Origin of the sequence: Paenibacillus sp. FSL P4-0338 (genome assembly GCF_038002365.1) — a bacterium.
In the GTDB taxonomy this organism is placed as follows: domain Bacteria; phylum Bacillota; class Bacilli; order Paenibacillales; family Paenibacillaceae; genus Paenibacillus_AQ.
This window is the reverse complement of record NZ_JBBOCG010000001.1, coordinates 346,028-576,713: the sequence shown is the minus strand read 5'-3', so window position 1 is coordinate 576,713 and position 230,686 is coordinate 346,028. Positions and strand designations below refer to the sequence as shown.

Genomic DNA, 230,686 nt, shown 5'->3' with positions numbered 1-230,686 from the left:
TCCGCTTCGTGGTCATTGAGACCAAAGGCCGCACCCTGGAGCAGATCGAGACTGAGATGGCCCTTCATTCGGAACAAAAACAGCTGAAGCATCGGCTGCAAACAGAAGTTTAAAGAGTTTAGCAATACAGGCTGACCAAATCGACGGGTGTTACTCCGGCACTTGGTCAGCCTTTTTTTGCTGAGCTTATTATTGGATGCCCGCCACTCCAAAGGTGCTATTAATGGCTTTTTCATAACTACCCCAATCAAAATGAAATGGACCGATATTTACTTTTGTGATTTCCCATCTATTAATAGATCGGCATACTTGATATTTTTTTGATGCTCCTCCAGAGCATGATAATCCGAGCGGCTTGCTGGCTTTGCCTCTATGGTATCGAGAGATTGATAGTGAGTAAGAGCCCAAACCGTTACAAGGTATGGGCTCTATAATTTTTGCTAAACATACCACTGCTCTTGGGTTGTATATAACCTTGTATACTCGCCATCTCTCTGGATCAGCTCGCTGTGGCTGCCGACTTCGACGATCTCACCGGCCTTCATCACTACAATTCTGTCCACATGCCGGCACAGGCCTGTGCGGTGTGAGACGATAATTGCAGTCTTGCCCTGAGCTACCGTAAGGAAATTCATCAGGATTTGATGCTCAATCAGCGGATCCAAAGCGCTAGTCGGTTCATCCATCACGATAAGCTCACTATTCTTGAATAATCCTCTGGCGATAGAGAGCTTCTGCCATTGTCCGCCTGAAAGCTCTACCCCATCGAATTCTCTCCCCAGTGTACGATCGAGCCCTGCGGGGTCAATATCCAGTTCAACCATTTCCAGCACATCCAAGATATCACGGTCAGCATCAGACCTGCCCAGATCCGAAATACAAATATTCTCTCTTAGCGTAAGGGAATATCTCATGAAATCCTGAGGAATGATAGAGATCATTTGGAAGAGAGCCTCCTGATTAAGCTCCGCTAGCGCTTCTCCATCATAAGTAACGGTTCCGCGCTGAACGGGGTATAACCCCAAAATTAACTTGGAGAGTGTCGTTTTCCCGCTTCCATTTTCTCCTATAATCACTATCTTCTCACCTTTATGAATTTCCAGATCGACTCCTTTAATCGTTTTGTCACCTGCATTGGGATAAGTAAATTCAAGCTGCTCCAGTCTTATGCTTTCGGTAAGACTTTCTTTTTGCACTGATCCGTTACGCTCTTCAGGTAAGTCCAAAAAAGCATAATAATCCTTGGCGAAGGCTATTTTCTCAGGAAGGCTGCCCAAATCCATTAAGAATTTCTTCGTTTCATTCTGCACAGATAAGAAAGCCCCAACGCTTGCTCCGAACAAGCCTATGTTAATCTTGCCGGATATGGTTAGGACCAGTGCGAGAACGACACTCGCCGTATAACCAATGACACGAATCGTATCGCAGAAGAGTAAGGATAATGCATCCTTTTTACTGAATTCCCATAACTCCTTATTGATCTCAACTCTTGTTTCTTTGAATTGCTCTCTTAAGTACTGGTCGAACCCCATGGTTCGCATTTCTTTCACTGCTGTCTTATCATTGAACATTTCCCAAAGATAATCCCTATAGCGGACTCGTTTGGTTTGTCTCTTCTTGAGCGCATAGAAGTCCTTACCACGCAGCCTTCTGGCAATAAAGTAGGGCATGACTGTCAACAAAGACAACAGAATAAACAGCAGATTGTAGCTGGCCAGCACAGACACCAATGAGATAATGCTAATAGCGCTGGTAACAAATACGGCGGAGGACATATAGATTTGACTAAGAACCTCACGGTTCACACAATCCATTGCCCGGGTCTTAATGTTCATGGTCTCAGAGTCCTCATATTGAATCAGCGGTAACCGGGAGCTCTTGTGGGCTATAGCCTGTTTGTGATAGTCTGTGCATCGTTCATAGACTCCGGCATTGATCGTGATATTAGAGATGAACTGAAGAATCTGCTTCAATACATAGCCTGCCAGCAGAACTCCCCCGTAGACAAAAAGAGACTCCGCCTCCGTCCTGCCCTGTGTGTAAGCGAAAATTTCATTAAAAAGTCTGGCTGATACAATCGTTATAAATACCGGGAAAATGCCCTCAAGCAAATAATACAGCGGGGACAAAATCCCTGACCAGGGAGCCGCTTTCAATGTTTGCTTGTATACTCTGAGCACAATCACCAGCGGTGTGTATTTATCCTTCATGATCATCACTGTCCCTATACCAAGAGCTTTGCTTGCTCCATAGATTTGCATACATACCCTTCTGACTAATTAAGTGTTCGTGAGTTCCGTCTTCTGTAATAGCACCGTCTTGGAGCACTAAGATACGGTCAGAGAATCTGGCGCTCGCCAAACGGTGAGAGATAAATAAGCAACCCTTCTCACCCATCATATCTCTAAAAGTTGCGTACAATTCACTTTCAGCCACCGGATCTAATGCCGCTGTCGGTTCATCCATAATCATGAAAGGGCAATCTGTTAAATAGGCACGGGCCATGGCAATCTTCTGCCATTGTCCTCCGGACAGATCTATACCGTTCTCCGCAATCTTCCCTAAATTTGTATCCAAATCAGACAAAAACCCATCCGGTGCTGCCTTAGTCAGAGCGCCTCTGAGGTCATTGTCATGTCCTATTTTGGCTATGTTACCAAAAGCAATATTCTCACGAAGAGTCAATGAATACTTGCCGTAATCCTGAAAGATAATCCCGATGCTGTTTCTCAGGTTTTCTTGACTAATCTGGTTCAAAGGTACACCATATATCAATATTTCTCCGCGATCTGGAACATATAGCTTTACTAGCAGCTTCACAATTGTCGATTTACCGGCCCCATTCCCGCCAACCAAAGCAATATGCTCATGCTGATTAATGGTGAAGGAGACCTTCTTCAGCACCTGCTCTGTTGTCCTTGGATAGGTAAAACAGACATCTCTAAATTCTATGAATGGATACGGTTCAGAGTTTACAGATGCCGGTTGCTCGGATTCAGTTGTAATTTGCCGCTCTGGAAGCTGCATGAACCTTTCATAATGCATAATCTCCATACAACGATGAGACAACCGGGAGAACAGCAATGACAGATCATCTGCAATTCCCAGAATACTGCCGGATGCTCCAATCAAAGAAACGAACAGCCCGACTGAAATCCGCCGCTCCATGACTCCATGAATCAGCTCAAAGATCACCAGTCCTATCCACATCAGAAGTAAGAAGCTGCTGGCAGCAAAATAGCGATGAGACTTTATCGTAGTCATCAACCGCTCTTTCAGCACCTTTTCCGATTTTTGTTTCCATTTACTCTGTATGTATCCAACCGCACCAAATACCTTGAGTTCAAAGAGGGGCCTTTTGTCACTTAGCAGTCCCCCCAAGTAGGATAGTTCACGCTCATCCCGGGATTGGCTGGTGAACAGTCCGTTCATCATTTCCATGGCTTTGAAGTTCAGTACCACCATTAGTGTGAAAATAACCAGGAAGGCCACAGTGAACCAGCCCGATACCTGTAAAAAAATAGCCATCAAGCTCACTAAGCTGACCAGCTGCGAAATCATCGTTAAGGTCTGGATCAGCACCTCCAGAATCTTCTCATCCGGGTGATTACCCATTTTGTTCAAATGATCCTGTACCTTCGAATCCTCGTAACAGGAGTACTCCATCCGGTTAAATTTCTCCACAATCTCTTCCATAAAATTCTGGTTCAGCTTACTCCTTAAGCGTAGGGTAATCATGCTGTCCATGAAGGTACTATTCGCTGTGAAGAGCAAGGTGCCCACCAAGGCTGCTCCCCATTGGACAAGCTGATTCAGCGGAACACCATTATTGATATAACCTTGTAAAGAATCAATCAGATGCTGTGTTATGTATAGCGTCAGCGGAGTGGTCAGAGCAAGCAGCAGGATCTGTAAGAACTTCAAGATGATCAGATAGGGAGCATATTTGTATAAAATAGCAATCGATTTTATGGCTTGCTTGAGCATAATTTCATCCATTCTCTCCTTCATTTCCCGCAAACGGTGATCTGTCCTTGATTCAGGTAGATGACCTTATCTGCGTGTTCACACGCATACTTGCGGTGCGTAATCAATATGACAATCTGCTGCCGGTCATGGGCGCGTTGCTGTAAGGCTTGTACAATGTTCTCCTCAGATTGTGCGTCAAGTGCGGATGAGACCTCGTCTAATAAAAGAATGGGGGCATGACTAAGCAAGGCTCTCGCCAATGCAATTCTTTGCTTTTGTCCTCCCGACAGGTTCTGGCCCCTCTCCAGTACTGGACTCTGAAGCTTCCCGGGCAAGGACATCATATATTCAATGATATCGGCCTCCCTGGCCGCTTGGAATATCCCTCATCACTGGCTCCCGGGCGGCCCAGACGGATATTGTCTTCAATCGTTCCTGCAAAAAGAAACGGCTCCTGCGGAACATAAGCCATCCTGCTGCGAATCCGCTCCACATTCCATTCGCCTGCGCAAGCATCAGGCAAACAGATTTCCCCGGTCGGACTTTGCTGAAACTGGAGGAGCAACTCCATTATCGTGCTTTTCCCGCTCCCGCTGCTTCCAACCAGACACACAAAACTACCCGGATCGATTCTGAAAGATATATTGTGCAAGAGCTGCTGCGGTTCCAGTTCAGAATCTATCATCACCGGCCCCCTTCGCCCATAGCCGAAGCTGACATTCTCAAATGCTAGATAAGCTTCGGAACGGACAAGCTCTATTCTGCCTTTCATCTCCTCCGGTTCATAGTCGAACAGCTCGAAGAAACGTCTGGTTCCTGACAGAGATGTCTTCAGTTGATGCAGCGTTCCTCCCATACTGGCAAAGCTTGAGGTTACCCCATGCTGAAGCTGGGTCACTGCAATCAATGTAGCCAGGGGGAGCATACCCCTATACACAAGAACTGCTCCAACCATATATATGCCAATATTACTCAGGGATGCAATTGCATAATTCATACCATCGAAGGCAGAGAGTTTTTTGCCCAATTCATAGGAGTGGTGAATATAGGTTTCATTCTGTGCATTCAGCTTCTGCTGGAAGATTCCCTTAAGCCGGAAGAGTGCAATTACTTCTCTGCCGCCTATCCCTTGAACAATGATATCCAATAGTCTAGCCTGGCTCTCCTGTACATGATTGCTTCCCTGAGAGAGTCGTTTGCTCAAGTGACTATTGATGTAAGTTGAGAGCATTCCCCAGCCAATGATTCCAATTGCCAGCTTCCAATTCAGAACCCACAGGGCAATAATCGAACCCATGCCATAAAAAATCGTAGATAACAACGCACTAAGATGATCTGTGTACACCCGCTCTACCTGGTCTAAATCATGGGTTAGCCGTGAAATGAATTCACCTTGCCGGTGGTCATTATAGGATTTAACGGGCAAGGAAAGCAAATGCTCGTACGCCTGATTGCGGTAGATTTCCATCACTCTCTTCACTGACCTCATGCCAAGAAAGCGAAACAGAGGGTGAAGAACGCAAGTCACGCTAAGGCTAAGGATAAAAAGCACAAACGAACCCCACAGCTCGCCCGGTTCATTTTTAGTTACCGCAGCAAATAAATCCATGTAGACAAAGGCCAGAACCAGATTCAGCCCTACTCCGATAGCATTCTCAACAATGAGGCAGAGCAGATAGGGTATGGAATAGGCCTTCATTCTACATAGCAAGCTGGCTAATGCACGGATGGAAGAATCTGCTCTCAACGGACCGCCACCTCACCTTCCGCATCCAAAAGCTGTCCCCGATCCAGAATAACCAGCTGATCCGCAGCCTTGATCGTTGCCAGCCGGTGGGAGACGATGATAATCATATGCTCCCGCTTATATGTATTTAGGAAATCTATTAATTCCTGCTCAGCCACAGCATCCAAAGCAGAGGTTGGCTCATCCATAATCAGCACTGGAGCGTTCTTCAACAATGCGCGGGCGATGGATATCCGCTGCCGTTGCCCTCCAGATAACGCCTCGCCAGAGACTACAGTGTCATAGCCCTCCGGCCATTCATGGACAAATCGATGCACACCTGCTGCCGTAGCTGCTTCCATGACTTCCTCGCGCGTGGCATCCAGCCGCCCGTAGCCAATATTGTCCAGAATCGAGACCGGAAAGATATAAGGCTCTTGCGGAACGAATGCAATTAACGGGGCTACCGAATGGAAGCCTACCTGACGAAGATCATGCCCGAATAGTGTAATGGTGCCTTCTAAGGGTCTATCATAACCACAGATCAGCTTGACTAATGTACTCTTCCCGCTGCCGCTTCTCCCCGCAATGACAGTGATTCCAGGGGAGTCCGCCTTGAAGCTAATATTAGATAACACTACCTTGTCTTTATAGACGTAGGATACCTTGTCACAGGATAGTGTACCTTCGCGGCCCTGAAGCTCCACATATTCTCCTTCCACTTCATTCTCTTCATACAGCTCTGCGATCCGGGACAGCACTCCTCCCAGACGTCTGGCACTCGACACCATCCCCGGCAACAGGGATAGCGGACGGACCAGATAATTCAGGAGCTGAAGGAAGCTTACTAATTCACCCACATTCATCTGCTGCTTCTGCGTAAAGTACCCGCCAATAAGTACACATAGGGCATAGGGGAACGCACTGATTACAATTTGCACAGGAATTAGAGCAGATAGTTTCCGTTCCAGAGTGAGCTCCTTTAACCGGACACTCCGGGTTTGCCCCTGAAATTTGTCAATAAACCAACGGTTCTGCTGATACCCCTTGATCGTCTTCATCCCTCGCCGGGTTTCGTTCAGTATGGAGGTGAGTCCAGCCGTCTGATCAGATAACTGTCTAGACACCGAAGAAATGGAGGTGACCGTTCTATGAGACAGCCATAACGAGACAGGCACAATCAGCAGAGATACCACCAGGAGCTTCCAGCTTATACATAGCATAAAAATGATGGCCCCTAGTAGACGGACAGGCTGGTAGATGAACTGGTGAAGCTCCTGTCTGATGAACTGTTCCACCACCATAATATTACTGGATAATGTCGTAATCAGATCCCCCGCTGCTTTATCTTTCGACGAGTTATAGGGATGGCTGATCAACCGGCCGAATCCATCCACACGCAGATCACGGGCAATCAGCAGACTCGACTGGTTCGCGGCATTTTGATTCCAATATTTGAACAGAATACCCGCGCCGAGAAGAAGAACATATCCCCAGAGACTCGCGTATACCCACGCTCCGCCATCCGCATGCACCGCACTTGCACCATTAATGATCTGCATCAGCAAATACGGCAACGCTAGCTCCGTACAGCCAATAAGCACATTAAGCCCAAAGACCCACACAAATGATCTTAGATATGGCTTACAAAAGCGAATAAGAACCTTCATTCCCTATCTCCTTCATGCATTTCCCAAAATATAACTATAATTCAGGAAATCTACAACCTGTTGGATTATAGGGATTGACAATTTGTTGATGCGATAATAACATAAGTTACATAACAGTTGTTATTTTTTATTTTAGTTGAAGGAGTTGAGAAAAATACCGCCAAAAGCAGAAATTACTCGGGAACAGGTCTCCCTTACAGCATTTGAACTAACCCGCCAAGCCGGATTCGAGGTGCTGACAGCCAGAAATATCGCGGTAAAGCTAAAATGTTCTACTCAACCTGTCTACCGATTGTACAAAAGTATGGAAGAGGTCAAGGAAGACGTATACAAACGTACTGTTGATTTCGCATTAAATGAGATCAAACAATACAGCAATGAGAAGAATGAACCTGCAATGAACCTGGCAGTAGGTTGTTTATTTTTTGCTCAAGCAGAGAAGCATCTGTTCCGATTGTTATTTTTATCTGAGTACAGCAGTGACTACACCAAGTATAATGATGACCTGCTTAATGAAGAGATTTATCAGGCATTTCTCCAGTTAGATCCTCAGCTATGCACGATGAGCACAATAAAAACCCGGGAAATGTTCAAGAAGCTTTCGGCATATTGGCTCGGAATTGGAGTTATGATCCATATGAACTCGCAGGAACTAACCATTGACGACGCGATAGTCATGCTTGAGGAAATGTATTATGTATTGAAATGTAGTGTACTTTCCAAAAAATAATTACCGAAGAGGAGAACCATGATTACATTTCTGACTCATTATTATAGACAGGGTGATACACCATTCCGCAGCCTATCCGCATTAAGTGATTCTGATGCAATTCAAGTTATGGAGTCTTTATATGTGGATAACCCGGTTGCCGATAGATTCAAGGAACCTGCTCAATATTTACATAATAGACGGCAAGCTGAACAATGGGTAAGGAGTGAATTTATAGCACAAGGGGGAAATCCCCAAGAAAATTATCCACTCTATGCAGTGCTGGGCTACTCTCAATGGATGGAAGATCACTTGTCTGCCCTTGAATTAAGCAGAATCCGTGTTCCGCTCAGTGTTTTTTCGCACCAGGATATAAGCTTCACTTATCCCGATAGCATGGTTACCTATTGGCTGGGGGCAGATAAGGAATCTGCTCATTATCAATTACAGTATCATGGGAGAATCTTTACTCTCTCTGACTTAGATAGGTTAGAGGATATTTACGGTGCACCAGAGGATAAAGGCAGAACTGCACTTTGGGAAGGTATGGGGCCTTATATTGAATACATTGAAGCTCAAATCTGGAATCCACAGCCCCTTTACGATTACTTAAATTCATCGATTCAACATTTTTAAATTTTGCTGAATAAAGAGGCATATCATTTGATACGCCCCTTTATCCAGCTTATTTCAATTAAATCAAACCGTTTCTATTCTATTTGAACTGGAACCAAGTTAAATTTGCCACTGTGGTTGAATCTGACTTCACAAAAGTAACATATACCGTATGGGTCCCTACAGCTGTCCCGGCAGTAAGCGGGATATTCTTGAGGGACCATGTCTGCCATCCGCCCGTGCTTTCTGCCGTCCAATAACCCAGCATAGTGCCTGTAGGACTGTCCAAGTGGAATTCGATCCTTCCGCCGGAATAAGCGGATGCAACCTTCAAATCAATGCTTGTTTTAGCTGTGCTGCCAAAGTCTACATTTTTAAATGCGATATAGTCGCCATTACTCCCTCCACCAACATCCAGCCCGCCATCCGTGCTTGCCTCATAGGATAAAACACCTGAACTAAGGTTATAGCCTTCCGCTTCAAATTTTAATGTGTTGAATTTTGGATCTGCAGCATAGCTGTTCGTATCTGTTATTTTCAAATCTGCCAAATTATTTACCGCAGCTCCACCGACGCGAACATTGTTTAGTGTAACTCCAGAGACCGTAGAGGTGTCATTCCAACCCTTCATGATTGAAACTTCACCTAAAGCGCGTAAATTGATATTATTATAGACCACATTTTTGATCGGGCCGGTTTTGGCAGAAAGATCAAACCATCTGGAGTGAACACCGGATCTTGGCCAGAAGCCTTCTACATCTATATTGTCAAATACAATGTTTTGTGCTGCTGGAGTTCCATACAGATGACCTACCGCTAAAGCGCGCCAGCACCGGTATACATAAGAGTTTTTAACAACGATGCCATCCTGAAGCTGTTTCACACCATCTCCAACCTTGAATGCTCCACATCTGCTCCAGGCCAAAGCATCATCCACAACTACATTGGACTGGTTCTCAGAAGTTCCCGGCCAGTTGGCAGCGATATCCGTAGTGGCTACATCCCATGTCTTAAAGGAGTAAGTGTCATCCTCCGATACGGCTACAGTGTGCTTGATGAGTACATTCTGGCTCTCTTGAATATCGATTGCATCATTCTCATAATCAAGCTCATTGTTGTTGAAGTGCTTGGTATTCTGGAAGGTGACGTTGTTGGATCTGGTAACGATTGTAGCCCAGCCGCCGCTGTCTCTGATGGTTATGCCGTCAACCGTGAAGTTGCTGCACTGCAAGGGTACAAGAATATTGTTCAAATAATTGTTTGTGTTTCGCATATAATGGCCATTGCCGTCAATCGTTCCCCTGCCATATATCTTAATATTGTTTGCATTGGTTTCGGTATAGATAAACCATGTTCCATCCTTATTCAGAGAATTCTTGTGGAAATGAGTAGTGTAATCGCTTGGATTTCCTGAACCCCGTATAACCGAACCACCCTCCAGATAAACCGAAACATTGCTTTTTAGAACAATGTTCCCGCTCTTGTATACTCCGGCTGGAACGTATACGATACCGCCGCCTGCTGCGTTAGCCGCATTGATAGCGTTTTGTATGGCAGTTGTAGCCAAAGTGGCACCGGTACTGTCAGCACCATACCCGGTTTTAACATTATATATCCCTGTACCGGAGGAAGCCGGAACATTGGTTTCAAGCGCATCTGCCGCAATCACCAGATCCTTCAGATTATTGATTTTGACGATGAGATAGGTTGGCGATGAAAGTGTAAAGGTAAGTGTGTTTCCGCTCTTGGTTGCAGTGATTCCCAAAGCTTTGGGAGAAATATTATAGGTATTGATGGGCTCGCTTGCTGTAATTGTGATTGTAGTCGTACCTGAAAAAGAGAAATTACAATAATTATAGTTTACAAATACCGCGGAAGTGTCGATTACCGGTATATTGGTGGCGTCTGCTGTTACCGTGTATTGACTGGTCGTGGTATAGACCGACGGTAATGGATAGCTTACGATTGTACCCGCTGCGCTTGCTGTCAAAGGAAAGACCGGTAACAGGTTGGCCATACAAAAAATTAATAATGCACTTAATAATTTGAACCTTTTCAACATAAATAAACACCTCTTTCATAAAGTCGATATATTTCCGCCCTCAGCCAGCTTCCAATCTTATTTATGTCCCGGCTCCAGACAGAGCCTGAGCAGATCGTCCACATGGGCCGTTGCCAGGCATTCCACCGTATCCGCAGAGCCATAATAGATCTTGACCTCGCCGTCATCCTCCAGAATCATCCCTCCGGGGAAAATCACATGATTGCGGAAGCCCCCGCCGATCTCATAATCCGCCTCCGGTGCCAGCAGCGGCTGCTTACTCATGCCGATCACCTTGCGGGGGTCCTCCAGATCCAGCAGCATAATTCCGGCGGTATAGCGCTTCTTCCAGGTGTCTTCCCAGCCGTGCTTGCCCCTGGCCGGGTCTACATCCACCGCATGGAAGGTGGTCAGCCAGCCCTTATCCGTCCGGACGGGAGGCGCGGCCGGACCGACCTTGTCATTGGCAAACGGCACCTGCTCGACGGCAAGCAGCAGGCTGGAGTTGCCCCAATGTATGAGGTCCGGCGACTCGGAGATCCAGGCGTCGAAGCGGTCCCGGCCACCGCGGCTGTACACTGTGAAGGGACGCTCCAGCCGGACATACTTGCCGCCGATCAGCTCGGGAAACAGCACCATATTGCGCAGGTCCGGTGTAGACAGGCTAAGCACCTCGAAGTGTTCCAGATCATCGGTAACGGCAATCCCGCCGCGGATGCCATGGCGCGTATCCACGGCAAAACACATATAACAGCGGCCGCCGATTACGGTCAGGCGCGGGTCATAGGCGCGGATAGTCTCCTCGTCATGCATTTTGAACACCGGCTTCGGGCCGGCGGTCCAGCTCAGCCCGTCATCGCTGTAGGCAATACCGAGATCCGTGGTGTGGTGCGGCTCAAGCGTCTGATCAGCCAGTGAGCCGTAATCATTGCGGAAGATCATCACATATTTGCCGTTGAATTTCGTTACACCGGCATTGAATACCAGTGCGGTGGGGTAAGGAACCTTCGATGCATCCAGCACCGGATTGCCCGGATACCGCCGGATGAACGGGGCGGATTGTAGAATCGCCGGAACGTGTTGAGTCATGGGGTGTACCTCCTTGAATGTTGAATGTTAAACATGGAATATGGGTTGCGCAGGACCGGACCGCTACCCCTTCAGGGAACCGGCCGTCATCTGCATGAAGGATTTGTTGGCGAACAGATAGGCCACGAGAATCGGCAGAATGGACAAGCAGGCGCCCGCCATCATATAGTGGGTCTGGGAAGCGGCTGAAATCCCGTACTTCAGGTTCGCCAGTCCGACAGTCAGCGTCTGCAGCTCCGGCTTCGTCATCGTGAACACGAGCGGCAGCAGATATTCATTCCACGCGCCACGGAAGGTGAACAGGGCACCTACGCCGAGTCCGGGTCCGAGCAGCGGCAGAATGATCCGCCAGAAGGTCCGGCCGGGAGAGCAGCCGTCTATTAGCGCCGCCTCGTCCAGCTCGCGGGGAATCCCCTTCATGAAGCTTGCGAGAATGAAGAAGATCGAAGCATGGGCGGAGATCAGAATCAGGATAACCCCCCACAGGCTGCTGTGGAGATGAAGCTTGACCATCAGATCGAACTGCGGACGCAGCACGACCGCCCCTACAGCTACGAACATGGTGAAGGACTGCAGTCCGATATACCATTTTTTGCCGGCAAAATCCATCCGGTCCACCACATAAGCCGCCATGGATGATACCAGCAGCGTGCCGACCACCGCCGCCAGGGAGACAATCAGGCTGTTCAGGGTATACCTGGAGAAATTGGCCTGCGCCCAGGCTTCGGCATAGTTCGAGAAGTGCCAGCTCTCCGGCAGGAAGGTCGCACCCGCAGTAAGCTCGGCATTAGTCTTGAAGGAGCCCAGGATGGTGATCACAACCGGAATCAGGGTGATAAAAGCAAACGACAGCAAAAATATCCACAGGATTGTTTTGCCCAGTATGGTTCTTAGTCTCATAATAGCCTCTCTCCTCAATCGGTCTGATTCATGCGTCTGGATGCGTAGAAATAAATGAGTGATATCATCCCTACAATGACCGCAGACACAAAGGCAACCGCACTGCCGTATCCGAACTCCTGGACCTGGACCGCCGCGCTGCCCCCGCCGACAGGGAAAAATAATTTGTACAAATACAGGAACATGACCTCCGTCTTGCCTACAGGACCGCCTTCAGTCAGAACCATGATGCTCTCGTAGCCTTTCAGGGCTGTAATAATCGCCAGCATAATAACCATCTGCATGACAGGCCCTAGCATCGGCAGGGTGATATAGCGGAACTGCTGGATTTTTCCTGCCCCGTCCAGGGAAGAGGCCTCATACACATCCTCGGGAATATTCTGCAGACCGGCGAGGAAGAGCAGCATATAATTGCCGACCGCCCCCCAGGCCGCAACCAGAATGACGGTGAGCATGGCATATTTCGGCCCCAGCCAATCCACACCGGAATCCGAGAGGCCCGAGCGGATCAGGAACTGGTTAAGAATCCCGTTATATGAGTTGAAAATCGTGAAGAAGACTACAGCCATTACGGCGGTACTGATGACGGTCGGCATGAAGAAAATCCCCCGCAGCAGCTGTCTGCCCCGCAGCCCCCGGTTCAATATGGCTGCCAGCAGCAGGGCCAGCGGAATGGTGATCAGCAGCTTGCCCCCTGCATAGACAAATGTATTCACCACCGAATCCCAGAACTGGGTGTCCTTCAGGATGCGGCTGAAATTGGCCAAGCCTGTAAACCGGGCCGTTCCGAACCCTTTGTAATCATAGAACATATAGCGGAACGCCCAGGCAATCGGGTAAATTCCGAGGAACAATGTGAGCAAGGCACTTGGAAAGATAAAGCTATATGAAAATAAGGCATGTTTCGTTTTGTTCATCTGGTTTCTTCCGGCTCCTCTCCTTGCGGCCAGAGCAGAGGGATGGGGAAGCAGCTTCCCCATCCCCCGCTATCCTGACCTGTATCTCTATCCCTAACCTTCCGTCTACTTGGCGAACTTGCCGCCCAGAGCGGCGGGATCAAAGCCGGCATCCGGCTCGGCCTTCACGCCGTCATTCGCAATCACACTGTCCAGTGCAGCGTTATAGCGTTTGTTCAGATCAGCGATAATCGCCTTGAGGTCGCCGCCGTTCAGCATATATTTGAAGAAGGCGTCATCCGACTTCATTCCTTCCGGTGCTACAGACGGATAGACCGGCCACACTCCATCGTTCTTATTCGGCAGGAAGCCTTCAATGCCGTTCACATCCGGTGTCTTGGCTGCTGCGCTAATGGATGGAACCATGGAGATGCCGAAGCCTTTTTCCTGATAATCCGTCAGCACCTGATCGCCGTACATGAACTCCATGAACTTCCAGGCTGCTTCTTTGTGCTCTGATTTCGAGCTGAGCGCCAGCCATTGGCCTCCGAGGAAGCCGGAAGCCCCCTTCACATTGCCGTCGATGGTAGGAACCGGAGCTGCCGCCCAGTCAATCTTGGCCGGGAACTGATTCTTATAGACGCCCGGCTCTGAGGAGTAGGACATATACATTCCGATCTTGCCTTCCGCAAACTGTGCCCGCAGCGGATCAATATCCAGCGATTCTACACCCGGCAGCATGCTGCCGTCGTCCTTGATCTGCTTAAAGGCATTGATGATCGGCTCGAAGCCGCTGAAGTCAAAGCGGGCTGTCTTGAAATCATACCCGAAGCCGCCATAGCCGCTCATTTCCGCAACCACCCGTGCCGAACGTGCGAATGCACTGCCGGGGTTCTTGAAGTTAAGGGCGAAGCCGTAAGCGCCGTCCGCTTTGCCGGCTGCTGTCAATTTCTTGGCTGTATCCACCAGCTCCTGCAAGGTAGCCGGCGGATGCTCAATGCCCGCTTTGGCGAACAGATCTTTGTTGTACACCAGACGCATGGTCGTTCCAAAGTTCGGCAGACTGTAACGCTTGCCTTCGAATTCATTCAGATCCGGCATGGCCGGGAATTTCGCCTTCAGCTCATCGCTCAGGAACTCGTCAATCGGAGCAAGAAAGCCTTTTTTGTAGAAGGTCTGAACGGTATTCTCCTTCACCCGGATCACATCCGGTGCATCAGAGGTCTGGAAGGACAGGTCGAGCGCGGTATCGAAGTCATCGCCCTTGACGACCAGCTCCACTTCAATCCCGTCCTTATTGGATGCGTTGAACTCGGCTACCTTCTCCTTCACGAAATCTGCATCATGGCGGTCGCCTGTCCAATAGCTGATTTTAGTTTTTTCCCCCGAACCAGCTTTCGCCCCGTCTCCCGTGCCTTCAGCTGCATTGCCGCCGCCACTGTTACCGTTGCCGCAGGCTGCTAAGCCAAGTGCCAGAACCAGGCTCAGAGATGTCATTAGCATACGCTTCATCATTGGTTGTGCCCCCTTATATATTCCTTATGTACTCGCTTACAATCTGATTATAGACGGATTGGCGCATCCGGATAAGGCGGGTAAGCCCACATTAAGGGCAGATATTTGCAGGAGTTCTATACAGATAAGGGAGGTAATCTCCGCCCTGCGGAAATCCCTCCCCTGCTGTTCCCTATTCTTTTCCAAGATAATGCAATTTGAACTCGGACGGGGTCATGCCGGTATATTTCTTGAACACCTCGCTGAAATAGCGCCTGTGCTCATACCCGAGCTCCTGGGCAATCTCCTGAACCTGCCGGCCGCTAATCAGCATCGCCTTCGCCTTCTCCATCTTCTCATGCATCACATACTGCTGGAACGAAATCCCCTGCACCTTCTTGAACAGATTGGAGAAATACCCCTGACTAAGGTTAATCTGCTTCGCCATCTGCTCCAGCGACAGCCCCGTATCCAGATGACTATGGATATATTCGACGGCCTGGCGTATAATCCGCGTGGACTCCAGGGAACGGGCCTCCGTAACTAGTGTACAAGCCTCCCGGCACAGCCAGGACAGCAGGTCCCGGATATCCTGCAGGGAAGGATGCACCTGATTCTTCATGGCGGCAATTCTGAGTTCCAGCGGTTCCACCTGCCCGTAAGGGAACTGCTCCAGCAGTACCCGGCAGATCCTGGAGCTCAGCTCATAGCCGACACTCTCAACATAACGCGGATCAGGCAAAAGCCCGCTGTCCAGCAGCTCCGAGAACAACTGGTCCAGCACCTGCAGGCTTTTGGCAGAATTGCCGGAACGCAGGGCGAACAGCAGCTCCTGCTCAGCGGCGGCGGAATAGCTATGGAGCGAGAAAGGTTTATTCTCGATATTGCTATAATGATATACCCCGTTGCCTCCGGTATAGAAATGATACCCCAGCGCGCTAAGCGCCTGTCTGTACGCCGCTCCCAGCTCCTGAATCGCCTCCGTGCCCAGGCCCACGCCAATTGAAAGGGTATGACGCGAGAAGCGGCTGACATTCATGCAGCAGGCCTCCGTAATCAGCGCGGCAGTCTCCGGGTCCGAGCCGTTCATGATGCAGACGTACCGGTCTGTCGCCTCCCGGATAATAACGCCGCGGGTCAGGGAGGAAATCGTCTCTTCGAGAATATTGTGCAGGCTGAACCGCAGCAGCTCGACCTCCTGCACAGGCTGGCTGCTCAGCTTCTCCGCGAAATGATCGATCTCGGCGACAAACACGAAGAAATCATGCTGGTCCAGCGGGATATCAAGATAGGCCCAGCGGGAACGGGCATCCGCCTCTGTCGTCTGGTGGTGCAGCAGGAAGGTGAGATATTCCTGGCGGAGGATGGGCAGACTTTCTCTGATTCTAGCCTCCATCACAGCAAGTCTGGCGGTCTCCTGACGCTCCTCCCGGCACAGCTCCCTGGCCTTCAGCACTGCATTCACAATCTCCTCCAGGGAAAAGGGCTTCTTCACAAAATCAAGCGCCCCCAGCCGGATGGCCTCCTGGGCATAAGAGAACTCCGAGTAGGCGCTGAGAATAATAATCTTACAGTCCGGCAGCACCTCCAGAATCGCCCGGGTCATCTGCAGGCCGTCCATTCTTGGCATCCGGATATCCGTCAGCACAATGTCCGGCCGGGTCTCGCGGATGAGCTGCAGTCCCGCTTCGCCGTCAAGCGCCGTCCCGGTGATCTCAATACCGTGCTCCTGCCACGGCGGCTTGCGCGAGACCATGTCCACCACACTTTTAATATCGTCGATTACACATAATTTGAACCTTTCCGGCTCCAGCTTCCGGTACATCCTTCAACTCTCCTCCCTAGGCGGAATCCACAGATCCGTCCGTGATCCCTTACTTGGCCCGCCGCTAACGTCCATACGGGCTTCGGCCCCGTAATACAAGGCCAGCCGGTGCCTGATGTTGAACAGGGCATAGCCTTTTCTGGACTGGGGGGCTTTGACCATCCCCTGCTTGACCTGTGCAGCATCAAGCCCCCGTCCGTTGTCGGTAATGCAAATATGCAGCAGCCCCTGCTCCCGGCTGACCGTGATATCAATCCAGCCTCCGCCGGTACGGTCGCTGAACCCGTGCTGAATGCTGTTCTCCACCACCGGCTGCAGGATAATCTTCGGCAGCAGGCAGGCCAGCAGGGCCTCGTCCTCTACCGTCACCGTGTATTCGAACAGACCTTCATAGCATTTCTGCTGAATAGCGAAATACTGCCGCATGTGGGACAGCTCATCCGCAAGGGTAATCAGATCCTTGCCGCCGCTGAGCCCGATCTGGAACATCTGCGACAACGACAGGATCATCTCGTTCACATCGTCATTCTCGCCCATGACCGATTTGCAATAGATGGTATTGAGCGTATTGTACAGAAAGTGCGGCTCCATCTGCGCCGTAAGGGCACGGATCTCTGCATGCCGCTTGTCCTCCTCCTTGGTCTTCACATCCGCGATCAGCGTCTTAATCTCCGACATCATCCGGTTGAACTGAAAGCCGACCTGGGCAACCTCGTCCTCATAACGGCTCTCATACACCACACTGAGCTGGTTCTCTTCGACTCTGCGCATCAGCCGCCGCAGCTTGAACAGAGGCTTCAGCAGCACAGAGGTCAGCTGATTGGAGATCAGCCAGGTGGCCAGCAGGAAGACTGCGATGACATAGAGGGTGATGCGCTGCACCCGCTGCAGCTTGCCCAGCAGCTGGTCCCGTGACTGCATACCGGAGATGATCCAGTCGGGTGATGAGGCTGAGCCTGTATAATTAACCAGATATTCCTTGCCGCCGTAGCTGTAATAGTGATCCTGCGGATCGGCTGCTCTCCCGGCTTCGGGAAGCACCGGCTTCCAGGGAAACCTGCCCCGGAACGGCCAGCGGGACTCCACCACCGCCTCTCCTTCCCTGCTCACCAGATAATAGTTCCTCCCCGCTTGTGCTCCGCCTGTATTCAGCAGCTCATCTATCCGGCCCTCCCTGATATTGACCACAATAAATACATTGCTGATCGGCGTGTAAGGGTATTCATAAATTCCCCGGACTACGAAGGAGACCACCCGCTGGCTGCCTGTGAACAACCGGTCATAATGTCCTTTGGCCCAGTAGCCGCCCGGCTGCTCCTTGCTCAGATCATATAATTCCGAACCGTAGAAAGAGTTGTCCTGCGCCCGGATCTGCGTAGTCGAATAGAAATCTCCAATCGGGGTAACGATCAGCACGTTCTCAATGATCGGCTGATTGAACGTTGCCTGGGAGAGCACATATTGCAGATCCGACAGATGCACATAATAATTCGACACATCGTGGCTGAACACATCGAGCATCATCTTACGGTATGCATCGCTCAGCATCAGGGACTGCACGGACAGCGCCACATCATTCAGGCGGGAATCCAGCAGCTGTGCCGTCTTGTTTACCGTCTCCCGGCTGCCGGCGTAGGCATTGTCCTCGATCTCCTGCGCAGCAATCCAATACGAGAAGGTGCCCATTGCACCGATGGACAGCGTGATCAGCACGATGAACGAGAACAGAATCCTCTGCTTGATGGATATCCGGTAATACCTGCCGGCGATCTGCCGCCTGAGCTTGCGGCCATAGGCTGTCAATGTATTCATAGCTTTCCCTTCTGAAGCATGTACCTTGTACCTCCCTTTGGTTGTCCGTTCTTGTCACTTGTACAATACGGCTGCTACGGCCCGGCGTCAAGATAGGGGATGAGGATTCATACGTTTGAAAGTTCAATATCTCCGATTAATATTTTTTATACTATGTAATAAAATAGCACCTCCCCAAAATGTGGAGAAGTGCTATTTATTAATAGAAACATTTTGTTTTAATTTATAATGATATCCCCTACGTTATTTTGGAGCATTTTTACAGTATTTAAAGATCGGTTTATTACATAACTTAGATTCTGAGGTTCACCCATTTTGACAAAATATAGTGTCTTATCTTTATAGTTCCGTAAGGGTCGCGTTGAAGAAATGGCAGCAACCCTTTCCTTTCATAAAATCGGATGGTATGAGGAGGAATCCCCAGCCTTTCCGAAGCCTCTTTAATGGATAAACTCACCTTGAGACCTCCATTTCCGGTAAGATAATATATTCCGATTTACATGACTCCCACCAATTAGGGAGAATCTTGAATTCATTGTACACCTTAAACTTAAGTTTAAGGCAACAGCTTCTTGGAAGTGGTTGATGTGCTTTGGAACGTTACAATCAGGATTTAAATACGCGGCAGGTCAGCGGACGTTTCTGCCACTGGTGGATATCGTCCAGCACCGTAGCGGTGATGTTACTGATGGTAGCGGGCGAGTAATGGGTGCCAAACATGCTTTCTATAAACCGGGCCACATCCCGGGTGCCCATGCCGGATTTGTACATCTGGATCACATCAGGGTACCCAAAAGAGAGTGACCTGCAAGCCTAATTCGTTTGATTATACTCCGAAATATTACTTACAGTTTTCGAAATTATAAGACACTTATTATGAATCTTATACAAAAACGAGAGGTGTCCAGTTCAGCTATTGAATAGCTGAACTGGACACCTCTGAGGTTTAATCCGTTTTTGTTTTGAGATATTCATTTAAATAAGATTGGGCAAATTCGTCTGTAGGATGTAGTCCTAAATTTTCATACTTCCAGATTGTAAATTGTTGCGCAGGGGAGAACAGAACTTCATCGTAACTGTAATCAATATTAAATTTTCCAGATTGATCTAGATACATTGTCAGATTTGTCCAGGGTTCAGGAGAACTTTTAAGTGACTCCGCATTTAGCTCAACGAAATACTCTATTAACTCTCTGTCCAATCTATTATATATTTGATCATCTACCCCATAAACTTCAGGAATAGATTGACCAAATATCAACTCGTTCCGGGTGGTAGAATTGTAATAAAAATAGACTATTCTTGATCCCGGCAATATCTCAGCATAGAGATAAATTTTATCCCATTCATCAGGAATTATTCCTACGAGCTTATTGCCTATAAGCTGATATAGTTCTTCAACCTTTTTCACAGATGTGTTTAACCTCCAACTTGATTTAAGATTGTTACTATTAGGATATGTAACATTATTAATTTTCCCACATGTCCGACATACTGAACTTGTCCATAGTGCTCATACCACTTTAAGAATTAAATGTTATACCCTGAGTTGTTGATATAAATATAAACAGATACTCATTATCTATTCTTTTTAATTCACCGTTATCTAACGCAACTAGAACTTCTATTTCTAATTCAACCCAGTATTTATCAGGCAATTTCCTTCCATTGTATCTATTTTGATATAAAGACCAGCTGAGCTTCTGGATTAGCGCCTTTTGTTGCACGGATGTTGCATTGGAAACCGAAACGATTGCAACCTACTATACCAAGCGCTGGCCCATTGAGATTTCTTTCGACAATCCAAGAACAATTTAGGCTTCGGCACCTATCAGGTACGTTCGGCCAAAGCCTTTATCTGGTTGTGGATTCTCTTAACTTGGACTCATCTATTTGTCTACGAATCCGCCCAAAAGGGGATTTCATTTCAGGCCGTCTGTGAGCGTTTTTTTAAAAAAGCAGCCTGAACCATTGAAAGGTCCAGGCTCTGACAATCCAAATTCTTATTTGGGGGTAACGAAAAAATAAAAGATAGATCAGGAACGACAATAACTAATATACATACAATATTTTGTATATTAATTCAGATATTGAATGGTTTTAAAATTAGCGCATTCTGTGAGCCATTATTATCATCACTTGTGGTCATTTTTGCTGCTTCTTTGATCCATCACAATTTTAATTTTTATTACTTCTTTTTTAACCCCTCACCCACACCGGCTATACCCGCAATTCCCGCAAGTCTTACAGCCCTCAATATTAATCAGCGAAGCACTACCGCAGGAAGGGCAAAGATCCCGCGAGGCTGTACCATGGCTGTGCGCGTCATGACTGCCGTGGTTATCGTTGGTAGCAGCCACAGGAACGGTGGATTTCAGCTCAGCGCTCAGCGCCTCGTTGAAATCAAGCTCCAGCGTGGCTGCGATGGGTGCCGGGATATGGTCGTCATGGGCGTTGTTGAGCACATGGGTCTCTAGGGCTTTGGCTACTGCGTCGGCGATAGACTCGACGCGGTTCGCGCCGAAGCCGATGGCGCCGGAGCCGCCGATGCCCTTGAGGTGCTTGATCAGCAGGCCAACCTTCTCGCCGTGGTCGCCGTAGCGTAGGAACAACGAGCAGACGCGGCCCAGGGCTTCCGCCATGGCGAAGACGTCAGAGCCAGCCTTGCCGACGTTCAGGAAGATTTCGGCTGGGATGCCGTCAAGATCGTTGATGGTGATATACGCCATGCCGAACGGCGTGTTGATCTTATAGGTCGCACCACGCAGCACCTGCGGGCGCTTCTTGTATTGTTTGTCTACTCCGCTGGCCGCCGGCTGTAGACCTGGAGCAGCTTCCATAGTCATTGGCTTTGCAGAGACATTAATCGTAGCAGCCGGTTCTGCTTCCTTGGCCTCCACTGACTTCACTTCTGCCGCAGCATCCTTCTTATCTTCCTTCTTCGTAGTTTCCAGCACCTGTACGTCACGGCTGCCGTCACGGTAGATGGTCACGCCTTTGCAGCCCAGATCGAAGGCCATTTCATACAGTTCGGCGGTCTCTTCCACGGTGAAGTCGGACGGACAGTTCGCGGTCTTGGAGATCGAACTGTCCACCCAGCGCTGAATAGCAGCCTGAGCGCGGATATGATCCTTGGCGGACAGGTCCATCGAAGTGACGAAGTATTCTGGTAGTTCCTCTCCCGGATGGGCTTCCAGCCATTCCTGGGCGATCGGCACGAACTGCTCGTCATAACCAAGACGGCTCTGGCGGAAATATTTGAAGGCGAAGTATGGCTCGATGCCTGTAGATGTACCCACCATAGTTCCGGTACTGCCTGTAGGAGCCTGGGTGATTACAGTCACGTTGCGCATGCCATGCTTGCGGATCGATTCGCTGACCTCCGGGTAGACCTCAGTAATATTCCGCATAAAGCCGCTCTGCAAATATTTGTCGGTGTCAAAGGCCTGGAACGAGCCCTTCTCTCCTGCAATCTCAGCCGAAGCCAGATAGGCCTCGCGGGCCATGAAGCCGTAGAGCTTGTCTAAGAATTCCAGTGACTCGGGGCTGCCGTAGCGGATATTCAGCTTAATCATCAGCTCCGCCAGTCCCATGGTGCCGAGGCCTACGCGGCGTTCGAGCTTCTGGTTCGCTTCATTTTCCGGGAAATGATACGGTGTCTTGTCGATGACATTATCCAGGAAGCGAACGGAATACCGGGTGGTTCTCGCCAGATCTGCCCAGTCCACTTCATGCTTCTCGGCATCGTAGAACTTGGAGAGATTGACGGCGGACAGGTTGCACACGCCCCAGCCGGGCAGGCCCTGTTCACCGCAGTTATGAGCCACAACACCACCAGCGATCAGCGAGTGCGTTACAGGCTCGGTAATATCGTATACCGTCACAACCTCGCCTGGTTCGATACCAACAACTTTGGAGATAAACTTTTCATTTTTGCGGGAAGGTCTGGCAATGCGCTCCAGTGCCTCTTGTTTTCTGGTAAGAAGCTTGAAGCCGATCTTATTCTTGAATTCCAGGATGTTGTTGCCGCTTAAGATCAGCTCATAGAATGCGCCGCCTTCGTAGCTGCGTTCCTCACCCGCTATAGTTGTATACGTAAACCCAGCCTGATTCTTCTTCTCACGGTTATAGATGGAGCTGTTAATTCCGAAATTAAGCAGCAGCAATTGAACGCCTTGAAGCAGCTTCTTCGAAGCTGAAGTCAGCCGGACGGTACGGTGCATTTCGTCACGGTCGTATACCGTTCCGTCTGCCGAGAATAATCCTTGCAGGAACGCTACAACAGTCTCCCGTGAAGCGGTATACAGCGCAGCCGGAACCTCTTTCTCACCGGCTCTAACCGCCTTAACTCCAAGTCCCTCAAGTTGTTCCCGGAACGATTTGCGCCACCAGTATGCTTGTTTGGTCCCATTCGTTCTGTCGAATACCTTCGCACTCACACCAGTGATACGTTCTCCAGCATCAATTAGCACCGGAATCACTTCACTGTCTGCCTCTCCAAACACCATTCCGATGTCACCGCGTTTAGACAGCCAGCCATCACCAGTGAGCCAGCCCAGGAACCATCCCCAACCCTCACCAAGCTGATCCTCAGCCGCAAATCCGCCCTCACCAGACTGCAAATATACACTATCTTCAGCACTCAGGTTCCGGGCCTCTTTCCAGCCGGAGTCGGTAAATAGGCGGTGCTCAGGCGTAACGGACAGCTCAACCCCATTTTGCAGCGAGATCTTCAAGGTTTCTCTCGTCCCGGTCGGGAAGACTGTAGCGCGTCTCATCTGCAGACCCGGAATTTCATAGCTTCTGCCGCCGACCACTTTGGCTTGCTCCACTAATCTCAAATCGGTTCCCACCAGAAAGGATTCCGTTCCGACCTTCTTATATAACTCTTCAATGGTTAAGAGTCCGTATTCCGTTGCAATGCGGGTATCCGGGTGGAAGCACGGATTGGTACAAATGATTGGATTGAAATACCAGCTATTAGACATCTGATTATAATACTCCATGAAAACAACGCCCGGCTCTGCAGATTTCCAGGCCGATTCGATAATCGTCTGCCAGATATCGCGTGCTCTGACAGTACGGTAAGGAATGACACGGCGGTTATCCGCCTTCCATTTATCGAGATCGCCGTCCCACAGGGTGTCGTAATCCGGGTCAGTCGTGTCGGGGAAGACCAGCTCCCAATCCAGATCCTCCTTCACGGCCTTCATGAAGCTATTACTTACGCATACCGACAGGTTGGCGTTCGTCACCTGGCCCATGGTCTGCTTCACGGTAATGAAATCCAGCACATCCGGATGCCAGTCGTTGATCATCAGCATCAGCGCGCCGCGGCGGCTGCCGCCTTGTTCAATCAGTCCGGTGGTATAGCTGAAGAGGCCGCCCCAGGACACAGAGCCGCTAGAGGAACCGTTCACCCCGCGGACAATAGCGCGGCGCGGGCGCAGCGAGGACAGATTGATGCCTACCCCGCCGCCGCGGGCCATAATCTCGGTCATCTCGGAGAGGGTCTCCATGATGCCGCCCCGGCTGTCTTTTGGAGAAGGAATGACATAGCAGTTGAACAATGTAAGCTCCTCGCTTGCCCCTGCGCCTGCCGCAATCCGCCCGCCCGGAACCAGCTTCCAGTCATCCAGAATCGAACGGAACCGGCTTGTCCACTCCTCCTGAAGCTCGGGCGTCTTCTCTACAGAAGCCATCGCGGCCGCAAGACGGTCCCACATCTCCTCCGGCGTCTTCTCGATGTTCAGCGTCAGCTTCTCTACATCCGACTGCACCAGCTCGCCGCTGCGGGTTCGAACCGTAACGATCCGGCCTGTGCGCTCCACAATCTCGCCGACCTCCTTGGTCGGGAACTTCGGATCGTCCTTGGTCAGAACAAGCACCACATCGCCTACCTTGGCATTATTGCTGTCCGCGTCCTTCCAGGCGTAACGGTCCAGGAATATTTTCTCGCTCAGACCCTCTAGACGCTTGTTGTGTTCCACTATACTCAATACCAAAACCTCCCGGGGATGTAATAGGTCATGCTTCCGGCGGCAAGGCAGCCGCAGCCTGCTTGTCCGGCGAAAGCTCCTTTTGTCAATAACAAACAGCCGAAAAAAATCCGCACACCAGTCAAATTTCATGCTTTTGTAACAATATATGGTGTGCGTTAACTTTTAAACTATACCACATGTTGTGGATAGAGGTCTTTTTTGAAAAAGCAGCCCCAGGCAGGAATAACGGAAAAACAAGAAAAGAACGGCTGATTTCCTCCCTCTTTCTCGCTTTTTTGCAGGGTAACGGAACTGAAAGTTTTCAGCGCTTAATCGCACTGTCCGCAGAAAGACAGGTTATGAAATCTCTCTGAAACGAGCATACTACTGCTACGCATTTCGATATGAAACTGCGACGGAGGAGGCTGCAACATGACGCAATTATTCCGCAATTCCTTGCCCCAAGAGAAGGTAACTTCTGCGCCGCTGCTGCCTGTTCCTCTATCTTTTGAGCGTAACTGGCTGCATGATCTGGAATCGAGACTCGATAAAGGGGGACCGTGGGGCGACTGGCGCTTATCCCGCCTCGCTGTACAGGGAGAGCAGTCGGGCCTGGTTACCAGCTTCGATGAGCTGCAGTGTATGAAGCATCTGTCCGGGCTGTCTCCGCTTCCCCATCAGCTGGATACGGCGCACAAAGTGCTGTTCGAGATGTCAGGACGGGCGATTCTGGCTGATGAAGTCGGACTTGGCAAGACCATCGAAGCGGGGCTCGTGCTGAAGGAATATCTGGTGCGCGGGCTGGTGAGCAAGGTTCTGATTCTGGTGCCGGCCTCGCTTGTCCTGCAATGGGTGCGGGAGCTGAATACGAAGTTCGGAATCTCTGCCGTAGCGCAAAAGAAAGCCTATTCCTGGGGCAATGACATTGTCGTCGCCTCGATGGATACAGCCAAGCGTGACCCGCATAAGGAAATGCTGCTTAGCCAGGAGTATGACATGCTGATTATCGACGAAGCCCATAAGCTGAAGAACAAGAAATCGACGAATTATCTGTTCGTACAGCAGCTCCGTAAAAAATACTGCCTGCTGCTCACCGCCACCCCCGTGCAGAACGATCTCGGCGAGCTGTTCAATCTGATTACGTTGCTGAAGCCGGGCCAGCTTGGGAATCAGGGCGATTTTGCTACCAATTTCGTGGTGGATAAGCGCCAGCCCAAGAATGAGGTTAAGCTTCGGGGCGAGCTGTCCAAGGTCATGATCCGCAACCGCCGGGGCGAAGGCCCGGTGAATTTCACCAAGCGCAAGGTGCGCAATATCCCCCTCACTCTCTCCGCAGAGGAGAAGGCGCTGTATGACGGCGTGACCGCTTTTGTTAAGGACCAGTATCAGGAGGCGGGCGGCAATCTCAGCAGTATGCTCTCCCTGGTCACGCTTCAGCGTGAGGTGTGCAGCAGCCGGGATGCGGTGTTCGTTACGCTGGTGAATCTGATCAAGAAGCTGCCGGCCGATTCTCCGAAGCGCGAGCGGATGATGGGTCTGCTCCAGACGATCCGGACGGTCAAGACGAATACCAAGGCGGAGAAGACGATGGAATTAATCCGCGGCATGAACGAGAAGGTGATCGTCTTCACGGAGTACCGCGCCACGCAGGAGTATCTGCTCCAGTATTTCCGTGACCATGGACTGCAATGTGTGACTTACTCCGGCGGGATGAACCGCGGCAAAAAGGACTGGATGATGGACCTCTTCCGCGGACGCGCCCAGGTGATGATTGCCACCGAAGCCGGCGGAGAAGGGATCAACCTGCAGTTCTGCCACCATATGATCAATTTCGATCTGCCCTGGAACCCGATGCGGGTCGAGCAGCGGATCGGACGGGTGCACCGGCTGGGCCAGGAGAACGATGTGGTCATCTATAACCTCTCCACAGAGGGGACGATCGAAGAGCATATCCTCCACCTGCTGCATGAGAAAATCAACATGTTCGAGATGGTCATCGGCGGGCTGGATGTCATTCTGGAACGCTTCGAGAAGAAAGAGTCGCTGGAGAAAAGCCTGTACAAAATCGTTCTCGAAGCGGGCAGCGACGAGGAGCTGCGCAGCGGGCTGGATACGATCGGCGATTCGCTCAGCGAGCTGACCCACGCCAAGCTGGATGATAGCGGGGTGCCTAACTGATGCTGACACCTACAGAAGTGCGCAAGCAGGTCATGGATTATCTGGAAGCGACCGAATGCACCATTCTCGAATCCTCTCCGCTGCATGTGACGGTAAAGCTCTCCCCGCGCGCAGACCGGATGTTGACGGACCGCCCTTATTATTGGGGCTTCGTGGAGCGCACCGGCGTAGATCCCGAGACCCTGAGCTTCAGCTTCGTCTTCGACCCGCAGAAGTACGATGAACTGGCCGCGCAGACCGCTGCGCCAGCGGCCCGCCCGCGCGGCGGGGCCAGCCGCCCGGCAGGGGCGGGAGCACCGCCGGGCCCGGCCGGCGCAGCGGATGCCGAAGCTGCTGCGGAGCCGCTCGGCACAGCGCAGGTGCCGGGAGCGGCGCTGCCGCCCGGGGTCTCGGCTGCGCCGGAGGACAGCATCCTAGCGCGGTACTTCGGCATCGTTCCGGTGCTGCCGCGACTCGGACCGGGGATGATCCGCCGCGAGGATGTAACCTACGGCAGCAAGCGCCTGCGGCAGATCTGGTCGGCGGCGCGGGACGAAGGCCGGTGCCTCCAGCTGTTCGAGGACCCTGGCCTTAGGCAGCGGACGACCTTGTTCTCGGCCGCCTACGAGCCGTGGCTGGCGGTCTGCTACAAGGTCGAGATGACCTGTGACCTGAAGCGCGAGGAGCTGCATTTCATCGCAGTCTCTTTAACCTCCGGGCTGATCGTCCCGGACTTCGAGGCCCGGCTGGGCGGCAAGGAGCTGACGCCACGGTTGCCGGAGAACATTCATGTCCAGCCGTTCGAGCTGGGGATTACGGACGGGGCCGACCGGCTGGAGGGATATCTGACCTCGAAGCTGGCACTGCTGGATTACACCTGGGCGGAAGAAGCCCGCACACGGCTGGAGCTGGAGCTTAGCATCGTGGACATCTACTACGCGGAGCTGCTGAAGGAACCGGAAGAAGAGAAGCGGCTAGCCACCCTTGAGCAGTATAACCGCCGCCGCCAGGAGACCTCGTGGCAGTATGAGCCGCAGATTGCAGTTTCTGCCGTAACGTACGGATTGTTTCATCTGCGCAGCACATAGAATGCGACCTGGTCCGCTAAAAGCAGGCAAAAAAACAGCGAAACTCGCGCCGCTGGCCGCGACAGCAAGCAACAGCCTTTTCAGGGCTTGTCCCCTACAATGAACAGTAAGAAGCGTAAATTCCCTCAAGAACAGGAAAGGTGACTGAACCTATGAATATCACTGCAAGGCAGAAGAGCTCCCGGCGGCGCGGCCGCCTGCTCCTCTGTCTGATTCTCGGACTGACTCTGCTGGCTGCGAGCGCCTCTTCTCCTCAGGCATTAGCGTCACAAGCCAGCCGGACGACCGTGACGCAGGCCGTCACGCAGGAGGTTCTTCCGGGACTTGAAATGAAGCCGATTCCAGCGCCGGAAACGCTGCAGGCCTTCACCCGGCAGACGATTAATCAGCTCTCAGCGAATGCTCCTTTTAAGGAATGGAAGGATGCCGGCACGGAGGTCTACCCTCTTGGTCCGGGAACGCGCAGCTGGCTGGTCAATGTGATGCACAGCGGTCAGCGGATCGGCTATCTCGTTATCTCCGCTGCGGATCAGGGCGGCTATCTGCTTAGCGAATACGGAGCTGGAACCGATGGCCTCCCTTATAGTATGACTGAACTGCGCCAGTATCTGGTGCAGCAAGGACTGATACCCTCTAATTCTTCAGGTGCCATCGGGGTTACGGCGCTCTATGCTCCAATGCTGCCTGTCTGGAGAATCACTACGGAGAACAGAACGCTGTATCTGAATGCTGCTGTCCTGGAGACACTGCCCTGGAGTCAGACCCAGGCTGAGCATATTCTTAATGCTGCACCGGAAGCCTCTGCCATGCTGTCCTCCGGTCCGGGCCAGGCGCACACTCCCCAGCCCGCTCTACGTAGCGGCGGAGAGGATGACCCGTATGCCGATCTCCTGTGGCTGACTGCACCCGGGCTGAAGACGCTGAACGGAGCAAGCCTGAGCGCTCTGCTTCAAGAGCGGGGCAGTCTCGCCTTCCAGTCCCCGGGGCACAACGACACGCTGGGAGCGCCATTCATGATCACAGGCAGCCAGAGCTGGCTGAAGTCAGGCGCTTCCCGTGACCAAGGGAGCACCGAAGCAGCCGTAGTCTATGCTGCCTCGGGTCCTGGCGGCATTCGTTACCTCCCGCTTAGCGCCCTACAGAAGGCCGGAACCTTCCACAAGCTGCCGGTACCGCTGCCCGGGGGAGCCACGCTGGGCTCTGCTGTTCTGCCCGGTTCAAGCCGGTAGACTGGTACTGACAGAATTCCTGCTCCATACTGAAACAGCCTTCCCGGGTGCCGTCTGAACGGCGCCACTTGGGAAGGCTGTTTGCTTATACATCTGAATTTAACTCAACCTCCGCTTTCTCTGAATTCAGGTGCATTTGTACACCTGATTCACACTCAACGCACGATTTCTGCTGATTCAGGTGCATTTATACACTTGATTCGCACGTAGCTACCAATTTTCACAAATTCAGGGGCATTTATACACCTGATTCACGCTAAGAGTTCGATTTCCGCGAATCCAGGTGCATTTATGCACCTCATGCCCACACAGCGCCCGCTCACTGTTGAAGCGCTACTCCTTACCTGCCCCGCCCCTGCTCCATTTGCTGCGCCAGACAGACCAAGCGAGCGGCAGCGTGCCGAACCATTTTTCCGCCCACGGCTGCTTTTCTGCCTTCCGCCGGGCATGGACAGCGCCCGGATTCTCAATGTAGACAACTACCTTTTCCGTAATATACTTCACCAGATCATCTCCGCCGGATGCCATCTCTTACACCTCCCAGGTGAGTGCTTGGCGGGTTCCCGCCCCTTGATCTTATACTTATAGTGTGCTCCAATCCTCTGATCTCTAAACCAGAATCCGAAGCTTCGTATAGGTTAGGCTGTTAAGGCACAATCTAACAAGACTACACCTGTATAAACCGTCATTAAGTACATGAAGCTGTTGATTATTCCGGCAGGGAGGTTACTCACATGAGACAATCGAATGTATTGGAGCCCTATAGCACTACACAGTACCACCGTTCAAAAGAGCAGCCCCGGCTGAGATCCGGACGGGGGCTTAAGCGGATCATAACCGCAGCATGCGTTCTGCTCCTGCTTACGGCAGGCGGCACCGCAGAGATCCACGCGGCTGCACCTAGCACTAATCCACAGGCAGAACAGCCCGGACAGCGCCAGCATATGCTCGGCCATGATCAGCGGATCATTCTGATCGATGCCGGCCATGGGGGGATTGACGGCGGAACCTCTTACGGCAGCATTTTGGAGAAGGACATCACCCTCGCCATCTCGCGCCGCCTCTTTCTCCTGCTGCGTGCGGACGGCTTCGATACGATTCTGAACCGTATCGGCGATTATGCGCCCAGCGATGAGAATCTGTGGCTGCGCAGCAGATCCCGGCATTTGCGCGATCTGGCCCAGCGCAAGGAGCTGGCAGAGACCCTTCCGGCCAATGTTGTGGTCAGCATCCATATTAACTGGGCGAAATCCCCGTCCAAGCATGGTCCGCTCGTCCTGTACCGCCAGGAAGGACGCAGCTTTCTGCTGGCCCGGACCATACAGGATCAGCTCAACTGGCTCTACGGGATGAAGAATGATCCTGTCCGGGGCAAGCCCTTCTACCTGCTCAACAAAATAACCGCCACAACGGTGATCGTTGAGGCGGGATTTGTCAGCAGTCCGGCTGACCGCGAGAAGCTCTGTACACCGAAGGGCCAGGAAGAGATCGCCGAAGCCATTGCGAACGGGATCGCTGCCTACCTTATGGAAGTGTAAGCCGGGAATTCCATTTCCATTCCTCACGGACCAGATCGGAGATGCCGACGAATTGCACCTTGTCCTTCATTCCGGCAATGCCGCTGCGGATGCCCGCGGCGGTCTCTTTGCCCTGGATGCCGACATGACCGATGGTGACGCAGAACTTTTGGCTCAAGGCCCGCTCCTGCACAAGCTTCATCTGCTTTATTACATGGCTTGCCGAATGCACATCATCCAGGAAGATATGATTCTCCACCGGCGGCATTCCCAGCTCCCGGGCCATCCGTCCCGCAACTGAACGATAGTTGGTATGGCTGTCTACGAAGAATAGACCGCGCTCCTTGCAGACCGCAAGCACAATACCCATTACCCGTTCATCTCCGGTCACCTTGGAGCCCATATGATTGTTGATGCCGATCGCGTAAGGCACATTATCGAGTGCAGCCTCCACCCGCCCCCGGACCTCGGCGTCATTCATGCTGGTCAGCACGGCCCCCGGTCCCAGCCATTCCGGCTTGCCCTGACGCGGCTCCATCGGCAAATGAACCAGCACATCGAAGCCCAGCTCATGGGCGCGCCGGGCATCCTGTTCGCTGGAGCGCAGGAACGGCATGACCGCAACGGTGATTTTGACGGGCAGCTTGAACATTTCCTCTGTCCCGCGCATGCTGTTGCCGAAATCATCGATAATGACCGCTACACGGCTGAGCGCCTGCTGCTGCTGATCTCCAGTTGTCCGGTTGCCCGATACGCTGCTCGCTCTGCTATCTGCAGGTGCGGGTGCTGTTGCTGAAGCTGTCTTGTCTGCTGATGCAACAGACATTCCATGCGGCGGGATCAGCGCCGCAGACATAATCACCGCTGCGGCCAAGGGATACAGAAGGACACGCTTTACTCTGTGATTGCTTATATTCATACTGGAACACCTCCTTCGTGATTCAACAATTGTTCTCATTGTTTGGCTCACGAAGGCTAAATATGTACGGAGCGCTTACGCAATTATTAACAATGGGATGCGGGTACAGCACGGGCGGCCTGTCAGCATCTATGCCCTTCCTCCAGCTCCGCGTCTGTCAGCGTCAAGCATAGCCTTCAGTACCTGCTGCGGTGTCACGGCAAACGGCATATTGCCCATCGGACTATTCTCCAGGTTACAGCTGGCCTCGGCAGCCAGCAGCAGCCGGCCCTGCTCCACACCAGCCAGTCCCATTGCTGCCAGGGTCACAGGCAGACCAGCCATCCGGCAGAATTCCACAACTCCGGCAATCTCTGGCTCTTCCGCACCCTCCAGGATCAGCTGCACCAGTGTAGCAAAAGCCACCTTTTCACCGTGCAGTACATGCCTGCACTCTTCCAGCAGCGTCAATCCGTTATGAATGGCATGGGCGGCGGCTAAGCCTCCGCTCTCGAATCCGATCCCGCTGAGATAGATATTCGCTTCAACGATGTGATGAACGGCAGCCGTGACACGGCCCTCACTGGCATCCTTCAGCGCCTGCTGCCCATCCGCAAGCAGCGTATCCAGGCAGGTACGGGCCAGGGCGAGAGCCGCCAGCGTCCCGGTCCCTCCGGTGCTGGTTACTGCTCCCGACCGGCTGCAAGCCCGGGCTTCATAGTAGGTGGACAAGGCGTCGCCCATTCCGGCGGCCAGCAATCTTACGGGAGCACCTGCAATGATCGCCACATCTGCAACTACCAGATCCGGGCTGCGGCGCAGCGGAAGATACCGGTCGAACTCTCCAGAGTCGCTATATAGAACCGCCAAGGCGCTACAAGGTGCATCTGTTGAAGCGACTGTCGGCACCAGCAGCACCGGCAGATTAGCGAAATGGCTGACGGCCTTAGCTGTATCCAGCGTTTTGCCGCCGCCAATCCCTACGATGGTCCCCACCTGTCCCCTGTTCAGCTCAGCTACCATCTGCTCCACCTGCACCAGGCTGCACTCCCCTTGGAATTCACGCAACATCAAGGGAAGCTGCTCGGCCAAGAAGCCGTCCTTAATCTCTTGCCCATACCTTGAGAGGATAAAAGGATCAACTATGGCATACGCTCCTTTATCCCCCATTTGCAGACAGTAACTGCCCAGTCTGGCAATCTCCCCGTTGCCCTGAATATATTTTGACGGTGAATAAATAATCTGCGGCATCAATGAATCCCCTCCTGCTCTACTTATCCCTCATACTTTGGCTTTGGCTTTGCGTCCGCTTGGCATCTGCTTGCGGTCTCCGGTCAGCTTGCAGGTCTGCGGGCCCAGATTACCCTGATCGATTTTGACATCAATGAAGTCTACAATCTGTTGCAGCGATGCGATCTGCTCGACAATCTTACGCCTGTGATCCATAATCATCACTTGCAGCTCGGGATAGTCCGACAGATCTGCATCCAGAGACAGATGAAGATAGGGCCGCATGTCGTCCAGCGACATTCCTGTTTTTTTGAGGCATGTCACCAGTTGCATCCGGTTCAGGTCCGAATCGCTATAGATGCGATGGCTGTTCCCCCTGCGCTTCGCCCGGGGCAGCAGCCCAATCTTCTCGTAGTACCTTATCGTATCCTCAGACATTCCTGTCCGCTCCGCTGTTTCCTTAATCGAATATCCCTGCACAAGATCCGCTTCTGCCAGACTCATAGAATCACTCCCTCTCTACTTGCTCTAAAAGTGCCTTCGTACCATTGTATAACCTGGAGTCAGCTCCAAGTCAACGGTTAATTTCGGTACTTGACTTGGATTCGGCTCCAAGTTATAGAATGAGCACCATTCACCCACTCACATTCAAAGGAGCAATCATAATGAACATAACACACGACTCCCGCACAGCGCTGATCACCGGGGCAAATCATGGCATCGGGCTGGCCCTAACCCGCCGAATGCTGGATGAAGGCTGGGAGGTAATCGCGCTGATCCGCTCAGCATTTGCTGAAGATGACTCCCTGATCCGTGAGGCGCATGCCCGCAGACAACTTCGAATCTATAAGGCAGACCTGAGTGATTTCACCCAACTGCGGAGTGCCCTGCAGAGCATCAATCATCATGAGAAGCAGATTGATCTGCTGTTCAATAATGCCGGCGGCAGCTTCCCGGAGTTAACCTTCTCCAAGCAAGGGCGTGAGCTGCATTATGAGCTGCAGACGGTCGTTCCGTATATCATTACAATGGAGCTGAAGCCGCTCTTGCTGAAAGGCAAGCTCCGCACGGTCGTGAATACATCCTCCAACGCTTTCATGATGAAACGCAGCTTCGATCCTGCCGCCCTGAAGCACCCGGCCAAATTTCAGATGCTGACCGGCCCTTATGCCGACACCAAGCGCGCCTTGTCCTTGTGGACAGAAGCGGTGGCCCCGGCGCTTGCGGCGGAGGGCATCCTGATCCGAAGTAGCGATCCCGGAGGCAACAATACCCTTCGCAGCGGCAAAAAATCCGGCATCCCGCTATGGTTAAAACCCATTACGCGGCTGTTTTTCCCCGAACCTACCCATGGGGCAGGCCTGCTGTATCAGGCGGCTCTGGGTGAACACAGCGGCAAGTCCGGTGTCTTCCTGATCAAGAATCAGGTAAAACCGCTGAAATTCATAGAGCATAGCAGCCGTATCCTTAAGGATGTCCGGGCCATTTACGAGCAGGAATTCCTTCAATCCGGCGGTGCATGATTGCTATTACTTGTGACAAGGCAGCAATTGGCACGCGACGCGATCAAGCCACAGCTCCCGTACGGAGGGCTGTGGCTTGACGATGCGCTGCATTTTTTTAATTTATGCCAAGCTGCATTCCAATTCTGTTCATAGCAGCTCCGACATTCGTCCGAATTCCCGCAGCAGCCGCAAATTCTCAATCACGATATGTCCCTTCCACCAGTTCTCACTAATCGCATACTCGCGTTCATATCCTTCCCAGCCCCAGGTCAGCTCCCAGACACCTGCGGCATTTCGGGTCTCCAGCAGATAATCAAGCTCCTGGTGCAACAGTCCGCCCAGTTCAGCGTATCCGGGACTATGCAGCGAATGGATGAACGCTGACGGTCTGCAGCCATACCCGTTCCAATTCCCCTCATCGCGGCTGATTAGCCGTGCGCTCTGTACTTTGAAGGCTTCTTGCAGCTCCACATAGGGGAAGTGCTCCTGCAGCCCCGCCCAGGTGATGCAATGCAGCAGCGTGTCCACGCATTTCAGCGGGTGCATCTCAATATTAGGTTCACGCAGGAAAAGCTCCGTCAGCTCACGGGCAATCTCCAGTCCGGTGGCATACAGCCCGCAATCCCGCGGAGCAGCCTTCAGAATGAATCCCGCCAGAATAGCGGTCGGGTTAAACATACTGTGGGAAGTACTGTTTGAGCTTGTATGCCACCAGGGGGCATGAGGATAATCATTATTAGAAGCTACGACATTCCTCCAGGTGCGGCCATCCATATCCACACCGCTGTCCAGGTATTTCAGAATTCCCTGCACCAGCGGATGCCCGCTATCTGCAAATTCAAGCTCCAGCAGCCGTTCCACCGCCGTAGCGGTCTGGATCGGGGTGGAATGCGGATTCCAGGCATCCGCCTCCAAGGCATGGCCGAAGCCCCCATCCTCATTCTGATAGGCGGATAGCGCTTCCAGTACCGGCGGAACCGCGCCGTCCCCGAAGTGAAATCTCCATCTCGCCAGGTCCAGCGGACGGGCATTGCGGTACATCCAACGTCTGATTCCCTCGTAATCCTCCAGCAGCAGCTTCATGCGCAATCTCCTTATAATAGGTTTGATAAAACTGTGAAAAACACAGATTTATTACTAACAAACTTTTGATTCCGTTTATATCATGATATGTCTTCGTTCAATTCGAGCCACTGCACCGCCGACCCGAACCTGATTGATTTCACCGCTCTCGCTCAGGCGCAATCCAGCCTTAATTTCAGAAGGACAATCCATCGAATACCCTTGCCTGAACATAACATTCTCCACTTCCTGCAAAGATCGTTGGCCGTATTGGTACAAATAGCTGAGTAAGGCACCATTGGATGTTCCTGTCGCGCTCTCCTCGGGAATATCGTACAGCGGCGCAAAATTCCGGCATTCCGCAGCAGAATCATCTGGAGTATCCATCGTGAACAGATGATATCCAACCACATCATATTTTTCGCTGATAGCGATTATGGCATCAAAATTTGGCTGAATCTCATTCAAGAGCTTCCTGCTCCGGATTGGAATCATAATGTCCCGCAAGCCTGTCGAAACAATCTGGATGGGCAACTCTGTCTGCAGTTCTTCGGCATCCATCCTCAAAGATGGGGCGATTTCCTCACAGGATATCCTTTCAAAAAATTGTGGTACAACCTGTGACAAGTAAACAAGACCCTCCGAGCTAATATCGACATCAAGAATCCCTGCCTTGGTTTCTATTGAATAGGAGGTCGCTTCCTTTGACAAACCCAATGAATGCATTAGTCCAAACGCAGCAATCGTGGCGTGTCCGCACAGATCAACTTCGCTGGCGGGGGTGAAATAGCGGATTTTGTAATCCGCAAGCAGGGATTTTTCCATAAAGGCCGTCTCCGAAAAGCCCAATTCCTTCGCTATGAGCTGCATTTGGGCAGCATCTAGAGAAAGAGCTTGCTCCAAGACAACGCCTGCCGGATTACCGCCACGCTCCCCTTCCGCAAATGCATTTAACGTATACACTTCCACATTCATGTTCCACTCGCCCTCTCTTTATTTTCAAAAACCGCCCGGTCTGCGCAACCGCACGTCCCCCGCCACCCTCCATTATTTTCCTTTTATCGATATGTTAGCTTAATATACCATGGTCAGTCTATGACAATTATTCTCTCCTGTCACTTTCCTTGAGAAATCCCTGAATGATTCTTTCAGATTGCTCTATTGGCGCACTCTATTTTCCAGTATAATACAAGTTAAAAAACACCATTTAGGAGGATATATATGACAGAAGATTTCTATTGTGACGAAGTATTGAGCGGCAAAACAGTAATTAACAAGGTCTTCGAAACGGATAATATTTTAGCGTACCACCATACCAAACCCTTTTACCCTGTTCATATTGTAGCCATTCCCAAACGGCACATCTCTTCCCTGTTAACCATTCAGGCCGAAGAGCATGAGCTGCTGCTTGAGCTTATCGGAGTAATCCAGGAGGTTGCCGCCCAGGTAACTGAAGAATACGGAGCATGCAGAGTGATTACCAATCTCGGTAATTATCAGGACTCGAAGCATCTGCACTGGCATATCTGCTATGGGGAACCACTAAGATAGTTAATTCCCGCTCTTGGCAACAAACAATTGGATAAACGTATCTAAATTTCCTGTAAGGGGCGTCCGTTCATCAGCACGTGTATTTAATGGAGCTAATCCCGTTATGCTACAATAAAAACGACCCCGTCGGACTAAAGGATATTTCACCGGGGTATACATATATATGGAACGATTTGGCTACCAGGTTAGCCTATCCGGGAATTCATGAAGGAGGGCCCTATGAACAGCACTTCCGGCAGTAGAAGAGGCACTTTCAAGTTCATCAAGCAGCTATGGGTGAAAATAGGCGCCGATGATGTCCAGGGCATCGCTGCGCAGCTGACCTATTATTTAATCCTGTCCCTGTTTCCTTTTCTGATCTTCATCATGACCCTGATCGGGTATGCGAATATCTCGCTGGAGAAAAATATAGAGCAGCTGGAGCAGATCATGCCCGCCGAAGCCATCTCTATTATAGAAGAGATTCTGCAGGATGTATCTGCCGGACGCAGCCAGACACTGTTGTCCTTCGGGATGCTGGCTACCTTGTGGGCCGCCTCCAAAGGAATCAATGCTATCATCAAGGGGCTTAACCGTGCCTACGAGATTGACGAGAGCAGAGTGTTCTGGAAAATCCGGGGGATCGCCCTGCTCGCTACCTTGACAATCGGATTCGTCGTACTGCTCAGCATTCTGCTACTGGTCCTTGGCAGCTGGCTTAAGACGCAAGTCTTCCTGCTGGTTGATCTTCCCTACGGATTCCAAAAGCTCTGGGATCTGCTGCAATACGCGATTCCGCTGTTCGTGATGTTCATCGTCTTCACCCTGCTGTACTGGATCGCTCCCAGCCGGAGATTGGCGCTGCGGGAGGTCATGCCTGGGGCGTTGTTCACCACCATCGGCTGGATTACGACCTCGATTCTGTTCTCGGTATACGTCAATCAATTCAGTGATTTCTCCAAAACCTACGGCAGTCTCGGGGGCGTAACAGTGCTGCTAATCTGGCTCTATATCAGCTCATTCATTATCCTGGCCGGAGGCGAGATCAACGCGGTCCTGCTGAACCGCAGGGTGAATAGTATGCCCTTCAGCTCCTTCAAAGGACAGAAGCTCCCATGAACCCCTCCCTGATTGACGCCATTACCAAAAGCCCGCTCCGTACCTCCTTCTATCATTTCACCCGGGCAGTGAATCTGCCCGCCATGGCTGCCCTTGACGCCATTTATTCCTCTGCGGTGCTGAGCCCCGCTCATGCAGCCGGAGAGCGGCGGACTGCGGCGCACCGGGTAAGCTATACCGGGCAAGCCGCGACGCTGAATGCCCATCTGCGCATTACGCCTGAGGCGATGGCTCCGGGGACAACGGCGGAAGAGTTCCGCCGCTGCCTGGACCGCCATGTGTTCCTGTGGGCGACCTGGCGCGATTGCCTCGCAATGGCTGCAATGTATTCGCGCAGAGAGCCGGGCGAGGTCTTCGCTGTGCTGAAGCTCGATGCCCGCAGCGTCCTGGCGGGTCACTACGCCCGCATCAAGCTGTCTAAATACGATTCCGGCAGCTCCCCCAGGTTCCCGCACCGCATGTCATACCGCAAGAGCTGCGCTATGCTGCTTCCCCTAGCCGAGTTCATGTCCTCTAACGGACAAGCTATCCCCGTCAAGCCGTCCGAGATCAAGGAGGTGCTGGCCCAGGATAAGCTGGCCCCGATCAGCCAGTATTTACAGACGGTCTACTGTTCACAGTCCCAGCTTGTACCTGAGCTCTGGCAGCCATTGTGCCAGCCTCTGCTTCTTTCGCCACTGTAGCTCTGCTTGAATTATATGTCGCATCGTGATATAGTCACATTATGACATAGTCACAACATGACATATTTTCTTAGCCATGACTAGGCACAATGAATTGACGAAGCAGGTGAACGCGGTGTCCGCAACGCAAAAGGTTCTAAAAAAGTACGTGCCCATGACAGAGACGGCCTTCTATATTCTATTGTCCTTAACCAAGCCGCGCCATGGATATGGAATTATTAAGCATGTGGAGGAATTGTCGGAAGGACGGCTCCGGCTGGGCTCCGGTACGGTATATGGAACCTTGACCAAAATGAACAAGGATGGACTGATTACCGTATTTGCCGATGAAGAGAGAAAGACGGTGTACGAGGTGTCTGAGCTGGGGAAGGAAGTCATGCGCGCTGAAATCGGCAGGTTAAAGGAACTTCACCGCAACGCCGTCACCAGTGAGGAGGAATTCAATTGAGAACTGTATTTCGGCCCTTTTGGAGCTATGATTTGCCGGGGACAGAAGCCTGGTTGGCCGATATGGCCGGCAAGGGATGGCGTGTGGAAGAATGGAGCTTACTGCGGCGGCGCTTTACCTTCCGGCAGGCTGAGCCTATCCGGCTAACTTATCAGCTGGCTTATCATTCATCCAAGCATTCATCCATGTCTCCTTATCTTGCCGCAGAGGGATGGAGCAGGCGGCTGCAGCAAGGCAAATGGAGCCTGTACGAGAATGACCGGCTGCCGTCACAGATTAGCGCCTATCCTTCACGTAAGGATGTCCTGAGGCGTAACCGCATCATCTCCTATCTTTTCATGGGGATCCTGGTGTATTTGCTGCTCATTGCACTTATTCCACTGCTTGTACTAGGACTCACCTTCAATCAGGATACTCCAGTCCGCATTCAGCCAAGTCCGCTGTGGGCCGTTACCTGGGCCGCAGCAGCGGGAGCCCTGGCCCTGCTTGTTCTTGCAATTTACTCAATAGTGAAGCTCCAGGCTGCCAGTAAGGTATTTCTGCTAAACCATCAGGACCTGAAGAAGCCTCCCGGACCGCAGAAGCCTGCCGGCACTACGATGGCGCGGATGAAGCCCAGCTGGATGTACGCCCCTGACCGGCTGGAGCAATGGCTGGAGGACAAAGAGAAGCACGGATGGAATCTCTATAAAGTAGGCTTCGGAGGAACGCTGTTCCATTTCAGCAAGGGCCGTCCGCGCCGCATGACCTATCACGCCGACTATCAGGTCATGGCCGATGAAGGGTATTTCGAGCTGCACCAGGAGGCTGGCTGGACGAGGCTCTACAGCTCTTCCTTCTCTCTGCAGAAATGGACCCTCTGGAGCCGGGAGGAGCAGAACGCTGCGGAGCAGCAGGAAATCTATAGTGATCCGGTCCACCGCCTGAAGCAGGCACGTACAATCGCCATCAGCTATACCCTGCTGTTCCTGCCTATGATCCTGCTCTACAGCTTTAATCTGTCGGCCTTCATTGATGGCATGCTGCGGGACGGGATCACTGCTTCCCAAGCGTGGAACACTTCAATTATGTTCCTTTCCATTCTGCTCTTCGGCTCGTTCGCGGGCAGAACCTGGCTATATTACCGGCGGCTCAAGCAGCAATAGGAGCTATATCATTTCTTATATTTCAACAAAAGGCGTATACCGGAAGTCCCGCTCCATGCGGAGAAGACTTCAGTATACGCCTTTAAGCTTATCACTTGTATGATCAGAAGAATTGCGGGTATTCCTTGGACATGCTCTGGACCCGGTCCAGCAGCGTATTGGAATGCTCCATCACGACCTTGCGCATCCCTTCCGCATCCCGCTTGCGGGTAGCGGCAACCATCTTCACATGCTTATCAATATCGGACGGCTGCACCCCCTCCATCTTCCCGTAGAGCAGACGGATACGATTGTAATGGGATGCTACCTCTTCGATGGTGAACCAGGATAACTCCTCCCCGGCCGTCTGAAAGATCAGCTGATGGAACCGGTTGTCCTTAATATAGAATTCTCTGAAGTATTTCTTGTCCATATATTTCTTCTGCTTATTAATCAGTTCCTGCATCGTATCTGCGACCAATTCACTGCATTTGCGGATGAATTCATCGATTACAGCAGATTCAAGGGAGGTCCGGATGAACCATTCCTCGCGGACTCTTTGCAGATCAATCTTGGAGACTACAGTTTTGCGCTGAGGATATATTTCCACCAGTCCTGACTGTTGAAGGCGGACCACTGCTTCCCGTACCGGCGTCCGGCTGACGCCATAGCGTTCAGACAGCTTCTGCACACTGACATCCATTCCTGGCTCGAGCGTCATATTCATGATGTCTTCTTTTATTCTATTGTAAGTTACATCATTCAGTGAATTACTGTTATTCATAATCTTCAACGGCTTCCCTACACCTTCCCTGAACTCACTCCTAGTACATCACGGGTTATTGTCTCCGCACTGGCTGAGTCGTAGCTGTAATACAACAGAATGTCCAGAATGAACGGCGAATACCGCAGTCTGTTCAGTTCCTGTGTAAAAGCCATGGCTCCAACTTCACTTAAGGTGCGTATTGTAGAATAATTATTCAGGCCCAGCAGCTTCCATAGCAGAATGCGCTCGGTCCGGGTGTATATTTCCTGTGCAAACCGGTCTTCTACAAAATGATAAATTTCGTGGCCAAGGATAGTATTCATTATACCAGCTTGCGGAAAAAGTTCAACTAGACCAGGACCCGCCTCCCGTACCTGCTCCGCCGCTCTGCGCAAGGGTTCTTCCATGATTTCGATCCGGTCCGGCGGGGTATAGGAGGCGAATAGCACACGCTTGCCGGTCATGAGCGCATCCTTGAATTCCAGCTTCAGGTTCATACGTTCAGCAAGCACCCTGACATCACGGGTCCCATATTCAAGTATCATCCGCTGTGCATATTCTATGCCGCAGGCTCTGGCCTGCTTTAGCATTTCCCGCTTCGTCTCCGGCGAAATCCGCCGGTTCAGAATGTCTCTCGAGAAGGCATACATTCCCCAAGCCTCATGGTCAACCTCCAGTAATGGATACAGCAGCTCTCCCAGCTTCGTCTGCACTTGCATACGTCCCCCTGTCTACATGCACTTCCGCGCGGCTCCTAGCTCTGCTTGATATTAGCCGCCACGACAACGATCTCCGTGTCCGGCTCGAATGTGGATACCTCAATATCCATCAACAGCTCCAGCTGTTCGAAGTCCGATGCCGTAAAGTCCATGACACGGGCACCGATGCACAGGTAAAAGTCAGGTCTGGCAATCAGCTCTGTCTGGTACACAGCCATAGCCTCCCACAGCTGCTTAACCGCAGCCAGGTAATCACCCGCAGTGGTCTTAAGTGCCATAGCCCGGCCTCTCTGCACTTTGATGAAGCCCTTGGTGTCCAGGATGCGGACCGCCCCGGCTTCACCGGATTTATCCATCAATTCGCCGAAAATACTGACATACCGGGTCTTCTCAAGCAGCTTGGTCCGTTCCAGCGGGATACGCATATCCTTCGCCGCCAGCTCCTGCAGCTCGGCCTCATCGCATTCCTTCAGCAGCTCGGTCGTCTTCACTTCCGTAGAACCGGTAGCAATCGCTGTAACCTTGGAGGTCTGCGGATCAATATCAATATGAATCTCGATGCTCTCCGGTGTGGCCCCGCTCTGAATCGCTTTGTTCATGGCTTCCATCTTGAGGGCGGCAATCACTTCCTTGGACGGAGACGGAATAATCCGCTCTACAACGTCCCGGACCATCGACAGAGCAACCCCTATGGAAGAGATAACCTCTGCATTCTCGGGGATGCTGTATTTCAGGCCCATTTTCTCGGAAAAATAGACAATCAGCGAAGCCGCTCCGCCGCCGACACCCACCAGGGAGATCTGGTCCTTCTCCAGCTTGTATTTCTCGGCCAGCGCCAGGATGATCGGCTCGATCTTTGCATACGCCTTCTCCATAATCTGCTTGGCAATATCTTCTACCGTTGTTCCGCAGTAATCCGCCAGCGCCTGCATCGCTCTTCGGGCCGCTTCCACATTCCCGTAGGAGAAATGCTCCGGCTTCACCAGTCCCAGCACATTCGCCGCGCAGGAGTTCGTGATCGTCACCCGTTCCCCGTTCTCCAGCCGGATCGCCACATAATCAGCAGGATCACCCGGCTTCGGAGAAAAGAATTCGACCTGCGCTCCGTTGATCTTATCCGGATCGGTGAATACCGAATAATCCAGTCCGCCGATATGCGCCGATCTGGGTCCGACATCGACCACTCCACTTTTGTTCGCCCGGATCATGGACCCGCCGGCCACGCCGAGCACCCGTACATCCAGGGAATTGACATAGGTCGGATGACCGCCGACGATGGAATAGTCGATGGCGGGACGGCCGTTTTTGATCACACCGATATTGGTTGTCGTGCCGCCGACCTCGAAATATACCCCGTTAGAGGCTCTAAGATACATCAGTGAGCCCATGACCGAGGCCGCGGGGCCCGAGAGCATAGTCAGAACAGGCCGCTTCTTCATCTCAGTGATCTCCATAACGCCGCCGTCGCCTCTCATAATCATCAGTGGAACATGGACCCCGGCCTCCCTCACAGACTTCTCTGTGGAATTGGCGGTATCCAGCATCTTCGGCAGAATGCTTGCATTAATCGCCGCTGTTCGGGTTCTCCGGGTCAGCCCGTACAATTTCGTAATGTCGGAGGCCATGGTGGTCGGCATGCCTTTTTTCTCCGCTTCGATATAGACCAGTTCCTCAGGCCGCCCGTTATCTACGCCAAAAGCCATTGAAGGCACAATAACCTGTGCCCCCTGCTGCTTCAATTCGTCAATGACCGCCAGCACGGAGGCTTCGGACATTTTTTTAACATTAAGGAAGCTATTGTAGATCTTGATCTCCTTACCGTTGCCCAGATCGATATTCTGAAGCCGGGTCTGCCGCTTGGCGAGCCAGCCTTCCAGACCGCCCTTGGCCAGGCCAATGATGCCCACCTGGGCAATATCGCCCTCGATCAGCGCATTCGTAGCCTGCGTTGTACTGTGAGCCACGAACACTACATCCTCAGGACGGATATTGTTCTCCTCCAGGCAATTCATGAAGCATTTCACCACACCTGCGGCTACGCCTGTGGCATGGTCATGTGTTGTCTTGACGGACGATTTGCCGATAATCTCATGTGTCGCATTGTCAATCGCAACTGCCTTGGTATGGGTTCCCCCCACATCTATACCCATTCTAACCATTGTACTCATATGATTTCTCCGTTTCTCTTCATTAATAGTGTGTTAAACCAAATTTCCGTACATGAAGAATACGATCACGCAGAGAATAATCCCGATAATCCAGCCCGTAGGAATCGACATCTTCATGTATTCCTTGGCGGGAACCTTCGTATAGCCGAAGCCCCAGGCAACCCAGGACTGTGTTACGTCCAAATGCTGCGGTGCAACAGTAGTAATGGCGAACAGCGGATAGAGGAATTGTACCGGCCAGGCTGCGGTTGCCACCACAACGGCCAGGATGGCCGAACCCGAACCGACGAGGTTCATCGGACCGCGGAAGAAGCCGAGCGGTGTCAGGATGGCGAATACAATACACAAGAGCAGCGCAGTCTGGGGCATTGCGCCGTCCAGCAGGGTTTTGAAATAAGGGGAAGCATAGGTAGCCGCATTGTTGAACATTGACAGCGTGAGCAGGAACCCGATCATCGGTGCCACATCAATAGCTCCGTCCGCGAACTGCTTCGACAGCATTCTGCAAACGCTTGCAAAACCACCCTTCAGCTTACCGCAGGTCAGCAGGGCGAACAAGGCGGCGAAGATAAATCCGAAAATAATCGGCACCTTAAACACCACTACACCCACTACCGGCAGAATGATCGAGATCCAGGAGATGGCAGGTGCATCTACAGTAGCTCCGCTATCCGGTGTAGCCGCCCAGGCCCGTGAGAGCTTCCGGTTCATCATCACATTAGATACCACCAGCACCACGATCAGAGATACAGCCATCGCAATCATACCGAATTTGAAATATGTATTATAGTCGTAGCTGGCATAACTTTCATTGGCTGTTGCAAAAATCGCCTGATATTGCTTAAAGTTCACGATGTTCCCGAAGATCCCCGCCATGATCGAGCCCATGAAGGAGAACAAGGCAATCGGTGATGGAATCCCGAGCGACAGCATGATCGGCAGCACGATGACAGCAATGGAGATAACCGGGCCGATACCCGTCATGGAGGTGAAGATTACAGCGGTAACGATACACAGCAGGGACATGGTGATTCTTGGTTTGTCTCCTCCAAGCTCTACGACCTTACGGATCAGCGTAGCGGCAATCCCTGTGTCGATCAGGACTCTGCCGAAGAAGGCGCCGAAGAAGATATTAACCAGTATCGCCTTCCCGTAGTTCTCAGGCCCCGTCTGGAACACATTCGTCAGCACGTCAATGAAGGTCTTGCCCTCCATCACGGAGGTAGGATGAATGCTATTTCCGATCAGAGCAATCGAGGTCCACAGCACCGACATGACGAAGAAGCCAACCATTAGGTTATACCCCTTGACGCAATACCACACTAATCCAAAAAATGATAAGACCATAATGAAACCGATTACAACATTAGCCACATCCACAAAATAACCTCCTGAAGTAGGATAAATTAGTTAACATGCTAACATGCTATTTGGGTATACTGACATGTTAGTTTGCCACGTGAAAATATTAACATGCTACTTCATTAGGCGTCAATACCCTTCTGCATGTTATTTCCAAACACTTCAAAACGCAAAACAGAGGCTGCAGATGTGATCCATCCTGCGCCTCTGTTCACTTCAAACTCTTCCGTTATGTTTGTTAATCACCTGGTCACGATACTTCTGAAATTGCTCCCAGGATTGCTCCGCTGCTTCAGGCTGCTTAAAGTCGATATAGCCGGTATCCGATGTGTCCAGGGCATAAGCCTCCAGTGTCTCGCAGATCAAGCAGAGGGTATCCATCACCGCTCCCCCGCCCCGGACATGCAGCATAATTGAATCCACGAGCTCCTCGTCACCTGTGTTGAACTCAATCGAAAACCCCTCGCCCTCAAGGACGCCCCAAGCCTTATCCCGGTAATCCAGGTTCGGTAGGCGGCGGGTCAGCTTCTCAATGATTTCATCACGTTGTCCCAGCGGTGGCACTGGCGGCTGTTCTTCCTCCGGCGCTTCAAAATCGTATTTCGTTTTCATAATAAGTACATCCCAGCTCATATGCGCTCACTCCTGTCATTATAGACTCCAGTACTTAGACTACTTATTACCCGATTCGTCCACTCTTATCAACTCAAACGTTGCGGCTTCGATCCACAGGATCAGCTTGTTATGATTCACATCGATGAAGCTTAGCGGTACACCCAGTCCCGGCGAAGGCTCAGTTACCTCTATGTCGGTCGTTACATCGTTGGTCCCGATCATAGACAGATTCAATTTGTTCACTCTGTAAAAGGAATCCCCGTTATAATGCCTCTGGGTTATACTATAGCGGGGATTGGTGAACTCGTATTGGTACGCTTCATAGCCCTCTAGCCCCATCGAGGAGAAGTAATCTTTATGAATCACAAGTTCATCCCCAATGATGTCCTGTCCTGTAGGATATTCAGACGCGTCATTATAGGAATTCGCGAATCCCAGCAGCTTGTCCACCTTCCAGGTGCCATAGATGAACTCCTCCGTCGCCTGATCCAAATCGATTCGCCCGATAAAAGGTTCGGAGGTATTGCGCGGAATCAGATCCTCTTCTAGTGCTGCATGTTCCGGAGTTGGAGTAACCGGGGTGTGTTGTTCGTCTGCGGGCTGTGCCGCCTGACTGCATCCAGCCAGGCAGACCGCCAATATCGATATTTTCAGTATCTTCCCTAATCTTGTTATCATGGTAAGCCTCCCGCCTGCTTCAGTTCTTCAACCTTACCATCCGCTGGAAGTGAAGAATAAACAGACGGGTTACAATACCGGAACAAACGATTCATCAGCCGTTCTGAATAGATAGAAATTTTGTCAGATCCTTCTCTAGCTGCACAACCTCCTGGTTCGCAGCATTCGCATAATCCGGCAGCAGCATATCCTTAACCATGTTTGTGCGCAGCCAGGCAATGAAGAGAACATCCAGGATGAAGCTTGGGAGCTTAGGGACTATGTTAAAAACGGGCGGATCAACAGCAACACCTGCCTCACGGATTGCTTTTAGATACGCTTTTAAAGTAACTGTTATTTGGCGTGCCGTCTGTCTGGTTCCGGGTGTTACAGGGGCAATCTCCGGTTTGCCGCCATACAAACTGCCCAGCAAGGCAATGTCTGATACGGAATGAGTGATTAGATACGCCTGCATATCCTTTTTTACAGCGTAGGGAAGCTTGGCGGTTTGAAATACTTGTGCGAGCTTTAAGATGCGCTGCGTCACTGCGCCATTCATTTCTCCCAATGCGGTAGCCACTAGAAGCTTGGGCATGAACCGTGCGTGCAGGACCCCATCTTTAATCTGTCCGCCGAAGCCGGGAAAGGCCGGTAATAGTCTATCCCCTACAATCCCCTGCCACGAAGAAAATCCAATCGGGCTATTGGTCATCGTAACTATATTTTGGCTTTGATTATCTTTTAGCGCGAGCAATGCGGATTCGGCCCGGTCATAACGAACGGTAACGAAAATAAAATCGTATATATCGTCATTTTCGAGCGTATCCATGACCTTCACCGGAACCGTTCTGACTGTACCTTTGTCATTATATTGCAGGCCTTTTTCTTGTAAAAGTCTGAACCTGTCCGCACGAGCAAACAGACTAACGTCATATCCTGCTTCCATAAACTTTATTGCATAAATACTCCCGATGACACCTGCACCGAAAATTAAAATTCTGTTTTGCTCTGCTGACATTATAATCACTCCTGCCCTTTAATATCCCCATTTGATTATCCGACAACATGTTGTATGATGTGATCATAAAGCTTTAGGATTTCTTGATCAATCATCAGTTTTTTAATATCTGTCGGATGATATCTTATGCGCAGGCAGGAGGGAAACATGAACAAGCAGCCCCAAATTACGGAGAAAACAAGACAAAAGTTTATAGATGTGTTTTGTGAGCTATACAGCCAAAAGCCGGTTGAGAAAATTTCCATCCAGGAAATCGCCAGCCGGTCAGGGTATAACCGCAGTACCTTTTATCAATACTTTACTGACATTTACGAACTTCTGGACACTGTGGAAAATAACTTGCTCCATGACATCAAAGCAGAACTAGCCGGTAACGAGCTGTCGATGCATTCGGTTCAGGATGCGCTGTCTTGTCTGGACAGAAAAGAACATCTTCTGGCGCTCCATGCCCTTCTGGGCGATTATGGAAGCCCCCGTTTTTTAGCACGCTTAAAAAGAGACATCCCCATGGAACAATTCCTGAACCTTCCGCAAAACCATTCCTTAACGCCATACTTCATTGAGTTCTATCTGACATCTACCCTTTCTTTATTTCGCCTTTGGCTCCAGCAGGAAAAGGATATACCGCCAGAAGAATTTATTAAGTTAGCGGAGAACTTATATTCAAGAGGGGTTTCGGCTTATTCTGATGAAGGATTCTGAATGAACTCTGTTTTTAGCATAGCGACCCAGGAGGAAAGCAAAGATGACGACAACACCAGAACAAAATATAAGCGTAACCAACAGGCCGGGCAGAGAACAGCTTGAACAGATTTACGATATTTTAGATGAATGTTTTGCCGTAGGCCGGGGGTATTTCCAGGAAAGATTAGACCTCGACACCTCCTATGACCCGGATACCACATGGTTTGCGACGGTCGGCGGCAAGGTTGCTGCCAATGTTCAAATCTTTCCGCTTTCCATCAGAGTCGGCCAAGCGGTCTTGCAGACGGGCGCCATGGGCAGCGTCGCTGCAGATCCCAATTATCGCGGCATGGGGCTGACACACAAAATTCTTGCTGCACAAACAGACTACATGAGAGAAGCCGGTTATGATATAAGTGTACTTCTGGCCAGCAAGCATGCATTTTATGAAAAGGCCGGCTGGAGACTGATTCCCGAGACTGCTTACGCTGTTGAAAATGAGGCGCGGGGCGGGCAGCCGGGCGGTTACGAGGTTATACCTTTTGAGCCCCGTTATCTTGAGGATATCCGTGCTATTTATGAACAATTCAATCAGAACCGCACCTATACTGTAGTACGTAATGAAACCTACTGGAAGGATCTGATCCGCTGGCCGGAATGGAACAAGGCGGACTGTCTGCTGCTTCAGCACAATCATAAAATAGTCGCTTATGGCATGATAGAAAAAAAGGACACCGAACAGGTATTTATCAACGAACTCATCTATCTGGATGAGGCAGCGGACGGCGTGGAGTACTTATTTCATGAATTATGCCGTCTTCGGCCGAAGGCCAGGCACATCATGGCGATGCTTCCTGAGGATCACAAGCTGTATGCCTATTATCAGCAGCTTCAGGCAGAGCCCGTCCCCATTAATATGGCAATGTGGAAAATGATCAACCTGTATTCTACCTTCCACAAGCTTCAGCCTGAACTGGAGCATCGCCTTAACGGCAATGCCTTGATGGCGGAACAGGAGCTGTTCATAACGCTGCAATGCGGGGAGGACAATATCTGCCTCGACTACCGCCAGAAGCGGCTTTCCGTTTCCGGGAATAGTCAGGACGGGTCCCGGATATCCATAGAAGTGGATGAGCGGAATCTGATCTCTTATATCATCTTCGGCTATAATGCGGAAGGCGCAGCTGAAGCTGGGACCCCTGCCCGACATGCTGATATTCTGCAGGCCCTGTTCCCGAAGCAGCAGGCCGTGTTTTATTTAACCGACAAATTTTGAACGTAACCTGTCACCCCGGAGTTGTTTATTCACCGGAAAAAGGGTGTGCCGCAAGTCCAACACTGCCGGACTTATGGCACACCCTTCCTTTGCTTCATTCATAGGATTACCCGTTACTCATTTTTGATTTTCCGAGCAGTACAGCACCATAGGCTGCATTATGAACAGGCATAATCAGCTGGGTCTGCGGGTAGCTGCGGGCAAGCTTCCGCTCTAAGGCCTCTCTTACAAAACGGGATTTCTGCAGCACACTTCCGGCAATTGCAACCTTACTCTCATATAATTTCAGCCGCTCAATCACAGGCACCACAAGCTCAAACAGACCGGCTGCACATTGCTCCGCCAATTTTAGCGCCTGGGCGTCCCCGAGCCCGCATGCTGCCGTCATCACCGGGGCGAGCGCTGCAATATCTTTCTTCGTTGTATTTTTGTGGTAGACAAAACCTATGATCTCTTGCACCGTACCAAGTCCAAGCTGCTTATAGACCAGCGCCGGAATCATCGTATCCGCTGTTCTTCCGTCCTCTGCCTGAACCAGCAGGGACAAGAGCTCACGCCCGATATAATATCCGCTTCCCTCATCATCAATCAGATGACCAAAGCCTCCTGTGCGGTGCCGCTCTCCCTTTTCATTAACCCCGAAGCAAATGGAGCCTGTACCGGCAATGAGAATAATACCCTGCATCGCATTCTGGGCTCCATATAGTGCGGTTTCCTGATCCCCGGTAATCGTTAGCGGCCCGCTATAACCGTTATCTCTCACCTGTTGCTCCAAAAATCGGGCTACTGCCGGATTGCTTACGCCTGCCGCTCCTATACATACATGATTAACTTCCGCAAGGCTTGTGCAGCAGGACCTTATCTGATTAAAAATCTCCCCGAAAGCGGCAGCAATAGCCCCGGCATCGCCGCCATTATAATTAATAGGCCCTGCCGTAAAGGATAGTACAGGCTCTTCCTGATCATCATGAGTAACAATGACAGCTGTCTTGGTGCCGCCCCCGTCCATGCCAACAATAAATGCCATACTGATGTCCCCCTATAGCTGAATCGTAATACTGGCAGCCGGTGTTACCTCACCATTCAGGATGGGAATAAGGGACTTGAATGCATCCGGAGTATATTCAAAGGCTGCAATGCCGCAAAACCCGCCTTCGATTAAAGCTAAATCATACGGCCGGCCCAAGGTAATTGCCGTTACTTTACAGTTTGCTGCCACAAGCTTCTGCACAAGCGCCAGCTGGCCTGTATTTTCACGCGCATTGAACAGCCCGATAACAACATGCTTGTACCCTTCAGCCTTGTGCAGCACTTCGTTAATCTGCTCCTCGTCCGGATCAATACCGATCAGCTCATACGCTGCAGCAAAATGCTCACCCATATACTGTGGGAAGCTAAGCTCTTGATTCACACTGCTGGAGGCCAGGTCGGTCCGGTAGGCATAGGAGCCCACAAACAAGACCTGCCCATCCCCTGCCTGAACGGGCTGGGTCTCACCTTTAATCAGGCAGATCGTTTCCGTACGCATCAGCTCGTTCGCCCGGCGGTGAACTTCGCAGCCCACGATCCCGTAATCCGGTTCCCCAACATGCGTATAGCGGGCTTTATAGGCTAGAATTTTGGCAACAGCTGCATCAATAACCGCTTCATCCAAATCACCCGCCGCTACAGCTTCTTCTATTAAATGAACCGCTTCTTTAACCGTTGCAGGCGTGTGACTGATGAACACCAGATCAATCCCTGCTTTAACGGCTTCGAGTGCACCTTTTGCCGTCCCGTAATAGCGTTTAATCGCATCCATTTCCAGACAATCGGAGACAACCAGCCCCTCAAATCCCAATTTCCCTTTAAGCAGCTCTGTAATAATCGTATAAGACATCGTTCCCGGTACACCAGACGTTTCGATTTGCGGGAATAAAATATGGGCGCTCATGATGGCCTCGGCCCCCTGCCCGATTGCAGCCTTAAACGGCAGCAGTTCAAGCTGCTCTAGCTCCTCCACCGTTTTGTTAATGACAGGCAAGCCAATGTGTGAATCGACATCGGTATCCCCATGACCGGGAAAATGCTTCAGCGAGGACATTACGCCGCCATCGAGCAAGCCCTTCATCATTTGAATCCCGTACTGCGATACCGTCTCAACCGAATCCCCGTAAGAGCGGACGTTGATCACCGGATTGAGCGCATTACTGGTAACATCCATCACGGGCGCAAGATTGAAATTAATGCCTAATGCTTGTAGTTCCCGGGCCGTTATTCTGCCTGCTGCATAAGCATTTTCAGGGCGTCCTGAAGAGGCTATTGCCATGGCTCCGGCTACATTCGTCGCGTCCTTGGGCATCCGGGTCACCCGGCCGCCTTCCTGGTCAATCGTAATAAAGCCCGGAATGCCTGTATGTGTGGTGAACCATTGCTGCAGTTCTGCAACAAGCCCGCCTAATTGATATTTATTGCTGATATTATGGGAGAATAAAATAATATTTCCGACTTTGTACTGCTCAATGACTTCCTTCAGCTCCGGGGACATCTCCGTTGACGGAAAGCCTGTTACGAACATTTGTCCGATTTTCTCACGCAAGCTCATTTGTTCTATCGTTCTCATCCGCTATTCACCATCCGCTAGTGATATAAATGATACTGCTGTTTCATTTCTGCAAATTGCCTGCTGTCCTCTGCAAACTGTTCGAGCAGCTGCTTAGCCTGAATATCCTTCGTCCGGTAGATGCTGCTTCCGCCCAATAAGTCAATAAAAGGACGTGAGCCCTCCTTCACGGGAGGCAGAAATGCAAACGGCTCAAACAAGTCCCTGATCGTAAATAATAAGGTTACGCCTATCTCTAACGGCTTGATCACCTGGCGGTCTGTAATATATAATTGAACGCCGCCGCACAGCTCTCCAGAATGCTTAGAGGACGTTGGTTTGAAATGAACCGGACGGAAATACACGCCTGGAAGGCGCAATGCATTCATCTCATCTGCCAGCTGCTGCGCCTCAATAAAGGGAGCCCCAATCATTTCAAAGGGGAAGGTTGTGCCTCTTCCTTCAGAGCAGTTTGTTCCCTCAAATAGGCAGGTGCCTGTATATAACAGCGCGGTTTCATACCGGGGAATTCCCAGTGAAGGATGAACCCAGGTTAAGCCTGTATCCGGGAAAGACATGCTCCGTTCCCAGCCTTCCAGACGAACGACATGAAGCGATGCCTTCCAGTTCATCTGATCATTGGCCATGACAGCCACTTCACCTGCGGTCAGGCCGTACCGGACAGTCAGCTCATAATTCCCGACAAAGGATTTGAAGGCGGGCTGTAGGATATTCCCTTCCACGTTCACCCCGTTCAGCGGATTCACCCGGTCGAGAACAACAAATTCCACGCCTGCCGCAGCACAATCCTCAAGGGCATACAGCATCGTATAAATGAAGGTATAATACCGTACACCAACATCCTGGATATCATACACAAGGATATCTACCTTCTCCAGCATTTCCTTTGTTAAACGTTTGGAATCTTTGCGGTACAGGCTGTAGACCGGAACATTGGTAAAAGGGTCCGTATACGTCTCCACTAATGCCCCTGCATCCAGATCGCCGCGGACACCATGTTCAGGCGAGAACATGGCCGTAAGATTACAATTCTCGTGTAATATCGTAATGGTGGATCTGAAATCTTTGGTAAGCCCTGTCGGCGCGGTAATTAACCCCACACGTTTACCTTTGAACAGATGAAGATACTTCACAATAGAATCAATCCCGTTTAATACCATATCACGCAAGCCCCGATTGTCTGATTTTCATCGTCTCGGCAGGGACCATGAAGGCTTCGGCATAGGTTTTTCTTGCTTCACAGCCCCGGACAACGGCCAACGCTTTATAGTAATCCATATATTTAAAAGATTTGCTGTTCGTCACAAACCAATGCTGGCCTAACGCCTCAATCCATAAATCATAAGCCGCCTGATCAAAATCCACGTATACGTAAGGGACATAGTCCACAGCATCTTCCCAGTTTTCCGAATAATACAGCTTTGCGGCAAAATGAGCAGGAAGCTCACGCTCAAAAGAGGACAGGCTGGCAAAAAACCTTGCATCGTTCACGATATGATGGGTCAGAGCATGATCCTTATGCATACTGTTTCTCCAATGGGTGATGATAATGTCCGGCTTCACGCGGCGGATCACATCGCAGACCTCCAGCCGAATCTCCTGATTGTCTGGCAGCTCTCCGTCACAATAATCAAAAACAACGGCTTCACCGCCCAGCATATCAGCGAAACTCTCTGCCTCTTTGATTTTTTGCTGGCGGTACTCCTTCATATCCTGCCCGGCCGGCACGCCTCTTTCACCTGGAGTTAAAGCCAAGGTTACGATCCGGTCTCCTTTTAAGCTATGGCTGGCCAGTACACCTCCGGACGCCAATTCCACATCCCCAACATGCGCTCCAATCGCTAAGACCGTCAACTTTCCGCTCATCCTTACAGCTCCCTCCGCAATATGGAAAATTGTTTTTCAACAAGAAATCCTGCTTTTTGATAGATTCGAAGAGCCGGGTTATTGCTGCCAGTGAACAAAGAGATATATTGACAACCTGCAGTCTGAAAAGCTTCAACCATCCGGAAAAACAGGACACTGCCCAGACCATGTCCCTCATACTCCGGGTGTACCCCGATCCCGCAAAAAAATGCCCGGCCATCCGGTTCGACCATAATTGGACCTGCAAAACCCACAACCTCACTGCCATGAACTGCCACCACAAGAGGTTCACCATTCTTTACAAATGCTACTACATCCCTCTCCCACTGCGGATTCTGCAGGGCTGCAAGCATGGCTTCAAGCCCTTTATGAACAGCGGGGGCATAATGAGTAACCTGATAGCCTTCTCTGTTTGCTTTGCTTTCTTTGACTGCAATATCTTCAGGAACACTAAAGTCACCCAGCTTCAGGTGCATGCCGCATTGTGTCGCCCGGTCTGTATACCCTCTGGCGATTAAAGCATCATATAACGGCTGGTCTGTACTAATACCCGGGGCATTATTGTGTTCATGCTGCGGTGCGCTTGGAATCGTCCATTTCAGCTTAACAGGGTTAAAGAACAACACCTCCGCCTGACTTTTCCCAAGCTGCCGGAACCTTGTTTCCATGCGCTGCAAAAAGGCATCGTACAGCTCTAAAGAAGCGGCACCCGAATCTATAATTACGGTCGTAATATAGCCCGCCACATCGCCGAGCGGAAGGTCATCCCCGCTGCAGCCGGCTGCAAAACCTACAATCCCTTGTTCATTAAAGCCTACCCACATACACTCCGCATCGAAATAAGCATGATTAATAAATGTGTCCTGAAATTCCTGTTCGGTAAACGGCTTGTAGTCATACTTCGTAGCCTCCCGGTTCCAGAGCGCGACCACTCCAGAAAAATCTTCCATGGAGAAGAGTCTGATTTGCATCATTCCAACCCCCTGTGTTCCGGGTAGGGCCAAGAAATTTTGCCCATGACTACCGGCCGGGAAGCTCCGGTTACCTGAGGGATATTATTCGGCAGACGTCTCATCGTATGATAAGCCAGCACAGCAAAAGCAACGGCTTCCTTGGCATCACTGTTGCCGCCAATATCCTCCTGTGTCAGCACCTGCACTCCGAAGGGAGCAAATAACTGCCGCAAATCGCGCAATAACGTCGGGTTATAGCTCCCTCCGCCGCCAACCAGCAATCGCTGAGCCTGATGCTGCGGGGCAATATAACGTTCATAGCTGTCGGCAATACTCCATGCTGTCAAGCGTGTTACCGTGGCAATTACATCCTCAGCTTTCCAGCGATTCGCCTCCATCATCTGAAGTATTTGAGCAACATATTGTTGTCCAAACCGTTCTCTGCCCGTAGATTTCGGTAAAGGCAGCGTATAATACTCATCCTGCTGCATCCATTTCAAAAGCTGATCAATAACCTCACCGCCCGCAGCAATTTCACCACCGGCATCCATCGTCATTGGCGCAAATAAATGGGATACAAGACCGTCAATAATCATATTTCCGGGCCCTGTATCGTAGGCATACACCTCTTCGGGAGAAGCATTGGCAGGAAGAACCGTTACATTCCCTATTCCTCCAATATTCTGCAAAAGTGATGTTTTCTCCGGATGGTTAAACAATAAATATTCAGTAAAAGGCACCAAAGGCGCTCCCTGTCCATCCATTGCCATGTCAGCAACCCGAAAATCTGATATGCAGGGAATGCCCGTCCGGTTCGCTATCACTGCACCTTCTCCGATCTGTACCGTACAGTGCAGGTTATAGCCGTCCATCCTCTTCTCTTCCGGTGCATGATAGATCGTTTGGCCATGGGATCCTATCGCAAATATTTGGGAAGGCGCAAGCCCGCAGTTGCGGATCACCGACACTACTGCCCGGGCGTATAATTCCCCCAGCCACATGTTCATTGCGCCTACCTTATCCACCGTAGCCTTGGAAGGATCAAACAGCTCGAATATCGAACTTCTGACATGCGCTGGAAACGGAGTATTCTCAAAAGCCAGTAATTCCGTCTTTATTCCATACTCTGTGTCCGTCGTAGACGAAAGTTTAATTACCGCTGCATCAATACCGTCTACCGATGTGCCGGACATCAAGCCAACCAGATAGGTAACATTTACTTCAGCTGGGCCGCCCATCATCCTTTCACCGCTCCGACGGCTACTCCTTCAAGGAAATACTTCTGTAGGCTGAAGAACAAAATAAACATCGGAACGGCAGAAATAGTTGCCCCGGCCATCATAGGTGCAAAGTAAGTGGTATTCGCAAAACGGAAGTTTTTGAGTCCCACCTGAATCGTCTGCATATCCATGGTGTTGGTAACCAGGAACGGCCAGAAGAAGTCATTCCATGCTGCCATAAACGTCAGGATGGCCAGCACGGCCATAACCGTTTTGGACAGCGGCATAATGATATACCAGAAGATTTTAGGCTGGGAGCAGCCTTCGATTTTGGCAGCTTCAATAATTTCCACCGGAATGGAGGACATGAACTGCTTGACCAGAAAAATGTTATACACCGTGACAATGCTCGGCATAATCAGCGCTGTATACGTATTTTGCAATTCAAAAATATTCACGATCAATATATACAGCGGAACCTGGGTGACTTGAGTAGGGATCATCATGGACCCCAGCAGAATAGCGAACAGAATGCCTTTTCCTCTAAATTTCATTTTGGCAAAAGCGTATCCTGCAAGCGTGGCGAAAAATACGTTTGATACCGTAATACAAGCTGCTACAATAAAAGAATTTTTTAACCAATCCCAGGAATGGGCGCTGAAGTTAAAAAAGAATTTATAAGACTCAAAGGAAATCTTTGCCGGGATCAGCGAATAGCTCATTGCGCCAGCTTCTACCGGATCACCGAACGAGGAAATGATCATAAAGTATATCGGGAAAATGGTCGCTGCGGCAAACAGGAGAAGGGCTGTAATGATCAGACCATTACGGGCGAACAGCGATCCTTTGCTTTTGATATTATTGTTGAACAACCCCATAGGTTTCTGCCCCTTTCCTAGTATTCTATGTCTTTACCTAAAATCTTAAATTGGAAGAATGAGATCAAGGCAATAACCGCTGCCAGAAGCAAGGATTGGGCCGCTGCCTCCCCAAACTCGAAATATGTGAACGCATTGTTAAAGATTAACAATCCCACCATGGTTGTGGCATGGTCTGGTCCGCCGCCTGTCATCAGATAAGCGTTCTGGAACACCTGGAAGGAACCTATGACCCCTGTAACCAGCAGGAATAGCGTTGTTGGCTTAAGGAAAGGAATGACAATATACCGCAGCTTTTGCAAAAAAGTCGCCCCATCAATATCAGCTGCTTCATAATAACTGTTATCAATACTGAGCAGTGCAGCCAGATAGATAATGATCGCTGTACCATGACTTGACAGCCAGGACATTAATACAAGTGAAAACATGGCCGTTGCACTCGAACCCAGCCAGTTCTGATTACTGATACCAAAAAGTCCGACCGCTTGATTGGCAATACCTGATTTTAGCGGATCAAAGATCCACAGCCATACGACAGCAAGAGATACCCCTGAAGCTACAGCCGGCAAATAATATACCGCTTTAAATATAGTTTGTGTTTTTTTCTTAAAAGGCATAATCAGAATGGCAACAAGGAAGGACAGTAAAATATTAAATGGAACGGTTAACAGCGTATAGACCAATGTATTTTTCAGCGCTTTCCAGAACAGCTCATCTGAAAAGGAATTGACGAAGTTCTCCAGGCCGACATAAGTGGACCCTAGTGGACGATATTTCTGCAGGCTGATTATAAAGGCATTGATTACCGGATAGGCAGTAAATAAAGAAAATGCAATAAGTGCTACTGCGATAAACGCGTATCCCCAGCCAGAGTCACTTTCGAGCTTCAGCTTTTTTCTTTTGGTCAACAATTGATTCATTGGGCCGCACCTCTCTTCTTCAAAAAAGTACCTTCTGCTTGCCTACATTCAGAAGGAAAGCTGTACGTTTAAGCTTCGTACAGCTTTCACTTCACATGCCGGCCTATATGGCAATCTAGTCAGCGACCACACCATCTTCACCGAAGGATTTGACGGCAGCTGCTTTAACTGCATCATACATCTCTTGCGGGGTAATCTCATCGGCAAGCAATGCCTGCAGTTTAGGAATAATCACTTCTGTTTCAATTTTGAGCGCTTCAGCAGCCTGCTCCGTAGGAATATCTGTGCGGGCCGGGAGCGCTTTGGCCATCATTGCTTTACCTGCAGCTACGTTGTCTTCGTTACGCGGGAATTTTTCAAGCACTTCTGCTTTACGTGCAGACTCGGTAATTGGTGTTAAGAACAGCTCATTACTATAGTTGGCAGCAATCGAACCGGAAGACAGGAAATTCACCGCCAGGGCAATATTTTTGATATGTTCTTCTGAAGGCTCTTTTTTACCACGGAGTGCGATATAACCATCTACTATGGAAGTAGGGATATAATCGGCACCGTTGAAGGTTGGTACAGGAAGTGAAATGTAATCCACTTCGATCGAATCCGCAACAGCTGATCCATCGTTCGCTTTAATTTTCTCATTGTTCAGACGGGCGGAGTTTTCAAATGCCGACAAGCCTTTACCGGTGATCATCGTTTGGCCGGTCAGGAACATATTCCAGCGTTTGCCGGCATCGATGGAGCTTAACTCTTTAGGCATAGAACCATCGTCGATCATTTCACGGATCGCTGTCAGCAGGCCCAGGAATTTTTTGCTTGTATACGTGTATTTGAGGTCCTTGTCGAAGTAATCCGGCAGACCCGCAGTTTTAGCAAGAATAGCCAGGTAATCTTTAGAAGTTACACCGGAGGTCGCGAATACGAAACCGTAACGGCTGGTTTCACCTTTATCATTTTTTACTACGCCTTTTGCAATAGCTTTCCGGAACTCATCATAGGTCCAGCCGTTTTGCTGAATACTCTTCCAGTCAATTCCGGCTTCTTCAAGGAATTGTTTATTACCGCCGATGGTGTGGATTTCCATATACGCGGGCAGGCCGTACTGGGCGTTCCCCAATTGAAAATACTTCATTGGAACTTCGTCATAATCCGCCTTAACTTCGTCAGACAGGACTGGGTTCAGATCGATTAGTACATCTAGTGCTGCATATTTCGAAAGTCCGGAGGCACCGATCCAGGCAATATCCGGAGGGGAGCCTGCATTGACTTGTGTATCCAGCTTTTGTGTCATATCTTCCCAACTCGCCGGTTCGATTTTCAGCGTCAAATTAGGATGCAGTGCATTAAATTCTTTTTCCATATCAGCAAAGCGGGCCTGGTAATTAGCCGATACCGGAGGTAATAATGCAGTTATTGTATCTTTTCCCGCACCGCCGCTGCCTGTGTTTCCGGAATTTGCAGAATCCGCAGTGTTATTTGCGTTCCCTCCACAGGCGGATAACAGCGACATCATCATGATTGCTGACAAAAGCAGCGTTGAACCATTTCTTTTTTTCATCGATAGCAGCCTCCTCGATTTTCTAATTCAATGATAGGATCGCTTGTTTGAGGCGTCCTCCATTTGCTTCAAGCGCTTCTTCTGCCGCCTTTGCATCTAACCCCGTTTTAATCATCATGATGGCCAGCTTACAATTCATTCCTGCTTTTTTAAGTGTCTCTGAGGCGGCTTGGGTCTCTACCCCCGTCGTATTCATAATAATGCGGAGGGAGCGGTCTATCAGCTTGAAATTGCTGGCTTTTAAATCAACCATTAAGTTGTTATACGTTTTCCCTAATTTGACCATAGTACATGTTGTAAGCATATTAAGCACCAGCTTTTGAGCCGTTCCCGCCTTTAACCGGGTCGAGCCGCTAATGACCTCCGGTCCTACAACAGGTGAAATACAAATATCTACAATGGGTTCAAACTTGGAGTCCTTGTTGTTGCACACACCGATGGTAGCTGCCCCAAGCTCCTTCGCCTTCGCCAAAGCTGAAATCACAAACTTGGCACTCCCGCTTGCCGAAATGCCGATAACTACATCCTGCTCTGTCACCCCGATGCTTTCGACTAATGAGATCCCTTCCTCCTCATCGTCTTCACAGCCTTCAACCGCATTCCGTAAAGCAATATCACCCCCAGCGATATATCCTTGTACCAGGGAAGGATCTGTACCAAAGGTAGGAGGACATTCGGAAGCATCCAAAACACCCAATCTTCCGGATGTGCCGGCTCCTATGTAAAACATTCTCCCGCCGGCAGACAGCCTGTTGTGCAGAATATCTACCGCCCTTGCAATCTGCGGAATTTCGTTAGCGACGGCTGCGGAGACCAGAGCATCCTGCTGATTCATTAACTGGACCATTTGTTCAGTTGTACATTCATCAATCATCAGGGTGTCCGGATTCACGGCTTCTGTAGTTAATCCCGCAAGGTAGTCATTCATAGTCATCCTCCTTCTTTTTAAATATAAATTACATATATCTAACAAATGATGTTAGAATACCATACATTTATTAATTTTTATACTAATATATATTCCTAAAACCGTCAATAGATTTTGAAATAAAATTTTATTTATGAATATTATTCCGATTTTTTATTTCAGTGACTTGTATAATCAGTTATATCACATTTATAAAGCGCTTACAATATACAATTTTCACTTTTGTCAAACGTTCTTATCACTTCTTCTGCCGCATCCTTGAAAAACGAGTCATTAGTTTCGCCAAAATCAAACATTCTAAGGTGTAGATAATCTGACATGACTAAGGGAAGAACAAAGCGGCGCAGGATATTGTGAAGCAGATGTGTCTTCAGAAGCCGGCAAACGGCAAATAAGACACCTCCTTTTTGGTTTATGCGCATGATTTAAGTACGACGCTTGGTGAGCACGCTCCGCTGTTAAGAGGGAGAGTATCAAACCCAATTCAAGTGCACATCTGCTCTTCAATTACGTTCGCAGCCCACCTCAGGCGAGATCAGGTGAACTAAACGCAATAAAATAACCCCACAAAGTGGGGATTTAGCTTCGATGATAACTCAGGTACTTTGCGGGGACCCCAAAACATATAAATTCTTGTCTATTAAAAAAAGCATTGACCGATGACCGATCAATGCTTCTTCCAAATTCATGCGCTTCCCAGAACTTAATATCTGAGTTTTTTCTTCAAAATATTATGGGTATTGGTTAAAGAGGTTTTTACCTGCTCGTATTCTGCACTGGCAACCCCGGCAAACAGGATGTCGATGATCGTCAGCATAGCAATACGCGAGCCCATGGCACCACTGCGGATCGTTATTTCAGGGGTAGATATGCTAAGAACAATATCCGCCCGCACTGCAAGCTCGCTTTTGTTGTACCGGGTAACTGCAATACATGTCGCTTTATTCTTCTGGGCAATGATCAGGGCGTCAATAATATCACTGGTTGCACCAGAGTTAGAAATAAAAATGGCAACATCATCTTTGCCGAGCAAGGTTGCTGCAGTAAGCTGGCTATGGCCGTCCGTATAAGCATGACACATCTTGTTAATGCGTGAGAATTTCTGTTCCCCGTCCATACACACGATTCCCGAGGCCCCTATGCCAAAGAAAACAATTCTTTTGCTAAGGCACAGCACTTCTACTGCTTTTGCAATCTCTTTCCGGTCAACCACACTAAGTGTGTCCTCAATGGATTTCATGTTATTGAGTGAAATATTTGAAATAATGGTCGAGAGATCATCACCCGGCTGAATATCTGTATATTGGGCCTTTGCATCCTCATCGCGGGAACCCAAAGAAGCTGATATACTCACAATAAAATTGCGGTATCCGCTGTAGCCCATTGTTTTACAGAACCGCAGGACCGAGGCATCACTTGTTTTACTCGATTGGGCCAATTCTTTAATGGACAAATGGGGAATCTCTTCTTTGTTTTCCAGAATATAATCCCCGACCAGCCGTTCAACCGGAGTAAAGCTTTCCCTCATTTCACGAATCTTGATTAATATATTGTCATTTAAATTCATAATCTACCTACTCAAGATTTAATGAATATCATAGATATTATCATAAACAATACAGGCGGCCTATTTCAATAGCAAAACCATATTGGCACACCTAATTCTTATTATCAATCAGATCTAACCAATCAAAAAAAGCTCCTGAACCGTCAAAAGGACTGATTCAAGAGCTTATTCATTCTTACGGTAATGCGGTCAAGAGGACTCGAACCTCCAAGATATTGCTACCACTGGCACCTGAAGCCAGCGCGTCTGCCAATTCCGCCATGACCGCATATTCAGTTGGCTAACTTTCGCAGCCACAAGATAGATCTTACCATGCCAGAATTATGGAGTCAAGTTTATTTTATTGTAAATTGCTATCCATAAATTGCAAGTAAAATATTGCTTTTATTTGCGGATTCGGTGTATAATGAGAACAAAGGTTCGCATACTATAAATGAGGTGATTTATAATGGCGATTACCAAGAGACACCCCCTAAATACACCAATAATCCCTGAGAATATAACCAAAGATGAATTGTCCCTGGTCAGAAGCTATCTGTTGCTAACGTTTATTCATAAAGTATTTGAACGGGACTGCCGCGCCATCGGCAAGAGCGGTCTGTTCAAGACTCCCCAGCTCTACATGGAGCTGGTATCCAGCGCTACCAAGAAGACATCCCTGATGCTGCAGGAGGTTACCCGCGAGCTTACCGCGAACCAGCTCAAGATCAACACTGTGCGCCAGGATCAGCGCGGAGTTACCGCCGAGTATAACTGCCGGGGCTATGTTGGCGAGATCCATATTCTATGGCCCGGCTTCCGTAATGAGATGATGCAGCGTATGCGCGCCTACCTCGGACTGGGTGCCGAGCTTGCCTCCATTCTTCCCCGAGAAGAACAAGCCGAACAGTTAGCCATGACCATCTAAGCTGCCCTTGTGGTGGAATGTACTGCTGACATGAAGAGCCTCGTCCTTTTGCGGACGAGGCTCTTGGTGCGGGTGCAGAACAATATATGATACGTTGGGTGAGCGGCTTGATTAGACTTTGTCGTCTGGAGTACAGGCGGCATACATGTGACCCAGGTACCTTCGCGCGAGCAATTGTAATCGGTTTTTCGATTATATTTGGTCCAGCTACCTCCACGCGAGCAATTGTAATCGATTTTTCGCATACATTGGGCCCAAGCAGCAACCCGGCCTCTTCGTTCGACGCCTGAGGGAACTTACTTCAAGACCTTCTCCAGTTGCTTCGCCCCGGCCTCCGGGAACAGCTTGGCCGTATGCTCCATGATCCGCTCCCTGGATGCCTCGGGCTGATCGCTGTAACGTGAAGTCACATAGTCTGCTCCGAATACATGCTCGCTCACAGCATAACGGCCGATTCCCCAGCCGTAGGGACGGCCATGCTTGTCCTGCTTATACTCGAATTTGCTGGCTGTAATGTAGGTCTGCATCTGGAGCAGTGTCATGGCTGTGTCGAAGCCTTTGGCACCTTTGACCGCGAAGCCGGACAGCGCTTTAAGATCGCTGGAGAGTAGTCCTGCCTCATGCTCTAGCAGCACATCCATGATTCGTTTGCTGGCCATGGAGGCCAGTCCGTCATCATATCTGGCATCGAAATCATAACCGTCCCGGCGGTAATTGGCGAAGTCCGGATACCATTCTCTGCTGATGAACCCGGCCTTCTTGTTAAAAAGCTTCGCATAAGCGATCTCGCCCCCGGCCGCAATCTCCTCGCGCCATTCCCACGGGCCGATTACATCCTTCACGAACCAGTAGCCCGCAGGTGTGCATTCCTCCAGAGAGAAGCCTGCGATCTCACAGCGGAACAAGGGCAGGTACCCGATCTCCCGCACCAGCACGGCCAGTTCCCCGGCGTTCTTAATAACCGGCAGCTTCATGATTGCCCTCCTGGGCGGAAGGTCCAGCCCCCGTCTCCGTGGTAGATCATCTGCTTGCCCATCCCGCCATCGATTGTAATGTTCTCGCCCGTGATGAATCCCGCAGCCTCACTGCACAGGAACAGCATCATAGCCGCGATATCTGCCGGAGTTCCGACCCGTCCCGCAGGATGCTGCAGCCGGTCCGGCTCTGTATGAACCGGTTCCGGCGTTTCCTCCGTACCGTGATAAGCCGTAGTGTCAATCCAGCCCGGGCTGATGGCATTCACCCTAGCCTTACCGGCTAGACTTACACTAAGGGCGTGGGTCAAAGCACCAATCCCACCTTTGGCGGCAGTATAGCTCTCGGTATCCGGCTGCGACATCCGCTCCCGGCTGGAGGAGATGTTCACAATAGAGGCTCCTTGGGCTAAATACGGCTTAAGCCGCAGCGTCAGATAATAAGGCGCTGTCACTCCGATCCGCTGCACATACTCGAAATCCTCATAGCTGCACTCGGACAACAAGCCTTTTTTGCTGATACAGGCATTATTAATAAGGTAATCCACCTGTCCGTAGCGGCTGATTACCTGTGCGGTGAAATCATCCAGCACGGACTGCTGCGCAATATCGCCCGCATAGAAGAACAGCCGCTCTGTGCCATACCGCTCCTCCAGCCAGTGTCCGGCTGCTGAATCTGTATCGATGCAGGCAACCACTGCTCCGGCCTTCAGTAATTCCTCGGTGAGACAGCGCCCGATTCCGCCCGTCCCGCCGGTGACGATCGCTATTTTATTATGATGACTCATCGTGGCCTCCGTTCTCCGCTCATTCTGAGGTATAGGCTTCTGGTCTGGGCTCGCTCACCGGCTGATACAAGTATCTCCGGTCCAGCTTCACCACATGCTTGTTCGGACGCCGGATCATCACCTGGGTCTCGTCCCAGGCCAGCACGATCCCTCTGATATCATTGCTCGCCAGCCCGTCGCGCACGACTCTTACCCGCTCACCGGAAATCCGGTAGGCATCCAGTTGTTCATCACTGATCATAGTATTCTTGCTCCCCTCTCTGTGCTTAGCTTGTCCAATTCAACTCTGAATCCGGTCATGAAAAAGACCCAAATGAGAATCATCCGGGTCTAGTTATCTTTCAAAAGCAATCTGTATGTCTTATGAAGTTCCTATATCAGCGCTTCATTCTTCTCAAACCAGAAGTCAAGAACTTTAGCGGACATCACACGTTGTTCCAGATATTCGACCTGATGCTCTGTGAATGTCTGTCTCCAATTGAACGACAGCTCTTCACACAAACTTGTGATTGTCAACAGCTCTGACCAAGCAACATAACGTTTGTACCAGAAAAACTGAGGATGTTCGATCATATAGGGATACAAATCGTCGAACTCCGTGTGTTTGCAATCCAGCGCACGTTCGAAGTGATCCTTAGCCTCGGTTAGCTTATCAATGAAAAATTGCTCTGTCACCGGTTCTTTCCCCATTGTGACGCCTCCCCTCTCATGTCTAATTTTTATTATAAAGGAAAACTTATAGGGTGGAAAGCAGATGTTTCAAAAATAGGCTATGTTCCTGTTATTGTCACTTCCACCTTATCCAAAAACGATGGTCCCGTCATTAAGGGAGGTAATATCAACAAGGGATTCCAGACGGATTCCCTGTTCCCGGATCGTGCGCGCGCCGGCCTGAAAGCTTTTTTCGACCACTATGCCAAGGCCCACCAGCTCGGCTCCTGAACGCTGGATAATCTTAATCAGGCCGCGGGCCGCGTCGCCGTTGGCGATAATATCGTCGATGAAGAGGATTTTGTCATCCTCCGAGATGAACTGGCGGGACAGCATAATGTCCGTAACAATTCCTTTGGTAAAAGATGGAACCCGTTCGCAAAGTGCGTCTGGATCAGCCAACAGCGTTTTTTTGCGGCGGGCAAACACCAGCGGCACCTTCATCTCATAAGCGGTGGCAAATGCCACGGCAATCCCCGAGGATTCCACAGTCACTACGCGAGTAACTCCAGCCTCAGCAAATCTGCGGGCAAATTCCCGTCCCATTTCCATCGTCAGCATCGGATCGACCTGGTGGTTGAGCAGCCCGTCCAGCTTCAGCACCTGATCCGAGACGACTACGCCTTCCTCCAAAATCCGCTGTTTCAATAATTCCATAATTGTAAACCTCCATTACCCTTTATAATCGCAGACGTTCCACCGAAATCGCACCTGTTCGTCCAGGCGGAAGTCATGTCCCTCTGTTCCTCATCATAACCTGTACTATGCGGACTACACAAGGCTATATCCTTGCAGGCCCCGCGATTATAAACTTCGCAGCATTCATAAGGAGGCTAAGCATGAAGTCACATGTCCGCACATTACAGATCGCTTTCACTTATATCGGCACCATTGTCGGCGCCGGATTCGCTACCGGCCAGGAAATCCTCCGTTTTTTCACCAGATACGGCCACTGGGCGCTGCTGACGATTCTATTCTCTGCCGCTCTCTTTATCTGGCTGGGCACCAAAATGATGATCATCGCCCGGAAAATCTCTGCGGACTCGTATGAGGATTTCAACCGCCACCTGTTCGGAGCCAAGGCCGGGACCATCATCAGCCTGTTCACCATGATTATTCTAATCGGGGTGAACAGCATCATGCTGGCAGGCGCCGGGGCGATCTTCAAGGAGCATCTCGGCCTTCCCTATCAGGCGGGGCTGCTTCTGACTATCCTCGGATCTTACTTGCTGCTGAAGCGCGGCATTTCTGGCATTCTGCAGATCAACAGCCTGGTGGTGCCCCTGATGCTTACTTTGTCGCTGATCCTTGTCTGTAATACACTGGGTGTTGCGGGAGCCGAACGCTTCCTCTTCCTGCCCACGGATTACAGCAGCATCAATGCCTGGATCTCTCCGCTGCTCTATACCTCGTTCAACCTTGGCATGGCCCAGGCTGTGCTGGTTCCGCTAGCCCGTCATACGGATGATGAACATGCGCTGGTGCGCGGCGGTATTCTGGGCGGAGCGGGCATCGGTTTCATGCTGCTGGCGGCCCATTTTGCCATGAGCTCGCAGATGCCGGGCATCCTGCAGTTCGAGATTCCAATGGGAAGCATCGCCATCCGGCTGGGTCCGGTGGTGCAGATGATTTTTCTGCTGCTGATCTTCATGGAAATCTTCAGCACCTTCGTTGCGGGGATCTACGGTGTAAGCGTACAGCTCCAGCAGCGTCTCCCGGTTGCCCCTGCGCTGGTCGCCCCGCTGCTAATGCTGATCTGCTATGTGTTCAGCCAATTCGGCTTCAGCTCGCTGCTGGGCATCTTCTACCCGATCTTCGGCGCGCTGTGTCTGATATGGGTGGTCATGCTCGTGCGTTCCCCCATATCTCCGCCGCCAGGGCAGGGCAAGCCCCCAACAGGAGGTGCGGGCGGCAAAAAGCAGGGGATCACGATTGTCAGCATCAAGCCTGCCATCCGGACTACACGGAAATAACTGCTGCAGCAGGAATGATACCCACCACAGCTTCGGCGACGTGGCGGTGGCAGGTCATCATGACGATCTGCCGGGAAGCCGACAGCTCACCAAGCAGAGCCAGGGCCGCGTGAAGCCGGTGTTCATCGAAATTAACGAAGAGATCATCGAAGAACAGCGGCAGATTCACCTTGCTGCTCATTGTTTCTGCCAGTGCCAGCCGGATCGCCAGATACAACTGCTCCGCGGTTCCCCGGCTGAGCAGCCCGCTGTCCAGCAGTCCGGCATCCTTATGTTCAGCCTTCAGCTCCTTATGCCCCAGCGTCATCACGATCCGGCGGTATTCCCCGTGCGTGAGCTTCGAGAAATACACGGAGGCCAGCTGCAGCACCTGAGGCTGCTTCTCCTGCTCATAGATCCGGCGCGTCCGGCCCATCAGCTCGGCCGCCAGTGCCGTTACCGCATATTGCCCCGCCAGATTACGCAGTGACGCCCGTTGCTCCTCCAGCTGCTGGAGGGCAGTGTCTTCCTTGCCGCGCTCTGTCAACGCTTCCCGTTCCTGCAGCAGCTTGCCGCGCTGCTCAAGCAGTGCGCTCCGCTCCTCTTCAAGCTCGGCCGCCGCTTCTTCCGCAGCCTGACGCTCCTGTGCAAGCCGCCTGGCGTCCAGATGCTCCAGCAGACTCAGCAGCTCTGCCCGGCCTTTGTCATCCCATCCGCTGAACATCGCCAGCTCCGATTGACGCACAGACCGCGTGACCTCTATCCGTCTCAACCACGCTGAGGAACGGCGCAGGAACTGTTCTCCGTTCTCAGCACCGCCTTCCTCCAGCAGCTTCGAGCACCGCAGGTTCAATTCCGCCTGCTCCTTGTGATTCGCTGCCAGCTCCTCCCGGACTTCAGCCAGCCGTGCCTCCACACTCTCTGCGCGCAGCAGCTCAGCCTTCAGCTGATCCCACTCCCTCTTCCGTAGCTCCAGCCAGGTTAAGAGGGCGGCTGGGGTAGGGTGGCGGGTATCAACTGGAGTGGCGGGTGGATGCTGGGTAGTAGGATTGGTGACGGGGAGCGGGTGCTGCTCAGCTATAAAGGGAATATAATCTAGCCGTCCGGTCCCAGCAGCCGCCAGCAGCTTCAACCCTTCCTGCTCATAGAGCGCACATTCCGCCGCCAAGCCGCTCAGCCGCGCAGACCATTTGGCCTCCTGGCGCAGCAGCTCATGGCCCTGCTCTGCCAGGGCGAAGATATCCGGCAGGCCGTCCGGCGACAGCCCTTCGGGGAGTCTCCGCTGACGCAGCCATTCTTCGTAGCGTACCGCCAGCTCCGTGAAGCGGGCCTCCGCTTCCTCCAGCTCGCCGGTCAGCACCTGCTCCTGTCCGCTCAGCTGCGCAAGCTCCGTCCGGCAGGCCTCGGCCTCAGCCGCCTGCCGGTCTACGCGCTGGCGCCAGGTGCCCCAGGCCTCCATCAGTCGGCGCAGCTCGCGCATCCCGGCCTCCAGCCCGCCTGCGTCAGGGCTGGACGCCTTCCCGCTCTCCCGCTCCGCGCCGGAGAGCAACAGCCCGCGCAGCCGCAGCATCTCCGCTGCGGCCTTGCCCGCCTCCCCGCCGCCGGGCTCCGGCGGGGACCCCGCCGCCCCCGCTGCGCGCAGGGCGGCCCAGAGCCACAGGTCCGCTGCGGCCAGCAGGCCGAGCGCGGACCATACGCTGACCGGCGGTGCGCCGGTCAGCCACAGCGCAGGCGGCAGCAGCAGCGTAAGCGCTGCGCCCGCCTGCAGGAAGCGCCGGTAGCGTGCCGCCCGGCGCCCGTTATCGCCGGGGCGGCTGCCCCCGGCGGTGTCCTGGCGGCGCGGAGCTGACGCGCCGCCTTCCGGGCCGAGCTGCGCTTCGCGCCAGCGCTCGGCGGCCTGCTGCAGCTCGTCCCAGAGCTGCACCAGTTCACGCGGGCTGCGCGCAGCTAGGCCCGCGAAGTCCGCTGCGCCGCTGGCGTGCTCCTGCGCCAGCAGGCGCTCGGCCGCCTGCAGCGCAGCAGCGGCGGCGGCCTTGCGGGCGCGGAGGCTCAGCAGCTCCGCGCCCCGGGTCTCCATTTGCCGGTCATATCCGGCAAAGGAGGCGGCGTAACGCCGCGCGGCCTCGCGGTCCGCGGCGGCCGGGGTGAAGCCCGCAAGCTCTGCGGTATCCCAGCCTGCGCCAATGCTGCGCAGCAGGCGTTCAAGCTGCTCCCGCAGGGCCGTCAGCTCCGCCTGAATCCGCTGCTGCTCCGCCCGCTTGTCCTCATAGCTGCTGCGGCTGCGGTCCAGCGCTTCGAGCGCAGGCCCCTGCTCCGCAAGCAGAGGATCAGGCGGCTTCGCCGCAAGCTCTGCGGTAAGCTCTGCTGTAAGCCGTTCCAGCCGGAACCCTGCACCCTGCAAGCTGCGCAGATCGGCTGTAAGCGACCTCCAGCGTTCCGCCCCGTTGTCCGGGAATGAAGCAATCACAGGAAGCTCCTCCAGCTCCAGCCGGCCTTCGCTCCATTTCAGCCACAGCTCCCGGATGTCCTGTGCCTTGCGCAGCTTCATCAGCCTTGCTCCGGCGAGCTCGCGGTCCAGCTTCATCTGCTCCAGCTGCTGCTCCGCAGCTTCCAGGGCCAGCGTGTTCCCGTTATATCTCGGCAGATAAGAGCGGCTCTCCGCTACCTCCTGCTCCAGCTTCCCGATAGACTGTAGAATCCTGGCCGCCTCCTGGACCTTGCCGCGCGGCTTGTAAAGCTTCTCGGCCTCCTGGACCAGACGCTTCTCGGCCCGCATAATCTCCCCGCCGCCGCCCATCCCGGCATGGAACAGGTAGCTGCTCATCTCCCCCGACTGCAAGGCACTCAGCTCCTGCAGCTCGTCAAGCGAGACAGCGAACAGCTGGCGGAACATGCTGCGGGAGATGCCGCCAAGCAGACGCCGCTCCAGCTCCGCCTGATTCAGCTCCTCCGTGCGGCCATCCGGATGGAGGAGTGCAATATGCAGCTTCTCCGCTCTGCCCGGCCCTGCGCCGCCGGAACCATACCGGCGGATGGTCCATAATGCACCGGACTCATCCCTTGCTTCCAGCACTCCGCCGTGCGTCCCTCCTTGCAGCGGCTCGTACCGTTCAGCCGGATTCCCCCGGCTGGGGATGCCGTACAGCATGGCACGGATGAACTGCAGGGTCGTGCTTTTACCAGCCTCGTTGCGTCCGAACAGAACCGTGACCCCTTCATTCAGTCCGATGTCCCGCTGAGCCAGCCTTCCGTAGCCGCCGATCCGCAATGAATCGATCTTCATTCCTCTACCTCCCGGTCTTGCTGTCCATCACTATCTCCGGTATCCCCGGCAGTGTTCTTACTCATCACCCATCCGCCAGCATCCGCCGGCGCATTTTCCCGCGCCCGTCCAGTGCCTTCCAGCCCTGCTTCACTGCCCTCAGCAGAATACGCCTTGCCAGCCTCCTCAGCATTCAGCAGCGTCCCGCCGGGCTCTTCCAGTCCGCTCAGCAGGGTGATTCCCAGCTCCGCTGCACCTCTCAGCCATTCCTGCTTCTCTTCGGCTCCTACGGATAATAGCAGCCTGCGCAGCTCCTGATTCTCCATCAGCGGTCTCAGCGCAGTAGCAACCAGCTCGTCCAGCTCTGCGGCATTCCCGCTACTGTGTCCGGCAAGCCGCAGCATTTCACCCAGAAAGCTGTCCTCCAGAAGCAAGTGCTCCCGGTCAACCGCAAGTCCTGTTTCGATGGAGAAGCCCTCTGTCCAGACCAAGCCCGCATATTCCTTACGCACCGCGCGCACAGTTTCCCGCCGCTGCAGCTCGGTCAGCAGATCATCCGCCGCCCCCTTCTCAGCCAGCACCTTATGTATATCGCCCCGCCCGGTCAGGCGGAACCTGACCACAGACATCATCTGCGGAGTCTCTCTACGGATATCCTCCACTGCATTCTCTACAGCCAGGGTCCACTCTGCCTCGTCAGTGAGCCCTTCAATCGAGAGCTCGCGGACCTGCCAGCGTACACTGTCCAGTTCATGGAAATCCAGCCGGACTGCACCCTCTGCACTGACATCAACCGTATAACAGCCCTTTGGCCCGGTCTCCTTAATGCTTCTTCCTTGAATGTTGCCCGGATAGACGATAGGCGGATGCTCATGCAGAATACTCCGCTTATGAATATGCCCCAGCGCCCAATAGTCATAGCCCCTGCCAATCAGATCCTTCCGGGTACACGGGGAGTAAGTCTCATGCTGGAGATCTCCCTCCACATTACCGTGCAGCAGAGCGATGTGGAACAGGCTGCTGCCCGGCTGACGGCTGAAACGCAGAGCGGTATTCTCAGTAACTTTGGAGGTCGGGTAGGAGATGCCGCTGATCACCGCTACCTCCTTCCCGTCTTCCCGGCGGCGGGCGGTAACACGCTCCGGCTCACTGCCGCCGAATACCGTAACATGGGCAGGCGGCGCCGAGCTAAGACGCGGGCCGTCCAGCGGATCATGGTTACCATGGATCAGGAATACCTGAATTCCGTGGCGTCCGAGTTCCTCCAGAGCCTCCCGGAACCGGAGCTGCCCCTGAAGCGAAGCATCCGAGACATCGTAGACATCGCCGCTAATGACCACGAAATCTACCTTTTGCAGCGTGGCTACGCCAACAAGCCGCCCGAGGGCGGCGAAGGTGGACTCCCGGAGATAGGAGCGGATATCCTGCGGGAGATGGGACAGACCGGCGAACCGGCTGTCCAGATGCAGATCCGCTGCATGCAGGAAACGAAAAGGAATCATAGCCTCACCCCTTCATTCCCGGCTGAAACTGCAGATAGGTTTTCTTCAGCTCATTGGCTACACGGGTCAGGGAATAGAGGCTCTTTGCTTTATCCCAAGCCGAGCGTGACAGCTCATAGCGGTAGCCGGGGTCAGAGATTACTTTTTCCAGAGCATCTGCCAGTCCTAACTCATCATCCGGATTCACCAGCAGCCCGTTCACCCCGTCCTCAATCTGCTCGGGAATGCCGCCCACATTAGTCCCGACCAGCGCCAGACAGCTCAGCGCAGCCTCGGCAAATACCGAACCGAACGCCTCCGCCCGCGAAGGCAATACGAAGATATCGAAGAACGGCATGAATTCCTCAGGATGCAGCGTATAGCCGTAAAAAATAGTCTCATTATATATACCCAGCTCCTGCGCAAGCTTCTCCAGCTCCGCCCGGCTCGGTCCGTCACCGATAATATGCAGCACATATTCATGCCCCCGCTTCTTCAGCTCAGCACAGGCCTTGAACAGAATATCGATGCCTTTGGCCGGCACCAGACGGGTAACCGTGACCAGCTGCGGAATCTCATTCTCATGCGGGACAGGCTTGAACCGCTTCTCGTCGAATCCGTTCGGGATCACTCCGATGCTGTCCGGCCGCTCAATATAAGGAGTCATATAATCGGCAAAAGCACGCGAAACCGTCATCAGCCGGTCACTCACATGCTCCAGCTCCCGGTAAATGGCGACCAGGAACTGATGCTCAGGTCCCCCCTCGCGGATCAACCCGTTCAGAATCAATTCACGCTCATAGCTGGAGTGCAGCGTCTGAATCAAGGGAACATCAGGATAGATTCTCTTCATCGCCAGCCCCGCAATCGGATGATGGGCATGGATCAGATCATAATTTTTGCTCATGCGCAGCTTGGTCCACCAGATGTAATCCCGGTAGGTCTGAATGTATTTTTGTACAACCGGACTATCAAAGTACACGGTCCAGTCGAAGGTCTCGAAGACGATGTCTTCGCGTCCCTTGCCCCGGATGCGCTTCGGCAGCCAGAACAAATCCATCTCCCAGCGGCTCGAGCGGAAACGTTCCTGCAGATAAGGGATCATAGAAGATACACCACCGGGCTGCTCCGGCGGGAAGAATAGCGCTTGCAGCAAGTTCATATAGGTACATCTCCCTTTACAATTGCCCTATTTACGGTGAAGGCCGGCAATTATGATATAGTTGTGTATATGTACAATAATAAATACGGGTACAATTACAGGTGTAGGTACGCTAAGGTTCCATATCTTAATTTTATCGGTATCCACCCGAAACAGCAACTAAGATGACAGCTTTACTTATCTTGGATTTTGACTAGAGGAGAATGAAAGATGAATGAAGAACGGCTGCCTGCCGCTTACACCGCTAACATTAGAGAGATGCTAGGGGATACGGCGGACGCTTTTCTGGAGAGCTATCTTGCTAAGCGGACCCAGGGTCTGCGGTTCAATACGTTAAAAAGCAGTGCACCTTCCGGCCACGCCGCAGCGGAGAAGGCAATCTCACAATTCGGCCTGTCACAGATAGCATGGTGTCCGTCAGGCTTCTACTATGAGGACCCGGTTCGGCCGGGAAGACATCCTTATCATACCGCCGGACTATATTATATTCAGGAGCCCTCCGCAATGTCCGCAGCCGAGCTGCTGAAGCCGCTTCCCGGAGAGATCGTTCTCGACCTGGCGGCCGCTCCCGGCGGCAAAACCACTCATATCGCCTCACTGATGCAAGGTCAAGGGCTGCTCATCTCCAATGAAATCCACCCGGAGCGGGCCAAAATCCTGGCCGAAAACGTAGAGCGGCTCGGCATAAGCAACACGCTGGTTACCTCCGCAGCTCCCGGTGATCTCTCCCGAAGATTCCCTGAGGTGTTCGACCGCATTATGCTGGACGCACCTTGCTCCGGTGAAGGGATGTTCCGCAAAGACCCTGCGGCGATAGACGAATGGTCCCCGAAGCATGTGGAGATCTGTGTAGCCAGACAGTGGGATATTCTGCAGGATGCGTATTTGATGCTGAAGCCTGGCGGTCATATGGTCTATTCGACCTGTACCTTCAACCGCAAGGAGAATGAGGAGACAATGGAGCGCTTCGTGCAGACCTATCCCGATATGGAGCTGATCGTTACGAAGCGGCTGTGGCCGCACCTGGAGCGGGGTGAAGGGCATTTCGTGGCCCTGCTGCACAAGGCTGCTTCCGCTGACCAGACAGATTCTGCTCCACGTAAAAGCAAAGGCAAGCGCGGTGAACGCGGCAGTAATGGTCCGAAGACAAATGCTACGCTTAGGGAGGCCTATCAACAATTCATGAGCTGGGCAGAGGCAGAGCTGCCCGGATTCGCCGATCGCGGCGTTCCGCTTCTATTCGGCGAATCCCTGTATCTGCTGCCTGAGGTGTTCAGCGAGCGGCTGCATACCGGGATACTGGACGGACTCAAGGTACCGCGTGCCGGACTGCATATTGCCCATCTTAAGAAGAACCGGATCGAGCCTGCCCACGCTCTGGCCATGGCACTCCAGCCGGATCAGGCGGCGCGCAGCTATGATATGCCTGCGGAAGGCCCGGAGATCCAGGCCTGGCTGCGCGGGGAGAGTCTGCCGGTTCCGCCAAGCCTGCATGGCTGGACCCTGGTGACCGTAGACGGCTTGCCCGTAGGCTGGGGCAAAGCCAGCTCAGGCCAGCTCAAGAATCATTTGCCCAAGGGCCTGCGGACTCTAAAAGCCCATCTTGACGAGGTTTAGGCAGTTGACCAGTTCATGAAGCCTCCCTACGCATATGATGTCATTATCCCATGGAGATCCGCCGGACTTAAGTGCCGGCAAATGGGAACAGACATGAATCAAGGGAGGAATCAGACATGGGTGCAGGTGTAGGCTTCACTTCGACCGGTGCGATTTTGGTACTCTTCATATTGCTCGTAATCATTTCCCGTTCGTTGTTCGTCTAATTCCGCTATAAGCAGCACAGCACACGGACCTCAAGCAGCCTGCTCCCTTAATGGGGGCAGGCTGCTTTTTCATCACTATACATATTGCACTTTTCCACTTACAAACAATATTTCACCAGCGCATCGCGCACGCCGTTCGCATTATTGGTGCCTGTGATCACATCTGCGGATGCTTTGACCTCCACCGGAGAGTTATCCATCGCCACACCCAGACCGGCATACGTCAGCATGGAAATATCATTATAATAGTTGCCGATCGACAGCACCTGCTCTTGCGGGATGCCAAGCTCAGCTGCCAGATGCTTCAGGGCATTGCCTTTGGAGGATTCCGGGTGCATCAAATCAACGAAGAACTCTCCGCTGCGCAGAATATTGTACTGCTCTCCCCAAGTAGCCCACTCCCGCTGCGCTTCATCCAGAATATCCGACTGTGTGAACACAGTGAATTTTACAATCGGTTCGCGAAACTCCTCCCAGGCCGGAAGAGATGCAGGCATAATACGGAAATGCTCATACATAAAGTGAGCTTCCTTCGTAAGGTTCTCCACATTGTCCACATACATCTCAAACGCAGTGTTCACATCAAAATGGATATCACGCTCGCGGCAATAGGCAATATACGGATCCAGCCCTCTGGCATCCAGCCCATACTGGTGCAGTACCTTACGGTCCTTGACACTCACCGTAGCCGCTCCGTTATGGCCCAGCACATACCCTGACAAGCCCATCTCCTCCATAAAAGGAATCGAATTCTGCGGACTGCGCCCTGTGCAGAGTACAATCTGCCCGCCCTGGCGCGTGACCTCGGCAATCGCCGCTTTGTTCTCTTCACTGAGCTGATGATCATCATTCAGCAATGTTCCGTCTACATCCAGTGCAATCAGTTTGTATTTCATACCCCATCATCCTATCTCTGTATAGTATACCTCTATTCCGCAGCCCCGCCGCCGCGCAGCAGCGTAAGCTCACGGGCCGTGAGCTCCCGGCAAGCTCCCTCGGGCAGCGTCTCGTCCAGCTTCAGTTCGCCCATCGACACCCGTTTCAGGAACACTACCTTTTTCCCGACAGCCACGAACATCCGCTTCACCTGATGGAATTTGCCTTCCGTAATGGTGAGTGAGATATACGACAGCACGCGGCTGCCCCGTTCTCTGCTTAGAATGCTAAGCTGCGCAGGCAGGGTCACATAACCATCCTCCAATTCCACACCCTCGGCAAAAGCAGCCACATCCGCTGCATCGACCTCACCCTCGACAGTGGCCTCGTAGGTTTTGGGGACATGCTTACGCGGGGACAGCAACTCATGTGCCAGCTTGCCGTCATTCGTGAGCAGCAGCAGACCCACGGTATCCTTATCCAGCCGCCCGACCGGGAACGGCTCGAACAGCACATACTCCTGCTTCAGCAGATCCAGAACCGTGCGGTCCCGTTTATCCTCGGTAGCGGATAATACACCCGGCGGTTTATTCATCATCAGATAAATGAATTCCCGGTAGAGGACCGGCTCCCCGCCAACCTCTATGCGATCATGCTGCGTGTCTACGTGGAATCCGCTGTCTTTGACGACAGCTCCATTTACTGTGATCAGGCCCTGCTTGGCCTGCTTGCGGATATCACTGCGCGAGCCGATCCCCATGTGGGACAGCACCTTGTCAATCCGTTGCTTCTTATTCGCAGTTCCTCCTGTAGCCATATTCTAAGTCCACCTCCACCCTGCGGGATATTCGTTCTTCAGTAGCCCTTCCTGCCATTTGCCCCAGCCTGCGCTGAAGCCATCGATGCAGACGAGGGTATAACCTTTGTAAGCATGTCCTTCCTTAATCGACAAGCGCTCTACGGGGATTGACAAGGTCTCCCCCTTCAGGTAGGAGACTGCTTCCCCGCCGGCGCTGGATAGCGATACCCAGCGGCTGCATTCCTCAGGACGCAGTGCTGTAGCGAGCGGATGACCGGGAACGAATCTTCCGCTCTTGATCTGCCCCACATACCAGCCCGGCCGAACTGTCTTCAGACCGTCCAGCGCTTCACGCGGTAACGGGGATATATATAGATGGTCGCCGAACCATATGGCATGTCCGGGCGGTTGTGTCCCCAGCAGCTCTTGAATAAAGTCCGCATAGACCGCGAACGCTATCGCTTCCCCGCCAGTTCGCTGTGACTGCGGACCTGGACCCGTTCCGGCTCTACCAGAGCCGGAGCCGTGTCCAGATCCGCGTCCTCCCTTGCTGCCCCGGCCGTGATCTGCCTTACCGGGAACTGCCTTACTATGAAAGTCTGTTTTGCCAGCCTTGCTCCGGGGCGCAGCGGACAGACTTCTCTCGTTAAGATCATTTCCTGCTTTTACGTTCTCTAAAGTGTCTGTCACCGTAGCTCCATTCTCTGCTGAACCGGCCTCAAATGCCTCACTCTCCGCTCCGCCACTTCCATCATGGCGCAGTACCGCCATGAAATGCCCTTCCCCCTTGACCTTATGCGGCCACAGCCGCGCCGCACCCAGCAATGGACTGAGGCCCGCAGCGAACGGGCCGGTTCCGCCTACGGGAACCAGCGAGAACTGCGGATGCCCGGACAGGAACCTGGCCACCAACTCCTCGTCCTCTTCCGGCGCGAAGGTGCATGTCGAGTAGACCATCGTTCCGCCCGGTTTCAGTGCCGTCGCTGCGGCCCGCAAAATCTCCCGCTGCATCTCCGCATATTTGTCCGGGGTTCCCGGCTCCCACTGTCTGACCATATCCTCGTCCTTGCGGAACATGCCTTCACCGGAACACGGCGCGTCGATCAGAATCCGGTCGAAGAAGCGGGGAAAGGCCGCCGCAATCCGCTCCGGGCGCTCGTTCAGTACAATGCCGTTCCGTACGCCGTACAGCTCCAAATTCTTCGCGAGCGCCTTCGTCCGTTCAGGATGCAGGTCATTCGAAATCAGCAGGCCTTCGCCCTGCAGCTTGGCAGCAATCTGGGTAGACTTGCCGCCCGGGGCTGCGCACAGATCAAGCACACGGTCCCCCGGCTGAACGTCCAGCAGTTCAACCGGGGCCATGGCACTCGGCTCTTGAATATAGTACAGCCCCGCATGATAATAGGGGTGCTTGCCGGGTCTGGCTCCCTCTCCGGTATAGAACCCCGAAGGGCACCAGGGAATCGGCTCCAGGGTGAAGGGGGAACGCTCCCGCAGCCCGTCCACCGTTATTTTCAGTGTATTGGCCCGAATTCCCCCGTAAGGTGACTGCTGATAGGTATCTACAAATTGCTCATATTCCGGTCCCAGCAGCTCTTTCATACGCTCTGCGAAAGCTCCGGGCAGTTGTGCTGTCATGATGCCTTCCTCCCGCTCAAATAATCAGGAACACCCCTGCGGGTGCTCCTGTTGTAACCTTGCTATGGTCAAGCGCCATCCGGCCTATGCCTGGGTCTATCCGGCCGCTGCGGCCCACGCCGCTGGGGCAGCACAGGCGGAGTAGACTCAGCCGCCAGCCTGACTTCTTCCTCCAGCAGGGGGTCTAAGATGCTAATCGTCAAATCATAATAATCAAAGGGCTGATCGTCGTAAGCCTCCAGACGGGCAACATACTCCCCAGCTTCCCGGACCAGCTTCCCCAAATCAATCCCCAGCGTCACCGCCGGATATCTGCCCAGTACTTCATGAGACTGCTTCAGCAGAATCAGACCGCCGCGCACATTGGCATTACGGAAATGGTACAGCCCGACTGCCACCTGCAGCAGAGCTTTGTATAACGGATCACGCTGCTTTTCCAGCCATAATTCCTCAAGCACCTCATGACATTCGAAATAATCCCTGTCCCGGTTGAAGTAGATGAGGTAGGCCAGATACAGCGGTTCATAAGCCATCCGGCTCGCTGCCCTTCTTGGCATTCGAGAGCAGCTCGCGCACATGATCCAGCAGGTCCTTCATTGCATCCATATCCTGAGCCTGCCAGATCGCATTGAACCGCTCCTGGCTCTCAATCGCTTCATTCACAAGATGATAGAAATACAGTTGATGAATGGCCTTCAGCAATTGGGTCGTCATGTTCGAGTTCTCCTCGAAGGTCTTCTGGGCCTCCAGAATCTCTTCCCGGATGCTGGACATCTCGCTGTCCAGAATGGAAGCCGCTTCTGCTGCCGTCTTCAGGCGCACCCGCATTTCATCGGGCAGGCTCTCCCGGTATTTATAATTCAGCGAATGCTCAATGGTTGCCCAGAAGTTCATCGCCAGTGTACGGATTTGAATTTCAGCCAGTACAATCTTTTGACCCAGTGCAGTCTGTACCGGATACCTTATTATCATATGGAAGCTGCGGTAGCCGCTCTCCTTATAATTGGTAATGTAGTCCTTCTCATATAACACTTCAAGGTCCTTGCGGGCGCGGATGTATTCCGCCACTCTGCGGATATCCTCGACGAACTGGCACATAATGCGAATGCCGGCGATATCCTCGATGCCCGTTTCCAGATCCTCCATTTTTACGTTTAACCGTTTGGCCTTCTCAAGTATGCTAGACAGCCGCTTCACACGGCCGGTAACGAATTCAATTGGAGTATATTCTTCCCTTTTCTTGAGTTCGGAGCGCATCGTCTTGAATTTAACCTTCAATTCCTCCACCGTTTGTTCATAAGGAAGCAGAAAAGTTCCCCAGTCCCTGACGTCCATCGCCTTGTCCTCCTGTCCATTCATCCTTCAGTGATGATCAGCGCCTACCGCATCAAGGAGCCTCTGGAAGCCGTCCCGCCGCAGCAGCTGCCGTAGTCCGGCATGCACTCTACGGTTAACCTCCGGCCCTTCATAGATGAGTGCTGTATAAATTTCGACCAGACTGGCGCCCGCCCGTATCTTATCGTAAGCATCCTGGGCTGTAAAGATCCCGCCCGACCCGATAATCGGCAGCTTGCCGCCCGTCTGGCTATAGATTCTGCGGATAATCTCTGTAGAACGTTCGCGCAGCGGCTGGCCGCTCAGCCCGCCTGTCTCACCGGCTTTGTCGCTCTGCAGCCCTTCACGGGAGAGTGTCGTATTGGTCGCAATGATGCCGTCCATTCCGGCTTCCGTGATGGTATGTACCATATATTCCAGCTCAGCGTCACTGACATCGGGAGCGATCTTGACCAGCAGCCCCTTCGTGATGCCCGTCTTGACCCGCTGCAGCTCCATCTCTTCCTTAACCTCGCTAAGCAGGTTCGAGAGCTCGCTGCCATGCTGAAGACTCCGGAGATCCGGGGTATTCGGCGAGCTGATATTGACCACAAAAAAATCACCGTACGGATACAGCGTACGGATACACTTGCGGTAATCCTCATGCGCCAATTCATTCGGGGTGGCCTTGTTTCGTCCGATATTGACCGCCACCGGAATTCTGCGCTTCTTCAGCTTCTTGAGACGTTCAGCCATAGCCTCAGCGCCTTCATTATTGAAGCCCATCCGGTTAATAAGTGCCTTGTCAGGCAGCAGCCGGAACAGCCGGGGACTGTCATTGCCGGGCTGGCCTACCGGAGTTACCGTGCCTACCTCCATAAATCCGAAGCCGATCGAAGAGAATCCTCCTACCGCTTCCGCATTCTTATCCAGTCCTGCCGCTAAGCCTACTGGGGTCGGGAAATGTACCCCGAACAGGTCCACTGCAAGATCAGCTGTCTCAGGAACCCCGTACATCAAGCGCATAGCTGCGCTCCCGCCGGGAACCAGATCAGCTTTATTCAGTCCCCCGATGACGAGATGATGCGCCGTCTCCGGATCCATTTTAAAGAAAATTGGCTTGCCAAAATGTCGATACAGCACCGTTCTCGCTCCTTCAAGGGAACCACAATTGACATGACGACTCCCGTATCTATAGATTTCTTCTTAATTTTATCCGTTTCCGGGGGAAAAGAAAAGTTTTTTGCCGCAGCAATTGTCCCCGCCTTGCCGCACTTCCTTGACGCCGCCGCCAATTCACAGATTCCCCGTAATTTCAATTCCGTCCGCAGTCCGCAGGTGATTCCTTGCCCAGCTTATGAACTGGTTCAGGAAATCCTGTAGTTCAGAGTCTCTAACCCGCTGCTGCTCAAGCTCAGACAAGATGGACTCCCACAAGCTCTTTGGAATAGGATTCTCCCAGCACGGGTCCAGCGATGTCTGCTCTTCTCCAGTGAAGGGATTGGCTACAGGGAACACCCTGGCCACCGCAGGCTTAAGATACTCGAAGTCCTCTTCATAGATAAACAGCATCTCTTCAGGTGCACTCCCGCCCTCTTCCATGTTCAAATTATACCGGGAAAAGGTGAACCCTATATTCCTCCGGGGACCTGCATAGCGGTATAGCAGCACCGGAATTTCGCTTTTGGATCTGCTTGCCATGGCAGCATCACTCCTGCTTCTGTGTTCTTCAGGCTCCAGCATGAAACCTTCCTTATGATACTCCAGCCTGTATTCCTCTGTATAGACTAAGGCTTCGGCAATCCAGTCCTGCCGCAAGAGATTGCAGCTAGACTTGTCTTTTCATCCAGACTAGAATAGAGGAGCGGGCACAAGTTCAATACACCGCCGCCAATCCTCACATGTAAGGGTTATCACAGACTAAGAGAGAAAGAAGCGTGACATAATGTCAACCAAACGTAAGCCTCCTACACTCCAGCAGAAAAAAGAAGAAGTGAACCGCAAAGCCATTCTGTGGATCAGCGCCAGTCTGGTACTGCTGATTGCGCTTATCGCCGTTTTATTTATCTTAGTCGGGAATTAGTTCAGCCAATGGTACACTTTGTGGGGGTTGGTCTGATTGCGGGGCGAATCCGAAGGGAAACGTTCCTCCGGTACGACCAGCTCCTCAGGCAGAACCCCTTGACTGATCTGAACCTTCGTGCCCATCGGCACCATCGCGAACAGCTCCTCCACATCCTTCCGGCTCATCCGGATACACCCCAGCGACTCATCCTTGCCGATGCTATCCGGCTCATTCGTCCCATGAATTGCATAATTACTGTCCGAGAGCTGCATACCGCGGCTGCCGAATTCCCCGTTATCGCGCCCGTTCGGGTTCACGACCTTATCCTTAATGAAGAACTCTCCTTCAGGTGTCTTATCTCCGCCGAGTCCCACAGGATAATTCCGTACAATCACATTTCCGCTGGTGACCGCCAGACGGTAGTTTTGCTTATCAACAATGATAGCAAGCGGTTGTTTGAAAAAAAGCTTCTCCCCCGGCCCCGCCGCCGGACGTCCGCCTGTCTGCTCTTGCCCCGGAGTACCCGCCTCTTGGCCTCCTGACGGCTGTGGAGATGCAGAGAGCAGCGGCGCCTCTCCCCGTGCGGCACTGCGCAGCGGTGCGAAGGCTTCCTTCATCAGCGGGGTGATGCCGCCCAGCACGTTCGCCGGGAACGGCTTCACTAATTCCTGTACCACTTCGGGATATGCTCCCTTGCTGTTCTTGTACGCAAGCAGCGCACTCCAGAGCACAGCAAGCTCCTCCTGCTGCTTCTGCCAGTTCAGCCCCTGCTGCTTAAGCTCTGCCGGATCCGGCGGCTGGCAAGCGCACGCTGCCTGATTATAGGACTGATAGACTATACGCCCTTCTCCGCTCTTAGCAAGGGTAGCCTCCAGCGGCAGCCCTTTCTTCCACAGCAGCCATTTGCCCGAGCGCTTCATACTGAGCAGTGCGGTGGCGGAAGGCGTCTTCGCAGACTTCAGGATGGCTGCCAGCCCCCCGCCTCCCGTAGCAGCATCCGCCGCGACAGCCGTGAAATCCAGACTTGCCGGTTCTCGCGGACTCACCTGTGTCTCTTCGGCGCTCTCCGGCGGCAGCACGGCTGAAATATTCGCGGCTGGCGCAGCGGTACCCGCTCTCTCCGGCTGAATTCCCGGTGCGACGGCAGCCGGAATAAGCATGAGCAGCAGCAGCATTAGAGCAAGCAGCACCCGGCGCTTCCTGAGCCTCGCGGTCTGCCGTTCCCGGGCCGATTCCAGTAGCCCTTCCTCGTACTGCTGCAGCATTTCCGCCGGCACCTTGCTGCGTTCAAAAGCCTCATACACTTCCCCGGCCTGATTGTAACAGTAATTCGCTTTTCCATACTGGCCGTTCTTATAGTATTCCTTACCAAGCAAGTACCATGCCATCTTATTATCCGGATGCATCTGTACATAGGCTTTTAGATGCTGAGCATTCTTCATGTTGGCCTCCACTTTAAGCTCAGTCGTCACTGCGGGGAACCCCTCTCACCTCCGGCCGCTTACGCTCCAGCCGATCCTTAAGTCCCCCTCCGATCCTTCCCGCTTTTGGTTATATGGTTATGTATGCGTATGTATCTTCTATTTTATATCGGCAAGGAATGCAAAAAAAGACACCTCAAGCCGCATTTATTGCGGACCGGAGATGTCTTTATGTAGACGGCAGAAGCTTAGCCCTCTTTGTTGAAAGGTGCATCTGCAATCTTAATGGAATCTGTAGGGCATCCGTCAGCTGAATCCTGCAGGTCATCGAACAAGTCGTCCGGAATCACTACATTACCGTGGTTGCCGTCGTTCTCATAGATCACTTCTGCCAAACCTTCATCATCGTAATCAAAAATATCAGGGGCCGTCGCGCCACAAGCACCACAAGCGATGCATGTGTCCTTCTCGACCCAAGTGTACTTAGCCATTTTTTCTCTGCCTCCCGCTTAACTATACAGCCTGCAGTCGCAGCCTGTTATTTTTCTCATATTAATATAAATAGGATACAATTTCAATGAATTTTCAATGTGTTGACATTATTGCCTCATTCTCTGCGGTGCTCCAGGCGGCTGATGGCGGGCCTTAACTCAGTCTATATCCTTGTCTGCGCCGCCCAGATTGTCCTTCTGCAGCGAGGTGCCCCGCTCCTTATGATTACGCAGCCGCGCCGAGTGGCTGTCGCTCAGCATCCCTGCGGTCAGCACCGCATTCTCGCCGAACTTGTTGCGCAGCATATCCATCGCCTTATTGAGCGATTCCTTCTTCGGCTGCCGTTCGTAGTCGAACAGATCCAGCTGAATGGCCGACTCCTCTTTGGGTATCAGCCCCTGGAGCGTTACCCCCAGCAGCCGCACCGGCTTATCGCCCTTCCAATGGCGCGCGAACTGGTCGCATGCCACCTTATAGATGTCCTCGGCGCTCTCCGTGGGAGCCTCTAGCTGGCGGGAGCGGGTAATCGTCCTCATATCCGGCGTGCGGATCGTCAGCTGTACCCCCGCTGCGACCAGCCCCTGCTTCCTCAGCCTCCGCGCGACCTGATCGCTTAGGTTCAGCAGAATCGGGCGCGCCTCAGCCAGCCCCACTACATCATGCGGCAGCGTGGTTGTATGGCCGATGGATTTGCTCTGCTCCCGCTGCGGATTCACGATCCCGTGATCAATCCCGTTCCCCGCCCGCTTCAGCCAGGCACCCATGACGCCGAAATGGCCGACCAGCATCGCCTCGTCCGCGGCCGCCAACTGTCCGATGCTGTAGATGCCAAGCTTACGCAGCTTCTCGGCCGTCTTGCTGCCAATGCCGAACATCTCATTGCACGGCTTGTCCCACAGCACGGACGGCACATCGCGCAGCCGCAGCACGGAGATACCGCTGGGCTTCTTCAGATCAGAAGCGATCTTCGCCAGCAGCTTGTTGGGGGCAATCCCGATGGAGCAAGGCAGACCCAGCTCCTCCATAATGCGCCGCTGCAGCGCCTCGGCAATCTCCAGCGGGGTACCGAATTGACGGGAGCCGGTGATATCGAGATAGCATTCATCTATAGAGACCGCTTCGAGCAAGGGGGTATAGCTGTAGGCAATTTGCATAAAAGCATTCGAGTACTTGCGGTATAGATGGAAATCCGGCTTAATAAGCATTAAAGACGGACAAATCCGCAGCGCCTTCTGCACCTGCATGCCAGTGGAGATGCCCAGCCTGCGCGCGGCGTAGGAGCAGGTGACGATAATCCCCCTTCTAGCCTCCACACTGCCCGCCACCGCTGTCGCCTTACCTTTATATTGCTCCGGATCTTCCGCCTCATGCACAGAGCAGTAAAAGGCATTCATGTCCACATGCAGAATAACCCTGCCGCTTGCCGGATAATATTGATCCACACTCTGCATGGTATCCACCTTCTTATCTTTCGGGGTTCCATTGTTATTGTCAGCATACCTCTACCCCGGCGGGAGGTCAACTTGCCAGAGAGCCGCTTGTGACAGCGCAGTGAAAAGTTCTTTGTTACTTTCCCGCGTAAAAATGCTATAATATAAAAATTAATTTCCTATGCGAAGGCTAATAACACTTTTAGGAGGACACTCATGTCTAAGTCTATCTCCATCTTCGATACTACCCTGCGCGACGGAACACAAGGCGAGGGGATCAGTCTGTCGGCGGATGACAAGCTGAAGATTGCCAGGAAACTCGACGATCTGGGTGTCCATTATATTGAAGGCGGCAATCCGGGCAGCAACAACAAGGATATCGAGTTTTTCAAAAGAGTCCAGGAGCTTCATCTGAATGCCAAAATTACCGCATTCGGCAGCACCCGGCGCAAGAACACGGTGACTGAGCAGGACGAGGGGCTGCAGCGGATGATTAACGCTGGCGTTCCGGCGGCTACCCTGGTGGGCAAATCGTGGGATTTCCATGTTCATACTGCCCTGCAGACCACTCTGGAAGAGAACCTGGCCATGATCGGCGATTCCATCTCTTATTTGAAGCACAAGGGGCTTGAGGTCATTTTCGATGCAGAGCATTTCTTCGACGGCTTCAAAAATAACCCTGATTACGCTGCCGCTGTTCTCACCCGTGCCCGCGAGGCCGGAGCAGACTGGCTGGTGATGTGCGATACGAACGGCGGCACCCTGCCGCATGAGATTCATGATATTGTGACAAGCATCGGTGTGATGCTCCCGGAAGCATCGCTCGGTATTCATACACACAACGATTGTGAGCTTGCGGTTGCCAACACCCTAAGCGCAATCGGCGCCGGTGCCCGGCAGGTCCAGGGGACCATTAACGGCTACGGCGAGCGCTGCGGCAATACCAATCTGTGTTCCATCATTCCAACACTGCAGCTGAAGATGGGCTATCACTGCATCCCTGGCGATTCTCTGCCGCAGTTAACCAATACAGCCCGGTTCATCAGTGAGGTCGCCAACGTGAACATGCCGGTGAATCAGCCTTATGTCGGCACAGCTGCCTTCGCCCACAAGGGCGGCATTCACGTATCCGCCATATTACGCGATTCACGAACGTACGAGCATATCGCCCCTGAGCTGGTCGGCAATAAGCAGCGTGTCCTCGTCTCCGAGCTTGCGGGACAGAGCAATGTGCTGTCCAAGGCTCAGGAAATGGGACTCAGCCTTGATCCAAGCAGCGAGCAGGCGCGCAAGGTGATTGACAAGATCAAGGATCTTGAACATCAGGGGTATCAGTTCGAAGGCGCGGATGCTTCGCTTGAATTGCTGCTCCGGGAAGCGACCGGTGAGATGAACGAGCTGTTCACCTTCGAATCGTTCAAGATGCTGGTTGAGAAAACCGCCGGCCGCCCTGTCGTCTCCGAAGCCTTCGTCAAGCTGAAGGTCGGCGGCGAGAGCCTGTACACGGCCGCCGAAGGCAACGGACCGGTCAACGCACTGGATAATGCGCTGCGCAAGGCGCTGCAGACCTACTTCCCGCAGCTTAAAGACATGCACCTCTCCGACTATAAAGTCCGCGTGCTGGATGAGCAGGATCAGACAGCCGCGAAGGTACGCGTACTGATTGAATCCAAGGACTATAGCGACACCTGGAGCACCGTAGGCGTATCCAGCAACGTGATCGAAGCGAGCTGGGAGGCTCTGGTCGATTCCATGCGCTATGCCCTTCTGGGACAGATCTCACTGGACCAGGGCATTCCTGCCAGCAGTGAACCGAGAGGTTTGGTCAATCACTGACCTCTATGGCTTCGCTCTATTTACTCCAAAAGCCCTCCGATGCGGAACTTTTTCCGCGCAGGAGGGCTTTTCACTATGGGGCTGATCGCCTGTGCTAAGAGCCGGTCAGCGCGATAATCTTTTTCTCCAATTCCTCTGCGCTCAGGACCCCCAGAATAATCTCGCTGATTATCCCATTCTTATCAATCAATACATTGGTCGGGAACACCGCCCCGTTATACTTGTCGAAGATCTGGCCCTTCAGATCATACATCACCGGGAAGGTCAGCATGTACTTCTTGACGAAGCGTTCCGCATTAGGCTTGTAATCCTGGCTGGCCACGTTAATTCCGTAGACATCCAGCACCTTGCTGTATTTCATAGCCAGCTTATTCAGCTCAGGAGCCTCCTGTTGGCAAGGATCGCACCAGGAGGCCCAAAAGTTAAGAATGACCGGCTTCTCCCTTGCCCCATCGACCCCATATTGCTTATCCCCTTCCTGCACTGTAAAAGGAGGCGCTTTAAGTCCGGCGGAGGCACCAATCTCCGGTTCCGCCGTCTGCTGCAGGACTGCAACCGCCTTAGGCTCCGATTTCATTTTATGTTCTATGGCAAGAACGGCCAGAAAAACAATCAAGGCCAGAATCGTTACATTCCGTTTATGGACTGCTTTCATAGAGTTCAGATCCTTTTCATGGAGGATTTTTCTCTATTGTACCCCCACTTGCTCCAGTTTCAAACGTAATTCATAAAAAAGAGGATTCCGTCAAAGACGAAATCCCATGAAGAGAGAGGGGTAAAGCTGACAGCGGCCAAGGAAGCCTCCGGCTGTTCAGACCGGACTCTTCCGTACAGCAAAGGCTGGGGAAGCTTCTGCTGCCCGGCTGCCACAGGAGACCTGCGGACAGCTGCTGGCGCTGCCGCAGCGGGTGGCATGTGTATTGGCCCTAAGGCCGATACGCAACGTAGCGCCGGACCCGCCGCCTTCCTGCTATACCTTAATGAGTCCCCGCTTTGCACTGCAATCCGGATAGTCTTATACAATAGCCCTCAGGTCCTGCTTAGATAGGCGTACAAGTCGCCTAGCGTATCTACCTGATTCTTTTGTAAGATCTGGCGGATGTAAGCTACCCACAGCTTCGCCGTCATCTTGGCATCCTCCAGCGCATGATGGCGGCCCTCAATAGGAATCTCATGGATCGCCAGCAGCTCATCCAGCGTGTAATTGCTGCGGTGCGGCTCCAGCCAACGGGCCAGCATCATCGTATCCAGCACCCGGTGGGTTAACTGGACCTTGGAGGTCTTCCATAAGGCAGCGTTCAGGAATGCCTTATCATGGGCACTTCCGTGCGCCACCAGCACCCGCTGCCCGACGAAGGACATGAAGTTGTGCAGGCCATCCATCAGCGGCGGAGCAGAGGAGGTCATCTCGGCTGAGATTCCGGTCAGTCTCGTAATATTGTCAGGAATCGTTGCCCCGCAGTTCACCAGTGTATAGAAGCATTCCTCTGACTTGATCTCTTCCCCTACTACCCGGATCGCCCCGATGGACATAATCTCGTCCCCTCCCTGATGGGAGAAGCCCGTAGTCTCCAGATCGAATATTACCGTCTCCAGTTCAGACAGCGGAGTATGCAGCACCTCGGGACGCCGCTTCTCGCGCATCAGGGAACGGATAAAGGCCATTTGCTGGGCTGTCTGCTGCGCCGATTCTCCGCCCCTCATGGAAGCGATGGCAGAGGGCATTCCGCCTTGCCGCAGATTATTCCAGAATCCTCCGCCTTTGCTCGGCTCCTTCATAGCTGTCTCCTTTCCGCTGACCGGAGCTGCCGCTGCAGCGCTTTATGCAGGCGTCTGATCAGCAGCAGGCTTTCCCGCAGCTCCGTCCGGAGCTGCTTATTCTTCAAATCATTCTCGGCATAATAATCACTGCTCACGAGCAGGCCGTCCTTCACCGTAAACGGCGTATTCACCCGCATCCTGAGCGCTGTCAGACAAGCCCGCCTGATTTCTTCCAGATGTTGATACTGATCCAGCTTAGCCAGCTCATCCAGCCGCTTCAGTGTCGAAGATGCTTCGATTCCATGCAGCAGCGACAAGTGCCTGACGATATTGACCAGCGGAATGTAGAGGCCATATTTGACATCGAAGCCACCGGCATTATCACCGAACCGTTCCGTCAGCACCTGTCCCAGCAGATTCAGTGTTGCCTTATGGCGCACCGTATTGCGCAATACCGCCATCGTCAATTTGCTGTTATCCGTGAATCCGTTATGCAGGGCTTCCCGCCACTGCGCAGACAGCGCCTTACTCCCCGCAACATGGCGCATATCCGAAGCTATAATCAGGTACCGGACAGGCTCCCATTCGAGCTGCTCCATCCAGTCTGCCAGCTGGCGCTTCCAGTCAGCCAGTGACTTCCGCCAGAGCGGCTCAGAGCACATGACCCTGCCCTCACACTTCTCATAGCCAATGGCCTCAAGCACATCCGACAGCATACTGCCAAAAGCTTCGAAATACCTTTTCCGCTCACCCTCCAGCGCTTCCTCCACAATCAAGCCGTTATCCTGATCGCTCCACAGCGTAGCCTCCTGCCGGCCCGCACTGCCGAATACAATAAAGGAATAGGCGCAGGGAGGCAGGCCGTAGCCCGCCTCCTTCATCTGCGCCTCACATATCCGTACCGCTGTCCCGGCAAGCTGGTCATGCATCGCATTGACCCGGTGCATCCAATCCTGAACGGGAATCACGTTAAGCTGCTCCAGCAGCATTCGCTGACATGCGGTACGCCTCGCCTTAAGCTCCTCCGGCGAACCGGCTGTTACGATGGACAAGTAACTTTCTTCTTCGTTCCAATCTGCTGCCTCCATCGAAGCCACTCGGTCCGCCTCCCTGCCTGAGTATAAATATTAGTGTTTGAGGGTTTTGGATTCTGATTCACTGATCAGCTTCATTTGCTCAGGATAACCGTACGTACCGTGCTCACTGATATCCAGACCCATCAATTCTTCTTCTTCCGTCACACGGATACCCATAACCATCTTCATTACATACAGGATAACGAAGGACATCACGGCTACGAACACGAAGGTTCCGACTACACCCAGCGCCTGCACGCCTAGCTGATGGAAGCCGCCGCCGTAGAACAGACCGGCTTTACCTACAAGTGCGCCTTTTTCAATCAGATCTGGTGCTGCGAAGAGGCCTGTAGACAACGCACCCCACATACCTGCGATACCATGTACAGAGAAAGCATAGATCGGATCATCCAGTCCTGCACGCTCCAGCCACTGCGAAGTCATGAAGGTGAAGGCACCGGCAATGAGACCGATAACGATGGCTGCCCAAGGCTCTACGAAGGCACAGGCACCGGTGATGGCAACCAGGGCTGCCAGTACGCCGTTAAGCATGGCCGGAATATCTGATTTGCCGAAGTACAGCCAGGAAGCTGCCAGTGCTGCCAGACCGCCTGCCGCCGCTGCAATGTTAGTAGTCAGTGCTACGTGTCCGAAGAATCCGCCCATAGGAGACAACGCACTGCCCGGGTTGAAGCCGAACCAGCCGAACCAGAGAATGATTACACCAAGTACAGTGAATACCTGGTTATGTCCCGGAATAATGACCGGCTTGCCTTCTTTGTTGAATTTGCCAAGACGGGGCTTAAGGAGAATGGTCGCCACTACAGCCGCCGTTGCACCTGTAAGATGGACTACTGTAGAACCTGCATAATCCTGCATGCTCAGCTCTGCCAGCCAGCCGCCGCCCCATACCCAGTGAGCTACAACCGGATAAATCACAACTGAGAAGAGAATTCCGAAGATAATATATACGCTAAGCTTAGCACGTTCAGCCATACCGCCGGATACAATGGCCAGGGAGACTGCCGCAAATGCCATTTGGAACAGGAATTTCGTATTTAGGGTAACATCGGAGAAGGCCAAAGATTCGAATGCAGAGGCTGTTGAATCGCCGCCGTAGAAGAAGCCTGTAGTTCCGAAGAAGCTGTTCCCGTTACCGAAGCCAAGGCCAAAGCCCAGTGCCCAGAAGCACAAGCTTGCAATCGCCAATGTCAGTACCGTCTTACCGGCCACGTGACCGGCATTCTTCATCCGGACCGAACCAGCCTCAAGTAGTGCGAATCCTGATTGCATGAAGAATACAAGGATAAATGCCAGGAACGTAAATGCAGTGTCAAGTCCAATCTGCAGATCCGGTGCTGCCGGACCCTCAGCTGCGAAGGCGCTGACCGGATAGATCATCAGTGTAATCATACCCAGGAACATCATCAACATCTTTTTTTTCATATTGTACCCCACTCCCCAATGTTATATTTTCTAACAAAGCGTGAAACTCTTAATGTCATTATAATCAGAAGTCAGGTAAATTGACAAGACTATTTTTTCGAATGCTTTAATTTAATTTTGGAAGCTTTGCCATTCTGCATCCAAGGCCTCCTCCCGAGCACGATTACCGGCAACCTAACAGGATTAGCGCACTTCCTTACGCACCAACTATGCAAACGCATACAGATAACATAGTATTTCCCTTGGCATCATATTGTATTTTTATTAATGTCTATTAGTAAACATGCCTTTTATTATCCCTTGATTGCTCCCCGCACCACTCTCTGCCTACTGTAATCCTGATGATTTACCGTTGACCTATCCACTCAATATATAACACTTCATGTCATGTTAAGCATAACTTCATCCCCCTAAGGAACACTCTGGTTCTATTGCCTCCCGAGCATCTTTATGAAAAGTCAGCATATACTTTAAAGTAAGCGTCACGTTTGACTGTACGGTTTCCAATTTGATATGATTATTTTACGCAGGAAATAGTGAGGTGAGATAACTTGGAGATATGACCCTTTACCGGATCGGAGAGCTGGCCAAGGCGGCCGGTATCAGTGAACGTACCATTGATTATTATACGAAGCTTGGACTGATTACACCTGAATCCAGGAGCATGAAGAATTACCGGCTCTACAGTCATGAAACCTTAGTCATTCTGCAACGTATTAATCAGCTTAAGCAAGAGAAATATACATTGGAAGAAATCAAATCCCTGATGGGCAAGTGGAATGCAGCCACACCCGAGGCCGAGGTCTCCGGCAAGCTGGTCCAGCTTGAGCTTCAGATGCAACAGCTTGAACGGGAAGTCAAGGCCCTGGAGCCCGTGATAAGCGGTTTGAAGCCTGGCCAGGCCAACCGTGCACTGGCCGCACTGATTCCTCAGGGCGTCGCCTGTATGGAAGCGATCCGGCTTCTGCTGACCCAGGGGCCGCCAATGTAACAGCTTGTAATTTATAATGGAGGAATGAGCACCTATGATGCCACTAATGTATGTATTGTTAGCTGTCGCTTTTATCTTCTCGCTATGGGCCCAGTTCAGGGTCAAGGGCAATTTCAAGAAATGGGCCAAGGTGCCGAACATGAACGGCTTAACGGGTTACGAAGCAGCCCGGCGTATGCTGGATGCCAATGGACTCTACGATGTTCCCATTGAACCGGTTCCGGGAACCCTCACAGACCACTATGACCCGATTAACCGCGTTGTGCGGCTGTCGGAGCCTGTATATTATGAAAGCTCCATCGCAGCGGTCTCCGTCGCTTGTCACGAGATCGGCCATGCGATTCAGCACAAGGAGCATTATCCGATGCTGGCGCTTCGCCACCGGATGTTCCCGGTTGTGAACTTTGCCTCCGGGGTCGCACCCTTCATGCTGCTGGCGGGCTTCATCTTCAGCTCATTCAATCTTATTGGTCTAGGTATTATCTTCTTCTCCGCCGCAGTAGCTTTCCAGCTGGTCACACTGCCTGTCGAATTCAATGCCAGCAGCCGTGCGCGCACGATTATGTTACAGCAGGGCTTCATCCGCAACGATGAAGAGCGCGGCGTAGCCAAGGTCCTGAATGCCGCAGCGCTCACCTATGTTGCAGCAGCGCTGGTATCCCTGATCGAACTGATCCGCTTGATCCTGATGTTCCTCGGCAACCGCGATTAAGATTTATATGACTAGACAGACAATACCCCGGTCGGCTATGAGCCGACCGGGGTATTGTCTGTGTGTCTGTCTTTGAAATAGGTAAGCAGGAAGTTACGGAAGGACTGGGCGACCAGCGGCAGCTTGCCTTCTGCCCGGTGAATCAGCCCGACGGTTCTGGTAATCGTAGGCTCCACCACCCGGACCTGCGCAGGCTGCATCGGGTTGGTCTGGTAGAGCGCCATCTCCGGCAGCAGGCTTACCCCCATCCCGGCGGCTACCAGACCGCGGATCGTATCGGTCTCCCCGCCCTCAAAAGCAATCTGCGGCTTAAACCCTGCCGCAAGGCAGGCCTGCCACACAATCGGCCGCAGCGAGTAGCCTTGGCTGAATAATACGAACTTCTCTTCCCGCAGCTGCTCCAGCCGGATCACTTTTTCGCTGGCAAGCGGATGATTCTGCGGCAGAATGGCGAACAATTCCTCGGTCATGACGACATCTCCGGCCACATGCCCCACATTCTCAGGGAACGGCGAGATGAATGCCAGATCCACCTCTCCAGAGATAACATCCTTGATTAAGGAAGGATAGGCTCCCTGCTTGAAGCGGAATTTCACATGAGGATAATGTCGGCGGAATGCCGCCACAATCGAAGGAATCAGATGGGTCCCGAGGCTATGCGGGAAGCCGATGCGGATCTCGCCGCGTTCCGGGTCAAGGAATTCATGCACCTCCGCCACAGACCGGTCGAGTTCATTCAGCACCGACTCCACTCTTTTGCAAAAGAGCTGCCCGACAGGCGTAAGCTGCAGGTTTCTCCCCTTCTGCATGAACAGATCCACCCCCAGCTCCTGCTCCAGCTGATGAATCTGGCGGCTCACTGCAGATTGTGCGACATGCAGCTCCTCCGCCGCTCTGGTGACATGTTCCTTCTGGGCAACCTTCAGAAAATACTGCAGCTGTCTAAGCTCCACGATTACACCCTTCCTTATTACCGGTTTCGTTTGAATACACGGATGATTAGCCCATAGATGAAGAATCCGGCGATCAGGCCGCCGATATGAGCAATATAGTTGATACTTGGAGCAGCAAAGGACATGATAATCCCCATCACCAGAAGTCCGTAGAGCGTCTTGCGCGAGCCCTCATCCATCATTGCTCTCTGAAGCACCGCAATATAGAGGAATGCGCCATAGACGGCGTAGATCGCCCCCGAGGCCCCTACAGAGACAATTCCGATCTCCACATTCCCGCGGCTGCTTATAAGAACCCACAGCAGATTAGCAATAAAGCCGCCGCCCAGATACAGCAGCGCATAACGCCACCATCCCATCAGCCGCTCCAGCGGCGGGGCGAACACAAGCAGCGAGAAGCTGTTGAAGAACAAATGGGCGAAGCCGTTGTGCAGGAACATCGCCGTCACGCAGCGCCACAGCTCATCCGTTTCAGCGCCCACATTGACCGTAGCCCCATACTTCACAAGCGTGTACAGGTTGGTAGAGCCGCCATTCAGGGACAGCACGATGAACATAACCACGTTGGCCAGAATCAGCGCACAGGTTACAGGGTAATACCGGAGATAACTTCTCCACTTCTCATACCTTATAAAAATCATAACACCCATCCTTTTATGTATGTTGTCCAAGCTCGACATCCAGCTTCTAAAAAGATTATAATTTATTCTGGCAGGTACATGCCAATAATGCAATTCAAGGAGGAAACAAGGACATGACGCAAGAAAGAACAGGCGTAGCCACATTTAAGGGCAACCCCATCACTCTGGTAGGCCCGCAGCTGAAAGCCGGAGATCCCGCGCCGCAATTCACGGTTAGCAAGAATCTTCTGGAAGATGTTACTCTCACAGATTACGCTGGCAAAATCAAGCTGATCAGCGTTGTACCTTCCCTGGATACCGGTGTGTGCGATGCGCAGACCCGCCGCTTCAACAGCGAGGCTGCCGGTCTTGGCGATGATGTAGTCATCCTCACCATCAGCACTGACCTTCCTTTTGCCCAGGCCCGCTGGTGCGGCGCCGCAGGCATCGACAGTGTAATCACCCTGTCCGACCACAAAGAGACTTCCTTCGGACAAGCCTATGGCGTCCTGATCAAGGAATTCCGACTCGATATGCGCTCCATCTTCGTTGTAGACAAGCAAGGCACTTTGGCTTATGTCGAGTATCTCGGTGAAATGTCTGAGCACCCGGACTACGAAGCGGCAATTTCCGCAGTTAAGGCTCTACTGTAAGCTGGAACGGACAGCACTGTTATGTTATACAGCATTCCAAGCTAAAGATGTACATTTGTGAAAAAAAGCGGCAGAAGGTCATCCTTCTCCGCTTTTTGCGTATGATGATCAATAAGGATATCCGTGCCCCAAGGGCTGTCCCGCTCCCGGAAACCGCATACAATCCCGGCAATACATGCCTGGATACTTGTCCTTAATCTACCTTATATTTGCCTAGCTTCTTATCCAGAGACTGATACAAACGTTGAATGACACGGTAATTGGCACCCAGATCTCCAAGCGACCCTCTGGATGCTGAATATATATCTACGGCACAGCGTACGGGCGTGGTGCTTAGCACAGATACGGTAATATCCAGCGAGCGGCCTAACGCCGTTCTTTTCTCTAGGGTAATCTCCCCTACAGATTGTACTTCATGCAAGACCTTATATCCAGGAATTTTCTTCAGCGTTGCGGATACTTCATCCCACGCCTTGTCTCTTGAAAGATTGTAATAACGCGTTTTAAGTGTCGGATCTTTGGCACGGTCGCTTGTTCCGTCATGACTGCGAAATAAACCGACCAAGGTTCTTTTCAACGACAAAATTCTTCCCCCTCTTCAAATCCCAAGTTCATTACTCTAAGTGTAACACTCTTGTCCGCGGAACAAAAGGGCATTGCTCACTTTAACCTTGAAAAAAGCACCCTCTACCCGCAGAAAGCAGGTAACAGGGTGCCTTGTCAATTGCATTAGAAAACCCGCCTATGCCGTCCGGCTGCAGTGTCTTCTGAACCTGCTAGAGCAGGTGGGTGACCGCAGAAGTCGTTTTTGAATTCCCCAGGTCATATAGACAGGGCTGTTCAGCCGCGCTTCATGTAGATCTCCCAAGACATTATCATTGGTTCAAAACAACGAGCAACCATAACGTACATCGCAGGATTTATAATCATTATATTGCCTTTTGACGAAAAAGTAAACCTGTATGCGCTTTATTTAACACCGGGATCATTTACCGTTGACATTACTGCCCGGATGATCAATGGAATGTTAAGTCCGCTTGAAATCCTTACCGGTATTCTTGTCTCTGTCGTCTTCATCCTCGTCTTCGTCTTCATCGTCATCATCCTCGTCGTCGGACGCAAGACCTTCATTCTCTGCCGCTTCCAGCGCGGCCTGCTCTTCAGCCAGCTTCTTCTTCTCCACTTGCAGTTGCAGCTTATTGTATGTAGCGAAGAAATTAAAGAAGGCGAGCATAGCAATCAGTGTAGGAATACAAATCACGTAGAGAACCGGATACCGCAGACCTATATAGAGAAGAACGCCAGAACCAATCAACGTTGAGAACACACGGATCGGCCGGGCGATCGTGAGCAGAATCGAATTGGTTACCACTTCCTTGAACGTCATCTGGTAGTGAACCACGATGGAGAAGAAGTTAAACATCGATACGAACAAAATAATCATCAGCACCAGCATCAGGATACCGACGATCTTGAAATTCGGCATTTGCGTCATGTATACGGTCACATCAACGTACATCACGACAAACAGCAGGGTGTAGATAAGCCCTCCCAGCATGCTTTTCAGATAATTTTCTTTGTACCCCTGAAAAAAAGTGCGGAATGTACTTACATCAGTATTGCCCATTACCCATTTGCGCACCACTGTAAATAACGCCGACGTCGCCGGAAATACAGTGAATGGCGCGAATACACCAAGTACCCAGTTCAGCATAATCTGCTCATTCGGCCCGCCTGCTTCTGAACCCAGCATGAGGATCTTCATAATTCCTGCGAACAGGAACGGTATCGAACACAATGCCCATAAAATATTGCTGAAGGCGATGCGTGAGATCCATTCCGTGATGCGGTATATACCGCCCATTGCTCCTTTAAACTCCAATTCCCTTCCTCCTGTCTATCTTGTGCGTACTGCGTATCTTAACTATACCTGTTTGTACAGGACTTTTCCAGCGCCCAAGTTTACAAGTTCTAGGTATGTGTCTAAGCAAGCTCTGTAATACGTCCATATATTACATTGTAACCACAACAAATCCCCCATGCTCAAAGGAGGTTGACCTCATGTCCGCACCTGGCTGCTGCAATCCCTGGACTTCCACTGGAACGATTCTCGTACTCTTCATCCTGCTGGTCATCATTAGCCGTACCTTCATCTAAGCGAGTCCACAGTAAAAAAGAAGACGGGAACCGGTAACGGTTGCTCGTCTTCTTCAAGGTGTGCTGTTACGACTTAAGCGTCAAAATCCTGCTTGGCCGGGCGGGTGCTTGTGCTGCTCGGACGCGAGGATGGTCTTGCGTCTGTGTTACGGCTCGCTCCATCACGGTTGCCTTTGTAGCCGCCGCCGTAGCTGCTGCCGCTTCCGCTGTTGCCGCCATAGCCGCTGCTGTAGCCGCCACGGGTGCTTCCGCCGCTGCTGGCGTTGTCACGATTTCCGCGATAGCCGCCGCCGCTTGCATTGTCCCGGTTGCCGCGATAGCCGCCACCGGAGCTAGAACCGGAACCTGTACGGTTACCGCCATAGCCGCCGCCGTTAGGCTTGCGTCCGCTGCGGATATCGTTTTTGCCGCCGCGACGTTTGGCACGAATCGGATCTTCCGGAGTCAACTCAATTTGCGCATCCTTGTTATCGCCGGTAAGAAGCTTCATTGCTGCGGACAGCAGCTGTACAGAATCGTATTGCTCCAGCAATTGAATGGCAATTCCTTTGTATTCGTTCAGTTCGCCGCCATCCTCAACCATTGCAAGCAAACGTTCTGCTGTAATGCGTTGTTTGCCTTCAATAGCCTCAGCCATTGTAGGAAGCGGTTTGCGGGTAATGCGGTGACGGGTCACGCGTTCGATCAGGTGCAGGTGATCCATTTCGCGCGGAGTTACGAAGGACCAGGCAGTTCCTTCTTTACCGGCGCGGCCTGTACGGCCGATACGGTGTACATAGCTCTCAGGGTCCTGCGGAAGGTCGAAGTTGATTACATGCGTTACGCCGGATACGTCCAGGCCGCGTGCAGCTACGTCTGTAGCAACCAATACATCAATGCTGCCGTCACGGAATTTGCGCATTACAGCATCGCGCTGGTTCTGCGACAAGTCGCCATGCAGGCCGTCAGCGGAATAGCCGCGTTTCTGCAAGCCTTCAGCAAGCTCGTCTACCCGGCGCTTGGTGCGGCCGAATACAATTGCCAGATCTGGCGATTCCATGTCAATCAAGCGGCTAAGCGCTTCGAATTTCTGGCGTTCAGGCACTTCAACATAAGCCTGGTCGATAAGCGGTGCGCTAATCTGCTTAGGAATTACGGATACATGCTGCGGGTTCTTCAGGAACTGCTGGGCAAGGCGTTGAATGTTAGGAGGCATAGTAGCCGAGAAGAGCATGGTCTGACGTTCTTCAGGAACGAGCTTGAGGATGGTCTGGATATCCTCCATGAAGCCCATATCGAGCATTTCATCGGCTTCATCCAGTACGATCGTCTGAACATCATCCAGGCGGATGGTCTTGCGGTTGATATGGTCCAGGAGGCGTCCCGGTGTACCAATGATAATCTGTGGTTTTCTCTTCAGTCCGCGGATCTGGCGGCCGATATCCTGCCCGCCGTAGATAGCCAGTGAACGAAGTCCTTTGAAGCGGGTCAACTTACCGATTTCTTCAGCAACCTGGATGGCAAGTTCACGTGTTGGCGTCATTATCAGTGCCAGAATCTTCTCTTCTTCTCTTGCGATCTTGGAGATGAGGGGAATCCCGAAGGCTGCGGTCTTACCTGTACCCGTCTGTGCCTGGCCAATTAGATCCGATCCGGCCATTGCAAGCGGAATAGCCTGCTCCTGGATGGGTGTTGCTTCCTCAAATCCTAGCTCTGTGATTGCTTGAAGTACTTTTGGCTCCAAGCCGAATTCTGCGAATGTTTTCAAATTATTCATGCTCCTTCTATACAGTGGACATTCCACATGCTTGTCTGTATTCTTAAGTAGCGGTAAACACATTTATAGGCTGTCCAATCATGCCGTATTTCCTGCATGGTTTAGCGCGTATTGGGACAAAAAAATGTCCTATGATCAGGCCACTACTTACACCTGACAATTGCAGCTTCGCATTCTAAAGCAATGCAAAAATACCATTGTAACGTCCTACTCAAGAATATCCTATACATTATATCACAAACCCAATCAGGAATACCAGTGTATTCCTTACTTTCATTACTTACATGACACTCACACTACATTCAGAGGTGAATTTGCTTGGTTAAACTAAGATTATTCGGGAGCTTTCTTGCCGTTCTCTTCGGGTCAGCGATGATCGCGAGCGGCTTTAATCTGTTCCTGATCCCCCACAGACTGCTCAGCGGAGGCGTATCCGGCCTAGCGATGCTGGCCGGTTATTTCACTCCTTTTAACATCAGCTTACTGTATTTACTCTTCAATATCCCGCTGCTTGCTGCCGGATGGTTCCAGCTGGGCCGGAGATTTATCATTCTGAGCATTGTCTCTGTAGGGGCAACAACCTGGTTAATGACAGTCGTGCCTGTCGTTCAGGTATCCTCGGATATGCTGCTCGCCTCTGTATTCGGAGGGGTGCTTGTAGGTGTAGGGGCTGGTGTATCCTTCCGCGTAGGAGGCTCCTCGGGCGGCTTCGATATTCTGGGCTCCATTATAACACGGTACCGGGATTTCCCGGTAGGCAGTGTGCTGGTTGGCCTCAATGGTCTCGTCATTCTTGCTGCGGCTTATTTTGACGACAACTGGAATCTGGCGCTTGCATCCATGGTCTCCATTTACGTCACTGGCAAGGTAGTCGACCTAATTCATATCAGTCACATCAAAGTCACCGTATACATCATCACCAACCGGACTGACGAGCTGCTGCAGCAATTGCTGGGCCTTCAGCGCGGAGTTACAAAATTCAAGACAGAAGGTGCTTATTCTCATGTAGAACGGGACATGCTAATGACAGTGACCACACGGTATGAGCTTGCAGAGCTGAAGCGTATTATCAAAACAAGCGACCCGCAGGCTTTTGTTAATATTGTTGAGACTGTCGGTGTGATGGGCTCTTTCCGCAAACGGTAATTTATAAGAAAATGCTTATCCTTTCAAATTTATGTTATATTATAGCTACGCAGGACCTTAACAATTTCATGAAGATTGTGATTTACCCTCTTTTTTCCAGGCACTTCGTTTTTCCGGGTGGACCCTGAATTCTGATTCAGTTCGATTCGAAAAAGGAAAGGGTGATTGTTGTGGAAATGGAAACGGTAAAACTGTCAGCAATCGTCATGAGGTGGTATCCGGATATGATACCGTTCCTGAAGCAGGACGAACTCAATTCTGTAATCGTACTGCGTGACGGTCTGAGTATTCTGGAACCGGCAGATGCCATGGATATCATCCATTACAGCATTTGCGAGCATCAGAATTCTGCGTATCTTCATTAAGCAAGCTGCCCTAAAGAGCAAGTTGTAATAGTTGCCGCCCTGGTCATTGGCCTTCGTGCCAGTCCGGGGCGGCATTTACTTTTATATTCAGCGGTTCAAAATCTGTACATCCCGTTTATAAACAACAAGAGCGGAAAGATGACATCAAAAAATTACGGGTATTGTTACAAGTCTGTTCTTTTTGGGTGCATCCGTTACCTTATACTTTATAAGGAATGTACATAAAGGGAGCGAATAAGAAATGAATATCACCTGGGCTTTACTGATGATGGCACTGGGAGGCGTGGGTGTCCCGAATCAAGGACATGAAGCCGATGTGGCAGCAGTACTGCAGGGCGCCATGAATCCCCCCATCGTCGCAGAACACACAACGAATCCTGACGCAGCAGCATCACCGAACGGAGGCGGCACTGCCTCTCCTGCACCTTCACCAAGCGCATCGCCGGAGACAGCACGTATTGCTGATCCGCAGCCGGATGCTCCCAAGGTTAAGGGGATATACGTGACTGCCTACAGCGCCGGGGGCGCACGGATGGAGACTCTGCTTGCCCTGTTGGACAAGACTGAGCTGAACTCTATGGTTATCGATATTAAGGATGATGCCGGATATATCACCTACAAGACAGACAATGCTGAGCTTCAGCAAATGGGACATCCCCAGCCGTTCATAGGGGATATCAACAAGCTGATGACCCGCCTGAAGGAGCATAATGTCTACCCGATTGCGCGGATTGTAGTCTTCAAGGATTCAGTGCTCGCCAAAAAGAACAAGGAATTATCATTCGTTAACAAAGACGGCTCTGTCTGGGCCAACAAAGGCGGAGACAGCTTCGTCAATCCTTATAACGAAAATGTGTGGAAGTATAACGTAGATATTGCCAAGGAGGCCGTTAAGCTCGGGTTCAAGGAAATCCAGTTTGACTATGTACGCTTCCCTGAAGGCTTCGAGAAGCGTGCGGACACTCTGAAATACACGAAGAGCGACAGACCGCGCGTGGAAATCATCGCCGACTTTGTCAAGTATGCCAAAGCTGAGCTGGCACCGCTGGGAGTTCGGATCTCTGTAGATATCTTCGGTTATGCCGCCTCGGTACCTGCCGCAGAAGGCATCGGCCAGGATTTCGTGAAGATCTCCAAGAATGTCGATGTTATCAGCCCAATGGTCTATCCGAGCCATTATTCCACCGGCTGGTTCGATGTGAAGGACCCGGACAAAGACCCTTATGCTACCATTAAGGGCTCAATGGTTGATACGCACAAGAAGCTGAATCCGCTAGGCAGCTACAAACCGGTGATCCGCCCATGGATTCAGGATTTCACCGCCAGCTGGCTGGGCAGCGGGCATTATGTCAAATACGGCAAGAAGCAGGTTGAAGATCAGATTCGTGCCTTGAAGGATCAGAATATCGACGAATTCCTGCTCTGGAATGCCAACAACCGCTATACTGCCGATGTGAAGTACGACCAATAAGCTTTCTGCAATTATCCGGATGTATCCATAGCCGCACTATATTAGAGAGCCCGGCAGCTGCCGGGCTTTTTACTGGGAATATAAGTATTCAAAATAAAGATAACGGGGCATTGATGATTATGAAACAGACTTCTTCCATTAAGCAAAAGGCCGGGCAATTCCTGCATATATTGCTTCCGATTCTGATTACTCAGATTGCATTGTCGGCCATTACCTTCTTCGACACCAATATGTCCGGCAAATTCGGCACGAATGATCTGGCCGGCGTAGCCATCGGCACAAGCCTGTGGATTCCGATCCAGACAGGCCTCAGCGGTATTCTTATGGGGATCACACCCATTGTGTCTCATCTCCTCGGCAGCAAGCGGGACAAGGATGTGGCCAACCAGGTGATGCAGGGCATTTGGCTCTCCCTGATCGTATCGGTGCTCGTGCTGATTCTTGGCAGCCTCGCTCTAACACCGATCCTGAATTTCATGAATCTGGAGCCTGCGGTACGCGATATTGCCTTCCGCTTCCTCGGTGCCATCTCCTTCGGCGTTATCCCGCTGTTCGGCTATACCGTTGTCCGTAGCTGTATTGATGCCCTGGGTCAGACCCGCGTCTCCATGTTCATCACCCTGATTGCCTTGCCGATCAATGTGGGGCTTAACTATCTGCTGATCTTCGGCAACTTTGGCTTCCCCCGCCTTGGCGGAGTAGGCGCAGGCGTAGCCTCTGCAATCACGTACTGGGTCATCTTTCTGATTGCCCTAATCTTCGTCTACCGGGCCGAGCCTTTCCGTAACCTGCAGATTTTCCGTAAATTTCACGCGCTGTCCCTGGTAAGCCTCAAGGAGCTGCTGAAGATTGGTGTGCCTATCGGCTTTTCGATCTTTTTCGAGACGGCGGTGTTCTCGGCTGTAACTCTGCTGATGAGCCGCTTCGATACGATTACAATCGCTGCCCATCAGGCCGCCATTAACTTCGCCTCCACCCTCTATATGATTCCGCTGAGCATCTGTATGAGTCTGACGATTCTCGTCGGCTTCGAGAACGGCTCCGGCCGGCTGAAGGACGCGCGCCAGTATGGCATTATGGGCATTGGTACGGCGGCTGTCCTCTCCCTGCTCACAGCACTGGTGCTGATCTTCGCCGGGAATCATGTCGCCGGACTGTATTCGGATGACCAAGAGGTTATCTCGCTGATCCAGCATTTCCTGATCTACGCGATCTTCTTCCAGATCTCCGATGCCATCGCAACCCCCACCCAAGGCGTGCTGCGGGGATATAAGGATGTTAATCCAGCGTTCGTCATCTGCTTCATTGCTTATTGGGTGATCGGCCTGCCCGTCGGATACCTGCTCGCCACTTATACTGAGCTTGGGGCCTACGGCTACTGGATTGGACTCATTACCGGCCTTGGAATCGGCGCAATTCTGCTGCTGGCCCGGCTCGTCAGGGTGCAGCGCAGATTCGCCCCGGAGAAGGCATAAGTCCCCCCGCAAAGTGCAGCTACAGCTTGAATGTATACTTCAATTCTTATATTTGAATAAAAACAGCCACAGACATTCGGGAGATCCCCTTCGTCTGTGGCTGTTCTTCATCACCGGCTTTTTACAAGCAGATCTACCGCTTCCTTAATCACGTGTTCAGGAGAATTCCCCTTCGCCAGCTCTTCCTGGATACAGTGCTCCAGATTGTCTCCGATCACTGCACCAATAGAGCGGTCTACGGCTGTCCGGATCGCAGTCAGTTGATTGACAATCTCACGGCAATCCTTGCCTTCCTCCAGCATCCCCAGCACTCCTCTTACCTGACCTTCGATACGCTTCAACCGGTTGGTAATAGCTTTATCATATTCCACTGTCAATCAGCCCCCTCTAGATGAATAAATTCACGCCGGAGTCCTCGGCAGCTCCAAGATAGCTGGCAACACCGCCGAAGTCTACACCTTCGATCAGTTCTTCCTGCTTAATCCCCATGATGTCCATACTCATCGTACAGGCCATTAGCTTCACCCCGGCATTCATAGCCGCCTGCATAAGCTGTTCCAGGGAATCTACATTTTTGTGGCGCATCGTATACCGGATCATTTTGGCACCGAGCCCGCCCATATTCATTCTGGATAAAGGAAGCTTGCGTGTCCCCTTAGGCATCATCATGCCAAACATGGCCTCAAGACCCGACTTCTTCACCTGCGGAGACTGCGCGCGCCGAAGAACATTCAGCCCCCAGAAGGTAAAGAACATGGTGACCTGCTTGCCCATCGATGCGGCACCTATAGCAATAATGAACGAGGCAATGGATTTGTCCAGATCGCCGCTGAATACAACCATCGTTGTCCCTTCGTCGACCGCTGTCTGCGCGGCCTGAACGCCGGTGCTGTCCGACAGGTCTTGTCCTTTGCGTACCAGTGCCCTCACCTTGCCGCCGGAGACATCCACCGATTCCAGAGTGTTGTGAGTCTTGCTGCACCACTGCCCTATATCAGCAGCGAATCCAAAATCTGTAGCAAGAATCTCTACCTGCTGGCCTTCCTCCATTGCATTCACGGTTTCATATACTTTAAGTATAGGTCCTGGGCACTGTAGTCCGCAAGCATCCAGCACAAGACGCGGTTTACTGCTAAGTTGTTCCTGCTCGCGGACTATACTTGCTTGGGGCTGTTCCTTCAACTTCAAGGCTGGCACCTCTGGCTTTCCCGGATTGCCAGTCTGATTCCCCCTTACCATGGCCGCATATGTTTTGTAGCCTCCGTCAACGTTTCGTACTGCAAATCCATATTGGGTTAACATCCGGGCAGCAATGTAGCCGCGCAGCCCTACCTGACAGGATACGGCGATCTCCTGATCCCCCGGAATCTCTGTAAGCCGTTCTCTCAGCTCAGCCAGTGGAATATTGATAGAACCGGGGATATAACCGGCTACCCGCTCTATTTCGTCTCTGACATCAATGATAAGGCCGCCAGTGCGGGTGAATTCATCCACTTCATGCCATTGCAGATTGCGGACGAGTCCTTCCATCAGATTGGAGGCCACATAGCCCGCCATATTGACCGGATCTTTGGCTGAGGAATACGGCGGCGCATACGCCAGCTCCAGATCCGCCAGCTCATCAGCCTTAAGCTTGCTGCGGATAGCGGTGGCAATGACATCTATTCTTTTATCGACACCGGCACTGCCGACCGCCTGCGCTCCATATATCTCTCCGGTCTGCGGGTTGAACAGCAGCTTGAGCGCTATCGGTGCAGCACCGGGGTAGTAGCCGGCGTGGGAATTCGGATGGATATGCACAGCTTCAAAGGGAACGCCCAGTGAACTAAGCGTCTTCTCATTATTTCCGGTCAGCGCAGCAGTCATATCGAAGAGCTTGATAATCGCAGTACCTAATGCTCCTGTATACGAGGCTTCCCGGCCATTGATATGATCAGCGGCCAAACGCCCCTGACGGTTGGCACCCCAGGCAAGGGACACCATGGTATCGAACCCCTGAACACGGTCCTTCACTTCAATGACATCTCCAACAGCATAGATAGCCGGATCACTCGTCTGCAGTGAAGCATTCACCTTAACCGCCCCGCGGATGCCCAGCTCAAGTCCACAGCTTCGTGCCAGGTCATTCTCAGGACTGACCCCAATCGCCAGAATAACCATATCCGTGCTAAGCTCCCCGCCTGAGGAGAGACGAACCAGACGGCCTTGTTGTTCAAAAGCCTCTACGCCCTCATTCAGCCGCAGCTCTACCCCATGCAGACGCATATGCTCCTCCAGCGGACGAACCATCTCCAGGTCAAGCGGGTTCAGAATCTGCTGTCCCCGGTCAATTACGGTTACGGCAAGCCCCCGTTCCCGGAGATTCTCAGCCATTTCAAGACCGATAAAACCTGCTCCAATTACAGTGGCATGCCGGGGGTGACGGCTGTCCACATATGCCTTGATACGGTCTGTATCCGGAATATTCCTTAGTGTAAACAGGTTATCCGCCTCAGCGATTCCGGGAAACGGCGGAACGATAGGCTTCGCCCCCGGAGAGAGCACTACAATATCATATGGAATGTGCAGCGTTTCACCTGTTGTAACATTGCGGCAATGTACCTGCTTGCGTTCACGGTCAATCGCCGTTGCCTCGGTGAAGATTCTCACATCGATATTAAAGCGCGCCTGTATACCAGCCGGTGTCTGCAGGAACAGCTTATCTCTTGAATCAATAGTCTCTCCAATATAATAAGGCAAGCCGCAGTTGGCAAAAGAAACATGCTCTCCCCGCTCTAAAATTATAATGTTGTCTTCTTCGTTCAGTCTTCTTAAGCGTGCTGCAGCGGATGCCCCTCCGGCAACTCCGCCGATAATGACTATAGTTCTGCTCATATTATTTCCCTCCCATTTGTATACCCCTATGGGTATTATAATATACGGGTGGGGGTATATAGTCAAGCCAAAAAACGGAGCAGTCTCTTCCGGTAATGGAAGGATGACTGCTCCGCTAAGAAATGGAGATTGGATGAATTCTTGGAGTTGTTACTGGGATAGACGGGAAGCCAATTCATACAGCTCGATATTGAAATCTTTCTTCGTGTTCACTACCTTGTCGATATCAGTAAGAACCAGTTCCCCTTTAATAATCCCGCATGCCTTGTCTGATTCGCCTTCAATCAGCTTGCGGACCGCGAAATCAGCCAGACGGCTGGCAAGGTTACGGTCTCCCGGAGTTGGAGTACCCCCGCGCTGAATATGTCCCAGAACCGTAACACGGGCATCCAGGGAAGCATGGCGGTCTTTGAGCGCCTGAGCAACATCCTCACCCTTGCCGACGCCTTCAGCCACAATGACAATACTGTGACGTTTGCCGCGTGCGAAATTATCCTTCATCCGGTCTGCTACCTCATTCAGATCATAAGGCATTTCCGGCACCAGAATCGTCTCCGCCCCGGAAGCAAGACCCGCATGCAGGGCGATGTCCCCGCAGTGACGGCCCATAACCTCCACGATGGATGAACGTTCATGGGAAGACATGGTGTCGCGCAGTTTATTGATCGCATCCACGACCACGCCTACGGCCGTATCGAATCCAATCGTGTAATCCGTGAAAGAGATATCATTATCAATGGTTCCCGGAAGAGCCATCGTCTTGATTCCCAGCTTGCTGAGCTTGTTGGCGCCATGATAAGAGCCGTCTCCGCCGATAACAACCAGACCGTCGATGCCGAGCTCATTCAGAATGTCAGCACCCTTCTGCTGGCCTTCCGGCTTCATGAATTCCAGACAACGTGCAGACTGCAGAACGGTACCTCCGCGCTGGATGATATCTCCGACACTGCGCAGATCCATCGGGAAAATGTCACGGTTCAAGAGGCCCTGATACCCGCGCTGAATGCCGAATACCTCAATTCCAAAGTAGATCGCGCTGCGGACAACCGCACGCACTGCGGCGTTCATCCCCTGGGAGTCTCCACCGCTGGTTAATACTGCGATTTTTTTTACGTTTGACATTCTGTTAGTTCCTCCTTAAATTTGTGCCGGTTTCTCCCCTTACCCGAAGAAGACCCAGCAGCATCTAATACATGTGTTTGCGTATCCAGCGGCTGTTGACGAAGAAGAAGAGTCTGGTCAGCGGACTATTCTTCATCAGCCTCCGAGATACCGAGCGGACCTCCCGCTGCTCACTAACCTTGGGATCGGATAAATACAGTGCCAGCAGTCCTTCGATGATCATACGGTGCATGGAGTTCTCGGGAAGACTCCGGACATCCTTGCGGGCCCACTCCACAATGGAAGCGATCCGGTTCAGCATCATATCCGTATTCTCATAATAATTGCAGAAATTGAGATCACCGCCGGCCCGGTCTTCATCCTGGTCAATCAGATAATCCAGCATGATATGCAGACCGCACACATGCGGAAAATAAGCAGCACGAATGGATGATGATGCCACTGTACTTAGCTTAGGATCACAGGACGCCAGAAAAAGCATAAATACGCCCAGAGTTGAACCGGTTGCGGCCGCGAATTCATTCCACTGGAGATGAGGCGCCCGGTGCCCCTCCTTCTCCCACCATTCCTTGAGGGCAGCTTCCCGGAGCTCCGGGTGAATGTGCTTATATACCTGAAGATCGGTATACAATACAGCCAGATTATAGACCTCTTCAGCAGCAGCGCCGTACCCGGGTAGCCGGGAGGTCATCTCCTGGCATTTGCGGACCAGTCTGTGCAGGTATCCTCCGTCATTCTGTTCCGTCCGCAGCGCGTAGTAGTTCACAGGCTCTGCGCCGGGGGTAACAGCATCCAGCATGGACTTATGCAGCAGCCGGAAATCAGCCGGGTCCAGCGAAGTACTGCGGTCACACAGGTTGTCCAAATAATCACTGATCGTCTGATAAGCAACAATTAGCGGAATCAGTATATGTCTCATCGACAAATTGCCGGCGGCATAGATTCCGCCGCCTTCGCAATGAAACTGCTTCGTTTCAATGCTGGCAAGCGCTTGCTTGCGGAGCTCGGGATCGGGAATTCCTTCTGCATCCTTGCGCCAGAAATCGAGACATGATCGCACTTCCGGCAGCACGTACTTATAGACCCTCTTCATGAGTCCAATAGGACCGCGCGGACTACGGTTACGGCCTTGCTCAAATTCATTCAATGACAGTGCCTCCACATTGTTGTCTCCTTATCCAAATCATGATTATTATAATATGCAGAGCGGATTTGTACAAACAACAAAATCACTTTCGCAAACTCTTGAAAGATTCAGAAAATCGATATTTTACGAAACCCCCGGCCTCTCCGCTTTATGCTATACTATACTTTTCTATATTCCAAAGGAGTGCACAATCATGAATGCGAGGCGGAGCGGCGGCCAATACAGTGATCAAAACTGGCTGCGATCCTTTATGTTTACGCTGTACGGCACCAGTGTGCTGGTTGTTTCTTATTTCCCGTTATTTTATGCCCACCTGGGCTTCAGCAGTCCGCAAATGGGTCTGCTCTACTCCGTAGGCCCGCTAATCTCGATTCTCTCTAATCTGTTTTGGAGTATGATAAGCGACCGGCTGGGTACCGTCCGTAAGATTATGGCCCTCCTGCTTGGAGGCCAGCTGATTACCGCCATTATTCTGGCCAGAGCCACCGATTTTTCTAGTGTCATGCTTATTTTGTCCTTTTTCTATTTCTTCTATTACCCTGTTTTTCCACTGGCAGATACGATGGCTATCAAAATTGCCCAGCGCCACGGACGGAATTTCATCACCATCCGTGTATTCGGTTCGCTCGGATACTCCTTCTTCGCCCTTACAATCGGCTATGTACTCAGAACACTGGGACCTCAGTACAGCGTAGCGATTTGTATTGTGATTGTCGTAACTGCGCTTCTGATTACGATTGGGCTGAAGGATGTGAAGCGAACCGAAGCGGCACCACTCTCTGTAGACAAGGAGTCTATGGACAAACCGCTGAAGGGCTCCGGACTCCGGGAGATTCTGCTGCAAAAGGAAGTGCTGTGGTTCTTCGGCTCTGTCTTCCTGCTTGCCATCGGCTACCGGATGAACGAGGCCTTCCTGACGATCAGCCTCAAGGGCATGAATGCAGGAGATGAGATCGTGGGCTGGGCGCTGCTGGCTTCCGCGCTCAGTGAGATCCCCATCTTCTTCCTCCTCAGCAGATATGGCGACAAGTTCAAGGAGCTGCCGCTGCTCGCCTTTGCCAGCCTGATGTTCACGCTGCGCTTTCTGTTCATGTCGCTGGCCCAGGAGCCGGGTACCGTGGTTGCCATTCAGGCCATGCACAGTATTTCGTTCGGCATCTATTATGTAACCGCCGTCCGCTACATCACACGGATCATCCCTGATCATCTGCGGGCAACCGGAATGGCACTCTTCACCGTTGTATGGTCCAGCGGCGCAGGTCTGCTTAGCGGTACCTTCGGCGGGCTGATCTACCAGGACGCCGGCCGGAATATCTTCTATCTGGTCGCTACCGGCTTCTCGATTCTGGCCTTCATCGGCTTCCTGTCCAAGCATCTGTTGGACCTCGGGGGCGGCGCAGACCGTCCTCTAAGAAACAAAAGTAAGACCCCGCTCTGAGTGATTATGGGCGGGGGGAGGGTTCTAAAAAAAGAACAAAATCACCCTAACGGATCGGATGAACAAGATTACCTTCACACGAACACAATGTATGCTGTTTTTGACATACATTCGGGCCGTGTGCCGCTGTACCAGCCCATTTACACACACCTCAGTAGCAGGAAACTATAATTTTCTAAACTAAAAAAACACAGCCCCCGAAGGAACTGTGCTGCTCAAGCTGCCTGATATTACTCATGCCAGTGCGTGCTAGATCAAATATATATATTGCGGCTGACAGAAGCTCTGTCTTGGCCGTATTTTATAATTTAACTACGTTCGCTGCCTGTGGGCCACGGTTACCGTCAGTAACATCGAATTCTACCGCTTGGCCTTCATCCAAAGTCTTGAATCCGTCGCCTTGAATCGAAGAGAAATGAACGAATACATCTTCGCCGCCTTCAACTTGAAGGAAACCATAACCTTTTTCTGCGTTAAACCATTTTACTGTACCTTTCAAATGAACAACCTCCTAAAAATACCGCCATATATGGCGTATGCTTACATTATACTCTTTCTATACTTGTAAAGCAATCCATCTTTTCCCTGATTTCATGATTTAATTTGCTTTTCCCTTCTTCGGTGCGTTATCATTGACCCAAAAGCCAAAAATCGCCAGGGTGGTAATGATAATGATCAAAAAACATGAAATATACAAAACAGACAAGTGGAACATGATGACGGTGGAGGTTCAGGGACGTTATATTATCCTTCGTGAAATCTCCGACCAATGGGGGGAAGAAACACATACCTTCATGAGCCGTCCGGCTATGATGCAGTGGGTGAACAACCGCTTCAACAAAGAGTCTTACAAGGATAATGAAGAAGAGTACAAGAATATCATCGCAGCCTTCAAACAGGTGTAGTCCGGCATGAATAATGAGAGTCTTGTCACTTATGTCATTGTCGTCCTGTGTCTGGGTGCTGTACTGATTATGAGCAAGGACAAAATGCCCCCGCGCATGAAGCGCGGGATGGCATTGACCGCAGTCATTATGATTGCGCTGGCTTTTGTCTTCATTATTTATAGCCTGCTCACATAACTTCATCTGTAAGCACACTTATTTAATAAACATGAATTGGCAGGGCATACTAAGCAGACTTTGAGAATCAGGAGGCTGCCGTCATGTCCGTTACCGCCAAATCACTCCCGCTCCTGCTTGCGCTCAGCCTGCTGCAAGGAAATCTGTCGTCAGCGCTCCCGCAGGCGGAGAGCAGCCCAGCCGCATCCCAACTACCGAGGAGGATTTCTATGGAACAATTACCTAAGAGAAGTGAAGTGCCCGCCGAGAACCGCTGGAAGCTTGAAGATATGTTTGCTTCAGAGGAGCAATGGGATGCCGAATATAAGGAAGTGAAGGCACTGATCACAAGCGCTGCCGCCTTCCAAGGGAAGCTGGATTCTCCCGATGCCTTGAAGAAATGCTTCGAGCTGGACGATAAGCTGTCCTTGCTGACTGAACGCCTCTATGTCTATGCACATATGCGCCAGGATGAGGATACAGCAGCTCCGAAGTACCAGGCTCTCTCCTCTAAGGCCAAGAAGCTTGGCGTTGAAGCGGGTGAAGCTCTTTCTTTTGTCACACCTGAGATTCTGGCCCTGCCTGACGCGACGCTGAACCAGTTCATCGCCGACCCTTCGCTCTCCGACTACACCTTCACCTTGACTGAAATGAAGCGCGAGAAGGCCCATGTCCTGTCCAAAGCGGAAGAAGCCCTGCTGGCTCAGGTTAGCACGATCGCCCAAGCCCCGCAAACTGTATTCAGCATGCTGAATAATGCGGATCTGAAGTTCCCGAAGGTTAAGAACAAAGAAGGCAAGGAAGTCGAGCTAACCCACGGAAGCTATATTCAATTTCTCGAAAGCCCAGACCGTGAGGTACGCAAAAACGCATTCAAAGCGGTCTATGAAACTTACGGCAAGCAAAAGAACACTATTGCCGCCACGCTGAGCGCAAATGTGAATAAGAATGTCTTTTACTCCCGTGCGCGCAAATACCCTTCCGTGCTGGAGATGTCGCTCTACGGCGACAATATTCCGAAGGAAGTCTACACGAATCTGATCGATACGATTCACGAGAGTCTGCCGCTGATGCACCGTTATATGAAGCTGCGCCAGAAGCTGCTCGGGGTAGATGAGCTACATATGTATGACTTGTTCGCTCCGCTCGTGGACGAATATAAGCTGGATATTACTTTTGACGAGGCTAAGAAGATTACCAAGGAAGGCCTGAAGCCGCTTGGCGAGGACTACCTGAGTGTTCTGCAGGAAGGCTATGACAAAGGCTGGATCGATGTCTACGAGAACGAGAACAAACGCTCCGGCGCATACAGCTGGGGGGCTTACGGCACCCATCCTTTCGTGCTGCTGAACCATAACGATAATCTGAACAGCATGTTCACACTGGCGCATGAGATGGGTCACGCCCTGCATTCCTACTATTCGGACACGGCGCTGAAATACCGGGACGCGCAGTACACTATTTTCCTGGCGGAGGTTGCTTCTACTACCAATGAGGCGCTGCTGATGGATTACCTGCTGAACAAATCCACAGACCCGAAGGAAAAAATGTACCTGCTTACCTATTATGCCGACCAGTTCCGCACGACGGTATTCCGGCAGACGATGTTCGCTGAATTTGAGAAAATCATTCACCAGCGCGCCGAAGAAGGCGAATCGCTCACACCGCAGGATCTCTCTTCCATCTACTACGATCTGAATGTAAAGTATTACGGCAAGGATATGGTGATCGATCAGGATATTGAGATGGAGTGGGCACGGATTCCGCATTTCTATAACAGCTTCTATGTCTATAAATATGCTACCGGCTTCTCGGCAGCGACGAGCTTCGCCAAACAGATCCTGGATGAAGGCAAACCGGCGGTTGACCGTTACCTCGGCTTCCTGAAGAGCGGCGGCAGCGATTATTCCATCAATATCCTGAGCAAAGCCGGGGTGGATATGTCGTCTCCTGAACCGATCCGTGAAGCCATGAGCGTATTTGAGAGCGTGATTGAGCAGATGGAGCAGTTGACCAAATGAGGCAGAAAGCTTAGTATTACAGTAATCCCTTGCCCTCTGCGGGCAGGGGATTTGTATTGTCATAGATCCTGAGGAGGAAGATATATGAAATTTCAATGGTCACTTATATTAGGTTTATTTTTTGCACTGCTGACAGCTGTATTCGCAGTAATGAATGTCGATACGGTTCCGGTGAATTTCGGCTTTGACGTGGTCAGCATCCCGCTAATTCTCGTCATCCTTGGCTGTGCGCTGATTGGCGGTGTGGTGGTGGGTTCGTACGGGATTTTCCGCCAGTATAAGCTGCAGAAGCAGATCAAGAGCCTGAATGCCGAGCTTGCCAAGCTGCGTGACGCGGGAAGTATTAATATGGAGCCTATCCCTGCTGAGAGTGCCCCTTTTACTCCAGAAGGATCATCCCAGCTGTAATTCATAGACGAATAGGAGGAACTATCCTTGCTTAACATCCAGCCCAATGAAGAATATATCCTGAATCTGCTCAAAAAACTGCTCGACACCCCAAGCCCCAGCGGCTTCACCACCCAGGTGATGGCTCTGGTGGCCGAAGAAGCGGCCGCGCTGGGTATTCCGCTTACTTGGAATGAAAAAGGCGGCGCGATGCTGGGCGTACCCGGACTCGATCCTTCGCGTACGATCGGCATCAGCGCCCATGTGGATACGCTCGGTGCCATGGTCCGCTCCATTAAGTCTAATGGTACCCTCCGTTTAACCTCTGTAGGCGGATTCAGTATGAACAGCATTGAGAATGAATATTGCATCATCCATACCCGCAGCGGCTTAACTTATACCGGTACAATCCTGACCAGTCATCCATCTGTGCATGTATATGCTGATGCCCGTGATTTCAAGCGTGCGGAAGAGAACATGGAGATCCGGATTGATGAGCTGGTCTCCACCAAGGATGATGTGCTGAAGCTGGGGATTTCGGTCGGTGATTTTATTTCGTTCGATGCAAGGGCGGTGCTTACCCCCAGCGGATATATCAAATCCCGTCATTTGGACGACAAAGCCAGCGTAGCTGCCTTATTCGGGCTGCTGGAGAGCATCCGGCGCGAAGGCTGGAAGCCGCTTCATAACCTGTCCCTGCTCATCTCCAACTATGAAGAGGTTGGTCATGGTGCTGCCTGGATTCCGGGTGAGATCAATGAGATGATCGCTGTGGACATGGGCGCGATGGGCGATGACCTAAGCTGTAAGGAGACCGATGTCTCCATCTGTGCCAAGGACTCCTCCGGCCCTTATGACTATGCCATGACCAGCCGCATGATCGAGCTGGCGAACGGTCTGGCTATACCCTTCGCGGTCGATATCTATCCGCAATACGGCTCCGATGCCTCTGCTGCGCTGCGTGGCGGAAATAACATCCGGGCCGCACTGATTGGACCGGGCGTACACGCCTCCCACTCCATGGAACGTACCCACAAGCAAGCTGTGCTGAATACGGCGAAGCTGCTGGCGGCTTATGTTGGGGCGAACTGATAGGGCGGCGCAGTTAAGGATTCTGGCTATAGGAGCGCTGCTGATGCTAAGCGCGCTCCTCTTTGCTGTGTTCCCGCTTACAGGTACAAGTCAGCGCGAGGTCTTCTCGGGCCTTCCGCATAACTACACCTATCGGGAAGCTGCAGGTCCGGGCGGGGTTCAACTGCATATGCTATCGCTGAACCCGGAGGATGTGGTGCTACGGCGCGCTGGCTTACCGCTGCGTCAGATTGCCGCCTATGGGATCAATGGCGGCTTCTTTTACGGCGATGACCTGTTGTCCATCGCCATCATGAACGACCAGCCCGTGAACGATGAAGCCCGCAGCTACGGTTCTGGCTGGTTCAACGCGAAGTATGCGCGTGGAACGCTGGTCTGGGACGGTGCTGCGGGAGCCCTCAGCGTACAGGTCGCCGCCTCTGGCGATGACCTGGCGGTAAGCGATTGCGGGCATTACTGGGCGCAGGGCGGGATCAGCATGAACCTGCAGCAGGAAGAGCTGTGGGAGGCGGCTGCGACCGCAGAGCATTTGCCTTATGAGGGTGAGCGGCGCCTGCGCTCCGGGCTGGTCTATGACCAGTCCGGGAAGCTCTGGCTGCTCGTCACGAATTCGCTCTGCACGGCGGCGGAATTCCGCGCCGCCGTGCAGGAGACCGTCCCGGGCGAGGGACGTGAAGGAATCTTCCTCGACGGAGACGGCTCATCGCAGATGAACGCAGACGAGGCGGTACTGACCGGCGATTCACGGCCGGTCGTACAGATGATTGCGGTGGCAGGCGGCAAATAGCCATGGCAGGTCACGCTCTACAGCAGTAGCCGCTGGAGTGAGTCGCTAAAGTTGGACGGGGACAGCCACTCACCTATTCGCTTCACAGCCGAATTTTCTCAATCAAGGCGGCGTAAAGAACTAGGGGGACTAGTAGCTAATCAGATTTAAACATGTGAGAATTACTTTAACTAATGGCTTGCTGAGGGTTTACCTCGCCCCGATTAAGGTGCAAGAGGTAGGCTAAATTGTAATTTGTACAACTAAATCGCCGGAGGTGCCGCCGAATCTCTGTTTAGCTGTATTTGGTGCAATTAAAATACCTCTAGTTCTGGATTTTCACCAATCCGGACAAATTTAGTTGTACAGACTACAATTAGACGAGGAAGTCCACCCGTTTCACTGTTTTTAGTTGCACAGAATACACTTATCCCTGTTTTTTCGCTAAGAACGCAGCTTCACCCCTTACCGCATTTATGGAATGAAATCACTTATTTTAATCTGATTGTCTACTAAGATATACACTCACAGTACCCAAAAGGCAGCACCAGCTCATTTAGATAGCTGGTGCTGCCTTTTGGGTTGAGTATATTTGGTCCTACCAGACCGAAATGTTGCAACTATTGCAACCCAGTCGCATGAATTCTTGGACATTAGCATGGATTCCTGCATGAAATACAACAATTATCCTTTTAATCCGCTCTAGAATCGGGTGATGCTGCTTTTTGTACAACAATAGCGGATTAGCGCTTTGTTGACGATTGAGATGTTGCATTTTGGGCAGGATTTCCGCTTCCCCATCTGACTCTGCATCTCATTCTGGGCCGGCTCCGGCTCACCTTCCCCTATTCTCCGGTTAAGGCCATACCTGCTCCAGCTTGTCCGCATAATACTTAATAGCCTTGCGGTAATCCTGGATACCGGGATCATTGGATGTATCCGCAAGCAGGGTAAGCAGCAGTTCCATGGCTTCGGTGTGTGCACCGAGATTATGCAGCGTCATGGCTAGAAAAGCATTGAATTCCGCACGCTGCGGGAATTCAAGCGCACCCTGCTCCAGCAGCGTACGGGACTCTGTATACTGCCCCAGCGTCCGGTACGTGCTGCCCAGGCCCAGCATCGCGCCTGCCTTCTGCTCCGCATCTGGAAGCCCCAGGGCAAGACTCTGCTCGTAATAGGATACCGCCTCGCGTTCCAAGCCCAGCACATCATGCGTCCACGCCAGCTGATAATGCAGCTCGGCATTGCTCCCGTCTGCTGACAGCAGCTCTAGCAGCATGGTCCTTGCTTCTTCTGCCCGGCCAGAGGACCGGAGTTGCACGGCAGCATCTATCGAATGAGTCGCAGTCATTGGGTCACTGGCTCCTCTCTGAGCGTTACTACTTACCTACTCTTACCTACTCTAACCTACTTACCCGCGATCTTCTCCGCCAATTCATTCAGATACGTCCAGCGCTCCATCAGGCGCTCCAGCTCTGCCTCGGCCTGCCGCTGCTTCTCCACCAGCTCTTGGAGTCTGCCGGAGTCGGCAAAGGCCGCTTCCATCTGTGCCGAGAGGTCTGTCAGATGCTGCTCCGCCTGTTCAATGGCCTCGTCGATGCCCTCGTACTCGCGCTGCTCCTTGAAGGTGAATTTCAGCTTCTCGCGCGGCGCTGACCCGGCCTGTGCATTCCCGCCCTGCTCAGCAGCGGCACCAGCCCCGCTGGCGCTGCGGCCGGAGCCGCCTTCTGCCTTGCCGGAGTTCCAGCTGCCGGAAGGGACGTTCTTCGCCAGCCACTCTTCATATTCGCTATAGTCGCCGACATGCAGGCGGATTCCCCCATCCTCAAAGGCAATCAGCTTATCCACAGTACGGTCCAGGAAGTAGCGGTCATGCGATACGGTGAAGACTACACCAGGGAATTCATCAAGGTAATCCTCCAGCACAGCAAGTGTGCCGATATCCAGATCATTCGTCGGCTCATCGAGCAGCAGCACGTTCGGGGCTCCCATAAGGACACGCAGCAGGTAGAGCCGTCTTTTCTCGCCGCCGGATAGCTTAGAGATTGGCGTCCACTGCATCGCGGGCGGAAACAGGAAGCGCTCTAGCATTTGCCCGGCGGTGATGACACTACCGTCTGCGGTCTTGATGATCTCGGCTTCTTCCTTCACATACTCGATCGCCCGCAGGCTGAGATCCATGTCCTGATGCTCCTGGGTGAAATAGCCCAGCTTCACGGTCGTCCCAAGCTGTACCTCGCCGCTGTCTGGTGTAAGCTTACCGGCAATCAGGTTAAGCAGCGTAGACTTGCCGCTGCCGTTCTTGCCGACAATCCCCACGCGGTCCTGCGGCACAGCAATATAATTCAGATCCTTAATTAAGGTCCGGCCGTCCAGCGATTTGGTGAGATCCTGAATCTCAATGATTTTGCGGCCAAGTCTTGTAGAGGCTACGGAGATATCCATAGCTGACGCCGATGCGCCTCCCGTGCTCTCCTTGAGCTTCTCGAAGCGGTCGATCCGCGCCTTCTGCTTCGTGGAGCGGGCCTTAGCCCCGCGGCGAATCCAGGCCAGCTCGGTGCGCAGCAGATTCTTGCGCTTCTGCTCGGCCGAAGCCTCCCGTTCCTCACGGTCTGCCTTCAGCTCCAGGAACCGCGAATAGTTCGCTTCATACCGGTACAGATTCCCGCCGTCCAGCTCCAGCATTACACTGGCTACCCGTTCCAGGAAATAACGGTCATGCGTTACCATCAGCAGCGCCCCGCGCCGCTTCTGCAGATACTGCTCCAGCCAGGCTACGGAATCCGTGTCAATATGGTTGGTAGGCTCATCTAGAATCAGCAGCTCCGACGGCGTAATCAGCGCCGCAGCCAGCGCGACACGCTTGCGCTGTCCGCCGGACAGGCTCTCCATCCGGGCATCGAATTGGGTAATGCCCAGCTTCGTAAGGACCGTCTTAGCCTCACTCTCCAGCTGCCAAGTGCCGGCGGCGTCGATGGCCTGCCCAATCCGGACAAGCCTGCTCTCCAGCCCTGAATCTCCCGGATTCTGCTCCAGAAGAGACATAACCTCCATATATTCCCGCATCGTCGCAAGCTCCGGGTCTTCTCCGGCAAATACCTGCTGCAAGACCGTATTTCCAGGCTCATATGGCGGATTCTGTGCCAGGAACTGCACCCGCACATCATTGCCGATACTTATCTGCCCTGCATCTGCTGTATCGAGCCCGGCGATAATCTTCAGAAAGGTTGATTTTCCCGTGCCGTTGACGCCAATTACGCCTATCTTATCCCTGTCGTCCATGCCAAAGGAGGCATCACGGAACAGGGTTTTCTCCCCGTAGCTCTTGGAGAGGTGTTCCACCGTCATAATATTCATCAGTTGTCCTCGCTTGCCTTATATTTTGAAACCGGAATTGGCTGTATTCCCTTAGGATTCAGCTTCAGCAGGGAAGTCCCCCAGCGCCGAATCCAAGCTGCCCAGTGCCCCGGTGATAAAGAGCCTCGCCGCAAACTTTGCCCGCTTATCCGCATCTGCCTCGGCAAACTCAGGGTCGAACAGGATGTCCATCTTCAGACGGTCCAGAATCCCGATATACGACTGCGCCATCAGCTCGGGCTCGGTAGCCCCGCCTTCCAGCAGCACTTTCACCACAGCCTGCATATAGGCTTCCATGAACTGTGCCATATAAGCCACCAGCTCAGGGTTATTGTTAGGCGCACGGAAGAACAGCTTCGTATGCTGCTTGCGCTCATAGTAATAGAACAGATGATGCTCCGCAATAACGGAGAGCTTGTCTGTCAATGTGGAGCGGGTCCTCAGCTTGCCCTCAAGCTGCTCAAGGAAGCCATCGCAATCGCGGCGGGTAACCGCCATGAAGAGCTCCTCTTTGCTTTTAAAATATAAATAAACCGTACCCTTGGCAATGCCAGCACGTTCGGCCACTTCCGACATCTTCGTCTCATAAAAGCCGCCTGAACCGAAAAGCTCATAAGCGGCATCCAGAATAGCTGCATGTTTGTCTACGGATGCACTGCTCAACGGTTCACCTCCCAACCCATAAAATCCAGCATGTTACCGGATAACGCAACGGCAGGCTTAACCCTCAGGTCCGTCCTTATCCTATGTAACTTATATAACTGACCAGCAGCGCTACACCACCGCCTATTATAGAACTTACAGCATTTACAGTATCATTGTCCATCCAGCGCCAGCCCCGGGCGTATACCGTAGGCTTCCCGCAGTGCTTAGAGGCTTCGACCTCGCGGCCGCAGACCGTGCAGCGGTTCATCCGTTGCACAGTAGCACCCAAGAGCGAGTCGGCAAAAGCTCCCGCAAGCCCGCCCAGGAGTCCGGCCAGCACCAGCAGCCAGAAGGCATGGGGCGTCATGCCGGAGGCCGCCCGCAGCACCCAGGAGGCTGCGCCGATGAGCGCCCCTCCCGCCGCTGCAGCCAGCGTCCCGGGCAGGGATACGCCGCCGGAGGTGCCTGCCTGGAGCACCTTACCGGTCAGCACCGACCGGGGAGGCTTCCGGGCCAGCGTGCCGATCTCTGTCGCCCATGTATCCGAGGTCACGGTAGCCATCACCCCGATGAATAGGAAGCTCCAGAGCTCCAGCGGATAGATCGCGTTCAGTAGAACGGCCAGCATTCCGAGTCCGCCGTTGGCGAAGACCTGGCCCGCGTCGCGGCGTCCGGTTTTATCATACGTGGCCTCCAGCTCTGCCTTATTCTCATGATGCAGCTTCGACAGCAGCGTGGAGGAGATGAAGAACACGAGCAGGATACCGAACCAGAACAGATTCCCTGCACCGAAATAGATCGTCCCCATCACCACTGCCGCCACCATCCCTGAGAAGCTAAGCGACTGCTTCCAGTAGGCGGCCCCGGCAACCAGCAGCGCACCGCAGGCCCCGATCAGCCATTGCAGTAGTTCAAGTCCTGAGAACATCGCCTTAACCGATCAGGCAGGTGCCCATGAGGCGCTCGCCCCAGAACAGCTCGAACGAATCGCCCGCCACTACCGGACCTACCCCGGCGGGGGTTCCGGTGAAGATAATATCATCTTTGCCCAGACCGTAGCGGGCGGCGATGAAGTCAACGATTTTTTGCAGGGAAAAAATCATGTTCTTCACGTTCCCGCGCTGAACCTCAATTCCGTTCTTGCGGACGGTGAAGTCAGTGGCCTCCAGTTCCTCTTCCTCGGGCAATGCCATGTAAGGGGTCAGCGGAGCCGCGTTCTTGAAGCCCTTGGCAGCAGTCCACGGCAGACCCTTGCGCTGCAGATCATTATGCACATCACGGAGCGTGAAATCGAGGCCCAGCGCCATCACATCCACCAGCTCCTGCACACTCATCCCCGGCACGTAATCACGTGCAATTCGCAGCACCAGCTCACCCTCATAATGAATCAGTCCGGCGTCCTTGGGCAGATGGATGATCGCTTTATCCAGGGCCACAGCAGCATGAGACGGCTTCAGGAAGATCAGCGGCTCAGCAGGCACCTTGTTGCCCAGCTCCTCCGCATGTAATTGATAGTTACGTCCTACACAGTATACATTATTGATCGCACTGCTCATTGTTCCTTCAGCTCTCTTCCTCTATGAATTGGTGTGCTTACAGCTGCCTGATCAAGCCTTCAAAAAGAGTTCGCCCCAAATATCCGGACGGTTGGTACAGATCATAATATCGGAATGAATCTCCGACAGACGGCGCATTTCCTTGCCCTTGTTCAAGGTCCAGGCCATCACCTGCACCCCGCGTTCAATCAGGGATTTGGCCAGAACCGGGCTAAGCCGGTCGAAGCTTATAGATAAGAAGGAACAGCCCAGCTCATCTAGCTTACCCCCAGGATCACCGGATCTGGAGTCATAGATAAGCCCCGTATGAAACCTCGCGTCCAATTCCTTGATCCGCCGCAATACACTGGCATCGAACGAGGTCAGCACCACTTCCTCGCGCATTCCTCTGGCATTCACCAGATCAATGACCGCCTGTGCAAGACCGGGATACATCTCCCCCACCGTCTTCAGTTCAATATTCAGCCGCAGCCGGCCTGACGCCAGAGCAAGCACCTCTTCCAGTGAAGGCACCCGCTCTCCGCGAAAAGCACGCCCCCTCCAGCCCCCCGCATCCAGCCGCCGCATGTGTTCATACTCCATATTCTTCACCTTGCCGTGTCCGTTGGTCGTGCGGTCCAGGGAATAATCATGGATGACTACAGGCACCCCGTCCTTCGTCAGCTGCACATCAATCTCTATCCAGCGTACATAAGGCAACGCAATCGCCATCCGTACGGCAGCCAGTGTATTCTCAGGCGCTTTACCGGAAAAACCGCGGTGGGCTACACACATATTCTTCATCATTATAAGCACCTCCGGCTATTTCACCGCTTGGGTCACAGTGCCGTCATTGCGGACCTTGATCAGGCCGGAAGAAATAGACTGTATTCTGTGCAGCAGTAGCTGCCCGTCGGCATCATTCATCGGCACCGGCTGCGCCAGCTCGGCATCCATCGGCTTCAGCTTAAGAGCGCATTGCCCCTGCTTGCTGCATTCCGCCTGGAATACCGCCGTCTCCCAAGTAGCCGGGATAGAACCGCGTGTGAAAATAAAGTTGCCTGTGCTGTAGGCGATCCATTTGCCTTTATATGGTTCAATTCCCTGTAGCACATGCGGATGGCCGCCCATCACAAGATCCGCTCCGGCATCAATGAAGCTATGCCCGAGCACCTGCTGGGTCTTGTCATACTGCTCCATCCGCTCCCGTCCCCAATGGACGACGACAACGACGACATCGGCCTTTTGCTTGGCTGCGGTAATCGCCTTGAGCGCTTCCGCACTGTCATACACCGAGGCAAGGCCAGGCTTGCCCGCTTCCGCCTTCCATTCAATCACCGGCATCACCCGTGTGAAGCCCAGCAGGGCAATCTTAATTCCATTACGCTCAAAATACTGTGCCGAATAGGCCTCCTGGCTATTCCGCCCTGCCCCCACGTGAGGGATTCCGCGTTCGCCCAGATGCTTCAGGGTGTCCAGCAGACCTTCCTCCCCCTGATCCAGCGTGTGGTTGTTAGCCAGATTGACGGCATCCACACCGGCGGCCTTGAGCGCATCCAGTGCTTTCGGCGGGCCCTTGAATACAAACTGCTTGTTCTTGGCCCCGACCCCGCGTGCAGTAATCGGAGTTTCCAGATTGACTACCGTGAGGTCATCCTTCTTGAACATTCCATCCAGCGCGCTGTAGGAATAATCGTAGCCCTTCTGCTCCAGCAGCGCGCCTGCTTTTCCGCTGAAGATGATATCTCCGGCAAAGCTCAGCTTCACCGTCCCGCCGGAGGTGTTCTCCGGCAAGCCTGCGACCCGCCCGCTGCTGCTTCCCGTTGTGGCCTTCGGCGCATCCGTAGGGGTTGCCTGATCCGCTGGTCTAGGGGTAGGAGCTGCCGTAATGGTTGCCGCCGTAGCCGTAGGTTCTGGAGAAGCCTCCGGTGTCTCCTCCGGAGCAAGTCCAGCAGTAGCTGTAGCCACTGTCCCAGGCGGTTCCTCTGTAGGGACGGCTTCCGTAGGGGCAGCCGCCGTTGCTGCTTCTTCCGGCGAAGGCGAGGTAACGAGCGCCGCTGGCGGAGCAGCAGAGCCCTGCGGGTCCTTGTCGTCCATGAATGAATAAGCGAGCGCAGCGGTAATCATCAGCAGCAACGCCACATTGACCCAAGCCCATATCCTTCTGCGCCGCCGCCTGCTATGTTGTCTCTTGCCTTGTCTATTGCCTGATCTCGGCGGATACATGAGTGCAAGTAATCTCCTTTACCCTTAAAGTGTTTCTATTATAGCATATCTATCAGCTGCCGCTCCAAGCCGGGAACGGAGCCATTTACTAAATAACCCAGCAAAAGTGGGGATTTAGCTTAGATGATGACTCAGGTACTTTGCGGGGGCCTCATATCTAAAAACGGTGGAGCGCCACTGCTCCGCTCCACCGCTTCTTTTTAGATTGTAGCTCCCGCCGGCTCCGGCAGCTTCGGGAGGCTGGCTGCGGCAGTCTCAGCCGTAAGCTTCGCCTGCTTGATGCAGTCCGGCATCCCGATGCCGTCATAGCCTGCACCAAAGGCGTAGACGCCGGGCAGCTTCTGCGCCAGCTCGCTGCGCAGGCCGGCAATCCGGCCGGGATGGCCGACCGGATACTGCGGCATGGACGACCTCAGCCGGGTGATCTCTGTGAACAGCGGTGCTGCGGTGATCCCCATGATTTCCTTCAAATCCTTGCGGACCAGCTCCGCCAGCGCTTCATCCGGCAGCTCCACATTCTGTTCATCCCCAGACCGTCCCACGTAACAACGCAGCAGGACCTTATCATCAGGGCTGGTATGCAGCCATTTGGTAGAGGTCCAGGTGCAGGCGGTAATGTTCCGCCCTTCCTTACGCGGAACAAGGAAGCCCGATCCGTCGTATTCGGTAACGATATCTTGCCGGGTGAACGCCAGAACAACATTAGCTACCGATACATAGTTCACTGCATCCAGCGCCGACACATCCACATGGGGACGCAGCAGCTCTGCGGCTGCGAAGTTCTGCACCGTAACATAGATGTCGTCTGCTTCCAGCAGCTCACCGCTCTCAAGCTCCACCTCATAACGGGAAGTGCCGGAAGAACCGGCACCTCCCAATACACGGATGAATTTCGCTCCTGTCCCCGTAATTTGCCGCACATCCTGCAGCTCATGGATGAGCGTGTGCACGAGACTTTGCAGCCCTTGACGGAAGGTGAGGAAGGCGCTTTTCTTCGTCCCGGTATGGGTCTCCACCGGCTTCCTGCCGGTCGTCATTCCACGGATCAGGCTGCCGTACTGGCGCTCGACCTCACCGAACTGCGGAAAGGTCGCCTGAAGGCTGATCTTGCGCATATCGCCTGCATAGATTCCTGCCAGCAGCGGCTCCGTCATATTCTCCAGCACCTCTGTACCCAGACGGCGCTCAATCAGATCGCCAAGCGACTCATCCTCAGCGCTGCGGCGGGGCGGGAGTACGAAATCCATCATCGCCCGCATTTTGCCGCCGAAGGAGACCAGTCCGCTCTTCAGGAAGGGCTTCAGCTCTGTCGGAATGCCCAGCACAAGACCGGCAGGCATCGGATGAAGCTTGCCCCGCTGCAGGATGTAGGTCTTCTTGGCGTTCGGATTGGTGCTTACCAGTTCGTGGTCCAACTCCAGCTCCCTGGCCAGATCGACCATAGCTGTCTTGCGGGCCAGGAAGGAATCCGGTCCCTTCTCAATCACGAAGCCGTCACGGTGCAACGTTTCGATTTTGCCGCCAAGGACCTTGTCCTTCTCGATTAAGGTAATCTGCGGCTCTACTGCCGCCTCACGGTAGAACTTGCGGATATAGAACGCGGCGCTGAGGCCGCTGAGGCCTCCGCCGATGATGACCACCTTGCGCGGTGAATCTGTCATGACAGATTCACCTTCAACTGGTTCGCCTTCGTACGCACCACATCGCTGAGCACCGCCATATAAGCCGGATCACTGTTCAGCGAGTCAATCCGCAGAAGACGCATATCCAGCTCGGAGGCAAGCTGCTGCGCTTCAATATCCAGATCGTACAGCACCTCCAGATGGTCGGACACGAAGCCGATCGGGGCTGACAGCACGTATTTTACCTGACTCTCGGCCAGCTCACGCAGTGTATCAAGAATATCCGGTCCCAGCCAAGGCTCCGCTGTCCGGCCCGCACTCTGCCAAGTGAACTGCCAGGATTCAACCCCTGCCTGTGCAGCAATCGCCTTAGAGGTCTCCAGCAGCTGGTCACGGTACGGATCGCCCATCGCCAGAATACGTTCAGGAAGACTATGTGCACTGAACAGCACGCGCACTTCTTCCCGCGACGCGCCCGTTTCTTCGAACTCGTCCAGCTTGGCAGTCACTCTCCGGCTTAGTACATCGATCAGCTCGGGGTGCATATGGTAGCTCTCAACGAACTCCATTTGAATACCGCAGGCTTCGGCTTTTTCCTTGGCGCGCTTGATATAGGTTCCTACACTCATCACAGAGTAATGCGGAGCCAGCACGATGCCTATCGCCTGGGTAATTCCGTCCCGGACCATTGCCTCGACACCATCCTCGATGAACGGTCTGGCATGCTTCAGCCCCTGGTAGCAGACATACTGGATCTGCCCGCTGTTCAGCTTGGCCTGCAAGGCTTCCACCTGACGGTCGGTATTCTCTCTAAGCGGAAAAACCCCGCCGACAATCGCCTTATAGCGGTCTGTCAATTCTTTGAGCTGCTCAGCAGAAGGAGCGTTCCCCCGGCGGATATGCGTATAATAAGCCTCTACATCCTCAAGACTCTCAGGCGTGCCGTACGACATCACGAGTACTCCAATTTTGTTGGCCACGGTTTCCATCCCCTTTTTACGAATAATTAACGTCCTATACAGCAAAGAGAGCAGCAAAGGCTGCTGCCATCTTGATGCTATTTATTCAGCTATGCCAGCGGCGGTGCCGCCTGTTTCATTGCTGCTGCTGAATACTCATGCACGTAATCCGTTAATTCCTTGAGCGTATCGAGTGAAGCTTCAGGGAACAATCCATGTCCCAGGTTAAAAATATATCCCTGCTGCGTGATGCCTTCATCAATCAGTTCCTTGGCCCGGGCTTTGAGCAACTCCATCGGAGCGGTCAGCAGGTATGGATCAAGATTGCCTTGAACCGCATAGCCTCCGCCCAGTCTGCGTCGTCCTTCGGTGATGCTTACCCGCCAGTCCAGTCCGATCACATCGGCCTGCAGCTTGGTCAAGCTGGGGAGCAGCTCCCCTGAGCTAACACCGGGGAAGTAAATCTTCGGAACCTCCAGATCGGATAATTCAGCAAAAATCCGGGTGATCGTCGGCAGCACATACTGCTCGAAATCACGCGGAGCCAGCGCCCCGACCCAGCTGTCGAACAGCTGAAACGCCTTCCCGCCGCTGGCGACATGGGCGCGCAGATAGGCGATAACCATATCGCCCAGCTTCTCCATCAGCTTCTCCCACACCTGAGGCTGGCTGAACATCAGCTCCTTGGTGCGGTGATAAGTCTTGGACGGTCTGCCTTCGATCAAATAACTGGCGATGGTGAACGGCGCTCCGGCAAAGGTAATCAGCGGAACGTCCAGCTCCTTGTCCAGTATAGCGATGGTCTCCAGAATATGGCCCAGATCGCCTTCCACATCAATCGGCTTCAGCCTGTCCACATCGCTTGCAGAGCGGATCGGATTCTCGATAACCGGCCCGATGTTCTTCACAATGTCAAAATCTACACCGAGGGAGGCCACAGGATTCATGATGTCAGAATACAGAATCGCTGCGTCCACGCCCAGCTTGCGCACAGGCATCAGGGTCACCTCAGCCGCAAGCTCGGGCTGCCTGCAGATCTCAAGCAACGAATATTTCTCCTTGATTGTACGGTAGTCGGGATCATACCGGCCAGCCTGCCGCATGTACCATACCGGGGTGTACTCCGTGTTCTGCTGTCTGCAGGCACGGATAAAAGTGTCGTTGTAGGTCATGATAAGATCTCCATTAGATTTGATAGAATACTGTGATTAAACACATATCATTATTATGCCCCTTTTGTAAGCGGCTAACAACTCCCGGGCGCTGCAGGGAATGACAATCCAATGACATAACTATGACGAGTGTTGCATTAACCTGCTGAAAAAATGTGATATACTGATATAATGTCGTCTTTTCGTGATTGTTGTTGCAAGAAATTTCAGAAAGGAAGTGAAAGCACTTTGAAGAATTGGGAGACCTGGAAAATCAACCTCATGGTGCTTTGGTTTGGCCAATTCCTGGTAAATGCCGGAATGACAATGATTACCCCGTTTTTATCTCTTTATCTCGCCAAAGATTTGGGGGTGACCGGTGACCGGGAGATCGGGATGTGGGCCGGGCTTATTTTTGCCGCCAACTTCCTGACCTCGTTCATCTTTCAGCCGCTCTGGGGGAAGCTCGCCGACAAATACGGACGCAAAATAATGCTCCTGCGCTCCAGCTTCGGCATGGCGATTGTTATTGTCCTGATGGGCTTTGCCCAGTCCCCGATGCAGCTGCTGCTGCTCCGCCTGCTGAACGGAACCATCTCCGGCTTCAATCCCGCCTCTGTCGCGCTGGTCTCAGGCACCACACCGAAACCGAAGATGGGCTTCGCGATGGGCCTTATGCAGTCGGGCGCGGTAGCCGGAACGATTCTCGGGCCGCTGATGGGCGGCTTACTGGCGGACTGGATCGGGTTCCGCCCGATTTTCTATGTGGTTGGTGCGCTTCTGTTCATTGCTTCACTGCTGGCGTTATTCCTGGTCAAAGAGAAATTCGACCGCGTAGAAGCAGCACAGGTGCCTCAAGTATCCGTGCTGGAAGGCTTGAAGGAACTGGCGAAGGTGCCGCAGCTTCCCGCCCTGTTCGGCGTGACCTTCCTGCTGCAGTTCGCCATGGTCAGCCCAATGTCGCTGCTGCCGCTCTATGTAGAGAAGCTGCACGGCTCCGCTGTGAATATCGCTTTCTGGGCAGGTATGGTCAGCGCCGTCACCGGTATCTCGAATATGCTCGCTTCACCGCTGCTCGGCAAGCTCAGCGACAAGGTGGGAGCGCACCGCATACTGACCTTTGCGCTGATCGGCGCTGCTCTATTCCTGATTCCGCAAGCGTTCGTGACCAGCGTCTGGCAGCTGATTCTCGTCCGCTTCCTGATGGGCGTCTTCATGGGCGGGCTGCTGCCGAGCGTCAATGCCCTGATCCGCTCCTATACGCCTGACGGCAAGGAGAGCCGGGCGTTTGGCTTCAACAGCAGTACACTCGCGCTCGGCAATATGCTCGGTGCGGTGATCGGCGGATTCCTGTCCGGTTATATCGGAATTGAAGGCCTGTTCATTGTCTCCGGCGCCTTCCTGCTGATCAATACGGTTTGGGTCCGAATCAAGCTGTACAAGAAGACTGAACCCCGGCTATTCCGTTAACAGGCTGGTGTGTCACAAGCTATTTCACCATCGCCAGCGCCAGGCCGTCATAGGCAGGCAGCAGCGTGCTGGTCAGGCGGGGATCGCCCGCAATCATCTCATTGAAGCGGCGCATGGCCTGGACGGCCGGTCCGTTCTTCTCCGTATTGAGCGTGCGGCCGCGCAGAAAAATATTGTCCCCGGCAATAATCGCCCCCGGCGAAGCAAGCCGGATCGCATATTCCAGATAATTCGGATAGTTCTCCTTATCGGCATCGATGAAGAAGAAATCGTACCTGTGCCCATGTGCTTCGAGCAGCTTCAGGCTGTCCAGTGCAGGGCCGATCCGGTATTCCACCCGGTCCCCGAAGCCCGCCTGCTGCAGATGGCTCTGTGCCAGCTCTGCATAGTCGGCCTTAAGCTCCAGAGAGGTCAGACGGCCTTCCTGCGCCAATCCCCGGCACAGACAGATTCCGCTGTAACCGCCAAGCGCTCCGATCTCCAGCAGGTTAGCTGAGCGGGAGAGGGTCACCAGCATCGTCAGCAATCTGCCGTAGCCCGGGGCAATCGACACCTCCGGCATGCCGCCCGCCGCGATGGCTGCTTTGACTTGGAGCAATAATTCATCTTCTGTATATAGCTGTTCGCTGTACTCTTCCTGATTCTGCATATGTATTCTCCTCTTGAATGGGTGTGTGCGCCTGCGGACAGGCATTGTGCAGAACTCTTCCTTACCCTATACTGTAAGCTGAACGTTCTACAGGTTCAGATGACAAACCAGTTACTCTTATTGTACTGGCTATACGTATTTATCCACAAGTTAAACGGAGTTGAGCGCACTTGGGCAAATTACAATTGATCGCCACCGCCCCCATGGGGCTGGAGGCTGTAGTAGCACGCGAATTAAACGAGCTGGGTTATGAGACCACGATCGAGAACGGACGGGTCCTGTTCAGCGGGGATTACATCGACATCTGCCGCTGCAATCTGTGGCTGCGTACCTCGGACCGTGTACTGGTTAAGATGGGCCAGTTCCCGGCCCGGACCTTCGATGAGCTGTTCGAAGGAGTCAAGGCGATAAATTGGGAGGACTGGATTCCCGAGAACGGCGAATTCCCGGTAGAGGGCCGCTCGCATAAATCTCAGCTGACCAGCGTACCTGCCTGCCAAGGGATCGTTAAGAAAGCCATTGTTGAGAAGCTGAAGCTGTCGTACCACACCGAATGGTTCCCGGAAAACGGACCCCGGTATGTGGTAGAAGTGATCCTGCTGAATGATATCGCGCTGATCACCCTTGATACCACCGGACCGGCCCTGCACAAGCGCGGCTACCGCCGCCAGGCTACGGAAGCGCCGCTGAAGGAGACGATGGCTGCGGCTCTGATCCAGCTCAGCCGCTGGAACGGCCATCGTCCGCTCTATGATCCTTGCTGCGGATCAGGTACAATTCTGATCGAAGCCGCGATGATCGCCTGGAACATCGCGCCAGGCCTGCGCCGCTCCTTCCCGTCCGAGCACTGGCCGGAGATTCCCCGGCGCCTATGGGAAGAAGCCCGCGAAGAAGCCTTCGATGCGGTGCGTGACGATTACCCGCTGCAGCTGACCGGAACGGATATCGATCCGGCAGCGATTGAGATCGCCGAAGCGGCGGCGAAGAGCGCCGGACTCTCCGGTGAGATTACCTTCAAGCATATGGCCGCTGCGAAGGCCCGGCCGGAAGGCGAATACGGCTGCATCATCACCAATCCGCCTTACGGTGAGCGGATCAGCAATGACAAGGAAGTGGAGAAGCTGACCCGCCAGTTCGGCGAGATGATGCTCTATCTGCCCACCTGGTCCTTCTTCGCCATCAGCCCGTACAAGGAGTTCGAGCAATACTACGGCCGCAAGGCGGACAAGCGCCGCAAGCTCTACAACGGCCGGATCGAATGCCAATACTATCAATACCTGGGGCCGCTGCCTCCACGGAAATAGGACGAGCGGAGGTATTGGAATAGCAACGTAGGCTGAGATTTCCGATTGCATCTGCCTGCTGGAGCAAAGTTTAAAACTAACTTACCCTCAACAAGCCTTAAGTCCCGCAGACGATTATACTGCGGACTTAAGGCTTGTTTGGGTTGGGTGCAGGATTGCGGATTGTTGCTCAAAATGCATAATCCCCCAGTTAAAGAGGTAGCGGTGAGACCGATTGTTGCATATTTTGCAGAATTTTTGCCGAAATGACGCCGCAGTAACTTAGAATGTTGCATTTTAGACAGGATTTCAGCTAAAAGCTTCTTTGAAGAGTACAATTGTTGCATATTATGCAGGAATACAGCAAGCCGGGGCAGGTGACGGACAGCAGCAGAATAGCGGAAGGTTCGACAACGCCGGTGCCTGGAAGCCGTAGAGGTACCCGAAGGCCCAAGTGTAGATGATCGCATGGGATGGTAAGCGAAGTTGATGAGCGGAGTTTGGCGGGAGCATATCACGACACGACAGCGCATCGCTGGTAAGCAATTGGACAAAATCCACCTATTACTCTAATCATCGTCAGCTACTCTAACATCCTTCTTTCTCAGAATCATCCTCCGGGTGTCCGGGGCCTTCAAAAAAAAATAAACAACCCCCGCAAATCACGCGGGGGCTGCACGATGCTGCAGGCGCAGCAGATCTGAATTACTTCTTTTCCGCCGGCCGTTTGACGAAGGCTTCCGCTTTGGCCAGCACCTCGTCTTCCGTCGGTCCGCTGATGTAGCGGCCGTTAATGTAGACGAACGGGCGTTTCCCGCACGGTCCGCAGTAGGAGATGCAGCCTGTCTTGATCTCGGCATCCGGTGCCATCTTCAGCAGCTTGGGCACGATGCTTTTCATTTTGATATGATTGCACTCGTCACATAATCTTATATCGTTAGCCATGAAGCAACCCTTCTTTATGTCCGTAAAATACGGGCGGATCAATTAGTGATCGCCATGATTTCCTTTAGACGGATTAGTAATCACAAAGCCTTCTTCCGGCAAGTAGAGATAATCAATCTTCACACCGTCCAGCAGCGGCTGGTTCGGATCAAGAATAACATCGATATCCTTGTCGGTGGAGACCACTACATCGTTCTCCTTGGGCGTGTCCAGATCCAGTCCATAGTGGGCATGGTCGCCATGGGCATGTGTAATCGCTACACGAAGTTTAAGCTCGCTGTTGCCTTCAAGTTCCATGGTCTTCTTTATCACTTTAGCCGCGTTGCGGGTAATTTTGACGTTCATTCGATTCCATCTCCCAGGCCTCTATATTTTAAATACTCAATAATTCATTTTAAGGAATATGGGAGGATAAAGCAACCATTAGGAGATGGACATCCACAGTTAAAGGTGCAATCGTCGCTAAAATGTCATCTTCCGCTGTGCAGCGCCGCGTATTTACGGTCCATCCGCGAGACGAACCAGCCCATCAGCAGCATCGTTACGCCAATATCGTCAATTGGTACAAACGGCATGAAATCGGGCAGCACCCAGTACAGCAGTGCCGGAATAGTGAACAGCAGCTTGTCAGCCATAGCCACATTAGGCGAAACGATATAATGCCAGGAGCTGCGGAATATATGAGACCATTGTTTGAGCGACAACAGTTTTCTGAATTTCATGAGTTATGCCTCCTTTAGAAAAGGGCACCGCCGCTAATCACCTGTAAAAGGATTGCGGCTGTGCCCTTTGCTGTTATCTTACGCGAATGCGCAGGATTCGTTTCACTTTTAAGTAAAATTTAATCGAATCCTCCCGAACCATACCCTATGTTTACTCCGTCACCTTAATATCGTCGATCCGTGCGGTGCTGGAATGCATCCGCAGACCGATCTTCCCTCCGGCCGGCTGTGCCGCCGTATCCGTCCACTGAAGCAGCTGGACACCTCCAGCGTAGGCGGTAACCGTGCTGCCGCTGACCGTTACCTTCAGCTCCGTCCACTGGCCGGGCGTAACGGAAGTAGTCGTGCTGCTGACCATGGTGAGCGTGCCGGCAGTTTTTTTGAACAGCTCCGCCTTGTCGCCTGAATCATTCAGCCGGAACATATAGTAATTGGAAGCGTCAGCATAACGGAACAGCAAGCCCACGTTGCCAAAAGCATTCAGCAGCTTGACTCTGGCCGAATAGGTGTAATTCCTCCAGGCAGCATCGCCTGTATAGGCAAGCGCTTCGCCTGTCCCGGAGTTCTGCGACAACGCCTTGGTCCCGTCATCGGCCACACTCCATGCTCCCCCGGAGGTAGTCCAGCCGGCGTAATCATTATCCTCGAAATCCTCCTGGAACAGCACCGCAGGCGGTGTAACCGTACCCTGGAATTCAAACGCCCCTACATCCGGCGCACCGTTATAGAGCGGATTCCCGAAGTAGTCGAGACCCCCATTGTCCAGCACAGCTATACCTGCATGGATCAGCGGAGAGGACGGGAGCAGCTTATAGCCGTCTGCCGAGTCGCGTCCGGTTGCGGTGCCGGGGCTGACGAGCCCGGGGTTGCCGGTGATCGAGTAAGGATCGCTTGGGACATTGGCATTCGCGCCGTAGAAGCTGTTATGGCTGTACGTCATTCTTGGACTGTTCGTGTATTGGCCTGCGGCTGTATTATAAAAAATATTATTCGTATAATTAACCATTCCCGTATTGCTCGCATGAGTCAGCGCCCGGTTCTGTGTACCGGAACGGTAGATGATATTGTTGTAGATTTGCAGGTTACCCCCGCCGCTCACCAGATGGAACGCCCCGTTGCCGTCCAGATCATCCTGACTTATGTTATAGCGGAAAATATTATTGTTCGTGTTATTCATAACGAGCAAAGTGCCGCCCTGATTATTATAGCTGTAATTGTACTGGTAGATGCTGTCATGCACTTCAACGTCGAAGTCCCAGGGCTGACCGTCCCCCTCCAGCATCCGGGTATCTGAGGCCTCATTGTACTGGAAGACCGCACCGGTTGTATAATAGGCCCACTGCGCCGCCACGACAGCGATATTGTCCAGATAGTTCACCACAGCCGTGTCAATATCACAGGCTTCGCCGATGGACTTCGTTTTGTTGTATTCGATCAGCGGGGATACCCCGGCTCTGACCAGGATGCCGTCCCGGTGGATTCGCTCCACGGTATTGCCCCGGATGACCACTCCCCGGAAGGCGTCGAACTTATGGGTCCAGGCACTATTCAGAAAAGCATCCGTCATCGTCTGAATCCCCGTATCCGCCACATTCGTAATGGTGTTATTCTCGATCAGGATGCCATCCCAGGTGCTCTCTGGTGCGGTACCCGCTCCGCGCGCATGAAAGTTAATGCCCCCTGTACGGCGGTCCGTGCCGAAAATATCATGAATATCGAGATTGCGGATGGTGATATGCCGGAAATCCCCGGCTCCTGAGCCTTCACCGACCACCAGCACTCCACTTCTGCGCATATCTGTGGCATGCTGCCCGCTCGTGATCTCCAGATTATTAATCTCCCAATAGGAGACATTGCGCAGCCGGACACCGAAGCCCTCCCCGCCCACCGCTGTGTTGCCGAAGTTGATCAACGGCTTGTCCCCGCTACCGTAGCGGTCCACGGTTATCGGATTCCCCTCCGTCCCGGAGCCATGCAGGTCCAGATACTGATCATTCCATACGCTGCCTGCCTTCAAAAGAATCCGGTCCCCCGGGCTGAAGGTCATGCTGTTCACCTTGCCCAGCGTCTTCCAGGCTGCCGTTTCTCCAGTGCCTGGGTTGGTGTCGCTGCCCTGGGCAGCATCGACGTAATAGGTGGTTCCAGCCGCGTTAGCCACCGGAGCTGACATGCCTGCAAGCAAACTGAACAGCAGCAAGCCAATTAGCCCCGGCATACAGAAACGGTATAGCCACCTGCGCGGCTTGCCTTGTGCCGGATTCATAGCTCCACTGCGATACCCTCTTGTTGTCATTCGGATCACGCTCCCGCAGAATATTTATAAAGCAGCTAAGGATTCCCCTAGCCATGCTCCCTGCTGCACCAGCTCCTTCTGCAGCTTAGCAAGATCCACGCTCCGGCTCTGCCCCTCCGCTCCGGCTGCCATCGCCGCCGCCATACCCGCCGCCTGGCCCATGGCGAAGCAGTTGGGCATCACCCGCAGGGAGCCTTGCACGACACGGTCCGAGGAGGCGGCGCGCCCCGCCACCCACACATTGTCCAGGCCCACCGGCAGCATGCAGCGGTAAGGGACACCGTGCGACTTCCCGGGCGGAAGATGGTGGATATGCATCGCCCCGCTGCTGCGGGCCATATGGATATCGATGAAGTAGCTGTTACGGGCAATATCATCCGGGAAGGAAGCCATATTCATGAAGTCCTCCTGGGTCAGCACGTAATCGCCGACAATCCGGCGCGTCTCGCGGATACCGATCTGTTCGCCGGTGGATACCAGATGGGCCTGTTCGAATCCGGGCACATAAGCCTTGAAGAATTCCAGCTGGCGGTGAACCAGCTGGCGTCCTTCTATGGCGCCCCGGGTCAGATCCTCTGCGCGGGAGCCGTCAATGCCGAACACGTGGCCGAAATTCACACCGACCAGATAATCGGCAATCCAAGCGAGGCCCGAGACGGAGTCCCGGCCCTGCGGCAGCTTCCCGTCCGCCTGCGCCTGCTGGACGGCTTGGTGAATCTGATCGGTGTCACCGCTTTCATTCCGGTATTCTTCAAAACGCTGCCGGTCCACATTCGCCAGCAGGTAGCACATGGTCGCGGCCTGAAGCTCGCCGGATTCTCCGCCCTTATGGAACGGTGCACCCGCCAGGGCGGCCAGATCGGCGTCGCCAGTCGTATCAATAACCGTTCGGGCGCGGACCAGACTCCGGCCTGACTTGTTGACGATCACCACGCCCTCAATGCTTCGGCCGGTCTCATCCATCACCGTCTGGCTAGCCACGGTATGGAGCAGCACCTCCGCTCCGCTCTCCGTAACCGCCTCATCGTAGACACGCTTCAACACCTCCGGGTCGATCGGCACCCAGTCCAGCTCCGCCCCGAAGCGCTCGCGGAACTCCGGCTCACATCCGGCCTTCATCCGGTCAAGCAGCTCCAGGCCGATGCCGCGTACCACGGCCTTCTCCCCGTCGCTGTAAGGGCAGAAGGCGGGTACAAGGGCAACCGTGCCCATGCCGCCCAGGAAGCCGCGCTGCTCAATCAACAGCGTCCGCGCCCCGCTGCGGGCAGCTGCTATTGCCGCTGCGACGCCCGCAGGCCCGCCGCCCGCAACCAGCACATCCACCTCACGGGATACCGTGATCTCCTCCGCAGGCAAGGTAAATACAGTTCTATTCATCGTTGTTCCTCCTTGAAGCTATACTTAGACTCCTCACCATTATAGTGAGACGGGGGCTGCAACAGCGTGCAGACTGATTGCCTGTTACGGTGGACAGTTTTGACTTATAGGGCTTCGTGCCGTTCTATTAGATCATGTATGAAGTTTCGTTCGATTACGGCTCTCTGCCGTCCTCCTCCGCCGGCCCGGCCTTATACTCGCTGGGATTCCGGCCGCTGTATTTCTTGAACACCTTGGAGAAATAAGCCCGGTCCGAGAAGCCGAGGGTGTAGGCGACATTCTCGACGGTCTCGTGCGGGCGGGCCAGCATGGTGATGGCCATATTCATTTTGTACTGGTTCACGTAATCAGTGAAGTTCACGCCGGACAGCTTCTTGAAATAGCGGGAGAAGTAGCTGGCATTCAGATGCAGATGCTCTGCCATATCGGTAGAGGTGACCATCCGGTCCACATGCTCCTCCAGATACTTATCCACCGCCTGAAGCCGGACATCCTTCTCCTCAGCAGCTGCGGGTGCCAGAGTATGCTGCCGCCACAGACTCCGCAGCTCCCGCTTGGTCAAGCTGGCAGCCTCCCCGATATGCACCGTCTGCTCCAGCTGCGTGAAGAAGTCCTCCTCGGCCAGCCCTCCGGCTTCGAAGGCCAGCTGGCGCACCAGATCCCCGCAGGTCTCCTTCACCAGCCGCGGCAGCAGCCGCTCCGCCATAGCCTGCTGTGTCCACTGATTCACGGCCAGATCAATCCAGGCGGCCTGTTGATCAAGAAGTGCCAAGGACAGCATGCCGCGTTCCTTTTCCCCGCGCCGTTCTAATGTCTGCCCGAAATCCGCATGCTCCTCAAGCAGAGATACAGGCGTCACTGACTGATAGAAGTTATTTTCACGGCAATCCGTCAGTGTCTTGTATAACACATCGAAGCTGCGGACCGGTGCGCAGGACTCCGAATAGAACCCCCGCAGGGTAATCTTCAGATACTGCTCCACCTTATCCTGTACCGCCTGCATGAATTCAGCCAGCTTGTTCTCTGTAAGGCGGGGGTCCGCCACATTCCAGACCAGATAAATATCGGCGTTCCGGCTCATAATCGGTGTAATGGAAGCCTCAGCAGCAGCAGACAGCTCCAGTGCAATATTGTTCACGGCTGAATGGATCAGCGGGATATCCTTGTACCGGTAACGCTCGGTGACAGATGCGGCATCCATATGAAGGAATCCATGACGCAGAAAGGGGTGCTTCCAGGAGATACCCAACCGTTCGCCGAACTCCAGCGTGTTCTCCTGGCCCGCTGCACCCGACAACAGCTGCTTCAGGAAGCTCTGCTTCAGCACTTCCTTATTGCGCTCAATCGCCTGGCGGAAAGAGTAGCGCTCCAGCAGTTCCTCCCGGGTCTTGAAGCGGCTCATCGCTTTGGCGAGACTGCTCTTAAGCTGCTCAGGCGACAGCTCATCCTTGATCAGATAATCATCGGCCTCCAATTGGATTGCCCGCTTCGAGTAATGGAAATCCTCATAGCAGGTCAGGAAAATCAGGCGCACCTCCGGCTTCGTGATCCTGAAGGCATCCGCCAGCTCCAGCCCGTCCATCCCCGGCAGGCCGATATCCACAATCACTATATCCGGCAGTGCTGTATGGAACTGCTCCAGCGCGTCTTCACTGCTAAACGCCGAAGCCACCAGCTTCAGATCCAGCCCCAAGGACCCGAGCAGATATTCCACATATTCCAGCATCGGGACATCATCGTCAATCAGCATCAGGGTCATCAAGGGGAACCGCCTCCTTCTCCCGGGTCACGGGGATATATAGGGTGAACGTCATGCCATCTTCGTCTTCTCTTGCCTGTGCGCTCAGCCGTGCGCGATATCCGTACAACACCTGTAGACGGCGTGCTGTGTTGACCAGCCCGACTCCTTTTTCCGGCCAGAGCGCCGGGTCTTCACTTCCTTGCAGACGCCGGTTCAGGCGCTGGAGCTTGTCCTCCGGCATTCCGCGGCCGTTATCGCTGATGCTGATCCGCAGCAGATCTGACTCGAACGCTGCTTCGAGCCGGATCGCCGGATGGTCCGGACGGGCGGAGAAGCCGTGGCTGATTGCATTCTCAACAATGGGCTGGAGCAGCAGCCGGGGCAGCATCACCGCACCTTCCTCCTCGCCTACCTCGCATTCCCAGGCGATATCCAGACGGTTGCGGATCTGCATCACCTGGACATAGCTGCCCAGCACCCTGCATTCCTCCGCCAGCTCCAGCGGCTTATCCACATGCACATACACCCGCAGCAGCTTCATCAGCGCATCGATCATGGCCCCGTGTCCAGGATCACCGCTTAAGAGCAGATCCACCTTGATCGAATTGAGCGTATTCAGCAGAAAATGGGGCCGGATCTGCGCCGCCAGCGCCTGAAGCTCAAGCCGCCTTTTCTCCTCCTGCTCACTCTCGACCTGCTGCAGCAGCCCGTTCATATCCTCCAGCATCTGATTGAAGGCCGCCGACAGCACCGCCACCTCATCCTTGCCCTTGACGGGTATCCGCACCGCGCGGTTGCCGCCGACATACTGCTTGACGCTGGCCCGCAGCAGGCTGATCGGCTTGTTCATATATCCGGCCCACAGCATAGACAGGACCAGAAACGCCAGGAAGAACAGTCCAATCAGCGAGATTGACACCAGAAACTCCCGGTTGATATGGCTGTCGATGGAGCTGCGGGGCGTCTTGCTGGTCAGCAGCCAACCCACCTTGGGAATACGGACCTCACTGACCAGCAGCGGGCCTTCATCCGCATTAGCCGCTTCTCCGGTGACAGCAATGCTCCGACCCTTCTGATCAATCAGCGTGAGCCTGCTCACCGCATTGCCCGTGTCCAGCAGGCTGCGGAAGTAATGGCTCGGAATGCCCACGTACAGCGTGGCCAGCTTGTCCTGATTCAGCGGGTCGGTAATGAAGCGTACAGCATAATAATAATCCGGTGCAGCGGGGGTGCCGCCGTAGGGGAACCATTGCAGCGACACTTTTTCCCGCTCATCCAGCCTGCTGCTCTCCTGAAGAAGAGTCTTCGGCAGCACAGAGAACACTGGAATATTCTGATTGCCGATCAGTATCCGGTTCTCCCGGTTGACCAGCATGATCTGCAGATCGGCATCCAGCGACTGCACCGACAGGATATTGGCCGTGGTCTTAAGCTTGTTGTAATGGGTATACACTCCGTAATTTCCGAAGTTCCCGGTATTTTTGAGATAACGCAGACTCTCCAGCACGGCCGGATCATATGCCTCAGAGAAATACACCGAGACAAACGAGATGCTGTCCACCGTTTTTTCCATTTGACTGCCGATGACCTTCAGGGTCTCCTCATTGGAACGCGTGATCTTCTCGCTCACATTCTCCCGCACAGAGGTATAGGACCAGAACGTAACGACAACAAAAGGCAGCAGGATCAGGATCAGGAACGTGTATTGCAGTCTGCGATGGAAGGAAAAACGGCTTAACCATTTCATAAGAATTCCACCCCGCACTGTAATGAAAGCTTCAACGTCCCTATTATAATCCAAAATCACTGCTGCCCTTGCACTTCATCCGTTATTTCTGATTGGCAGAAACTACCTTCTCGACTTCCGCTGTCATCTCATTCTTGACCTCATCGAAGCTGCGGTTATCCAGAATGAAGCTGGCGAAGCCGTTCTCCACAATCGCTTTCAGTTCGCTGCCGTACGGCACGCTGAAGGAGTCAGGCATTTTAATATTCGGATCGAACAGCGTCTTGGTGAGGGAGGCGGTATCGATCAGGTCTGTATTTTCCCCGAAAAAGCTGTTGATCAGCTCCGCTCCGTCCACGCCCTTGAACGAAGGAATCTCCTTGGTGAACTTGTAGGATTCCTTCGACATCCAGCGGATGAAGTCGTACGAGGCTTCCTTGTTCGCTGATTTCGCGCCCATGGCCAGGCCTCCGCCGGAAATATTCGTCATGCCCAGCTCCTTACTGTCCACCGAACGCGGCAGCGGGGCGTACATGCTCTGGAACTCATGCGGGAATTTCTCCAGATTCAGCGCCGCCCGGACAGCATAGCTTGGCACCGCAAGCATACTGGCATTACCGGCAAAAAATTGCTGCAGCACATGATAGTTCGAGGCCAGCACATCGGCATACGGCTCCGCGCTCTTATCTTCCTTCTCCATCGTGCGGCGGAGGTTGAAGAAGTATTCGAAGGACGGATCGTCAAAAATCGGCTTCAAGTCGGCGCTAAGCTGCGGATGCGGCTTCTCGGTGTATGCGATAATGTTCGGATATTCGCCCCAAGTGTGGAAGTACGTTCCGTAATGCTCCGGAGTGGTCAGCTTCTTGGCATAGTCGCGGAAATCATCCCAGGTCCAGCCCATCTCAGGCAGGGTCAGCCCTGCGGCTTCCAGGTGATCCTTGTTGAAGACCGTCAGCCACTGCGTGGAACTGGGCAGAATGCCGTAGACCTTATCCTCCAGCTTCAGCAGCTTGGAATATTCATCCTCGGGAGTGATCTTTTCCTGTTCAAAAAAAGAATTAAGCGGTTCCACAACTCCCCGCGAAGCACGCTCCAGCAGCTCATCCTCGTTCCCGGTCATAAACACATCGACCACTTCACCGCCTGCGACCAGAATATCCAGCTTCTTCATGAAATCCGTGCTGTCGCTGTTCTGGACCAGGGATTCATATTCCACTTCCACTTTATCCTGAGCTTTGTTATATGCCTGAACGGCCTGGTAGATGGGCTCTTCCGGCTTATCGGCTTTGAAGGTGTAGAATTTGATCTTGGCTTTGCCAGCCGTCCCGTCTGTGCCGCTGCTTCCAGTACCCGGTTCAGCTGACGCAGACCCCGGCGCATCGGTGGCCGCTGAGCTGCCCGCCCCGTTCCCGCCATTTCCGCCGCACGCAGTGACCGAGAGCATAAGCATCACACTGGCGAGCATGATTGATAGTTTCTTCACAGCAATTCCCCCTAGTTTTATGTTTTGCAAGCTCATTATACAATTGAAGCCCCGCGCACACCGTGTACAGCTATGCGGTGTGCGCGTACACTTTTTTGACCTTTATCCTTTGACGCCTCCAATGGCAATCCCGTTAATGACCTGCTTCTGGAGGATCAGGAACAGGACCAGCAGCGGCAGAATTGCAGCCACGGAGGCCATCATCATGACGGAGATCTGCGTGCCGAATTCCTCCTTGAAGAACTGCATCCCCAGCGGAATGGTGTACAGCTTGGTCGAATTCAGCATGATCAGCGGCCCCTGGTAATCATTCCAGGTCCAGATGAACTTGATGATCCCAACCGTCGCCAGAATCGGGCGGCTCAGCGGCAGCACGACACTCCAGAAGATGCGCAAGAACCCGGCGCCGTCCAGCTCGGCCGCTTCCAGCATATCATTATGAATGCCGATCATGAACTGGCGCAGCAGGAAGGTGAAGTAGCTGGAGAACATCCCCATCAGAATCAGCGCGGCATGAGAGTCGTAGAGGCCGAGCTCCTTAATCATAATATAGCGCGGAACAAGCGTGGCCTGCTCGGGAATCATCATGAATGCCAGCATCAGGGTGAAGATCAGCGCCCGGCCTTTGAAATCCAGCTTAGCGAGCGCATAACCGGCCATAGCCGAGATGACGATGGTCGCCAGGGTGGAGATCAGGGCGATTTTGAGCGAGTTCATATAGAATAATCCAAATGCCACATCACCCATCCAGACCGCCTTGAAGTTGGCGATTAGATTCCAGTCCGTAGGAATCCACTGAATCGGGAAGGTCCAGACCTCCTTCTCCGTCTTCGAGGCGGCCGACAGCATCCACACCAGCGGCATCAGGAAGAATACCGAGCACAGAGCGAACAGGACCGTGAAGATCAGATTGCCGGGCTTAAGTTTTTTCATTGTCATTGCCTTTCGTTCCTTTCGCCTTGGGCTAGTAATGGACTTTACGGTTCTGGGTCATCCAGGTAATGGAGGTCACCAGCATAATGATCAGGAACAGCACCCAGGACATTGCCGAGGCATAGCCCATTTTGAAGCGCTCGAAGCCTTCCTCATAGATCTGGTACACGATAACAGTACTGGAATAGTTGGGACCGCCGCTGGTCAGGAACTTTATCATATCGAAGATTTTGAAGGAAGAGATCGTGCTCGTGATCGCCAGGAAAAAGGTAGTCGGCCCCAGCAGCGGCAGCGTAATCCGCCGGAACTGTCCGATCCCGCTTGCCCCGTCAATTGTCGCCGCCTCATACAGCTCCTCGGGAATATTCGTCATTCCCGCCAGGAAAATAATCATCTGATAGCCCAGCAGCTGCCAGACATAGATAATCATAATGGCAATCAGCGAGAAGCTGGTATCGACCAGCCAGCGCGGCGGTTCGGAGACCCCAAGCTGCATCAGAATCTGATTGACCGGCCCTTTGGACGGATGGTAGAGTGCCTGCCAGACTGCCGCGATGGCTACCGTGGAACAGATATACGGTACAAAAAAAGCGACCTTGAAAAACGTCTTGGCATACAGCTTCTTATGAATCAGCGCTGAGAGCACTACACCCAACAGCATCGTGACCGGCACGGTGCCCACGGTAAACAGTACGTTATTCTTCAGGGCCAGCAGGAAGCGGTTGTCCCTGAACAGCTCGATAAAGTTATCGAGGCCCACAAAGTTGATTGCCGACAACCCGCCGACCAGATTCCACTCCGTCAGACTGAGGAACAGGCTGAACAGCAGCGGGAACACCGCGATGACCAGCATCCCGATGACCTCCGGCGCAATGAACAGCCATCCGGCGAGCTGCTCCCGTCTCTTGCGCGTCCAATACGTGCCGGCTGCGGGCTTGGCCGTTTTTCGCGTAACCGCAGATTCACTCATCGTATTCTCTCCCCTGCAGTTTCTGCTTCCATATCCGGCAGATAGCCGCCCTCTTCCTTCAGACGGCTGCGCAGCCGGGAGACATCCACGGCATGCACATCGCCGCCGCCATGAGCGGCAGCCAGGGCTGCAGCGAGTCCGGCAGCTTCGCCCATCGCCAGACAGACTGGCATCACCCGGACGCTGCCGAGCACCCTGCGGTCGCAGGAGATCGAGCGGCCGGCGACCAGCACATTGCGCAGCCCGCGCGGCGTAAGGCAGCGGTACGGTATGCCGTGTGATTCTCCGGGCCCGTAGAGCGTAATGGCTTGGCTCGACCCGACGCCGCTCTGCTGCTCCTTCTGTGTGCCGTGCACATCGATGAAGTAGCTGTTGCGGCAGATCTCATTTTCAAAGCTCCGGCGGGAGATGTAATCCTCCGCCGTCAGAACGTAATCGCCAGTAATCCGCCGGGATTCCCGTGTTCCGATCAGTGTACCCGTGCTCATGACAACCGCATTGCTGAAGGCTGCGGGGTGCACAGCGGCCAGCATATCCCGGTAGGCAGCTGCCAGCTTACGCCCCTCTACCAGTGCCCCGGATACGGAGAAGGGATTCGTATTATCGACTCCCCAGAGATGCCCGGCATTGAAGCCTACGGCACGCGGAGCAACCAGTTTGTTGCACAAATGGGTGTCCGGAATTGCCGGATATTCCCCCGACCGGACAGCCTTATGGATCGGGCTGTGCGGGTTCTCCGCATGCAGCTTCGGCCCATTCTGATAAGCGTAATCATCCACGTTGCCAAGGATGAAGCAGTGGGTCGCCGGCTGAAGCTCGCCGGTCGCTTCGTCCCCCATCTGGTACTCGGCTCCGGCCCATGCGGCGACATCACCGTCCCCCGTGCAATCGACATAGACAGCCGCGCGGAAGGCCTGCAGACCTCCTTTGTTCAGGAGGAGGAGGGTGGTGATGTTGCCGTTGTCGTCTCTGTCCACATCCGCAAGGGTGGTCAGGAACAGGATATGCGCACCGGACTCCGTGACAAGATCGTCATAGACCCGCTTGAGCTTCTCCGGCTCGATCGGCACCCAGTCCATCGCTTCCTCCGGCACGTGCGGCATTTGTGCTTTCAGATTATTGAACACCTTGGCCGCCAGACCCCGGTAGACCATCTTCTCTTTATCTGAGAAGGGGCACCAGGCCGGTACCAGGCCTGAGGTTCCCATTCCGCCCAGGCTGCCGGTCGCTTCAACCAGCAGGGTCCGCGCCCCTTCTCTTGCCGCCGCCGCTGCGGCGGCGCAGCCCGCCGGACCGCCTCCGCCAACAATGACGTCGTAGGCGGTATTCAGCGGGATGGGTTTACTTTTAAGTGTATATGTTCCGTTCTCCATAAGGCCCTCACTTTCCCGGCAGACATCCCTCTTGTGCTGAAGCCGTCTGCCACTCTTCTATGTACTAATTTTAGCAAGAGACTTTTGTGAGTACGGTATAGCTTTCATACGGGTTGATGTGTATTATTTTGACTCTTTGGGGGTGATGTGGGCGGGCTGATGGGGCTGAGTTGGATGATCAGCCGATTCAGAGGGATTTATACACTTCATTTGCTCACCTGGCCCACTTTTGAGGAATTCAGGGGGATTTATACCCCTGAATCCGCAGAAAATCGGCGCGAGGCGGGAATCAGGGGCACTTCTGCTCTTCATTTGCTCACCTAGCCCACTTTTGCCGATATCAGGGGCATTTGTGCTCTTCATTCCCACGCAAAAAAAGGATACAGCCGCAAAGCATCAGTTGGTCAGGATTGCGGCCGTGCCCTTTGCTGTTATCTTACGCAAATTTGCAGAGATTGTTTCATTTTTATTTCAAATTTGACAGAATCGCACTGAGAATTAGGCCTGTGTCCAGCGCCATATCCTCAAAATCAGCCAGGGGCAGCGGATTCTTACCCACTCCCAGCTCGACGGTGAAGCCCGGCTTGCGGAAGCGCTCGATGAACCAGTCCTTGTACCCGGCGTCGCTGCCGGTCAACTCCACCGCCCGGTAGCCGCTGGCCGCTGCCAGCTTAACTGACCAATCCTTACTCTCCGGCGGCTCATAGCCCCGGTAGTTCCAGTAGATCTCAGCCCCCTGGCTGTGCAGCGAGACGGCCGCATCGCCCGGAACACGCTCAGCCAGCGCCGCCAGCGCCGCCGCCTCCGGCTCACTAAGCGGCGCAAGGCCGCTGTAATCGCGCGGAGCCGGGCCGGGCACCTGCCGCCGGGCACGTTCCTCCTCCCAGTGTGCGGGGAACTGGTCCCCCAGATCGACGCCGCGGATGTTCGCCTTCCAGTGCCGGAAGCTGCGCCTGCCGCTGTTCCACCTCATCAGCTGCGCATAATGAGGATGGTCCGGCATCGCCCCTTCCTGCACCAGTTCGACGCCGTCGGGATTCGCCATCGGCACAGCCCAGAGCGTCCAGTCCCGGTGCCAGTCCGCAGGCTGACGTCCGTGCCAGTCCTTGCCTGATTCATACGCGGCAGCATATTCTTCTATGAAGCGCATCAGACATGGGGCCGTCAGCCATTCGTTGGCATGCAGCGCGGCATTCACATGCAGGTGGCGCGGGCCGCTGCCGATCCGCAGCAGGCGGAGCGGCTTGCCGAGTACACTGTGGCCTATAACTTCGCTGCCGACACAAGAATAGCGGGCCGCAAGCCTTGCAGCATCCGCCTCTACCTCAGCCGGGCCGTATTCCCCGCGCAGATAGACCGCTGTCCCCCGGGTGACTGCCGGAATTACCAGCACCTTACCCGGCAGGCAGACGCGTCCCGAGCTTACCCCGGGATTCAGCATCTCCAGCTCATCTACGCCCACCCCGAACAAGGACGCGATGCTCTGCGCATCGTCCCCCGTCTGCACCGCATACCGCTTGCGCGGTGCAGACGGCAGGAACAGCACCTGGCCCGGATATAAGTAGGGCTGGCTTCCAGCCCATGGATTTCCTTGTATGACATGCTCCGGTGTCAATCCGTGTCTTGCGGCGATACGGCTTACGGTGTCTCCCCTGCGGGCAATGTATTGCTGCATAGGTCTCATCCTCCTGGCCCTCTTGTGCCTGCGTCCCTTACATCCTGCGTGATGACATGCGGGAACCGGCCCTCACGCCTAGTATATGAGCAGCAGCAACGTGTCATGTGGAAATGTAACAACTCGGAGGTGTGCAGAACTGTCCACGAAGAATCCAGCAGCAAAAGACCGGGAAGCCCTCCCGGTCTCATCTTCCGGACATTCCCTGCAAGGGGTTTGTCCCTATTCAGTTCGCCGCTGTAATGCTCTCATCCTACAGAGTGGATACTTGCCATACAACAGGTGTCCGGCTGATCTGCTCGCCCAGCCAGTCCCGGGCGATCCGCTGGAAGATCTCCGCATCTCCGCTGCAGAAGAACTGGTGAATCGGACTCTCATCCCCGCGCGCCAGCTGGCCTTTATCGTAGAGGATGGTGCTGATCTCCCGTGCCGTCTCATCCGCCGAGCTGATCAGCTTGACGCCGGGTCCCATCACCTTACCGATCGGCTCGACCAGGAACGGATAATGAGTGCAGCCGAGAATCAGCGTGTCAATCGGCTCATACTTGATGCCGTTCAGTGATTCGGCCACCGCCAGATGGCTCTCCTCCGAGCGGAATAACCCCTGCTCTACGAAGGGCACAAGCGCCGGGCAGGCTTGGCTGACCACCTGAACAAAGGGAGACAGCTGCTTCAGCGCCGCCGTATAGGCACCGCTTGTAATCGTACCAATTGTGCCGATCACGCCGACCTGTCCGCTCTTGGATGCGCTGATGGCAGCGCGGGCACCGGGGTGAATGACTCCGATCACAGGAATAGCTACCTTGGCGGAGATATAATTAAGAGCTGCTGCTGTTGCTGTGTTGCAAGCAATGACGATCATTTTAGGATTAAATTGAATTAAGTAGTCCACGATTTGTTCAGTGAACAATTTCACTTCCTCAGTGGAACGGGGTCCGTACGGGGCTCTTGCCGTATCGCCGAAATAGATGATTTTCTCCCGGGGGAGCTGTCGCATCACTTCCTTGACAACGGTCAATCCTCCTACACCTGAGTCTAATATTGCTATTGCCTGCTGCACGAACACACCGCATCCTTTAACTCGTTTTGTGTAGCTTATGTAAGGCTGGAATAATGTGTACCAGGATTTCAGCCCCAATTGCAGATAATACCCCATTTGCCGGTTCAGTTCAAGTAGGGAGCTAGAGGAGCCATAATACAGACCCACCCGAAGCCTGCCGTAACACGCAAAAGCCGCCTCCCGCCTGTTCAGCGGAAAACGGCTCCATATCTTTTACATCAAGCTTAGGACAGCTTCCCTGCGGTCTTGCCATCCTCGATAGCTTCAGCTACAGCTGTATCTGTACCAGTCACAGCTTCGATCTCAGCGTCAGCCACGGCGGCTTGCTCCGCAGCTTCATAAGCAGCGATCTCATCTTTTACAGCTTCCACTGCATCTGTGACCTCTACAGCCTGCTCAGCAATACCGCTTACTGTGGCTACATCGGCTTCTTCCACCGCACATTTAGCGGACTTGCTCCATTCCTTCACCTCATGCGCCACCGAGACAACCGCTTCTTTAGCCTTACCATAGATTTCTGTAGTCTTCTCGCTGGCTTGGCCGGCAATCACCTGAACCTTATCCACCGCTTCCGTTGTGCCTTCGGCAATATCCTTACGCAGCTCCTTACCCGGCTTAGGGGCGAACAGCAGCGCTGTCACCGATCCTACAATACTGCCGGCAAGTACGCCCCAGAGCAAGCTTTTGCTATCTTTTTTCATCATCAATCTCTCCTTTGGATTCTATTGTGCCTCTGCCCGGCCACCCGGGCGATCGCCTATTTCTGCTATATCATAAGCATAGAGAGGATGTCCTGTGACTGCTCAGCCCTTGATTTCGGAAGTTTTCTGCTTGGGATTCGGCGTGATAGCATACCGGCAGCATTGGCCGCCCTCCGCCATACACTCACTGCGGGTCACCTTCGCCTCCAGCAGCTCCTCGAACAAATGCTGCTCGCACTGGCAGGCCTTGCGGTACTGGGCAGCTACCTGACGGATGGGACAATTATACTCCCGCAGTGTGTACGAGCCGTCCTCTTCCTTGCTCCACTCCGCCATATAGCCCCCGGCATTCTGAATCGTTGACAGCTCCGCAACCCGTTCCTCCAGCTCACGGCTCTGCATCATAGGGCTGTACTGGGCAAGCATCCGCCGCTTACGGCCTTCAAACAGCATATTGACCGCATCCACACCGCTCCCGTGGTCCAGCTCCCGCAGCAGCTCCAGCGCCAGATTGTGATAGCTTTTGGGAAAATGATCCTCCGCCCGCTCGGTAAGCGAATATACATGCATCGGACGTCCCATGGCCTGGCGCACGACCTTGGTCCTTACAAGCGACTCCTGCTCCAGCTGAAGCACATGGCGGCGGACACCCATCTCGGTAATTCCCAACTCTTCAGCAAGAGCGCTGATCGTCAGCGGACCTCTCATCTTCAGCAGCGTCATAATCATCCGCCGGGTTGAACCGCTCTCCTGACTCTTCTTCGCCATAAAGGACCTCCTTTCTGTCTGATTGCACACGGCTCCGGCTTCAGCTAGCCCGTGACTCCGCTGCCCAGCTCCTGATCCAGATACCGGCGCACCTCACAGGCGAATTTGTCCAGAATATCCGGCAGCGTCCGGGTCATGGGGTGCAGATTCTTGCGTTCCCACACGAAATAATCCTGAACCAGCGGCTTGCGCAAAGCCACAAGCGAAGTCAAATCCTCGTAGATCCCGCTGTCTCCCAGCACCTTTTCCTCATGAATAATAGATATAATATCTTCGTAGCTTCCTGCATCACGCATAATGAACCCGTCAATCAGACAGCTGCCCACATCCGTCACGACTTCAACGGCCAGATGTAAGCACCGTTCCTGCACCAGACCCAGCAGCGTACTGCCGTCCCAGGAAGAAGCTGCATGTGCTAGACCTTCATTAAGATCAGGGATCTGTTCAAGAATAACTTCTATTTGCTTCCGGTTGACATAATACACAGCTGACCCTCCACCCTGCGGTATTTAGTGACCTTCCCTAACATGAACTGCCGTTATTTCCCCCGCCTGCCCCGGCGCTTCAGCCAGAACACCATCACGACACACGCCGCCATAAAAACAATCAGATACGTCAATGCTTCCATCGGATACTCAAGCTCGCGCATTCCGCTCACCGCTTTCCGTGCTTAATGGGTTCCAGCCTTCCAAGTACATGCAGTCTCAGATCTCGTAATCGACTGCTACCGACAGTTCCTTGACCTCGTTAATATGGGCAATGACTTCCTTGTGGGCCGGATGCACCTGATACGCCTGCAGATCTTCCATCGAGGCCACAACGGTGACCAGGGCGATATCGAACGAACGCTCCGAGTGAATCAGATCGGCTCCGACTTCAATGGACAACAGCTGCGGAATTCTTCCTTCCATATTACGGAGGACTGCAACAGTCTCTGCGACCTTGTCCGGGGACCGGTCCTTTAATTTGAAGAAAACAATATGCTTGATCATCTATCCCGCTCCCAGCCTGTTTAATGTGAAATTGATTACTAAAAATATATCATAAACCGCAGCATTACTGAAACAATCTTGGTTCATGACCAAAACAGGAGCTTTGTACTCTGGACGAATGCCGTGATGAAATGGTAAAGTCATTACAGCTAAACTAGATGATCCGTCACTTCATTAAATCAGTACACCCGGAGGTATTATGGCTAAAAATCAGCAAGAAACACATAAAATTCAGGCCTGGTCTCTGATCAACCGCAAATATCTTGGACAAGGCGTACGGGTCAAAAGATTTCGCCGCCCCAAACGCAGCCAGATCCGCAACCGCGTTCTGCTGGCCATCCTGATGGCCAAGGACATGAAGCTCTCCCGGCTTGCAGAAGAGCTCTCCGTTTCCTCACGCAGCGTAAGCGCATGGGTATATGAAGGACGTATTCCCTCCAGAACCAATCTGGACAAGGTCTGCCGCCATTTAGGCTATCCGCCCCATATCCTGTTCAACGAAGCTCTTCTGCGGCAAAGTCCGATTGTGTGCCAGCCGACCCCATCCCGTTTCATGAAAAGAACGCTCGCCCATTCACCGCAGCATAACGCGATTCTGACCGGACTCTGCATGGTTTATGATTTCTCTGTAACCGATGTCAGCATCTGGATCGGCGTCCATCCCGGCACCTTCCGCAAGTGGCTGCATCATTGTCATCTGCCTACATTGGCCCTGCAAGAGAAAGCCGAGAATTTCTTCCGCATTCCGCGGCATATCCTGTTCGCCGACTGCGAGCTGCATTAACTTCATTAATAGGAAGCCGCAGAATGATTAGGGAACACGCACAGCATCAGTTTCACAGTAAGGTCCTTCTCGCCTCAGAGAGGGGCCATGTTGACGTTTCTTACGCAGAAGGCAGTTACCGTTTGAGCGCAAGGATCGTTCTTAGTATGTATTCATGAGTCCCGCCTTGCGGGCTCTGTAGTGATTCGCTAAAGGAACCTGTCTCCAGAATCTCCGTCCCTGCAAAATGCTCCCGCAAATCGGCATCGCTGAAGAAGTGGGCATATTTATCCTCTTTGTATTCAAAGGTGCCCGGCTCCAACTCTCTTCCGCAGCCGTTATTGGGGTCTTCATCGGAGAAGCTGGTGAAATAGAGCAGTCCTCCGGTCTTGACCTGACTGAGACTGGCCTCAATCAGCCTGCGGCGGTCCTCTTCGAGGAATAAATGCAGAACATCGTAGCAGTAGACAGCATCTACAGGCTGCCCAAGCTGAGGCTCCAGCGCCGAGCCTGCAATAAAGCTCGTTCCTGGGTCCCATGCTTCGCCCAGCTCCAGCGCCGGCTCACTTAACTCTATGCCGTATACTGTAAAATCAGCAGAGAATACCTTGGTATTCCGCCCATACCCTGCACCCGGAACAAGCACAGTGGATACTCCTGCCTTCTGAAATTTCCGCTTCGCCCATTCTGCCGACGGGCTGGGCTCACTCCCCCAGATCATCCCCTCCTGTGCAAATCTTTTACTCCAGTACTCTGTCATGCTGTTCCTTCTTTCTGTGTTCAGAATATGATCCTGCGTGGTCTAAAGATTAACGCCGCTTATTCCGCATGGCATTCAGCAGCTTCACTCCAGCTTCATCCCCGGTAGTGTAATAATCATACTCTGGAGACTCTTTGGCATAGAGTGCAATCTTCCCCTCAGCATCGTAGTGGATACCCCAGCCGTATTTCTTGGGCAGCATGGAGGCCCGCAGGCACGGATGATTCTTCGAAAACAGCGCTGCACAGATCTCCTCCCGGCGCGATTCACGCTCTTCTTCGGGAATGGCCTTGTGCCGCACATACACCTGGTACAGCAGTTCTTCATGGTTATAACGGTAAGGTGAGCCGGCCAGCAGATGATACTGGATAACATGAGCAGGCGGGAGCGGACGATCAGAGACAGGGATGGTTCCGGTCTCCACCGGGCAATCATCTGCAATCCGGATAAAAGTATCGGTATAGCTCATAGGTAAGCCTCCTTCTGTAGGACAATACTATCCTCCTATCATAGTCCACTCTACCCGATCCGGCAAAGTCTATGGACACAGCAAGACGGCTGGCTCCTGTAGCACAGAGAGATCAGCCGCCTTGCCGTTATAGCATCTATGAAGTTAACAGCCTACCAGCTGGACTTGGTAACGCCCGGAATTTGCCCCTTATGCGCCAGCTCGCGGAAGACGATCCGGGATACCTTGAATGTACTCAGATAGCCGCGCGGTCTGCCGGACACGCTGCATCTGTTCTTTTGGCGGGTGGCTGAGGAATCCCGGGGCAGCTTCTGCAGTGCAATTATATCGCCTGCCGCCTTCAGCTCTCTGCGCTTGTCAGCGTACTTCGCCACCAGCTCCTGCCGCTTCAGTTCCTTCACAACCTTGGATTTCTTGGCCACTATAGATCAGCTCCTTCGTTATTATTCGTTCAATGCCTGGATCAGCGCTTCAAGATTCTGCCGCATCAGACCTAGGTAATCTAGATTACGGGCAGCGTCTTCCTCTGTTAATCCTTCGATTGGATTCAGAACAGCGGTCTTAGCTCCTATTTCCTGGGCAATAGTATCGGCGACACTGGAGGAGACCAAGGTCTCAAAAAAGATCGAAGTCACCTTATTCGCCTTGGCGAACTCCACAATCTTAGCCATCTGTGCAGCAGACGGCTCCTGCTCCGGCGACAGTCCGGCAATCGGCACCTGCGTCAAGCCATATTGCTGTGCCAGATAACCAAAGGCGGCATGCTGGGTAATAAAGTCCTTGCGCTTCGTGTCCTGAAGCCCGGCTCTGAAATCCTGATCCAGCTTCTCCAGCTTGGCGATATAAGCATCGCTGTTAGCGTGGAAGGCCGCTGCATTTCCGGGAAAAGCTGCGGAGAGTGCTGCTTCAATGGTCTTAACCTCCTGGATAGCCATCACCGGGTCCAGCCATACATGAGGATCAAGCCCGCCATGATCGTGGTCATGGTCGTGGCCGTGGTCATGATCGTGGTCTGCTTCGCCGGCAGCGGAATCATTATGGGAATGGCCGTGACCGCTTCCTTCGGCTGTGGATTCATCATGATGGTCATGATCATGGTCCGCTTCACCCGCAGCTTCCTCCTCATGGCTGTGCTCATGTTCATGTTCTGTTCCTTCAGTAATCTGGAGTCCTTTACTCGCCTCTATCGTAATCAGAGCGCCTCCGTCCGCACCGTCCACAACCTGCTGCGCCCAGCCTTCCAAGCCTGCCCCATTATAGACAAGCACATCTGCATCCGAAATATCGGCCATATCCTTCGCGGTTGGTTCCCAGTCATGCGGCTCGACCCCGGGCGGAACCAGTACCTCCACATTGGCAAGATCGCCGGTAATGCTTTTTGTAAATTCATACATCGGGTAAAAGCTGACCTTAATGTTCAATTTATCCGCTGCCGGTATAGACGAAGCTTCGGCCGTAGCCGCTGGTGTTGCCGCCGGACTACTGGTAGAAGCGGACTTAGTCGCAGTATTGTTGCCGCAGCCGGAGATCACCAGCATGGCGGTCAGGGACAAGGCGGCAAGATGACGGATTCTGAATGTGGACGGTGCTGCCGAATTGGACTTTGCTATGGATTTGAAATTCATCATATGTTGTGAGACCCCTTTTCTTCATTAGCTTGAGATGAATACTGGCTGCGGCTGCGCAGCCTGATCAGCTTCTGCACCGCAATGGCCAGCAGCAGAAATAACAGCAGAATAAGTGCAATCGTGCCTCCTGGAGGCGTGTTGATATAGTAGGAAGCTGTAAGTCCGCTGAACACACCGGTCAGCCCCACGCTGACGGAGATTATGATAGCTGCCGTGAAGCCTGAGGCCATCCGCAGCGCAATGGAGGCGGGAAGCACAATCAGAGCCGATACAAGCAGTACTCCCACCACCGGCATGGCTGCGGCAACGGTCATGCCGGTTAGGACAGCGAACGAAAAGGACAACCACCCGGTATGGACACCGCTGATAGCGGCGGTCTCTTCGTCGAAGGTCAGGCTGTACAGCGGGCGGCGCAGAATGATGAAGTAGAGTAGACCGGCTGCGGCCACCACGGCAATCAGCTTAAGCTGAGTATCGCTTACGGCAACGATGGAGCCGAACAGATAAGAGCTGAAGCTCTTGGTCAGATTCTGCTTCAGACTCATCAGCACGACAGCCAGTGCCAGGCCGGAGGTCATAATAATGGCTACCGGAAGTTCGCTGTATGTACGGTAAGAGCGGCGCAGCTGTTCAATAATCAGCCCTCCTGCTACAGCTACAACAAAGCCGCTAAGAGCTGGATTCCATCCCAGTACGGAACCCAGGGCAACTCCGGCAAGGGAGACATGAGACAATGTATCCGCCATCAGCACCTGCCTGCGCAGCATCAGATACACTCCCAGCAAAGGTCCGATTAGTCCGATCAGGCCTCCTGCCCAAAATGCGCGTTGCATGAATTCGTAACCAAGCATGTCCAACCCTCCTGCTCCTTGCGTTCTAGCGTAATCACGGTATCCAGATAAGAACTTGTCTCTTCCAGGCCGTGTGTAACCATAATGACGGTCCAGCCATGGCGGCTGACATAATGCCGCATCAGCTCGTAGAACCCGATGCGGCTGGCAGCATCCATCCCCGTTACCGGCTCATCAAGCACCAGCACCTGCGGCTGCTGGGCCAGCGCACGGGCGATACAGATCCGCTGCTTCTGTCCGCCGGACAGCTCGCCGATTCTCCGGTTACGGTACTCCCACATCTCCACCTGCCGCAGGCTGCTCTCTACAAGCGCCTCCTGCTCCTTAGTGAAGCGGCGGAACAATCCCAGCCCTGAATAACAGCCGGAACGGACCAGCTCAATCACCTTGCTCGGAAATCCGGCATTGAAGGAGGCTACCTGCTGCGGCACATAGCCGACCTTGAGCCTGCCTCCTCCGGTAATTTCCCGGTTCAGAGTGACCGTTCCACTCCAGGGCTTCAACAGGCCCAGCATCAGCTTCAGCAGCGTAGTCTTCGCTGCTCCGTTCGGTCCGGTAATCCCTATGAACTGTCCGGCCTCCAGATCCAGCGACAAGCGGTCAATGACCGGCTCATCCCCGTAACCGAACACCACATCCCTGATGGATGACAAAATCATTATTCCTCCCCCTCTCTTGTCGGCCCGCCGTGCGCTGTAATCACGCTCCCGTGCCTGATTCTATTCCTAATTCTGTGCTTGGTTTCGAGCTTGGTCCTACGGCTGCTGCCGTAGTTATTGCTGCGTCTGGTGTTGGACCACTTGTTGGTTTGGTCCAAGTATGTTCCACGGATTAAACAAAGAAATTAGGCATTGATTTTATTCGTAATATTTACGATTTATATTTCAACTCCATTGATATTATCGTAATCATTACGATTTGTAAACCCAAATCTTCAAATTAATCGTAATCGCACTGATTAACCCTCTTCGACTTAATCCAGTGTGCGGCAAAACATCAAACTCCAAGCCATTCAGAGCGCATACATTCGGCCTATGCGCATCTGCGCCTAAACAATGTATTTGGTTTTTCGCATACATTCGCATTTGCTCCACCTACCTTCGCGGCAACTACTCCCTAACCAGCACAAAGCCGGAATCCTTTGTGCGGATTCCGGCTTTTCAGACTATCAATTACAGAAGCAGTTATTCCTGCCCCGCCGCAAGCAGTTCCTCGACGGGCCAAGGAAGCGGGTTGTTGAATGCCGTCCAGTCCTGCTGCATCTCCTCTGCAGTCAGCAGGCAGCGGTCCAGGCGGGCTTCGATATCCTCACGGTTCATCTGGACTCCGATGAAGACGATCTCGTTCAGCCGGTCTCCCCACTGCCCGTCCCACTTCGCCAGCACATCCGGTTCCGCAGCCAGCACCTCCTGCTGCTGCTCCTCCGGCAGGGTAGCCAGCCAATAACCGGCGGGACCGAACTGGATGGACGGCCCCGCCTGGCTGATGGTCGCTGCCAGATCACCGCTGGCCGCCAGCCAGACCAGTCCTTTTGCCCGGACGACCTCAGAGGGCCAGTTACTGAAGAAGAAGCTCAGCCGCTGCGGCTGGAACGGCGCTCTCCGGCGGTAGACGAAGGAGGTAATGCCGTATTCCTCAGTCTCCGGTGTGTGTTCCTCCTTGGCAAGCTCAGCGATCCAGCCGGATGACTGGCTAGTCTGTTCGAAATCGAATAATCCCGTATTCAGAATCTCGGATAGCTCCACTTGTGCATTCACCGTGCGAATGATCTTCGCCCGCGGCTGAAGTCTGCGCAGAACCGCCTCCAGCTTGTTAAGCTCCACCTCCTCCACCAGATCACACTTGTTAAGCAGCAGCACATCACAGGTCTCGATCTGATCGATCAGCAGATCGACGATATCCCGGAAGTCGCCTTCACCCGCCGTCATATTGCGGTCCAGCAGACTGTCGCCCGAGGCGAAATCATGCCAGAAGCGATTGGCATCGACCACCGTCACCATCGTATCCAGCCGGGCCAGCTCGGTCAGGTCGATATCCAGCTCAGGGTTCGGGTAAGTGAAGGTCTGGGCCACCGGGACCGGCTCACTGATGCCGGAGGATTCAATCAGAATGTAATCAAAACGCCCCTCCGAGGCGAGATGATTCACTTCGCGCAGCAGGTCATCGCGGAGGGTGCAGCAGATGCAGCCATTGGACATCTCCACCAGCTTCTCCTCTGTGCGGGAGAGGCTGCTGCCGGATTTTACCAGATTCGCATCCACGTTCACTTCACTCATATCATTGACGATAACGGCTACCTTCAAGCCCTCACGGTTATGCAAAATATGATTGAGCAGGGTAGTCTTGCCGGAGCCAAGGTATCCGCTTAGCACTGTTACAGGAATTTTGTCCATTGTAGTCTCCTTGTATATTATATTTTCAGAATAGCGCGGCTAATCAGCTTAGCGGGTCTCCCGGTGCAGCGTGATGCGCTTCAGGCGCGGGCAATATTTTCTCATCTCAAGGCGTTCCGGTGTCGTCCTCTTATTCTTCGTGGTGGTATAGTTGCGGTCGCCCGTCTCCGTACAGGCCAAGGTAACGATTACTCTCATCTCCATCTTGCTCCTTTCTATTTAATCGTAATTATTACGATTTACACATTCTACACGCTCCAGCCCTCCGCTGTCAACAGCTGTCCCCGAACATTTCAGCTCGCTTAGATTAGTGTTCTTTCCTGAATAAGCTTGACGTATAGATGGAATTACAAGCGGAAGCGGCTTGGCCGCCTTCTTATGGGGACGGTACTATTGGAGCGGGAGAGTGAGCCATGAAGATACCTGTGATTATACTGAGCGGATTTCTGGGGAGCGGAAAGACGACCCTGCTGCTGAGTCTGCTGAAGGAGAGCCAGCGGAGAGGGCTGAACCCGGGAGTAATCATGAATGAGCTGGGCGCAAAGGATGTGGACGGCTATATCCTTCAGGAGAGTACCGGCACAAGTGTGGAAAAGCTGCTGGACGGCTGCATCTGCTGCAGCCGCAAGGAGGAGCTGCCGCGCAGCCTGATCGCCCTGCTGGCACGCCGCCCGGACATCATCTACATCGAGCTTACAGGGGTAGCTGACCCGGATGAGATCGCGAAGTCGCTGCTGGCTCCGGCGCTGGCAGACCGGCTGCAGCTGCACCACGCCATTACGCTGCTGGATGCCGAGAATGCACTGGAATACAGCAGCCGCTTCTCGTCCGACAAGCAGCTCGTCCGCACCCTGCGCAAGCAGATCACCACCGCTGATCTCATCATCGTCAACAAAAGCGATCTGGTAGAACCGGAGACTCTATGGAAGATTGAGAAGATGGTCTACAAGCAAAATTCGGAATCCGAGATTGTCTTCACCCACTACAGCCAGATTAATCTCGCTCCGCTGCTGATAGGTATCGCAGCACGCGGATTCAAGGGCTCTTCTCCCCGGCGCGGCCCCGGCAATATCAGCGGCGCTACCCTCCAGCGGATGAACACGGACAATAGCAGCAGCGGCGGCAGCGCAACGGCAGTACATGAGCCTGAATCCGGGACGGACGGCTCTTTTTCCCAAGTGGCAGCAGTGACGTTAACCGTTCCCCCGGCATGGACCGGAAGCCTCCGGCAGGAGGAGCTGGAGCAATTTTTGCGGCAATGGGGCTACAGTCTACTGCGGGCAAAGGGCCATGTACGGCTTGCAGGCCGGGATTCCGTGCAGCTGGTGCAGCTCGCGGGGAACCGCATCTCCTGGGAGCCTTCAAGTTACCCGGGCCAGCCTTACATCGTCTGCATTGGCCTGAATCTGGACGAGAGGGCGATCAGCCGCAGCTGGGCGGCGTTATTCAGCTAAGAACCTTGTGCGGGAAGGAGCCGATAAACCCTTGACCACCTTTACTCCGTTTAAAATATTGCCGCTGCTCTTTTCCGCCGCTTTTCTGCTTACAGCGGGCAGCCTGTGGCTGCCCGGGCATCTAAGCCTGCTGGACAACGGCTATGTCGACACGTTCAAAACTGCATTCCTCGGCATTTTGCTGGAGGCCTTGCCGTTTGTCCTGCTGGGCGCGCTGCTCTCCTCCCTGCTCCGCGTCTTCGTGCCGGACGAGCTGATCTCGCGCTGGATTCCGCGCCGCGCGGTTCCGGCTATTCTCTTCGGCTGCCTGCTCGGAATCCTCTTCCCCGTTTGTGAATGCGGAATGATTCCACTGGTCCGCCGCCTCATGCATAAGGGGATGCCTCTCTATGTTGCCATCGTCTTCATTCTGTCCGGCCCGATCCTCAATCCGGTCGTCTACGGGGCCACCCTGACGGCCTTCCGCTCCCATCCGGAGCTGGCCTACACCCGGATGGGACTGGCTTTTGCCGTCGCGGCATGTATTGGCCTGATCATCTACGGGACCATCCGCAGATCGCCGCTGCGCCTGTCCATCCGCCGGGAGGGAAGCGAAGAGCAGCATGGCACACTACGCGGGGGCCGGGCGGCGGCGGTCCTGGTGCATACGTCGGATGAATTTTTTGAGATGGGCAAGTTCCTGATCATCGGCTGTCTGCTGACTGCGGGCATCCAGACCTTCATGAATCAGAGCAGCCTGTCCGTCATTGGTGACCGTCCGCTCGGCTCCTACATATTCATGATGGGGCTGGCCTTCGCACTCTCACTCTGCTCCACCTCCGACGCCTTCGTTGCGTCCACCTTCCTGCATACCTTCCCGGCAGGAGCGCTGCTAGCCTTCATGGTGCTGGGACCAATGCTGGATTTCAAGAACGCCCTGATGCTGCTCTCGCTGTTCAAGACCAGATTCGCCCTGTACCTGTTCTTCCTCATTGCCGCGGCCGTCTTCACCGGCTCCGTGCTGGCTTCATTCTGGCTGTAGCTGCCCTGAAATTCCAAATATCTGGAGGAGGATCTGCATGAATAACTCCGGGAGCATCCGGTTTCACTATGTACTCAGGGCGGTTATTCTGCTCGCCTTCGCCCTCTATATCGGACATCTGGTCCAGCAGGACGCCCTCCATTATTATGTTGCGCCTAAGCTGGCCCGCTGGATCAGGTTATGCCCAATTCCGCTGTCCCTAATGGCGCTCAGCCTCGGGCTCCAAGGTGCGCTGGGCCAAAGCTCCGCCCTCTGCGACTGCGAGCACCGCCTGCCCCGTTCATTCATGGGCAGCTCCGCGCTGTACAGCCTGTTCCTGCTTCCGCTGCTGCTCGGGTTCCTGCTGCCCGACCGGGCACTCGGCAGTGCCGCAGCGGCCAAGAAGGGCCTTACCCTGACTTATACCGCCGTAGAGTCCGACACTGGGGACAGGTTCACTCCGGCCAACCCCTATGAGGCCGAATTTGCAGAGCTGGCAGGACAGCTCTACAGGCAGCCCGTCATCCCTGTATTCCCTGAGATTTTCTCAGAAACGCTAGGCGCCCTTAATCTCTACAAATCGCAGTTCGAGGGCAAGGAAATCTCCGTATCCGGCTTCCTGTACCGTGAGCCGCAGGGGTCCGGTCAATCCGGCTACGCTGTCAGCCGCTTCCTGGTTCAGTGCTGTACGGCAGATGCCACCCCTTTCGGCATTCTCCTTGCGCCGGGTACACAAATAAGCCTGCCCGCCGATACCTGGATTGAGGTTCGGGGCAAGCTTCATGTGACGCTCCGTGAGGGCGTAGAGACTCTGCAGATCGCTCCGCAGAGCATAACCGCTATGGCAGCACCGTCCACACCTTATGTGTACACGAACGCCGATGCCGCAGCGGCATGGACAGAGCTGCAGCCTTGACTAGATGACCGCATCCAGCCCGTTGTCATCCTCCAGCGAAGACTGCGGGTTCGAGATTTCCACCAGGAGACGGGCCGGAATACAGATAATTTGCTGCTTCGGCCGGGAGATGAATCCCATGTCCAGCGCAATGGTCAGCGGAGCATCGGAATAGGTCATCTGAATACCATAATCGAATACCTTCAGCGTGTTATGACCATATCTGGTGCGGATATCAATAATCTGCTCTTCCTTGGTCAGCTGTACAGTCTTGTAGGCTTTGCCGTTCACGGTGATTACGGCCTCCAGTTCCCCTTGCTTATACGGATGATTGTGGTTAGAGAACCACTTGTAACCGTAGATGGAACCGGCGGCCAGCAATACAATGAGAATCAGCAGGAAATCTCCGCGCTTCATCGTTTTCACTCTATTGACCCTTTCGCTTGCCGTTATTCATTCGTAATATTTACGATTTATATAATAGTAATGCAGACAAGGAAAAGCTGTCAACGTGAATAGCGCTCGCTTTGCCTGCCAGCTATCCGGCCTTCTATATTACAAGACTACCTGCGGATGCTGCCCGACCATTCCCTCAGCACTCTGTCCAGCTCTTCTCCACGGATCGGCTTGGGGATAAAGTCCTGCATCCCTGCCCGGAGGCACATCTCTTCATCTTCCTTACGGGCAAAGGCCGTGGCGGCAATAATAACCGGGGACAGCCCCATCGCCTCGCGGATCTGCCGGGTCGCTTCAATTCCGTCCATGCCCGGCATCTGAATATCCATGAACACCAGATCATAATGCCGGGAACGTACAGCTTCTACCGCCTGTTCCCCGTTCACTGCCAGGTCTGAGGAGTAGCCGCGCTTTTTGAGAAAAGTCTGCAGGATCTGCTGATTCACCTGATGATCCTCTGCGACTAGGATAGACAACGGTCCGTACTGGCCCTCGGGATGATCCAGGTTGAAGATCCCGCCCTTATACTCCTGAGTGGCAGCAACTCCTGCCAGCAGCGCTTGGCCCGGCTCCTCCACCGAATACATCACGCCGATGGTAAAGTAGAATTCCGAGCCCTCCCCTTCGACGCTATTCACACCGATAGCTCCGTCCAGCAGCTCGACCAGCTTCTTACTGATCGCCAGCCCCAGTCCCGTCCCGCCGTACTTACGGTTGATCGAAGGGTCCAGCTGGGAAAAGGACTGGAATAACAGGTTCTGGCTGCCCTGCGGAATGCCTATTCCGGTATCAGTTACCGTGAACCTCAGAATCAGCGAGCCCGGCTCCCCGGCAGCCTCCAGCTTCACACAGACGCCGACCTCGCCTTCTTCCGTGAACTTGACCGCATTGCCGACGAGATTCACCAGCACCTGCCTCAGCCTGGTTTCGTCGGTGATGACAACAGCCGGAATATCCGGCTCAATATGGCTGCGCAGAATCAGCCCTTTCTCCTGGATACGCGGATAGAATAGCTCACAGACGTTCTGAACAACCTGCCGGATATCGACCGGCTGGAGATCCAGCGTCATCATGCCGGATTCAATTTTACTGAAATCCAGCACCTCGTTAAGAATATGTACGAGCGCGGCGCCGCTTTTATTAATAATCTGGGTGTAATACTGCTGTTCCTCCGTAAGCTCTGTTCCCGACAGAAGATCCGCCATCCCGATAATTCCATTCATCGGTGTACGCAGCTCATGGCTCATAATCGCCAGGAACTCCGACTTGGCCCGGTCAGCCTTCTCCGCAGATTCCTTGGCACGCTCCACAGCCTTCTCCTCGGTGATATCCCGGAAGACCACCACCGCCCCTTTATGCTCTCCGTTATCATATAGTGCCGTCATCCGGTATTTGACCAGGAAGCTGGAGCCGTCCTGACGCCAGAAAATCCCTTCCTGCTCCTGCTCATAAGAGAGCTTGGTCTTGAGCAGCTCCGCCAGCGTCCGGTGTCCCCCGGGATACAGCTCACCGTCCATCCAGGTCTGCGCGATCGTATGCAGCTTGATATTACCGGCCAGCTCCCCCGGATTATACCCGAGCATGACAGAGGCAGCGGGATTAATAAATACGGTCTCCCCCTCCAGATTCATGCCAAAAATCCCCTCCGACACAGAGTTCAGGATCAGCGCATGCTCATAGCTAAGCTTCTCAATCTGCTCCAGATACCGCTTAGGCTCTGTAATATCACTGGTAATGGCGAATACGCCGACCACTTCATGATCAATCAGCATAGGGACATAAATCATCCCCACCTCCACCCGCTCGCCGTCGTGACGGATCACCCGGGTATCGAAGGTCTGGGCCATGCCTCCGGCTGCCGCCAGAAACCGCATATTCACATGCTCCAGCTCATCCTCTTCAATAATCTCACAGTAACTGGAATGTATTAGGGTCTCCCTGCTGTATCCAGTCAGCTGCTCCAGACTGGCGTTCATTGACTGAATGTACCCCTGCAGATCCATGGCACTGATGGCAGACGGATTGTATTCGAAAAGCGACTTGTAGCGGTTCTCGCTCTCACGCAGCTGCTCCTCCATCCGTTCACGCTCGGTCACATCCTGCACCATACCGCGGATCTGCTGAACCTTGCCGGAGGCATCCAGGATCACTTCCCAGTGTGCGTAGAGAGACTTACGATCCTCACTACCCTTCACTCTGAAAATCGCCTCGCCCTTAGCCCCGGACTTCAGCGTATAATGCAGCTCTTCACGCAATCTGTCCAGGTCCTCCGGCACTACACAGTCAAGCAACTGAGTATAATGGACCACGGTATGATTTCCGCAATTCCCGCCTAATTCAAAGATAGCCATCAGCTGGCCGGAGACGATCAGCTGCTCATAGATGGAATTCCACTCCCAGGAGCCCATTTGTCCAAGCTCCTGCGCGGCAGCCAGCATATCTTCAACCTTCTTCCGCTCGGTGATGTCACGGGCAATCGTCAGGATCTGCCGTACTTCGCCTTCACGGTTCCGCACCACCTGAAGGGAGCTTTCAATCCAAAGATAATGGCCGTCCCTATGCCTGACCCTGCGTGTGAAGGTGTCACTGTCAGAGTAGAGCTTCCCCGGCTCGGTCATTTCCAGTGCATCCGCTTCATGGTAATATTCCGTTTTGTTGCGGCCGATCATGCCGCTTGCCGGATAGCCGAGCAGCGTTTCGACTGACGGGGAGACGTAGCGCAGCGTCCCGTCAGGATCGGATAATGAAATCATATCCGGAGTGTGCTCCGTAACCAGCTCGTAGAGCTGGTGGTCCTCCTCTATCTTCTTCTCCGCGATCTTGCGCGCGGTAATATCCGTCATCTCCGCAACCAGATGGGATGGACTTCCCGTCTGTTCATCAATGATCAGAAAAAGATGCAGGGCAACCCAGAGCATCTCGCCATTCTTATGTACGAACCGCTTTTCGGTATCTACAGCCATATCGGGACTGCTTATTAAATCATTCATAATCTGCCCGTGATCCAGGGTATACCCTTCATCCGGAAAGACGATATCCTGATAACGCAGCTCCTTGAGTTCGGTCTCAGTGTATCCCAACATCCCGCAAAGCGCAGGGTTGGCCATGAGCATAGTTCCATCCGTAATGGATACTGCCGCATATCCTATTGAGGACCGCATGTACAAGTGCTTAAATAGTGTGTCGGACAAAGCTAGAGCCTCCTCTGAGAAAATGGGGGACATAATTTAGTAACATTATACCTTTTATTCGGAATTTATGCTCCAGACCTAAAGTCCCGCTAATGATGGTGTGCAGGACAAGCTGCCGCTGGAAACGGTGCATATTCACACACAAAATAACCCCACAAAGTGGGGCTTTAGCGCAGGTGATGACTCAGGTACTTTGCGGGGACCCCAAAACATATACATTCTACAAGTGGAAACAGCTTTGCCGTCCTTTTAAGGACGGTATCGTTTCAGCGAGAAATAGAAGGATACTTTATCGTGTGCAACATATAAAGTCTTATATTTTCAAAAACACCGCCCTGGTCACTTTCATGACGTCAAGGCGGTGGGTTATAGGTTAGTCCAGTCTCCTGCGCGGCAGCCAGAAGGCACAGAAGAGTACCAGCGTCAGCGATAGACCGGCAAGCAGCCACTTGCCGTTATCCCATGGCTCCTTAAGCAGGCCGAACAGGTAAAAGGGCCCGGTCAGTTTGCCTTTGGTGGTGAAATCCAGCAGATACCAGGAGAATCCGGTAATATATCCAGCCGAGAGGTTACCGGCCAGAAGAGTAGCCGTCAGACCGGCTGATCCGATCACAATGGCGGTGATTGCCGTCCCACCCACCATCGGCCATAGCTCAAAATCTGCACCTCTTTCATGTATCCAGGTGAACAAAGCAGCGACCGCAAGGAAGATATAAAGAGCGGTAAGCAGCCAGCGGAACAGAAATAACGGAAGATGACGTACCCGCTTGGCATAAAGCACCTCCTGGATGCCGCCATCCTCCAACAGACCTAGATGCGGATAGACTATCAGTCCCAGCAGGCTGACGAGGAATTCTCCCAGTTTCGCAACCTGGAGCCTGTCCATGAATACAGGGTCTATGAATACCGGTACGGCTGCCAAAAGTACCGCTGACAGCAGCCAGGAATAATGCACTGTCAGCTTAAGATTATAACGGGCGAGCGGAGCGATGATCTGCCGGCTCATCTCAGTGCTCCAGATGCGGGCACCGCCGGAGTCCGCTTCGTCTTCTTCCTGCCAAGAGACTGTGCAGAATCCATACGGCTACGGTTTCTTTCCCACAGCCAGGCTGCCCCGGCGGTCAGAAGAACGGCCAACAGCAGGTAGATGCTGCGGTTAAGGGCAATCTCATCTGCCCAGCCTTGGTACAGATTATAGTCATTAGGTGAATTGAAGCGGATGAACAGCCGGTTCAGCCCATAGGAGCCCATAAGCGGCAGTACGGATACGAACCACCAGATGATCTGCAGGGCGATAGGCACAATGCCCCGGCGGAACAGCATGGAGCCGAACATCCCGAAGGCGACAGAGATCCACAAGGTGGGCAGCAGCCACCAGGCGGTATAGCTGAGAAAGACTGATATAGCCTGTCCCGTCTGACCAGTAAGCCCAAGCTTATCCACCGTCTGCCAGCCCCCAATGACAGCGAGAATGAGGTAGACGAGGGAGAGCATAATCCCTTGGGCGATAAACTTGGACCCGACATATACCCACTGGGAGACCCTGCGGCTGTAGATCAATTCATTCATCCGGCTGGAGCGGTCCCGCAGCAGCAGGAAGGCGGACAGAAAGACCGGGAAAATCCCTGCGGGCAACGACAGATAATCACTGAAATAACGGGCGGCTCCGGGAAGCAGTTCCCCAGCGTCTACCTTGGCATTATAGTCCGCAAGCTGCGCTTGCTGTGCCTTCTCTGCTTCGTCCACAGACTTTATAACATAACTGTAACCATCCAGTCCTTGTTGTTGGTACATGCTGTTCCCGCCCAATCTACTGTTCAATGCCTCAGCGACACGATAAACCTCATCCATGCTATATTGGCTGGGGTCCTTCAGGATCTTAGCCAGCTGTGAGATTGCAGCGGTCAAGGCCGCCTTCTCTCCGGCATCCAGCTCCACCTCCATCGGGAAGCCCAGCCTGATCTTCTCGATGACTCCCGCATTCAGATCCCGCTTCATCTGGATCTTCATCTGTTCAGCCAAGCTGCGGGTATCCCTCGGAGTGGCCCAACCGTAATAAGGTTGTTCCGCAGTTCCCATATTCTGCGGCTTACTTATTACAGGAGGACCGAGCGCTCCCCAGGTCTCCTCCGTAGCATACGAAGTGAAATAGAAGAATATGCTGGCAATCACAAACAGATAGAATACCAGACTGCGCAACGTCATGCGCATCTCCTTGCCGATCAATGCCATCATACGCAGGATTCCTCCCTGCGCATCAGGTGGAGGTACGCATCTTCAATCGATGGCGCGGCCTGCTGTGCCCCTGCGTAGGGCTGCTCCTCAGCGAGCACCCGGACCCGCATGCCTGCACCCTCCGGCACGGCAGACAGTACCGGAAAGCGGTCGCGGTCCCGCTCCCACTGCGCCCGGTCCAGCTCAGCGATCCAGACACGGCCGGCCGCAGCGGCGGTAAGATCGCCTATTCTGCCGTGATACCGCAGACTCCCCTTCTGCAGTACGGTCATCTGCTCGCAGGTGGACTCCACATCCTCAACGACATGCGTCGACAGAAGAACAATCCTGCCCTCGGCGAACCGTCCCAGCAGCCGCCGGAAGCGGATGCGCTCCTCGGGGTCCAACCCCGCTGTCGGCTCATCGACAATCAGCAGCTTCGGCTCATGCACCATGGCCTGGGCTACACCCAGCCGCCGCTTCATGCCGCCGGACAGCGCCTTGACCTTGGTCCGGCGCTGCTCCGTAAGGTTCACTTGCTCCAGCAGATCATCTATTCTCCGCTTCCGTTCGGAGCGGCCGCCTATTCCGGACAGCAGCGCAAGATAATCCATAGCCTCATAGACAGTCATTCCAGGATAGAAGGCGAACTCCTGCGGCAGATAGCCAACCAGCTCGCGTACCCGGGCTTTATCCTGCAAGGAAACCCCGCCTATCTCTACCGTTCCTGAACTGGGCGTCAGCAGAGTGGCTAGCAGCCGCATCAGCGTAGTTTTGCCTGCCCCGTTCGGCCCCAGCAGGCCGTGAATGCCCTCGCCTACCCGAAAGCTGATATCCTGCAGTGCCGTCTTGCTTCCGTAAGTCTTGGTCAAATGGTTAATGATTAGCTCCATTTCAGTTCTCTCCCTTTCCTGCAAATCCTGTTCAACCGTCGTTCTCCAGACTCCACAGCAATTCAAGCTTCTCGATCAACAGACCTGCTGTAATCAGAAGGAGCGACAGCGCAACACACAACCCCTGATCCACCTTGCCGACCCAAATCATCAGGGCGAATACGGCTGTAATGATTGTGATACCTGAAACTGTAAGAATTTGCCGTCTGGCCAGCACCTTGCGGTTATGCAGTACTTTCTGTGCTTCACACTTGTCGTATTCCAGCAGACGGGCCTTGCGGTAGACTTCATCCAGAAATAGCTGTTCTTGTTCCGTTGACTTCACAATCCCACTCCTCCTTCTCGTAGATCTGCCTCAGCTTCTTGCGCGCCCGGTGCAGCAGCACCTTGAAGCTCACTTGATTCCGGCCCATCACTGCGGCCGCCTGTTCATAAGACATCTGTCCCACATCCACCAGATAGACCGCCTGCCCGTAATCAGGCTTCATCTGATACAATCTTCTGCGCCATTCCACATCCTCTTCCCGGATGATAGCCAGCTGTTCAGGATTTCCCTCATCCGGGTTATGTACGCTGCTGCTCTCCGCCGTATACGGTAAGCTTTGCTGCCTTGCACGCTTACGGACCGAGTCTATGCTCTTGTTGCGGAGGATGGTAAACAGATAGGTTTTGAAGGATGCCCGGTAATCATATTTCTCCGGGTACACCAGCAGATAGGCGAAGCAGTCCTGCGCCAGATCCTCGGCGGTATGATAATCCCCGGTCAAGTGGTACGCAAACCGCACAGCCTGCTCCCGGTATTGCCGGACCAGCCATTCAAACGCGTCCCGGTTCCCTTCCGTGAACCTGATTAGCACCGCCTCTTCATCCAGCCGAGAAGCCGCCGCCTCATCCGCCGTCTCCTGGTCCACTGCCACAAGACCTTCTCCCCGGTCCCTTTCGCTCCCGTTCGTCTCACACGCCCCCTCTCCTGCCCAGCCGTCTACTGCTTATTCGTTCAAGTAAGGCAAAAGGTTACAGTTTGTCCGTGAAAAAATAAAATCACCCCAACGGGTGAATGATGCCGGTACCTCCTGCCACGTGTAGGCAGTACTTTACGCGCCTCCATCCACTCTGCTTTCTGGCGGCATATAGCATGAAACATGAGCAGCATGGAAATCCAAACATTTGGCCCAGGTGCCTGCTTGCGAGCATTATGTATGCTGTTTTTGGCATACATTGGGTCCATATGCCTCTGTAGCACTCTTACGTTACACCTGTTTCGGCATTCCTTTGCATCGCTTCTGGGAAATAAGTCTCTTCCCCGTCAACTGGAGTAGAAACGCAAAAAATAGCCCTTCCGAAGAAGGGCTATTGAGTAATGCGGATGCGGTCAAGAGGACTCGAACCTCCACGATATTGCTATCACTGGCACCTGAAGCCAGCGCGTCTGCCAATTCCGCCATGACCGCATATTATGTAGTTCAGTGATTCAATCACCGTAATTAAGAATATACTCTCTTTTTTGGGGAATTGCAAGCTCTTTTTTGTCAAGAAATCTAACGGTCAACAAGTAGAAACGGCTTTGCCGTCCTTTTAAAGGACGGTACCGTTTCAGCGAGAAATAGAAGGATAATTTATCATGTGCAAAATATAAATTCTTATATTTCAAAAAAATGACCCTGCCAGCAGGCAGGGTCCAGAGTTCACCAGATATAATCACACATACAAGCTGAGGCACACTCAATATAACACCCGATTGTTAAAGCAGTATGTAATCTAATCATTGACTTCAACAATTAGATATATTTGTCGCGTCCGGCCCCCATACCGGCTGCGAATAGCAACACACTGGCTACAGCAAGCAGCGCAAGCGGTACATTCCAGCTCCCCGCAGCATCATGCAGCAGGCCGAACAGCGCAGGACCCATCGCGGCGAGCAGATAACCTGCCGATTGGGCCATGCCGGACAGCTCGCTGGCCTCCTGCGTAGTCCGGGTGCGCAGGCTGAAGAACATCATTGCCAGACCGAAGGCGAAGCCCCCGGCAATCCCAATGCAGATAGCCCATAACGCCATTAGTGCGGTACTGCCCAGCCAGACGCCAAGGATACCGGTGATAAACAGAACAGAAGTAATCACCACCGGCAGCCGCTGGTTCTTCATCCTTCCAGCCCAGAGCGGCACGAAGAACGTGAACGGCAGCTGGGCCAGCTGCATCAGCGAGAGGATCCAGCCGGCATGGCCGGCAGACATCCCCCGCTCTCCGAGGATCACTGAGAACCAGGCGATCAGCACATAATAGAGCAGGGATTGCAGTCCCATGAACAGCGTAACCTGCCAGGCGAGCGGAGAGCGCCAGACCCGTGCCGCTGATGAGGATACAGTGCCTGCCTGTCCCGTGCCCAGACTCTTCAGCTGCGGAATCCAGAAGATCGTAGCCAGTGCAGCAATCATGAACCAGAGCGCCAGCGTCCCTCTCCACCCCAGCCCTGCACGGGTGGCTAAGGGAACACTCAGCCCCGAGGCAGCCGCTGCACATATATTCATAGACACGGTGTAGATTCCGGTCATCAGACCGATGCGGTGCGGGAATTTCCCCTTGATCAGTCCCGGCAGCAGCACATTACAGACGGCAATCGACAAACCGATCATGGCCGTACCTGCGAAGAAGGTTACCGTGCCGGAAGCCGAACGGACCAGAATTCCCATGGACAGTGTGAGCATGGCCAGCACCAGGATATTGGGCAGTCCCAGCTTGCGGGCTAGCCGCGGCGCGAAGGGTGACAGTAGAGCAAAAGCCAGTAAAGGCAAAGTCGTAATCGCCCCCGCTAGAGTATTAGACAACCCCAGGTCATCCCGGATCATCTCCAGCAGCGGTCCGACGGAAGTGAACGGGGCGCGCAGGGCAGCGGCCACACAGATGATTCCGGTGACGAGCATCCATCTGCTGCGGACATCCGCAGCAGATGAGGACAAGGCCGGGCTTGTCCTCTTGTTATTTTCACGGCCGAGCTTCATGTGGTACCTCCAGGTCGCAGCAAAACACCCGTCAAGCCCGGAGCTTGTCAGGGAATAGCCGCTATATGTATTACGCCCTTCATCCAAGGCGCATTATTTCATTATATCATATCGCTTGCCGGAGCAGTCTCCCGGGCCCAGAATATAACCATACAAAGTGGGGATTTAGCTTCGAAGATAATTCAGGCACTTTGCGGGGGCCCCAATTCTTAAAAAAACCGCCGGTCAAGCGACCAGCGGCAGGTGAACAAAATTAGAGACAGAAGGATTTCGTGATGATTACGAGCAGGATGAACAGAACCAGGATTGCGCCAGTGGAAGTGAAAACTCCGCCGTATCCTCCAACATTTTCGCCCATGTTAACTCCTCCTTTATGCCTGGATACTGTTAAAATATGTATAAATTACGTTCTTGGTTTGGGTTAAACGGCAATCAATTCCGCAGTATATTTCAATTTTTACGATTCTCACCGTTGACAAAACATGTAACCATCTTTAGTATCCTAAGCAGAAGGTTTAATTGAGAATCACTCTCAGTAACCAGATACATAACATATTATAGAAAAGAGTGAACAAGAGATGCTGCGTCGTTTTTTCTCCTATTACCGTCCCTACAAGAAGCTGTTTATCCTTGATTTCACCTGTGCGGTGGGTGCGGGTCTGCTGGAGCTTGCTTTTCCGGTGGCTGTCAATAAATTCATTGATGATCTGCTGCCGGGTCAGGATTGGCCCCTGATTCTGATTGCCTGCGTGGTTCTGCTCGGGATCTATGCACTTAACACAGCCATGAACTATGTGGTTACCTATTGGGGGCATATGCTGGGCATTAATATTGAAACCAATATGCGCAAAAAAATGTTCGATCATATCCAGAAGCTCAGCTTCCGGTTCTTCGACAATAACAAAACCGGTCATCTGCTTGGCAGAATTACCAATGACCTGAATGATATCGGGGAAGTTGCGCATCACGGGCCGGAGGATGTGTTCATTGCGGTCATGACGCTGGTCGGCGCATTTATACTGATGGCCGATATCAATCTCCAGCTGGCCGTCATCACGTTCATCATCGTGCCGATTATGGCCTGGGTCATTATCCACTTCGGGCGCAGCATGACTGAAACCTATCATCGTCTATTCGGCAATGTAGGGAACTTCAATGCCCGGATTGAAGACAATGTCGGCGGAATCCGCGTGGTCCAGTCTTTTGCCAATGAAGAATTCGAGAAAGAGCTGTTCGCTGTGGACAACCAGAAGTTCCGTGAGACCAAGCTAATGGCCTATAAGCTGATGGCCAAAAGCTCGTCGGTCAGCTATATGATGACCCGTCTGATCACCATTGTCGTGATGGTCTGCGGGGCGTGGTTCTTCATCAAAGGAGAGCTGGAAATCGGGGAATTTGTCGCTTTCATTCTTCTGTCTAATGTCTTCTTCCGGCCGATTGAGAAGATCAATGCGGTTATTGAGAGTTATCCGAAGGGGATTGCCGGATTCAAACGTTATCTTGAAGTCATCGACACTGAACCGGATATCGCTGACAAGCCGGATGCGGTAGAGGTGGATTCGCTTCGCGGGGATATCTCCTTCAGCAATGTCAGCTTCGGGTATGAAGCAGACCGGACCGTGCTGAAGGAGATCAGTCTGAAGGTAAATGCCGGGGAGACCATCGCATTCGTTGGCCCTTCCGGTGCCGGGAAAACCACGATCTGCAGCCTGCTCCCCCGGTTCTACGATGTGACCGGCGGCGCAATCTCCATCGATGGGATCGACATCCGTGATATGAAGCTCAGCTCGCTGCGCAAGCAGATCGGAATCGTGCAGCAGGATGTGTTCCTCTTCTCCGGCACGATCCGAGAGAATATTGCCTACGGCAAGCTTGATGCAGGGCTGCCGGAAATCTGGCAGGCTGCCCGTCAGGCCCGCCTGGAGGAGCTGATTAACAGCCTGCCGAGTGGCATGGACACTGTGATCGGCGAACGCGGCGTCAAGCTGTCCGGCGGACAGAAGCAGCGCCTGGCGATTGCCCGGATGTTCCTGAAGAATCCGCCGATTCTCATTCTGGATGAGGCTACCTCGGCGCTTGATACCGAGACTGAAGCGGCGATCCAGCAGTCGCTGGCCGATCTGTCTGTGGGCCGTACCACGCTGGTCATTGCCCACCGCCTGACGACGATCAAGAACGCTGACCGGATCGTTGTTGTAAGCGAGGACGGCATCTCCGAGGAAGGCCGCCACGAGGAGCTGGTGAATGCCGGAGGCACTTATAGCCGGTTGTATCAGGCGCAGTATAATGCGTAGACATTTCTATTGATACGGACTCAAACTAAAAACCTTCCGAAATGCGGCTTAAGCCGTATACAGGAAGGTTTCTTTATTTTGAATCAAAATGTGGTGCATAATTAATTTCCTCAAGGATCGCTGCACCAAAGGCTCTAATCTCTTGAATACTACTGGTGTAAGAAAATCCATCGCCCGCAGTAAAAACGGTGATTAGAAACAACTGTTGATGATCGGATTGTTCTATCCATTTCCACTCAAAGGATTCGTCATAATGCGAAAAATAACCATTATATATATCCATCGGGAAATTATTAAGCATCTCAACAAATTTATTTAATGTAAAATTCGTCCACCCTACTTCACTCACAACGATGCTTCTATTCTCTGTAATTGTAACGATAAACTTACAGCCCTGATCAGGTCTCTTATCACGATAGACAAATTCTATATTCAAAGATTTATCATTCTTATAATAGTCTTGTAATTTAGCCAAATTAACAACCTCCGTCAATCCATTCCTCAGCACGATCTGCCATGGCCTGGACCTCGTTCATGAACCATCCTGCATGATAGCCGTCACAGACTGCATGATGGACTTGCAACGACAGTGGCAGGTATATTGAATCGCCTGTGGTCGTGAATTTACCTGCGGTAATAATGGGCAGAAGGTAATTCCCGTTATTGCTGATATTCAGGTTAAATCCCGTAAAGGAAGTCCACGGAATCATAGATACAGAAAAGGTATGCTCAGGTATAGGTGTCTTAGGGAACAATCTCCCGGAATCCTTATAATTCTCCACATCAGAAACATAAGCAACATGGAACGCTTTGAAATCATTCGTGCCCGCCGTCCAAATCGCCGAAAAGGATTCTGAGACACTGTCGGCAATTGTATACAGCGGGTCTACCTTGTCCCAATACCCTAATTCCCCCGTACAATTGTATCCCATTCTGAACGCAATATTGGAGTTGACCACACGGGTCATTAAGAATAGAAGGGCAGGATACAGCTTATATTCTTGTTGTTTTATTATTCGGTATAAAACGCTAATCTCGATTTCTGCTGTCAGGCTAAAGGTCGTACCCTGGTTCAGATAATGATTAAAGATCTCTTGTCTCTTCCAGTTATCCCTATCAATCAGATTAAAAATCATTGGCTATGCCTCCTAAATGTTTGTGTAAACTGAATTTAGGAGGCTGACTTGTCTGCTTTCTTCATTAGAAGCCCATCCTTTAAAAAGAGTTCATATTATTGTATCATACATCACTATTTCAAAAAAACGCTGTCACCCCGGCCTTGTTACCCAGTGTGACAGCGTTCGATACCCGGCTGCAATAGCAGCAGCTCCGGCTTATTTCTTGGCAATATGACATTTCAGCAGCTTGCCCTTGACCGTGGTCTCCTTCATCGTCTGGAGTACAAGCGGTCCCTTACCGTTCAGAATATCGACGTAGGTCACATTATCCTGAATCGTGATGATCCCGATGTCCTCAGCCGTAATGCCCTCAAGCTTCGCAATGGTGCCGACAAAGTCCACCGCGCGGAGCTTCTTTTTCTTGCCGCCATTGAAATACAGCTTCATGATGTCCTGGTTCATGACCTCGGTTTTGCCCGTTTTGCGGACCTGCTGCTTGCCCAACTTCTGGTCGAAGGCCGGTTTGGCATAGGCCACGGCATCGTCTGAAGGAGCCTTCATGACGGGCAGGCTGAAGCCGATATAGCCTTCGATTTCTCTGACCCATTTGTGTTCGTTTGGAGTCACGAAGGTGATCGCTTTGCCGCTTTTGCCTGCGCGCGCGGTGCGGCCGGTGCGGTGGACGTAGCTCTCTTTTTCCAGCGGGATATCGTAGTTAAAGACATGGGTGATGTTCTCGATATCAATTCCTCTGGCTGCAACGTCGGTGGCGATCAGATAACGGAACTGGCCGCGCTTGAAGGCATTCATTACCTCGAACCGCTCGTCCTGCTCCATGCCGCCGTGGATCTTGTCCACCGGATATTCGAGGTCAGCCATCCCGCGGAAGAGGGCGTTCACCTGCTCCTGGGTCCGGCAAAAAATAATACAGCTATCCGGGTTCTCCACCGTCAGCAGATCGCTTAGCAACCCGAACTTGGCAGCTTGTACAACCTCAATCAGTGCATGCTCAATCGATGCTGTCGTAATTCCGCTGGCTTCAATCTCAATGTCCACCGGGTCCGTCATATACTTCCGGCACAGATTCTTGATCACATCCGGCAGTGTCGCCGAGAACAGCATCGTTACACGTTCCTTGGGCAACTGCTTAATAATCTTCTCGATCTGCTCGATGAAGCCCATGCTGAGCATTTCGTCCGCTTCGTCGATCACCAGATATTGAATGCGGCTCAGGTTCAGCGTACCGCGCTCAATATGATCGAATACACGGCCCGGCGTGCCTACAACGACATGTGTCTTCTGGGTCAGCTCCAGCTTCTGCGGGGCGAACGGCTGCTTGCCGAACAGCGCTACCGCCTTGATCCGCTTGAAGCGCCCGATGTTCGTAATATCCTCTCGTACCTGCTGGGCCAGCTCCCGGGTGGGGGTCAGCACCAGCGCCTGGGGTTTGTTCTCCGCCCAATCGGCCAGCTCGCAGAGCGGGATGGCGAATGCTGCGGTTTTGCCGCTGCCGGTCTGGGACTTGACGATCAAATCCTGCGCCTTCAGCGCCACCGGAATAACCTTCCGCTGCACCTCTGTAGGGTCCGTGTACTTCAGAACCTCCAGCGCACGGATAATCTCCTCATCCAGACCATAATCACTAAACTGTACTTGTACTTCACTCATATTATATTCTACCTCTTCTATGCCGATTGTTCCGGTTCAGGCGGGATCTCCCGCGTTCCATCCATCTTGCGCATACCTTCATTATAACAGCTACTCTGCCCCTTGATTCCATTCCTTATAGAATTGCTCCAAAAAACTAAGCATGAACTGATGCCGCTCCTCTGCAAGCTGCCTGCCGTAAGCGGTGTTCATCAGATCCTTCAGCTTCAGCAGCTTCTCATAAAAATGGTTGACCGCTGTCCCCTTGGAATAGTCCCGGTATTCCTTCTGCAGCGATTCGTCACGCGGAGGGAGCTGCGGATCATAGACCGGACGGCCCTTGGCTCCCGAAAAGACCATGGTCCGCGTAATGCCGATAGCCCCCAGCGCATCCAGACGGTCCGCATCCTGGACCACCTGCCCTTCCAGCGTTGACATGGGCTCGCCCCCGCCGCCGCTGAAGGACATCGTGGCAATAATCTCCATAATATGCTTACGAGCAGCTTCATCCGGCAGATGTCTGTCCAGCCAGTCACTCACCTTGAGCAGCCCCGCCTCCTTGGAAGGATTCAGCTTCTCGTCTGCTACATCATGCAGCAGGGCGGCTATCGAACAGATCACCACATTCGCCCCTTCCATTCCGGCAATCAGGGCTGCCGTATTCCGCACCCGATTGGTATGAAACCAGTCATGTCCGGTGGTGTCCCTTCCTAATTGTTCTTTGGCGAAATTCTCCGCTGCTGTGATCAGCTGTGTATCATTCATTAGATTTGCTCCTTCGTGATAAATAATGCAGGTCTTGCGCCGCTGCTCCTGATCCGCTATAATGTGCTGTAATCCAGATGGAAAGGAATTGATTCACATGAACCGCTTGTCCATCATAACGAATCAACTTCATCATCACAAGCAGCGTTAGCACACCTGAATTGATTCAGGGCGGGCTAACGCATTTCGCGTTTGACCTCCCTGCGGCATAGATAATCGCGCGGGACCATGAGGTCCGGCGCGTTTTTTATTTTCACCGAATTCATATTTAAGGGAGCTGCTTAGGATGCAAAATATTAAAGGAACTTATGATTACTTCGGCCGGGAACAAGCCATCCGCCAGAAGGTACGGACTACGCTGCAGGAGCTGTTCGAGCTGTACGGCTTCGAGCCGATGGAGACGACCCTGCTGAATGAGCTGGAGCTGCTGACCTCCAAATACGCCGGAGGCGATGAGATTCTGCGCGAAATGTACAAGCTGGCCGATCAGGGCGGGCGCAGGCTGGGGCTGCGGTACGATCTGACGATTCCTTTTGCCAAGGTGATTGCCTTAAATCCGGGGATTGAATTCCCCTACCGGCGGTATGAGATCGGCAAGGTGTTCCGGGATGGTCCGGTCAAAAAAGGCCGACTGCGCGAATTCCTGCAATGTGACGCCGATGTCGTCGGTATTGCCGGACCGCAGGCGGAAGCAGAGCTGATGCAGCTCGCCGCAGAGGTGTTCCGCAGACTGGAAATTCCAGTGATGCTGAAGTGGAACAACCGCCGCTTCCTCGGCGAGATTCTGGGTGCAGTCGGTGTTCCGCAGCAGGAGCAGCTCTCCGTGATGCTGACCCTCGACAAGCTGGCCAAGATCGGCAGCGCCGGGGTGCTGGCTGAGCTGACGGACAAACAGCTAACCGCTCAGACGGTTACGCTAATCTCGGAGCTGCTTGAGCTGGCGAACCCGGGATTCGCGGAACTGGTGGAGCGGCATAAGCTGGAAGGGCAGCCCGGCACGCTCGAAGTGCTTGCCTTGCAGCAGCTGATTGATGCAGTTGGACTTGCGGATGTGTGCGTCTTCGATCCTTTTCTGTCACGCGGGCTGTCGTTCTACACGGGAACGGTCTATGAAATCTTCGATGCTTCAGGCAGCTATCCCTCCAGCCTGGGCGGCGGCGGTCGGTATGATGCCATCATCGGCAAGTTGGTGGGGCGTGATGATATAGAATACCCTACCGTCGGCATCTCCTTCGGTATGGAGTCGATCATGGCCCTGCTGGGTGAGCGCCCGGCAGATATGGCAGACCGTTCCAGCGTGCTGATTGTTCCGATCGGAGGATATATGCCGCAGGCGCTGGCGGCAGCAGCTAGCCTGCGTTCCGCCGGTATCCGGACCACGGTGGACTCCGGCTCGCGCAGGCTCAAAAAAACGCTGGCCGCAGCTTCAGCCAAAGGCATCCGCTACGTGATCATGGTCGGAGAGAGCGAAGCCGCAGTGCAGAAGCTGCGGCTGAAGGATATGGAGCTGGGGAGCGAGGAACTGGTTACAGCGGCGGAGGCGGTTCAGTTGATTTCGATGGGCTGAATTCTATCGAACAGAAACCTGGAGTCCGCCAGATACTCTCTAAGATAGGCTAGTGCATACGTCTGCTCCTCCCTCAAGCTGGGGAGTTCGTCTGGATTAGAGATGTGGTGGCTGTAGTTCCCGATCATGATCATAATGAAGAAGCATTCCAGCTTCCGTTCGTAATCCGGCTCCAGCGCACGGACGCTGCTATAGCCCCCGATCAGGCTCCTGCGCTGCTCCGGGGACAGCTCCAGCAGAGCAGCTGCCAGATCATAGAGGTAGAAGCCGTAGCCGCAGCGGCCGAAATCGATGGTACGCGGCTTGCCTGCAGCGAACACCACATTCCCGCCGTGCAAATCACCGTGAATCAGACCATAGTTACCGGGGTCCGGCGCCATAGCATTGAGTTCACCCGGGATCTTCACGGCAGCCGCCTGATAAAGCTTCCACCAAGCTTCCGGGACCATAAGTTCATGGTGCTTCTCCAGCTTGTCCCACTCCTTACGAAAGCTGTCTGCTCCCCATACCGGACGGGTGAACTCTCCAGAGGGAACAAACTGTTTGCCCGCTTCATGTATCCCGGCCAGCATAACGCCTACAGCGTAGAGCTGCTCATCCAGCAGATTGCCCTCTGAATGCTCCCCTTCGACCCAGCGCATGAGGGTAACATAGTTAAGTGGCTGTGCTTCACTGCCAGCTTCACTTCTAGTCTCCAGAATATAACTGCCGCTTGAATCGGGCAGCCCTTCAGGAACAATCAGGTCTGCTGTCTGACTGAGATGTCTGAGCCATTCCAGCTCCGACAGAATCTCCTCCCGGCTGCACCGTCCGCCATGAATCCGCAGCAGCAGCTTCTGCTTGTTTTCCGTCTCTATCTTGAACGTGATACTATCGGATTCCTTTATATATTCAATTTTTGTCCAAACTAATTCGTATGCCTTGAGCGCCCGGAATACTATATTTCTTGTTGCTGTTTCTATTGTCATCTGCCTGTCTCCTCCTATGAATGTCTACATTCATTATAGGGTCGGCGGAGGCGGCGGACATAGATAATAGACAGGTATAACCTGACTTTTGCACAAAAAGAAAAGGCTGCTCCAAGAGTCATGACACGACTTCTTGGGACAGCCTTCTTTGTTAAGTGTGGATCAGCTTGAGTGCCAGGCGTGGGCGCTTGTCTATGAACGCTGCGATTGTATTTCATACACTAGATTTTTGCATTTATGCTCCAAAATTCCGCCTGTGCAAAATTCTACTGTACAGAGAGCAGCAGATGCTATTTTTCGAGGGGTTTTAGAGGAATCTAGTGTACATAATGCAATCGAAGCCAGCTCTCGGGGTGAACATCATAGGCCTTAAGGTTGCGCGCCCTAAGACCTCTATCCTCTCTGCTTGCTTCCATACACAATCTTCTTGATGCTGTCGCCCGACAGGCAGAATTGCTCCGCCAGCTCGGTTACGCTTAGTCCGCTGGCATAATGCTCACGAATGGACTGGTTCCGGGCGCTTAAGTAGGATCTGCCGCCTGAATTCTCCCCCCACCGCTTGCGCTGTCCCTGGGGCTTAGGGATATAGAGCATCCCGCCCTGCATATATTTTTGAACCTCCTGCAGCAGCTGCTGCGGTAATACCAGGTCTGCATTTACATATTTCATATAGCTCCGCTCCTCTTAAGTTATTCAACTTATCAAGGCAGCAAAGTCTATAGCACAGAACCTTATCCGGCCAAACGTTGCAGCGGAGAATAGCTATCCGCTCTACACAATAACCGCTGTCTGTTGATCCATAGACTTTGCGTAGAGCTGAGCATTAATCTTGTCATGATGCGTCCTCCTTCCAGTATCTAACATAGCTTATATTGACTATAGCATACCAGTCTCCGGTCTTTCAAAAAAAAGGGACCCCGCCAGCGTCCGGCGGGGCCAAAAGTTATATTAAAGGGGGGTATGTGAGTACTATACCCCCTCAAGCTTAAAAACAGATGAAGCCCAGATAAAGATCTGCTGAAACGAATTTTAGATTTTGAATTTCTCAACCAGCTGCTGCATTTCCTTAGCGCTCTGCGTATTCTCGTCGGCCATTGTGGCTTCATGGAAGGTCTTCTCCACAATATCCGCCGTCTTCTCGGCGATATCCTGCACCCCGATGGCTCCCTCGTTCACGGTAGCCGCCACCTCATTGACAGCGATGGCGATGCTGGAGACGGTCTCGTTCAGGTGATCGGCCGCCGCCTCGAACTGGTTCATCAGCCCGTTAATCGTGGAAGCATCATCATTGTACTGCTGGCTGACCTCGGTCAGGCGCTCATAATCGCCCAGCACATTGCGGTCAATGAAGCTCAGCACGGCCTCGGAATGCCGGGTCATCTGCTCCACGGAGGCATACACATTCCGCACAACCTCTTGAATGCCTGAGGCCGTCTCGGAGGACTTCTCTGCCAGCTTGCGGATCTCCCCGGCCACCACAGCGAAGCCCCGGCCCGCCTCACCTGCCCGCGCGGCTTCAATCGCTGCATTCAGGGCCAGAAGGTTGGTCTGGCTTGTAATAGAGAGAATCGTATCGGCCAATACGTTGATCTCATGGATCGCTTCTGACTGCTCAATGGCCTGCTGCATCTCACTGCGGACGGAGCTGTAGATCTGCTTCGCGTTCTCTGTGGACGTCACTGCATCATGCTGAAGCTCCAGGGCCCGCTGCGTAATTTGGCCCGATACCCCGGAGCCTTCTTTTACCTTAGCGCTGATCACTCTGACATTACTCAGGGTCTCGTGAATGGCCGCCGTCATCTCCTCGGTAGAAGCCGCCGTCTCCTCCATCCCTGCGGACAGCTCTTCTGCCGTGGCTGAATTATCATGCGCATTCTCTCTGACCTCGTTCGACAGCTTCTCCAGCGTCTCGGCATTATCCAGCACCTTGGAGGAGATTGCAATCAGACTGCCCGCCATCTCACGCAGCGCCGCACGGGTACGGAACATAGCCTTGGCGATAGTTCCTGTCTCGTCTTTATTTTTAGTCAAATATTCATATTGATTATCATACTTGAGATCCAGCTCTGCCGTGCGGTTCACCAGCTCCGTGAGCTTGATGATCGGCGAGGAGATACGGGTAGCCACTGTAGTCCCAATCAGCAGGGTGAGCAGCAGGCTTCCCAGGCCGAGCAGCATAATGAAGTTCGTCATCTCGTTCACCGGCTGCAGCACCTCGTCCACATCTCCGCTCAGCACCAAGGTCCATTTCGTCTCCGGGAGCACGGTGTAGGCCGCTTTTTTCTTGGCCCCATTGAAGGTATATTCCACAATGCCATCCGCAACGCTCTCCCCCGCCTTCACCCGCTCGACCACGGCTTTGATGGATTCGTTCTCCACCAGTGAACCTATCTTCTTCTCGTTGGGATGATACAGCGTATTCCCCGTTTCATCCACCAAGTAAGCATAAGAGGAAGGCGCACCCGCCACCTTGGCATCTGCCAGATAAGTCACCAGACTGTCCGCCCTGACTGCCGAAGCGACGAATCCGACCATCTTCTCCCCACTCATCACCGGATGGACAAAAGCCAGAATATAGGCCCCTGTTGACTTAGACTTCAGCGTCTCGCTGATTACAGGCATCCCGGTCTTCAAGACATTCTTCGTATAATTTCTATCGCTGAAGTTGGCGCCGACCAGCTTGGTATCGCTGTCCGCTACCGCCGTTCCCTTCAGATCAACCACAAACATATGCTCCAGGTTGCCTGCATCCTTCACCAGACCCTGAAGCTTCACATTCACTTGACTCTGCAGGGGATTCCCGCCGCTCAAGCCGTTATTACCAGCCTGGGTCAGAAGCTGCACAATCTCGCTGTCCCCGGCAACCAGCTGCATACTCCGCTTCTCTTTATCAATCATGGCGGCAATGGTCTGCGCTTTGTTGGTGTTAGCCTGCTCCATGGAGGATTCGGTCAGATTCATGATGGTGCCCGTGGATTTAGTGTACGTAAAAATCCCCATTAATGCTGTAGAAATAAGTGTAACGACAATCATCATAACCGATAGCTTCATACGAATCTTCATGATTTCTACTTCCTTCCACCCTTTTCTTATCCTCTAGCTTCTAATCAGCCAAATAGCTTACTTTATTACAATTATTATCGGATTTCCCTCGAAAATAATGAATATTCCTTGTAGCATTTTCAGTAATATTATCACTTTTTGTCGAATGACAGCATGAAAATTACATTTCATTCCAAACACTACAAAACCCGCCCTCCGGTACCGCCGCAGACTACGGCATAAACAGGAAAAGCGGGTTCATATACACACATTCTATTTAGTAAGAGATCTGCGAATGTCGGATGAAGCTGGAGCGACGAGCCCGTCAGCCAGCAGATCAGCCTGCTGCCGCCGTCTCACCCTGCTGCGGATGAACATGCCGGTACAGGCAGCCAGAATCTGCTGGAACAGCATACCGGAGATCACAGGCAGCGCCACGGCTGGCGGGAAGTAGCTAACAGCCAATACTGCGCCTGCACTGAGATTACGCATGCCGGAGTTGAACTGCACGGCCACGGAGCTCTCATGGTCATAATGGAGGCGGCGCGAGACGAATGCTCCAATAACATAGCCGAGCGCAACCGTAACGAAGGTAACCGCGATAATTAGAACGAGCTTGCCGTCCGGATGCTTCAGGTACCGGGCAATGCTGGCACCGTTGATTGACACCACCGTGAACAAGCCCACCTTGACGAACGGGGCCAGCGGTGGCCCGCAGGCAGCACTGATCTTGCCTTTGCTGAATTGATTCAGCAGCATTCCCGCTACGGAGGGGAGCACCACCATCCAGAGCAGGCCCCGCATCATCTCACCGGCGTCCATCTGTACGCTTGCCCCCATCAGGACATATAAGGTAGCCGGTACAATCAATGGCGATAACAGCGTATCAATCAGGATCAGAGCCAGCGTAAGTGCAATATTCCCGCCATGCATGGATACCCAGACTACACTGACCACCCCGGTTGGAATCGCGAACAGCAGCACATACCCTGTAACCGTATAAGGATCGCCCGGGAAGAACAGCATCGCGGCCAGCCAGCCGATCAGCGGCATTACAACGTGCAGGATAACCAGCAGAATAATCAGCTTCTGCGGCTTGACCAGCACGGCTAGCAGATCCCGGAAATTCGATTTCAAACTGCCGATCAGCGTCATACCGGCGAAGATCCAAGGCACCAGCCACGTTAAAGGAAGCAGGGACACCTCATTAAGCACGCCAACTACGATGGCTGCGGGTGTTAGCAGCGGCATGATCCGCTCCAGCACACGGTTGGATGATATTAATCCGCGTCTTACTGCACCAAGCATGGTTCTCATCCCTCCATGTTAACTATGCCATCATACACCGCTGCACTGACTCTCTCTGCTGCCAGATCCGGTAAATGAGCTATACTCCTTGCGGGAACAAAGCGTCCAGCGCCGGGCAAGGCCGTTTCTCCAGATAGTCCGACAGCGGTGCCGGCATGTTGCTGTACAAGTCCTTCAGTGACGTTCCGTTATAGATATTGCCGATAATGACCGGGTGGCACAGCTCGGAGATCAGAATGTCGCCGTTGCCGTGCAGATGAAGCTGCTTCATCCCTTCAATGCAATGCGGGAAATAGACGCCCGGCTGCTCCTCGAAGCCCATTGCGTCCATGAACCGGTCCATACAGGTGAAGTAGAGGGTGGTATCCGCCGGCTTCCGCGCAATCAGCTCATTGACGGCATTCTTCAGCTGTTTCCGGGCGGCAATCGCCTTCCAGCCGGTATGTCCCATGATAATACTATTCTGGATTTCATGCGTTCTTACGCCCATAGAGTAGACATGCTCGCTGATTTCCTGCATATGGTCCTGCGTCTCATTGAACAGCAGCGTCTCCAGGACGACATTCACATTTGTTTTGGCGAACATGGTGATGTTCTCTCTAATTTTGTGATAGACGCTGGTGTGAATGTTGTAATAACGCGAGAAGCCCTCAGCGGTGGTGAAGTTGAAAGAGATATGTATCGTGGTCAGACCTGCCTCGACCAGCTGTGCAATTCGCTCTTCATTCAGCAGGCTGCCGTTCGAGTTGAGCTGGGTCTGAATGCCCCGGGAGGTGCAATAGGCAACGATCTCCACACAATCCTGAAACTTCAGTGTAACCTCTCCGCCCGACAGACGCACACGCTTCAGATTAGGCAGCTCCTCCAGAATGCGGATGACCTCCTTACCGTCCAGTGTCTGACCATCGTTTCTATTGTAAGCGCAGCAGTAATCACAGCGGAAATTGCAATTCGAGGTCACGCCGACTTCCAGACCTTCCAACTCATACGTCATCGGCTTATCCAGTTCCAGTGCTTTATATTTCGTACTCATCTTCTATAGTCCTCCTTGGATGTGCAAACATTCGCAATAAAGTTAACTATAGAATTATACAGGTTAGCCCACGAGGTTAATGTGACATTTGATATTTGCAAAAAGACTGCCGCATGGGTTAAGGCTCACCATACGGCAGTCTTCATTAATAGATGTACCTATTACAGCTCGATAGCTTCGCCCATCCGGTTCAGCACCGGCTGGCCGATGATCCCCAGACGCCAGACCGCAATTCCCTTAAGGCCGTAACGCTTAGCCAGACCGATCTTAGCATTGACGGAGGCTTCGTTCTCACTGTAGACCGATATCCCGAGAATCAGCTTGTCCTTGCTGACCTGATTAAGCGCCAGCCGGATGCTCTCATCGACCTTATTCATCGGCTCCGGCCCGGTCTCCCCTTCATAGGCATAAGCCATGATAACCAGATCGTCCGCAAGTGTCCCCAGCGTCTTGTAGTCATACCCCTTGTAGGAGCTGTTCAGCGGATGCAGAATGACGGTCAGCTTGAGGCTGGCGGCACGGGCGGCTGTGGAGAGATTTTTGACAAAAGCGTTATATTGACTCTGCACCAGGGCCTTATCCCCCGTCAGCCCCAGTCCTTCAAGATCCAGTCCGATGCCCTTAAATCCCTTCTGCGAGGCCAAATCGACAATACTGGCAATCGTCTGCTGCTGAAGCTGCGGGTCCTCTAGATTCTTACTCAGCTCAAGTGTTGAGTCACTGGAATAGACCATCAGGTAGGGAGCGGTCCCTCCCGCCGCCGCATTCTGCACAATCGACTCCGGCGTAACCTCGCCTGCCGCCTCCGGCCACCAGAAATCCTTGCCTGTGGTGGTGAACTGGCCGTCCTTGTCAATCCGCGCCCAGCCAAAAGCAACCGCATCAAAGCTTGGAATAAGCGAGACCTCACTGTACGCCTTCTGTGCGTAGAAGCCTAAGGTATACATGTCCCGCTTCGGGGAGGTGATGGACACGGTCTTGGACGCCTGATCCCAGGAGGCTGCCGCCCCGAACTGCTGGCTGAAGAATTTGAGCGGCAGCATCGTCGTTCCGCGGATATCCTGCGGCGCTACTTCCAGCTTCACTACCGCCCCGTTCACGACGGCATTTTTGCTGCCGAGCGTCAGGACGACTACAGTTGGAGCGGCACCAGCTGCGGCCTTCCGGGTGGCAGTGATTTTGCGGGCCTTCTGATCCCATTCCACCTGAATGCCCAGGGCTTCAGAGATGGCGCGGAAGGGCACCATGGTCGTTCCGTTCATCATCACCGGCTCTACCGGGAACGGCAACGGATAACCGTCCAGCATGATACTGACACCCGCAGGTGCAGCATGGACCGCACTTGCCGGAAGTACCGAGAGGCTGCCGAGTGAGATCGCTGCGCATAATACTATTTTGGCCAAATGCTTCATATAAGTAAGTTCCCCATCCTCTTAGATAGATTGTGAATCTCTCAACCTTACATCCCCTACTATTCTAGCAAACTAGATAAATATAGCAAATGAAGAGATTGTAACCATTGCAGATTCACCCGTCCGGGGTTCTCCTTACACCTACATGAACACGCCCAAAAAGACACCAACAGCCCGTTCAGCATCCACCTCTACAGCCACTTCGATGAATTCTCCTTCTTTGGGCTGTGCCCGCAAGTCTGCTACGACCATACCGGAGGTGAACGCCCCCTGATGCTCTACACGGACCTTCATCCGGCGGCAGGTTACCAGATCCGGCTGCAAGGCAGCCATCAGGGCCAGCGGATCATGCAGCGGAGCGCTGTTAATGAGATAGTTCGCCTCGCGGTAAAATTTAAAATAATACGCCAGCGACTCTTCCATAAAGTCAATGACCGCCTTATTCTCTTCCCGTCCATGCCGCCTCAGCAGCTCCACATGCTCTGAAGTGATCCGCGTCTGAAGTGTCACATCCAGCCCGATCATCATTACAGGCAGTCCTGAAGTGAATACACGGTCAGCCGCTTCCGGGTCGCCCCACAGATTGGCCTCGGCTACCGGCGTAACGTTGCCCGGCTTAAAGACCGTACCGCCCATAACTACTACCTTCTTCAGCTTGGAGGTCAGCTGCGGGTCCAGATCCAGGGCCAGCGACAGGTTCGTCAGCCGTCCGAGCGTCACCAGGACCAGTTCTCCCGGATTCGAATCTGCCATCCGCACGATGAACTCTGCCGCCGTCTCTTGCACCGGCACCTGCCGGGAGGGTGGCAGCTGAACGCCGCCAATGCCATTCTCCCCGTGAACATGGGTGGAGAAGCCGGTTAGCTCACGCACCAGCGCCCGGGAAGCTCCCAGCGCTACCGGGATTTCATAGCCCGGAGCCGCAAGCTCAAGCAGCCGCAGCGTATTCTCCGCCGCCTGCTGCACATCAATGTTGCCGAACACCGTTGTAATCCCCTCGACCACTACCCCCGGTGCCCGGAGCGCATACAATATGGCCAGTGCATCGTCTATTCCTGTGTCACAATCGATGATGATTCTAGTTGTGCTGTTACTCATCTCTATTTCTCCACTCCCTATATTAACTTTGCTCTCTAGGCTTAGTCGCACTGCTCATCTTAACATGGGGTTACCTGCGGCTCAATATGGTTTGCACACAAGCAGAAACGGCTACGCCATCCTTAAGAGGACGGTATCCGTTTCAGCGAGAAATAGAAGGATAATGTATCGTGTGAAACATATAAATTCTTATATTTAAATAAAGAATCCGCCAGCCTCATCAGGCGACGGATTCTTCATTACATATTATCGGGTTACATAAGCGGCCGCCGCCCCAGTGAACCGCTCCAGCGCTTCAACCAGCACGGAACGCGGGCAGGCCAGATTGATCCGCAGATGGCCTTGGCCTTCCAGTCCGAAGACCGAACCTTCGTTAAATGCCACCTTAGCCTCACGGTACATCAGCTGCTTGAGCCCGTCTGCATCGAGTCCGAGGGCCCGGCAGTCGATCCACAGCAGATAGGTGGCTTCCAGCTGCATCGGCTTCACCTGCGGAAGATGCTCGGCCAGATAGGAGATGGCGTAGTGAGCGTTGCCGTTAATGTGCAGGATCAGCTCATCCAGCCATTCTTCCCCTTCGTTATATGCCGCTTCCACAGCCTCTGGCGAGAAGAATGCCGACATGTGCAGGCTAAGCGTCTTAATTTTATAATCGAACTTCTGTTTCAGCTCCGGGCTGGAGGTGACGATATATGAGGTCTGCAGACCCGGCAGATTGAAGGTCTTGGTAGCCGCCAGTGTGGTCAGCGTAATGTCAGACAGCTCCGGGGACAAGGAAGCGAACGGAATATGCTTGTGTCCGGGCATGATCATGTCGCAATGAATCTCATCCGAGATCACCGTTACCCCATACCGCAGGCATAGCTCGCCGAGACGCAACAGTTCCTCCCGTTCCCATACTCTGCCGCCCGGATTATGCGGGTTACACAGCAGCAGCAGCTTCGCGCCACCCGCCATCAGCTCTTCCAGCTGGGCGTAGTCCATGACATAACGGCCTGCTTCCAGCTTCAGCGGATTCACCGCCACCTTGCGGTCATTCATCCGGATCACATCATAGAAAGGATAGTAGACCGGCGATTGCACAATCACCTGATTCCCCGGCTGGCTGAACAGCTCCACAGACAGGCTGAGTGAGGTTACAATCCCCGGAGAATCAGAGATCCACTCCTCCTGAATCTCCCAGTCATGGCGTCTGCGGTACCAGCCGGCAATTGCCGCTTTGTAAGAGTCGCCCGACACACTGTAGCCGTATATTCCTGACTGTACGCGGCGCAGAATCGCTTCCTGTACCGCAGGAGGGCTTGCAAAGTCCATATCGGCCACCCATAGCGGAAGAATCTCCTTGTCTCCGAACAGCTTCTCGGACTGGTCCCATTTGTAGGAACGGGTATTGCGGCGGTCAATGATACGGTTAAAATCATACTTCAACTAAAATCACCCATCCTTTCTGCTTGTCCGTACATTGTACCATGGGCAGAGACATCCGGCATCCTGATTCCATCCGCCAGCCTGCTTCAGCTTCCCTTGCGCAGCCGCTCCAGAGACTGGCCCAGCCGGACCTCCTCCAGCGGCTTCAGCACATAATCCACAATGTCCTGGTCGAAGGCCCACAGGGCATGCTGCTTCGTCTCTGTGACCACTACAATCTGAATATCCGGCAGCCTTTTCTTCACCAGCTCGGCTACAACGACTCCTTGGTGGCCGGGCAGCTGAAGATCCAGAAACAGCACATCGGGCTGCAGCAAGACAATCCGGTCCACAACATTCTCGGGATAAGCAGACATGCCGATCACATTTACCTTGCCTGTATGCTGAAGCATCGATGACAGCTTATAGAGATCCTTCTGATTCACATCCAGCAAATAGGCTTTAATCACCCGGGTTCCTCCTCCTTCCATAGGGATGCATTACGATTATCAAGCAGCTTGTACATTCTTGTTTGTAAAAAAATTGCTGTCCCCGCGTTTGCCAAGAAACGCTTAAGGACAGCCATAGTCGGTATTATATTGCAGCCTCAAGTGTAAGCTGCTTCTGGTAATGCTTTTAGTTGAAGGAAGCTGGCAGCAGGCTGCGCAGATCCTCCATATTCACAATCAAATGAATGTTATTCATTGTCCGCAGGGAACCGGAGATGATACCCGCCAGCTCGCCGTGCGTATCCAGCAGAGGCCCCCCGGACATTCCGCTTGCCACCTGGGCCGAGGTTAGAATTCGGCTTCTGCCGTTAATGTCGGCTGCCGGAGTGTTGACGATCCCCTCCGTGATGATCGCTGTATTCTTAAGCGGATACCCGAGGGCATACACCGCTTCACCATGTCTCAGCTTCTCCCCCCGCAACGGCAGATAAGCATAGGCATTATCCTTTTGCTTCATCGCGGCAGGACTTGGCAGTTCAAGGATGGCCACATCCTTCAGCTCGTCGGACTTGATGACTTTAATCGGACTGATCACCGTGCCATCCGCCATGACTCCTTCAATGCGCTGTGCGTTTTTGACCACATGATACGCCGTTGCTGCGGTACCGGCCGGAGTCAGGATGATTCCTGTTCCGGTGGAGCTTGCAGTACCGTCGCTTTTCAGCACACGCAGATAAAAGATCGCCTTACTCGCTATTCCATAGCTTTGTTCAGCGCTAAACGCCTCAGGTGTATCTGCACTGGTGGTGTCTGAATAGAAGAGTATCGCCGAGATCAATGAGAGGACCAGGCTTACGGCAAGCAGCTTTGTTTTCATCCGCCGATCTCCTTTACTTATGAATTTCTGTTATTTCACAACCGACATGATGTCTTTGTAAGCCCAGTGAGTAGCTGGAAGATCCTTGAACTGTACAGAGGTTACCGTCAGCTTCTTCGTGCCGGCAATCCGGTTGATCAGCACTACGGCCTGCGCACGGGTAATCGGTGTTCCCGGCTTGAAGGTTCCGTCAGGGAAGCCTTGCACGTATCCTGCCTGAGACAGGGCATTCACGTACTTCTCTGCCCAGTGGCCCTGCAGATCCTTCTGCTTGGTCACGCCGTTCTGAGTTACATCGAGCTTCAGCACGGTTGTCATGATTTTGGAGAATTCCGCACGGGTCAAGCCCTTGGTTCCGCCGAATCCGCCATCCGGGAAGCCTTCAATAATGCCGGCTGAGGCGAAGAATCCGGTCAGGCCTTCATTCTCGGCATTGACATCATTGAACAGGTTGCCTACATTTACTTCTTCCATATCAAGCAGCGGTGCAAGGGACTGGATCAGCTCATACCGGGTAATAGCTGCGTTCGGCATGAACAGACCATTCGGATAGGCAGCCATATACTTGATCTCGCCGCTGTTACTCTTCAAGCTGTACTTCGCATTCTCCACCACATATTCAATGGTAATGACTTTATCGTCTTTGTCCGTGATGGCTTTAATCGTCATACTCTTGGTAATCAGCAGCTCACCGGTGTATTTCGTGCTCTTGATAGTCGGAATGCTGCCGTCCGTTGTGTAATAGATCGTCTGCCCTGCTGGAGCTGTCAGCTCCAGCTTGCTGTTCCTCACAATCTTGACCGGAGCTTCACTATCACCAGTTACTGTTGATGTTCCAGCAATCGCGGTAATCGCGGGAGCTGCCGGTGCAGGTGTCGGGCTCGGAAGCGGAGCTACCAGGCCACCGCCACCACCGCCTCCGCCTCCGCCGCCAGGGCCGGAACCTGAGCCGGGATTAGGGACTACAAGCGTCCAGGTCCAGGCTGCAACCGGGCTGTACTCTTTGCCGGGAGCAATGGTAACGGCTCTAACCGTTGTGGTGCTCTTAAGAACGATAGGTCCGCTGTAGACCAGGGACGTCTCTGTAGGTGTTGTACCGTCCAGTGTATAGTAGATGCTTCCTCCCTGCTCACCTGTTGCCAGCTCCACCTTCACTTCAGTGGTGAAATTCTTATCTGCAGGAGTTGCAGTTGGTGCAACTGCTGCGCTCGGGTACTGGAGTGCTGCTGTATTAATAGCAATACTTCTGCTCTGTCCTCCAGCAGTTGCCTTCAGCACTGCACTGCCGCCTGATATCAGGCTGCCGGTTGTACCGTTCACTACAGCCTTGGACGAATCAGCGCTCCAGGAGAGTGCTAAGCCGCTGCTCATGTGGAATGCCGAACCCACGCGGTTAATCAAATCCTGCGGGTCCAGGATAACAGCGGCTGAAGCCAGAGTCCCTTCGTCTGTTCCGTTAAAGACTGCAAGTACTGGATAGAAGGTATTCTGGGCTGTCCAGACACCGGCATCCAGGTCTGCCGGCAGATTCGCACCGGTCAGCTCGGTGCCGAGAAGTCCCGTTGCACCGCTGCCGGCTCCGGCTACTGCCTGGCCATTCAGATTGTAGTACGCAATATTATTCTTCAGCATTTGTCTGTTAAAGAAGGAACCGCTGATCATGGCATGCTCAGACTTCTGTCCGGCAATTCCCCCGAAGAAGGCCTGCAGCGGTTGAATCTTGCCTTTTACTCCAGCCTTCACTTCTCCGGTATTCAGGGAAGAAGTAATGGAGCCGCTCTCTGCCAGACCGGCAATTCCGCCAGCCCATGCAGTAGACATGCCTTCGGCGAGAACCGTGGCGGCAGAGTAGCTGTTCTTGATCTCTCCCGCATTCAGACCGCTGATCCCGCCAGCGATCGCCTGGGCCGAAGCCACACGGATATCGCCATAGGCCATTGAATCAGTGATGGAGCCTTCCGCACTGTTCTCACCGGCAATTCCGCCTGCGGCCAGTGCAGATGAACCATCAATGTTGCCCTTCGATACAGCCTGGTGAATCACACCAGCGTTGCTTCCGGCAATGCCGCCAATCCGGCCTGCTCCGGCTAGCTTCACTCCTTCATTCGTAACCTTCTTCAGAGTTCCCTGATTCACGCCTGTTACCCCGCCTGCGGCAGCACTGCCAGCCACAGAACCGCTGACCTTCACATTCTGGATGACTGCACCTGTGTGGTTGATCCCGGCAGCAATACCTGCATTCACTGCGCCGGAGAGTTCTGCTCCGGTGAAGCTAACATTCAGGAGCTCACCACGGTTATCCTTGATGAATCCGGCTGTCTGCTGCTCAGAGCGCTTCAGCGAGAGTCCGTTAAGCGTATGGCCCTGGCCGTCGAACACGCCTGTAAAGCTGTCGAACGCGGTCCATCTGCGTCCGGCAAGATCGATATCCGCATCAAGCAGGATTGTTGCCAGCTCCGGCTTGTTCGCTGCCGTTCTGTTGAACAGCTTGTAATAATTCAGTCCAGTCTCGTTATAGAACATGACTGCACCCGCAAGCTGTAGCGGAGTTCGCACCGTAATGGATGCGTCCGTCAGGCCGTTCAGGAAGGTGGTATCAAAATCAATATCCCATAATCCCGAGCTCAGCGGGTTAACCGCTGCTGTACTCACGGCAGCTGCGGCTGCACCTGTGTTACGGCCTATGGCACCTAGTGTGCCTGTGTAGGATGAACTAATAATTTTGCCATCCCGGAAGTTATAGCCGACCAGTGCGCCAATATAGACATTGTCGCCTGCAACTGCGGCGGTGATCTGCGGCACATTGGCATAGACACTGGTTAACGTTCCATCACTATATCCGGCAAAGCCGCCGTTATAGGAGCGGGTCGAGGACTTCACCCCGACAGTAGAAATCTTGCTCTGCAAAGCGTAAGACTTGCTGATGCTGCCGCTTCTCTCCACTGCTGCTGCGAAGCCGCCGCTGCGCGTGTCGAAGCCGGTATTGCTTACGTCACCGGAAGCATAGGAATCTGTGATCGAATAATGATCAACAGAACCGGCGAAGCCGCCGACATAAGCACCTAATCTGCCGCTGACATTCAGCTTGCCTGTGGCATAAGACTGCTGAATTTGTCCGGCAAGCGTACCGTTCTCACCCAGGAGTCCGGCGAAGCCGCCTGCATATATCGTATTATCCTGATTGGTATCTGTAATTACTACCGGAAGATCTGAATGGGAATGTGCAATACTCACATGATCCCCCATACCGATAACCCCGCCAGCCCGTGTAGCCGGTACAGATTGGCCAAGTGTTACTGCCGTTCCTAAGGTAAGTGTCCGTCCAGAGCCGGCGATGACTTTACTGTAATGAATCTCGCCGCCTTCTCCCCAGCCCACAAGCCCGCCTACATTATTCACTCTGGTGTTGTCCACATTAAGACCGCTTCTGACAATGGTATCTACAATGATACCGCTGCTGTATCCGGCAACTCCGCCTGCATTCACTGTGTTGCCGCCGGTTACCTTCAGCTCTGTAGCAACCTCTGAGCTATAGATGGAAGCATCCGTATTCTTACCGGTCAAACCGCCTGCATAGAGGTCAGCACGATGGTCTGCTCCATTGACTGTGATTTGGCCGTTATGAACCTTGGCAATATAAATCCCTTTATACAGCGGATATGCCTTGCCAAAATCAAAGCCCTGATTGATATCCACGGCTGTGATCGTTCCGGCAATCCCGCCGACCACAACCTCGCCACTCTTCGCCGCTGCCTGAAGATCTGGTGATGAATCCGCATTGTAGATGATGGAATTATCACTCTCGCCCACAATACCTCCGGCAGTGATCACTTCACCGGCGGCCTGTAGGGAAGCCTTGAACTTGGCGTCGTTGATCGCCGTCCGGGAAGCCGATCCGGCAATCCCGCCGAGCACAGCCTTCAAGCTGTCGCTGGTCGTAGCCAGCTTCACACCTGACACTGCTGCATGTTCAACATCGAAGCTGCTGCTGTTATCTACAGAGCGGGCCAGCATTCCGCCGAGTCTGCCCTCCTTAGTGCCAACTACACCACCGGCAGTTCCGTTTGCTGTCAGTTGTACGCCGCTGCCGGAGCCGGTTACTGTTACATTACGGATGCTGTTCCCCTGATCGGATTGACCGATCATACCGCCAAGGATGGAGCCAAGCCCCCGCGCTTCCAGGGTTCCGTCTGCAAAGCTTACGGTCAGCCCTTCAGCTTGACCTGTCTGGTAATGTCCAACCAGTCCACCAACCGTGGCTTCCATTCCCGTGGAGGAAATCCGGTATCTGGAATTCACCTCAAGAGCCAGACCCTTCACATTCCCGTTCTGAACCCCGATAATTCCGCCGATAACGGCATGGTCAGCCGCGCTGCCGATGCTGCCGTCCTTATCGTGGATGACATAAGTGTCAGCTGTAATATCCGCTGTGTTGTCGCCGATCAGACCGCCGGCGATGCCGCCTTCAGCCACCGTCTCAATCCGGCTTCCACCGTCCAGCGTAAGCTGCAGACCAGCAACACTGCCTGAGTTCTGGCCGATGATGCCGCCGACAATACCGCCGCTAACCTTCACGCCGTCAAGCAGCTTAAGGTCCACATTCTTGACCGTGCCCAGGTTCGTTCCGGCCAGTACGCCGGTGTAGCCGTTACCGGCAACCGTAAGCGGCTCAAGATTCATGTTCTGCACTGCAGCCTTGACTCCAATGATTCCGAACAAGCCGGAATGAGTATACACAGGCTGAAGCGTTAAGCCATCAATCAAGTGGTTCTTTCCTTCAAAGGTTCCTTCAAATGGAGTAGTCTCCTTATCGCCGATAGGCACCCATTGCTTGGACTGAATGTGAATCGGATTCATGACCGTCACCGTTCTGTCCGTAAAGCTGAACTGGTCCACACCGGCAATCGTGCCGTTGACAATTCCCGCCAGACCGGCAAGCTCAGCCTCCGAGGTGATCTCGAAGCCAATCGCATCTTTATCCTTCACGTACCAGTTGATATTGGCATTCACGTTATTCCCGTTGTCACCGCCCACATTGGCCACACGGTTAACTTCAGGATACCGGTATACTGCGCTCAGCGAGCCGTATTTCCAGGCTCCTTCAAAGTCCCAGCCCGACAATCCAGGGAAAACAGCTCTGTCCTTCAGCGTCTCCGACAGAATCGTAGTCAACCGGACATGCACATTCAGCCAGCGGTGATTGCCCTCTGCGAAATCAGGCAGATCGCGGTTGATGTTCAGTGCTTCGTCTTTAATATAGTAAGACTTATAGAGCAGTTCTTTACTTGCATTGTCATAACGCCCGGCGAAGCCGCCGGCATAAGCACTCTTACCCTTCGCTACATTAACCTCTGCAGCTGAGTAGACATTGCTCACCTTACCGTTTGTAATTCTGCCTACAAAGCCGCCGGCGTAAGAATTATTGTTCTCAGCGTTAACACTTTTCGCTACGTAGGAGTTCTTGATGTTCCCGCCGGACAGTTCTCCGACCAGACCGCCGACAATGGTATATATGTTTTTCGCCGTAACTTTGGAAGCGGAATACGATTGCTCCACTGTACCGGCAGTATTTCTGCCGATCAGTCCGCCGAGGTAAACCGAGCCGCTTGATGTTCCTTGAGCATCGCCTGTCACATCAATATCTACATAAGAAGCAATGACAGGGCCAGCATTGCTGCCTGCCAGGCCTCCAGCATGTGTACCTGTCCCTTCAATGGTCAGGTTCGCATTGGAGTAAGTGTAGTAGAGTGTTCCTGATGCCGTATTGACACCGGCCAGACCGCCGATGATGGAGGAATTTCCTCTTGAAATGACTGTGATTTTATCGGTAATGCTGTTGTTGGCAATCAGCGCGCGGTTCTCACCAACCATACCGCCCACAATGGCATTTGCGGAAGCTGCTGAGACCGTACCCAGTACACGGGTATTCTGAATCGTGCTAATAGAGGTTACAGGATTCAGTACAGGTTCATTACTCTGGGCCGCATTCAGGCCCACAATTCCCCCGACATAAGAGGACACTGCACTGGCGTTAGCCTTCAGATTCAGAGCACTTACATACGTGTTCGCAATAATTCCCGAAGCACTGCCGTGATTATATCCGGCTACCCCGCCTGCAGTAGCGCGTGGTGCATTAAGTGTCAGACTAAGCGTTGATCCGGCCAGACGTTCCAGCCTGGAGGCTTCATTGTAGCCCACAAACCCGCCGATATAGGCATCTGTAGCCGCCGGTCCTACCAGAATCAGCATATTCTCCAGGTTGACCATTTTACTGTCACTGCTGATACTGCTGTCCGTTAGTATACCTGCCAAGCCGCCGACAGAAGGCTTCGCTGCTTGCGCCTGAATGAGCATCAAGGCACTATTTTCCGCATTCACTTCCGGCAATGTAATATCCGTTGCTCTGGCAGCACCTGCGATAGCTCCTGCTTTCGCATCCACTGCTGTCAGCGTAATCATCGGTTCAGCACCGGGAACATTCAGTACAGCGGATGCAATGCCTGCACGTGCTTCAGGCGTCGCCGCCCCTTCGGAATGTCCGGCGATTCCGCCTGCTTCAGCACGGACACCATTTGCTTCAATAGACAACTGGGTCACTGTAGCGTTAACCAGCTGTCCGGCATTGAAGCCGGTATTCCCGCCAAGCTGGTTATCCGCACCACTTGCGGTGATGACAACATTCTCCGCATGATTGTACGGAGCGGCTGCGGCCGAATGGTTCTCGCCGAACATCCCGCCGGCTTTTACCGAAATGCCTGTAGCCTTGATGTCAATATGATTCGTGTGACCATTGAACTGGGCAGCCGAGTTATGCCCTGCACCGCCGCCGAAGCTCACCTTGTCAGCCTTCAGCTCTGTGCGGATGTCTTGTACCTGTACAGGCACAGCGGCAGATCCGATTACCGCATCTGCAGTCAGCTTGCCTGCTGCGCCGCCGATTGTATATCCGCTTGTTCCAGCTTCATTCAGGAAGCTGATCCGTGCAGCCTTACCGCCGGTCAGCGTCAGAGGCTTGGTGTTCACGCCCACGAGTCCGCCAAACGTGACATTATACTGCCCGTCTGCTGCACCTGCTACCGCAGCCTGAAGCACCAAGGTACTGTAGCCTGCCGATTCAGCATCTCCCGCAGTAACTCCGCTTACCGTTCCTTGTGCGTTACCGGCGATTCCGCCGACAACGCCGCCAGCCGAGGTCACTTGAAGCGTTGCATATTTAATAGAAGAATTAGTCACGGTTCCTTCCAGATAACCGGCGATTCCGCCGATGGTACCATCGGAAGTAATATTCAGATGACCCGCTGTAGTCTTGCCGGTCACTGCCGATGCAATGGTTCCGCCAATTTCGTAACCCACGGTACCGCCGGTATAGACATCCGCAGTACCTTTAACCATCAGTTCGCCTGTGGAAGAGGTCTGGGTGATGTTCCCGCCTGCATCATAGCCGGCAATCCCGCCGGTATAGACTCCTTTACCGCCGTTAACCGAGATCAGCTCTCTATTCTCGAATACTCCCGCCGTAGCGTTGCTGGTAACCAGCCCGCCTGCGGCATATCCGATGAATCCGCCGGTAGCTACATTCTCTGAGCCTGTTGCTGTAATCTGCTGTGTATTCGCATAAGGATGCGTCCAGGTGAATTTACTGCCGGTATATCCGGCAATCCCGCCAGTATATACGTTTTTTCCGCCGTTATTGGTAACCGGCGCTGTATTCACAAAGGTAATGGAAGCCGCTTCGCTTGCTACCGTACCTGTTGCACCTACCAGTGCCCCGGCTGCCGAGTTCACTGCCGCTGCTGCATCAACGGTAATTGCACCGTTATTGGTAGTCATGTTGGAGAACACGACGGTGTTGTCTACTTTTCCGGCTATCCCGCCTGCCGCAACCTGACTCCCGCCAGCGATAGTAACCGCCGCCGTATTGATGATTGGAGTGTCTTCATCATTTAGACGAAGCGAGCCTGTGGTGTGCCCTGCAATTCCGCCTGCGGTGAGCACGGAACTGTCCGTCCCTTGGGCAAGAATCGCTCCATTATTGACTACTTTTTTGATGATGTTGCCTTTGGAACCGCCATAGCCCATAATTCCGCCAACATCGGCTGAACCATACACCGTAACGGTTCCATTATTGATAGAGTTCGAGATCATCCCTTCGCCCATCCCGACAATACCGCCCGAGTAGGAGTGGTACGGAGAAGCGTCCGAAGTGATATTGATCTGGTTGGTAATGTCAAAAACAATGCTGCTGCCGCTCATTTTACCTACGGCAGAGCCGGCATAGACATCATAGGTTACTCCGGTCACAGAGATGGTGCCTGATTCAAAAATCAGGCCGCCTACTGTACCGCCTTGCATATTTCCTATCAAGCCCTGGTAAGAACGGTTCGCTATTACATTCAAACCGTTAATCTTCTTCATTAATCCTCCTTCCGTGATTAATGTTCCCCGGAAGGGATGCTCGGCCGTACCGATTGGCACCCACTGGTAAGCGGAGAGATTCAGGTCATTCGTAATATCCAGAATCTTACCGTTGAGTCCGTTTACGGTACCTTCATTAACGAGCTTGGCTACACCTGCCAGCTCTGCAGCAGTCTTAATTTTGAAGGTATCATTCGTTGGCACGTACCAATTGGTATCGGCTGCGCTGTCCCAGGTCTGCGGATCAGCCTTGGCCATGATGCCTCCGGCAACTGCGGCAACGACAATTACCGCCAGTGCTATTAGATAACCTATCCATGATTTTCGCTTCAAAGCCATATTGACACCACCTGAATAGTATTGTGATTTGAGGATTCCCCAGCAGAGTGTGCCCGCCCGCTTACGAGCGAACGGGCACATCCTTGTTATTGCTTGGCTGTAATGAACTGATCAAGCCGGATGGCTATGGCTGCCGCCTGCTCACGCGTAAGCGGACTTGACGGGTTCACCTTATTGCCTTCCCCGAGAATAATGCCGTTCTTAATGCTCATTGCCACTGCTTGTCTTGCCCATGCTGGAACCTTGCCCTTGTCTGTAAAGCCGCTGAGGATCGAAGTGACTTCGGCTTCGCTAAGTTCACTGCCCGGATGGACCTGATTCAGCAATCTGCCGAGCATCGTCATCGCTTCGACTCTTGTCAGCGTATCCTTAGGCGCATACTTGCCGCCTTCAAGTCCGGTAACAATCCCCAGTTCGGCTGCAATGGAGACACTGCGGTTATACCAGCTGCTGCCGCTGACATCACTGAAGACTGCCGAAGCTGCCTGCTTGTTCATGAGACCTGCAACGCGCAGCAGAATGGTTGGATATTCTGCCCGGGTCACTTGGCCTGCCGGATCGAACTGTTCCGCAGATTTCCCTAGCACGAACAGCTTGGCGGATGCCGCAGCGATACCTTCCTTCCCCCAGCCTGAAGGCATATCCTTGAAAGTCTTCTGGTTGCGGATGAAGAAGAGGCTGCCTTCACCGGTCAGCTGTGTATTGACCGCCGTACCGCTGCTGTCCAGCTTCCACGGTACAGTTGTCCAGTTGCCGTCTTTATCCTTAAGCACCATGGCCGTAATTTCCTTGGCCGCAAGCGGCGCAGGAATGGCAATCTTGGCTGCAAGCGCCGGTGTCCAGCTGCCCTTCGGCAGGTTAACGTTCACTGTTACACCTTGCCCTGCCGCCATCAGCGTGAAGCCTTGCTGATCCGCAATAGCCTTCATCGCCTGCTGGTCAGCAGTGCTATTACCGCCAATGCCGGTAGTAAGTCCTGCGGTCACACCTGCAAGATTCTCAGGAGCAATGACCAGTTGTCCCATAGGAACTTCAATCACAATCTTCTTCTTCGCACTCAGCTGCTGCTGGACCACACTCTGGTCTACCCGGATACTGAATGCTTTGGCATTCGGATCAGCAGAGCTTACCGTGAGGTCACTACCTGCAACAGCTTCTTTATCCGTAATGTGTACGATCGCTGTAAGTCCATTCCACTCTGTCTTCATGGCTTGGCCGTTGACGGTAATCTGGGCTGCCTGCTCCGGTGCTTGTTCTTCAACAACTCCCGGTACGGCACCACCGCCGCCACCGCCACCGCCAGCACCGCCGCCGCCTGAACCACTGCTGGTCCAGACCGATGCAGCTACACTGCCGGAAGCCTTAACCAGCTTGTCCACAGAGGTACGCTTAGCCAGCACAATGGTGGCACCCGAATGAGCGGATACGATACCATCGAGCGGAAGCAGACTCCATGAGCTTACATTATCTTTATACTTCAGTACTTCAGGACTTGACGAGAAGACCTTGTAAGCGATCTGCTGTCCAGTCATATCTCCGGCTGAAGTCACCGTAATCTTCGTGCGGTTGCTGTCTCCGCTGATTGGAGAGGATACGGCTTGCACAACTCCCAATTCATCCGAATCCGGAACGGCTACGGTTGCCGCAAGCATGCCCTTAAGCGTTACACCCTCGGACACCTTATACTCTGCCTCAATCAGGCTGGAGCCTGTAGCCAGTGCAGTAACATTGCCTTGTGCCGACAGGGATACCGAATCGCCTACGGCCACTTCATAAGTCAGATTAGCTAGATCCTTACCGGTAACCGGCTCTTCCTTGAATTTCGGCTTGCCATTGTCATCCTTGCCATCCGACACCTTGAGATAAGCCTGGATCTTGTCCATATCCCCTGGCTCAAAATTCTTAGCCGATCTCTTGAGAACAAGAGCAACCGGTACTTTGAATCCGGCATTCGTAATATCCACTACTGCCGTATTCTGATTGCCCGCTTCGTCCTTAGCCACAATATTGAGGGCTACAGAAGGTTCATTCGAGTCAATCTTCACAGTTCCGTTGAAATCACCGGTTAACGAGTCCACTGTAAGTGGAGCAGAAATCTCAACATCCTTGTATTTCCCATCCGGCTGTAACTGACTCACGGTATAAACTGCAGCCAGCTTCGTTCCTGTAGTTGTTGTTCCGGCTACACGAACGGCCCCCTGTGCAGTACGTTCGCCCGTTACAGGCTCTGTGAGATACAGCACCGGTGCGATCGTATCTACCGTCAGATACAGCATGGTCACTGAGATATCCTTCGTTGCCGTATTTCTGGCCCTGAGTTCAATCGCATACGGCCCGTCCGTCTGGAACTGGTCGAGATTCAGTATGCCTTCGCTTGTGCCATCTGCTTTATTCTTCAGAGCTACTGTCGCAATGGATTTGTCAGCATAGAATGCTTCCACCGTCACATTGGACTGGCCTGAAGAGAGCGTCAGCTTCTGCTTCGTTTCATTCGTTAACAGGTTAACGTAGTTCCCGGAAGAGGCATCTACCGTCCCTGATGAACTCAATACCGTCAGCTTCGGCAGGCTCGGAACCGGCAACCATGTGCTGCTGCTGCTCTGCCGCTCGGCATAATGATAGTTCTGATGCTTGTCGGCATCCTCGGTTGGAACCGCCGATGAAGTAACGCCGATGACGTAATTCTTCTTCACTTCCAGGCCGACGTATTTCACCTTACTCAGATCAATCACTGTGCCTTCAAGGCTTCCCTTGTAGACTTCATCTGTTGTAGTTACAGCCTTCCAGCCGCCGATCAACAGACCTTCATATTTGCCTGTGGATGCATTCCAGTAAGGCTTAAGTTCCTGTTCGGTATACAAAAGTTCTCCAAACGGAGCATATTCACTCAGTTTACCTTCAGCATCCAGTTTCGCATCTACTACGTAGCTGTGCTCGAAGCCGCTGTGTCCCGATTTCTTCGCTCCCGGCTTGAAGGAAAGCGAGAACAATCCGTTGCCGGCAGGCTCAACCTTGACATCACTAACACTCTGAGGTGCCAGCGGATCAATAATTTCAAACCGCTGCGGCGAAGTCTTCGTCCCGAAGTTCGCGCTGGATTTCAGCTCGGCCCGCAGGTAATAGTTGCCTTGTCTGAGCAGCCCGCGGATATCCTCGGGATTGCCCATCAATGTTACATTGGTGACATCGATCACTTTGCTGCCGCTCGTGATTCCGCCGCTAACCGAGCCGCCAGCTCCAACTGGTACATCCTTGGCGATCAGCATACCCGGATCACCTGTCTGCAGAATCTCTTGGCCATTCAGCATTTCCTTGCGGCTTGTCACCGCATCCTCAGCCAGGTACAGGTTCACTGTATCGCCTTCGGCTGCGTTAGCAACTTTCCAGGAGGCTGTGAACTTATTCGCATTCGAGCTGTCCTTCGCCAGGTTGACTTCACCCAGAGTAGGCAGGGTTGGAACGTTGAGCAGCTTGGTATCAACAGCCGAGACGGCTGTCAGCTTCCAAGTGCCGCCTTTTGTAGCTTCATTCTCAGGAATAATGATATAAGCTCTGCGAATGTCCACTTCATCGCTCAGCCTGGACGGATCTTCAGATTTGAAGCTTGCAGGAATATATTGTGTAAAAGCATTTGCCGTAGGATCAGTGTTCGTGTTATCGAATTTCACCGGATACATTTTGCCAGATGCATCCTGCAGCTTGAATTCCGGCATTTCCTTGCTGCTGTACTCCATCTCAATGATGGCATTGCCGGCTACGCCGTCCATCGGAATCTCATGGATTCTGCCGCCGTTCTTGACCGTAATGCCGCCTACGCCGACATTGATTGATCCGTTCTCTACATATTTGACTCCCTCATCTACCTTACGGTAGATAATTTCCTGATTCTCTTCCTCGGAAGCTACCTTGGAGGTGGCCAGCGTCTGTACGCCTGCACCAATCACCATAAGACGAGGTCCAAGCTCAGGATCATCCACCACCAGATGGATCATTCCCTCCGGCAGCTGATCGGTCGAAGTACCGAATTCAATGCCGCCACTCCAGTAGTAAGTAATGCCTAAGGAGATTAGCAGAATACCGATGCTGCCCCAGACCTTATCATTGTTGACGCCGAGGAACATACTCGACAGCGGCATGCCGCCGACAATCGGTACATCGTTCGGAATCTGCACCTTCGAGCTGATATAGCCTTCAAAATCAGTGCGGTTCTTCTCCAGATTCTGTCCGACGAAGATGCCCGCCTTCCCGATGATAACGTCCCAACCGCCGATATCCATCTCTGCTTCCACGCGCACGAACCATGGCGTTACCCACTGCGCTTCGAGCAGCGCTTTGGTCAGCATCGGAAGCCGGTCGTCTTTCTCCGCATCAGCTTTGGCAGCGAAATCCAGCTTGCCTTCCACTTTAAGGCCAGTGCGTTTCACTGTCAGGTCCACATCTCCGAAGAAATACGCCGGAGCAATCCCGAACCGCATGCCTACGCCTGCCTGAATGGTTAACGGGAACGGATCTTGTGCCGTGCCGCCAGCAATCGTATCTGCCAGTTCACGTACTGCACCCCGGATTGCTGTCAGGTAAGTTGCACCTGTGACCAGGATACCCGGCTGCGGAAGCTCTGCACCGAAGGCAATGACATCCGGCAGAATCCGGCCGTCCTTTACTTTTTTAAGTGAGAATTCAATCTCCACACCCATCATATTCTTCAGTTGTGCCGCGAACTCCAGGCCGTATTCATTGCCTACGCCGCCATCCTGCACAGCATGCTTAATCGTAACCTTGCCGCTCGGAGCATCAGGACCTTTTTTCTTATCCGCATCCTTCTTCTTATCCGGTCCGAACAACCCCATCTCCTGATTGAGATCGAAGCCCAAGGAGGCATCGACGCCATAGAAGCCGGCACTGTTGAAGATTACATTCTTGATTTCGGAGTTAATGATCTTCAGGGACAACGAGCCTCCGAAGGAAATACCATTCTCACGCAGAATGAAATCATTGAAGGAGAAGCCAAAGCCGTCGATTGAGAAGCTTGGTGCCCCGAACAAAGACTGCTTGTTGAAGTACACATCCTCAATCATGATCTGGCGCAGCGGGTTCAATCTGTCACCCACACCGCCGATGGCCCATTTCAGACTGCCGTTCTGACTATCGTCTTCCGGATTGCCGTCATTGCCTTTCTCATCCTTCTTATCGTCATCTTTGTCTTTATCCTCTTCGTCATCCTTCTTGGTAGGATCGAAGTCCTCTTCTCCAAGCGACTTGTTGAAGCCGTTGAAGAAGTCGAGCGTCCATTCGCCCTTATGGAAGACGAACCCGCTGCTCGCTACACTCAGCGTCCCCTCACCCTTGATGAACAGGGTATCCAGGAAAGGCAGATCGCCAGGAAGGGTGTTGCCGAAAATATCCAGCTTACCGCGTACAAAAGACAGGTCCTTACCTTTATAAGCTACAGCATCATTAATAATTGCCGGTTCTGTCTTGGTATCCACGATGACCTGCTCTTCGTCACCTGTGCCAACCTGCTTGATCATGCCACGGACAGTTACCAGAATCTCACGGTCGAATTCCGGGTCCTTGGCTTCCGCTTCTTCCTTGAATTCCTCAAAGTCCTCTTCTGTTGCAAACAGCTTGTAAGCATACATTGGAGTCTCTTTCAGCGCTTCTTCATCCATAAATTCACTGATATCGAATTTCGGATCAACCGCTTTGCTCGCTGCGCCGAACAAGGCCTTGGTTTTCTTATATTCGGTAACAGCCTTATACAGGAACGAACCGTCCTTGAAAGGCTTGCCCGGGAACAGAGAGTTCAGCTGATCCACCAGCTCATCCTTTACAGAAGCGCCGTTTGCAAGGCCGCTGATATCCACAGCTTCCTTGTATACCGCCATTACTCCGGCTTCACGGATTCGTGTGTCGTTATTATCAGTGACCAGGAAGGATTGCGGAGTGGTCATATCATAGAGAGCCGCTATTTCCTCATCCCCGCCGGCATCACCTTTGTAATCAATCTCCACCTGGTACTCACCGAGCGGCAATTCAGGTCCAAGTCCGGCTTCCAGCACATTGCCGCCTGAATCCACCTGGTCACCGCCGCGGTACGTAATCCGCATGGCGCCGGAGAATCCGTCATCCGTCGGCTGCATCACCACTGCATCCTGAACATTGACTTTGTACCGGTTACCATCTGCTTTATTCTTGAGGTACAGGTCAAAGTTCGGAGCAGTCGTTGCATTGCCCGTATTGTAAGCTTCAATATTCGACAGATTGACCGTCAGATATTTCACATCTGTGCTATACAGCTCTGCCGGAGCGAGTGCATAGGAATACGTAGCGGTTGCTTCTCCCACCGGCGGCAGGAGAATGAAGTTGGTACGGGTCGATTCATACTGGGCTTTAATGCCCTCATCCTTAACGCCTTCGATTTTACCTTGCGTTTCGGGGCTTCTCGCGGAGATCATGTACTCCCGGGTAACCGGCCAAGGTCTGCCTTTGGCTTGAACGCGGAAGGTCGCGGTAATTGCGTCACCCGGCTTGTACTTCGGCTCAATGCCCATCGCCGCTTCATCAGGTGTGGCTGACTTTTTGAATTCCAGCATTTTGCTGCGGGAATTCTCCAGGACCGGATTACCATTGGCATCCAGGACATCATAACCCTTCTCATCCTGCCTGACGAAGCTTAGCCCGCTCTCCAAGGTCATCTCCACTTCGATCTTGGAGTGCTCCATATTGTAGGCCTGCAGGTTCTCTACTTCTGCTATAACGTCGAAGACACCGTTTTTCTCATATTTCGTCGGCACTCCTCCGCCGTCTACCGGCTCGGTAGCCAGTTGCTGAACCTGATCCACATAACGGATCGAGAACACTTTATCCGGTGCAGTAAGTTCTCCTAGTCCGTATACAGTCTCGAAGCTCTGGAAGCCGCCAGGTGCCAGCTTCTCCGGGTTCCAGTAGAAGGCGACGGCGGAGTCCGCTGTGCCGAAATCATTGGTGTCCCTAGTGAAGTCCAGATTCGGATGGACTTTATAATCCCATTTCGTATTCGCCAGACCGTTCCAATGCCCCACAATCATCTCATCCACAATATTAATATTCTGCTCAGCAAAGTTATTGAAGCCGTAGGCCACCACATTGGTTGCCTGAGGATTCGTCAGATCCAGCTTATCGCGCATAACCCAGTAAGAAGGAATCTTGAAGTACGCTCTGTCCTCTTCCGGGATTCCGGCATCATCCTCCGGGTTATGCACCAGCTTCCGCTCTACCTGCAGCGGTGACTTGTAGGCTGTGCCAATCTGGAACTGCGGTCCGTCGTTTCCGCCGACCATCGTATCCAGCAGAATCCGGCTGCCGATCTCCACCTGCGCCCCGCTCTTGTTATTCACTTCATAGCGGATATTGACATTCCCGGAATTCACAGCATCCTTGCTGTCGGTGTAAAGCATCAGAATCTGCTTGATCTCTACGCCCTTAATCTTCCAGATCATCTCCAGTTGCTTGGTGCCATTCGAATTCTCCACTACTTTAGGTGCAATAGTCTCTGAATAATGGCTGTTGTCGAATTTGTATTTATTGCCGTAAATATAATCTGTTCCATCAATCCGGAACGTCGTGAACGACGTCTCCGGATCATCTCCCTGGAACAGCAGGTTAACATTATTGTCGTTCTTACGGATCGGTTGACCCTCTACCGTGCGAATTCCGTAGCGGCCTGTTTCGTTATCCACAGTGACCTTAATAAAGTCATTCTGGATCATGGTTGTCTTGGTACTGCTGGCCGCCTCGACGAGAGCATGGAAGCTCTCGGAGGTGGACAGAAATACCATGATTAAGGTGAGCATTACCGCTACTGTGCGTTTCAACAACTTCACCAAGTATTCCCCCTGTTCTTGTTTCAACTATTTCAGATTGCCGACAAAGAAGGTAGCAAATTCGCGGTCCCGCTCCTGGGTTCTCACCACAATGGTGTACCAGCCTGTTTTCGGGAAGGTGACCTTGAAATTACTGCTCACCAGCTCAGCATAGGTCAGCTTCTGCTTCACCAGCTTCAGCTGTCCTTCGCGGTACAGACCAGGGTAATACAGAATATCGAATGTTCCTGCCTGATTGACCTTGTCTACTCCGCCTACCTTCATCAGGTTGAAGCCGGATACCTTGAAGGTAATGGTGTTGGTATTGAACAATGCAGATTCGCCGGATGAAGCCGAGATTAAGGTATCGTTACCGAAGACCAGCAATCCGCCGTCCTTCACGACCACCACATCCTGATAGACCACCGACTTATTGCCTACCTGGTCAACTGCTGTGTAAGCTACGCGCTGGCGTCCAAGCTTGCTCAGATCCAGCCCGCTGACCGATACTTTCACGTTAGCTTCAGCCGATACATTATCAGAAACGGTGAACCCACCGAGATCCGTACGGAAGCTAAAGTCTTTCTTGTCCTGGACAATCCCTACCGTTTCCTTGTTCAGAGTCAGCTCAGGCGCAGTGTTATCAAGTCCTGCAATGGTCACCGGAACCTTGTTCACATTGCCCAGCAGATCCGAGATGGCAATGACCGCTGAACCGCTGCTCTCAAAAGCACGCGAGTAGCTGTACGTTCCATCCGCTTTACTGATCTGGTTCGTATACACGGCTCCGCCCTGAATAGGTCTTACGCCCGAGAACATGTGGTTAGGGGCAGCAACTGTGCCGCTAAGCGTAACCTTTACTTTGCCTTTGGCATATTTCTGTCCGCCGATGGTAACAATCTGATCTGCTGGAACCGCTTTGCCTTCGGCATCTACAAAGGTATAAGCCACTTTATCCGGTACTGGCGGTGCAGAGAGAATATTCGTTACCTTCTCTTTGATAACTGTCGTATTGCCGTACACATCCACCACGGTAAATGATGCCGTTCCATTCTCCATGAGTGTAATGCTCTTATCGGGACTGATAATGTTGAACGCTTTAGCCGAAGCATCTGCCTTCTCTACCGTAACCGTAACCCCAGTGGAGAACAGCACATTGCCGCTGTTATCCTTCAGAGTGCCGAAGGTTTGGCTTCCATTCTCGCCATATTGGTAGGAACGGACTACTTTTACCCTAGGTACTTCCTTGTTAATGTTCGCAACCGTAGCTTCAACCGTATTGATATTTCCGGCAGCATCCTTAATTTCGAATTCGAACTTTCCGTTCTCCGTGAAGGTGTAGGCTGTCTTTCCACTATTGTTCACCACCGTGACCGGCTCAGAGGTGCTCTGGAGAAAGGCAACCACATTGCCGTTCGTGCTCTCCATGTATGAATATTCAACGGCTCCTTCAGGAGGAGTACCGTCAATATTCTTCACAACCAGATATAGGGTATCTGTCCGGTCCGGATCACTAAGATCGGTCAGATCGAAGCTATAGTAGCCATTCTGATAGATTTTGAATGAATTACCGGTCCGCACAGGCACCGAAGGGTTAATCTTCGATGGCATTACCCGGATACCCGGCGGGACCGTGATTTCAATATCCGCACCAACTTTGGCATTGACCGGGCTGTTCACGCTGAGTGAAGCTAGCGCATAGACCGGCTCTACTGTAGTAAGAGGGAGCTCGATTTCAAGCTTGGCCGCTGTGCTGATCAGACCGCCCGGCGTTCTGTACTTCACCCATACCTGAAGCTCCTCAGCCTTACTCGTCGGAACTTTAACTGCTACAAAGTTAGTGTACGGCTTCCAGTTCAGCCAGCTTACACCGTTATCCGGTGACACCGAATATTCATAACCGGTCTTGTCCTCCGTTTCGAGACTCAGCTTCATAATGGCTGTGTAGCCGTCCGCTGTATCACCGGACAGATAGATCAGAGAAGACTTGGCATCCGACACCGGCGCATCCGGCTTGGTCGTTGCCGAGACTTTGAAGGTTCCTGCACTTGCCTTGATCGTGCTGTTGCCTGCTCCGTCAACCGCGAGTACATATAAGCGAAACTCAGAGATTTCTCCCGCATCCAGCGATTTGTCGTCGATGGATACTGAGCCGCCTGCCGGAACATCTTTCCATTCTGTGGATGACTCTGTAGGTACTTTTGCACCTGCATCTTGTCTGACCCATTGATACTTGCTGACCAGTCCTGTTTTGCTGTAGAACTCCGACACGCTGATCCGCGTCTTCTGCAGCGGCAGGGGGTAAGCAATTGAATCAGGGCTGAAGTACACTACCGGTGCTTCATTGTCAAAATAATAAGCCTTCGAGTAGTAGTACGTTTTGTCGCTGTGCTTCACCATAAGATGAATGTACTGCGTTCCGTTCAATTTATCGCTAACTGGAATGACATAGCTGTAAGTGGCTTCACTTACAGAAGCGCCAAGACCCATGGCTGCAAGCTTGGCATCAGTGCTGACTTCTGGTGTCGCTGCCGGTTCCGTTACTTCTGCCGAAGCAGCAGGTGTCGCCGCCGGCTCGGTACTGTTATCCGGTGCCGGAGTCTCTTCCGGTTCAAGCGGCGTCAGCGAAGGCGCTGCCGGCCCTGAGGACAGGAACCTCATAAGGGCCACCGGTCCGATGCTTGCTGTAACTTCCGGTGTGGCCGGAGGACTTGGCTCTGTAGGAGCACCAGACGCTTCCGGTTCCGATCCGTTTTCAATCAAGCTTTTCTCAGACAACGGGGACATGCCGGATGACTCGGAGACCTCCAGTCCGGTAAATTTACTATCATTATCTGGACGAATGGAGCTGTCGCTGATGGCATAGCCCACATAATCGGGATGCACACCGCTGATCTGGAACGTAACATCATGACTCTTCACATAGTTAGGGTTGGCTTCCGGTGTGAACTGTGTCGGAATAGCCGCCTCTGAACTCACGACTACCGCTTTTTCCTGCGGAGTTTTGACCGTCTCGTTGCCTGCGTAATCAAGCGCCTTCAGATAGAGCCAATATGATCCGTCCTCATCAATATCATCATAAGTAGACCGGGTTACAGTTGAGCCGGTGTAGGTCGTATCCGCCCACTTGCCGATCGCCGGAGAATCCCCGTCCTTCACCCATTGATACTGCACACTTTTGACACCGCTATGCGGGTCCTTCACAAGAGCTTGTACAGTGGCGATATCCTCTGCAGCCATGGTAATGGCAGGCCCCTGGTTGTCCAGCTTCAGAACGCCTACTTCATGCTTCCAATTAGAGTCGTCATTCTTGAAATCGTCCACTTTCCAGACGCTCAGATCGCCGTATTGTCCAACAGCCGCCAGCGCCTGATTATCGGCATAGAAAATCTTATCCGCCTCTGAACCCGGTGCCTCTGCAATCCAAGCATCATACTGTGCCTTATGAGTATCCACATAGACTTTTTTCTTCTCATACTGCATCAATTCTCTGGCAGAATCCCAGGACATATCAGCAGTCCAGGTATGCAGATACCACTCACCGCTGTTCCCTTCCTCGAAGGCTTCTGCCGGAGGAGCAAGCAGGTTCGTCTTGTTATTCACTACCGACAGCTCTATATTCTCGAATTCTCCTGGATATAGCTCATCTGACGGCTGCTTGGCGGAGAGTGCGTAACGCTTGAGCGCTGCATGATGATCTCCGGCTACACCGGTGAACGGATCAGCCTTATCCTGGCTCCACCAGTAGTACACCAGGCCCACGGAAGGAGAAGCTTCCGCACTCAGATTCGAAGGGCGGTAGATTCCTCGGCTCGGCCGTTCCGTACCGCGGTCAGGGACGGTAGGATCCAAATGCGGTACTTTAATGGAAGGATCGTTGGCGTCAATCGTAACCTTGCCTTTTTTGGCATAGGTTGTATCCGTCGCACCGCCTGTCTCGAACCGGTAACCGATCACCGGCTCCGTATTGTCGATGAACAGGTTCGCCCAGTCAATTTTGGAATTAGCGAGCGATTCGTCACTGCCGTAAGGGTCAATTTTCTCTTTATGGATTCCATCGAAGTTCGCAGGCTGAATCATCAGGTTCCCTGCATAATCCTGGATAACATCGGTATCCATCTGGATGGGCTCACTGCCGCCCTTGGCATCATTAGATATAGCTACAGCCTTGAGAAGCGGGGTTTCCACAGTTTTGCCATCAGGCACAGTCATGCGGAAGCTCCAATTCGGTGTATTCCGGCCTGCAACATAATAGGCTTTCATTCCGTTATTGAAGAGGATGAAGGTTTTCTTCTCGTCCCAGCCGGTCTTGGCAATGGCCTCTTCCGTCATCTGCAGGGTGAAGTCAATCACATCTCCCTTATTCAGCGTAACTCCGGTCAGAATCTCCGGCTGAATGCCATTGGCGGTCTTGGAATACTTCGGACGCACGGCATCGACAATGACGCGGAAGCCGCCCCGGTCAAAGTCAAAGGGGTTCCCGCTTTTCCGGTCCAGCCAGGCATTGCTGCCGCTGCTCGGTACAGTATTGAGATTGACAACCGCTTTATTGCCTGCCGCATCACTGAGCACGGATTCTTTCAATTTATTATCCAGCGACAGATCCATCTGCGCTCCGCCGGTAGTCCCCCCGGTAATCAAAGGTTTCAGCGGATTATTGCCGCTGTTGTGGAAAGGAACTCCCGTATATCTGTAGGCAATTTTTTTCTGGTAGGAATCCAGATTGTTCTCGTTAAAGGATATATTCTGCAGATACTGCTGTTGTCCGGCTGCCGGAAGTCCGGTGCCCGGATCATTAATGAACAGCTTGTGCCGCAGGAAATAATCAGAATTCGCCTTTACCACCGAAGTCGGTCTGACCGGCTCGCTGAAGTTGTAGCTGAGCGTGATGTTCTCGTCTCTTTTGACATACAGCTCTTTCTGGTTAATATTCTCGTTAAGCCGTTCTGCACCGTTGCCGGTAAAGGTATAGTTATCAATCACCGGACGCTTGAGATCCTGGAACTTGAGGTAGAATCCGCGTACACCCGCCGCTTCACCATCATCATCGCCTTCACCCCAGACCCTAATAGTGATAACAGAATTCGGTTTGATGATGGCCTTGGCCGACTTGTTATACCGCTGGCTGCTGCCGGTTCGTTCATTGATAATATCTTTTCCGTCGATGTTTACTGTAATGGACGAATGACGGGTCCATAGGAACCCGGAGTGACGCCGCAGCACGGCGAACCCTGTAAGCATCTCCGCATGTCCGCTCTCTGCCATATTCTTCAGAAGCGGATTGTCGGCTACCTTCACCTGGAATTGAACCGTTGCTTCATTATCATCAACACCGGCAAAGATATCGCCCTTAGTCCAGTCGTACTTGGCGTCTTTATCTTCCTCTGTCTGCTTGAAGCCCTCCACCTTGGTATAAAAGTTGAGAAATGTATTGTCTGCAGGGTAGCTTAAGTTGCCGACATGTTGTCCGTTTGGAAACTTGACCTCAAAATCATCACCCGCAGCCTCTGCCAGTCCGCTAAAGGCACTGGGTATTAACGATAGCAACATACTAAGAATCAAGCTTAGCGAGATATATCTCTTCAATCTCCTGCTCATTAACAATTGGTGCTCCCCCTTATTCGTTCATCATTTCCTGTCCGGCGTGCAGCAAGCTTCGCTATAGTCTGGATTCACTCCCTATGCTTCCGCATTCTCCTTTCGACCTGCCCACCCGTGGACAACAAATACTAGTTATAAAACTGCCTGTTTTTTCATATCTGCGTTTATTCTATCAGGCAGCTCTAAACAAACTCTTAACAAATCTCGACAAAAGTTGCGTCAAACGCCCCGAAATAAGGTTAATACACTCGAAAAACGAAAAAAGTCCTGATTTTTAAGGGAAAATGTCTGAAAACACAAACAAACCGCACTGAGAGTGACTCAGTTGCGGTTGAATGGGTGTGGATCAGTTTTAAATTTTAAGATGGATTATGTCAATTGCTCATTTTCTTTCTTGCTATCGATAGACTAAAGATGAATTGCTTCTTATTGAAAATAAGCAGCTCACAGCCAACCTCAGAATCCGTCCGCATTAACTCAATTCCGATAATTTCATTTCTTGTTCGATACTTTGACATATCCGATGACATTGATCTTGATTCCTCCCTCGCCGTTGCGAGAATCAGAAACCAAGATGACAAAATCTTTATACGGGTTTTTCATAGGTTATATGTGTTATTGGTAGAATGTTGGGTTTATTCGGCACTAGGTAGCCCCACCACCTTGGTTATACATGTTTCAACCAATTACCTAAACACTTTGCACCCTTGTTTTAAGTGAATCGATACGAAGACTTAAATCCTTAGCATCGGTAATTCCTAACTCATCAACAAAATTATCAAAATCAAAAGACTTAATGATCTCATCCACTACCTCATAGATTTGAGAAGAAAGAATCCCGCTATTGATTTGCAGATCAGCTACACTAACATAAAATATAGTTTTCTCGGTGTCTCCCTCCTCAATGACCTTAGCAAACTCATACAAACATCGTCCTCCTGCTTGCAAATTATTTAAACCATCGTCAATTGAATTAGTAAAGACCTCGGCAACATATTTAGTCAATTCGTTATATTCCCATTCCTTCACGTCCACTCCCCCTTATCACCTTTACATCTTAGTGTGACATTTCTTTTTCAAGGTAAGGATGGTCAAGTAGACTAAGTAAACTTGTGGTTAAATATTTCGTCTGATACGGGTCTAGAGCTTTATTGACAAGCAGTTGGCCTTTCTCCATTCTAAGCAGCTGAGCTGAACCATCTTCTAGAAATAATAGATTTCCATCAATATGACTTATAAGCCTTCCCATAATTTTAAACAAAAGCTCTAGTCCTTGATAAAACGTACTTCCGAACAATTGAATTCTGATGCAAACATTCACATCTAAGTTGTAATGATTTCTAACAAAAGCGATATCCGAAATATCTTCAACTTCAAGTGCCAATGCAAATAGCTCAGACCCAATAACTATTTCCTCATCGTTACAACTCATTGATACCCTCTTGTCCCCATACTCAGCCGTAAATCTTTCCAGCATTTCACCTAATGAATTATTAATTACTTTAGATAGTAAAAACAATTCATAATCCATCCACTTCTCTCCCCCAAATACTAGTGTGAATTCCTCAGCTCTATACCTGAATTCCCTTTTGAATCTTTTTAAAATATCATCAATGGTAGTATTATCATTTTCATTCCCGGAAAAGTAGTGATCGACTATATCTACTATCTCATTGTAAAACCATCTTGCTTTTGGGCAAAGATCTACTGGCATTTTTTCGAGTTCTTGCAATACTTGTTTCTCCTCCAATAAGATAAAGTTCTTCATGCTCTTTTTCATTTAATTGACCCTTTAGAATAAAGTCCTTTAGTTTGTGAAAATCTATTGATTCAAGATCTCTAATGTAATTCTCTTTTGTATTCTTATATATCCGTGGCTGTTTTACTTTTAATTCCGCAGAGATAACCATCAAGACGGCCTTCTCCATATCATCTGAATTTTTTTCACTGTAGTGCTCATCAAATGCTCGGGCAACCACCTTTAATCGTTAAAATATACTCTACTCTAGATTTAACAGAATGGCTTGTTTCCCTGATTTTATATGCCCCTTTGTTAGCAATTAACTTTTTACATATTTGAATGTCCTTCGTCAGCATTTCAATGTCATTTTTATCGATATCCTCTTCAAATTCATTGTTTTCCAGATTCAATCTAGAATATATAAAATCAGCAATTTCTTTGTATTTTAAACTCTCTATTGCAATAGTAAAAATATATAATGTTTTAGTAAATAAACTATCGTTTACAATTCTCCAATCTTCTTCTAGAATTTTTGCTGAAACCTGCGCTACATTTAACCCTTCTTCCTCAATATATTCCTCAAAGTCTATCACTATTGATGATTTTATTGATTCATAGCTTGCTAAGTTCATTTCCAACACTCCTTATTTCATATTATTAGAATAGAAATTCAAATCAATATTTAGTAACTTTATCCTGAATTCCATCATTAGTTTGGAACAGCAATGGCTTCGAGTATTTTTGCCTCTGTGTCATTAAATCTTGGAAATTCATCATCAACATAACAAAAAACAGGTCAATAATGGTAACATCTGACCACAATGACCTGTTTCCCATTTCACTCGGCACTGGTAGCCAATTCCTCTTAGCCACTTACTTCACATTTTTCTAACATCCATTTCTTTGCTTCATCTGATTTCAACAAAGTCGGCTTCTCCAACGTACCAATATTAATACTTTTAATATGAGCTTCTTCTATACCTTTAATATTTTTTAAAGTCACTCCGCTTAATAATGTTTCTTCAAATGTCGCTACACTTATATCTATATTTTCTAGTCTTGCCCAACTAAAATCCGTTAAGTAGAACGATACATTAATCAAATTACAATCTAGTAAATATGCATTTCTAAATATTGCTTCCCAACAATCACCTTTACTAAATCTACTGTTTTTAATGACACAGTTGGTAAAATCCGTATATCTAAGGTCTGATTTATAAAAATCACATTTATCTAAATATGCATTTTTAAATGTTGACGAGGCTAATAATGATGTGTGAAAATCAATGTTTTCCAGTCTGAGATCATCAAAAGTACACTCAATCAAATATGCTTGTTCAAGCAATATATCGGATAAATCAATACTTCTTAAGTCCACTTCATCTAACTTTAACATTTCGCCTTCTTTACCAATTGTCTCAACCCACTTTTTATGCAAATCAAACTTCCTATTAAGATTCCCTTCCATTTTCCCACTCCTTAAGGATACCATATTATTTTATCGGTTACTCCTTCTTCATCAATTGTTTTCTTGAGTTGTTCAACATGCTCAGGCTCCATTTTTCTTGTGTCAATAATTACGTTGTTCCCATTATCAAATTCTTTTTGTAGCTTTTTCATACCTTGTTTAATAGTAAAGGCACCCTTTTTGGGATTTGTTATAGGAATTCCATTGTCACCACTTGGGTATGATTCAAAGCTTTTCACGTCCCACTTTAAACCTGATGAAGTATCTATAAACTCTGCTCCATTTTCTCCTTGAGGATCACGCACTAGCTTTCCCAATTGACCTCTTTCTTCTACTGCTAATCCAACTTCCCTTTCTCTGATATTTTTAGGTTCTATTTTCCCATTACTTGCTGGATCTCGAGCTAAGTCATCCAATTCCTTCTGAGTTCTACCACCCGTATAATTTCCAGCCTTATCGTAGAGGTTAGGTTTGTTACCTTTCCCCCTCCCCTCACTCCGCCACACCTGCCCCGGCACTTCGACCGGGCCAGGGCCGCCCGGCGTTGCCGGGATTAACCGGTTTGGGTAAGGGTTCATCCCTGGAAATTCCCAATGCTTTAAGGCATCCGGCACTTTCTTGACCGCATCGGTCAGCGGGTCCATCACCGCGTCGGCCAGCTTACCGACCATGCCGCTCTTGGCGATAGGTACGCCCGGGACGAGGATGGATGCGGCGTTGCCGAGCATTTCGGCTTTTTGCTCCGGGGTGCCTTCATTGAAATCATGATACATGGCTTTGGCTGCATCCACCAGAACTTCGGGGTGATTGACGAGATAAGCCACCTTGTCCATCGTTTCCTGAGTCGTCTTCTCCGGGTCGATGACGAAGTCAAACGCGAACTTGGCGGTGTCCACCACACCCATTACGGTAGATTCGATCAGACCGCCTACGAAAGCTTGGGTCACCTGATCGGCCTGCACCACTATTTTGCGCCATTCGGTCATGCCGTAGGTGTCTTCCAGCCAACTGTAATAGGCGGTGTATATGACTTCAGAATGTTTACTGGGATCATAGACCTTGTCCTTGAAGTAGGCAAAGGTCGTCTCGTTCTCTTTGTTCTTAGCTGTGATTGGCGTGCCGTCCGGCAACGTCATCGGCGGTCCATGGAGCCGCTTATACTCTGCCACCTGACGCTCCAGCTCGCGAATCTGTTCCGCTCGAACCACCGCTGCCTCGATGTCCTTATAATTATTCTTCGCCCACGCGCGGTATTTCTCATTCACCAGTCCTAAGGTGATAGCGAACCGCAGTTCATCACTGGCTGGCACCGCTGATCCGTCCGTCAGCAGCGGATTATAGGTGCAGGCCGATAAGGGGGAGCCCTTGTATTGTGTCCACAGGTCGGTCTTCGTATAGAAGCCCGGATCCACGCCCAGCTTCTGCAGCAGCTCCCGCTGACGTTCTGCATGTTCGTTCGCGGACTTCATATAGGCCTTGTTGCCATACTTCTCATATACAGAGTACGCCGCTTGACTTCGTCCGATTTCCCGCAACGCCTCCGCAATCCTGGACAATTGTTCCCGCGCCTGCTGCTGTTCGGCGGAACTACCGGTTTCTCGCTGCCGGAACAGATCGGAGATGACTGCATCTGCGGCAAAAAGCTGCAATTGTCTGTTCACCGAAGTGTCCCTGACGTTCCGCAGTAGCTCCTGAATCATGCGGCTAAGTGTCGGCGGATGACGAAGGACATCCTGAATGCCACGCCCTGCCCGGTCCCGTATGCCTTGCAGCCACCGGCTGAACATGCTGCCCGCCTGCTTCCAAGTGAAGGCCGGTGTCGTATGAACCAGACTCTGTGCCTTCGTCTCGGCAGCTTGATATTGCCCGGCCGCCCAGCGTAACGCCGATTGCTTACGCTCTATCTGGTCATTAAGCGACTGCGCCTCCCTTACCAGCTCCTGCAGCAACCGGACCGCCTCGCGGGAGGGAGACTGCACATAACTTTCCGGATAAGCAGCTTGCACCGAACGGACCAAACCGCCAACGCTTCTATCGGTACCGGTGACCTGTTCCTCCAGCACACGGTTCAAGCGCTTCAGTCCCTGTTCCAGCTCCAGTATCCGCTTGATGTCCACCTGCTGCTGCATGCTTCACCTCCAGAGATGCATCAGTCATACAATGAAATTATATATTTCTAAGGTCGACAAGAATTCCTGATCTCACCGTCTTTTAAAAAATCCATTCTAAAGCTCTCCACATTCTAATCTTCTGAAATTTCGTGCAGCCTTTTTAAGAATTCCCCAAAATCCTTAGAAAGGAAAAACATATTGCCCATATCTTCAGGGTCTTCATCATGAATCCAGAAATACACATGTCCAAAATGCGCTTCAGTAAGACCTAAGCATATCTGATTACCACCAGAATCATCTGCAATCGGAATAAATCCCGCCTCTAATATCTCATCAAAATTATGAATTTTTTTGTCTAAATCGTCGTACATTTCACCAATGCCATAAAAAACATTTACCATACCCATCCCTTGTTCTCTTGAGATAGTAAAGTAATAGGGTTTAGGATATCCCCCATTGTGTTTCAATAAAAATTCTCGATATTGTTGGGGAAGTTGAAGCCCGTTTATTCCTTCAAAGTCTCGGAGTCTAGATTCTGTTAAAACTTCACAGCTCCCTTGAATCTCCAATTCTAGTCCCCTCCTGTTCCATTTACAGTGGACTGTCCGCTCATTGGTTTGTTGGTTTCTACTGTTCATCATCGAGTGCATCCAGAACTTCATCCCTAATGTCTTGGGGCTGAATTCCCCTAGTCATTACCCCGGAATTGCGCGGCCATCCATGTTTGCCACATACTAACTCATTATGGTGATAGCTGATCCTTCCACCTCTCTCAAACAACTTAATAATAGGGTCATATAGATCGTGAAACTTCAGAGCCACAGGTGTTTTTTTGTCCACCACGTATGCCCATTCAAGATAAAAAGTGCAAAGATACTCTGTAACCCAACCAACGTTGGAGTTTACTAATGCATTACATTCTTCTTTTATATGTGCAGGTGTATCAAAATTAATTACTTCTGCTGCATTAAAAACAGCACGTCTATTATCATCCTTGGAGTTAAAATCCAAAAAAATATTCCCCCTTCTTATAAACTCGGTAACTAAGATTATATAAGAGGGTTTATCTATGCCATTATTTTTCCAATTCATGTTCATTATTTTTTTCTTGGCTTGTTCAAAGTTAGACTTCAATTTTCCCACCTCATTGTAAGAAATCCAATGCCTCAAGCCACCCGGCACTTTCTTTACCGCATCGGTCAGCGGGTCTTCATTATCATCCAGTTGAATTGCTATAAATAGTCCACCGAACCCAAGTATCTCAGGTAATTGGTTAATATTGTAGCTTCAGCAATCTCCCCGGTATACTTAAAGTTAAAAAGTAAAATAACTGCATTAATATCTCTAGGTAATTCTTCCTCCACTAGTGCATTAAATTTCGGGGCAATTTCATTATCATAAGAGAATCCTTCAAGTAATAGATTTAGGTTATTATTTGCCTCTTCATAATAGTCTGCTTCTCTTACTGCATCATCATATCTGCGAATCTCAAAGTGATTAGCAAATATGGATGGGATAAAATCTCCTTCATCGGAATAAGAGACATTAAGTAATCTATCCAATTCCTCGAAAGATTGAACATCTCCAACCCACAAAGACACGAATCCTTCCTGTTCCATGTTAAGTCTCCCTAAGTTTATAGTCCTTCAGGCACAGCGTATCCCCACCCTTAACCCACCCTCAGATCTGTAATTAGCCACATATCCATGGCTTTTTACTCTTCCCTGTATCTATTAAAAACAATATATAAAACAAAGCTACCACCTCTATTTTGTTATGGAATTATTCTTTGAATACATTTCCATCATTATGAATTATCCCAATTATAATGCATATAGGATAAAAAAAACCACAACACGGGCGGCTAGCTCGCATTGTGGCATGGAAGGTTGTATTTTATAATCTTCTTGCTAGAGTTATATTTCTAATCTGTTTTTTATTATTTCTAATAGACTGTGGATCTTAACATTATCTTCTGGATGATCAACAAGATGTTTCGCACTAAAAATAACTAAATAGTTATAAAATTCATCATACTCCATTACTGCCATTACATCTTCGTCACACGCTGGGGGCTCTCCTATAAAGCACACTTTCTTGTCTCCAATGTAGTACTTCTGCTCTGGCTCATGATAGGTAGAAAATTGTACTTCTAACGGACCTGAGCCATATCCGTGTCTCTCATTATCACCAAAGTATTCCAAGGATTTCGGGAAATTAATAATCCAGAAATAAGATTCAACCAGTTTATCAATTTCGTTTTGTTCTGTAAGTATTCTATGCATTTCTTTTTCTCCCTGTTAATCCTTGATTGCAATTAACTACTTATTAAAATAAGTCACCATATCTTCTTTAGTGTAAATGTCCGTATTCAGTATATATCCAAAGAAGTCTGCCACAATATTCTTATTCTCTGGATTAATACTATGGAATCGGTCTAGGAAGTGAATAATTAAGTCCTCATCCACATTTTCAATCGGGGCAGGTAAATACCTTGCACCTTCAAGAATATATGCTTGTTTGTTCACAAAAGAGACAGCATCTACAATGCAATCCCATTTCGCTTCATTTTCTTCATGTTCATCCATTTGCATTTTTATAAATAATCCCCCGAACTCTGTACCATCATCTAATAATGCGTATATTTCATCTCCAGCAGGTATTTTTGTTTCTAACCATCTCCAACAAATATCTAAAGCATTTCGAGCATCCTCAAAAAAATTATTGTCACTAAACGATTGAACAATAAACTCACTTAGTCCCAAGTAAAATATTATCTTCTTATTAATTGGTAATATAGACCAATCATTCACTTTGCATCCAGTCAATTCAGTATATTCCCATTCCTTCACGTCCACGCCCCCTCTCGAATGAAGATCAGATCAATTACGGCGGCAACTGACTATAATCAGCTTGTTTAATGTAAGGGGTTTCATAATTCCGTTAAGATATTTAGAAACTCATCAAAGGTGTTACTTGTAAAATAAGTTACAGGGTCTAAATCTGATGATTCTTCATGATTCCAAACGCAAACAGCAGGCTCTGTTTTATCAGTATTGCTATAGTCTAAACACACAAAGTCCCCTGCAAATAGAGCAGCTATTGGTAATAACTCAGTACCTACTAAGTTTTCGTCTGCCACGATCCTCTCATCTAACTGAGTTCTAACTACTCCGATATCGTAGAATTCATCATCGCTCTCCCCGATTACCTTCAAGATACATAAAAACCTATCAATTGTATAACTATGGTTGTTACACCTAAAGCTAGCTTTTACAGGAGAAGCACCATTACATATTTTAATAAATTCTTTATATTCATCCGGCAATTTAATTCTCCACTTATTTTCTTTTTCAGTCAGCAGAACATCATCCGGCAAAGGATATATTATAGTTTGATCTTTAACTTCCATGTCTCTACCTCCTAAACAATATTATCTTGGTGCGTCAGCCCATATACCTGCCGTCCGCCCACCATTATGAGGTTGTAATATTGTTGGTCAAATCAAATTGCTACATCTTGGTACCCCACCCTAGCTACTTCTTCATTCATTAGACGTATACCAATTCCGTTTTCTTCATCCCATGTACAGTCAAATGTTAGTCCAATAGATCTGGCTTCAAACCGTTTTGCAGCTGGCACATAAATTCCAACTAGTTTGATATTTTCAAGAAGTTTATCATTTGTTTCAATTAAAGGGTAATTTTTATCATATGAAGTGTCATACCCAAGTTCAGAACGCTTCTCTTTGTAATAATCTAAAATTGGGGTCAGAATACTTTGCTGAATCTCTCTCCAATTTTCTCTCAAAGTGTTATATGAAGCATACTGTTTTTCAATAAATTCACCATCTTCTTCACCATCTACCATCAAAGCAACATTGACTTGTTCGCCAAAAAATTCAATTGTAAAATCCTTGCTCCACACATAATGGTATTCAAGTTCACCGAACACAGCATCATTAATGATCACTTTGAGAAATCTCCTTCTATTTATTATATGTTAAAAAACTACTTTTTTAGCATTTCAAAAAATCCAGATATATTGCGGGCAACCTGTTGTGTCACAGGAGAGAATTCCTCTGACTCTTCATGAAACCAAATAACTACAGTAGGCTCTTTTGTTTCTCTGAAATCTAAGCAAACAAAATCTCCTGAAAAAAGCAATGCGATAGGAACTACATTCATTCCCACTAAATCTTGATTGTCCGTTAATCTATCCCCTATTTGTGTAATAGTAACTTCAATATCGTACCAACCATGTATAGGATCAGACTCACTGTCATCTAATACACACAAAAATTTCTCAATAAGATATTCCTGCTGCTTAAAACTAAAAACATTAGTGATTGGTACAACTCCATTATTTTCCTTAATGAAAATTCTATAAACTTCGGGAAATGAAACTCTCAAGCTTCGTTCAACTGCATCTAATAACTCATCACTCGGCAATGGTAAAACAACTGTATTAACATTCATTCTCATTTTTCCCACTCCTTTTTTTATCTTTTAGTTCGGCACTGAGTATCCCCTACCACTATTTCGTTACAATAACTAATCCACCTTCAAACCTAAAATGTAATCTACTGAATGTCTTGTAACAGTTTTTCAATATCATTTTTATGTATATGTAGAAACAAAATATATTGTTTTAGTAAACATACTAACATTTACTCTTCTCCAATCTTCTTCAAAAATTTTCGCTGAAACTTGCGCCACATTTAAACCCTCTTCTTCGATATATTCCTCAAAGCTTTGTATGATTCTGACTCAATAAAACTACTCTTAAATTCTTAGCTTCTAAACATACTATTAATTCTCCGTTTTTAATCTTATCAGTATTAATTTCTTCTACTAATTCAGCTATTGAAGCCATAAGTAAATCTCCCCCCTTTTTTTCAATTGTATTAGTTTTTAGGACTCTTATAGCACCAATCTGGGTCATACGGTAACGATTTTAGTTTTTGCATATCCTCCCAACTGTAGGCCCAATCATAGCCCGCGACCCAAAAGTAATCATCGGGGTTTAATTTCAGGTATTCATATATAAAGCGAAATATCAATTCTTGGGCACCATAAATCTCCTCAATTCCACCCACCTGATACAGTGAAAGACTCGGATCCAAGCCAAAAATGAACTCGTTATTATCATAAGTGATCTCGTAGTTATCCAGTCCATCAACATAAAATATAAATTGCTGATTATTCTCATGAACCAAAGGCTGATCAGTAACATTTAAGGTTGTATATAAGAACTGTTCATTCTTATATTTTTTATAGTTATCAAAATACAGTCTAGCATCTGCATGAAAAGCAGCTACTATCGTGTCGCTTAACAATTTTTCAGGGGTATACTTTTCTTGCTTCATTAAAATAAATGCTGACGTTCCCATACTACTTTATCACCTCTCCTAATTCGTCCTACTCTCTAAATCAACGTTATCTAAATTTTCATCTGAAATATCAATAGCATGTAACTTTGAATATTGTTCACGCCAATTATCTATAGGAAATGCACCAAAACCATAATCCAAATAGATACCCTGATCAAGTCTAAGAGTTCCCCCCCTTTCAAAATACTTAATCAATGGCTCATAAATATCTTGATATTCATCATTAATTAGTTTTTCTTCTCCAACTAAAGCGACCCATTCAAGATAACGTAAACATATTGTTTTACATAATAGATTTGGTTTACCTGATTCAGAAAAAATACTAGTGATAATATCCTCTAATTCTAGATTAGAGCCCAACACTTTTGCAGGACTAAAGAAAGGTCCGGATTCAATTGAATACCTCTCCAAAAATAGTGAACTTCTCCTCAAATACTCAGCAATTAAAAGTTCACTTGATTTCTTTTTTGTTTCAGAAGTTCCCCAAGCAATATTCGAGATTCGTGTTATTGCCCTTTCCAAGAAATCAATCATACAATTCACTCCATTTGAGATTATAGAATTTATTAGGCTTCGCTTGTTAGTTCTTTATATTTATTCTTAACTGAGTTCCAAGTACTCTTCTAGATACTCAACCTCATGCTCATCTAAGCTGTCCCGATAATTAACCTTATCTGACAAATCTAAGACTCGCTGCATATTAGTAATATCTAGTTCACTACTGCTACTTCATAACCTTCAGATTTTGAAATCTTGTTGATAACTAATTCACTCAAAGAAAGGAGATAGACTACCTTGGCATCCACATTTAAATTGTCGAATTGATTCATTATTTCGCACCACTCTATGCTGGGGTTATAAACAAAAAGTTTCACAACTAGGACAACGCCATACACTGTTCCCGTTGACATCTCCATTCTACCTATACAATTTTAAACTTTCGTTTAATTGCATATAGTCGAGATTCAATTACATCCTTATCATCAGAGTGCTTTAACAAATATACTTTACTTGCTTCCTTAAGATAAACATAGAAACTGGAGTAATCTAGTACGAAGGTTACATCTTCATCAACTGCAGGACGGTCAAAAAAATAACAAACCCCATCTTCTCCGAAGTACCCTTCTTCCCACTCTTCTAGCTCACTTGCAAATAAACACCAGATATGCTCATTACCAAAACCCTGCCCGTTACAATACTTTTCCAACGCTTTAATAAAGTTCCCATCTCCGATAGAAAAATAATAAAGATCGATCAGTTCTTTTTCAGAAATATTTTCATTTGTCATATCGTCACCTCCCTATTTCCCCTCAAAACATCCTTAACATTTGATGCATTTTCCAAATATACTGAACAGGCTGTCCGAAAGGCTTCTTAATCATGTAGTTCAACAACCTCCTCTAAAGTTTTTCATTAGGTTTTAAAAACAGGAATTCTCTAGGTTTGATAATTTCTTTGAAGTTCTCATTATCCCAAAATCCAGTATTATTATTAATATAGATCACTTCATTTAACCTTACTAAATAAACTGTATCGCCATTAAACTCAAAAATGCAGTTAGTGCTGACCTTATTCATGATTTCAAAAACAATAGTTAACATATTAACTATTGCTTGTTCCCATTCAAAGAACTTGTTAATTCTAAAACTTAAATCTTGTCGATTGATGAATTCATCCAAGAAGTACTCCGACTCATAACCGTAAAGTGACTTAGAAGTATCCATTAGCGCCAATGAAAACCCAAGCCTATCATATGTTTCAGTTATTCGAATCCCTTCTGACATTTTTTCTATTTTGTTCATGTCTAGTATCACACCCAATTTTTCCAGTTCAATACTGATATCAGTATTGGATAATTGTATCTCTTCTAACATAAATGAATATTCTATAGCCATTAATATAACCCCCCGTTTTATGGAAGTAAGTCAATTACCTTTTTATCTTTAGTTATTACGATGACTTCATCTAAATTCTTTATAGGCCAATCAATAAATTGCTTTTTCAGTTCACTTAGATTTCCATTCCAGTCTCCAAGAAAGCGAACATAACAAAAAACAGAGTAATTATAGTAGTATCTGACCATAATCAACCTGCTTTGCGTATCGCAATAGCTTTATTTAGGTTACAAAATAAAAGCAATTGATATGCATACTTGAAATCAGCCGCCCTACTGGAGTTGAGATAAGAGCAAAAGTTGTCAGACTTCCATCCCTTTTTACAACCATTATAGCTCGATCTGGAAAAATTTATGTACCATCAGGTAAAAACCAGCACCTTCTTACATCAGACGGAAGGTCCACATAGTAAGCCCCTGGGCCTCTTTTCGCTCTCCAACATACCAATATTTAAAACTCCGTTCATGTACATTATTCTGTTCAATGTAACGTAGAATGACGCTTTGATCGCTGTACAATGTCTCATTATACAGTGCTTCATCGAAGCATATTCAAAGATCGCTCTGCTGATCATACTGTCTGACAAATCAGCCTCATCAAAAACCGACCCCAAAAAGTATCCTCCGGCAAGGTCGCTATGATGCAGAATGTTTTTTTTGAAATCCGACTCCACTATAATGGAATCACTCAAATCGGCATGGGGTAAAATTTCTCACCAAGCTGGCCGTTGGAGTCTACCCATGTCTTATGGTTCTCTAAAAGATGAGCAATGTTCATTTAATCCCCCCTTGCTGATTGGCCCTCTCCACAATCCACTTTAGTTTTCTCCAAGTTCAGCTAATCTGTCAACAATTCTATATTGAATGTATAGTATAGTGCTTAGCTAATTCGCACCTAAAAATGTGTTTACAATTGTCTCATTTGCTGGATGAATAATAGCCACTCCATCAGACCATTCCGTTCCATCAATATTCAAAGCCCGCCCGCAAGTATCACATTCTAAAATTAATTTTTTCTCCGCTTCAACAACATAATTCAACTCATCATCTTTACACCTGGGACAATGTAGTGAAACTGATTTTTCATGTCATTCAACCATTGATATACTGCCATACTCATCATTCTTTTCTATTTTGTCAGAAGCGTTGCTCCTTCAATTTCTCTAAACGATAGGGTGATGTGACAGTTAAGACCTATGCAAAAAAGAATCCCCGCACAACGGCTGGGGACATGTTAGCCAAACAACGGCAAGTATTTACGATAGTAATTAATCCATATGATCGTCCGATAGCCGTCAATCATACTGATTTAGGAATCGAGCAACTTTTGCTAAGACTTGATTCCGATGATTTAGTCTTCTCACGGGCAAGAATAGTTGAATTTGCTTGGCTTCGTTATCTCCCACCCGCTTAATATATGATGCGCTGTACTGACTGGCTTATTTGGTTACTAAATTACAATATCCTGGTATCCAACATCAACCACCTCTTCATTCAATAAACGAAGTCCCAACCCATTTTCCTGGTCCCATGTGCAATTAAAAAGTATTCCAATATCTCGACCTTCTCTTATATCTCCATATGGGACCACAATTCCCTCTAGAGCAATCATTTCAAGAATTTGGTCATTTGTTTCGACTAACGGATAATTTTCTTTCTGATCGATATCGTAACCCAATTCATGTCGCTTTTGTCGATAATAATTTAAAATTGGTTCAAGAAAACTTTCATGTAATTGCTCCCAACTCTTCATTAACGCTTGGTATGCCGCGTACTGTTCTTCATCAAATTCCCCATCTTCTTCGCCATCAATCATTAATGTAATATCAGTTTCTCTTCCGAAAAAAAGAATAGTAGTATCCTTAGACCAACTATAGTTATACTCAAGATCACCAAAGATTGGATCATTTTTTTTCATTTTATGATCTCCTTTTGTTTATTTGGCAAAACCTCCAGGTTCAAATGCCCCTGCATTAATCTCTCCTACACCGCCAAGATGTCCAAACGTACTGTTAATATTTGTTGGCACTAGTTGCATTGTTTTTACATCATTTAATTCATGCCATGTTAAGTTGTTTTTTTCACGATAGATCTTTATATCCCTTGCACTAATTTTACCCGAATCCATTCCGAATTGGCGTGCTAATTCAGGAGAACTATTGAGTTGCTCAGCCAATTTTGAATCTGATTGAATGAAATTTTCCTTCGTGCTTTTCCTCCATAAATTCCTTTTCCGCCTAGCATATATTCGATTTCTACTTGCGCTTTTGCTACAGGTGAAAAGTCAGGTACAACATTTTTATATTGTATACCATCAATGCCAGCCTCATTTAATACTATTTGTACTTCAGAATCAGGTGGCGGCTTAAGAGTACACTTAGATTCGCCCCTAGTTCCTTCAAAACCAACCGTTGGATTTTCAGGTGCAGGTGTCTGACTAAGTCTTGCTTCGTAAGAACTGGCAAATTCAGTTTGCTTGAAAGCAGGCGGAGTATTGTCAATCTTACCCGTCCCCTCACTCCGCCACACCTGCCCCGGCACTTCGACCGGACCGGGGCCGCCCGGCGTTGCCGGGATTAACCGGTTCGGGTACGGGTTCATCCCTGGAAAATTCCAGTCCTTCAAAGCATCCGGTACTTTCTTCACCGCATCAGTCAGCGGGTCCATCACCGCGTCGGCCACCTTGCCGACCATGCCGCTCTTGGCGATAGGTACGCCCGGGACGAGGATGGACGCGGCGTTGCCGAGCATTTCTGCTTTTTGCTCCAGGGTGCCTTCATTAAAGTTATGGTACATCGCTTTGGCTGCATCCACCAGCACTTCGGGGTGATTGACGAGATAGGCCACCTTGTCGATCGTTTCCTGCGTCGTTTTCTCCGGGTCGATGAAGAAGTCGAACGCGAACTTGGCGGTGTCCACGGCACCCATCACGGTAGATTCGATCAGGCCGCCTACGAAAGCCCGCGTGACTTCATCCGCCTGGACCACTTTTTTGCGCCATTCGGTCATGCCATAGGTCTCTTCGGCCCAGCCATAATAAGCGGTGTACATGACTTCGGAATGTTTACTGGGATCATAGACCTTCTCCTTGAAATAAGCATAGGTCGTCTCATTCTCTTTGTTCTTCGCTGTGATTGGCGTGCCGTCCGGCAACGTCATCGGCGGCCCATGGAGCCGCTTATACTCCGCAACCTGACGTTCCAGCTCGCGAATCTGTTCCGCTCGAACCACCACCGCTTCAATGTCCTTATAATGACTCTTCGCCCACTCGCGGTATTTCTCATTTACCAGCCCCAGTGTGATGGCGAACCGCAGCTCATCACTGGCGGGCACTGCCGAACCGTCCGCTAACAGCGGGTTATAGGTGCAGGCGGATAGGGGGGAGCCCTTGTATTGGGTCCGCAGGTCAGTCTTTAAATAAAATCCAGGGTCCACGCCCAGCTTCTGCAGCAGCTCCCGCTAGCGCTCCGCATGTTCGTTCGCAGACTTCATATAGGCCTTGTTCCCATACTTCTCATAGACAGAGTAGGCGGATGACGAAGGACATCCTGAATGCCACGCGCGGCCTGATCCCGTATGCCTTGCAGCCACCGGCTGAACAGGCTGCCTGCCTGCTTCCAGGTGAAGGCCGGTGTAGCCTTTAACAGACTCTGCGCCTTCGATTCTGCCGACTGATATTGCCCGGCCGCCCAGCGCAAGGCCGATTGCTTGCGTTCTATCCGGTCACTAAGTGACTGTGCCTCCCGTCCCAACTCCTGTAGCAACCGGACCGCCTCGCGGGAGGGAGACTGTACATAACTTTCCGGGTAAGCAGCCTGCACCGAACGGACCAAACCACCAACGCTTCTGTCCATTCCCGTGACCTGTTCCTCCAGCACACGGTTCAAGCGCTTCAGTCCCAGTTCCAGCTCCAGCATCCGCTTGATCTCCACCTGCTGCTGCATGCTTCACCTCCTGAGCACAATTCCCCTTTGACAGTTTGTTCTAGATTCATGTCATTAAAAATTCCCAGCGAAGTCTGGCATCAGATGTATCTATCAAAATATAAAGAAACCTATTTTTTCGAAGGAAACAAGAATTTGAAATCCCTTTGGAAAAACTGCCACCTCTCGGCATCCAAATCCCAGCAATTCCACCTCATCCATAAGAATGTCCCGCCTCCGGGCTATTTAGATTCTACGGTTTGTGTGCACAACCACCGGTTAACATCCTCTCCCTCAAGCTTAATAGGGTGATCCTCACTACCAATATAGATATGGTCGGCATGGATGAAGTCCACACCCTTCGCCTTTACGAATGTCGTATGATACAAATGCGCGCCATCCATATGAGCATAGGACAAGTCAGCTTCATCAAAACAGGCATGACTCAAATTAGTTCTTTGAAAAGAAGCACGGCGCAAATCTGCTCCGGTTAAATCAGCATATACTAGATCCCCATCATCGAATGACGCTTTGATGGCTGTACAATGCCTCATTACACAATGCTTCATGGAAGCATATTCAAAGATCGCCTTGCTGAGCATACTGTCTGACAAATCAGCCTCATCAAAAACCGACCCCAGAAAATATCCTCCGGCCAGATCGCTATAGTGCAGAACGATTTTTTTGAAATCTGACTCTACTATAATTGCATCACTCAAATTGGTATGAGGTACAACCAGTCCGCTCAGTGATGCTTTTTCTATATCCATCTTCTCACCGGACTGCCCATTGGATGCTGCCCATGTCTTGTGATTCTCTATAAGATTTGTAATGTTCATATCGTGTCTCCTTAGTAAATTACTATCAGGGCCACCACAAGACTTTATCACTTAGCTTCGCAGCCTCTAGTTCAATCTTTACTTCCTTTATGTGCTCTGGATACATTTTAGTTGTGTCCACTATAACGTTTTCTCCATTTGCCAACGATTTTCTAATATCCTGCATTGCTTTTTCAAGTGAATACCCTTTAGGTGCATATTTAGAATACCAACCTTTTACATCCCATAGTTGTCCATTGGCATCAATAAATTCAGCACCTTTAGGATTAGGGTCTCTTTTGATTGGGCCAGGTAACTCATTTCGAATCTCTAATTCCAAACCTGCGATTCTTTCAATTTCTGATTTTTCACTAATCTTAAAATCGTGTGCAGGATCTCTAGAGAGACTCTCATACTCATCGTTAGATCTTGAAAAGTATTTTCCTTCATGACCGTATTTATCGATTAATTCTTTATAGTAATTGGGTGCTGACTCTCTGATATCATTTATCCTGGATTTAAAATCACCGCCAGCATCATGCTTTCCTTCTGGCCCCTGACTCCGCCACACCCGCCCCGGCACTTCGACCGGACCGGGGCCGCCCGGCGTTGCCGGAATTAAACGGTTCGGGTAAGGGTTCATCCCTGGGAAATTCCAGTTCTTCAAGGCATCCGGCACTTTCTTCACCGCATCGGTCAGCGGGTCCATCACCGCGTCGGCCACCTTGCCGACCACGCCGCTTTTGGCGATAGGTACGCCCGGGACGAGGATGGACGCGGCGTTGCCGAGCATTTCTGCTTTTTGCTCCAGGGTGCCTTCATTAAAGTTATGGTACATGGCTTTCGCTGCATCCACCAGAACTTCGGGATGATTGACGAGATAGTTCACCTTGTCGATCGTTTCTTGAGTCGTCTTCTCCGGGTCGATGACGAAGTCAAAAGCGAACTTGGCGGTGTCCACGGCTCCCATCACTGTAGATTTAATCAGGCCGCCTACGAAGGCTTGGGTTACCTGATCCGCCTGCACCACTATTTTGCGCCAATTGGTCATACCGTAGGTGTCATCCAGCCAACTGTCATAGGCGGTATACATGACTTCGGAATGTTTGCTGGGATCATAGACCTTGTCCTTAAAATAGGCAAAGGTCGTCTCATTCTCTTTGTTCTTCGCTGTGATTGGCGTGCCGTCCGGCAACGTCATCGGCGGCCCATGGAGCCGCTTATACTCCGCAACCTGACGTTCCAGCTCGCGAATCTGTTCCGCTCGAACCACTGCCGCCTCAATGTCCTTATAATGACTCTTCGCCCACGCGCGGTAGTTCTCATTCACCAGTCCTAACGTGATGGCGAACCGCAGCTCATCACTGGCGGGCACTGCCGAACCGTCCGCTAACAGCGGGTTATACGTGCAGGCGGATAAGGGGGAGCCCTTGTATTGGGTCCGCAGGTCGGTCTTCGCATAGAAGGCCGAATCCACGCCCAGCTTCTGCAGCAGCTCCCGCTGACGCTCTGCATATTCATTCGCAGACTTCATATAGGTCTTGTTCCCATACTTCTCATAGACAGAGTAGGCTGCTTGACTGCGCCCGATTTCCCGCAACGCCTCAGCAATCCTGGACAATTGTTCCCGCGCCTGCTGCTGTTCGGCGGGACTGCCGGATTCTCTCTGCTGGAACAGCTCAGAGATGACTGCATCTGCTTCAAAAGGGTGCAATTGTCTATCCACCGAAGCGTCTCTGACGTTCAGTAGGAGATTCTGAATCATGCCGCTAAGCGTGGGCGGGTGACGAAGGACATCCTGAATCCCACGCGTTGCCTGGTCCCGTATGCCTTGGAGCCATCGGCTGAACATACTGCCTGCCTGCTTCCAGGTGAAGGCGGGTGTAGTCTTTAGCAAACTCTGCGCCTTCGTCTCAGCAGATTGATATTGCCCGGCCGCCCAGCGTAATGCAGATTGCTTACGCTCTAACCGGTCAGTGAGCGATTGTGCCTCCCGCACCAACTCCTGCAGCAACCGGACCGCCTCGCGGGAGGGAGACTGCACATAACTTTCCGGGTAAGCAGCCTGCACCGAACGGACCAAACCGCCAACGCTTCTGTCCATATCGGTGACACGATCTTCCAGTATGCGGTTCAAGCGCTTCAGTCCCTGCTCCAGCTCCAGTATCCGCTTGATCTCCACCTGCTGCTGCATGCTTCACCTCCTGAGTACAAATCCGCCGTCTAGTTATTTAAGTCGTCGAACATGGAGCCCTTCACTGTGATGGTCATGCCGTCCAGTGCCGTAATACCTTGAATGGAGCCTAGAGTGCGATAGGCCAGCTTGCTCTTGCCAAGCTCCACATTCCCAACCGACACTTTAATCGGATATTCACCGTCCGCCATATTGGCATGAGTATACAGATAGCTGTTCTTCGGGTTGATCACAATCGTAACGCGGGTCTCTTCCGTAATTTGATACATGCTCTGCCCGTCTTTTACGAATTCCTTATATTCAAAAGCCGTATTGCTTCCAGCCGTAGAGGACTGGCTATAGCCTTCCATCACCTTTTTCCAGTATTCATGGGTATCGCCCTTTACGTCCTGTGAATGCTCCAGCTCCACTACCTTTTTGCTGTAGCGGCTGTCATCTGTACTACGGTCCATTACGGCCAGCAGCACTTCGCCATTCACACCCTTTGGACTCGCGGCAGTCAGTATGCCCGTCTTACGGGCAAAACCTCCGCCCTGTTTGGCAAGCGGCTCATTGCTCAGGTTCACGGCGATCTTTTTATTGTTGATATAGATCAGGTCATTCTCATAACGGAAAGAATCAATGACCCGCTGCACCAGCTCTTTATGATCTTCAGTATCGTCCTTGACCGGCTTGTACACCACAGTCTTTACCTTGAAGGAATAGGACCCTGCCGGGTTAAAATAGTAGCCCGACTTCAGCGGATAGTTGAAGCGCTGCAATTCCCGGTCCGTGGCGAACACCGCTTTGTCATAGCCTGCTTTACCTGCTTGTCCATTTTTGGCTGCTGTCCGCGAAGTCTGATATTCTT

At 51.9% G+C, this 230,686-nt stretch carries 203 protein-coding genes, 2 tRNA genes, 1 other RNA gene and 3 pseudogenes (2 of these 209 cut by a window edge); 45 read left to right on the top strand and 164 right to left on the bottom strand.

Features of this window, described 5'->3' with window-relative positions; genetic code table 11:
• Positions 1-113, top strand: partial view of a sugar porter family MFS transporter gene (locus MKZ07_RS02460; protein ID WP_036693509.1) — the 3' portion only. It extends 1,267 nt beyond the left edge of the window; only the last 113 of its 1,380 coding nucleotides appear in the window; its start codon lies beyond the left edge, outside the window; its stop codon occupies positions 111-113.
• A 327-nt stretch (positions 114-440) separates the two neighbouring features.
• On the opposite strand, the gene MKZ07_RS02455 is transcribed toward MKZ07_RS02460, so the two are convergent.
• Genes MKZ07_RS02455 through MKZ07_RS02440 form a run of 5 tightly spaced genes read right to left on the bottom strand, consistent with a single transcriptional unit; the run spans position 441 to position 7,365 of the window.
• Positions 441-2,261 (bottom strand): ABC transporter ATP-binding protein, encoded by a 1,821-nt coding sequence (locus tag MKZ07_RS02455; RefSeq protein ID WP_084648859.1) that lies wholly within the window; start codon positions 2,259-2,261, stop codon positions 441-443.
• On the bottom strand, positions 2,200-3,999 hold the full coding sequence (locus tag MKZ07_RS02450; protein WP_051493321.1) for an ABC transporter ATP-binding protein: 1,800 nt from the start codon (positions 3,997-3,999) through the stop codon (positions 2,200-2,202). Before MKZ07_RS02450 ends, MKZ07_RS02455 begins: the two co-directional genes overlap by 62 nt.
• 8 nt (positions 4,000-4,007) lie before the next feature.
• Positions 4,008-4,310, bottom strand: a complete 303-nt coding sequence (locus MKZ07_RS33510; RefSeq protein WP_445670299.1) for an ATP-binding cassette domain-containing protein — start codon at positions 4,308-4,310, stop codon at positions 4,008-4,010.
• Complete coding sequence (locus MKZ07_RS02445) at positions 4,310-5,716, bottom strand: ABC transporter ATP-binding protein (protein ID WP_341024297.1); 1,407 nt, start codon at positions 5,714-5,716, stop codon at positions 4,310-4,312. Before MKZ07_RS02445 ends, MKZ07_RS33510 begins: the two co-directional genes overlap by 1 nt.
• Positions 5,713-7,365 carry an ABC transporter ATP-binding protein gene (locus MKZ07_RS02440; protein ID WP_341024296.1) on the bottom strand — a complete coding sequence of 551 codons (1,653 nt, stop codon included), beginning with the start codon at positions 7,363-7,365 and terminating at the stop codon, positions 5,713-5,715. The genes MKZ07_RS02445 and MKZ07_RS02440 overlap by 4 nt, the downstream gene beginning before the upstream one ends.
• Positions 7,366-7,510: 145 nt before the next feature.
• Between MKZ07_RS02440 and MKZ07_RS02435 the strand changes: the two genes are divergently transcribed.
• Together MKZ07_RS02435 and MKZ07_RS02430 are read left to right on the top strand one after the other, a co-directional pair.
• Positions 7,511-8,095, top strand: a complete 585-nt coding sequence (locus MKZ07_RS02435; protein ID WP_341024293.1) for a TetR/AcrR family transcriptional regulator — start codon at positions 7,511-7,513, stop codon at positions 8,093-8,095.
• Positions 8,096-8,113: 18 nt separating this feature from the next.
• Positions 8,114-8,710 carry a hypothetical protein gene (locus MKZ07_RS02430; protein WP_036693513.1) on the top strand — a complete coding sequence of 199 codons (597 nt, stop codon included), beginning with the start codon at positions 8,114-8,116 and terminating at the stop codon, positions 8,708-8,710.
• Between the two features lie 79 nt (positions 8,711-8,789).
• Here MKZ07_RS02430 and MKZ07_RS02425 read toward each other — a convergent pair whose 3' ends face one another.
• The 10 genes and pseudogenes from MKZ07_RS02425 to MKZ07_RS02380 all read right to left on the bottom strand — a co-directional run bounded on the left by MKZ07_RS02425 (position 8,790) and on the right by MKZ07_RS02380 (position 20,157).
• Positions 8,790-10,751 carry a carbohydrate-binding protein gene (locus MKZ07_RS02425; RefSeq protein WP_084648863.1) on the bottom strand — a complete coding sequence of 654 codons (1,962 nt, stop codon included), beginning with the start codon at positions 10,749-10,751 and terminating at the stop codon, positions 8,790-8,792.
• Between the two features lie 57 nt (positions 10,752-10,808).
• Entirely contained in the window at positions 10,809-11,819 is a 1,011-nt protein-coding gene (locus MKZ07_RS02420; RefSeq protein WP_036693514.1) for a glycoside hydrolase family 130 protein, read from the bottom strand.
• Between the two features lie 63 nt (positions 11,820-11,882).
• The gene (locus tag MKZ07_RS02415) at positions 11,883-12,719 is read right to left on the bottom strand and encodes a carbohydrate ABC transporter permease (protein ID WP_341024288.1); all 837 of its coding nucleotides are present in this window, start codon (positions 12,717-12,719) and stop codon (positions 11,883-11,885) included.
• A 14-nt stretch (positions 12,720-12,733) separates the two neighbouring features.
• Entirely contained in the window at positions 12,734-13,636 is a 903-nt protein-coding gene (locus MKZ07_RS02410) for a carbohydrate ABC transporter permease (RefSeq protein ID WP_341024287.1), read from the bottom strand.
• Between the two features lie 105 nt (positions 13,637-13,741).
• Complete coding sequence (locus tag MKZ07_RS02405; protein ID WP_036693518.1) at positions 13,742-15,130, bottom strand: ABC transporter substrate-binding protein; 1,389 nt, start codon at positions 15,128-15,130, stop codon at positions 13,742-13,744.
• Between the two features lie 172 nt (positions 15,131-15,302).
• The gene (locus MKZ07_RS02400; RefSeq protein WP_341024283.1) at positions 15,303-16,934 is read right to left on the bottom strand and encodes a response regulator; all 1,632 of its coding nucleotides are present in this window, start codon (positions 16,932-16,934) and stop codon (positions 15,303-15,305) included.
• Positions 16,935-16,937: 3 nt separating this feature from the next.
• Complete coding sequence (locus MKZ07_RS02395; protein ID WP_036693521.1) at positions 16,938-18,746, bottom strand: cache domain-containing sensor histidine kinase; 1,809 nt, start codon at positions 18,744-18,746, stop codon at positions 16,938-16,940.
• A 292-nt stretch (positions 18,747-19,038) separates the two neighbouring features.
• Positions 19,039-19,203 (bottom strand): MerR family DNA-binding transcriptional regulator, encoded by a 165-nt coding sequence (locus MKZ07_RS02390; RefSeq protein ID WP_083677928.1) that lies wholly within the window; start codon positions 19,201-19,203, stop codon positions 19,039-19,041.
• 164 nt (positions 19,204-19,367) lie between these two features.
• Positions 19,368-19,526 (bottom strand): annotated as a pseudogene (locus MKZ07_RS02385) (transposase); the annotation flags it as partial.
• 166 nt (positions 19,527-19,692) lie between these two features.
• A complete protein-coding gene (locus MKZ07_RS02380; RefSeq protein ID WP_076157480.1) occupies positions 19,693-20,157 on the bottom strand; it encodes an immunity protein YezG family protein in 465 nt (154 codons plus the stop codon).
• A gap of 296 nt (positions 20,158-20,453) precedes the next feature.
• On the opposite strand from MKZ07_RS02380, the pseudogene MKZ07_RS33505 reads away from it, so the two are divergent.
• A pseudogene (locus MKZ07_RS33505) lies at positions 20,454-20,713 on the top strand (transposase); the annotation flags it as partial.
• 240 nt (positions 20,714-20,953) lie between these two features.
• On the opposite strand, the gene MKZ07_RS02375 reads toward MKZ07_RS33505, so the two are convergent.
• The gene (locus tag MKZ07_RS02375; RefSeq protein WP_445670298.1) at positions 20,954-24,736 is read right to left on the bottom strand and encodes an LAGLIDADG family homing endonuclease; all 3,783 of its coding nucleotides are present in this window, start codon (positions 24,734-24,736) and stop codon (positions 20,954-20,956) included.
• A gap of 423 nt (positions 24,737-25,159) precedes the next feature.
• Here MKZ07_RS02375 and MKZ07_RS02370 point away from each other — a divergent pair, with 423 nt between their 5' ends.
• From MKZ07_RS02370 to MKZ07_RS02360, 3 genes are all read left to right on the top strand, one after another.
• Positions 25,160-26,905: a DEAD/DEAH box helicase gene (locus tag MKZ07_RS02370; RefSeq protein WP_341024277.1), complete on the top strand. Its 1,746-nt coding sequence runs from the start codon at positions 25,160-25,162 to the stop codon at positions 26,903-26,905.
• Positions 26,905-27,972 carry a YqhG family protein gene (locus MKZ07_RS02365; protein ID WP_445670263.1) on the top strand — a complete coding sequence of 356 codons (1,068 nt, stop codon included), beginning with the start codon at positions 26,905-26,907 and terminating at the stop codon, positions 27,970-27,972. The genes MKZ07_RS02370 and MKZ07_RS02365 overlap by 1 nt, the downstream gene beginning before the upstream one ends.
• A 152-nt stretch (positions 27,973-28,124) precedes the next feature.
• On the top strand, positions 28,125-29,201 hold the full coding sequence (locus tag MKZ07_RS02360; RefSeq protein WP_341024276.1) for a hypothetical protein: 1,077 nt from the start codon (positions 28,125-28,127) through the stop codon (positions 29,199-29,201).
• Positions 29,202-29,534: 333 nt separating this feature from the next.
• Here MKZ07_RS02360 and MKZ07_RS02355 read toward each other — a convergent pair whose 3' ends face one another.
• Positions 29,535-29,729 carry a YqzE family protein gene (locus MKZ07_RS02355; RefSeq protein WP_036695653.1) on the bottom strand — a complete coding sequence of 65 codons (195 nt, stop codon included), beginning with the start codon at positions 29,727-29,729 and terminating at the stop codon, positions 29,535-29,537.
• Between the two features lie 206 nt (positions 29,730-29,935).
• Here MKZ07_RS02355 and MKZ07_RS02350 point away from each other — a divergent pair, with 206 nt between their 5' ends.
• Positions 29,936-30,739, top strand: coding sequence for an N-acetylmuramoyl-L-alanine amidase family protein (locus MKZ07_RS02350; RefSeq protein WP_051493604.1), 804 nt, complete (start codon positions 29,936-29,938; stop codon positions 30,737-30,739).
• Here MKZ07_RS02350 and MKZ07_RS02345 read toward each other — a convergent pair.
• The 3 genes from MKZ07_RS02345 to MKZ07_RS02335 form a co-directional block, all read right to left on the bottom strand.
• Positions 30,726-31,637 carry a divergent polysaccharide deacetylase family protein gene (locus MKZ07_RS02345; protein ID WP_341024275.1) on the bottom strand — a complete coding sequence of 304 codons (912 nt, stop codon included), beginning with the start codon at positions 31,635-31,637 and terminating at the stop codon, positions 30,726-30,728. The two genes, MKZ07_RS02350 and MKZ07_RS02345, sit on opposite strands and share 14 nt — an antisense overlap.
• Before the next feature lie 129 nt (positions 31,638-31,766).
• On the bottom strand, positions 31,767-32,867 hold the full coding sequence (locus MKZ07_RS02340; RefSeq protein WP_341024274.1) for a glycerol dehydrogenase: 1,101 nt from the start codon (positions 32,865-32,867) through the stop codon (positions 31,767-31,769).
• Positions 32,868-32,897: 30 nt separating this feature from the next.
• The gene (locus MKZ07_RS02335; RefSeq protein WP_341024271.1) at positions 32,898-33,350 is read right to left on the bottom strand and encodes a MerR family transcriptional regulator; all 453 of its coding nucleotides are present in this window, start codon (positions 33,348-33,350) and stop codon (positions 32,898-32,900) included.
• Between the two features lie 161 nt (positions 33,351-33,511).
• Here MKZ07_RS02335 and MKZ07_RS02330 point away from each other — a divergent pair, with 161 nt between their 5' ends.
• The gene (locus MKZ07_RS02330) at positions 33,512-34,369 is read left to right on the top strand and encodes an SDR family NAD(P)-dependent oxidoreductase (RefSeq protein WP_341024268.1); all 858 of its coding nucleotides are present in this window, start codon (positions 33,512-33,514) and stop codon (positions 34,367-34,369) included.
• A 129-nt stretch (positions 34,370-34,498) separates the two neighbouring features.
• On the opposite strand, the gene MKZ07_RS02325 is transcribed toward MKZ07_RS02330, so the two are convergent.
• Both MKZ07_RS02325 and MKZ07_RS02320 read right to left on the bottom strand, forming a co-directional pair.
• Complete coding sequence (locus tag MKZ07_RS02325) at positions 34,499-35,434, bottom strand: hypothetical protein (RefSeq protein WP_051493606.1); 936 nt, start codon at positions 35,432-35,434, stop codon at positions 34,499-34,501.
• Between the two features lie 75 nt (positions 35,435-35,509).
• On the bottom strand, positions 35,510-36,388 hold the full coding sequence (locus tag MKZ07_RS02320; protein WP_036695657.1) for a PhzF family phenazine biosynthesis protein: 879 nt from the start codon (positions 36,386-36,388) through the stop codon (positions 35,510-35,512).
• A 246-nt stretch (positions 36,389-36,634) separates the two neighbouring features.
• Here MKZ07_RS02320 and MKZ07_RS02315 point away from each other — a divergent pair, with 246 nt between their 5' ends.
• The 5 genes from MKZ07_RS02315 to MKZ07_RS02295 all read left to right on the top strand — a co-directional run bounded on the left by MKZ07_RS02315 (position 36,635) and on the right by MKZ07_RS02295 (position 40,338).
• Complete coding sequence (locus MKZ07_RS02315) at positions 36,635-36,964, top strand: HIT domain-containing protein (RefSeq protein ID WP_036695658.1); 330 nt, start codon at positions 36,635-36,637, stop codon at positions 36,962-36,964.
• A gap of 219 nt (positions 36,965-37,183) precedes the next feature.
• Positions 37,184-38,062: a YihY/virulence factor BrkB family protein gene (locus tag MKZ07_RS02310; RefSeq protein ID WP_051493610.1), complete on the top strand. Its 879-nt coding sequence runs from the start codon at positions 37,184-37,186 to the stop codon at positions 38,060-38,062.
• Positions 38,059-38,745 (top strand): DUF7002 family protein, encoded by a 687-nt coding sequence (locus MKZ07_RS02305; protein ID WP_036695659.1) that lies wholly within the window; start codon positions 38,059-38,061, stop codon positions 38,743-38,745. The genes MKZ07_RS02310 and MKZ07_RS02305 overlap by 4 nt, the downstream gene beginning before the upstream one ends.
• Before the next feature lie 154 nt (positions 38,746-38,899).
• Positions 38,900-39,193 (top strand): PadR family transcriptional regulator, encoded by a 294-nt coding sequence (locus tag MKZ07_RS02300; protein WP_235218454.1) that lies wholly within the window; start codon positions 38,900-38,902, stop codon positions 39,191-39,193.
• Positions 39,190-40,338 (top strand): DUF2812 domain-containing protein, encoded by a 1,149-nt coding sequence (locus MKZ07_RS02295; RefSeq protein WP_036695661.1) that lies wholly within the window; start codon positions 39,190-39,192, stop codon positions 40,336-40,338. Before MKZ07_RS02300 ends, MKZ07_RS02295 begins: the two co-directional genes overlap by 4 nt.
• Before the next feature lie 103 nt (positions 40,339-40,441).
• Here the strand turns inward: MKZ07_RS02295 and MKZ07_RS02290 are convergent, their stop codons facing one another.
• From MKZ07_RS02290 to MKZ07_RS02260, 7 genes are all read right to left on the bottom strand, one after another.
• The gene (locus tag MKZ07_RS02290) at positions 40,442-41,101 is read right to left on the bottom strand and encodes a GntR family transcriptional regulator (protein WP_036695691.1); all 660 of its coding nucleotides are present in this window, start codon (positions 41,099-41,101) and stop codon (positions 40,442-40,444) included.
• 17 nt (positions 41,102-41,118) lie between these two features.
• Positions 41,119-41,796 carry a hypothetical protein gene (locus tag MKZ07_RS02285; protein WP_200869211.1) on the bottom strand — a complete coding sequence of 226 codons (678 nt, stop codon included), beginning with the start codon at positions 41,794-41,796 and terminating at the stop codon, positions 41,119-41,121.
• 41 nt (positions 41,797-41,837) lie between these two features.
• Complete coding sequence (locus MKZ07_RS02280) at positions 41,838-43,970, bottom strand: hydantoinase/oxoprolinase family protein (protein WP_036695663.1); 2,133 nt, start codon at positions 43,968-43,970, stop codon at positions 41,838-41,840.
• A 33-nt stretch (positions 43,971-44,003) separates the two neighbouring features.
• Positions 44,004-45,350: a citrate transporter gene (locus MKZ07_RS02275; protein WP_341024254.1), complete on the bottom strand. Its 1,347-nt coding sequence runs from the start codon at positions 45,348-45,350 to the stop codon at positions 44,004-44,006.
• Between the two features lie 198 nt (positions 45,351-45,548).
• Positions 45,549-45,944 carry a hypothetical protein gene (locus MKZ07_RS02270; RefSeq protein WP_143804308.1) on the bottom strand — a complete coding sequence of 132 codons (396 nt, stop codon included), beginning with the start codon at positions 45,942-45,944 and terminating at the stop codon, positions 45,549-45,551.
• A gap of 60 nt (positions 45,945-46,004) precedes the next feature.
• Complete coding sequence (locus MKZ07_RS02265) at positions 46,005-46,625, bottom strand: hypothetical protein (protein ID WP_341024250.1); 621 nt, start codon at positions 46,623-46,625, stop codon at positions 46,005-46,007.
• Between the two features lie 94 nt (positions 46,626-46,719).
• Positions 46,720-47,622 (bottom strand): ketopantoate reductase family protein, encoded by a 903-nt coding sequence (locus MKZ07_RS02260; RefSeq protein ID WP_036695666.1) that lies wholly within the window; start codon positions 47,620-47,622, stop codon positions 46,720-46,722.
• Between the two features lie 147 nt (positions 47,623-47,769).
• Between MKZ07_RS02260 and MKZ07_RS02255 the strand changes: the two genes are divergently transcribed.
• Complete coding sequence (locus MKZ07_RS02255) at positions 47,770-48,324, top strand: TetR/AcrR family transcriptional regulator (RefSeq protein ID WP_036695667.1); 555 nt, start codon at positions 47,770-47,772, stop codon at positions 48,322-48,324.
• Between the two features lie 43 nt (positions 48,325-48,367).
• Positions 48,368-49,582, top strand: coding sequence for a GNAT family N-acetyltransferase (locus MKZ07_RS02250; protein ID WP_341024247.1), 1,215 nt, complete (start codon positions 48,368-48,370; stop codon positions 49,580-49,582).
• 106 nt (positions 49,583-49,688) lie between these two features.
• Here the strand turns inward: MKZ07_RS02250 and MKZ07_RS02245 are convergent, their stop codons facing one another.
• The 12 genes from MKZ07_RS02245 to MKZ07_RS02190 form a co-directional block, all read right to left on the bottom strand.
• On the bottom strand, positions 49,689-50,609 hold the full coding sequence (locus tag MKZ07_RS02245; RefSeq protein WP_036695669.1) for an N-acetylglucosamine kinase: 921 nt from the start codon (positions 50,607-50,609) through the stop codon (positions 49,689-49,691).
• Positions 50,610-50,621: 12 nt separating this feature from the next.
• The gene (locus MKZ07_RS02240; RefSeq protein WP_036695670.1) at positions 50,622-52,184 is read right to left on the bottom strand and encodes a glycoside hydrolase family 3 protein; all 1,563 of its coding nucleotides are present in this window, start codon (positions 52,182-52,184) and stop codon (positions 50,622-50,624) included.
• 17 nt (positions 52,185-52,201) lie between these two features.
• Positions 52,202-53,344 carry an exo-beta-N-acetylmuramidase NamZ family protein gene (locus MKZ07_RS02235; protein ID WP_036695671.1) on the bottom strand — a complete coding sequence of 381 codons (1,143 nt, stop codon included), beginning with the start codon at positions 53,342-53,344 and terminating at the stop codon, positions 52,202-52,204.
• Between the two features lies 1 nt (position 53,345).
• A complete protein-coding gene (locus MKZ07_RS02230; RefSeq protein ID WP_036695672.1) occupies positions 53,346-54,050 on the bottom strand; it encodes a PIG-L deacetylase family protein in 705 nt (234 codons plus the stop codon).
• A 2-nt stretch (positions 54,051-54,052) separates the two neighbouring features.
• A complete protein-coding gene (locus MKZ07_RS02225) occupies positions 54,053-55,024 on the bottom strand; it encodes a GNAT family N-acetyltransferase (protein ID WP_327196385.1) in 972 nt (323 codons plus the stop codon).
• Positions 55,021-56,244, bottom strand: coding sequence for an anhydro-N-acetylmuramic acid kinase (locus MKZ07_RS02220; RefSeq protein WP_051493614.1), 1,224 nt, complete (start codon positions 56,242-56,244; stop codon positions 55,021-55,023). The genes MKZ07_RS02225 and MKZ07_RS02220 overlap by 4 nt, the downstream gene beginning before the upstream one ends.
• Entirely contained in the window at positions 56,241-57,101 is an 861-nt protein-coding gene (locus tag MKZ07_RS02215; protein ID WP_036695673.1) for a carbohydrate ABC transporter permease, read from the bottom strand. Before MKZ07_RS02215 ends, MKZ07_RS02220 begins: the two co-directional genes overlap by 4 nt.
• Before the next feature lie 17 nt (positions 57,102-57,118).
• Positions 57,119-58,021: a carbohydrate ABC transporter permease gene (locus MKZ07_RS02210; RefSeq protein ID WP_036695674.1), complete on the bottom strand. Its 903-nt coding sequence runs from the start codon at positions 58,019-58,021 to the stop codon at positions 57,119-57,121.
• 115 nt (positions 58,022-58,136) lie between these two features.
• Positions 58,137-59,576, bottom strand: coding sequence for an ABC transporter substrate-binding protein (locus MKZ07_RS02205; protein ID WP_341024233.1), 1,440 nt, complete (start codon positions 59,574-59,576; stop codon positions 58,137-58,139).
• A 22-nt stretch (positions 59,577-59,598) separates the two neighbouring features.
• Positions 59,599-60,504: an N-acetylmuramic acid 6-phosphate etherase gene (gene murQ, locus MKZ07_RS02200; RefSeq protein WP_036695676.1), complete on the bottom strand. Its 906-nt coding sequence runs from the start codon at positions 60,502-60,504 to the stop codon at positions 59,599-59,601.
• 703 nt (positions 60,505-61,207) lie between these two features.
• Positions 61,208-62,071, bottom strand: coding sequence for a MurR/RpiR family transcriptional regulator (locus MKZ07_RS02195; RefSeq protein WP_036695677.1), 864 nt, complete (start codon positions 62,069-62,071; stop codon positions 61,208-61,210).
• A gap of 184 nt (positions 62,072-62,255) precedes the next feature.
• A tRNA-Leu gene (locus tag MKZ07_RS02190) sits at positions 62,256-62,339 on the bottom strand.
• A 180-nt stretch (positions 62,340-62,519) separates the two neighbouring features.
• Between MKZ07_RS02190 and MKZ07_RS02185 the strand changes: the two genes are divergently transcribed.
• On the top strand, positions 62,520-62,978 hold the full coding sequence (locus tag MKZ07_RS02185) for a hypothetical protein (protein WP_051493616.1): 459 nt from the start codon (positions 62,520-62,522) through the stop codon (positions 62,976-62,978).
• 296 nt (positions 62,979-63,274) lie between these two features.
• Here the strand turns inward: MKZ07_RS02185 and MKZ07_RS02180 are convergent, their stop codons facing one another.
• From MKZ07_RS02180 to MKZ07_RS02160, 5 genes are all read right to left on the bottom strand, one after another.
• Positions 63,275-63,952 carry an AlkZ-related protein gene (locus tag MKZ07_RS02180; RefSeq protein WP_036695678.1) on the bottom strand — a complete coding sequence of 226 codons (678 nt, stop codon included), beginning with the start codon at positions 63,950-63,952 and terminating at the stop codon, positions 63,275-63,277.
• Entirely contained in the window at positions 63,949-64,740 is a 792-nt protein-coding gene (locus tag MKZ07_RS02175; protein ID WP_036695679.1) for an SDR family oxidoreductase, read from the bottom strand. Before MKZ07_RS02175 ends, MKZ07_RS02180 begins: the two co-directional genes overlap by 4 nt.
• Before the next feature lie 19 nt (positions 64,741-64,759).
• Positions 64,760-64,981 (bottom strand): hypothetical protein, encoded by a 222-nt coding sequence (locus MKZ07_RS02170; protein ID WP_036695680.1) that lies wholly within the window; start codon positions 64,979-64,981, stop codon positions 64,760-64,762.
• A gap of 131 nt (positions 64,982-65,112) precedes the next feature.
• Positions 65,113-65,430 carry a hypothetical protein gene (locus MKZ07_RS02165; protein ID WP_036695681.1) on the bottom strand — a complete coding sequence of 106 codons (318 nt, stop codon included), beginning with the start codon at positions 65,428-65,430 and terminating at the stop codon, positions 65,113-65,115.
• Between the two features lie 108 nt (positions 65,431-65,538).
• Complete coding sequence (locus MKZ07_RS02160) at positions 65,539-66,108, bottom strand: xanthine phosphoribosyltransferase (RefSeq protein WP_036695682.1); 570 nt, start codon at positions 66,106-66,108, stop codon at positions 65,539-65,541.
• A 182-nt stretch (positions 66,109-66,290) separates the two neighbouring features.
• Here MKZ07_RS02160 and MKZ07_RS02155 point away from each other — a divergent pair, with 182 nt between their 5' ends.
• Complete coding sequence (locus MKZ07_RS02155) at positions 66,291-67,424, top strand: YkvI family membrane protein (RefSeq protein ID WP_036695683.1); 1,134 nt, start codon at positions 66,291-66,293, stop codon at positions 67,422-67,424.
• Here the strand turns inward: MKZ07_RS02155 and MKZ07_RS02150 are convergent.
• The 3 genes from MKZ07_RS02150 to MKZ07_RS02140 are packed head-to-tail and all read right to left on the bottom strand — an operon-like array spanning position 67,411 to position 73,308.
• Positions 67,411-70,686: an AAA family ATPase gene (locus MKZ07_RS02150; RefSeq protein ID WP_341024218.1), complete on the bottom strand. Its 3,276-nt coding sequence runs from the start codon at positions 70,684-70,686 to the stop codon at positions 67,411-67,413. The two genes, MKZ07_RS02155 and MKZ07_RS02150, sit on opposite strands and share 14 nt — an antisense overlap.
• Positions 70,683-72,167 (bottom strand): metallophosphoesterase family protein, encoded by a 1,485-nt coding sequence (locus MKZ07_RS02145; protein WP_341024214.1) that lies wholly within the window; start codon positions 72,165-72,167, stop codon positions 70,683-70,685. The genes MKZ07_RS02150 and MKZ07_RS02145 overlap by 4 nt, the downstream gene beginning before the upstream one ends.
• Positions 72,168-72,171: 4 nt before the next feature.
• Complete coding sequence (locus MKZ07_RS02140) at positions 72,172-73,308, bottom strand: glycosyltransferase family 4 protein (protein WP_076157606.1); 1,137 nt, start codon at positions 73,306-73,308, stop codon at positions 72,172-72,174.
• A gap of 210 nt (positions 73,309-73,518) precedes the next feature.
• On the opposite strand from MKZ07_RS02140, the gene MKZ07_RS02135 reads away from it, so the two are divergent.
• Positions 73,519-74,925 (top strand): RsmB/NOP family class I SAM-dependent RNA methyltransferase, encoded by a 1,407-nt coding sequence (locus MKZ07_RS02135; protein ID WP_341024213.1) that lies wholly within the window; start codon positions 73,519-73,521, stop codon positions 74,923-74,925.
• Positions 74,926-75,041: 116 nt separating this feature from the next.
• Entirely contained in the window at positions 75,042-75,131 is a 90-nt protein-coding gene (locus tag MKZ07_RS02130) for a sporulation protein YjcZ (protein ID WP_143803672.1), read from the top strand.
• Positions 75,132-75,229: 98 nt separating this feature from the next.
• Here MKZ07_RS02130 and MKZ07_RS02125 read toward each other — a convergent pair whose 3' ends face one another.
• The 7 genes from MKZ07_RS02125 to MKZ07_RS02095 all read right to left on the bottom strand — a co-directional run bounded on the left by MKZ07_RS02125 (position 75,230) and on the right by MKZ07_RS02095 (position 81,459).
• Positions 75,230-76,027: a Cof-type HAD-IIB family hydrolase gene (locus tag MKZ07_RS02125; protein ID WP_036702172.1), complete on the bottom strand. Its 798-nt coding sequence runs from the start codon at positions 76,025-76,027 to the stop codon at positions 75,230-75,232.
• A 32-nt stretch (positions 76,028-76,059) separates the two neighbouring features.
• A complete protein-coding gene (locus tag MKZ07_RS02120; protein ID WP_036702174.1) occupies positions 76,060-76,824 on the bottom strand; it encodes a pseudouridine synthase in 765 nt (254 codons plus the stop codon).
• 3 nt (positions 76,825-76,827) lie between these two features.
• Complete coding sequence (locus MKZ07_RS02115) at positions 76,828-78,444, bottom strand: RsmB/NOP family class I SAM-dependent RNA methyltransferase (RefSeq protein ID WP_036702176.1); 1,617 nt, start codon at positions 78,442-78,444, stop codon at positions 76,828-76,830.
• Positions 78,445-78,512: 68 nt separating this feature from the next.
• Positions 78,513-78,977, bottom strand: a complete 465-nt coding sequence (locus MKZ07_RS02110; protein WP_036702178.1) for a DUF309 domain-containing protein — start codon at positions 78,975-78,977, stop codon at positions 78,513-78,515.
• Positions 78,967-79,779, bottom strand: coding sequence for a GTP pyrophosphokinase (locus MKZ07_RS02105; protein ID WP_036702180.1), 813 nt, complete (start codon positions 79,777-79,779; stop codon positions 78,967-78,969). Before MKZ07_RS02105 ends, MKZ07_RS02110 begins: the two co-directional genes overlap by 11 nt.
• 27 nt (positions 79,780-79,806) lie before the next feature.
• A complete protein-coding gene (locus MKZ07_RS02100; RefSeq protein ID WP_036702182.1) occupies positions 79,807-80,901 on the bottom strand; it encodes a quinone-dependent dihydroorotate dehydrogenase in 1,095 nt (364 codons plus the stop codon).
• Positions 80,902-81,054: 153 nt separating this feature from the next.
• Positions 81,055-81,459, bottom strand: coding sequence for a hypothetical protein (locus tag MKZ07_RS02095; RefSeq protein WP_036702361.1), 405 nt, complete (start codon positions 81,457-81,459; stop codon positions 81,055-81,057).
• A 244-nt stretch (positions 81,460-81,703) separates the two neighbouring features.
• Between MKZ07_RS02095 and MKZ07_RS02090 the strand changes: the two genes are divergently transcribed.
• Complete coding sequence (locus MKZ07_RS02090; protein WP_179090444.1) at positions 81,704-81,841, top strand: hypothetical protein; 138 nt, start codon at positions 81,704-81,706, stop codon at positions 81,839-81,841.
• Here the strand turns inward: MKZ07_RS02090 and MKZ07_RS02085 are convergent.
• The 3 genes from MKZ07_RS02085 to MKZ07_RS02075 form a co-directional block, all read right to left on the bottom strand.
• Positions 81,838-83,295 carry a L,D-transpeptidase family protein gene (locus MKZ07_RS02085; RefSeq protein WP_341024203.1) on the bottom strand — a complete coding sequence of 486 codons (1,458 nt, stop codon included), beginning with the start codon at positions 83,293-83,295 and terminating at the stop codon, positions 81,838-81,840. The genes MKZ07_RS02090 and MKZ07_RS02085 overlap by 4 nt on opposite strands.
• A 197-nt stretch (positions 83,296-83,492) precedes the next feature.
• Complete coding sequence (locus tag MKZ07_RS02080; RefSeq protein ID WP_036702186.1) at positions 83,493-83,735, bottom strand: ferredoxin; 243 nt, start codon at positions 83,733-83,735, stop codon at positions 83,493-83,495.
• Positions 83,736-83,894: 159 nt separating this feature from the next.
• Complete coding sequence (locus tag MKZ07_RS02075; protein WP_341024201.1) at positions 83,895-85,187, bottom strand: DNA polymerase IV; 1,293 nt, start codon at positions 85,185-85,187, stop codon at positions 83,895-83,897.
• A gap of 195 nt (positions 85,188-85,382) precedes the next feature.
• Between MKZ07_RS02075 and cimA the strand changes: the two genes are divergently transcribed.
• Entirely contained in the window at positions 85,383-87,002 is a 1,620-nt protein-coding gene (gene cimA / locus MKZ07_RS02070) for a citramalate synthase (protein ID WP_341024200.1), read from the top strand.
• 94 nt (positions 87,003-87,096) lie between these two features.
• Here the strand turns inward: cimA and MKZ07_RS02065 are convergent, their stop codons facing one another.
• The 4 genes from MKZ07_RS02065 to MKZ07_RS02050 all read right to left on the bottom strand — a co-directional run bounded on the left by MKZ07_RS02065 (position 87,097) and on the right by MKZ07_RS02050 (position 91,285).
• On the bottom strand, positions 87,097-87,657 hold the full coding sequence (locus MKZ07_RS02065; protein ID WP_076157630.1) for a TlpA family protein disulfide reductase: 561 nt from the start codon (positions 87,655-87,657) through the stop codon (positions 87,097-87,099).
• Positions 87,658-88,031: 374 nt separating this feature from the next.
• On the bottom strand, positions 88,032-88,781 hold the full coding sequence (locus MKZ07_RS02060) for an exonuclease domain-containing protein (protein ID WP_076157633.1): 750 nt from the start codon (positions 88,779-88,781) through the stop codon (positions 88,032-88,034).
• Entirely contained in the window at positions 88,778-89,851 is a 1,074-nt protein-coding gene (locus tag MKZ07_RS02055) for a DUF294 nucleotidyltransferase-like domain-containing protein (RefSeq protein ID WP_076157914.1), read from the bottom strand. The genes MKZ07_RS02060 and MKZ07_RS02055 overlap by 4 nt, the downstream gene beginning before the upstream one ends.
• Before the next feature lie 39 nt (positions 89,852-89,890).
• The gene (locus MKZ07_RS02050; protein WP_036702197.1) at positions 89,891-91,285 is read right to left on the bottom strand and encodes an ammonium transporter; all 1,395 of its coding nucleotides are present in this window, start codon (positions 91,283-91,285) and stop codon (positions 89,891-89,893) included.
• A gap of 559 nt (positions 91,286-91,844) precedes the next feature.
• Between MKZ07_RS02050 and MKZ07_RS02045 the strand changes: the two genes are divergently transcribed.
• Together MKZ07_RS02045 and MKZ07_RS02040 are read left to right on the top strand one after the other, a co-directional pair.
• Complete coding sequence (locus MKZ07_RS02045) at positions 91,845-92,276, top strand: MerR family transcriptional regulator (RefSeq protein ID WP_036702199.1); 432 nt, start codon at positions 91,845-91,847, stop codon at positions 92,274-92,276.
• Positions 92,277-92,310: 34 nt separating this feature from the next.
• A complete protein-coding gene (locus MKZ07_RS02040) occupies positions 92,311-92,988 on the top strand; it encodes a zinc metallopeptidase (protein WP_445667944.1) in 678 nt (225 codons plus the stop codon).
• Positions 92,989-93,023: 35 nt separating this feature from the next.
• Here the strand turns inward: MKZ07_RS02040 and MKZ07_RS02035 are convergent, their stop codons facing one another.
• Both MKZ07_RS02035 and MKZ07_RS02030 read right to left on the bottom strand, forming a co-directional pair.
• Positions 93,024-93,941, bottom strand: a complete 918-nt coding sequence (locus MKZ07_RS02035; protein WP_341024196.1) for a LysR family transcriptional regulator — start codon at positions 93,939-93,941, stop codon at positions 93,024-93,026.
• Between the two features lie 17 nt (positions 93,942-93,958).
• Positions 93,959-94,582: a rhomboid family intramembrane serine protease gene (locus MKZ07_RS02030; RefSeq protein WP_341024195.1), complete on the bottom strand. Its 624-nt coding sequence runs from the start codon at positions 94,580-94,582 to the stop codon at positions 93,959-93,961.
• A gap of 113 nt (positions 94,583-94,695) precedes the next feature.
• On the opposite strand from MKZ07_RS02030, the gene tpx reads away from it, so the two are divergent.
• Positions 94,696-95,214: a thiol peroxidase gene (gene tpx / locus MKZ07_RS02025; protein WP_341024192.1), complete on the top strand. Its 519-nt coding sequence runs from the start codon at positions 94,696-94,698 to the stop codon at positions 95,212-95,214.
• A gap of 193 nt (positions 95,215-95,407) precedes the next feature.
• Here the strand turns inward: tpx and MKZ07_RS02020 are convergent, their stop codons facing one another.
• The 3 genes from MKZ07_RS02020 to MKZ07_RS02010 form a co-directional block, all read right to left on the bottom strand.
• The gene (locus MKZ07_RS02020; RefSeq protein WP_036702206.1) at positions 95,408-95,797 is read right to left on the bottom strand and encodes a DUF1499 domain-containing protein; all 390 of its coding nucleotides are present in this window, start codon (positions 95,795-95,797) and stop codon (positions 95,408-95,410) included.
• A gap of 148 nt (positions 95,798-95,945) precedes the next feature.
• A non-coding RNA gene (gene ssrS, locus MKZ07_RS02015) (6S RNA) lies at positions 95,946-96,137 on the bottom strand.
• A gap of 104 nt (positions 96,138-96,241) precedes the next feature.
• Positions 96,242-97,096 (bottom strand): YesL family protein, encoded by an 855-nt coding sequence (locus MKZ07_RS02010; protein ID WP_076157641.1) that lies wholly within the window; start codon positions 97,094-97,096, stop codon positions 96,242-96,244.
• Between the two features lie 179 nt (positions 97,097-97,275).
• Here MKZ07_RS02010 and MKZ07_RS02005 point away from each other — a divergent pair, with 179 nt between their 5' ends.
• Positions 97,276-97,371, top strand: a complete 96-nt coding sequence (locus MKZ07_RS02005; RefSeq protein WP_036702210.1) for a hypothetical protein — start codon at positions 97,276-97,278, stop codon at positions 97,369-97,371.
• 73 nt (positions 97,372-97,444) lie between these two features.
• On the opposite strand, the gene MKZ07_RS02000 is transcribed toward MKZ07_RS02005, so the two are convergent.
• Positions 97,445-99,118: a DEAD/DEAH box helicase gene (locus MKZ07_RS02000; RefSeq protein WP_036702212.1), complete on the bottom strand. Its 1,674-nt coding sequence runs from the start codon at positions 99,116-99,118 to the stop codon at positions 97,445-97,447.
• Positions 99,119-99,445: 327 nt separating this feature from the next.
• Between MKZ07_RS02000 and MKZ07_RS01995 the strand changes: the two genes are divergently transcribed.
• The 4 genes from MKZ07_RS01995 (at position 99,446) to MKZ07_RS01980 (ending at position 103,584) form a co-directional block, all read left to right on the top strand.
• Positions 99,446-100,273, top strand: a complete 828-nt coding sequence (locus MKZ07_RS01995) for a YitT family protein (protein ID WP_036702214.1) — start codon at positions 99,446-99,448, stop codon at positions 100,271-100,273.
• 176 nt (positions 100,274-100,449) lie between these two features.
• Positions 100,450-100,638, top strand: a complete 189-nt coding sequence (locus MKZ07_RS01990) for a hypothetical protein (protein WP_171718441.1) — start codon at positions 100,450-100,452, stop codon at positions 100,636-100,638.
• 241 nt (positions 100,639-100,879) lie between these two features.
• Positions 100,880-102,109, top strand: coding sequence for a putative glycoside hydrolase (locus MKZ07_RS01985; protein WP_036702216.1), 1,230 nt, complete (start codon positions 100,880-100,882; stop codon positions 102,107-102,109).
• A 119-nt stretch (positions 102,110-102,228) separates the two neighbouring features.
• Positions 102,229-103,584 carry an MATE family efflux transporter gene (locus MKZ07_RS01980; RefSeq protein WP_036702368.1) on the top strand — a complete coding sequence of 452 codons (1,356 nt, stop codon included), beginning with the start codon at positions 102,229-102,231 and terminating at the stop codon, positions 103,582-103,584.
• Between the two features lie 110 nt (positions 103,585-103,694).
• Here MKZ07_RS01980 and MKZ07_RS01975 read toward each other — a convergent pair whose 3' ends face one another.
• The 4 genes from MKZ07_RS01975 to MKZ07_RS01960 form a co-directional block, all read right to left on the bottom strand.
• Positions 103,695-103,955, bottom strand: coding sequence for a metal-sensitive transcriptional regulator (locus MKZ07_RS01975; RefSeq protein WP_036702218.1), 261 nt, complete (start codon positions 103,953-103,955; stop codon positions 103,695-103,697).
• Between the two features lie 16 nt (positions 103,956-103,971).
• The gene (locus MKZ07_RS01970) at positions 103,972-106,458 is read right to left on the bottom strand and encodes a CoA-disulfide reductase (protein WP_341024183.1); all 2,487 of its coding nucleotides are present in this window, start codon (positions 106,456-106,458) and stop codon (positions 103,972-103,974) included.
• A gap of 150 nt (positions 106,459-106,608) precedes the next feature.
• Positions 106,609-107,580 (bottom strand): 6-phosphofructokinase, encoded by a 972-nt coding sequence (gene pfkA, locus MKZ07_RS01965; protein WP_036702222.1) that lies wholly within the window; start codon positions 107,578-107,580, stop codon positions 106,609-106,611.
• 64 nt (positions 107,581-107,644) lie between these two features.
• Positions 107,645-108,727 carry a tetraprenyl-beta-curcumene synthase family protein gene (locus MKZ07_RS01960; protein ID WP_036702370.1) on the bottom strand — a complete coding sequence of 361 codons (1,083 nt, stop codon included), beginning with the start codon at positions 108,725-108,727 and terminating at the stop codon, positions 107,645-107,647.
• A gap of 193 nt (positions 108,728-108,920) precedes the next feature.
• On the opposite strand from MKZ07_RS01960, the gene MKZ07_RS01955 reads away from it, so the two are divergent.
• Positions 108,921-110,165, top strand: coding sequence for an MFS transporter (locus MKZ07_RS01955; protein WP_051494119.1), 1,245 nt, complete (start codon positions 108,921-108,923; stop codon positions 110,163-110,165).
• 301 nt (positions 110,166-110,466) lie between these two features.
• Here MKZ07_RS01955 and MKZ07_RS01950 read toward each other — a convergent pair whose 3' ends face one another.
• The gene (locus tag MKZ07_RS01950; RefSeq protein WP_036702223.1) at positions 110,467-110,664 is read right to left on the bottom strand and encodes a cold shock domain-containing protein; all 198 of its coding nucleotides are present in this window, start codon (positions 110,662-110,664) and stop codon (positions 110,467-110,469) included.
• 172 nt (positions 110,665-110,836) lie between these two features.
• Between MKZ07_RS01950 and MKZ07_RS01945 the strand changes: the two genes are divergently transcribed.
• The 6 genes from MKZ07_RS01945 to MKZ07_RS01920 all read left to right on the top strand — a co-directional run bounded on the left by MKZ07_RS01945 (position 110,837) and on the right by MKZ07_RS01920 (position 115,513).
• A complete protein-coding gene (locus MKZ07_RS01945) occupies positions 110,837-111,070 on the top strand; it encodes a hypothetical protein (RefSeq protein ID WP_036702226.1) in 234 nt (77 codons plus the stop codon).
• A 6-nt stretch (positions 111,071-111,076) separates the two neighbouring features.
• Complete coding sequence (locus MKZ07_RS01940; protein ID WP_341024181.1) at positions 111,077-111,247, top strand: hypothetical protein; 171 nt, start codon at positions 111,077-111,079, stop codon at positions 111,245-111,247.
• Between the two features lie 209 nt (positions 111,248-111,456).
• Positions 111,457-113,247 carry an oligoendopeptidase F gene (gene pepF / locus MKZ07_RS01935; RefSeq protein ID WP_036702374.1) on the top strand — a complete coding sequence of 597 codons (1,791 nt, stop codon included), beginning with the start codon at positions 111,457-111,459 and terminating at the stop codon, positions 113,245-113,247.
• A gap of 84 nt (positions 113,248-113,331) precedes the next feature.
• Entirely contained in the window at positions 113,332-113,655 is a 324-nt protein-coding gene (locus MKZ07_RS01930; RefSeq protein ID WP_051494120.1) for a LapA family protein, read from the top strand.
• A gap of 27 nt (positions 113,656-113,682) precedes the next feature.
• Positions 113,683-114,726 (top strand): M42 family metallopeptidase, encoded by a 1,044-nt coding sequence (locus MKZ07_RS01925; RefSeq protein WP_341024179.1) that lies wholly within the window; start codon positions 113,683-113,685, stop codon positions 114,724-114,726.
• A gap of 43 nt (positions 114,727-114,769) precedes the next feature.
• Entirely contained in the window at positions 114,770-115,513 is a 744-nt protein-coding gene (locus MKZ07_RS01920; protein ID WP_341024176.1) for a hypothetical protein, read from the top strand.
• An 835-nt stretch (positions 115,514-116,348) separates the two neighbouring features.
• On the opposite strand, the gene MKZ07_RS01915 is transcribed toward MKZ07_RS01920, so the two are convergent.
• The 10 genes from MKZ07_RS01915 to hemE form a co-directional block, all read right to left on the bottom strand.
• On the bottom strand, positions 116,349-116,843 hold the full coding sequence (locus MKZ07_RS01915) for a tetratricopeptide repeat protein (RefSeq protein WP_036702231.1): 495 nt from the start codon (positions 116,841-116,843) through the stop codon (positions 116,349-116,351).
• A 56-nt stretch (positions 116,844-116,899) separates the two neighbouring features.
• Entirely contained in the window at positions 116,900-118,849 is a 1,950-nt protein-coding gene (locus MKZ07_RS01910) for an ABC-F family ATP-binding cassette domain-containing protein (protein ID WP_036702233.1), read from the bottom strand.
• A 51-nt stretch (positions 118,850-118,900) separates the two neighbouring features.
• On the bottom strand, positions 118,901-119,512 hold the full coding sequence (locus tag MKZ07_RS01905; RefSeq protein WP_036702235.1) for a TetR/AcrR family transcriptional regulator: 612 nt from the start codon (positions 119,510-119,512) through the stop codon (positions 118,901-118,903).
• Between the two features lie 76 nt (positions 119,513-119,588).
• Complete coding sequence (locus tag MKZ07_RS01900) at positions 119,589-120,401, bottom strand: DUF92 domain-containing protein (protein ID WP_036702378.1); 813 nt, start codon at positions 120,399-120,401, stop codon at positions 119,589-119,591.
• Positions 120,402-120,426: 25 nt separating this feature from the next.
• The gene (locus tag MKZ07_RS01895) at positions 120,427-121,050 is read right to left on the bottom strand and encodes a fumarylacetoacetate hydrolase family protein (RefSeq protein ID WP_036702237.1); all 624 of its coding nucleotides are present in this window, start codon (positions 121,048-121,050) and stop codon (positions 120,427-120,429) included.
• A 51-nt stretch (positions 121,051-121,101) separates the two neighbouring features.
• Positions 121,102-121,833 (bottom strand): glycerophosphodiester phosphodiesterase, encoded by a 732-nt coding sequence (locus tag MKZ07_RS01890; protein ID WP_036702380.1) that lies wholly within the window; start codon positions 121,831-121,833, stop codon positions 121,102-121,104.
• Positions 121,834-121,851: 18 nt separating this feature from the next.
• Complete coding sequence (locus MKZ07_RS01885) at positions 121,852-123,255, bottom strand: CapA family protein (protein WP_036702238.1); 1,404 nt, start codon at positions 123,253-123,255, stop codon at positions 121,852-121,854.
• A gap of 200 nt (positions 123,256-123,455) precedes the next feature.
• On the bottom strand, positions 123,456-124,916 hold the full coding sequence (gene hemG, locus MKZ07_RS01880; RefSeq protein ID WP_036702240.1) for a protoporphyrinogen oxidase: 1,461 nt from the start codon (positions 124,914-124,916) through the stop codon (positions 123,456-123,458).
• The gene (gene hemH / locus MKZ07_RS01875) at positions 124,913-125,857 is read right to left on the bottom strand and encodes a ferrochelatase (protein WP_036702241.1); all 945 of its coding nucleotides are present in this window, start codon (positions 125,855-125,857) and stop codon (positions 124,913-124,915) included. The genes hemG and hemH overlap by 4 nt, the downstream gene beginning before the upstream one ends.
• Before the next feature lie 89 nt (positions 125,858-125,946).
• The gene (gene hemE, locus MKZ07_RS01870; RefSeq protein WP_036702243.1) at positions 125,947-127,008 is read right to left on the bottom strand and encodes a uroporphyrinogen decarboxylase; all 1,062 of its coding nucleotides are present in this window, start codon (positions 127,006-127,008) and stop codon (positions 125,947-125,949) included.
• A 228-nt stretch (positions 127,009-127,236) separates the two neighbouring features.
• On the opposite strand from hemE, the gene MKZ07_RS01865 reads away from it, so the two are divergent.
• Complete coding sequence (locus tag MKZ07_RS01865) at positions 127,237-128,457, top strand: MFS transporter (protein WP_036702244.1); 1,221 nt, start codon at positions 127,237-127,239, stop codon at positions 128,455-128,457.
• Between the two features lie 19 nt (positions 128,458-128,476).
• On the opposite strand, the gene MKZ07_RS01860 is transcribed toward MKZ07_RS01865, so the two are convergent.
• Positions 128,477-129,106: an O-methyltransferase gene (locus tag MKZ07_RS01860; RefSeq protein WP_036702246.1), complete on the bottom strand. Its 630-nt coding sequence runs from the start codon at positions 129,104-129,106 to the stop codon at positions 128,477-128,479.
• A gap of 170 nt (positions 129,107-129,276) precedes the next feature.
• On the opposite strand from MKZ07_RS01860, the gene MKZ07_RS01855 reads away from it, so the two are divergent.
• On the top strand, positions 129,277-130,410 hold the full coding sequence (locus MKZ07_RS01855; protein ID WP_036702248.1) for a THUMP domain-containing class I SAM-dependent RNA methyltransferase: 1,134 nt from the start codon (positions 129,277-129,279) through the stop codon (positions 130,408-130,410).
• Positions 130,411-131,094: 684 nt separating this feature from the next.
• On the opposite strand, the gene MKZ07_RS01850 is transcribed toward MKZ07_RS01855, so the two are convergent.
• The 17 genes from MKZ07_RS01850 to MKZ07_RS01770 form a co-directional block, all read right to left on the bottom strand.
• Positions 131,095-131,334: a DUF1450 domain-containing protein gene (locus tag MKZ07_RS01850; protein ID WP_036702250.1), complete on the bottom strand. Its 240-nt coding sequence runs from the start codon at positions 131,332-131,334 to the stop codon at positions 131,095-131,097.
• Positions 131,335-131,376: 42 nt separating this feature from the next.
• On the bottom strand, positions 131,377-131,679 hold the full coding sequence (locus tag MKZ07_RS01845) for a HesB/IscA family protein (protein ID WP_036702251.1): 303 nt from the start codon (positions 131,677-131,679) through the stop codon (positions 131,377-131,379).
• Positions 131,680-131,804: 125 nt separating this feature from the next.
• Entirely contained in the window at positions 131,805-132,056 is a 252-nt protein-coding gene (locus MKZ07_RS01840; protein WP_036702253.1) for a hypothetical protein, read from the bottom strand.
• A 151-nt stretch (positions 132,057-132,207) separates the two neighbouring features.
• Complete coding sequence (locus tag MKZ07_RS01835; RefSeq protein WP_341024165.1) at positions 132,208-134,349, bottom strand: family 16 glycoside hydrolase; 2,142 nt, start codon at positions 134,347-134,349, stop codon at positions 132,208-132,210.
• Between the two features lie 24 nt (positions 134,350-134,373).
• Entirely contained in the window at positions 134,374-135,726 is a 1,353-nt protein-coding gene (locus MKZ07_RS01830; protein ID WP_036702257.1) for an FAD-dependent oxidoreductase, read from the bottom strand.
• Between the two features lie 154 nt (positions 135,727-135,880).
• On the bottom strand, positions 135,881-137,485 hold the full coding sequence (locus MKZ07_RS01825; protein WP_036702259.1) for a helix-turn-helix domain-containing protein: 1,605 nt from the start codon (positions 137,483-137,485) through the stop codon (positions 135,881-135,883).
• Positions 137,466-139,214: a sensor histidine kinase gene (locus tag MKZ07_RS01820; protein WP_036702261.1), complete on the bottom strand. Its 1,749-nt coding sequence runs from the start codon at positions 139,212-139,214 to the stop codon at positions 137,466-137,468. The genes MKZ07_RS01825 and MKZ07_RS01820 overlap by 20 nt, the downstream gene beginning before the upstream one ends.
• An 82-nt stretch (positions 139,215-139,296) precedes the next feature.
• Entirely contained in the window at positions 139,297-140,676 is a 1,380-nt protein-coding gene (locus tag MKZ07_RS01815; protein ID WP_051494122.1) for an ABC transporter substrate-binding protein, read from the bottom strand.
• Between the two features lie 102 nt (positions 140,677-140,778).
• Positions 140,779-141,615, bottom strand: a complete 837-nt coding sequence (locus MKZ07_RS01810; protein WP_036702263.1) for a carbohydrate ABC transporter permease — start codon at positions 141,613-141,615, stop codon at positions 140,779-140,781.
• Positions 141,616-141,640: 25 nt separating this feature from the next.
• Positions 141,641-142,579 (bottom strand): carbohydrate ABC transporter permease, encoded by a 939-nt coding sequence (locus MKZ07_RS01805; protein WP_036702264.1) that lies wholly within the window; start codon positions 142,577-142,579, stop codon positions 141,641-141,643.
• Complete coding sequence (locus tag MKZ07_RS01800) at positions 142,576-143,952, bottom strand: FAD-dependent oxidoreductase (RefSeq protein ID WP_341024163.1); 1,377 nt, start codon at positions 143,950-143,952, stop codon at positions 142,576-142,578. The genes MKZ07_RS01805 and MKZ07_RS01800 overlap by 4 nt, the downstream gene beginning before the upstream one ends.
• A 466-nt stretch (positions 143,953-144,418) precedes the next feature.
• Positions 144,419-145,627 (bottom strand): M14 family zinc carboxypeptidase, encoded by a 1,209-nt coding sequence (locus MKZ07_RS01795; protein WP_341024162.1) that lies wholly within the window; start codon positions 145,625-145,627, stop codon positions 144,419-144,421.
• Positions 145,628-145,880: 253 nt separating this feature from the next.
• Positions 145,881-146,687, bottom strand: a complete 807-nt coding sequence (gene racE / locus MKZ07_RS01790) for a glutamate racemase (RefSeq protein WP_036702270.1) — start codon at positions 146,685-146,687, stop codon at positions 145,881-145,883.
• 224 nt (positions 146,688-146,911) lie between these two features.
• Positions 146,912-147,391 (bottom strand): YtxH domain-containing protein, encoded by a 480-nt coding sequence (locus MKZ07_RS01785; protein ID WP_084649125.1) that lies wholly within the window; start codon positions 147,389-147,391, stop codon positions 146,912-146,914.
• 99 nt (positions 147,392-147,490) lie between these two features.
• Entirely contained in the window at positions 147,491-148,156 is a 666-nt protein-coding gene (locus MKZ07_RS01780) for a helix-turn-helix transcriptional regulator (protein WP_036702271.1), read from the bottom strand.
• Positions 148,157-148,200: 44 nt separating this feature from the next.
• Positions 148,201-148,641, bottom strand: coding sequence for a DUF86 domain-containing protein (locus MKZ07_RS01775; RefSeq protein WP_036702273.1), 441 nt, complete (start codon positions 148,639-148,641; stop codon positions 148,201-148,203).
• A 219-nt stretch (positions 148,642-148,860) separates the two neighbouring features.
• Positions 148,861-149,148: a Dabb family protein gene (locus MKZ07_RS01770; protein ID WP_036702274.1), complete on the bottom strand. Its 288-nt coding sequence runs from the start codon at positions 149,146-149,148 to the stop codon at positions 148,861-148,863.
• A 199-nt stretch (positions 149,149-149,347) separates the two neighbouring features.
• Between MKZ07_RS01770 and MKZ07_RS01765 the strand changes: the two genes are divergently transcribed.
• A complete protein-coding gene (locus MKZ07_RS01765) occupies positions 149,348-149,932 on the top strand; it encodes a helix-turn-helix domain-containing protein (protein WP_036702276.1) in 585 nt (194 codons plus the stop codon).
• 115 nt (positions 149,933-150,047) lie between these two features.
• Here MKZ07_RS01765 and MKZ07_RS01760 read toward each other — a convergent pair whose 3' ends face one another.
• The 8 genes from MKZ07_RS01760 to rpmG all read right to left on the bottom strand — a co-directional run bounded on the left by MKZ07_RS01760 (position 150,048) and on the right by rpmG (position 156,210).
• Positions 150,048-150,671, bottom strand: coding sequence for a class I SAM-dependent methyltransferase (locus MKZ07_RS01760; protein WP_341024159.1), 624 nt, complete (start codon positions 150,669-150,671; stop codon positions 150,048-150,050).
• A gap of 49 nt (positions 150,672-150,720) precedes the next feature.
• Complete coding sequence (locus MKZ07_RS01755; RefSeq protein WP_341024158.1) at positions 150,721-151,140, bottom strand: DUF6157 family protein; 420 nt, start codon at positions 151,138-151,140, stop codon at positions 150,721-150,723.
• A gap of 152 nt (positions 151,141-151,292) precedes the next feature.
• Positions 151,293-151,562, bottom strand: a complete 270-nt coding sequence (rpsN, locus tag MKZ07_RS01750; protein ID WP_036702280.1) for a 30S ribosomal protein S14 — start codon at positions 151,560-151,562, stop codon at positions 151,293-151,295.
• A 21-nt stretch (positions 151,563-151,583) separates the two neighbouring features.
• A complete protein-coding gene (locus MKZ07_RS01745; protein WP_341024156.1) occupies positions 151,584-152,768 on the bottom strand; it encodes a metal ABC transporter substrate-binding protein in 1,185 nt (394 codons plus the stop codon).
• A complete protein-coding gene (locus MKZ07_RS01740) occupies positions 152,765-153,625 on the bottom strand; it encodes a metal ABC transporter permease (protein ID WP_036702281.1) in 861 nt (286 codons plus the stop codon). Before MKZ07_RS01740 ends, MKZ07_RS01745 begins: the two co-directional genes overlap by 4 nt.
• Entirely contained in the window at positions 153,571-154,278 is a 708-nt protein-coding gene (locus MKZ07_RS01735; protein ID WP_036702282.1) for a metal ABC transporter ATP-binding protein, read from the bottom strand. The genes MKZ07_RS01740 and MKZ07_RS01735 overlap by 55 nt, the downstream gene beginning before the upstream one ends.
• Positions 154,279-154,803: 525 nt before the next feature.
• Complete coding sequence (locus MKZ07_RS01730) at positions 154,804-156,012, bottom strand: GTP-binding protein (protein ID WP_036702283.1); 1,209 nt, start codon at positions 156,010-156,012, stop codon at positions 154,804-154,806.
• Between the two features lie 48 nt (positions 156,013-156,060).
• Positions 156,061-156,210 carry a 50S ribosomal protein L33 gene (rpmG, locus tag MKZ07_RS01725; RefSeq protein WP_036702285.1) on the bottom strand — a complete coding sequence of 50 codons (150 nt, stop codon included), beginning with the start codon at positions 156,208-156,210 and terminating at the stop codon, positions 156,061-156,063.
• 215 nt (positions 156,211-156,425) lie between these two features.
• Here rpmG and MKZ07_RS01720 point away from each other — a divergent pair, with 215 nt between their 5' ends.
• The 3 genes from MKZ07_RS01720 to MKZ07_RS01710 are packed head-to-tail and all read left to right on the top strand — an operon-like array spanning position 156,426 to position 159,382.
• Positions 156,426-157,466 (top strand): CobW family GTP-binding protein, encoded by a 1,041-nt coding sequence (locus MKZ07_RS01720; protein WP_341024155.1) that lies wholly within the window; start codon positions 156,426-156,428, stop codon positions 157,464-157,466.
• A 31-nt stretch (positions 157,467-157,497) separates the two neighbouring features.
• Positions 157,498-158,487, top strand: a complete 990-nt coding sequence (locus tag MKZ07_RS01715; RefSeq protein WP_341024154.1) for a permease — start codon at positions 157,498-157,500, stop codon at positions 158,485-158,487.
• A gap of 37 nt (positions 158,488-158,524) precedes the next feature.
• A complete protein-coding gene (locus MKZ07_RS01710; protein ID WP_341024153.1) occupies positions 158,525-159,382 on the top strand; it encodes a TIGR03943 family putative permease subunit in 858 nt (285 codons plus the stop codon).
• Here the strand turns inward: MKZ07_RS01710 and MKZ07_RS01705 are convergent, their stop codons facing one another.
• The 10 genes from MKZ07_RS01705 to MKZ07_RS01660 form a co-directional block, all read right to left on the bottom strand.
• Positions 159,383-159,778, bottom strand: coding sequence for a NusG domain II-containing protein (locus tag MKZ07_RS01705; protein ID WP_076157723.1), 396 nt, complete (start codon positions 159,776-159,778; stop codon positions 159,383-159,385).
• Positions 159,779-159,924: 146 nt separating this feature from the next.
• Positions 159,925-163,008 (bottom strand): PAS domain S-box protein, encoded by a 3,084-nt coding sequence (locus MKZ07_RS01700; protein WP_341024152.1) that lies wholly within the window; start codon positions 163,006-163,008, stop codon positions 159,925-159,927.
• 373 nt (positions 163,009-163,381) lie between these two features.
• Positions 163,382-164,014: a hypothetical protein gene (locus tag MKZ07_RS01695; RefSeq protein ID WP_036702295.1), complete on the bottom strand. Its 633-nt coding sequence runs from the start codon at positions 164,012-164,014 to the stop codon at positions 163,382-163,384.
• On the bottom strand, positions 164,011-165,243 hold the full coding sequence (locus MKZ07_RS01690) for an ABC transporter permease (RefSeq protein WP_076157732.1): 1,233 nt from the start codon (positions 165,241-165,243) through the stop codon (positions 164,011-164,013). Before MKZ07_RS01690 ends, MKZ07_RS01695 begins: the two co-directional genes overlap by 4 nt.
• Entirely contained in the window at positions 165,240-166,115 is an 876-nt protein-coding gene (locus MKZ07_RS01685; protein WP_341024150.1) for an ABC transporter ATP-binding protein, read from the bottom strand. The genes MKZ07_RS01690 and MKZ07_RS01685 overlap by 4 nt, the downstream gene beginning before the upstream one ends.
• Before the next feature lie 31 nt (positions 166,116-166,146).
• A complete protein-coding gene (locus MKZ07_RS01680) occupies positions 166,147-166,440 on the bottom strand; it encodes a hypothetical protein (protein WP_076157737.1) in 294 nt (97 codons plus the stop codon).
• Positions 166,403-167,032, bottom strand: a complete 630-nt coding sequence (locus tag MKZ07_RS01675) for an RNA polymerase sigma factor (RefSeq protein WP_341024147.1) — start codon at positions 167,030-167,032, stop codon at positions 166,403-166,405. Before MKZ07_RS01675 ends, MKZ07_RS01680 begins: the two co-directional genes overlap by 38 nt.
• A gap of 450 nt (positions 167,033-167,482) precedes the next feature.
• A tRNA-Leu gene (locus MKZ07_RS01670) sits at positions 167,483-167,566 on the bottom strand.
• Positions 167,567-167,893: 327 nt separating this feature from the next.
• Complete coding sequence (locus tag MKZ07_RS01665; RefSeq protein ID WP_076157743.1) at positions 167,894-169,114, bottom strand: CynX/NimT family MFS transporter; 1,221 nt, start codon at positions 169,112-169,114, stop codon at positions 167,894-167,896.
• A 253-nt stretch (positions 169,115-169,367) separates the two neighbouring features.
• Positions 169,368-169,472 (bottom strand): YjcZ family sporulation protein, encoded by a 105-nt coding sequence (locus tag MKZ07_RS01660; protein WP_218639650.1) that lies wholly within the window; start codon positions 169,470-169,472, stop codon positions 169,368-169,370.
• Positions 169,473-169,692: 220 nt separating this feature from the next.
• Here MKZ07_RS01660 and MKZ07_RS01655 point away from each other — a divergent pair, with 220 nt between their 5' ends.
• Positions 169,693-171,408 (top strand): ABC transporter ATP-binding protein, encoded by a 1,716-nt coding sequence (locus tag MKZ07_RS01655; protein WP_341024146.1) that lies wholly within the window; start codon positions 169,693-169,695, stop codon positions 171,406-171,408.
• A 73-nt stretch (positions 171,409-171,481) separates the two neighbouring features.
• Here the strand turns inward: MKZ07_RS01655 and MKZ07_RS01650 are convergent, their stop codons facing one another.
• From MKZ07_RS01650 to MKZ07_RS01635, 4 genes are all read right to left on the bottom strand, one after another.
• Complete coding sequence (locus tag MKZ07_RS01650) at positions 171,482-171,883, bottom strand: hypothetical protein (RefSeq protein ID WP_341024145.1); 402 nt, start codon at positions 171,881-171,883, stop codon at positions 171,482-171,484.
• A gap of 1 nt (position 171,884) precedes the next feature.
• Positions 171,885-172,544 carry a type A chloramphenicol O-acetyltransferase gene (gene catA, locus MKZ07_RS01645; protein WP_036702310.1) on the bottom strand — a complete coding sequence of 220 codons (660 nt, stop codon included), beginning with the start codon at positions 172,542-172,544 and terminating at the stop codon, positions 171,885-171,887.
• A gap of 198 nt (positions 172,545-172,742) precedes the next feature.
• Positions 172,743-174,194 (bottom strand): DEAD/DEAH box helicase, encoded by a 1,452-nt coding sequence (locus MKZ07_RS01640; protein ID WP_036702312.1) that lies wholly within the window; start codon positions 174,192-174,194, stop codon positions 172,743-172,745.
• A gap of 90 nt (positions 174,195-174,284) precedes the next feature.
• Entirely contained in the window at positions 174,285-174,938 is a 654-nt protein-coding gene (locus MKZ07_RS01635; protein ID WP_341024143.1) for an HD domain-containing protein, read from the bottom strand.
• 286 nt (positions 174,939-175,224) lie between these two features.
• Between MKZ07_RS01635 and MKZ07_RS01630 the strand changes: the two genes are divergently transcribed.
• Positions 175,225-176,505, top strand: a complete 1,281-nt coding sequence (locus MKZ07_RS01630; RefSeq protein WP_341024142.1) for a histidine--tRNA ligase — start codon at positions 175,225-175,227, stop codon at positions 176,503-176,505.
• Here the strand turns inward: MKZ07_RS01630 and MKZ07_RS01625 are convergent.
• From MKZ07_RS01625 to MKZ07_RS01435, 40 genes and pseudogenes are all read right to left on the bottom strand, one after another.
• Positions 176,484-177,473 (bottom strand): phosphotransferase enzyme family protein, encoded by a 990-nt coding sequence (locus MKZ07_RS01625; RefSeq protein ID WP_341024140.1) that lies wholly within the window; start codon positions 177,471-177,473, stop codon positions 176,484-176,486. The two genes, MKZ07_RS01630 and MKZ07_RS01625, sit on opposite strands and share 22 nt — an antisense overlap.
• Before the next feature lie 393 nt (positions 177,474-177,866).
• On the bottom strand, positions 177,867-178,142 hold the full coding sequence (locus MKZ07_RS01620; RefSeq protein ID WP_036702318.1) for a CD3324 family protein: 276 nt from the start codon (positions 178,140-178,142) through the stop codon (positions 177,867-177,869).
• Positions 178,143-178,502: 360 nt separating this feature from the next.
• Positions 178,503-180,536: a methyl-accepting chemotaxis protein gene (locus MKZ07_RS01615; RefSeq protein WP_036702320.1), complete on the bottom strand. Its 2,034-nt coding sequence runs from the start codon at positions 180,534-180,536 to the stop codon at positions 178,503-178,505.
• A gap of 252 nt (positions 180,537-180,788) precedes the next feature.
• A complete protein-coding gene (locus tag MKZ07_RS01610; RefSeq protein ID WP_051494125.1) occupies positions 180,789-181,823 on the bottom strand; it encodes a bile acid:sodium symporter family protein in 1,035 nt (344 codons plus the stop codon).
• Positions 181,824-181,902: 79 nt separating this feature from the next.
• A complete protein-coding gene (locus tag MKZ07_RS01605; protein WP_341024138.1) occupies positions 181,903-182,856 on the bottom strand; it encodes a radical SAM protein in 954 nt (317 codons plus the stop codon).
• Between the two features lie 161 nt (positions 182,857-183,017).
• Entirely contained in the window at positions 183,018-184,268 is a 1,251-nt protein-coding gene (locus MKZ07_RS01600) for a stalk domain-containing protein (RefSeq protein WP_341024136.1), read from the bottom strand.
• A gap of 141 nt (positions 184,269-184,409) precedes the next feature.
• Positions 184,410-185,366: a nucleoside hydrolase gene (locus MKZ07_RS01595; RefSeq protein ID WP_036702324.1), complete on the bottom strand. Its 957-nt coding sequence runs from the start codon at positions 185,364-185,366 to the stop codon at positions 184,410-184,412.
• A 246-nt stretch (positions 185,367-185,612) separates the two neighbouring features.
• Complete coding sequence (locus MKZ07_RS01590; protein WP_341024134.1) at positions 185,613-186,794, bottom strand: MalY/PatB family protein; 1,182 nt, start codon at positions 186,792-186,794, stop codon at positions 185,613-185,615.
• A gap of 86 nt (positions 186,795-186,880) precedes the next feature.
• Positions 186,881-187,243 (bottom strand): LytR/AlgR family response regulator transcription factor, encoded by a 363-nt coding sequence (locus MKZ07_RS01585; protein ID WP_036702328.1) that lies wholly within the window; start codon positions 187,241-187,243, stop codon positions 186,881-186,883.
• A gap of 166 nt (positions 187,244-187,409) precedes the next feature.
• On the bottom strand, positions 187,410-188,099 hold the full coding sequence (locus MKZ07_RS01580; protein WP_036702329.1) for a S1 family peptidase: 690 nt from the start codon (positions 188,097-188,099) through the stop codon (positions 187,410-187,412).
• Between the two features lie 30 nt (positions 188,100-188,129).
• On the bottom strand, positions 188,130-196,853 hold the full coding sequence (locus MKZ07_RS01575; RefSeq protein ID WP_341024130.1) for a chitobiase/beta-hexosaminidase C-terminal domain-containing protein: 8,724 nt from the start codon (positions 196,851-196,853) through the stop codon (positions 188,130-188,132).
• A gap of 86 nt (positions 196,854-196,939) precedes the next feature.
• A complete protein-coding gene (locus MKZ07_RS01570; RefSeq protein ID WP_341024129.1) occupies positions 196,940-204,715 on the bottom strand; it encodes an S-layer homology domain-containing protein in 7,776 nt (2,591 codons plus the stop codon).
• Positions 204,716-204,742: 27 nt separating this feature from the next.
• Complete coding sequence (locus tag MKZ07_RS01565) at positions 204,743-210,292, bottom strand: hypothetical protein (RefSeq protein WP_341024127.1); 5,550 nt, start codon at positions 210,290-210,292, stop codon at positions 204,743-204,745.
• 693 nt (positions 210,293-210,985) lie between these two features.
• Positions 210,986-211,324, bottom strand: coding sequence for an Imm3 family immunity protein (locus tag MKZ07_RS01560; protein WP_036702336.1), 339 nt, complete (start codon positions 211,322-211,324; stop codon positions 210,986-210,988).
• Between the two features lie 28 nt (positions 211,325-211,352).
• Positions 211,353-212,075 carry a hypothetical protein gene (locus MKZ07_RS01555; RefSeq protein ID WP_341028095.1) on the bottom strand — a complete coding sequence of 241 codons (723 nt, stop codon included), beginning with the start codon at positions 212,073-212,075 and terminating at the stop codon, positions 211,353-211,355.
• Positions 211,966-212,223, bottom strand: coding sequence for an Imm3 family immunity protein (locus MKZ07_RS01550; protein ID WP_235218607.1), 258 nt, complete (start codon positions 212,221-212,223; stop codon positions 211,966-211,968). The genes MKZ07_RS01555 and MKZ07_RS01550 overlap by 110 nt, the downstream gene beginning before the upstream one ends.
• 31 nt (positions 212,224-212,254) lie before the next feature.
• A complete protein-coding gene (locus tag MKZ07_RS01545) occupies positions 212,255-212,668 on the bottom strand; it encodes a hypothetical protein (RefSeq protein WP_076157791.1) in 414 nt (137 codons plus the stop codon).
• 233 nt (positions 212,669-212,901) lie between these two features.
• A complete protein-coding gene (locus tag MKZ07_RS01540) occupies positions 212,902-213,504 on the bottom strand; it encodes a pentapeptide repeat-containing protein (protein ID WP_036702340.1) in 603 nt (200 codons plus the stop codon).
• Positions 213,505-213,515: 11 nt separating this feature from the next.
• Complete coding sequence (locus MKZ07_RS01535) at positions 213,516-215,633, bottom strand: hypothetical protein (RefSeq protein WP_341024123.1); 2,118 nt, start codon at positions 215,631-215,633, stop codon at positions 213,516-213,518.
• 113 nt (positions 215,634-215,746) lie between these two features.
• On the bottom strand, positions 215,747-216,184 hold the full coding sequence (locus MKZ07_RS01530; protein ID WP_036702343.1) for an SMI1/KNR4 family protein: 438 nt from the start codon (positions 216,182-216,184) through the stop codon (positions 215,747-215,749).
• 58 nt (positions 216,185-216,242) lie between these two features.
• Positions 216,243-216,749, bottom strand: a complete 507-nt coding sequence (locus tag MKZ07_RS01525) for a hypothetical protein (RefSeq protein WP_036702345.1) — start codon at positions 216,747-216,749, stop codon at positions 216,243-216,245.
• 98 nt (positions 216,750-216,847) lie between these two features.
• Positions 216,848-217,234, bottom strand: coding sequence for an immunity 22 family protein (locus MKZ07_RS01520; RefSeq protein WP_036702347.1), 387 nt, complete (start codon positions 217,232-217,234; stop codon positions 216,848-216,850).
• A 297-nt stretch (positions 217,235-217,531) separates the two neighbouring features.
• Positions 217,532-217,900: a ribonuclease toxin immunity protein CdiI gene (gene cdiI / locus MKZ07_RS01515; protein ID WP_036702348.1), complete on the bottom strand. Its 369-nt coding sequence runs from the start codon at positions 217,898-217,900 to the stop codon at positions 217,532-217,534.
• Positions 217,901-217,936: 36 nt separating this feature from the next.
• Entirely contained in the window at positions 217,937-218,467 is a 531-nt protein-coding gene (locus MKZ07_RS01510; RefSeq protein WP_051494126.1) for an Imm6 family immunity protein, read from the bottom strand.
• Between the two features lie 80 nt (positions 218,468-218,547).
• Positions 218,548-219,027, bottom strand: a complete 480-nt coding sequence (locus MKZ07_RS01505) for an SMI1/KNR4 family protein (RefSeq protein ID WP_036702350.1) — start codon at positions 219,025-219,027, stop codon at positions 218,548-218,550.
• Between the two features lie 92 nt (positions 219,028-219,119).
• The gene (locus MKZ07_RS01500; RefSeq protein WP_341024117.1) at positions 219,120-219,587 is read right to left on the bottom strand and encodes a DUF6985 domain-containing protein; all 468 of its coding nucleotides are present in this window, start codon (positions 219,585-219,587) and stop codon (positions 219,120-219,122) included.
• A 38-nt stretch (positions 219,588-219,625) separates the two neighbouring features.
• A complete protein-coding gene (locus MKZ07_RS01495; protein WP_341024116.1) occupies positions 219,626-220,099 on the bottom strand; it encodes an SMI1/KNR4 family protein in 474 nt (157 codons plus the stop codon).
• A 262-nt stretch (positions 220,100-220,361) separates the two neighbouring features.
• A complete protein-coding gene (locus MKZ07_RS01490) occupies positions 220,362-220,490 on the bottom strand; it encodes a hypothetical protein (protein WP_268748827.1) in 129 nt (42 codons plus the stop codon).
• A gap of 31 nt (positions 220,491-220,521) precedes the next feature.
• Positions 220,522-221,007 (bottom strand): hypothetical protein, encoded by a 486-nt coding sequence (locus MKZ07_RS01485; protein ID WP_036702352.1) that lies wholly within the window; start codon positions 221,005-221,007, stop codon positions 220,522-220,524.
• Positions 221,008-221,025: 18 nt separating this feature from the next.
• Entirely contained in the window at positions 221,026-221,541 is a 516-nt protein-coding gene (locus tag MKZ07_RS01480; RefSeq protein ID WP_235218608.1) for a hypothetical protein, read from the bottom strand.
• A gap of 388 nt (positions 221,542-221,929) precedes the next feature.
• Complete coding sequence (gene cdiI, locus MKZ07_RS01475; protein ID WP_036702356.1) at positions 221,930-222,295, bottom strand: ribonuclease toxin immunity protein CdiI; 366 nt, start codon at positions 222,293-222,295, stop codon at positions 221,930-221,932.
• A 112-nt stretch (positions 222,296-222,407) separates the two neighbouring features.
• Complete coding sequence (locus MKZ07_RS01470; RefSeq protein ID WP_341024108.1) at positions 222,408-222,902, bottom strand: SitI3 family protein; 495 nt, start codon at positions 222,900-222,902, stop codon at positions 222,408-222,410.
• A gap of 388 nt (positions 222,903-223,290) precedes the next feature.
• The gene (locus MKZ07_RS33500; RefSeq protein WP_442792491.1) at positions 223,291-223,575 is read right to left on the bottom strand and encodes a pentapeptide repeat-containing protein; all 285 of its coding nucleotides are present in this window, start codon (positions 223,573-223,575) and stop codon (positions 223,291-223,293) included.
• Between the two features lie 210 nt (positions 223,576-223,785).
• On the bottom strand, positions 223,786-223,941 hold the full coding sequence (locus tag MKZ07_RS01465) for a hypothetical protein (RefSeq protein WP_341024106.1): 156 nt from the start codon (positions 223,939-223,941) through the stop codon (positions 223,786-223,788).
• 410 nt (positions 223,942-224,351) lie between these two features.
• Positions 224,352-224,819, bottom strand: coding sequence for a DUF6985 domain-containing protein (locus MKZ07_RS01460; protein ID WP_341024104.1), 468 nt, complete (start codon positions 224,817-224,819; stop codon positions 224,352-224,354).
• Between the two features lie 18 nt (positions 224,820-224,837).
• A pseudogene (locus tag MKZ07_RS01455) lies at positions 224,838-225,595 on the bottom strand (HNH endonuclease).
• A 794-nt stretch (positions 225,596-226,389) separates the two neighbouring features.
• Positions 226,390-226,845: a hypothetical protein gene (locus tag MKZ07_RS01450; protein ID WP_036702402.1), complete on the bottom strand. Its 456-nt coding sequence runs from the start codon at positions 226,843-226,845 to the stop codon at positions 226,390-226,392.
• 221 nt (positions 226,846-227,066) lie between these two features.
• On the bottom strand, positions 227,067-227,663 hold the full coding sequence (locus tag MKZ07_RS01445; RefSeq protein ID WP_036702404.1) for a pentapeptide repeat-containing protein: 597 nt from the start codon (positions 227,661-227,663) through the stop codon (positions 227,067-227,069).
• Between the two features lie 25 nt (positions 227,664-227,688).
• Positions 227,689-229,836 (bottom strand): hypothetical protein, encoded by a 2,148-nt coding sequence (locus MKZ07_RS01440; RefSeq protein WP_036702406.1) that lies wholly within the window; start codon positions 229,834-229,836, stop codon positions 227,689-227,691.
• A gap of 29 nt (positions 229,837-229,865) precedes the next feature.
• Positions 229,866-230,686: the 3' portion of a hypothetical protein gene (locus MKZ07_RS01435; protein ID WP_036702408.1), read on the bottom strand. The gene runs 1,897 nt beyond the window's last position; the window shows 821 of its 2,718 coding nt (coding positions 1,898-2,718); its start codon lies beyond the right edge, outside the window; the stop codon is at positions 229,866-229,868.

What these genes read in the sequence shown, in the direction of transcription:
- MKZ07_RS02455 (WP_084648859.1), bottom strand. Translation starts at nt 2,261, where the DNA reads ATGCAAATCTATGGAGCAAGCAAAGCTCTTGGTATAGGGACAGTGATG.
- MKZ07_RS02450 (WP_051493321.1), bottom strand. Translation starts at nt 3,999, where the DNA reads ATGGATGAAATTATGCTCAAGCAAGCCATAAAATCGATTGCTATTTTA.
- MKZ07_RS33510 (WP_445670299.1), bottom strand. Translation starts at nt 4,310, where the DNA reads ATGTCCTTGCCCGGGAAGCTTCAGAGTCCAGTACTGGAGAGGGGCCAG.
- MKZ07_RS02440 (WP_341024296.1), bottom strand. Translation starts at nt 7,365, where the DNA reads ATGAAGGTTCTTATTCGCTTTTGTAAGCCATATCTAAGATCATTTGTG.
- MKZ07_RS02430 (WP_036693513.1), top strand. Translation starts at nt 8,114, where the DNA reads ATGATTACATTTCTGACTCATTATTATAGACAGGGTGATACACCATTC.
- MKZ07_RS02425 (WP_084648863.1), bottom strand. Translation starts at nt 10,751, where the DNA reads ATGTTGAAAAGGTTCAAATTATTAAGTGCATTATTAATTTTTTGTATG.
- MKZ07_RS02420 (WP_036693514.1), bottom strand. Translation starts at nt 11,819, where the DNA reads ATGACTCAACACGTTCCGGCGATTCTACAATCCGCCCCGTTCATCCGG.
- MKZ07_RS02415 (WP_341024288.1), bottom strand. Translation starts at nt 12,719, where the DNA reads ATGAGACTAAGAACCATACTGGGCAAAACAATCCTGTGGATATTTTTG.
- MKZ07_RS02410 (WP_341024287.1), bottom strand. Translation starts at nt 13,636, where the DNA reads ATGAACAAAACGAAACATGCCTTATTTTCATATAGCTTTATCTTTCCA.
- MKZ07_RS02405 (WP_036693518.1), bottom strand. Translation starts at nt 15,130, where the DNA reads ATGATGAAGCGTATGCTAATGACATCTCTGAGCCTGGTTCTGGCACTT.
- MKZ07_RS02400 (WP_341024283.1), bottom strand. Translation starts at nt 16,934, where the DNA reads ATGTACCGGAAGCTGGAGCCGGAAAGGTTCAAATTATGTGTAATCGAC.
- MKZ07_RS02395 (WP_036693521.1), bottom strand. Translation starts at nt 18,746, where the DNA reads ATGAATACATTGACAGCCTATGGCCGCAAGCTCAGGCGGCAGATCGCC.
- MKZ07_RS02370 (WP_341024277.1), top strand. Translation starts at nt 25,160, where the DNA reads ATGACGCAATTATTCCGCAATTCCTTGCCCCAAGAGAAGGTAACTTCT.
- MKZ07_RS02365 (WP_445670263.1), top strand. Translation starts at nt 26,905, where the DNA reads ATGCTGACACCTACAGAAGTGCGCAAGCAGGTCATGGATTATCTGGAA.
- MKZ07_RS02360 (WP_341024276.1), top strand. Translation starts at nt 28,125, where the DNA reads ATGAATATCACTGCAAGGCAGAAGAGCTCCCGGCGGCGCGGCCGCCTG.
- MKZ07_RS02355 (WP_036695653.1), bottom strand. Translation starts at nt 29,729, where the DNA reads ATGGCATCCGGCGGAGATGATCTGGTGAAGTATATTACGGAAAAGGTA.
- MKZ07_RS02350 (WP_051493604.1), top strand. Translation starts at nt 29,936, where the DNA reads ATGAGACAATCGAATGTATTGGAGCCCTATAGCACTACACAGTACCAC.
- MKZ07_RS02345 (WP_341024275.1), bottom strand. Translation starts at nt 31,637, where the DNA reads ATGAATATAAGCAATCACAGAGTAAAGCGTGTCCTTCTGTATCCCTTG.
- MKZ07_RS02340 (WP_341024274.1), bottom strand. Translation starts at nt 32,867, where the DNA reads ATGCCGCAGATTATTTATTCACCGTCAAAATATATTCAGGGCAACGGG.
- MKZ07_RS02335 (WP_341024271.1), bottom strand. Translation starts at nt 33,350, where the DNA reads ATGAGTCTGGCAGAAGCGGATCTTGTGCAGGGATATTCGATTAAGGAA.
- MKZ07_RS02330 (WP_341024268.1), top strand. Translation starts at nt 33,512, where the DNA reads ATGAACATAACACACGACTCCCGCACAGCGCTGATCACCGGGGCAAAT.
- MKZ07_RS02325 (WP_051493606.1), bottom strand. Translation starts at nt 35,434, where the DNA reads ATGAAGCTGCTGCTGGAGGATTACGAGGGAATCAGACGTTGGATGTAC.
- MKZ07_RS02320 (WP_036695657.1), bottom strand. Translation starts at nt 36,388, where the DNA reads ATGAATGTGGAAGTGTATACGTTAAATGCATTTGCGGAAGGGGAGCGT.
- MKZ07_RS02315 (WP_036695658.1), top strand. Translation starts at nt 36,635, where the DNA reads ATGACAGAAGATTTCTATTGTGACGAAGTATTGAGCGGCAAAACAGTA.
- MKZ07_RS02310 (WP_051493610.1), top strand. Translation starts at nt 37,184, where the DNA reads ATGAACAGCACTTCCGGCAGTAGAAGAGGCACTTTCAAGTTCATCAAG.
- MKZ07_RS02305 (WP_036695659.1), top strand. Translation starts at nt 38,059, where the DNA reads ATGAACCCCTCCCTGATTGACGCCATTACCAAAAGCCCGCTCCGTACC.
- MKZ07_RS02300 (WP_235218454.1), top strand. Translation starts at nt 38,900, where the DNA reads ATGACAGAGACGGCCTTCTATATTCTATTGTCCTTAACCAAGCCGCGC.
- MKZ07_RS02290 (WP_036695691.1), bottom strand. Translation starts at nt 41,101, where the DNA reads ATGAATAACAGTAATTCACTGAATGATGTAACTTACAATAGAATAAAA.
- MKZ07_RS02280 (WP_036695663.1), bottom strand. Translation starts at nt 43,970, where the DNA reads ATGAGTACAATGGTTAGAATGGGTATAGATGTGGGGGGAACCCATACC.
- MKZ07_RS02270 (WP_143804308.1), bottom strand. Translation starts at nt 45,944, where the DNA reads ATGAAAACGAAATACGATTTTGAAGCGCCGGAGGAAGAACAGCCGCCA.
- MKZ07_RS02265 (WP_341024250.1), bottom strand. Translation starts at nt 46,625, where the DNA reads ATGATAACAAGATTAGGGAAGATACTGAAAATATCGATATTGGCGGTC.
- MKZ07_RS02260 (WP_036695666.1), bottom strand. Translation starts at nt 47,622, where the DNA reads ATGTCAGCAGAGCAAAACAGAATTTTAATTTTCGGTGCAGGTGTCATC.
- MKZ07_RS02255 (WP_036695667.1), top strand. Translation starts at nt 47,770, where the DNA reads ATGAACAAGCAGCCCCAAATTACGGAGAAAACAAGACAAAAGTTTATA.
- MKZ07_RS02250 (WP_341024247.1), top strand. Translation starts at nt 48,368, where the DNA reads ATGACGACAACACCAGAACAAAATATAAGCGTAACCAACAGGCCGGGC.
- MKZ07_RS02245 (WP_036695669.1), bottom strand. Translation starts at nt 50,609, where the DNA reads ATGGCATTTATTGTTGGCATGGACGGGGGCGGCACCAAGACAGCTGTC.
- MKZ07_RS02240 (WP_036695670.1), bottom strand. Translation starts at nt 52,184, where the DNA reads ATGAGAACGATAGAACAAATGAGCTTGCGTGAGAAAATCGGACAAATG.
- MKZ07_RS02235 (WP_036695671.1), bottom strand. Translation starts at nt 53,344, where the DNA reads ATGGTATTAAACGGGATTGATTCTATTGTGAAGTATCTTCATCTGTTC.
- MKZ07_RS02230 (WP_036695672.1), bottom strand. Translation starts at nt 54,050, where the DNA reads ATGAGCGGAAAGTTGACGGTCTTAGCGATTGGAGCGCATGTTGGGGAT.
- MKZ07_RS02225 (WP_327196385.1), bottom strand. Translation starts at nt 55,024, where the DNA reads ATGATGCAAATCAGACTCTTCTCCATGGAAGATTTTTCTGGAGTGGTC.
- MKZ07_RS02220 (WP_051493614.1), bottom strand. Translation starts at nt 56,244, where the DNA reads ATGATGGGCGGCCCAGCTGAAGTAAATGTTACCTATCTGGTTGGCTTG.
- MKZ07_RS02215 (WP_036695673.1), bottom strand. Translation starts at nt 57,101, where the DNA reads ATGGGGTTGTTCAACAATAATATCAAAAGCAAAGGATCGCTGTTCGCC.
- MKZ07_RS02210 (WP_036695674.1), bottom strand. Translation starts at nt 58,021, where the DNA reads ATGAATCAATTGTTGACCAAAAGAAAAAAGCTGAAGCTCGAAAGTGAC.
- MKZ07_RS02205 (WP_341024233.1), bottom strand. Translation starts at nt 59,576, where the DNA reads ATGAAAAAAAGAAATGGTTCAACGCTGCTTTTGTCAGCAATCATGATG.
- murQ (WP_036695676.1), bottom strand. Translation starts at nt 60,504, where the DNA reads ATGAATGACTACCTTGCGGGATTAACTACAGAAGCCGTGAATCCGGAC.
- MKZ07_RS02195 (WP_036695677.1), bottom strand. Translation starts at nt 62,071, where the DNA reads ATGAATTTAAATGACAATATATTAATCAAGATTCGTGAAATGAGGGAA.
- MKZ07_RS02185 (WP_051493616.1), top strand. Translation starts at nt 62,520, where the DNA reads ATGGCGATTACCAAGAGACACCCCCTAAATACACCAATAATCCCTGAG.
- MKZ07_RS02180 (WP_036695678.1), bottom strand. Translation starts at nt 63,952, where the DNA reads ATGAAGCTGCCGGTTATTAAGAACGCCGGGGAACTGGCCGTGCTGGTG.
- MKZ07_RS02175 (WP_036695679.1), bottom strand. Translation starts at nt 64,740, where the DNA reads ATGAGTCATCATAATAAAATAGCGATCGTCACCGGCGGGACGGGCGGA.
- MKZ07_RS02170 (WP_036695680.1), bottom strand. Translation starts at nt 64,981, where the DNA reads ATGATCAGTGATGAACAACTGGATGCCTACCGGATTTCCGGTGAGCGG.
- MKZ07_RS02165 (WP_036695681.1), bottom strand. Translation starts at nt 65,430, where the DNA reads ATGGGGAAAGAACCGGTGACAGAGCAATTTTTCATTGATAAGCTAACC.
- MKZ07_RS02160 (WP_036695682.1), bottom strand. Translation starts at nt 66,108, where the DNA reads ATGGAATTATTGAAACAGCGGATTTTGGAGGAAGGCGTAGTCGTCTCG.
- MKZ07_RS02155 (WP_036695683.1), top strand. Translation starts at nt 66,291, where the DNA reads ATGAAGTCACATGTCCGCACATTACAGATCGCTTTCACTTATATCGGC.
- MKZ07_RS02150 (WP_341024218.1), bottom strand. Translation starts at nt 70,686, where the DNA reads ATGAAGATCGATTCATTGCGGATCGGCGGCTACGGAAGGCTGGCTCAG.
- MKZ07_RS02145 (WP_341024214.1), bottom strand. Translation starts at nt 72,167, where the DNA reads ATGATTCCTTTTCGTTTCCTGCATGCAGCGGATCTGCATCTGGACAGC.
- MKZ07_RS02140 (WP_076157606.1), bottom strand. Translation starts at nt 73,308, where the DNA reads ATGAACTTGCTGCAAGCGCTATTCTTCCCGCCGGAGCAGCCCGGTGGT.
- MKZ07_RS02135 (WP_341024213.1), top strand. Translation starts at nt 73,519, where the DNA reads ATGAATGAAGAACGGCTGCCTGCCGCTTACACCGCTAACATTAGAGAG.
- MKZ07_RS02130 (WP_143803672.1), top strand. Translation starts at nt 75,042, where the DNA reads ATGGGTGCAGGTGTAGGCTTCACTTCGACCGGTGCGATTTTGGTACTC.
- MKZ07_RS02125 (WP_036702172.1), bottom strand. Translation starts at nt 76,027, where the DNA reads ATGAAATACAAACTGATTGCACTGGATGTAGACGGAACATTGCTGAAT.
- MKZ07_RS02120 (WP_036702174.1), bottom strand. Translation starts at nt 76,824, where the DNA reads ATGGCTACAGGAGGAACTGCGAATAAGAAGCAACGGATTGACAAGGTG.
- MKZ07_RS02115 (WP_036702176.1), bottom strand. Translation starts at nt 78,444, where the DNA reads ATGACAGCACAACTGCCCGGAGCTTTCGCAGAGCGTATGAAAGAGCTG.
- MKZ07_RS02110 (WP_036702178.1), bottom strand. Translation starts at nt 78,977, where the DNA reads ATGGCTTATGAACCGCTGTATCTGGCCTACCTCATCTACTTCAACCGG.
- MKZ07_RS02105 (WP_036702180.1), bottom strand. Translation starts at nt 79,779, where the DNA reads ATGGACGTCAGGGACTGGGGAACTTTTCTGCTTCCTTATGAACAAACG.
- MKZ07_RS02095 (WP_036702361.1), bottom strand. Translation starts at nt 81,459, where the DNA reads ATGGCAAGCAGATCCAAAAGCGAAATTCCGGTGCTGCTATACCGCTAT.
- MKZ07_RS02090 (WP_179090444.1), top strand. Translation starts at nt 81,704, where the DNA reads ATGTCAACCAAACGTAAGCCTCCTACACTCCAGCAGAAAAAAGAAGAA.
- MKZ07_RS02080 (WP_036702186.1), bottom strand. Translation starts at nt 83,735, where the DNA reads ATGGCTAAGTACACTTGGGTCGAGAAGGACACATGCATCGCTTGTGGT.
- MKZ07_RS02075 (WP_341024201.1), bottom strand. Translation starts at nt 85,187, where the DNA reads ATGCAGAGTGTGGATCAATATTATCCGGCAAGCGGCAGGGTTATTCTG.
- cimA (WP_341024200.1), top strand. Translation starts at nt 85,383, where the DNA reads ATGTCTAAGTCTATCTCCATCTTCGATACTACCCTGCGCGACGGAACA.
- MKZ07_RS02065 (WP_076157630.1), bottom strand. Translation starts at nt 87,657, where the DNA reads ATGAAAGCAGTCCATAAACGGAATGTAACGATTCTGGCCTTGATTGTT.
- MKZ07_RS02060 (WP_076157633.1), bottom strand. Translation starts at nt 88,781, where the DNA reads ATGAAGGAGCCGAGCAAAGGCGGAGGATTCTGGAATAATCTGCGGCAA.
- MKZ07_RS02055 (WP_076157914.1), bottom strand. Translation starts at nt 89,851, where the DNA reads ATGGAGGCAGCAGATTGGAACGAAGAAGAAAGTTACTTGTCCATCGTA.
- MKZ07_RS02050 (WP_036702197.1), bottom strand. Translation starts at nt 91,285, where the DNA reads ATGAAAAAAAAGATGTTGATGATGTTCCTGGGTATGATTACACTGATG.
- MKZ07_RS02045 (WP_036702199.1), top strand. Translation starts at nt 91,845, where the DNA reads ATGACCCTTTACCGGATCGGAGAGCTGGCCAAGGCGGCCGGTATCAGT.
- MKZ07_RS02040 (WP_445667944.1), top strand. Translation starts at nt 92,311, where the DNA reads ATGATGCCACTAATGTATGTATTGTTAGCTGTCGCTTTTATCTTCTCG.
- MKZ07_RS02030 (WP_341024195.1), bottom strand. Translation starts at nt 94,582, where the DNA reads ATGATTTTTATAAGGTATGAGAAGTGGAGAAGTTATCTCCGGTATTAC.
- tpx (WP_341024192.1), top strand. Translation starts at nt 94,696, where the DNA reads ATGACGCAAGAAAGAACAGGCGTAGCCACATTTAAGGGCAACCCCATC.
- MKZ07_RS02005 (WP_036702210.1), top strand. Translation starts at nt 97,276, where the DNA reads ATGTCCGCACCTGGCTGCTGCAATCCCTGGACTTCCACTGGAACGATT.
- MKZ07_RS01990 (WP_171718441.1), top strand. Translation starts at nt 100,450, where the DNA reads ATGGAAACGGTAAAACTGTCAGCAATCGTCATGAGGTGGTATCCGGAT.
- MKZ07_RS01985 (WP_036702216.1), top strand. Translation starts at nt 100,880, where the DNA reads ATGAATATCACCTGGGCTTTACTGATGATGGCACTGGGAGGCGTGGGT.
- MKZ07_RS01980 (WP_036702368.1), top strand. Translation starts at nt 102,229, where the DNA reads ATGAAACAGACTTCTTCCATTAAGCAAAAGGCCGGGCAATTCCTGCAT.
- MKZ07_RS01970 (WP_341024183.1), bottom strand. Translation starts at nt 106,458, where the DNA reads ATGAGCAGAACTATAGTCATTATCGGCGGAGTTGCCGGAGGGGCATCC.
- pfkA (WP_036702222.1), bottom strand. Translation starts at nt 107,580, where the DNA reads ATGTCAAACGTAAAAAAAATCGCAGTATTAACCAGCGGTGGAGACTCC.
- MKZ07_RS01955 (WP_051494119.1), top strand. Translation starts at nt 108,921, where the DNA reads ATGAATGCGAGGCGGAGCGGCGGCCAATACAGTGATCAAAACTGGCTG.
- MKZ07_RS01945 (WP_036702226.1), top strand. Translation starts at nt 110,837, where the DNA reads ATGATCAAAAAACATGAAATATACAAAACAGACAAGTGGAACATGATG.
- MKZ07_RS01940 (WP_341024181.1), top strand. Translation starts at nt 111,077, where the DNA reads ATGAATAATGAGAGTCTTGTCACTTATGTCATTGTCGTCCTGTGTCTG.
- pepF (WP_036702374.1), top strand. Translation starts at nt 111,457, where the DNA reads ATGGAACAATTACCTAAGAGAAGTGAAGTGCCCGCCGAGAACCGCTGG.
- MKZ07_RS01930 (WP_051494120.1), top strand. Translation starts at nt 113,332, where the DNA reads ATGAAATTTCAATGGTCACTTATATTAGGTTTATTTTTTGCACTGCTG.
- MKZ07_RS01920 (WP_341024176.1), top strand. Translation starts at nt 114,770, where the DNA reads ATGCTAAGCGCGCTCCTCTTTGCTGTGTTCCCGCTTACAGGTACAAGT.
- MKZ07_RS01915 (WP_036702231.1), bottom strand. Translation starts at nt 116,843, where the DNA reads ATGACTGCGACTCATTCGATAGATGCTGCCGTGCAACTCCGGTCCTCT.
- MKZ07_RS01910 (WP_036702233.1), bottom strand. Translation starts at nt 118,849, where the DNA reads ATGAATATTATGACGGTGGAACACCTCTCCAAGAGCTACGGGGAGAAA.
- MKZ07_RS01895 (WP_036702237.1), bottom strand. Translation starts at nt 121,050, where the DNA reads ATGAGCAGTGCGATCAATAATGTATACTGTGTAGGACGTAACTATCAA.
- MKZ07_RS01890 (WP_036702380.1), bottom strand. Translation starts at nt 121,833, where the DNA reads ATGAAGAATATGTGTGTAGCCCACCGCGGTTTTTCCGGTAAAGCGCCT.
- MKZ07_RS01885 (WP_036702238.1), bottom strand. Translation starts at nt 123,255, where the DNA reads ATGTATCCGCCGAGATCAGGCAATAGACAAGGCAAGAGACAACATAGC.
- hemG (WP_036702240.1), bottom strand. Translation starts at nt 124,916, where the DNA reads ATGACAGATTCACCGCGCAAGGTGGTCATCATCGGCGGAGGCCTCAGC.
- hemE (WP_036702243.1), bottom strand. Translation starts at nt 127,008, where the DNA reads ATGACCTACAACGACACTTTTATCCGTGCCTGCAGACAGCAGAACACG.
- MKZ07_RS01860 (WP_036702246.1), bottom strand. Translation starts at nt 129,106, where the DNA reads ATGCAGAATCAGGAAGAGTACAGCGAACAGCTATATACAGAAGATGAA.
- MKZ07_RS01850 (WP_036702250.1), bottom strand. Translation starts at nt 131,334, where the DNA reads ATGGCTAACGATATAAGATTATGTGACGAGTGCAATCATATCAAAATG.
- MKZ07_RS01845 (WP_036702251.1), bottom strand. Translation starts at nt 131,679, where the DNA reads ATGAACGTCAAAATTACCCGCAACGCGGCTAAAGTGATAAAGAAGACC.
- MKZ07_RS01840 (WP_036702253.1), bottom strand. Translation starts at nt 132,056, where the DNA reads ATGAAATTCAGAAAACTGTTGTCGCTCAAACAATGGTCTCATATATTC.
- MKZ07_RS01835 (WP_341024165.1), bottom strand. Translation starts at nt 134,349, where the DNA reads ATGACAACAAGAGGGTATCGCAGTGGAGCTATGAATCCGGCACAAGGC.
- MKZ07_RS01830 (WP_036702257.1), bottom strand. Translation starts at nt 135,726, where the DNA reads ATGAATAGAACTGTATTTACCTTGCCTGCGGAGGAGATCACGGTATCC.
- MKZ07_RS01825 (WP_036702259.1), bottom strand. Translation starts at nt 137,485, where the DNA reads ATGACCCTGATGCTGATTGACGATGATGTCCCGATGCTGGAATATGTG.
- MKZ07_RS01820 (WP_036702261.1), bottom strand. Translation starts at nt 139,214, where the DNA reads ATGAAATGGTTAAGCCGTTTTTCCTTCCATCGCAGACTGCAATACACG.
- MKZ07_RS01810 (WP_036702263.1), bottom strand. Translation starts at nt 141,615, where the DNA reads ATGACAATGAAAAAACTTAAGCCCGGCAATCTGATCTTCACGGTCCTG.
- MKZ07_RS01805 (WP_036702264.1), bottom strand. Translation starts at nt 142,579, where the DNA reads ATGAGTGAATCTGCGGTTACGCGAAAAACGGCCAAGCCCGCAGCCGGC.
- MKZ07_RS01800 (WP_341024163.1), bottom strand. Translation starts at nt 143,952, where the DNA reads ATGGAGAACGGAACATATACACTTAAAAGTAAACCCATCCCGCTGAAT.
- MKZ07_RS01795 (WP_341024162.1), bottom strand. Translation starts at nt 145,627, where the DNA reads ATGCAGCAATACATTGCCCGCAGGGGAGACACCGTAAGCCGTATCGCC.
- MKZ07_RS01785 (WP_084649125.1), bottom strand. Translation starts at nt 147,391, where the DNA reads ATGATGAAAAAAGATAGCAAAAGCTTGCTCTGGGGCGTACTTGCCGGC.
- MKZ07_RS01780 (WP_036702271.1), bottom strand. Translation starts at nt 148,156, where the DNA reads ATGGCGAAGAAGAGTCAGGAGAGCGGTTCAACCCGGCGGATGATTATG.
- MKZ07_RS01770 (WP_036702274.1), bottom strand. Translation starts at nt 149,148, where the DNA reads ATGATCAAGCATATTGTTTTCTTCAAATTAAAGGACCGGTCCCCGGAC.
- MKZ07_RS01765 (WP_036702276.1), top strand. Translation starts at nt 149,348, where the DNA reads ATGGCTAAAAATCAGCAAGAAACACATAAAATTCAGGCCTGGTCTCTG.
- MKZ07_RS01760 (WP_341024159.1), bottom strand. Translation starts at nt 150,671, where the DNA reads ATGACAGAGTACTGGAGTAAAAGATTTGCACAGGAGGGGATGATCTGG.
- MKZ07_RS01755 (WP_341024158.1), bottom strand. Translation starts at nt 151,140, where the DNA reads ATGAGCTATACCGATACTTTTATCCGGATTGCAGATGATTGCCCGGTG.
- MKZ07_RS01745 (WP_341024156.1), bottom strand. Translation starts at nt 152,768, where the DNA reads ATGATGAATTTCAAATCCATAGCAAAGTCCAATTCGGCAGCACCGTCC.
- MKZ07_RS01735 (WP_036702282.1), bottom strand. Translation starts at nt 154,278, where the DNA reads ATGATTTTGTCATCCATCAGGGATGTGGTGTTCGGTTACGGGGATGAG.
- MKZ07_RS01730 (WP_036702283.1), bottom strand. Translation starts at nt 156,012, where the DNA reads ATGGACAAAATTCCTGTAACAGTGCTAAGCGGATACCTTGGCTCCGGC.
- rpmG (WP_036702285.1), bottom strand. Translation starts at nt 156,210, where the DNA reads ATGAGAGTAATCGTTACCTTGGCCTGTACGGAGACGGGCGACCGCAAC.
- MKZ07_RS01720 (WP_341024155.1), top strand. Translation starts at nt 156,426, where the DNA reads ATGAAGATACCTGTGATTATACTGAGCGGATTTCTGGGGAGCGGAAAG.
- MKZ07_RS01710 (WP_341024153.1), top strand. Translation starts at nt 158,525, where the DNA reads ATGAATAACTCCGGGAGCATCCGGTTTCACTATGTACTCAGGGCGGTT.
- MKZ07_RS01705 (WP_076157723.1), bottom strand. Translation starts at nt 159,778, where the DNA reads ATGAAGCGCGGAGATTTCCTGCTGATTCTCATTGTATTGCTGGCCGCC.
- MKZ07_RS01695 (WP_036702295.1), bottom strand. Translation starts at nt 164,014, where the DNA reads ATGAGCCGGCAGATCATCGCTCCGCTCGCCCGTTATAATCTTAAGCTG.
- MKZ07_RS01690 (WP_076157732.1), bottom strand. Translation starts at nt 165,243, where the DNA reads ATGATGGCATTGATCGGCAAGGAGATGCGCATGACGTTGCGCAGTCTG.
- MKZ07_RS01685 (WP_341024150.1), bottom strand. Translation starts at nt 166,115, where the DNA reads ATGGAGCTAATCATTAACCATTTGACCAAGACTTACGGAAGCAAGACG.
- MKZ07_RS01665 (WP_076157743.1), bottom strand. Translation starts at nt 169,114, where the DNA reads ATGAAGCTCGGCCGTGAAAATAACAAGAGGACAAGCCCGGCCTTGTCC.
- MKZ07_RS01660 (WP_218639650.1), bottom strand. Translation starts at nt 169,472, where the DNA reads ATGGGCGAAAATGTTGGAGGATACGGCGGAGTTTTCACTTCCACTGGC.
- MKZ07_RS01655 (WP_341024146.1), top strand. Translation starts at nt 169,693, where the DNA reads ATGCTGCGTCGTTTTTTCTCCTATTACCGTCCCTACAAGAAGCTGTTT.
- catA (WP_036702310.1), bottom strand. Translation starts at nt 172,544, where the DNA reads ATGATTTTTAATCTGATTGATAGGGATAACTGGAAGAGACAAGAGATC.
- MKZ07_RS01640 (WP_036702312.1), bottom strand. Translation starts at nt 174,194, where the DNA reads ATGAGTGAAGTACAAGTACAGTTTAGTGATTATGGTCTGGATGAGGAG.
- MKZ07_RS01635 (WP_341024143.1), bottom strand. Translation starts at nt 174,938, where the DNA reads ATGAATGATACACAGCTGATCACAGCAGCGGAGAATTTCGCCAAAGAA.
- MKZ07_RS01630 (WP_341024142.1), top strand. Translation starts at nt 175,225, where the DNA reads ATGCAAAATATTAAAGGAACTTATGATTACTTCGGCCGGGAACAAGCC.
- MKZ07_RS01625 (WP_341024140.1), bottom strand. Translation starts at nt 177,473, where the DNA reads ATGACAATAGAAACAGCAACAAGAAATATAGTATTCCGGGCGCTCAAG.
- MKZ07_RS01620 (WP_036702318.1), bottom strand. Translation starts at nt 178,142, where the DNA reads ATGAAATATGTAAATGCAGACCTGGTATTACCGCAGCAGCTGCTGCAG.
- MKZ07_RS01615 (WP_036702320.1), bottom strand. Translation starts at nt 180,536, where the DNA reads ATGAAGATTCGTATGAAGCTATCGGTTATGATGATTGTCGTTACACTT.
- MKZ07_RS01610 (WP_051494125.1), bottom strand. Translation starts at nt 181,823, where the DNA reads ATGCTTGGTGCAGTAAGACGCGGATTAATATCATCCAACCGTGTGCTG.
- MKZ07_RS01605 (WP_341024138.1), bottom strand. Translation starts at nt 182,856, where the DNA reads ATGAGTACGAAATATAAAGCACTGGAACTGGATAAGCCGATGACGTAT.
- MKZ07_RS01600 (WP_341024136.1), bottom strand. Translation starts at nt 184,268, where the DNA reads ATGAAGCATTTGGCCAAAATAGTATTATGCGCAGCGATCTCACTCGGC.
- MKZ07_RS01595 (WP_036702324.1), bottom strand. Translation starts at nt 185,366, where the DNA reads ATGAGTAACAGCACAACTAGAATCATCATCGATTGTGACACAGGAATA.
- MKZ07_RS01580 (WP_036702329.1), bottom strand. Translation starts at nt 188,099, where the DNA reads ATGAAAACAAAGCTGCTTGCCGTAAGCCTGGTCCTCTCATTGATCTCG.
- MKZ07_RS01575 (WP_341024130.1), bottom strand. Translation starts at nt 196,853, where the DNA reads ATGGCTTTGAAGCGAAAATCATGGATAGGTTATCTAATAGCACTGGCG.
- MKZ07_RS01565 (WP_341024127.1), bottom strand. Translation starts at nt 210,292, where the DNA reads ATGAGCAGGAGATTGAAGAGATATATCTCGCTAAGCTTGATTCTTAGT.
- MKZ07_RS01555 (WP_341028095.1), bottom strand. Translation starts at nt 212,075, where the DNA reads ATGAAAAAGAGCATGAAGAACTTTATCTTATTGGAGGAGAAACAAGTA.
- MKZ07_RS01550 (WP_235218607.1), bottom strand. Translation starts at nt 212,223, where the DNA reads ATGGAGAAGGCCGTCTTGATGGTTATCTCTGCGGAATTAAAAGTAAAA.
- MKZ07_RS01545 (WP_076157791.1), bottom strand. Translation starts at nt 212,668, where the DNA reads ATGAACTTAGCAAGCTATGAATCAATAAAATCATCAATAGTGATAGAC.
- MKZ07_RS01540 (WP_036702340.1), bottom strand. Translation starts at nt 213,504, where the DNA reads ATGGAAGGGAATCTTAATAGGAAGTTTGATTTGCATAAAAAGTGGGTT.
- MKZ07_RS01535 (WP_341024123.1), bottom strand. Translation starts at nt 215,633, where the DNA reads ATGCAGCAGCAGGTGGACATCAAGCGGATACTGGAGCTGGAACAGGGA.
- MKZ07_RS01520 (WP_036702347.1), bottom strand. Translation starts at nt 217,234, where the DNA reads ATGGAACAGGAAGGATTCGTGTCTTTGTGGGTTGGAGATGTTCAATCT.
- cdiI (WP_036702348.1), bottom strand. Translation starts at nt 217,900, where the DNA reads ATGCATAGAATACTTACAGAACAAAACGAAATTGATAAACTGGTTGAA.
- MKZ07_RS01505 (WP_036702350.1), bottom strand. Translation starts at nt 219,027, where the DNA reads ATGGAAGTTAAAGATCAAACTATAATATATCCTTTGCCGGATGATGTT.
- MKZ07_RS01495 (WP_341024116.1), bottom strand. Translation starts at nt 220,099, where the DNA reads ATGAGAATGAATGTTAATACAGTTGTTTTACCATTGCCGAGTGATGAG.
- MKZ07_RS01490 (WP_268748827.1), bottom strand. Translation starts at nt 220,490, where the DNA reads ATGGCTTCAATAGCTGAATTAGTAGAAGAAATTAATACTGATAAGATT.
- MKZ07_RS01485 (WP_036702352.1), bottom strand. Translation starts at nt 221,007, where the DNA reads ATGGGAACGTCAGCATTTATTTTAATGAAGCAAGAAAAGTATACCCCT.
- MKZ07_RS01480 (WP_235218608.1), bottom strand. Translation starts at nt 221,541, where the DNA reads ATGATTGATTTCTTGGAAAGGGCAATAACACGAATCTCGAATATTGCT.
- cdiI (WP_036702356.1), bottom strand. Translation starts at nt 222,295, where the DNA reads ATGACAAATGAAAATATTTCTGAAAAAGAACTGATCGATCTTTATTAT.
- MKZ07_RS01470 (WP_341024108.1), bottom strand. Translation starts at nt 222,902, where the DNA reads ATGGCTATAGAATATTCATTTATGTTAGAAGAGATACAATTATCCAAT.
- MKZ07_RS01460 (WP_341024104.1), bottom strand. Translation starts at nt 224,819, where the DNA reads ATGAAAAAAAATGATCCAATCTTTGGTGATCTTGAGTATAACTATAGT.
- MKZ07_RS01450 (WP_036702402.1), bottom strand. Translation starts at nt 226,845, where the DNA reads ATGCAGCAGCAGGTGGAGATCAAGCGGATGCTGGAGCTGGAACTGGGA.
- MKZ07_RS01445 (WP_036702404.1), bottom strand. Translation starts at nt 227,663, where the DNA reads ATGAACATTACAAATCTTATAGAGAATCACAAGACATGGGCAGCATCC.
- MKZ07_RS01440 (WP_036702406.1), bottom strand. Translation starts at nt 229,836, where the DNA reads ATGCAGCAGCAGGTGGAGATCAAGCGGATACTGGAGCTGGAGCAGGGA.